At 66.3% G+C, this 221,373-nt stretch carries 226 protein-coding genes, 3 tRNA genes and 1 pseudogene (1 of these 230 only partly in view); 116 read left to right on the top strand and 114 right to left on the bottom strand.

Going from position 1 to position 221,373, the window contains the following annotated elements; translation table 11 throughout:
* On the bottom strand, positions 1-1,713 hold the 5' portion of the coding sequence (locus ACFQ00_RS01150; protein ID WP_381484989.1) for an FtsK/SpoIIIE family DNA translocase. 609 nt of this gene lie to the left of the window's left edge; the window shows 1,713 of its 2,322 coding nt (coding positions 1-1,713); its start codon is at positions 1,711-1,713; the stop codon falls past the left edge of the window.
* 340 nt (positions 1,714-2,053) lie between these two features.
* On the opposite strand from ACFQ00_RS01150, the gene ACFQ00_RS01145 reads away from it, so the two are divergent.
* A complete protein-coding gene (locus ACFQ00_RS01145) occupies positions 2,054-3,271 on the top strand; it encodes a UbiH/UbiF/VisC/COQ6 family ubiquinone biosynthesis hydroxylase (RefSeq protein ID WP_381484986.1) in 1,218 nt (405 codons plus the stop codon).
* On the opposite strand, the gene ACFQ00_RS01140 is transcribed toward ACFQ00_RS01145, so the two are convergent.
* Genes ACFQ00_RS01140 through ACFQ00_RS01130 form a run of 3 tightly spaced genes read right to left on the bottom strand, consistent with a single transcriptional unit; the run spans position 3,268 to position 4,990 of the window.
* On the bottom strand, positions 3,268-3,456 hold the full coding sequence (locus tag ACFQ00_RS01140; RefSeq protein WP_293779555.1) for a Trm112 family protein: 189 nt from the start codon (positions 3,454-3,456) through the stop codon (positions 3,268-3,270). The two genes, ACFQ00_RS01145 and ACFQ00_RS01140, sit on opposite strands and share 4 nt — an antisense overlap.
* Entirely contained in the window at positions 3,453-4,133 is a 681-nt protein-coding gene (locus tag ACFQ00_RS01135; RefSeq protein ID WP_381484983.1) for an LON peptidase substrate-binding domain-containing protein, read from the bottom strand. The genes ACFQ00_RS01140 and ACFQ00_RS01135 overlap by 4 nt, the downstream gene beginning before the upstream one ends.
* Positions 4,085-4,990 carry a tetratricopeptide repeat protein gene (locus tag ACFQ00_RS01130; RefSeq protein ID WP_381484980.1) on the bottom strand — a complete coding sequence of 302 codons (906 nt, stop codon included), beginning with the start codon at positions 4,988-4,990 and terminating at the stop codon, positions 4,085-4,087. Before ACFQ00_RS01130 ends, ACFQ00_RS01135 begins: the two co-directional genes overlap by 49 nt.
* 159 nt (positions 4,991-5,149) lie before the next feature.
* Between ACFQ00_RS01130 and ACFQ00_RS01125 the strand changes: the two genes are divergently transcribed.
* Positions 5,150-5,224: transfer RNA gene (locus tag ACFQ00_RS01125), tRNA-Gly, on the top strand.
* A gap of 98 nt (positions 5,225-5,322) precedes the next feature.
* Here the strand turns inward: ACFQ00_RS01125 and ACFQ00_RS01120 are convergent.
* The 12 genes from ACFQ00_RS01120 to ACFQ00_RS01065 form a co-directional block, all read right to left on the bottom strand.
* On the bottom strand, positions 5,323-5,697 hold the full coding sequence (locus ACFQ00_RS01120; protein WP_381484977.1) for a hypothetical protein: 375 nt from the start codon (positions 5,695-5,697) through the stop codon (positions 5,323-5,325).
* A gap of 9 nt (positions 5,698-5,706) precedes the next feature.
* Positions 5,707-7,311: a terminase large subunit gene (locus ACFQ00_RS01115; protein ID WP_381484975.1), complete on the bottom strand. Its 1,605-nt coding sequence runs from the start codon at positions 7,309-7,311 to the stop codon at positions 5,707-5,709.
* A gap of 2 nt (positions 7,312-7,313) precedes the next feature.
* Positions 7,314-8,306, bottom strand: coding sequence for a phage major capsid protein (locus ACFQ00_RS01110; protein WP_381484973.1), 993 nt, complete (start codon positions 8,304-8,306; stop codon positions 7,314-7,316).
* Positions 8,227-8,838, bottom strand: coding sequence for a phage portal protein (locus ACFQ00_RS01105; protein WP_381484970.1), 612 nt, complete (start codon positions 8,836-8,838; stop codon positions 8,227-8,229). The genes ACFQ00_RS01110 and ACFQ00_RS01105 overlap by 80 nt, the downstream gene beginning before the upstream one ends.
* A 180-nt stretch (positions 8,839-9,018) precedes the next feature.
* Positions 9,019-9,315 carry a hypothetical protein gene (locus ACFQ00_RS01100; RefSeq protein WP_381484967.1) on the bottom strand — a complete coding sequence of 99 codons (297 nt, stop codon included), beginning with the start codon at positions 9,313-9,315 and terminating at the stop codon, positions 9,019-9,021.
* A gap of 160 nt (positions 9,316-9,475) precedes the next feature.
* Positions 9,476-11,005: a DUF3987 domain-containing protein gene (locus ACFQ00_RS01095; RefSeq protein WP_381484965.1), complete on the bottom strand. Its 1,530-nt coding sequence runs from the start codon at positions 11,003-11,005 to the stop codon at positions 9,476-9,478.
* Positions 11,002-11,901, bottom strand: coding sequence for a CHC2 zinc finger domain-containing protein (locus tag ACFQ00_RS01090; protein WP_381484963.1), 900 nt, complete (start codon positions 11,899-11,901; stop codon positions 11,002-11,004). The genes ACFQ00_RS01095 and ACFQ00_RS01090 overlap by 4 nt, the downstream gene beginning before the upstream one ends.
* Positions 11,901-12,311, bottom strand: a complete 411-nt coding sequence (locus tag ACFQ00_RS01085) for a hypothetical protein (RefSeq protein ID WP_381484959.1) — start codon at positions 12,309-12,311, stop codon at positions 11,901-11,903. The genes ACFQ00_RS01090 and ACFQ00_RS01085 overlap by 1 nt, the downstream gene beginning before the upstream one ends.
* Positions 12,312-12,488: 177 nt before the next feature.
* Positions 12,489-12,767 carry a DNA-binding protein gene (locus tag ACFQ00_RS01080; protein ID WP_381484956.1) on the bottom strand — a complete coding sequence of 93 codons (279 nt, stop codon included), beginning with the start codon at positions 12,765-12,767 and terminating at the stop codon, positions 12,489-12,491.
* Positions 12,768-12,818: 51 nt separating this feature from the next.
* Positions 12,819-13,790, bottom strand: coding sequence for a hypothetical protein (locus ACFQ00_RS01075; protein WP_381484953.1), 972 nt, complete (start codon positions 13,788-13,790; stop codon positions 12,819-12,821).
* A 135-nt stretch (positions 13,791-13,925) separates the two neighbouring features.
* On the bottom strand, positions 13,926-14,228 hold the full coding sequence (locus ACFQ00_RS01070; protein ID WP_381484951.1) for a hypothetical protein: 303 nt from the start codon (positions 14,226-14,228) through the stop codon (positions 13,926-13,928).
* The gene (locus tag ACFQ00_RS01065; RefSeq protein ID WP_381484948.1) at positions 14,225-14,701 is read right to left on the bottom strand and encodes a hypothetical protein; all 477 of its coding nucleotides are present in this window, start codon (positions 14,699-14,701) and stop codon (positions 14,225-14,227) included. The genes ACFQ00_RS01070 and ACFQ00_RS01065 overlap by 4 nt, the downstream gene beginning before the upstream one ends.
* 208 nt (positions 14,702-14,909) lie before the next feature.
* Here ACFQ00_RS01065 and ACFQ00_RS01060 point away from each other — a divergent pair, with 208 nt between their 5' ends.
* Entirely contained in the window at positions 14,910-15,272 is a 363-nt protein-coding gene (locus ACFQ00_RS01060) for a hypothetical protein (protein WP_381484945.1), read from the top strand.
* Between the two features lie 192 nt (positions 15,273-15,464).
* On the opposite strand, the gene ACFQ00_RS01055 is transcribed toward ACFQ00_RS01060, so the two are convergent.
* From ACFQ00_RS01055 to ACFQ00_RS01040, 4 genes are all read right to left on the bottom strand, one after another.
* Positions 15,465-16,244 (bottom strand): HNH endonuclease signature motif containing protein, encoded by a 780-nt coding sequence (locus ACFQ00_RS01055; protein WP_381484943.1) that lies wholly within the window; start codon positions 16,242-16,244, stop codon positions 15,465-15,467.
* Entirely contained in the window at positions 16,245-16,475 is a 231-nt protein-coding gene (locus ACFQ00_RS01050) for a hypothetical protein (protein ID WP_381484940.1), read from the bottom strand. It abuts the gene before it with no gap.
* A 133-nt stretch (positions 16,476-16,608) separates the two neighbouring features.
* Positions 16,609-17,850, bottom strand: coding sequence for a tyrosine-type recombinase/integrase (locus tag ACFQ00_RS01045; protein ID WP_381484937.1), 1,242 nt, complete (start codon positions 17,848-17,850; stop codon positions 16,609-16,611).
* A 260-nt stretch (positions 17,851-18,110) separates the two neighbouring features.
* Positions 18,111-18,524 carry a hypothetical protein gene (locus tag ACFQ00_RS01040; RefSeq protein ID WP_381484934.1) on the bottom strand — a complete coding sequence of 138 codons (414 nt, stop codon included), beginning with the start codon at positions 18,522-18,524 and terminating at the stop codon, positions 18,111-18,113.
* A 250-nt stretch (positions 18,525-18,774) separates the two neighbouring features.
* On the opposite strand from ACFQ00_RS01040, the gene katG reads away from it, so the two are divergent.
* The gene (gene katG / locus ACFQ00_RS01035; RefSeq protein ID WP_381484931.1) at positions 18,775-20,934 is read left to right on the top strand and encodes a catalase/peroxidase HPI; all 2,160 of its coding nucleotides are present in this window, start codon (positions 18,775-18,777) and stop codon (positions 20,932-20,934) included.
* 15 nt (positions 20,935-20,949) lie between these two features.
* Here the strand turns inward: katG and ACFQ00_RS01030 are convergent, their stop codons facing one another.
* Positions 20,950-21,933: an endonuclease/exonuclease/phosphatase family protein gene (locus ACFQ00_RS01030; protein WP_381484927.1), complete on the bottom strand. Its 984-nt coding sequence runs from the start codon at positions 21,931-21,933 to the stop codon at positions 20,950-20,952.
* A gap of 292 nt (positions 21,934-22,225) precedes the next feature.
* Here ACFQ00_RS01030 and ACFQ00_RS01025 point away from each other — a divergent pair, with 292 nt between their 5' ends.
* From ACFQ00_RS01025 to mdoH, 5 genes are all read left to right on the top strand, one after another.
* The gene (locus ACFQ00_RS01025; RefSeq protein ID WP_381484923.1) at positions 22,226-25,054 is read left to right on the top strand and encodes a TonB-dependent receptor; all 2,829 of its coding nucleotides are present in this window, start codon (positions 22,226-22,228) and stop codon (positions 25,052-25,054) included.
* Entirely contained in the window at positions 25,054-26,445 is a 1,392-nt protein-coding gene (locus tag ACFQ00_RS01020) for a metallophosphoesterase (RefSeq protein WP_381484920.1), read from the top strand. The genes ACFQ00_RS01025 and ACFQ00_RS01020 overlap by 1 nt, the downstream gene beginning before the upstream one ends.
* 3 nt (positions 26,446-26,448) lie before the next feature.
* Positions 26,449-27,495 carry a phytase gene (locus ACFQ00_RS01015; protein ID WP_381484917.1) on the top strand — a complete coding sequence of 349 codons (1,047 nt, stop codon included), beginning with the start codon at positions 26,449-26,451 and terminating at the stop codon, positions 27,493-27,495.
* Between the two features lie 97 nt (positions 27,496-27,592).
* A complete protein-coding gene (locus ACFQ00_RS01010; RefSeq protein ID WP_381484915.1) occupies positions 27,593-29,137 on the top strand; it encodes a glucan biosynthesis protein in 1,545 nt (514 codons plus the stop codon).
* An 85-nt stretch (positions 29,138-29,222) separates the two neighbouring features.
* Entirely contained in the window at positions 29,223-31,067 is a 1,845-nt protein-coding gene (gene mdoH, locus ACFQ00_RS01005) for a glucans biosynthesis glucosyltransferase MdoH (RefSeq protein WP_381484912.1), read from the top strand.
* On the opposite strand, the gene ACFQ00_RS01000 is transcribed toward mdoH, so the two are convergent.
* Positions 31,018-31,407 (bottom strand): YbaN family protein, encoded by a 390-nt coding sequence (locus tag ACFQ00_RS01000; RefSeq protein ID WP_381484909.1) that lies wholly within the window; start codon positions 31,405-31,407, stop codon positions 31,018-31,020. The two genes, mdoH and ACFQ00_RS01000, sit on opposite strands and share 50 nt — an antisense overlap.
* 137 nt (positions 31,408-31,544) lie before the next feature.
* Between ACFQ00_RS01000 and ACFQ00_RS00995 the strand changes: the two genes are divergently transcribed.
* Together ACFQ00_RS00995 and ACFQ00_RS00990 are read left to right on the top strand one after the other, a co-directional pair.
* Positions 31,545-31,844 (top strand): ArsR/SmtB family transcription factor, encoded by a 300-nt coding sequence (locus tag ACFQ00_RS00995; protein ID WP_381484906.1) that lies wholly within the window; start codon positions 31,545-31,547, stop codon positions 31,842-31,844.
* Complete coding sequence (locus tag ACFQ00_RS00990; protein ID WP_381484903.1) at positions 31,826-32,482, top strand: SdpI family protein; 657 nt, start codon at positions 31,826-31,828, stop codon at positions 32,480-32,482. Before ACFQ00_RS00995 ends, ACFQ00_RS00990 begins: the two co-directional genes overlap by 19 nt.
* A 54-nt stretch (positions 32,483-32,536) precedes the next feature.
* Here ACFQ00_RS00990 and ACFQ00_RS00985 read toward each other — a convergent pair whose 3' ends face one another.
* Positions 32,537-35,548 carry an autotransporter outer membrane beta-barrel domain-containing protein gene (locus ACFQ00_RS00985; protein WP_381484900.1) on the bottom strand — a complete coding sequence of 1,004 codons (3,012 nt, stop codon included), beginning with the start codon at positions 35,546-35,548 and terminating at the stop codon, positions 32,537-32,539.
* Between the two features lie 189 nt (positions 35,549-35,737).
* Here ACFQ00_RS00985 and ACFQ00_RS00980 point away from each other — a divergent pair, with 189 nt between their 5' ends.
* From ACFQ00_RS00980 to ACFQ00_RS00970, 3 genes are read left to right on the top strand one after another with little or no spacing between them, the layout of a single operon-like run.
* Positions 35,738-36,502: an ImuA family protein gene (locus tag ACFQ00_RS00980; protein ID WP_381484897.1), complete on the top strand. Its 765-nt coding sequence runs from the start codon at positions 35,738-35,740 to the stop codon at positions 36,500-36,502.
* A complete protein-coding gene (locus ACFQ00_RS00975; RefSeq protein WP_381484893.1) occupies positions 36,402-37,910 on the top strand; it encodes a Y-family DNA polymerase in 1,509 nt (502 codons plus the stop codon). The genes ACFQ00_RS00980 and ACFQ00_RS00975 overlap by 101 nt, the downstream gene beginning before the upstream one ends.
* Complete coding sequence (locus tag ACFQ00_RS00970) at positions 37,907-41,098, top strand: error-prone DNA polymerase (RefSeq protein WP_381484890.1); 3,192 nt, start codon at positions 37,907-37,909, stop codon at positions 41,096-41,098. The genes ACFQ00_RS00975 and ACFQ00_RS00970 overlap by 4 nt, the downstream gene beginning before the upstream one ends.
* Before the next feature lie 13 nt (positions 41,099-41,111).
* Here the strand turns inward: ACFQ00_RS00970 and ACFQ00_RS00965 are convergent, their stop codons facing one another.
* The 7 genes from ACFQ00_RS00965 to ACFQ00_RS00935 all read right to left on the bottom strand — a co-directional run bounded on the left by ACFQ00_RS00965 (position 41,112) and on the right by ACFQ00_RS00935 (position 47,901).
* Complete coding sequence (locus ACFQ00_RS00965; RefSeq protein WP_381484888.1) at positions 41,112-41,522, bottom strand: DUF1801 domain-containing protein; 411 nt, start codon at positions 41,520-41,522, stop codon at positions 41,112-41,114.
* Between the two features lie 80 nt (positions 41,523-41,602).
* Positions 41,603-42,388 (bottom strand): GNAT family N-acetyltransferase, encoded by a 786-nt coding sequence (locus tag ACFQ00_RS00960; protein ID WP_381484886.1) that lies wholly within the window; start codon positions 42,386-42,388, stop codon positions 41,603-41,605.
* A gap of 82 nt (positions 42,389-42,470) precedes the next feature.
* Entirely contained in the window at positions 42,471-43,640 is a 1,170-nt protein-coding gene (locus ACFQ00_RS00955) for a serine hydrolase domain-containing protein (RefSeq protein ID WP_381484883.1), read from the bottom strand.
* A gap of 4 nt (positions 43,641-43,644) precedes the next feature.
* Positions 43,645-44,223, bottom strand: a complete 579-nt coding sequence (locus ACFQ00_RS00950) for an NAD(P)H-dependent oxidoreductase (protein ID WP_381484880.1) — start codon at positions 44,221-44,223, stop codon at positions 43,645-43,647.
* A 7-nt stretch (positions 44,224-44,230) separates the two neighbouring features.
* A complete protein-coding gene (locus ACFQ00_RS00945; protein WP_381485879.1) occupies positions 44,231-45,610 on the bottom strand; it encodes an L-serine ammonia-lyase in 1,380 nt (459 codons plus the stop codon).
* A gap of 119 nt (positions 45,611-45,729) precedes the next feature.
* Complete coding sequence (locus tag ACFQ00_RS00940) at positions 45,730-46,902, bottom strand: acyl-CoA dehydrogenase family protein (protein ID WP_381484877.1); 1,173 nt, start codon at positions 46,900-46,902, stop codon at positions 45,730-45,732.
* Between the two features lie 81 nt (positions 46,903-46,983).
* The gene (locus ACFQ00_RS00935) at positions 46,984-47,901 is read right to left on the bottom strand and encodes an EamA family transporter (RefSeq protein WP_381484874.1); all 918 of its coding nucleotides are present in this window, start codon (positions 47,899-47,901) and stop codon (positions 46,984-46,986) included.
* A 160-nt stretch (positions 47,902-48,061) separates the two neighbouring features.
* Here ACFQ00_RS00935 and ACFQ00_RS00930 point away from each other — a divergent pair, with 160 nt between their 5' ends.
* Positions 48,062-48,559, top strand: coding sequence for a MarR family winged helix-turn-helix transcriptional regulator (locus ACFQ00_RS00930; protein ID WP_381484871.1), 498 nt, complete (start codon positions 48,062-48,064; stop codon positions 48,557-48,559).
* Positions 48,559-49,239 carry a GNAT family N-acetyltransferase gene (locus tag ACFQ00_RS00925; RefSeq protein WP_381484869.1) on the top strand — a complete coding sequence of 227 codons (681 nt, stop codon included), beginning with the start codon at positions 48,559-48,561 and terminating at the stop codon, positions 49,237-49,239. The genes ACFQ00_RS00930 and ACFQ00_RS00925 overlap by 1 nt, the downstream gene beginning before the upstream one ends.
* Positions 49,240-49,452: 213 nt before the next feature.
* Here ACFQ00_RS00925 and ACFQ00_RS00920 read toward each other — a convergent pair.
* From ACFQ00_RS00920 to nth, 3 genes are all read right to left on the bottom strand, one after another.
* A tRNA-Arg gene (locus ACFQ00_RS00920) sits at positions 49,453-49,529 on the bottom strand.
* A gap of 70 nt (positions 49,530-49,599) precedes the next feature.
* Positions 49,600-49,989, bottom strand: a complete 390-nt coding sequence (locus tag ACFQ00_RS00915; RefSeq protein ID WP_381484867.1) for a hypothetical protein — start codon at positions 49,987-49,989, stop codon at positions 49,600-49,602.
* 152 nt (positions 49,990-50,141) lie between these two features.
* On the bottom strand, positions 50,142-50,777 hold the full coding sequence (gene nth, locus ACFQ00_RS00910) for an endonuclease III (protein WP_381484864.1): 636 nt from the start codon (positions 50,775-50,777) through the stop codon (positions 50,142-50,144).
* A 48-nt stretch (positions 50,778-50,825) separates the two neighbouring features.
* Here nth and ACFQ00_RS00905 point away from each other — a divergent pair, with 48 nt between their 5' ends.
* Positions 50,826-51,272, top strand: coding sequence for a DUF2244 domain-containing protein (locus ACFQ00_RS00905; RefSeq protein WP_381484861.1), 447 nt, complete (start codon positions 50,826-50,828; stop codon positions 51,270-51,272).
* Here the strand turns inward: ACFQ00_RS00905 and ACFQ00_RS00900 are convergent.
* Together ACFQ00_RS00900 and dapB are read right to left on the bottom strand one after the other, a co-directional pair.
* Positions 51,269-51,562 (bottom strand): putative quinol monooxygenase, encoded by a 294-nt coding sequence (locus ACFQ00_RS00900; RefSeq protein ID WP_381484857.1) that lies wholly within the window; start codon positions 51,560-51,562, stop codon positions 51,269-51,271. The two genes, ACFQ00_RS00905 and ACFQ00_RS00900, sit on opposite strands and share 4 nt — an antisense overlap.
* Before the next feature lie 16 nt (positions 51,563-51,578).
* Positions 51,579-52,382: a 4-hydroxy-tetrahydrodipicolinate reductase gene (gene dapB / locus ACFQ00_RS00895; protein WP_381484854.1), complete on the bottom strand. Its 804-nt coding sequence runs from the start codon at positions 52,380-52,382 to the stop codon at positions 51,579-51,581.
* Between the two features lie 70 nt (positions 52,383-52,452).
* Here dapB and ACFQ00_RS00890 point away from each other — a divergent pair, with 70 nt between their 5' ends.
* Positions 52,453-53,163 carry an NAD-dependent deacylase gene (locus tag ACFQ00_RS00890; protein WP_381485877.1) on the top strand — a complete coding sequence of 237 codons (711 nt, stop codon included), beginning with the start codon at positions 52,453-52,455 and terminating at the stop codon, positions 53,161-53,163.
* Here the strand turns inward: ACFQ00_RS00890 and ACFQ00_RS00885 are convergent.
* The gene (locus ACFQ00_RS00885; protein WP_381484851.1) at positions 53,152-53,550 is read right to left on the bottom strand and encodes a metallopeptidase family protein; all 399 of its coding nucleotides are present in this window, start codon (positions 53,548-53,550) and stop codon (positions 53,152-53,154) included. The genes ACFQ00_RS00890 and ACFQ00_RS00885 overlap by 12 nt on opposite strands.
* Before the next feature lie 23 nt (positions 53,551-53,573).
* On the opposite strand from ACFQ00_RS00885, the gene ACFQ00_RS00880 reads away from it, so the two are divergent.
* The gene (locus tag ACFQ00_RS00880) at positions 53,574-53,885 is read left to right on the top strand and encodes a 4a-hydroxytetrahydrobiopterin dehydratase (protein WP_381485874.1); all 312 of its coding nucleotides are present in this window, start codon (positions 53,574-53,576) and stop codon (positions 53,883-53,885) included.
* Between the two features lie 57 nt (positions 53,886-53,942).
* On the opposite strand, the gene ACFQ00_RS00875 is transcribed toward ACFQ00_RS00880, so the two are convergent.
* The 20 genes from ACFQ00_RS00875 to secB all read right to left on the bottom strand — a co-directional run bounded on the left by ACFQ00_RS00875 (position 53,943) and on the right by secB (position 70,369).
* A complete protein-coding gene (locus tag ACFQ00_RS00875) occupies positions 53,943-54,350 on the bottom strand; it encodes a disulfide bond formation protein B (RefSeq protein ID WP_381484848.1) in 408 nt (135 codons plus the stop codon).
* Between the two features lie 268 nt (positions 54,351-54,618).
* Complete coding sequence (gene metK / locus ACFQ00_RS00870) at positions 54,619-55,839, bottom strand: methionine adenosyltransferase (protein WP_381484845.1); 1,221 nt, start codon at positions 55,837-55,839, stop codon at positions 54,619-54,621.
* An 83-nt stretch (positions 55,840-55,922) separates the two neighbouring features.
* Positions 55,923-56,315, bottom strand: coding sequence for a helix-turn-helix domain-containing protein (locus tag ACFQ00_RS00865; RefSeq protein ID WP_381484843.1), 393 nt, complete (start codon positions 56,313-56,315; stop codon positions 55,923-55,925).
* A 66-nt stretch (positions 56,316-56,381) separates the two neighbouring features.
* A complete protein-coding gene (gene lnt, locus ACFQ00_RS00860; RefSeq protein ID WP_381484840.1) occupies positions 56,382-57,878 on the bottom strand; it encodes an apolipoprotein N-acyltransferase in 1,497 nt (498 codons plus the stop codon).
* Complete coding sequence (locus ACFQ00_RS00855) at positions 57,875-58,786, bottom strand: hemolysin family protein (RefSeq protein WP_381484838.1); 912 nt, start codon at positions 58,784-58,786, stop codon at positions 57,875-57,877. The genes lnt and ACFQ00_RS00855 overlap by 4 nt, the downstream gene beginning before the upstream one ends.
* A gap of 13 nt (positions 58,787-58,799) precedes the next feature.
* Entirely contained in the window at positions 58,800-59,306 is a 507-nt protein-coding gene (ybeY, locus tag ACFQ00_RS00850) for an rRNA maturation RNase YbeY (protein ID WP_381484836.1), read from the bottom strand.
* The gene (locus tag ACFQ00_RS00845; RefSeq protein WP_381484833.1) at positions 59,299-60,303 is read right to left on the bottom strand and encodes a PhoH family protein; all 1,005 of its coding nucleotides are present in this window, start codon (positions 60,301-60,303) and stop codon (positions 59,299-59,301) included. Before ACFQ00_RS00845 ends, ybeY begins: the two co-directional genes overlap by 8 nt.
* 2 nt (positions 60,304-60,305) lie before the next feature.
* Entirely contained in the window at positions 60,306-61,613 is a 1,308-nt protein-coding gene (gene miaB / locus ACFQ00_RS00840; RefSeq protein WP_381484830.1) for a tRNA (N6-isopentenyl adenosine(37)-C2)-methylthiotransferase MiaB, read from the bottom strand.
* A gap of 14 nt (positions 61,614-61,627) precedes the next feature.
* The gene (locus ACFQ00_RS00835) at positions 61,628-62,053 is read right to left on the bottom strand and encodes a Fur family transcriptional regulator (RefSeq protein WP_381484826.1); all 426 of its coding nucleotides are present in this window, start codon (positions 62,051-62,053) and stop codon (positions 61,628-61,630) included.
* A 70-nt stretch (positions 62,054-62,123) separates the two neighbouring features.
* Positions 62,124-62,543 carry a MucR family transcriptional regulator gene (locus ACFQ00_RS00830; RefSeq protein ID WP_381484823.1) on the bottom strand — a complete coding sequence of 140 codons (420 nt, stop codon included), beginning with the start codon at positions 62,541-62,543 and terminating at the stop codon, positions 62,124-62,126.
* A gap of 102 nt (positions 62,544-62,645) precedes the next feature.
* Entirely contained in the window at positions 62,646-63,104 is a 459-nt protein-coding gene (locus ACFQ00_RS00825) for a GNAT family N-acetyltransferase (RefSeq protein ID WP_381484820.1), read from the bottom strand.
* Positions 63,101-63,715 (bottom strand): tRNA (adenosine(37)-N6)-threonylcarbamoyltransferase complex dimerization subunit type 1 TsaB, encoded by a 615-nt coding sequence (gene tsaB, locus ACFQ00_RS00820; protein ID WP_381484817.1) that lies wholly within the window; start codon positions 63,713-63,715, stop codon positions 63,101-63,103. Before tsaB ends, ACFQ00_RS00825 begins: the two co-directional genes overlap by 4 nt.
* Entirely contained in the window at positions 63,715-64,308 is a 594-nt protein-coding gene (locus ACFQ00_RS00815; RefSeq protein WP_381484814.1) for a malonic semialdehyde reductase, read from the bottom strand. Before ACFQ00_RS00815 ends, tsaB begins: the two co-directional genes overlap by 1 nt.
* A gap of 32 nt (positions 64,309-64,340) precedes the next feature.
* Positions 64,341-64,898 carry a NifU family protein gene (locus ACFQ00_RS00810; RefSeq protein WP_381484811.1) on the bottom strand — a complete coding sequence of 186 codons (558 nt, stop codon included), beginning with the start codon at positions 64,896-64,898 and terminating at the stop codon, positions 64,341-64,343.
* Positions 64,899-64,965: 67 nt separating this feature from the next.
* On the bottom strand, positions 64,966-65,424 hold the full coding sequence (locus tag ACFQ00_RS00805) for a universal stress protein (RefSeq protein WP_381484809.1): 459 nt from the start codon (positions 65,422-65,424) through the stop codon (positions 64,966-64,968).
* The gene (locus tag ACFQ00_RS00800) at positions 65,421-66,371 is read right to left on the bottom strand and encodes a hypothetical protein (RefSeq protein WP_381484807.1); all 951 of its coding nucleotides are present in this window, start codon (positions 66,369-66,371) and stop codon (positions 65,421-65,423) included. The genes ACFQ00_RS00805 and ACFQ00_RS00800 overlap by 4 nt, the downstream gene beginning before the upstream one ends.
* 91 nt (positions 66,372-66,462) lie before the next feature.
* On the bottom strand, positions 66,463-67,119 hold the full coding sequence (locus ACFQ00_RS00795) for a DUF4136 domain-containing protein (RefSeq protein ID WP_381484804.1): 657 nt from the start codon (positions 67,117-67,119) through the stop codon (positions 66,463-66,465).
* Between the two features lie 91 nt (positions 67,120-67,210).
* A complete protein-coding gene (gene trpS, locus ACFQ00_RS00790) occupies positions 67,211-68,221 on the bottom strand; it encodes a tryptophan--tRNA ligase (RefSeq protein ID WP_381484802.1) in 1,011 nt (336 codons plus the stop codon).
* A gap of 35 nt (positions 68,222-68,256) precedes the next feature.
* A complete protein-coding gene (murJ, locus tag ACFQ00_RS00785) occupies positions 68,257-69,819 on the bottom strand; it encodes a murein biosynthesis integral membrane protein MurJ (RefSeq protein ID WP_381484800.1) in 1,563 nt (520 codons plus the stop codon).
* A 25-nt stretch (positions 69,820-69,844) separates the two neighbouring features.
* Positions 69,845-70,369, bottom strand: coding sequence for a protein-export chaperone SecB (gene secB / locus ACFQ00_RS00780; RefSeq protein ID WP_381484797.1), 525 nt, complete (start codon positions 70,367-70,369; stop codon positions 69,845-69,847).
* Positions 70,370-70,583: 214 nt separating this feature from the next.
* Between secB and ACFQ00_RS00775 the strand changes: the two genes are divergently transcribed.
* The 4 genes from ACFQ00_RS00775 (at position 70,584) to ACFQ00_RS00760 (ending at position 74,123) form a co-directional block, all read left to right on the top strand.
* Positions 70,584-71,240, top strand: coding sequence for a Tim44/TimA family putative adaptor protein (locus tag ACFQ00_RS00775; protein WP_374599382.1), 657 nt, complete (start codon positions 70,584-70,586; stop codon positions 71,238-71,240).
* A 100-nt stretch (positions 71,241-71,340) separates the two neighbouring features.
* Entirely contained in the window at positions 71,341-72,567 is a 1,227-nt protein-coding gene (gene mltA / locus ACFQ00_RS00770) for a murein transglycosylase A (RefSeq protein WP_381484794.1), read from the top strand.
* Positions 72,551-73,081, top strand: coding sequence for a Smr/MutS family protein (locus ACFQ00_RS00765; protein WP_381484792.1), 531 nt, complete (start codon positions 72,551-72,553; stop codon positions 73,079-73,081). The genes mltA and ACFQ00_RS00765 overlap by 17 nt, the downstream gene beginning before the upstream one ends.
* A 58-nt stretch (positions 73,082-73,139) precedes the next feature.
* A complete protein-coding gene (locus tag ACFQ00_RS00760) occupies positions 73,140-74,123 on the top strand; it encodes an I78 family peptidase inhibitor (RefSeq protein WP_381484789.1) in 984 nt (327 codons plus the stop codon).
* Between the two features lie 38 nt (positions 74,124-74,161).
* Here the strand turns inward: ACFQ00_RS00760 and hslU are convergent, their stop codons facing one another.
* Together hslU and hslV are read right to left on the bottom strand one after the other, a co-directional pair.
* Entirely contained in the window at positions 74,162-75,493 is a 1,332-nt protein-coding gene (gene hslU, locus ACFQ00_RS00755) for an ATP-dependent protease ATPase subunit HslU (RefSeq protein ID WP_381484786.1), read from the bottom strand.
* The gene (hslV, locus tag ACFQ00_RS00750; RefSeq protein ID WP_381484783.1) at positions 75,490-76,041 is read right to left on the bottom strand and encodes an ATP-dependent protease subunit HslV; all 552 of its coding nucleotides are present in this window, start codon (positions 76,039-76,041) and stop codon (positions 75,490-75,492) included. The genes hslU and hslV overlap by 4 nt, the downstream gene beginning before the upstream one ends.
* Positions 76,042-76,134: 93 nt before the next feature.
* Between hslV and ACFQ00_RS00745 the strand changes: the two genes are divergently transcribed.
* From ACFQ00_RS00745 to ACFQ00_RS00710, 8 genes are all read left to right on the top strand, one after another.
* Entirely contained in the window at positions 76,135-77,457 is a 1,323-nt protein-coding gene (locus ACFQ00_RS00745; RefSeq protein WP_381484781.1) for a PQQ-dependent sugar dehydrogenase, read from the top strand.
* On the top strand, positions 77,454-78,053 hold the full coding sequence (hisB, locus tag ACFQ00_RS00740) for an imidazoleglycerol-phosphate dehydratase HisB (RefSeq protein ID WP_381484778.1): 600 nt from the start codon (positions 77,454-77,456) through the stop codon (positions 78,051-78,053). Before ACFQ00_RS00745 ends, hisB begins: the two co-directional genes overlap by 4 nt.
* A 24-nt stretch (positions 78,054-78,077) precedes the next feature.
* Complete coding sequence (hisH, locus tag ACFQ00_RS00735; protein ID WP_374595898.1) at positions 78,078-78,734, top strand: imidazole glycerol phosphate synthase subunit HisH; 657 nt, start codon at positions 78,078-78,080, stop codon at positions 78,732-78,734.
* A 27-nt stretch (positions 78,735-78,761) separates the two neighbouring features.
* Complete coding sequence (gene hisA / locus ACFQ00_RS00730) at positions 78,762-79,490, top strand: 1-(5-phosphoribosyl)-5-[(5-phosphoribosylamino)methylideneamino]imidazole-4-carboxamide isomerase (protein WP_381484775.1); 729 nt, start codon at positions 78,762-78,764, stop codon at positions 79,488-79,490.
* Positions 79,487-80,248 carry an imidazole glycerol phosphate synthase subunit HisF gene (gene hisF / locus ACFQ00_RS00725; RefSeq protein WP_381484772.1) on the top strand — a complete coding sequence of 254 codons (762 nt, stop codon included), beginning with the start codon at positions 79,487-79,489 and terminating at the stop codon, positions 80,246-80,248. The genes hisA and hisF overlap by 4 nt, the downstream gene beginning before the upstream one ends.
* A 31-nt stretch (positions 80,249-80,279) precedes the next feature.
* The gene (locus ACFQ00_RS00720; RefSeq protein ID WP_381484769.1) at positions 80,280-80,612 is read left to right on the top strand and encodes a phosphoribosyl-ATP diphosphatase; all 333 of its coding nucleotides are present in this window, start codon (positions 80,280-80,282) and stop codon (positions 80,610-80,612) included.
* 1 nt (position 80,613) lies between these two features.
* On the top strand, positions 80,614-80,994 hold the full coding sequence (locus ACFQ00_RS00715; RefSeq protein ID WP_381484766.1) for a histidine triad nucleotide-binding protein: 381 nt from the start codon (positions 80,614-80,616) through the stop codon (positions 80,992-80,994).
* A 117-nt stretch (positions 80,995-81,111) separates the two neighbouring features.
* Positions 81,112-82,695 (top strand): amino acid permease, encoded by a 1,584-nt coding sequence (locus ACFQ00_RS00710; RefSeq protein WP_381484763.1) that lies wholly within the window; start codon positions 81,112-81,114, stop codon positions 82,693-82,695.
* Positions 82,696-82,737: 42 nt separating this feature from the next.
* Here ACFQ00_RS00710 and ACFQ00_RS00705 read toward each other — a convergent pair whose 3' ends face one another.
* On the bottom strand, positions 82,738-83,727 hold the full coding sequence (locus ACFQ00_RS00705; protein ID WP_381484760.1) for an adenosine kinase: 990 nt from the start codon (positions 83,725-83,727) through the stop codon (positions 82,738-82,740).
* A gap of 87 nt (positions 83,728-83,814) precedes the next feature.
* Between ACFQ00_RS00705 and ACFQ00_RS00700 the strand changes: the two are divergent.
* Positions 83,815-84,387: pseudogene (locus ACFQ00_RS00700) on the top strand (EI24 domain-containing protein); the annotation flags it as partial.
* Here the strand turns inward: ACFQ00_RS00700 and queG are convergent.
* Positions 84,367-85,509 (bottom strand): tRNA epoxyqueuosine(34) reductase QueG, encoded by a 1,143-nt coding sequence (gene queG, locus ACFQ00_RS00695; RefSeq protein WP_381485871.1) that lies wholly within the window; start codon positions 85,507-85,509, stop codon positions 84,367-84,369. The pseudogene ACFQ00_RS00700 and the gene queG sit on opposite strands and share 21 nt — an antisense overlap.
* Positions 85,510-85,569: 60 nt before the next feature.
* On the opposite strand from queG, the gene ACFQ00_RS00690 reads away from it, so the two are divergent.
* Positions 85,570-86,523, top strand: a complete 954-nt coding sequence (locus tag ACFQ00_RS00690; protein WP_381484757.1) for an ABC transporter ATP-binding protein — start codon at positions 85,570-85,572, stop codon at positions 86,521-86,523.
* Positions 86,520-87,884: an ABC transporter permease gene (locus ACFQ00_RS00685; protein ID WP_381484754.1), complete on the top strand. Its 1,365-nt coding sequence runs from the start codon at positions 86,520-86,522 to the stop codon at positions 87,882-87,884. Before ACFQ00_RS00690 ends, ACFQ00_RS00685 begins: the two co-directional genes overlap by 4 nt.
* Here the strand turns inward: ACFQ00_RS00685 and ACFQ00_RS00680 are convergent.
* From ACFQ00_RS00680 to ACFQ00_RS00660, 5 genes are all read right to left on the bottom strand, one after another.
* Positions 87,881-88,660, bottom strand: coding sequence for an SDR family NAD(P)-dependent oxidoreductase (locus ACFQ00_RS00680; protein WP_381484751.1), 780 nt, complete (start codon positions 88,658-88,660; stop codon positions 87,881-87,883). The two genes, ACFQ00_RS00685 and ACFQ00_RS00680, sit on opposite strands and share 4 nt — an antisense overlap.
* Positions 88,661-88,745: 85 nt before the next feature.
* Complete coding sequence (locus ACFQ00_RS00675) at positions 88,746-89,654, bottom strand: DMT family transporter (protein ID WP_374595888.1); 909 nt, start codon at positions 89,652-89,654, stop codon at positions 88,746-88,748.
* Entirely contained in the window at positions 89,635-91,425 is a 1,791-nt protein-coding gene (locus tag ACFQ00_RS00670; protein WP_381484748.1) for an AMP-dependent synthetase/ligase, read from the bottom strand. Before ACFQ00_RS00670 ends, ACFQ00_RS00675 begins: the two co-directional genes overlap by 20 nt.
* Before the next feature lie 24 nt (positions 91,426-91,449).
* Positions 91,450-93,189, bottom strand: coding sequence for a gamma-glutamyltransferase (gene ggt, locus ACFQ00_RS00665; protein ID WP_381484745.1), 1,740 nt, complete (start codon positions 93,187-93,189; stop codon positions 91,450-91,452).
* A 53-nt stretch (positions 93,190-93,242) separates the two neighbouring features.
* Positions 93,243-94,295, bottom strand: coding sequence for a quinone-dependent dihydroorotate dehydrogenase (locus ACFQ00_RS00660; protein WP_381484742.1), 1,053 nt, complete (start codon positions 94,293-94,295; stop codon positions 93,243-93,245).
* A gap of 586 nt (positions 94,296-94,881) precedes the next feature.
* On the opposite strand from ACFQ00_RS00660, the gene ACFQ00_RS00655 reads away from it, so the two are divergent.
* The 9 genes from ACFQ00_RS00655 (at position 94,882) to ACFQ00_RS00615 (ending at position 102,468) form a co-directional block, all read left to right on the top strand.
* Complete coding sequence (locus tag ACFQ00_RS00655; RefSeq protein ID WP_381484739.1) at positions 94,882-95,730, top strand: AraC family transcriptional regulator; 849 nt, start codon at positions 94,882-94,884, stop codon at positions 95,728-95,730.
* Positions 95,731-95,811: 81 nt separating this feature from the next.
* A complete protein-coding gene (locus tag ACFQ00_RS00650) occupies positions 95,812-96,249 on the top strand; it encodes an SUF system Fe-S cluster assembly regulator (RefSeq protein ID WP_374595883.1) in 438 nt (145 codons plus the stop codon).
* A complete protein-coding gene (gene sufB / locus ACFQ00_RS00645; protein ID WP_381484735.1) occupies positions 96,249-97,715 on the top strand; it encodes a Fe-S cluster assembly protein SufB in 1,467 nt (488 codons plus the stop codon). Before ACFQ00_RS00650 ends, sufB begins: the two co-directional genes overlap by 1 nt.
* Positions 97,716-97,720: 5 nt before the next feature.
* The gene (gene sufC / locus ACFQ00_RS00640; protein ID WP_381485868.1) at positions 97,721-98,461 is read left to right on the top strand and encodes a Fe-S cluster assembly ATPase SufC; all 741 of its coding nucleotides are present in this window, start codon (positions 97,721-97,723) and stop codon (positions 98,459-98,461) included.
* Positions 98,458-99,210 (top strand): SufD family Fe-S cluster assembly protein, encoded by a 753-nt coding sequence (locus ACFQ00_RS00635; protein WP_381484732.1) that lies wholly within the window; start codon positions 98,458-98,460, stop codon positions 99,208-99,210. Before sufC ends, ACFQ00_RS00635 begins: the two co-directional genes overlap by 4 nt.
* Positions 99,207-100,412 (top strand): cysteine desulfurase, encoded by a 1,206-nt coding sequence (locus ACFQ00_RS00630; protein WP_381484729.1) that lies wholly within the window; start codon positions 99,207-99,209, stop codon positions 100,410-100,412. The genes ACFQ00_RS00635 and ACFQ00_RS00630 overlap by 4 nt, the downstream gene beginning before the upstream one ends.
* Complete coding sequence (locus ACFQ00_RS00625; protein WP_381484726.1) at positions 100,409-100,864, top strand: SUF system Fe-S cluster assembly protein; 456 nt, start codon at positions 100,409-100,411, stop codon at positions 100,862-100,864. Before ACFQ00_RS00630 ends, ACFQ00_RS00625 begins: the two co-directional genes overlap by 4 nt.
* Positions 100,861-101,214 carry a HesB/IscA family protein gene (locus ACFQ00_RS00620; RefSeq protein WP_381484723.1) on the top strand — a complete coding sequence of 118 codons (354 nt, stop codon included), beginning with the start codon at positions 100,861-100,863 and terminating at the stop codon, positions 101,212-101,214. The genes ACFQ00_RS00625 and ACFQ00_RS00620 overlap by 4 nt, the downstream gene beginning before the upstream one ends.
* A gap of 24 nt (positions 101,215-101,238) precedes the next feature.
* A complete protein-coding gene (locus tag ACFQ00_RS00615; RefSeq protein WP_381484720.1) occupies positions 101,239-102,468 on the top strand; it encodes a dipeptidase in 1,230 nt (409 codons plus the stop codon).
* Positions 102,469-102,471: 3 nt separating this feature from the next.
* Here ACFQ00_RS00615 and ACFQ00_RS00610 read toward each other — a convergent pair whose 3' ends face one another.
* Positions 102,472-103,086 (bottom strand): FMN-dependent NADH-azoreductase, encoded by a 615-nt coding sequence (locus tag ACFQ00_RS00610; protein ID WP_381484717.1) that lies wholly within the window; start codon positions 103,084-103,086, stop codon positions 102,472-102,474.
* A gap of 93 nt (positions 103,087-103,179) precedes the next feature.
* Between ACFQ00_RS00610 and ACFQ00_RS00605 the strand changes: the two genes are divergently transcribed.
* Positions 103,180-104,118 (top strand): LysR family transcriptional regulator, encoded by a 939-nt coding sequence (locus ACFQ00_RS00605; protein WP_381484714.1) that lies wholly within the window; start codon positions 103,180-103,182, stop codon positions 104,116-104,118.
* Here the strand turns inward: ACFQ00_RS00605 and ACFQ00_RS00600 are convergent.
* The 3 genes from ACFQ00_RS00600 to ACFQ00_RS00590 form a co-directional block, all read right to left on the bottom strand.
* On the bottom strand, positions 104,115-105,743 hold the full coding sequence (locus tag ACFQ00_RS00600; RefSeq protein WP_381485866.1) for an ATP-binding protein: 1,629 nt from the start codon (positions 105,741-105,743) through the stop codon (positions 104,115-104,117). The genes ACFQ00_RS00605 and ACFQ00_RS00600 overlap by 4 nt on opposite strands.
* A 123-nt stretch (positions 105,744-105,866) precedes the next feature.
* Entirely contained in the window at positions 105,867-106,613 is a 747-nt protein-coding gene (locus tag ACFQ00_RS00595) for a TIGR02186 family protein (RefSeq protein ID WP_381484712.1), read from the bottom strand.
* Positions 106,610-107,524, bottom strand: coding sequence for a sulfite exporter TauE/SafE family protein (locus tag ACFQ00_RS00590; RefSeq protein WP_381484709.1), 915 nt, complete (start codon positions 107,522-107,524; stop codon positions 106,610-106,612). Before ACFQ00_RS00590 ends, ACFQ00_RS00595 begins: the two co-directional genes overlap by 4 nt.
* A gap of 163 nt (positions 107,525-107,687) precedes the next feature.
* Between ACFQ00_RS00590 and ada the strand changes: the two genes are divergently transcribed.
* The 4 genes from ada (at position 107,688) to ACFQ00_RS00570 (ending at position 111,361) form a co-directional block, all read left to right on the top strand.
* Entirely contained in the window at positions 107,688-108,776 is a 1,089-nt protein-coding gene (ada, locus tag ACFQ00_RS00585) for a bifunctional DNA-binding transcriptional regulator/O6-methylguanine-DNA methyltransferase Ada (protein WP_381484706.1), read from the top strand.
* Positions 108,773-109,480 carry a 2OG-Fe(II) oxygenase gene (locus ACFQ00_RS00580; RefSeq protein WP_381484703.1) on the top strand — a complete coding sequence of 236 codons (708 nt, stop codon included), beginning with the start codon at positions 108,773-108,775 and terminating at the stop codon, positions 109,478-109,480. Before ada ends, ACFQ00_RS00580 begins: the two co-directional genes overlap by 4 nt.
* Before the next feature lie 95 nt (positions 109,481-109,575).
* Positions 109,576-110,265: a MerR family transcriptional regulator gene (locus tag ACFQ00_RS00575; RefSeq protein WP_381484700.1), complete on the top strand. Its 690-nt coding sequence runs from the start codon at positions 109,576-109,578 to the stop codon at positions 110,263-110,265.
* Between the two features lie 22 nt (positions 110,266-110,287).
* Entirely contained in the window at positions 110,288-111,361 is a 1,074-nt protein-coding gene (locus ACFQ00_RS00570; RefSeq protein ID WP_381484697.1) for a diiron oxygenase, read from the top strand.
* Positions 111,362-111,363: 2 nt separating this feature from the next.
* On the opposite strand, the gene ACFQ00_RS00565 is transcribed toward ACFQ00_RS00570, so the two are convergent.
* Both ACFQ00_RS00565 and ACFQ00_RS00560 read right to left on the bottom strand, forming a co-directional pair.
* Positions 111,364-112,524 carry a hypothetical protein gene (locus tag ACFQ00_RS00565; RefSeq protein ID WP_381484694.1) on the bottom strand — a complete coding sequence of 387 codons (1,161 nt, stop codon included), beginning with the start codon at positions 112,522-112,524 and terminating at the stop codon, positions 111,364-111,366.
* Positions 112,524-113,936, bottom strand: coding sequence for a glycosyl transferase family protein (locus ACFQ00_RS00560; protein ID WP_381484691.1), 1,413 nt, complete (start codon positions 113,934-113,936; stop codon positions 112,524-112,526). The genes ACFQ00_RS00565 and ACFQ00_RS00560 overlap by 1 nt, the downstream gene beginning before the upstream one ends.
* Before the next feature lie 128 nt (positions 113,937-114,064).
* Here ACFQ00_RS00560 and ACFQ00_RS00555 point away from each other — a divergent pair, with 128 nt between their 5' ends.
* From ACFQ00_RS00555 to ACFQ00_RS00525, 7 genes are read left to right on the top strand one after another with little or no spacing between them, the layout of a single operon-like run.
* The gene (locus ACFQ00_RS00555) at positions 114,065-114,859 is read left to right on the top strand and encodes a thymidylate synthase (protein WP_381484688.1); all 795 of its coding nucleotides are present in this window, start codon (positions 114,065-114,067) and stop codon (positions 114,857-114,859) included.
* Positions 114,856-115,371 carry a dihydrofolate reductase gene (locus ACFQ00_RS00550; protein WP_381484685.1) on the top strand — a complete coding sequence of 172 codons (516 nt, stop codon included), beginning with the start codon at positions 114,856-114,858 and terminating at the stop codon, positions 115,369-115,371. The genes ACFQ00_RS00555 and ACFQ00_RS00550 overlap by 4 nt, the downstream gene beginning before the upstream one ends.
* Entirely contained in the window at positions 115,371-116,528 is a 1,158-nt protein-coding gene (locus ACFQ00_RS00545) for a dipeptidase (protein ID WP_381484682.1), read from the top strand. The genes ACFQ00_RS00550 and ACFQ00_RS00545 overlap by 1 nt, the downstream gene beginning before the upstream one ends.
* Before the next feature lie 24 nt (positions 116,529-116,552).
* A complete protein-coding gene (locus ACFQ00_RS00540; RefSeq protein WP_381484679.1) occupies positions 116,553-117,482 on the top strand; it encodes a bifunctional riboflavin kinase/FAD synthetase in 930 nt (309 codons plus the stop codon).
* 5 nt (positions 117,483-117,487) lie between these two features.
* Positions 117,488-120,304, top strand: coding sequence for an isoleucine--tRNA ligase (ileS, locus tag ACFQ00_RS00535; protein WP_381484676.1), 2,817 nt, complete (start codon positions 117,488-117,490; stop codon positions 120,302-120,304).
* Positions 120,301-120,780 (top strand): signal peptidase II, encoded by a 480-nt coding sequence (gene lspA / locus ACFQ00_RS00530; RefSeq protein ID WP_381484673.1) that lies wholly within the window; start codon positions 120,301-120,303, stop codon positions 120,778-120,780. The genes ileS and lspA overlap by 4 nt, the downstream gene beginning before the upstream one ends.
* Before the next feature lie 16 nt (positions 120,781-120,796).
* Positions 120,797-121,228, top strand: coding sequence for a DUF3035 domain-containing protein (locus tag ACFQ00_RS00525; RefSeq protein ID WP_381484670.1), 432 nt, complete (start codon positions 120,797-120,799; stop codon positions 121,226-121,228).
* Between the two features lie 3 nt (positions 121,229-121,231).
* On the opposite strand, the gene ACFQ00_RS00520 is transcribed toward ACFQ00_RS00525, so the two are convergent.
* From ACFQ00_RS00520 to hflK, 5 genes are all read right to left on the bottom strand, one after another.
* A complete protein-coding gene (locus tag ACFQ00_RS00520; protein WP_381484668.1) occupies positions 121,232-122,854 on the bottom strand; it encodes a helicase HerA-like domain-containing protein in 1,623 nt (540 codons plus the stop codon).
* A gap of 127 nt (positions 122,855-122,981) precedes the next feature.
* A complete protein-coding gene (locus tag ACFQ00_RS00515; protein ID WP_381484665.1) occupies positions 122,982-124,535 on the bottom strand; it encodes a Do family serine endopeptidase in 1,554 nt (517 codons plus the stop codon).
* Positions 124,536-124,605: 70 nt separating this feature from the next.
* Positions 124,606-124,800: a DUF2065 domain-containing protein gene (locus ACFQ00_RS00510; protein WP_374595857.1), complete on the bottom strand. Its 195-nt coding sequence runs from the start codon at positions 124,798-124,800 to the stop codon at positions 124,606-124,608.
* 5 nt (positions 124,801-124,805) lie between these two features.
* On the bottom strand, positions 124,806-125,648 hold the full coding sequence (hflC, locus tag ACFQ00_RS00505; protein ID WP_381484660.1) for a protease modulator HflC: 843 nt from the start codon (positions 125,646-125,648) through the stop codon (positions 124,806-124,808).
* On the bottom strand, positions 125,645-126,694 hold the full coding sequence (gene hflK / locus ACFQ00_RS00500) for an FtsH protease activity modulator HflK (RefSeq protein WP_381484657.1): 1,050 nt from the start codon (positions 126,692-126,694) through the stop codon (positions 125,645-125,647). Before hflK ends, hflC begins: the two co-directional genes overlap by 4 nt.
* A gap of 88 nt (positions 126,695-126,782) precedes the next feature.
* Between hflK and ACFQ00_RS00495 the strand changes: the two genes are divergently transcribed.
* Together ACFQ00_RS00495 and ACFQ00_RS00490 are read left to right on the top strand one after the other, a co-directional pair.
* The gene (locus ACFQ00_RS00495) at positions 126,783-127,841 is read left to right on the top strand and encodes an Mrp/NBP35 family ATP-binding protein (RefSeq protein WP_381484654.1); all 1,059 of its coding nucleotides are present in this window, start codon (positions 126,783-126,785) and stop codon (positions 127,839-127,841) included.
* Positions 127,822-128,250: a CoA-binding protein gene (locus ACFQ00_RS00490; protein WP_381484652.1), complete on the top strand. Its 429-nt coding sequence runs from the start codon at positions 127,822-127,824 to the stop codon at positions 128,248-128,250. The genes ACFQ00_RS00495 and ACFQ00_RS00490 overlap by 20 nt, the downstream gene beginning before the upstream one ends.
* Before the next feature lie 118 nt (positions 128,251-128,368).
* Here the strand turns inward: ACFQ00_RS00490 and ACFQ00_RS00485 are convergent, their stop codons facing one another.
* Positions 128,369-129,715 (bottom strand): TldD/PmbA family protein, encoded by a 1,347-nt coding sequence (locus ACFQ00_RS00485; RefSeq protein WP_381484651.1) that lies wholly within the window; start codon positions 129,713-129,715, stop codon positions 128,369-128,371.
* A gap of 33 nt (positions 129,716-129,748) precedes the next feature.
* Entirely contained in the window at positions 129,749-130,684 is a 936-nt protein-coding gene (gene ubiA / locus ACFQ00_RS00480; protein WP_381484649.1) for a 4-hydroxybenzoate octaprenyltransferase, read from the bottom strand.
* 30 nt (positions 130,685-130,714) lie between these two features.
* Between ubiA and ACFQ00_RS00475 the strand changes: the two genes are divergently transcribed.
* The gene (locus ACFQ00_RS00475) at positions 130,715-131,449 is read left to right on the top strand and encodes a 16S rRNA (uracil(1498)-N(3))-methyltransferase (protein WP_381484646.1); all 735 of its coding nucleotides are present in this window, start codon (positions 130,715-130,717) and stop codon (positions 131,447-131,449) included.
* Between the two features lie 54 nt (positions 131,450-131,503).
* Entirely contained in the window at positions 131,504-132,877 is a 1,374-nt protein-coding gene (locus ACFQ00_RS00470; RefSeq protein ID WP_381484643.1) for a glutamate--cysteine ligase, read from the top strand.
* A 6-nt stretch (positions 132,878-132,883) separates the two neighbouring features.
* On the opposite strand, the gene ACFQ00_RS00465 is transcribed toward ACFQ00_RS00470, so the two are convergent.
* Complete coding sequence (locus ACFQ00_RS00465; protein WP_381484640.1) at positions 132,884-134,026, bottom strand: acyl-CoA dehydrogenase family protein; 1,143 nt, start codon at positions 134,024-134,026, stop codon at positions 132,884-132,886.
* 54 nt (positions 134,027-134,080) lie between these two features.
* Entirely contained in the window at positions 134,081-134,644 is a 564-nt protein-coding gene (locus tag ACFQ00_RS00460; protein WP_381484637.1) for a helix-turn-helix domain-containing protein, read from the bottom strand.
* An 89-nt stretch (positions 134,645-134,733) separates the two neighbouring features.
* On the opposite strand from ACFQ00_RS00460, the gene ACFQ00_RS00455 reads away from it, so the two are divergent.
* Positions 134,734-135,210 carry a DUF6456 domain-containing protein gene (locus tag ACFQ00_RS00455; RefSeq protein WP_381484634.1) on the top strand — a complete coding sequence of 159 codons (477 nt, stop codon included), beginning with the start codon at positions 134,734-134,736 and terminating at the stop codon, positions 135,208-135,210.
* Here the strand turns inward: ACFQ00_RS00455 and ACFQ00_RS00450 are convergent.
* A complete protein-coding gene (locus ACFQ00_RS00450; protein WP_381484631.1) occupies positions 135,198-135,323 on the bottom strand; it encodes a hypothetical protein in 126 nt (41 codons plus the stop codon). The two genes, ACFQ00_RS00455 and ACFQ00_RS00450, sit on opposite strands and share 13 nt — an antisense overlap.
* A 294-nt stretch (positions 135,324-135,617) precedes the next feature.
* On the opposite strand from ACFQ00_RS00450, the gene ACFQ00_RS00445 reads away from it, so the two are divergent.
* From ACFQ00_RS00445 to ACFQ00_RS00435, 3 genes are read left to right on the top strand one after another with little or no spacing between them, the layout of a single operon-like run.
* Positions 135,618-136,082, top strand: a complete 465-nt coding sequence (locus ACFQ00_RS00445; protein WP_381484628.1) for a hypothetical protein — start codon at positions 135,618-135,620, stop codon at positions 136,080-136,082.
* On the top strand, positions 136,079-137,422 hold the full coding sequence (locus ACFQ00_RS00440; protein WP_381484625.1) for a DNA-packaging protein: 1,344 nt from the start codon (positions 136,079-136,081) through the stop codon (positions 137,420-137,422). Before ACFQ00_RS00445 ends, ACFQ00_RS00440 begins: the two co-directional genes overlap by 4 nt.
* Positions 137,423-137,430: 8 nt before the next feature.
* Positions 137,431-137,850 (top strand): hypothetical protein, encoded by a 420-nt coding sequence (locus ACFQ00_RS00435; protein WP_381484621.1) that lies wholly within the window; start codon positions 137,431-137,433, stop codon positions 137,848-137,850.
* On the opposite strand, the gene ACFQ00_RS00430 is transcribed toward ACFQ00_RS00435, so the two are convergent.
* Complete coding sequence (locus tag ACFQ00_RS00430; protein WP_381484618.1) at positions 137,825-138,706, bottom strand: TonB family protein; 882 nt, start codon at positions 138,704-138,706, stop codon at positions 137,825-137,827. The genes ACFQ00_RS00435 and ACFQ00_RS00430 overlap by 26 nt on opposite strands.
* A 138-nt stretch (positions 138,707-138,844) precedes the next feature.
* Between ACFQ00_RS00430 and ACFQ00_RS00425 the strand changes: the two genes are divergently transcribed.
* The 22 genes from ACFQ00_RS00425 to ACFQ00_RS00320 all read left to right on the top strand — a co-directional run bounded on the left by ACFQ00_RS00425 (position 138,845) and on the right by ACFQ00_RS00320 (position 155,830).
* Positions 138,845-139,174: a DHCW motif cupin fold protein gene (locus tag ACFQ00_RS00425; RefSeq protein WP_381484615.1), complete on the top strand. Its 330-nt coding sequence runs from the start codon at positions 138,845-138,847 to the stop codon at positions 139,172-139,174.
* 116 nt (positions 139,175-139,290) lie between these two features.
* The gene (locus ACFQ00_RS00420) at positions 139,291-140,451 is read left to right on the top strand and encodes a phage portal protein (protein ID WP_381484613.1); all 1,161 of its coding nucleotides are present in this window, start codon (positions 139,291-139,293) and stop codon (positions 140,449-140,451) included.
* Positions 140,444-140,755: a DUF6127 family protein gene (locus ACFQ00_RS00415; RefSeq protein ID WP_381484610.1), complete on the top strand. Its 312-nt coding sequence runs from the start codon at positions 140,444-140,446 to the stop codon at positions 140,753-140,755. The genes ACFQ00_RS00420 and ACFQ00_RS00415 overlap by 8 nt, the downstream gene beginning before the upstream one ends.
* Before the next feature lie 17 nt (positions 140,756-140,772).
* A complete protein-coding gene (locus tag ACFQ00_RS00410) occupies positions 140,773-141,207 on the top strand; it encodes an HK97 family phage prohead protease (protein WP_381484607.1) in 435 nt (144 codons plus the stop codon).
* Entirely contained in the window at positions 141,197-142,300 is a 1,104-nt protein-coding gene (locus ACFQ00_RS00405; RefSeq protein ID WP_381484605.1) for a phage major capsid protein, read from the top strand. The genes ACFQ00_RS00410 and ACFQ00_RS00405 overlap by 11 nt, the downstream gene beginning before the upstream one ends.
* Before the next feature lie 73 nt (positions 142,301-142,373).
* The gene (locus ACFQ00_RS00400; protein WP_381484604.1) at positions 142,374-142,745 is read left to right on the top strand and encodes a hypothetical protein; all 372 of its coding nucleotides are present in this window, start codon (positions 142,374-142,376) and stop codon (positions 142,743-142,745) included.
* Positions 142,746-142,758: 13 nt separating this feature from the next.
* A complete protein-coding gene (locus tag ACFQ00_RS00395) occupies positions 142,759-145,113 on the top strand; it encodes a hypothetical protein (protein WP_381484601.1) in 2,355 nt (784 codons plus the stop codon).
* 40 nt (positions 145,114-145,153) lie between these two features.
* Positions 145,154-145,435 (top strand): phage fiber-tail adaptor protein, encoded by a 282-nt coding sequence (locus tag ACFQ00_RS00390; protein WP_381484598.1) that lies wholly within the window; start codon positions 145,154-145,156, stop codon positions 145,433-145,435.
* Complete coding sequence (locus ACFQ00_RS00385; protein WP_381484595.1) at positions 145,432-145,923, top strand: head-tail connector protein; 492 nt, start codon at positions 145,432-145,434, stop codon at positions 145,921-145,923. The genes ACFQ00_RS00390 and ACFQ00_RS00385 overlap by 4 nt, the downstream gene beginning before the upstream one ends.
* Positions 145,920-146,240 (top strand): head-tail adaptor protein, encoded by a 321-nt coding sequence (locus tag ACFQ00_RS00380; RefSeq protein ID WP_381484592.1) that lies wholly within the window; start codon positions 145,920-145,922, stop codon positions 146,238-146,240. The genes ACFQ00_RS00385 and ACFQ00_RS00380 overlap by 4 nt, the downstream gene beginning before the upstream one ends.
* Complete coding sequence (locus tag ACFQ00_RS00375; RefSeq protein ID WP_381484590.1) at positions 146,237-146,470, top strand: hypothetical protein; 234 nt, start codon at positions 146,237-146,239, stop codon at positions 146,468-146,470. The genes ACFQ00_RS00380 and ACFQ00_RS00375 overlap by 4 nt, the downstream gene beginning before the upstream one ends.
* Positions 146,467-146,859: a DUF3168 domain-containing protein gene (locus tag ACFQ00_RS00370; RefSeq protein ID WP_381484587.1), complete on the top strand. Its 393-nt coding sequence runs from the start codon at positions 146,467-146,469 to the stop codon at positions 146,857-146,859. Before ACFQ00_RS00375 ends, ACFQ00_RS00370 begins: the two co-directional genes overlap by 4 nt.
* 13 nt (positions 146,860-146,872) lie before the next feature.
* The gene (locus ACFQ00_RS00365) at positions 146,873-147,280 is read left to right on the top strand and encodes a phage tail tube protein (protein WP_381485863.1); all 408 of its coding nucleotides are present in this window, start codon (positions 146,873-146,875) and stop codon (positions 147,278-147,280) included.
* 11 nt (positions 147,281-147,291) lie between these two features.
* Positions 147,292-147,576: a GTA-gp10 family protein gene (locus ACFQ00_RS00360; protein WP_381485860.1), complete on the top strand. Its 285-nt coding sequence runs from the start codon at positions 147,292-147,294 to the stop codon at positions 147,574-147,576.
* Complete coding sequence (locus ACFQ00_RS00355; RefSeq protein ID WP_381484584.1) at positions 147,573-147,755, top strand: phage tail assembly chaperone; 183 nt, start codon at positions 147,573-147,575, stop codon at positions 147,753-147,755. The genes ACFQ00_RS00360 and ACFQ00_RS00355 overlap by 4 nt, the downstream gene beginning before the upstream one ends.
* Positions 147,745-148,305 (top strand): tail tape measure protein, encoded by a 561-nt coding sequence (locus tag ACFQ00_RS00350; RefSeq protein WP_381484581.1) that lies wholly within the window; start codon positions 147,745-147,747, stop codon positions 148,303-148,305. Before ACFQ00_RS00355 ends, ACFQ00_RS00350 begins: the two co-directional genes overlap by 11 nt.
* A gap of 2 nt (positions 148,306-148,307) precedes the next feature.
* Positions 148,308-150,614 (top strand): DUF2460 domain-containing protein, encoded by a 2,307-nt coding sequence (locus tag ACFQ00_RS00345; protein WP_381484578.1) that lies wholly within the window; start codon positions 148,308-148,310, stop codon positions 150,612-150,614.
* Positions 150,614-151,447, top strand: coding sequence for a DUF2163 domain-containing protein (locus ACFQ00_RS00340; RefSeq protein WP_381484576.1), 834 nt, complete (start codon positions 150,614-150,616; stop codon positions 151,445-151,447). Before ACFQ00_RS00345 ends, ACFQ00_RS00340 begins: the two co-directional genes overlap by 1 nt.
* 5 nt (positions 151,448-151,452) lie before the next feature.
* On the top strand, positions 151,453-151,854 hold the full coding sequence (locus ACFQ00_RS00335) for a peptidoglycan endopeptidase (RefSeq protein ID WP_381484574.1): 402 nt from the start codon (positions 151,453-151,455) through the stop codon (positions 151,852-151,854).
* Positions 151,855-151,858: 4 nt separating this feature from the next.
* Positions 151,859-154,057: a phage tail protein gene (locus ACFQ00_RS00330; protein ID WP_381484571.1), complete on the top strand. Its 2,199-nt coding sequence runs from the start codon at positions 151,859-151,861 to the stop codon at positions 154,055-154,057.
* A 9-nt stretch (positions 154,058-154,066) separates the two neighbouring features.
* Positions 154,067-154,558 carry a DUF2793 domain-containing protein gene (locus ACFQ00_RS00325; protein ID WP_381484569.1) on the top strand — a complete coding sequence of 164 codons (492 nt, stop codon included), beginning with the start codon at positions 154,067-154,069 and terminating at the stop codon, positions 154,556-154,558.
* 147 nt (positions 154,559-154,705) lie between these two features.
* A complete protein-coding gene (locus tag ACFQ00_RS00320) occupies positions 154,706-155,830 on the top strand; it encodes an OmpA family protein (RefSeq protein WP_381484566.1) in 1,125 nt (374 codons plus the stop codon).
* 135 nt (positions 155,831-155,965) lie between these two features.
* Here the strand turns inward: ACFQ00_RS00320 and ACFQ00_RS00315 are convergent, their stop codons facing one another.
* Genes ACFQ00_RS00315 through ACFQ00_RS00305 form a run of 3 tightly spaced genes read right to left on the bottom strand, consistent with a single transcriptional unit; the run spans position 155,966 to position 157,182 of the window.
* Entirely contained in the window at positions 155,966-156,553 is a 588-nt protein-coding gene (locus ACFQ00_RS00315; RefSeq protein WP_381484563.1) for a hypothetical protein, read from the bottom strand.
* 13 nt (positions 156,554-156,566) lie between these two features.
* Positions 156,567-156,866, bottom strand: a complete 300-nt coding sequence (locus tag ACFQ00_RS00310) for an SCP2 sterol-binding domain-containing protein (RefSeq protein WP_381484561.1) — start codon at positions 156,864-156,866, stop codon at positions 156,567-156,569.
* A 40-nt stretch (positions 156,867-156,906) separates the two neighbouring features.
* Positions 156,907-157,182, bottom strand: a complete 276-nt coding sequence (locus ACFQ00_RS00305) for a hypothetical protein (protein ID WP_381484558.1) — start codon at positions 157,180-157,182, stop codon at positions 156,907-156,909.
* Positions 157,183-157,377: 195 nt separating this feature from the next.
* On the opposite strand from ACFQ00_RS00305, the gene ACFQ00_RS00300 reads away from it, so the two are divergent.
* Positions 157,378-158,496 (top strand): EAL domain-containing protein, encoded by a 1,119-nt coding sequence (locus ACFQ00_RS00300; RefSeq protein WP_381484555.1) that lies wholly within the window; start codon positions 157,378-157,380, stop codon positions 158,494-158,496.
* 3 nt (positions 158,497-158,499) lie between these two features.
* On the opposite strand, the gene lipB is transcribed toward ACFQ00_RS00300, so the two are convergent.
* Positions 158,500-159,114, bottom strand: a complete 615-nt coding sequence (gene lipB, locus ACFQ00_RS00295; RefSeq protein WP_381484551.1) for a lipoyl(octanoyl) transferase LipB — start codon at positions 159,112-159,114, stop codon at positions 158,500-158,502.
* Positions 159,115-159,180: 66 nt separating this feature from the next.
* On the opposite strand from lipB, the gene ACFQ00_RS00290 reads away from it, so the two are divergent.
* Positions 159,181-159,429, top strand: coding sequence for a FliM/FliN family flagellar motor switch protein (locus ACFQ00_RS00290; protein WP_121051224.1), 249 nt, complete (start codon positions 159,181-159,183; stop codon positions 159,427-159,429).
* Positions 159,430-159,480: 51 nt separating this feature from the next.
* Here the strand turns inward: ACFQ00_RS00290 and ACFQ00_RS00285 are convergent, their stop codons facing one another.
* From ACFQ00_RS00285 to ACFQ00_RS00275, 3 genes are all read right to left on the bottom strand, one after another.
* Positions 159,481-160,605 carry an epoxide hydrolase family protein gene (locus ACFQ00_RS00285; protein ID WP_381484546.1) on the bottom strand — a complete coding sequence of 375 codons (1,125 nt, stop codon included), beginning with the start codon at positions 160,603-160,605 and terminating at the stop codon, positions 159,481-159,483.
* Positions 160,602-162,218: a GMC family oxidoreductase gene (locus tag ACFQ00_RS00280; protein WP_381484543.1), complete on the bottom strand. Its 1,617-nt coding sequence runs from the start codon at positions 162,216-162,218 to the stop codon at positions 160,602-160,604. Before ACFQ00_RS00280 ends, ACFQ00_RS00285 begins: the two co-directional genes overlap by 4 nt.
* 76 nt (positions 162,219-162,294) lie before the next feature.
* The gene (locus ACFQ00_RS00275; RefSeq protein ID WP_381484540.1) at positions 162,295-163,875 is read right to left on the bottom strand and encodes an MFS transporter; all 1,581 of its coding nucleotides are present in this window, start codon (positions 163,873-163,875) and stop codon (positions 162,295-162,297) included.
* Positions 163,876-163,972: 97 nt separating this feature from the next.
* Here ACFQ00_RS00275 and ACFQ00_RS00270 point away from each other — a divergent pair, with 97 nt between their 5' ends.
* Positions 163,973-164,443 carry a low molecular weight protein-tyrosine-phosphatase gene (locus ACFQ00_RS00270; protein WP_381484537.1) on the top strand — a complete coding sequence of 157 codons (471 nt, stop codon included), beginning with the start codon at positions 163,973-163,975 and terminating at the stop codon, positions 164,441-164,443.
* Here the strand turns inward: ACFQ00_RS00270 and thpR are convergent.
* Positions 164,407-164,937, bottom strand: coding sequence for an RNA 2',3'-cyclic phosphodiesterase (gene thpR, locus ACFQ00_RS00265; protein ID WP_381484534.1), 531 nt, complete (start codon positions 164,935-164,937; stop codon positions 164,407-164,409). The genes ACFQ00_RS00270 and thpR overlap by 37 nt on opposite strands.
* Positions 164,937-165,599, bottom strand: a complete 663-nt coding sequence (locus ACFQ00_RS00260) for an arylesterase (protein ID WP_381484531.1) — start codon at positions 165,597-165,599, stop codon at positions 164,937-164,939. The genes thpR and ACFQ00_RS00260 overlap by 1 nt, the downstream gene beginning before the upstream one ends.
* A gap of 11 nt (positions 165,600-165,610) precedes the next feature.
* On the opposite strand from ACFQ00_RS00260, the gene ACFQ00_RS00255 reads away from it, so the two are divergent.
* The 4 genes from ACFQ00_RS00255 to mmsB all read left to right on the top strand — a co-directional run bounded on the left by ACFQ00_RS00255 (position 165,611) and on the right by mmsB (position 170,643).
* A complete protein-coding gene (locus ACFQ00_RS00255) occupies positions 165,611-166,315 on the top strand; it encodes an ABC transporter ATP-binding protein (protein WP_381484528.1) in 705 nt (234 codons plus the stop codon).
* Complete coding sequence (locus ACFQ00_RS00250) at positions 166,312-168,810, top strand: ABC transporter permease (RefSeq protein WP_381484526.1); 2,499 nt, start codon at positions 166,312-166,314, stop codon at positions 168,808-168,810. Before ACFQ00_RS00255 ends, ACFQ00_RS00250 begins: the two co-directional genes overlap by 4 nt.
* Before the next feature lie 92 nt (positions 168,811-168,902).
* Positions 168,903-169,631, top strand: coding sequence for a Bax inhibitor-1/YccA family protein (locus ACFQ00_RS00245; RefSeq protein WP_381484523.1), 729 nt, complete (start codon positions 168,903-168,905; stop codon positions 169,629-169,631).
* A 118-nt stretch (positions 169,632-169,749) separates the two neighbouring features.
* Positions 169,750-170,643, top strand: a complete 894-nt coding sequence (gene mmsB / locus ACFQ00_RS00240) for a 3-hydroxyisobutyrate dehydrogenase (protein ID WP_381484520.1) — start codon at positions 169,750-169,752, stop codon at positions 170,641-170,643.
* 9 nt (positions 170,644-170,652) lie between these two features.
* Here the strand turns inward: mmsB and ACFQ00_RS00235 are convergent, their stop codons facing one another.
* From ACFQ00_RS00235 to ACFQ00_RS00225, 3 genes are all read right to left on the bottom strand, one after another.
* A complete protein-coding gene (locus ACFQ00_RS00235) occupies positions 170,653-171,006 on the bottom strand; it encodes a hypothetical protein (RefSeq protein WP_381484518.1) in 354 nt (117 codons plus the stop codon).
* Positions 170,999-173,344, bottom strand: a complete 2,346-nt coding sequence (clpA, locus tag ACFQ00_RS00230; RefSeq protein ID WP_381484515.1) for an ATP-dependent Clp protease ATP-binding subunit ClpA — start codon at positions 173,342-173,344, stop codon at positions 170,999-171,001. The genes ACFQ00_RS00235 and clpA overlap by 8 nt, the downstream gene beginning before the upstream one ends.
* Before the next feature lie 118 nt (positions 173,345-173,462).
* The gene (locus ACFQ00_RS00225) at positions 173,463-174,923 is read right to left on the bottom strand and encodes a sigma-54-dependent transcriptional regulator (RefSeq protein WP_381484511.1); all 1,461 of its coding nucleotides are present in this window, start codon (positions 174,921-174,923) and stop codon (positions 173,463-173,465) included.
* Positions 174,924-175,077: 154 nt separating this feature from the next.
* On the opposite strand from ACFQ00_RS00225, the gene ACFQ00_RS00220 reads away from it, so the two are divergent.
* From ACFQ00_RS00220 to ACFQ00_RS00195, 6 genes are all read left to right on the top strand, one after another.
* Positions 175,078-175,218, top strand: coding sequence for an aa3-type cytochrome c oxidase subunit IV (locus ACFQ00_RS00220; protein ID WP_374595820.1), 141 nt, complete (start codon positions 175,078-175,080; stop codon positions 175,216-175,218).
* 7 nt (positions 175,219-175,225) lie between these two features.
* Positions 175,226-176,368 (top strand): NAD(P) transhydrogenase subunit alpha, encoded by a 1,143-nt coding sequence (locus tag ACFQ00_RS00215; RefSeq protein WP_381484508.1) that lies wholly within the window; start codon positions 175,226-175,228, stop codon positions 176,366-176,368.
* A 3-nt stretch (positions 176,369-176,371) separates the two neighbouring features.
* Positions 176,372-176,659: a proton-translocating transhydrogenase family protein gene (locus ACFQ00_RS00210; protein ID WP_374595818.1), complete on the top strand. Its 288-nt coding sequence runs from the start codon at positions 176,372-176,374 to the stop codon at positions 176,657-176,659.
* Between the two features lie 6 nt (positions 176,660-176,665).
* The gene (locus ACFQ00_RS00205) at positions 176,666-178,081 is read left to right on the top strand and encodes an NAD(P)(+) transhydrogenase (Re/Si-specific) subunit beta (RefSeq protein WP_381484505.1); all 1,416 of its coding nucleotides are present in this window, start codon (positions 176,666-176,668) and stop codon (positions 178,079-178,081) included.
* 69 nt (positions 178,082-178,150) lie between these two features.
* Positions 178,151-178,681, top strand: coding sequence for a superoxide dismutase family protein (locus tag ACFQ00_RS00200; protein WP_381484503.1), 531 nt, complete (start codon positions 178,151-178,153; stop codon positions 178,679-178,681).
* A gap of 63 nt (positions 178,682-178,744) precedes the next feature.
* A complete protein-coding gene (locus tag ACFQ00_RS00195) occupies positions 178,745-179,155 on the top strand; it encodes a DUF4112 domain-containing protein (RefSeq protein ID WP_381485857.1) in 411 nt (136 codons plus the stop codon).
* On the opposite strand, the gene ACFQ00_RS00190 is transcribed toward ACFQ00_RS00195, so the two are convergent.
* The 9 genes from ACFQ00_RS00190 to ACFQ00_RS00150 all read right to left on the bottom strand — a co-directional run bounded on the left by ACFQ00_RS00190 (position 179,136) and on the right by ACFQ00_RS00150 (position 188,027).
* Positions 179,136-179,843, bottom strand: a complete 708-nt coding sequence (locus tag ACFQ00_RS00190; RefSeq protein WP_381484500.1) for a ribonuclease T2 family protein — start codon at positions 179,841-179,843, stop codon at positions 179,136-179,138. The two genes, ACFQ00_RS00195 and ACFQ00_RS00190, sit on opposite strands and share 20 nt — an antisense overlap.
* On the bottom strand, positions 179,830-180,675 hold the full coding sequence (nadC, locus tag ACFQ00_RS00185; RefSeq protein WP_381484497.1) for a carboxylating nicotinate-nucleotide diphosphorylase: 846 nt from the start codon (positions 180,673-180,675) through the stop codon (positions 179,830-179,832). Before nadC ends, ACFQ00_RS00190 begins: the two co-directional genes overlap by 14 nt.
* Positions 180,672-182,771: a prolyl oligopeptidase family serine peptidase gene (locus tag ACFQ00_RS00180; protein WP_381484494.1), complete on the bottom strand. Its 2,100-nt coding sequence runs from the start codon at positions 182,769-182,771 to the stop codon at positions 180,672-180,674. The genes nadC and ACFQ00_RS00180 overlap by 4 nt, the downstream gene beginning before the upstream one ends.
* Positions 182,772-182,864: 93 nt before the next feature.
* Positions 182,865-183,869 carry a quinolinate synthase NadA gene (gene nadA, locus ACFQ00_RS00175; RefSeq protein WP_381484492.1) on the bottom strand — a complete coding sequence of 335 codons (1,005 nt, stop codon included), beginning with the start codon at positions 183,867-183,869 and terminating at the stop codon, positions 182,865-182,867.
* Between the two features lie 13 nt (positions 183,870-183,882).
* Entirely contained in the window at positions 183,883-184,494 is a 612-nt protein-coding gene (locus tag ACFQ00_RS00170; RefSeq protein ID WP_381484489.1) for a DUF4230 domain-containing protein, read from the bottom strand.
* Positions 184,491-185,381 (bottom strand): MBL fold metallo-hydrolase, encoded by an 891-nt coding sequence (locus ACFQ00_RS00165; RefSeq protein ID WP_381484486.1) that lies wholly within the window; start codon positions 185,379-185,381, stop codon positions 184,491-184,493. The genes ACFQ00_RS00170 and ACFQ00_RS00165 overlap by 4 nt, the downstream gene beginning before the upstream one ends.
* 47 nt (positions 185,382-185,428) lie before the next feature.
* The gene (locus ACFQ00_RS00160) at positions 185,429-186,646 is read right to left on the bottom strand and encodes an acyl-CoA dehydrogenase family protein (protein ID WP_381484482.1); all 1,218 of its coding nucleotides are present in this window, start codon (positions 186,644-186,646) and stop codon (positions 185,429-185,431) included.
* 12 nt (positions 186,647-186,658) lie between these two features.
* Positions 186,659-187,753, bottom strand: coding sequence for an acyl-CoA dehydrogenase family protein (locus ACFQ00_RS00155; RefSeq protein ID WP_381484479.1), 1,095 nt, complete (start codon positions 187,751-187,753; stop codon positions 186,659-186,661).
* 76 nt (positions 187,754-187,829) lie between these two features.
* Positions 187,830-188,027, bottom strand: coding sequence for a DUF1192 domain-containing protein (locus ACFQ00_RS00150; RefSeq protein ID WP_381484476.1), 198 nt, complete (start codon positions 188,025-188,027; stop codon positions 187,830-187,832).
* Between the two features lie 75 nt (positions 188,028-188,102).
* Between ACFQ00_RS00150 and ACFQ00_RS00145 the strand changes: the two genes are divergently transcribed.
* The 12 genes from ACFQ00_RS00145 (at position 188,103) to ACFQ00_RS00090 (ending at position 198,084) form a co-directional block, all read left to right on the top strand.
* Entirely contained in the window at positions 188,103-189,125 is a 1,023-nt protein-coding gene (locus tag ACFQ00_RS00145) for an NAD(P)H-quinone oxidoreductase (RefSeq protein WP_381484473.1), read from the top strand.
* A complete protein-coding gene (locus tag ACFQ00_RS00140; protein ID WP_381484470.1) occupies positions 189,103-189,723 on the top strand; it encodes a glutathione S-transferase family protein in 621 nt (206 codons plus the stop codon). The genes ACFQ00_RS00145 and ACFQ00_RS00140 overlap by 23 nt, the downstream gene beginning before the upstream one ends.
* A gap of 128 nt (positions 189,724-189,851) precedes the next feature.
* A complete protein-coding gene (locus ACFQ00_RS00135; protein WP_381485854.1) occupies positions 189,852-190,703 on the top strand; it encodes a UDP-2,3-diacylglucosamine diphosphatase in 852 nt (283 codons plus the stop codon).
* Positions 190,704-190,713: 10 nt separating this feature from the next.
* Positions 190,714-191,733, top strand: coding sequence for a glycosyltransferase family 4 protein (locus ACFQ00_RS00130; RefSeq protein ID WP_381484467.1), 1,020 nt, complete (start codon positions 190,714-190,716; stop codon positions 191,731-191,733).
* 105 nt (positions 191,734-191,838) lie between these two features.
* Entirely contained in the window at positions 191,839-192,465 is a 627-nt protein-coding gene (locus ACFQ00_RS00125) for a cell cycle transcriptional regulator TrcR (RefSeq protein WP_374599368.1), read from the top strand.
* A gap of 51 nt (positions 192,466-192,516) precedes the next feature.
* Complete coding sequence (locus ACFQ00_RS00120) at positions 192,517-193,614, top strand: MBL fold metallo-hydrolase (RefSeq protein WP_381484464.1); 1,098 nt, start codon at positions 192,517-192,519, stop codon at positions 193,612-193,614.
* Positions 193,586-194,290 carry an HAD-IA family hydrolase gene (locus tag ACFQ00_RS00115; RefSeq protein ID WP_381484461.1) on the top strand — a complete coding sequence of 235 codons (705 nt, stop codon included), beginning with the start codon at positions 193,586-193,588 and terminating at the stop codon, positions 194,288-194,290. Before ACFQ00_RS00120 ends, ACFQ00_RS00115 begins: the two co-directional genes overlap by 29 nt.
* A gap of 30 nt (positions 194,291-194,320) precedes the next feature.
* Positions 194,321-196,012: a long-chain-fatty-acid--CoA ligase gene (locus ACFQ00_RS00110; RefSeq protein WP_381484458.1), complete on the top strand. Its 1,692-nt coding sequence runs from the start codon at positions 194,321-194,323 to the stop codon at positions 196,010-196,012.
* Between the two features lie 25 nt (positions 196,013-196,037).
* Positions 196,038-196,679 (top strand): maleylacetoacetate isomerase, encoded by a 642-nt coding sequence (maiA, locus tag ACFQ00_RS00105; protein ID WP_381484456.1) that lies wholly within the window; start codon positions 196,038-196,040, stop codon positions 196,677-196,679.
* A 2-nt stretch (positions 196,680-196,681) separates the two neighbouring features.
* Positions 196,682-197,083 carry an EVE domain-containing protein gene (locus ACFQ00_RS00100; protein ID WP_381484453.1) on the top strand — a complete coding sequence of 134 codons (402 nt, stop codon included), beginning with the start codon at positions 196,682-196,684 and terminating at the stop codon, positions 197,081-197,083.
* A gap of 9 nt (positions 197,084-197,092) precedes the next feature.
* Positions 197,093-197,212 (top strand): DUF6471 domain-containing protein, encoded by a 120-nt coding sequence (locus ACFQ00_RS00095; RefSeq protein ID WP_381484449.1) that lies wholly within the window; start codon positions 197,093-197,095, stop codon positions 197,210-197,212.
* Positions 197,173-198,084 (top strand): hypothetical protein, encoded by a 912-nt coding sequence (locus tag ACFQ00_RS00090; RefSeq protein WP_381485924.1) that lies wholly within the window; start codon positions 197,173-197,175, stop codon positions 198,082-198,084. Before ACFQ00_RS00095 ends, ACFQ00_RS00090 begins: the two co-directional genes overlap by 40 nt.
* Positions 198,085-198,249: 165 nt before the next feature.
* Here ACFQ00_RS00090 and ACFQ00_RS00085 read toward each other — a convergent pair whose 3' ends face one another.
* On the bottom strand, positions 198,250-199,686 hold the full coding sequence (locus ACFQ00_RS00085) for an amidohydrolase (protein ID WP_381484446.1): 1,437 nt from the start codon (positions 199,684-199,686) through the stop codon (positions 198,250-198,252).
* Between the two features lie 142 nt (positions 199,687-199,828).
* Between ACFQ00_RS00085 and ACFQ00_RS00080 the strand changes: the two genes are divergently transcribed.
* Together ACFQ00_RS00080 and ACFQ00_RS00075 are read left to right on the top strand one after the other, a co-directional pair.
* Positions 199,829-200,833 (top strand): threonine aldolase family protein, encoded by a 1,005-nt coding sequence (locus ACFQ00_RS00080; protein ID WP_381484443.1) that lies wholly within the window; start codon positions 199,829-199,831, stop codon positions 200,831-200,833.
* Complete coding sequence (locus ACFQ00_RS00075; RefSeq protein WP_381484439.1) at positions 200,830-201,765, top strand: DMT family transporter; 936 nt, start codon at positions 200,830-200,832, stop codon at positions 201,763-201,765. The genes ACFQ00_RS00080 and ACFQ00_RS00075 overlap by 4 nt, the downstream gene beginning before the upstream one ends.
* Here the strand turns inward: ACFQ00_RS00075 and ACFQ00_RS00070 are convergent.
* From ACFQ00_RS00070 to ACFQ00_RS00060, 3 genes are all read right to left on the bottom strand, one after another.
* On the bottom strand, positions 201,762-203,426 hold the full coding sequence (locus tag ACFQ00_RS00070; RefSeq protein ID WP_381485850.1) for an MFS transporter: 1,665 nt from the start codon (positions 203,424-203,426) through the stop codon (positions 201,762-201,764). The genes ACFQ00_RS00075 and ACFQ00_RS00070 overlap by 4 nt on opposite strands.
* Positions 203,427-203,487: 61 nt before the next feature.
* Entirely contained in the window at positions 203,488-205,761 is a 2,274-nt protein-coding gene (locus ACFQ00_RS00065) for a xanthine dehydrogenase family protein molybdopterin-binding subunit (protein WP_381484437.1), read from the bottom strand.
* Positions 205,758-206,555 (bottom strand): SDR family NAD(P)-dependent oxidoreductase, encoded by a 798-nt coding sequence (locus ACFQ00_RS00060; RefSeq protein WP_381484435.1) that lies wholly within the window; start codon positions 206,553-206,555, stop codon positions 205,758-205,760. Before ACFQ00_RS00060 ends, ACFQ00_RS00065 begins: the two co-directional genes overlap by 4 nt.
* Positions 206,556-206,620: 65 nt before the next feature.
* Here ACFQ00_RS00060 and pepN point away from each other — a divergent pair, with 65 nt between their 5' ends.
* Positions 206,621-209,215: an aminopeptidase N gene (gene pepN / locus ACFQ00_RS00055; protein WP_381484432.1), complete on the top strand. Its 2,595-nt coding sequence runs from the start codon at positions 206,621-206,623 to the stop codon at positions 209,213-209,215.
* Here pepN and ACFQ00_RS00050 read toward each other — a convergent pair.
* Complete coding sequence (locus ACFQ00_RS00050; protein ID WP_381484429.1) at positions 209,212-210,042, bottom strand: class I SAM-dependent methyltransferase; 831 nt, start codon at positions 210,040-210,042, stop codon at positions 209,212-209,214. The two genes, pepN and ACFQ00_RS00050, sit on opposite strands and share 4 nt — an antisense overlap.
* 23 nt (positions 210,043-210,065) lie before the next feature.
* Between ACFQ00_RS00050 and ACFQ00_RS00045 the strand changes: the two genes are divergently transcribed.
* Positions 210,066-210,296: a hypothetical protein gene (locus ACFQ00_RS00045; RefSeq protein WP_381484426.1), complete on the top strand. Its 231-nt coding sequence runs from the start codon at positions 210,066-210,068 to the stop codon at positions 210,294-210,296.
* A gap of 7 nt (positions 210,297-210,303) precedes the next feature.
* Here the strand turns inward: ACFQ00_RS00045 and ACFQ00_RS00040 are convergent, their stop codons facing one another.
* The 5 genes from ACFQ00_RS00040 to ACFQ00_RS00020 all read right to left on the bottom strand — a co-directional run bounded on the left by ACFQ00_RS00040 (position 210,304) and on the right by ACFQ00_RS00020 (position 217,074).
* Positions 210,304-210,558, bottom strand: a complete 255-nt coding sequence (locus tag ACFQ00_RS00040) for a hypothetical protein (protein ID WP_034910431.1) — start codon at positions 210,556-210,558, stop codon at positions 210,304-210,306.
* On the bottom strand, positions 210,555-211,991 hold the full coding sequence (locus ACFQ00_RS00035) for a CpaF family protein (protein WP_381484423.1): 1,437 nt from the start codon (positions 211,989-211,991) through the stop codon (positions 210,555-210,557). Before ACFQ00_RS00035 ends, ACFQ00_RS00040 begins: the two co-directional genes overlap by 4 nt.
* A 147-nt stretch (positions 211,992-212,138) precedes the next feature.
* Entirely contained in the window at positions 212,139-212,561 is a 423-nt protein-coding gene (locus tag ACFQ00_RS00030) for an acyl-CoA thioesterase (RefSeq protein WP_381484421.1), read from the bottom strand.
* Entirely contained in the window at positions 212,558-214,612 is a 2,055-nt protein-coding gene (locus ACFQ00_RS00025) for a S9 family peptidase (RefSeq protein WP_381484419.1), read from the bottom strand. The genes ACFQ00_RS00030 and ACFQ00_RS00025 overlap by 4 nt, the downstream gene beginning before the upstream one ends.
* 83 nt (positions 214,613-214,695) lie before the next feature.
* Positions 214,696-217,074, bottom strand: coding sequence for a bifunctional diguanylate cyclase/phosphodiesterase (locus tag ACFQ00_RS00020; RefSeq protein WP_381484416.1), 2,379 nt, complete (start codon positions 217,072-217,074; stop codon positions 214,696-214,698).
* 110 nt (positions 217,075-217,184) lie between these two features.
* Here ACFQ00_RS00020 and ACFQ00_RS00015 point away from each other — a divergent pair, with 110 nt between their 5' ends.
* Positions 217,185-218,972 carry an aminopeptidase P family protein gene (locus tag ACFQ00_RS00015; RefSeq protein WP_381484412.1) on the top strand — a complete coding sequence of 596 codons (1,788 nt, stop codon included), beginning with the start codon at positions 217,185-217,187 and terminating at the stop codon, positions 218,970-218,972.
* A gap of 241 nt (positions 218,973-219,213) precedes the next feature.
* A tRNA-Thr gene (locus ACFQ00_RS00010) sits at positions 219,214-219,288 on the top strand.
* A gap of 363 nt (positions 219,289-219,651) precedes the next feature.
* On the opposite strand, the gene ACFQ00_RS00005 is transcribed toward ACFQ00_RS00010, so the two are convergent.
* Positions 219,652-221,283 (bottom strand): hypothetical protein, encoded by a 1,632-nt coding sequence (locus ACFQ00_RS00005; RefSeq protein ID WP_381484411.1) that lies wholly within the window; start codon positions 221,281-221,283, stop codon positions 219,652-219,654.
* Positions 221,284-221,373 lie beyond the last annotated feature (90 nt).

Below are 221,373 nucleotides of genomic sequence, written 5' to 3'. Positions count from 1 at the left end.
CGCGGTCATCATCAGGTCGGCGAGCTCGTCGACGACGACGACGATCAGCGGCAGCGTATCGAACTCCAGCGTTTCGGTCTCGTAGATCGGCTGGCCCGTCTCGCTGTCGTAGCCGGTGTGCACCCGCCGCACGAACGGCTCGCCCTTCGCCCGCGCTTCCTTCACCCGCGAGTTGAAGCCGGAAAGCGAGCGGACGTTGACCGATGCCATCATCCGGTAGCGGTCCTCCATCTGCTCCACGGCCCATTTCAGCGCGCGGATCGCCTTCGGCGGCTCGGTGACGACCGGCGAAAGCAGATGCGGAATGCCATCGTAGACGGAAAGCTCCAGCATCTTGGGATCGATCATGATCATTTTGCACTCGCGCGGGCTGAGCCGGTAGAGCAGCGACAGGATCATGGCGTTGAGGCCCACGGACTTGCCCGAGCCGGTGGTGCCCGCGATGAGGAGGTGCGGCATCGGCGCAAGGTCGGCGACGACGGGATCGCCCGCAATGTCCTTGCCGAGCACGATGGGGAGTGCGGCGGACTGCGTTTCGAACGCATCCGAAGAGAGCATTTCCGAAAGCGACACCGTTTCGCGCTTCACGTTCGGCAGCTCGATGCCGATCACGTTGCGGCCGGGCACGACGGCGATGCGCGCCGAAAGCGCGGACATCGAACGCGCGATATCGTCGGCAAGGCCGATCACGCGGCTCGCCTTGATGCCCGCGGCGGGCTCCAGCTCATACATGGTGACCACCGGGCCGGGACGGACTTCCACGATCTCGCCCTTCACGCCGAAGTCGTCGAGCACCGATTCGAGCAGGCGCGCGTTCTGTTCGAGACTCGCCGCGTCGATCTTGCGCGCGGCCGTCTTCGGCGGCGGGGTCAGCAGCGATAGTGGCGGCAGCTGGAAGGAATCGCGCAGATCGAGCCGCGACTGCTTCTCGCGCGCCTCACGCTTGGAGGGCGCGGCCTTCTTCTCGGGCGTGACGATGCGCTTGGTAGGCGCGGCGGCGGTTTCCGGCACGGTCTCGGCATCGCGCGGTGTTTCCCGGCGCGGTTGCGCGCGCGGCGTGGCACGCGGCTGCGGCGCTTCGGCACGCTCGCTGCTGCGTTCGGCAAGGCGCGCGCGGAGCGCGGCGATATCCTCGCGACTGATACCGAGCGCGTAAAAGAAAAGGGCGATCGCCCCGAGCCCAAGCAGCACGCCGATCGGTGCCGTCACGGCGGCGGGGCTCACGTCCGGCGGCAGCAGGCCCGCGGCGGCTTCCGGTATGCGGCCGAGCAGAAGCCCGGCGATGCCTCCGGCACCCGCCGGAAGATCGCCGAGGAGGTCGCGCCCCGGCAGCGCCAGCGCGGCCGCGGCGAGCAGCACCGCACCGAGCGTCGCGGCAAGTTGTCGCCGCCAGCCGTCGAGACCGCGCCGCTGGATCAGCCGCACGCCAAGAAGCGCGACGACCGGCACGACAAGCAGGCTCGCAAGCCCCGCGAGCTGCAGCAGTAGGTCGGATACGTAGGCGCCGGTATAGCCAAGCCAGTTCTGCGGCGCGGTGATCGTAGCGCGGTTGAAGGAGGGATCGGTGCTGTCGTAGCTGGCGAACGCCAGCGTCAGCGCCAGCGCGAGCATGACGAGCACGCCGCCGCCCGCCACGACGGCCGCGCGCTCCAGCGCCACCACCCAGCTTTGCGGCATGATCGCCGTCGATTTGCCTGCTGCCCCGCGCGCCATGACCCTTTGCCGACCCCGTTTTCAATGCAACTGTCGCCGGAACATCCCACGAACATGCCTAAGATTGAGTCCGTGGGGCGCCGGGGTCAAGAAAAAGTCGGCCGGCGGTGAGGCCGGCCGACAGGAACGGTCCTGAAAAATCCAGGTTCCCGAGCGAGCAGAGACGCGAAATGCGTCTCGCCGAAGTCTCTTCAAAATCCGTGCCAAGCGCAGAATGACGGTGTTTCGCGGATTCTGATTCATGAAATGCCCAATAAATAGGCGCACAAAACTACGCGCCTGAAAATTGGGCATCCGTCATGCTCTTTCGCGCGATGCGATGTGCAGCTAGGGTCCGGCCATGCGGCACACTCACGACACGATCATCATCGGCGGCGGCCTCGTCGGCATGACGACGGCGCTTGCGCTCGCCGCCTCCGGCATCCGCTCCGCCGTCATCGACAGCGCTGATCTCGACGCGACGCTCGCTGCAGGCTTCGACGGCCGCGCCTCGGCGATCGCCAGTGCGACGTGGCGGATGCTCGCCGCGCTCGGCCTCGATGCCGAGCTTGAATCGAAAGGCTGCCCAATCCGCGAGATTCGCGTCACGGACGGCCTCTCGCCGCTGCACCTCCATTTCGACGGCACCGGCGACGCGTCGGGCGAGCCGCTCGGCTATATGTTCGAAAACCGCCACCTGCGCATGGCGCTTGTCGCGGCCGGGGCGGCTTCCCCCCATATCGACGTCTATGCGCCGGATGCCGCCGCCACAATCGAACGCGCAGAGGCGGGCGTCACGGTGCGCCTTGCAAGCGGCGCCACGCTCACCGCGCCGCTTCTCATCGCCGCAGACGGTCGCCGCTCGAAAATTCGCGAGGATGCGGGCATCCGCATCGCGGCGTGGAGCTATCACCAGACTGCGATCGTCGGCATGATCGAGCACGACGTGCCGCACGGGAATGTCGCTTTCGAACTGTTCTATCCGGCCGGGCCGTTCGCGGTACTGCCGATGCTGCCGGGCACGCGCTCGGCGATCGTGTGGACCGTGAGCGAACGCGATGCTGCCGCTACGCTGGCGCTGCCGGAACGTGCCTTCGTCGCCGAGATCGACAAGCGCATGGGCGGCTTCCTCGGCAACATTCGGCTCGCCGCGAAGCCCAGCTCCTTCCCGCTCGGCTTCCATCATGCCGAGCGTTACACAGATCGCCGCCTGATCCTCGTGGGTGACAGCGCGCACGGTATGCACCCCATCGCCGGCCAGGGCCTCAACCTCGGTCTCCGCGATTCGGCTGCGCTGGCAGACGTGCTGGCGGAGGCCGTGCGGCTCGGGCTCGATCTCGGCGATCCGCAGGTGCTCGCGCGCTATCAGCGCTGGCGGGGTTTCGACAGCATGTCGGTGATGGGCGCGACCGATGTGCTCAACAAGCTGTTCGCGATCCCCGGACGCCCTGCGGCAACGATCCGCCGCCTCGGTCTTGCCGGTGTGCACCGTCTGCCGCCGCTCAAGCGCTTCTTCATGGCCGAGGCGCGCGGCGCGTCGGGCGATCTGCCGTCGCTGCTGCGCGGCGATCTGCCCTAACTCTCGTCCTCGCCGAGTTCGCGGGCTTCCTCGATCACCATCACCGGCACACCGTCGCGCACAGGATAGGCGAGCCCCGCCGCCTTGCTGACGAGTTCCTGGCGCTCGCGATCATAGCTGAGCGGCGCCTTGGTGAGCGGACACACAAGGATCGCGAGTAGCCGCGGATCGACATCGCGGCTCAATGCACCAGTCCTGAACCATTTTCGGCGCCGGGCTGCGCGAGCGTCATCAGCGCGCAGAGTGTTGCGGCGCGGATCGGCACGGTCTTCGCTTCCAGCAGCGCCTGTTTTTCCGCCACGTCGAACGGGCAGACGGCGGCGAGCGTGTTCACCAGCGATTCGTCGTCCGCGCCCGAAACCGCCTCCCAGTCCGCCGAGAGGTTCTGCGTATCGAGATAGGTGCGCAGCGTCGTTTCAAGGTCGGCGCGCAGCACCGCCGCCATCGGCTGCGGCGCCTGAAAGTCCTCGATGAAATCGCGGAAGTCGGCGCGCACCTGCCGATAGGGCGTTTCCACGTCGAGCTCTTCGGCGATACGAAAGCGCGTGACGCCGGTCAGCACGATCAGCAGTCGCCCGTTTTCGGGATCGGTAAACTGCGTGATGCGGCCGAGCCCGCCGATCTCGAACAGGCTGCCGTCTTCCTTGGGCTGGATCATGCCGATCAGCCGGTCGCCGCCCATTGCGGTTTTCACCATCGCGAGGTAGCGCGGCTCGAAGATGTTGAGCGGCAGCTGTCCGCGCGGCAGCACGATCGCGTTTTCCAGCGGAAACACCGGGATCACCTCCGGCAGCGCGCTGGCGCCGAAACCGCTCACGAGAACAGCAGCGCCGAAAGCTTGCGTCGGGCGGCGTTCACCCATGGGTCTTCAAGGCCGATCGCCTCGAACAGCTTCAGAAGCTGCGCGCGCGCCGCATTGTCGTTCCAGCCGGGCTCGCGGCGCATCACCTCGAACAGGTGCTCGGCCGCAGCATCGCGTTCGCCGTTCGCGGCAAGCGCGGCGGCAAGCTCCAGCCGTTTCGCATGGTCATCCGGGTTCGCGGCGAGCGCGCTTTCAAGGCCGGCGAGCGCGCCGACGGGAACGCGCTTCTTCGCCATCTCGATTGCGGCGCGCACCTGCGCCAGCCCCGGCGCCTTGCTGTCGGCGGCAACGGTGCCAAGCGCGGCTTCGGCCTCGTCGATCCGGTCGAGCCCGGCGAGCGCGCGGGCAAGCCCGATCGCGTGCGCTTCCTGCTCGGGCTCTTCGGTGAGCAGCGCGGTGTAAATCTGCTCGGCCTGCGCGAAGTCGCCGGCGTCGAGCGCCGCAGCGGCGGCCTCGGCATAGGCGGCCAGCGACTTGTCATGGCCATCCGCCGCGTTGATCGGCAGCTGCGGCAGGATCTGGTCGAGGAAGGCAGCAAGCTCGCGCTCGGTGCGTGCGGGCGTCAGGTCGGCAACCGGCTGGCCTTGGAAGAACGCATAGACCGTGGGGATCGACTGCACGCGAAACTGCGATGCGATCATCTGGTTCTTGTCGACATCGATCTTCACCAGCTTCACGCCGCGCGCCGCATAGTCCGCCGCGACCTTTTCGAGCACGGGCGCCAGCTGTTTGCAGGGGCCGCACCAGTCCGCATAGAAATCGAGGATGACGAGCGATGTCATCGACGGCTCGATCACGTCGCGCTTGAACGCCTCGATCGAAGCCCGCTCGGATTCGGGGGTGCTGAGAGTGGCCAAGATGCGTGCCCTTTTCGAAAGATAGGGTTGGTTCCCGGCGTTCATATGGGAAGTGCGCGCACCCCGTCCAACCCCAATCGCGAATCCGCTTGCGCTTTTCGCCGCGCTCATGCTAGCAGCCGCGACCTCTGGCGGAGCCAAGCCTCCGCATACGTTCGAGCGGGCGTAGCTCAGGGGTAGAGCACAACCTTGCCAAGGTTGGGGTCGAGGGTTCGAATCCCTTCGCCCGCTCCAGAAACTTCAAGAAAATCATGCACTTATCGGCGGCGCGCAAGCGTTCGCCTGATTGTGTGATTCTCCCGGAACCACGGCGGAACCAATCGGCGGAAAACTCAGGCCATTTCGGGCGAGCCCAAGGCAACCCGGCGCTTCACGATTCTCCGCACGCCGCTATCGGCCTTCGCGGGGACTGCCGGCTCTTCGTCGATATCCGCGCCGCCGAGCAGCCTGTACGCCTCCTTGGCCGCGCTCGTCATGTTCGCGCGCAGGTCTTCGTCAATGATGATGACCGCGCGGCGCCCATCGGCCGCGCCCTCCAGCTTCGGCGGATATGCCGTAAGGCCGAACCGCACAGAGCGGATGAACGCGCAGCCGTTCATGGCAAGGCCGTTCACGCGGCAGTCGAAGAAAGCGAGGATGGTGTTGCCCCCGGTGTTGGCCTTGGGGGTGGCAATCCGGGTCAGCCCGGTAACAGTGACTTCGTTCATGCGTTCCTCCTAGATGAATGTGAATCCGCGACTTTCGTATGGTGACGGCGTGGTTTCATTGGCGAGGATGCGCCCCACCGCCATCGCGGCGGCAACAGCGCCGTCGATGCGCCCCCGCGACTTCTCCTTCGTGAACTTCTCGTTTTCGGCCGCGTCCTTCTCGGCGACGGTATTGCCGAAGCACATGCGGAGCAGCGGGTTGCCCCCGTGCCGGAAGTGCCCGGCGAGGATCGCGCGCTTCAATTCCTTCACTGGCGCCGCCATGCTGGCGAAGCCCTGCCCAAACTGATTGATGGTGACGCCTTCGGCCTGAAGGGCTGTGCTGACCGCCGTCGAGTTCCAGCGGTCGATTGCGACTTCCTGCACGCCGTAGGTTTTGCCCAGCCCGACGACGTAATCCACGATGGCAGAGTGATCGACGACGTTGCCTTCCGTCAGCGTCAGGATGCCCGCCTCTGCCCACTTCACATAGTCGGCCCGGTCCTTCTCGCTCTTCGTGGCGATGTTGTCCTTGGGCAGGAAGAACATGGGCAGCACGTCATAACGCCGCGCCTCGCCGGTCCCGTCAGGGAACACGGCGACGACCGCCGTCAGGTCTTCCACGCTCGACAGGTCCACGCCGACCCAGCACGGCCGCCCGGTGAGCGCATCGATCGGCGTCATGGCCTCGGCACGGTCGTATATCTCCAGCGCAAGCCACGGGCTGGCGGCGCCCTCTTGCCAGAGATTGAGATGGAAGCGTTTGAAGTCGGCGATCTCGGCGGGGAAATGTTCGATGCGCCGGGCCTTGATTCGCAGCTCTTCCAGCGAACAGAAGCCCGCTTCGATCGCCGGGTTGGCGGCGTGCCATTGCGCCTCATCGCGCCAGTCCGCGTCGGCGTCGGCGGCGAATATGATCGGGGCGAAAGTCGGATCCTCGATCTCGCCGCTCGCCACCTTGTGCGAGTAATTCCAGAGGTCCGACGCAAGCCCGCCCGTGCCGTCGCCGGCAGTCGAGATGATCACCGTCAACGGGTGCGAGCGCTTCACCATAGAATCGGTGACCGTCTTGAAGAGCTTGCGGCCCTCGCCAGTCGGCCACGCGTGTATCTCGTCGGCGAGGAAGAACGAGACGTTGAGGCCGTGTTTTGAGTAGGCCTCCGACGATATCGCCTTCAGCGTGCTCTTCGTCTTGGGGTGCCCCAGCGTCTTGCGGCTTTCGACCGCACGGATGCGGCTCGAAAGAACATCGTCCTGGAGCGCGAACTGATGCGCGGAGTTGAAGGCAATGCCCGCGTTCTCGCGGTCGGCGGCGGCCATGACAACCTGCCCGCCCTGTTCGGCCTCGGGGCCAAGGAAGTGCGCGAGGCCGAGCCCGGCCGCGAGCGTCGTCTTGGCGTTGCCGCGGGGAATCCAGATGCACGCGATGCGGACGACGCGGTTGCCGTCGTCGTCACTCGGGCCATAGATGCGGCGGATGCACGCTTCCTGAAAGCCGTGCAGGTGGAAGGGCTGGCCTGCAAAGTCGCCTTCCCACAGTCTTAGGCGGCGGATGAAACGGCAGATGCGATCGGCGCGGCCTGTCGGGTCAGGATAGAGCGCCGGGTCAGGCGAGAAGATCGGCGTCCCAGCCATCGTCAGCTTGTCCTTTTTCTTTGCCCTTCCGCCTCGACGTTGACCGCCGAGTCTTCGAGAAGCTTCTGGCTGACGTCCACGTAGCAGGCCATCTCATGGACAGGGATTTCGACCTGGCCATAGGTGGAGCCGGTTTCGCTGCGGTCTTCGGTTTCGCCTACCCACGATGCGGTAGGACGGCCCGTGCGCTTCGGCAGGATCACTGAACCCGACGCCGTGCTGCCGACGCGGGCGGCCTGACGGACGGGGCTGAACTCGACGATGCCCTTGATGACTTCCGCCGCGAACTCGGCAGGGGCGAGATAGCCGCCCGCCGTGTCATCGGACACGCGCAGCGCCTTCACCTCATCGGCGGCAAGCGCTTCACGGCCCGAACGCAGGAAGCCGCCGAAGGCCTTGGCCTCCAGCTTCGGAGCGTCCTTTTCCTCGACGACAGCGCCGGGGCGGTTCAGCTTCTGTTCGATCGCGGCGGCGGACTTCGCGACGTTGCCTACGCTTTCCTCCACCGACTTCAGCCGCGCATCGATGCCGGCTGCACTTTCCTCCAGCGCAGCGACGCGAGCGTCCACAGCACCTTCGTTTCCCGCATCAGCGGGCGCCTTTACTTCAAGGGTCACTGGACCCCTCCTTTCTGTTGCCGCGCCCATCGCGGCGGGGGTTTCGGCCGGAGCCGTCTTCACACTCGTCACGCGCGCCGGATCGGACGCGGGGATCGTGACAAGGGAAATCTCGACGAGATCGATATCTTGGAGCGTGCGGCCACCACCGGCCCGGCGCTCGAACTGGCGCGGCCTGAAGCCGATGCTAAGACCGTTGAGCGCGCCCGCCTTCAGAAGCGCATAGGCCTCTTCACCGCGGCGGGTCTGGCGGATGAGCTTGCCGGTGACGGCGAGGCCCTGATCGTCTTCGCGGATATCAAGCCAGATGCCGATCGGCTCGGCGGGGTCGTGCATCCACAGTAAAAGCGGGGCCGTGGGCGCCACCGCCGAAGACACGGCTGGCGTGCTCTTCCATCGCGATCGACAGGCCGATCGCTTCGCGCATCTGCGTGACGGGGGACAAGCCGACGTTCGGATTGGTGCCCAGCCCTTTGAGGTGCAGCACGTCTTGGCGACGGTAGATGCGCTTTTCGCCGCCCTTCGTGGTGACGGCGTAGGAGGGTTCGAGCGTGACGGTATCGACTTCTACCGTCACCGTTGGCGCGGGGAGCGGGATCATCTCGACGATCACGCCGTTGGTGCGGCCGATGTAGGCGAAGGCATTGCCGTAGAGCAGCAGCGACGTCTGCATGAACGAGCGAAACTCGGCGGCGCTCGTCCATTCGTTCGCCTGCCCGTTCAAGATTTCCGCGAGCGGATGGTCGGCCGCGCGTTCCTTCCCGCCGTCAGCGGTGCGGCGATAGAGGTGCAGGGGAAGCTGCGCGACGCTCTCGGCGATAACCTTCACCGAGCCGTAGACGGTCGGGCAGCGCATCGCGGTTTCGGGGGTGACGGTCGCACCGGCAGCGGTCGGGCTTGCCCCAAACAAAGCAATAAGCTCCGGCGAGGGGTTCGCCAGAGTGCTTTTGCGCTCGAATATCGTTCTTCCGAATATTTTCATTTCACCTCGCGGTCTTGCCGCGAGGGAAGGGTCAGGGCGCCGGGCGCGAAAAGGAAGTGAAATCGGCCGTCAGTCCGGCCTTAGATGTGCTTGAAAATTCGGGGAAATTCAGTCGTTTTCGCCAACGTCCATCGGGCGCCAGTGATCCCATATGAAGTCATCGTCCTGATGGCCCCGGCGATAGAAAACGGAGCTGCGTGATCCCTGCGTGACGATCGCCATCTTGGCATCGATCAGCACCAGCCGCCGCCCCTTCATCCACACCGCGAGGCCCCGCCTGCCGAAGAGATCGTGAGCGCTCCAGCCGAGCGCCGAAGCCTGCCCCGCCCAGCGGGTCCACACTGTCAGCGCGTCGGCGACGATCTGCGGCCACAGAACGGCATCGGCACCGCTCGGAACCGGCATCGAGCGAAGGCGAGCGAGAGACGGCGACACTGTGTCATTAGTGTCATTAGTGCCAAATCGAATGTCATCGTCAGCGGGAGGGCGAGACGCTGAGGCCGTGCCAATAGTGTCATTAGTGCCAGAAGGCGCGACTGCCTCACCTTCAAGTTCGCGCGCGAGATCAAGCCAGCGGCTCATCACCGGCTCCGTGGACGGCAGGGTTGACGATGTAGTCCGACGACTTGCGGCCGACATTCGGGCCTGCGCGCGTCGCTACCGATCGCAGCCATTCGGCCTCGACAAGGAACTCGACGGCGCGGTTGAACGGCTCGGCATCACGCATTCCCGGCAGTTGGGACTGTCGCCGGAGCGCGCGGGCGTTGAACTTCTCGATCCGGTTCTTGATGATGTAGCGCGCCAGCGTCGCCGCATGGCGCTCCACAGGCGGCAGGGCAGCGTCCCCGAACACGCGCAGGGCCGAAGGCTTGGCGTAGTCGTCCACGAATGCGGCGGCGGCGGCGACCGTATGCACGCTGATGCTGCGCGGTTCTTCCCCGCCACGCGCCGCCCAGCCTGCCAACTCGGCGATCAGGGACAGACGCAGCACCGTGCCCGGGAGCTTGCCGCAGAAGCCTTTGTAGAGCGAACCGGCATCAGCGAGGCCTTCGCGGTTCGCGGTCATCCACGTTTCGAAGAGCGTGGCAGCGGCTTCGTCGAGCGGCAGCGTGATATGCGTGTCGCGGCCATCGGCATCCACGCCCCACTGGAGACCGTCGAGGCGGCGGTATATGCCGTCAAGCGCGCGCTCGTCTGCGATGGCGCGGGGGCGATGATACGGAACGGGTTCGGGCCATGCCCAAAGGAACCGGGCAACAAGGCCGTCGTCGTCACCGTCGAGAAGCGCGCTCGAAAGCCGGTCGGGCTGGATGCCGCCGAGCACGCAAACGCCGTTGTAAGGGACGATGAGCGGCCGGCCCTCGTTCTTCTGACGATCGATGATAAGCCGGCGCCCGCCGTAGGCCTCAAGCCAGAACTGCCGCCCTCCCGGCGCGTAGCGATCGAAACTTGTAAGCCATCCGGCGAGTTCGTCACGCAGATGCAACGTGCCTTCGCGGTTCCCGGACAAGATCGTGCCGAGCGATTCCGGCGTGGCATCCATGACGGACAGGCGGCGGCGCTGCGGCTTCTCCGGTTCAACCGCGCCGGACGGGAGCGGCGGCGTGCCGACACCATCCTTCACGGCGTTCTTGACGGCCTCCTTCCACGCGGACTTCTCGACGCCCGCGCGCTCGGCATCGGCCTCCCACGCGGCGACGCGGTCCGCATAGTTCCGCGCAAGATCGGTTTCGATGTCACGCAGCGGGCCGGTAGCGGCGTCGATTGCCGGGCTTTTGTTCGAACTCGGATCGCCGACAACGGCCGTCCAGAGGATGCAGGGTTCCGCCCAATTCGATGTGCTGTAGGGCCGCGCCCGGCGCTTGCCGCCGATCAGCGACGCCGCGACGGCGAGGTAAGACACAGCGACATATTCGACCGGCGCCCCCGCGCCTTCAGCGAGATCGCGGAGCAGGTCCCACGCGCTGCCGAACAGCTCGGGCGGCATAACGGGAGGTGCGCGCCGTCCTGCCGACAGCACGCTCATGTCCGGCGAGCGCCACAGCTCAACCTCTTCGTATTCGGCATCAGTTTTGTGTTTGAAAGCGGCGGTCATCCGCGCAATCCCTTCATGAGTTCGGCATTGAAATCTTTAAATGGCGGCGTCGGCCGGATGATCCTGGCCCGCCTTCCCGCTTCCACGAACGCGGCGCCCGCTTCCTGCGCGGCCCGCTCGCCCGCTTCGTCGGCATCGGCGCCGATGATCACACTCTTCACGGAATCCGGAAGCACCATCGCCGCCATCATCCCCGCGCCCGCGCAGGCAAACGCCGTCACGCCCGTTTCCTGTTGAAGGCTCAGCGCGTCCTCGACGCCTTCCGTCACGATGATCTCGGCGCTCGGCGGCCCCAGCCGGACGGCGCCGCCCTTGATCCGGCCGAGCGACAGCTTCGGCTTCGGCACGTCGTCGGCCTTGCGGGCGTCTTCGGTGAGGAACGTGCGCTGCACACCGATCAGGCGATCCGTGTAGTCGGTGACGATCGCCAGCAACACAGGGCGCTTCGGCCCGCTCGTCCCGTATTTGAGGCGCGTGAAGCGCAGCGTGTCAGGCGCCGGCATCGCGATCCCGCGCGATTCCAGATAGCGCGCCGCAATCGTGCCCGCGACCGGTTCGGACGCCTGCACCATCTGCAGAAGTTCCGGCGTGCGATCGATGGCCGGTTCCGGTGTGAACGCGCGCCTTGCGGTCGGCGCCCATTCCTCGCCGAGCATCCGGGCCGCTTCGATCAGGTTGACGCCCTCGGCAGCCTTCAGGAAATCGAGAACGTCACCACACGCGCCGCAGCCGAAACAGTAGTAACGGCGATCGTCCGCGAAGATCGTGAAGCTCGGCGTCTTCTCATGGTGGAAGGGGCAACACGCCTTCATTTCGCGCCCGGCCCGCCGCAGCTTCGCGTAGCGGCTGACGACGGACGACAGCGGGTTCGCGTCGCGGATCGCTTCGAAGTCCATTAGCTGGCCCTCCGCTGATAGCGGTCGAAGAGATCGACGATCCATTTTTTCTGGCGCGGCGTCGGATCGAGGCCGGCGGCAAGCTTGTAGGTCATCGAGTTGATGAACTGCTGCTCCTTCACCGTCAGGGTGTAGCGGCACTCCCGGTAGAGAAATTCCGCCATCTGCCGAAGCTCGCCGCGCGCGATATCGGGATAGGGATCATCATCATGGTGCACCGGCTGCGCTTCTTCATGCTCCACCGCCGCCGCGAGGGCGTGGAAGTCGAGGCCCGCAGCCCGCAGTGTCCGCTCGAGCGCCCGCACCGTCGCCAGAGCTTCCCCGTCACGGTCGGAGCCGAGCAGCGGAATCAGCTTCGCCAGCTTCGGCGCGACGGGAGCGAGCGCGGCAGAATGAGAAAGGCCAGTCATGCGCCCCTCGCAACGCCGTCGCCGCACCAATCGGAGATTCGCACGACCGGCCACTGGGCAGTTTCATGGCTATATTCGCTGGGCGCAGGCGAACGGCGGCGACAGGCGCCTTTGTTGCCGAGACCGTCGTCTTGCCAGTGCTCGAAAAAGCGGCAGCCGCCGCAGCGGGCGCTCATGCTATGCCTGCCCGCTGTGAGTGATCACGCCGCCAAGGCGCTCCGCCGCCCAGCGATCCAATTCTTCGCGCGGATAGAGCGGCGTGCGCAGGCTCTTCTGATAGCCGGGTCCGCCGCCGACGCTGGCGTATTTCGCGAGTGTCGCCGGCGCGACTTCCACGCCATGCACAAGCTTCAGATATTCCGCCGCTTCCCAGCGCCGCAAACGCGGCTTGCGAAGCGCAGGCGGCAGGCAAAGCTCCGCAGACCCCGCCGAAGCGGGTTTCAATTCTTCAGTCATTTCAAAGTCTCCTAGTGGTCCAGTGCCGCCACACACATCGCGGCTAGGTGGTTATTCCCTCTTGGTATTGTCGGCCCAGCCCACCGGCAGGCCGTATGCGCGGCGCTTCATCTTCCGAACCGCCAAAGTGATGTTCACGTCGAGCAAGCTGTCGAAATTCTTGAGGTGATAGCGCGCCTCTTCCTCGTCGGTGCCCGCACACCGGCGAGCAGAGCGGACGGTCTTGCGGTCTTCTTCGATGACAGACGCCAAGCCGAAAGAATGCTCGATCGGGGCGTTTCCGTCGAACTCGCCCCACGCCACTGCCTGCATGTTTTCCAAGGGGCTCGGCTGTGGCGACTTCGTGAAAATCCAGCGGCCGTTTACGATCAGCAGGTGATCATCGATGCAGGGGATATCTACGGTACGAGAATTCTGAGGGAGATAGAGACCGAGAGGATCATGCTCCCCAAAATAGACCGGGCTGGCAGTGAGCGCGCGCAGCCTCAGACTCGGCAGTCCGTTAGCGCTGCGGTCAACGGTCATCGTGCCGTCGCCGGACGGATTGAAATGGGCTGCGGGGATGCGGAAAATATCGCCCTGTGTCGGGTTGGGATGGCTCGCATCGACACAGGGATAGGCAAAGCCATCCCACACATCTGCCGGCACGACATCAGTCGGAAGCCAGCCGCCTGAACGGTCGAACATCAGCAGGGACCGCACACCGCTGGCGATGTTGCTGAAGTCCACAACAGGCGTCGGCGTGGAAGCGATAAAGGGCGTTGCGGCAATGATATTCGCGGCCACCTCGAAGGTCAGGCGGGCCTCGCTCAGTGCGTGGATGATGGCGACGGCGTTGCGGGTCTTCGGCGAAATCCTGCGGGAGTGCTTGCTGCCGCGCCCACCACCAGTCACGCCAGAGCGAAGATAGGGAATGTTGAGAACGAGGCCGACAGCGCGCGGCGCCATGCCGGTATAGTCGGCAAGCTCCTGATCACTCAGGCGTCCGGTCCACCAGTTGAGGCACTTTTCGCGGTCGAGCACGTCATAATCCCATTTCGAGTTCTAAATGACGTAGCACGCGATTTGGAGGAGTGCAATCTAAATTGCGCAAGTATGTAATTTAAAAAAACGCCCGGCTTGTGAGGCCGGGCGCTGATGCGGAGATTTCAAAAGGGTCTATCCGAACTCGACGCCCTCCCGATCGTGCTCGTCCTCTTCGTCCATGTACGGGTGGCCGTCGTCAGGATCGCCCGCGCCGCCGTCCTGATAGCGGAATGCGAGGTCGTCATCGCGGCCTTCGCAGCGGTCTTCGTCATCGTCTTCAAGGTCGGCGTCACCGTCCGCACGATCCAGCATCTCGACAAGCTGCTCCACGATGGCCTCCACGATATGGCGGGGCGCGACCTTGAAGCCCTCGTGAAACACAGCGGGCATTTCGAAGCAGCCCATGACGGGCGGGCTCTGGAAGCGGATCGTCATTGCGCCAGCCCTTCCATGCGTTCCGCCTGCCTGCCGATCGCGCCCGCCCATGCGGGTGCCGGGCACGACACCGCGAGTAAGCCCACGGACTCGGCGATGGTCGAGAGGTCCGCCGACAGGCGCCGCACGTCGGCAGCGATGGCCGCGATCAGTGCAGGACCGCCGTCCGTGTCGTCCGCCTTGTGCTCGGCATAGGCTTCCAGCTTCCACACCACCTCCCCGAAGTCCGGCGCGGGTGTGAGAAGAACATCGTCCAGCGCCGCAACTTGATCGCCGACGAGCACGCCGAAACGCGCCTCGACTTCCTTGATCGCGTCGAAGTCCTGCGCCTCGGCGCGGGCGACAGGGCGCACCTGCTCGCGGTGGAACGTCTCGGCCTCGTAAGCCAGGCGGAAATACTCGACTTTCGCGGCGTGGTAGGCAGCGTGGGGATTGGTGGAGGCGGAGAGCGCCTGTAGTGTGGTCACAGCCATGATCGTCTCCCAAAAGACGGTTGCGGTTAGAGCCGTGGGAGAGTTGGCGCTTTCCTACGGCTCGATTTTCTGATAACCGATAACAACTATGATTACAATAGCTGATAACAGAAAATCACGGGGTCGACCAAAAACAGGAATCGGCAGCCCGGTTGGCCTTCGCCTTTATGCCGATCAGGAAGCGGCTGTAGACACGTGGATCGAAGGCTTGCCCGATCCCAAACCATCGCGCCCGGAGGCTCTTCGCCAGCTTGTGGCGCGCGGCCTTTCCGATACCAGCCCTACAGCATCAGGTGTGACCCCCGACGATCTCCTGAAGGTCGCCAAGCTCCTGTATGAGGATGCGCGGCGCGGCGATCCATCTGCCCCGGAATGGGCTGACTACATTGCCCGCCTTCAAAACAAGCGCGGGCAAACATCTTGGGCGGATAACTTCAAGGCCCTGACTAGGCTCGATGCGAGCTATGAGACCGACGACGATCTCCGCGAGGATTTCGGGGACGACGCCCCGCTCGTCCGTAAGGTCGCGGACCTGATGCGCGTAGTGTTCGCGCCGCCAGAGACGCCCTAGCCCACCGGCCACCCGTCCGCCTCCGTGCCGAGCGCCGGGCCGGGGAATTGCTGAAGGAGTTGGCGCGGGCTGATCTTGCCGAGACCGGGAAGGCGGCACGAGAGAGGCAGTTGGGGTTGTCCAACGATGCGACAACCCCATCTCCATACGCCGCCGCCCTCGCAGACACCGGCATGAGCCGCTCGGCAGGAGTCAGGCGATCGGCCATCCGTCCGCACTGATCGCCGGCCGATACCGCGTCCCAAACTGTTCAGCCGTGACCCGCCGGTGACATTCCGCGCATAGATTTCTGGTGTTGCCGTCGTCGTCGCTGCCACCCTTGGCCAGTGGGATCGCGTGATCCACCAACGCCTTACCGCCGTCACCGATCGCGGCGGCGAGTTGCGGGCCAAGGCGCTGGCCGACAAGATCCACTGCGATTGCGGCGCGCTTGGCGGGGCTGTCGATCTTGCCCATCTGCACGGCGATGGCGTCGAGAAGCTGGTCCGTCGTCTGGATTTTCCCGCTCGTTATGTCGGCGGTAATTCCGAGTTCGGTGAGCGCCTTCGTCGCCTCGTTCTTCGTCCCGGCAGCCGCATCGCCCTGCGTAACGATCAGGCGCTTGAGGATTTTGTCGAACGCCGCCGCGTCGATCTCCAGAGCGCGGAACGCGGCCTGCAAAGTCTGGAATCGTTCGACGCCGATATTCGCCTGCGCGGCTGCCGTTGCGAGGTCGTCCGCCGCGTCCAGGATGCTCTTGGCGCCCCGTTCCAGCGCCGCGAAGCCCACGCCCACGCCAAGCGTAGCAATGACGGTTTTGAACTTGCCGACCGATGTTCCGAGCTTGTCGAAGTTACGGTCAACGCGGTCGAGGTGCTTCTCCGTCTGGCGCTGAAAGCTGCCGACTTCCTTTTCGAGGGAGTGCAGATTTCGCCGCGCTAGTTCGACCTGCGCGTCGACCTGCAAGAGCAGGTTGTTGACGTCATCCGCCATCTAGTTCGGCCTCCCGCCGCCGTCATACTCATTGGCTATGGCGCGCAGCAGTTCAGCCACCTCGTGCGCGGTGAAATGCTCCAGCGCGAGCCGGGACGCCGTGGCGACGGCCGCGAGCAGGATAAGGGGATCATTGTCGTCCGCGAGGCCCATCAGGGCGGGCGCCAGTGCGTCCGTGTAGGCGGGCAGCTTCGGCGCGGCGACGAGACGTTCGGCGAGGGTCATGGTCATGCCGGGCAGTTTCGCACGCGGCGCGAAAACGCAATACACGTATAGGTTGTGCGTCGGCGGTTAGGTTTTCCCGACGTGGCGCGGAGAGGATGCTATGCAGTGATTTGGCACTAATGACACTATTGGCACAGTGTCAGCGTCTCGCCCTCGCCATCTGCACCACCTTCGCCTTGCCGGTATCTCCGTTCAGCGCGGCGGCGATCCGGGCCGATACACGGTTCGCGGCACTGACAAGCGCGTTGTCCGGCACATGGGCATAGCGGGCCGTCACGCCCGAAACGGAATGCCCCAGCAATCCGGCGATGGTCAGCTCCGAATAGCCCATCTCTGCCGCCGTGGCGGCGAAGCTGTGGCGAAGAACATGCACCGTCACGTCTTCGAGCTTCGCCTTCTCACAGAGACGGGCGAGCACCTTGGGAAGGCCGACGAAATGCCCCTTCCCCCTCGCCGCCGGAAATACCCATCCGTTCCGGCGAGGCGTGTCTGCTATCGCCGCGAAGGCGCTGGCGCCGATCGGGCGAATCTGCGCGCCGCTCTTCGTGTCGCCGAACCGGATGCACCCGCCTTCAGGGTCCAGCCAGTCCACCGGCAGCGACAGCACTTCCATGCGCCGGCACCCACTCAGCAGCAGGAAGCGGATGGCGGCGTGCGCGACTTCATTCTCCCCATCGTTCGCAGCCTCGCGCATCGCAGCGCCCAGCGCCTTCATCTCGGCAGGCTTTAGGAACCGGCGCTGCTTGCCCTCGGGGGGACGCTCCACGCCGCGCGCGACATTCTCCTTCACAACCTTCCGCTTGCGGGCGAACTCAAGGATGGTGCCCAGCATCCCGACCGTTCGGGAGGCCACGCCCTTGCCGCCCGTCGTGACACCGCCGCGACCTTCACCGCGTTCGGTCGCGGTCTTGCCTGCAATGATATCTGACTGAAGCTTCGCCACGTCGGCCGGCGTCAGGCTGATGACCGTGCGCTTGCCGATCAGCGGTTTGACGTGCCGCTCGATCCGGCTCTTATCCATCGCCAGCGTCGAGGCCTTCACTCGTCCCTCGGCTTCCGTGACATAGAGATCGCACAGCTCGGCGATCGTGATGGCCTGTCTAATCTGTTGCCGCTCGGCGGACGGGTCAGCACCGTGCGCCACCTCGGCGAGCTTCTGCCGCGCGAGCGTTCTGGCCTCTTCCGTCGTGAGCGCGCCGACCCTGCCGATGGCAAGCTTGCGCTGGCGCCCTTCGCGGTTCCGATACTTCAGGATGTAGGACGCCACACCGCTCGGCATCATCCGCACGCCGAAGCCCTTCAGCTCCGCATCCCACAGGAACACCTCCCCTAGCGGTGAGGGTGTCATGGCATCGACAAGGCGCTTGGTCAGCTTGGGCATATTTGGTTCCGCGAGAGTGGCCGCTTTTGGTTCCGTGAAGGCTGCGGAACCACGGCGGAACCAACTGGGAGCAAATCGACGCCACCCTTGTCAACTCTGAGCAAACATGGGAAAAGCACGAAACGGCGGAAAACAGCCGATTATCCCCGAAAAGAAAACTCACGCCATTCCGGGGAAATGCGCTACCCTATTGTTGCCAAGGTTGGGGTCGAGGGTTCGAATCCCTTCGCCCGCTCCAGTGTTTTCACAAAGAAACCAGTTTATTCGCTGGCGTCTCGCGCCGCATCTGCCACGAGCACGCCGCCGATAATCAGCGTGGCCCCCACGCCTACCGCAACCCATCCAAGCGTGGACATGCCGTTCTTCCGCAGGTCTTCGACGGGCTCTCCGTTGAGCAGAAGTCTGTGTCCGGGCGCGAGCGAAAAGCCGATCCGGGTGCCCATTTGATATTGCAACGCGGCGGATTGCCGGGTGCCGTCAAAATTCACCACATCGCGTGTCAGCCGCAATTCCACGCGCGGCTGCGCTTTCTCCCGGGCACCGCCGAGCGGGATGGTGAGACCCAGTCCGACAACACCTTCCGTTCTGCTGAAACTGTCCTGAACCGCCAAAGGTTCGGCCGAAGCCGATGTCGTCATGACCGCGCCGATCAAGATGCCGCTGATGATACGCATGTTTGCCCCCCGGTCGTGATCGCCATGGATCACGCCTTCAAGAACATCCATTTTGATGAGCCGTCAATTATGGTCACGGCCGGTCCGATGGTTCTCCTGTGCCCTTCGTGCGCGTATACTGCGGACGTGTGCGGCGACATATCGCCCCAATCGATTACTGTGACGAGATAAATCGGATTGCCGAATAAATCGCCCACGGTCTAACTCGTGCAATCCTGATGGCAGTATTTCGCAAGGCGGGAGGACAGCGATGAACGAGATGACGAGTCCGAAGGGCAAGTGCCCGGTGATGCACGGCAGCAATACGGTGTTGTCGTCCAATATGAACTGGTGGCCGGAGGCGCTCAACTTCGACATTCTCCACCAGCATGACGGCAAGACCAATCCGCTCGGCAAGGGTTTCGACTACCGCGAAAAGCTGAAGACGCTGGATGTCGCGGCGCTGAAGCAGGATCTCCATGCGCTGATGACCGACAGCCAGGATTGGTGGCCGGCCGATTGGGGCCACTACGGCGGCCTGATGATCCGCATGGCATGGCACGCGGCGGGCAGCTATCGCATCGCGGACGGTCGCGGCGGCGGCGGTACCGGCAATCAGCGGTTCGCGCCGCTCAGCAGCTGGCCGGACAATGCCAGCCTCGACAAGGCGCGGCGCCTCCTGTGGCCGATCAAGAAGGCATACGGCAACGCCGTGAGCTGGGCCGATCTCATCATCCTCGCGGGCACCGTCGCCTATGAATCGATGGGTCTCAAGACCTTCGGCTTCGGCTTCGGGCGCGAAGACATCTGGCATCCCGAGAAGGACGTCTACTGGGGTTCCGAGAAGGCATGGCTCGCGCCGAGCGGGAGCGAAGGCAGCCGCTATTCGGGCGAACGCGATCTCGAAAACCCGCTCGCCGCCGTGATGATGGGCCTCATCTACGTCAATCCCGAAGGTGTGGACGGCCAGCCCGATCCACTGCGGACGGCGCGCGACGTGCGCGAGACCTTCGCCCGCATGGCGATGAACGACGAGGAGACCGTCGCCCTCACTGCGGGCGGGCACACCGTCGGCAAGTGTCACGGCAACGGCGACGCGAGCAAGCTTGGGCTGGACCCCGAAAGTGCCGGCGTCGATCAGCAGGGCTTCGGCTGGGCCAATCCCGGCGGCACGGGCGTGGGCCGCGACGCGATCACCAGCGGCCTTGAAGGCGCGTGGACGACGCACCCCACGGTGTTCGACAACGGCTATTTCGAAATGCTCCTGAACCACGATTGGGAGCTGCGGAAAAGCCCGGCGGGCGCATGGCAGTGGGAACCGGTGAGCATCAAGGAAGAGGACAAGCCGCTCGACGTTGAAGACCCGTCGATCCGCCACAACCCGATCATGACCGACGCCGACATGGCGATGAAGATGGACCCCGCCTATCGCGAAATTTCGGAGCGGTTCTACCGCGATCCCGCCTATTTCCGGGACGTGTTCGCGCGCGCGTGGTTCAAGCTCACGCACCGCGACATGGGCCCGAAGGCCCGCTATTTCGGTCCGGATGTGCCGGCGGAAGACCTGATCTGGCAGGATCCGGTTCCGGCGGGCAGCACGTCGTGGAACGTTGATGCCGTGAAGGCGAAGATCGCTGCAAGCGGCCTTTCGATCAGCGACATGGTGACAACGGCATGGGACAGCGCGCGAACCTTCCGCGGATCGGACATGCGCGGCGGCGCCAACGGTGCGCGCATCCGCCTCGCGCCGCAGAAAGATTGGGAAGGCAACGAGCCCGCCCGCCTCGCGCGCGTGCTCTCTGTGCTGGAACCGATCGCGGCGGAAAGCGGCGCGAGCGTCGCCGATGTCATCGTCCTTGCCGGTAATGTCGGCGTCGCGCAGGCGGCAAAGGCTGCGGGTTTCGATGTGGAGGTGCCGTTCACGCCGGGCCGCGGCGACGCGACCGATGCGACGACCGATGCGGAGAGTTTCGCGCCGCTCGAGCCCATCCACGACGGCTATCGCAACTGGCTGAAGCAGGACTATGCCGTGAAGCCCGCCGAGCTGATGCTGGATCGCACGCAGCTCATGGGCCTCACCGCACCGGAGATGAGCGTGCTTGTGGGCGGAATGCGTGTGCTCGGAACGAACCACGGCGGCACCAGCCACGGCGTGTTCACCGGCCGCGTCGGCACGCTGACGAATGACTTCTTCGTCAACCTCTGCGACATGGCCAACAAATGGGTGCCCGCCGGGAACGGCATCTTCGAAATCCGCGATCGCAAGACGGGCGCGGCGAAGTGGACCGCGACCGAACTCGATCTCACCTTCGGCTCCAATTCGATCCTGCGCGCCTATGCGGAAGTCTATGCGCAGGACGACAGCGCGGAAACGTTCGTGAAGGATTTCGTCGCCGCGTGGACGAAGGTGATGAACGCCGACCGGTTCTGATCAAGGCGCCGCCGTTCAGTCCTTTCCCGGATGACAAGCACCGGGGGAGGGCTGCGCGGCGGCATCCCAGCTGATCGTATAGCGCACGCGAAACCCGTCGTGATCGGAGAGCATGGGGCTGTCCGGCCGCCCGTCGAACATGGCTTCCACGCGCACCGGGCGCACCTCGACGCGCTGGCCCGAAGCGAAAAGCTGCAGGTCCTGCGTGTCCATCCAGGGCGCGTCTCCGTCCCACGACATGCGGACCTCGCAGCCGCTGTTCTCCAACGCGCAATGCCGGTGGACAAGTGCCAGCGGTTGCAGCGCATCGAAGGTATCGAAGCGCGGCAGCGAGCGGCGCATATTGAAATCACCGCCGAAGATGGCAGGCTTCTCGGGCGCACGGCGTGCTTCGAGAAACGCGGCGAGCTCCTCGGCCTGAATATTGTGCGCGGGCGTGTGCCGCGCTCTCGGCACGCCGGAGGCGCGCTGCGCGTTCATGTGCGTGTTGAAAATGTCGATCGGGTCAGGAACGCCGGGTATTGCAACGCGCGCGTGCAGCACGCCCTTGTTGCTCAGGCAGTCGAAACCGGCGCAGCTCCGGCGCGAAAAGGGTTCGGACACATGCGTTACGATCGGATAGCGGCTGGCGATGACGAGGCCGGAAGAGAGCAGCCGGATTCCGATCTCGCCCTTGCGCCATTTGCGGCTGCCCGGCACCGTGCCGGCCGCGTCCAGCGTGCGCCGCTGCGTGCGTCCGGGTCCGGAGGCAAGCGCCGGATATCCCGCGGCTTCCACAGCCTTCGCTGCAGCACCTGAGAAGGCCTCCTGAAACAGCACGATGTCGGGCGCGATCCCAGCGCGGCGCAGCCCGTCGAGGTGCGCGCCGATCGCCCGCAGCTTTGCCGCGCGCCCACTGCGCGCAGGCCACGGCAGCCCTTCGATATTATATGTGAGCACGTCGAGGTCGATGAATGACCGGCCGTCGGCGGACAGGCGTACCGGCGGCGCGTCGCTCACGGCGCAGCTCAAGGTGCGCGGCGCCGGCAGTGTAGCGCAGCCCGCAAGGATTGCCGCGATCGCGGCAAGCGGCGAAAATCGGAATGATCGTGCGAGATGGCTTCGCATTTCTGGCTGCGTGCCGGAACCTCACCCGAAACTCAAGGCGGCCCGAAGCGGAGCGCGCTATCTCCAAATTGCAATTTTTCGTGCATCTTTCCGTCACACAAACGACGCCCGCGCGTAACGACCCGCCCCTAATGCCTCGCCGCGAAGGGGCGGCATCGGGACTGCCCCGCACAAGGGGTATTCCATGTCGCACCGCATTCGCGTTCGCCGCAGCCGTCTCGTGGCTGTGCTGTTTGCCGTCACCTCGCTCTCCTCGCCCGCCTTTGCCGGCACGCTCGTCGGCAGCGTCGTCGATGCTGGCGGCGTTCGCGGCCTGCAGGGCGCCGAGGTCGAACTCGTCGAGCTTGGCCGCCGCACGTCGGCGGCGCAGGACGGCAGCTTCCGCTTCGCGGACGTGCCCTCGGGTAGCTACACGCTCCGCGCCGCTTATGCGGGCGCGGATGAAAGCCGCACCTCGGTCAGCGTCACGGAGACCGGCACGACGCGCGTCGACGTCGCGCTCAGCGCGGGCGACGACAGCCTCATCCTCGTCATCGGCCAGCAGGCGAACCTCGGCAGTGCGATCGCGCGCCAGCGTGCGGCGGACGGCGTCGCCTCCGTGCTCACGCGCGATGCGGTCGGCCAGTTCCCCGATCAGAACGTCGCGGAATCGCTGCGCCGCCTGCCCGGCGTCAACATCCTCAACGATCAGGGCGAGGGCCGCTTCGTTTCGATCCGCGGCCTCGATCCCGAGCTGAATGCGTCGTCGCTGAACGGCGTCCGCCTGCCCGCACCGGAATCGGATGTGCGCTCGGTCGCGCTCGACGTGATCTCAAGCGATCTCATCGAATCGATCGAGGTGAAAAAGTCGCTGACGCCGGACATGGACGGCGACACCATCGGCGCTTCGATCGAGATCAACACGACGAGCGCGTTCGCGCGCAAGAAGGATCTGCTGAAGCTCAGCGCGGAAGGCAGCTACAACGATCTCACCGATCATCTTTCGCCCAAGGGCGCGATCGATTTCTCGACCAAGCTCAGCGACAACATCGGCGTCGCCGGCGGTATCTCCTATTACAAGCGCAAGTTCGCGACCGACAACATGGAGATGGACGGCTGGGACGAGGACGACGGCATCGTCTATGCCGACACGGTCGAGTATCGCGATTATGATGTGGAACGCGAACGCATTTCCGCATCGCTCTCGTTCGATTTCCGCGCGGGCGAAAGCACCACGCTTTACGTGCGCGGTCTCTACAGCCAGTTCGACGATCATGAATATCGCCGCCGCCTGATTTTCGAGATGGATGAAGCCCCCTCGGAGGGTTCGGATACGACGGCGACATTCATCTCCGACGACGGTGAGATCAGCGTGCAGCGCGATCTCAAGGATCGTTTCGAATCGCAGAAGATTCGTTCCTTGACGCTCGGCGGCGAGACGGAAACGGGGCCATGGAAACTCGTCTATTCGGCGAGCTGGGCGAAATCGAGCGAACGCGAGAACGGCTCGATCGACCCGGCGAATTTCGAACGCAAGTTCGAGGATGAAGGCGAATTCGGCGTCCGGTTCGATTACAGCAAGCCGATGTTCACCGGCCACACGATCACTGCCGGAAACGACCTCTTCCTCGATCCCACCGAGTATGAATTCGACAAGCTGGAACGCACGACGCTCAGCGATTCTCAGGACGAGGAATACGCCCTGAAAGCGGATGTCTCGCACGTGTTCGCGCTGGGCACCGGCGAGTTCACCGTGCAGGGCGGCGCCAAGGCACGCTGGCGCGAGAAATTCTACAACGGCACGTTCGATATCTACGACGGTTTCGACAGCGAAGACGATCTGACGCTCGCGGATTTCATCGGCAAGCAGGATTACGGCCTTGCCGTCATCGATCCCGTCCTCGCGAAGAAATCCTTCCGCAAGTTCTGGAACGACAATCAAAATCTGTTCGAGCTCGATCCGTTCGATACCGCGGCGGCATCTGCGGAATCCGATTACAGCGTCGACGAGGATATTCTCGCGGCCTATCTGCTCGGCCGCTGGGACAGCAGCACGCTCCGTATCATCGGCGGCGTGCGCATGGAGCGCACGAAGAACCGTATCACCGGCAACATCGTCACGCTCGTTGAGGAAGGCGGCGAATTCGGCGGCGAACCGGTTGAGGACGACACGGTTTTCGTCACCCCGCAGACGTTCGATCGCAGCTACACCGATTGGCTGACCAGCGTCACGATCCGCTACGAGCCGGTGCGCAATCTCGTGCTGCGCGCGGCGGGTTACAAGAATCTCGTGCGCCCGAAGCTGTCGAAGCTCGCGCCGCGCGCGATGATCGAGGACAATGAAGGCGAATTCGGCAATCCCGATCTGAAGCCTTACCGCGCCTGGAACGCCGATCTCTCGGTCGAATATTATTTCGGCCGTAACGCCGCCGTGTCGGCGGGCGTCTTCTACAAGGACATCAAGGATTACATCGTCGACTACACGCAAGACGACGTCCTCTATAATGGCGTGCTGCTCGACTCCGCGACGACCTCGATCAACGGCAAGACGGCGAAGATCCGGGGTTTCGAGTTCAGCTATAATCAGGCCTTCGATTTCCTGCCTGCGCCGTTCGATGGTCTGCTCGCGCAGTTCAATTACACGTACACGGACGCTGAAGGCACGGTGCCGAACGACGGCGATCTCGGCGATCTGCGCAAGGTCGGTCTCCCGGCCTCGGCGAAGCACACGTTCAACGCCGTGCTCGGTTACGAGAAGGGACCGCTCAGCCTTCGCGTGGCGGGCACCTACCGCGACAAGTATCTCGACGAGCTGGGCGATGCGCCGGAAGAGGATCGCTACGTCGCGAAGCACTTCCAGCTCGACCTCAGTGCGAAGTATCAGATCATGGACAACATCCAGCTGTTCGGCGAATGGGTGAACGTCACCGACGAACCCTATTATGCCTATCAGAACTTCGGCGGTTCGCGGCGCCTGCTGCAGTATGAGGAGTATAGCTGGACGGCGAAGTTCGGCGTGAAGGCCACATTCTGATGCTGCGCCTTGCCGCGCTCCTGCTCGCGGCGGCCACACCGGCCGTCGCCGGGCAGGCGGTTCCGATCCCGCGTTCGCCGGGCCTGCCCTATGCGGCGAAGTCGCTGCCCGATCGTATCGTGCTCACCGCCGGTGCGGACCCGTCGCGCGAGATGGCAGTCGCATTCCGCACCGACAGCGCGCAGCAGACTGCGGAGGCCGAGATCGCACCCGCGATCGATGGTCCTTCGCTCGGTGCCCGCGCCGTCCGCATCGTCGGCGGCAGTTCGGAAATCGCGAACGAAAACGGCAAGGCACTGTATCATCAGGTGCGCTTCACCGACCTCGAACCGGGGCGCGCCTACGTCTACCGCGTAAAGGGCAGCGCGGGCTGGAGCGAGTGGCTGCAATTCCGCCCGGCCAGCGCCGAGGCACAGCCGTTCCGCTTCCTCTATTTCGGCGACACGCAGAACAATATCCTCAGCATCGCCTCGCGCGTGATCCGGCAGGCATTCCACGCGACGGCGGCGCCTGCGCTCGTCGTCCATGCGGGTGATCTCGTCGCGCAGCGCGACAATCTCGCGCACGACGACGAGTGGGGAGAATGGACGCAGGCGGGCGGCTACAATTACAGCATCGTTCCGCAGCTTCCCGCGACCGGCAATCACGAATATCTCGACAACGAATTGCCGGACGGCACCGAGCAATACGTGCTCGGACCGCATTGGCCGCGCCAATTCGCTCTGCCCGCGAACGGCGCCGATGCCGCGAAGGCGACGACGTACTTCGTCGATTATCAGGGCGTGCGCTTCATCATTCTCGATGGCACCGCCGCGCTCAACCTCGGTGCGCTCGAAAGCCAGACGCGCTGGCTCGACAGCACGCTCGCGGCGAGCAAGGCGCGCTGGAACGTCGTGCTGTTCCACCAGCCGATCTTCACCTGCGCGCGGCCGAACGACACCGCGAAATTGAAGGCGGCGTGGAAACCGGTGTTCGAGACGCGCAAGGTCGATCTCGTGCTGCAGGGCCACGACCATTGCTACAGCCGCCTCACCGCCGAAGCCGGTAAGACCGCTTCCGCGAAGGCGCGCGCCGACGGCAAGGTGCAGGGACCCGTGTATCTCGTCTCCGTCACCGGCTCGAAGATGTACGGCCTCAACGATCGTGCGAGCACGCAGCCCGACCGCGTCGCCGAGGACACCGAACTCTATCAGGTCGTCGACGTGGCGGAGGACCGCCTGCAGTTCCGCACCTTCACCGCCTCGGGCCGCCTCTACGACGGCTTCGATCTCATCCGCCATGCGGACGGCAACCGCCTCGTCGAAATCGCCGAGGCCTCGGGGCCCGTGCGCCGCTGCACGGGACAGACGGGCCCCGACGGCGTACCCTGCACGGCAGACCCCAAGGACTGATCGATGAAGATACTGACCGCCCTCCCCCTCGTCCTGCTCGCTGCGTGCGCCGCGCCGGAGATCGAACTGCCGCAGGGCACCGCCGCGCGCGGTGATCCCGCGAAGGCCGTGCCCGCCGCCGTCGAGACCGTCGTCACCACCGACCCCGCCGTCGATGCCGACGATCCCGCGCTCTGGGCCGATCCGCGCGATCCGTCGCGCGCCGTGCTGTTCGGTACGGACAAGACCGACGGGCTTTATGTTCACGACATGGACGGCAAGGTCCGCCAGTTCCTGCCCGATGGCCCGCTCAACAACGTCGACCTCCGCACCGGCTTCACCGTGGACGGCAAGGATTATGTCCTCGTCACCGCGACCGAGCGGAAGAATTTCACGGTCATCGCCTATCTCTTCGATCCGGATACGCTCGAAACGCGCCGCTACGGCGTGCTGCCGCTCGGTATGGGCGAGCCTTACGGCTACTGCATGGGCAAGCTCGGCGGAGATTTCTATCTGATCCCGAACAACAAGGCGGGCGAGATCCGTGCGCTTCGTCTGGCGAACGGCGCGCCCCTCGAAACGGCGAAGCTCGCCTACAGCTTCAAGGTCGGCAGCCAGCCCGAAGGCTGCGTCGTCGATGACGAGACCGGCCGACTTTATTTGGGCGAGGAAGACGTCGCGATCTGGCGCTTCGATCTCAGCCCCGACGCACCCACCGACGGCATCAAGGTCGCGGCCGTCGACGGCGAACGCCTCACCGCCGATGTCGAGGGCATGTCGATCCTGCGCGACCGCGGCGCGAAATATCTGATCGCGTCCAGCCAGGGCGATGCCACCTATCCGGTCTGGCAGATCGAAGGCGACAGCTATGCCTACAAGGGCCGCTTCGCCGTCGAGGGCGGCGCCATCGACAACGTGACCGGCACCGACGGTCTCGATGCCTGGAGCGGCCCCATTGGCCCGTTCCCCGAAGGCGCGATCGCGATGCACGACACCGACGACGGCGGCGAGCAGCAGAACTTCAAGATCGTCGACTGGCGCGCGGTGCGCCGGGCACTGTCGCTGCCCTGAAAGCAACCGTTCGCCGCAGGGCTGCGCGCTCCTGTCGCGCCGGCCCTTGCATCCATTTCGCTTGCGGTGCGTTCGCGGCAACGCAATGAAAACACGGATGAACCTTGATCGCGCTCGCTGGTCGCGCCGGGACGCGCTCGCCGGCCTTGCCGCGCTCGGCCTCCTTCCCGCGCTCCCGGCGCTTGCCGCGCCCCGTCTGGGTCGCGCGGAAGCCTTTTCGTGGGACGTACTGAAGCGGCAGGCGATGGCGCTGTCGGAGCGGCCGTTCGTGCCGCTTCCGCGCATCGAGGCCGCTGCCGCCGTCGACTATGATGCGCTCAACAGCATCCGATACCGCGATGCCGCCGCGCTCTGGCCGGATCGGCCCGGGCAATCGGTGCGCCTGTTCCCGCTCGGCAAATATGCGCGCGAACCGATCGCGATCCATGTCGTGGAGAGTGGCCGTGCCCGCGCGCTTTCCTATTCACCCGATCTCTACGAAATGCCGGAGGACAGCCCCGCCCGCGCGCTCACGTCCGAGAACGGCGGCTTCGCGGGCTTCCGCGTGATGAACCCCGGCAATGTCGGGGACTGGCTGGCGTTCCAGGGCGCGTCTTATTTCCGCACCGCCGGGCCGCTTCACCAATACGGCCTTTCCGCACGCGGTCTCGCCATCGACACCGGCCTTTCGACGCCCGAGGAATTCCCGGTCTTCCGCGTCTTCTGGCTGGAGCCGGGAGAGAACGCCTTCACCATCTACGCCCTCCTCGATGGCCCGCGCGTCGCAGGCGCCTACCGCTTCGTGAACCGTGTGATCGAAAACGAGATCGTGCAGGAGGTGACACTGTCCATCCGCCTGCGCGCCGATGTGGAGCGTCTCGGCTTCGCGCCGATGACGAGCATGTATTGGTACGGCGAGACCGAGCCCGGCCCGCGCCGCGACTGGCGGCCGGAAATCCACGATTCCGACGGGCTCCTCATCGCCAACGGCGCGGGCGAGCGGCTCTGGCGCCCTCTCGTCAATCCGCCGCGCACTGCGCTCAACGCCTTCCTCGATCGCAATCCACGCGGCTTCGGCCTGATGCAGCGCGACCGGAATTACGACAATTACGAGGACGACGGCGTCTTTTATCACAAGCGCCCGTCGCTCTGGGCCGAGCCGATCGGCGATTGGGGCGAAGGCACCGTCGATCTGGTCGAGATTCCCACGCAAGGCGAGACGGACGACAACATCGCCGCCTTCTGGCAACCGAAGGCTCCGGCGCGCGCGGGTATGCGCTACGACCTCGCCTATCGTCTCCGCTGGCTCGGCGGCGAGCCCGATGCCGCGCCGCTCGCGCGCGTCATCGGCACATACCGCGGCCTCGGGGGGCGACCAGGCCATCCGGCGCAGGAAGATGTCATCAAGCTCGTCGTCGATTTCGAAGGCGAAGCGCTGCAAGGCCGCGCGCGGGGTGACGTGACGGCCGAGGTTGCAACGAACGGCAAAATCCTGATGCAGGCCGCTTATCCGGTTGCCGGGCGTCCGAGTCGCTGGCGACTGATGATAGACGTGGAAGCTCGAAACGGGATCGCAACGGACCTGCGCGGGGCGCTCGTCTGCTGCGGTGCACAACTCACCGAAACGTGGCTGTATCAAATACCTGCGATCGGGAACGGATGATCCCGGCGCGCATTTGCTGACGGACCGGTCGACGCTGCGGACAAGACAGTGGGCCGGAAGTGTAACCAGGGTCGATACTGAAATTATGCGTCACGAAGTCCTGCTGTCTGAAGGCGTGTCCGGAGGCTACGACACGGTTTCCTACAATACGCTGCACCGGCGCGCGGAAGGGCTTCCGCCCGAAGCGCCGCTCGCCATGCCGCTGCAGGATTGGCGCGCGTGCGATCCCGCGCCGCTGCGGTCCGAAACCGCGCCGCAGGGCATTGCGCTCCGCCGCTTTCTGCTGATTGCCGCAACGCTGCTCATCGCGCTCGTGGGCGGCGGCGAAATGGCGCGCGCCGCCGCGCCGGGCGGCTTCGCGCTCGGCGAGCTGCTGCTCGTCGCGCTGTTCGTGCCGCTGTTCGCGTGGATTGGTTTCGGCTTCCTCACCGCGCTCGCGGGTTTCGTTCGCCTGCTTGTCGGCGCACGCGATTTCGATCTCGTGGCGGAAACCGCACCCGAAGGGCGCACCGCCATTCTCGTCCCTGTCTACAATGAAGACGTATCCGCCGTTTTCGCCCGTATCCGCGCCATGGCGCTCTCGCTGGCTCGCGAAGGGTGCGCACGCGATTTCGACATCTTCGTGCTCAGCGATTCCAGCCCCGAGAACGGCCGCGCCGAATATGCCGCCTTCCTGTCGCTCCGCCCCACGCTCGCCCCGCGCCTCTACTATCGCCGCCGCGAGGCGAATATCGAGCGCAAACCCGGCAACATCGCCGATTGGGTGCGCCGGTTCGGCGGCGCCTACGATTACATGCTCGTGCTCGATGCCGACAGCCTGATGGACGGGCGCACGATGGCGCGCATGGCCGCGACGCTGGATGCGAACCCCGGCGTCGGCCTCATCCAGACCGTGCCGGATGTCGTCAATGCCCGCACGCTCTTCGCGCGCTGGCAGCAGTTCTCGGGGCGTCTTTACGGCCCGGTGGCGACGGCGGGCATGATCTGGTGGTCGGGCAGCGAGGCGACCTTCTGGGGTCACAACGCGATTCTGCGCACACGCGCCTTCGCCGAAAGCTGCGGCCTCGCCGCGCTTCCCGGCGCCGCGCCGTTCGGCGGCGCGATCATGAGCCACGACATGGTCGAGGCAGCGCTGCTCCGCCGCCGCGGCTGGGCGGTGCACATGGTCGCCGCGCCCGGCAGCACAGAGGAGTTCCCGCCCAGCATCGTCGATTTCGCGAAGCGTGACCGGCGCTGGTGTCAGGGCAATCTGCAGCACCTGCGCGTCCTCGGCAGCCGCGGCTTCCACTGGGTGAACCGGCTGCAGCTCTTGATGGGTGGTTCGGCGTACTTCACCTCGCCGCTGTGGCTGCTGCTCATCGTCGCGGGCATCGTGCACCATTTAACACAGGGTGCGGGCGTCGCGCCCGCACCCTGGCTGCTCGGCTTCACGTTCGCGCTGCTGTTCGGTCCCAAGCTGCTTGGCCTCGTCTGGACACTGATCGATCGCCGACGCCGCGCCGCGCTCGGCGGCGTGCGGCGGATCGCGATGGGCATCCTCGTCGATGTGCCGCTCTCGGCGCTCGTCGCCCCGCTGATGATGTTCACGCAGACGCTGAACCTTGCCGATATTCTGATGGGCCGCAGCAGCGGCTGGTCGCCCCAGCGCCGCGAGACGGACGGCATCGCCTTCGGCGACGCATTGCGCCACTATCGCCCGCATGTGCTGCTCGGCGCCGCCATGCTGGCGTTCGCGGCGGCCGGTATGGGATCGTCGCTATGGCTGCTGCCCGTTGCCATCGGCCTCGTGCTCAGCCCGTGGCTCGAGATGCTCACCGCCCGCCAGTCCGCCTTGCCCGCGCTGTTCGGTGTTGCCGACAGGCCCGTGCTCGCCGCGTCGACTAGCGCGCTTGTTCCGTTTCGCGTTCCACCGTCGGCCTTGGCCGCGTAACCACGAAGAGCGCAGAGGCGAGCAGCCCCGCTGCCGCCAGCCCGCGCCACAGCGGCGAAGGGTTCCCGGTCAGGTGGAAAACCGCGTATCCGAAGGCCATGCCCGTGCACGCCGCGATCTTGGCGCGCGTACTGATCGCGCCTTCACGCCGCCACGCGATCACCGGCGGGCCCAGCTTCGGATGCGCCAGGATTTTCGCCTCCAGCCGCTCTGAAGACCGCCCGAAGAAATAAGCCGCGATGATGATGAAGATCGTCGTGGGAAGCAGCGGCAGGAACGCCCCGATGATGCCGAGCGCCAGCGACAGGAAGCCGAGCGCAAGGTAGAGGTGGTGAGTCATGCCCCGGTTTATGGCCCCGCGCGCGGCCTTCGTCGATACGCTATCGCCAATCATTCGCGGCATGATCGCGGGTCTAGGGTTGACCGGGCGGTCCAGTTTATGATTTAGTCATTTCGCTAATAGACAAATGAGGGGTCGTGAACGCGGTTTTCGACGCATTGGCGCATCCGATCCGCCGACAGGTGCTCGAGATGCTGAAGGAAGGCGGCAAGTCCGCCGGGGCGCTTGCCGATGCGTTTCCCGTTTCGAAGCCCACGATGTCCGCGCACTTCGCGAAGCTGAAATCGGCGGGGCTGATTCAGGGCGAAAACCGCGGCGGCAGCATCATCTACACGCTCAACCTGTCGGCGGTCGAAGAGGTCGTGATGGCCTTCATGGGTCGGCTTGGCGTGGGCGAAGCGGAGAAGGAAACAGCGGAATGCGCGAGCACGCACTGATCGTCATCTCGTGGATCACCGTGGCGGCCCTTGCCGCGATTGCGACAATCGCGCTCGCGCTGCTGCCCGAAGGCACGCAGCTTCCCATGCACTGGAACCTCGCCGGAGAGGCGGATCGGCATGGCGATGCGGCGTTCGCGCTGTTCGCGCCGGTGGTGCTGTGCGCCGTGCTGTCGCTGGTCTTTGCCGTCCTGCCGCGCCTCGAACCTCTGCAGAATCGCATGGAAGGCAGCGCCGCGCTTTATCGCGCGGGGTGGATCGGCATTCTGGGCATCATGATCATGGTGGAGCTTCTGGTCGCCGCCCCGGCGTTCGGCTGGACTATACCGATCATGCTGCCGCTCGTGGGTGTGGGCCTGCTGCTGATTTACGTTGGAAACGTCCTGCCGAAATCGCGCCCCGGCTTCTTCGTGGGCATCCGCACGCCTTGGGCGCTCCTTGATACGGACAACTGGATCGCCACGCATCGCTTCGGCGCGTGGACCACGATGGCAGGCGGCCTGGCGCTGCTTCTCGCGGGGCTGCTTCCGCTCACCCCCGAGGTACGTGGCGCGCTGGTCATAGGCGCGCTCCTCGTCAGCACGCTCCCGCCCGTCTTCTACTCCTGGCTCCTCTGGCACCGCCGCACGGGGCGCTGACGGAAAAAGATAAGGGGAGGCCGACGTGTGTCGTCGGCCTCCCCTTGCGTTTCGTCAGAGCTTGATGGCGACTGTCGCGCGGACGCCGTGGTCCTGGCCGTGATCGCCGAGGTTACCGGTGTAGCGCGTGCTGAGCGTGAGGCCCGGGGCCGCGCGCCAGTCGAGGCCCGCTTCGGCCTGCACGCTGTCCTTTGAAAGCGGCGTGCCTTCGATGCGGAAGGCGGTGCCGCCTGCGGCGAACTGCAGATCCGAAGTCACGTCGACATCGCCGAGCGCATGTTCCCAGCCGATCTGCACGCGGCCGACGACGGGCGCCTGCGCGCCGCCGATCGTTGCGCGTAGACCGAGCGAGGACCAGCTGTAGCTGCGGCGGCGTCCATCGCCTTCAAGCGCGGCGGTGCCGCCGGTTTCGGCGAAGTCCTTGTCCTTCAGCCACAAGCCGTTGATGCCTGCAAACGGCTCCACCGAACCCTTGCCGAGCGGCAGCGTGTAGCCGATCTCGCCGAACAGCTGCACGGCCGATCCGCCGTAGCTCGCCGTCAGCTCCTCGCTGAAGCTGCGGAAGTCGACGTTGCGCGTCGTATCGGTGTCGAGGTCGGCATAGCTGGCGCCGGCGCGCAGCGTCAGCGCGCCGAAGGCGGCGCTGCCGTAGACCGCGCCGTAGAGGCTTTGCGTCTCCGCCTTCGATCCGCGCGCGCTCAGTGTCACGTCCGCTTCCGTCGTGCCGCCCGCGATACCGATCTTCACGGTGTCGCCGACATTGGCTTCGATGCCGAGCAGCAGTGAATAGCCGGAGCTGTTCACATCGGCCGCGTTGCCGTTGCCGTCGCGGTTGATCCAGTTACCGCCGGCTTCGGACCACAGCACGATATTGCGGCCTTCGGTGGTCGCCGCAGCACCCTGCGAACGGCCGAGCAGCGAGCGGCGAAGCTGCGCCGCGCCTTCGGATGCGATCGAAAGGCTCGATGCGTGGATTTCGCCCGAGAAGGCATCGAGGCCGCGACCGGCTTCGGCCGTCGAGGCGCCGACAAGCGCGGTGTAAACGGCGCTTGCGGGGCTGAACGCGCTGTCGATGGCGCTGCCCGTGGCGATCTGGTTCGGCGTCGTGCCCGCTGCCGCAAACGTGATGTCGTTGCGCGTGAGCGTGAGCGTGACGGCGTTCGGGCCATAGCTCAGCGTCGGCGTCAGGAAGGCGAGGTTGCTCGTCACGTCCTCGAACGTGCCGGTCACGCCGGCGCCTGCCGTCACGATCTCATAGTGCGTCTGCGGCAGGTAGTCGCCGTCTTCCGCCAGCACCGCGATGGTGCCGCCCTCGATCGTCGCCGTGCTGGTGGCCACGATCAGGTCGGTATTGCCGGCGGCATCGACTTCCACCTCGTAGGTGGAGCCGGCTTCGAAGATCACAAAGGTCGCCGAAGTCAGCTCGCCGATCGAATTGCCCGGCGCTGCGGTCGCGCCGGTGCGCACGATGAGCCCGCCGACGGTGCCGTTGCCGCCGATGCTGGCCCCGTTCCGCACGTCAACGTCGGACGCGGCGAGGGAGCCGTTGACCGCAAGGCGGCCGGCGCCGACCGTTGTCGTACCGCTGAAGGTGCTGGTTCCTGTCAGGTTCAGCGTGCCCGCACCCGATTTGGTGAGAGCGCCGTTCCCTGAAATAACGCCTGCGAACGTACCGTTCGTCGCTTGGTCGAAGACGAGCGCGGCGTTGTTCACGATGCCGCCTTGCAGGCTCGCGGTGCTGCCGACGAGCGTCCCGCCCGTGATGGTGGTGCCGCCGGCATAGCTGTTCGCGCCGGTCAGCGTGAGCGTTCCGGTGCCATCCTTGGTAAGGCTGCCCGAGCCGGAGATGTCGTCGGCAAACGTGCCGTTCGTCGCCTGATCGAAGACAAGCGCGGCGTTGTTCACGATGTCGCCCTGCAGGCTTGTCGTGGTGCCGACGAGCGTGCCCTCGCTGACCGTGGTGCCGCCCGAATAGGTATTGGCGCCCGTGAGAACGAGCGTCCCCGCGCCATCCTTGGTGAGCCCGCCCGAACCGGAGATGACACCCGTGAAGGCGGCGTTGTTGCCGTCGGTGTCGATCGTGCCGTCATTGTCGGTGATGCTGAGATTTGCGCTGTAGCTTCCCGGCGCATCCACGAGCAGCGTGCCGCCATCGAGCACGGGATTGACGTCGCCGTTGACGAGGTCGGTCGTCGTGCTGGTGCCGGTGATGTTCTGGCTGATCGCGGAACTGATGTCGGTGCCGAAGATGTAGGAATAATCGAAGGTGATCGTGCCGCCGGTCAAAAGGTCGCCGAGGTCGAACCCGAGACCGATGGTATTGTCGCCGTCGCCGACGTCCGTACCGCTGAGATAGGACGCGGTATCCGTCGTCCACCAGGTAACGGCCGAATTGTGCGTGTAACTGCTGTTGGTGTAGAGGCCGATCACGTACTTCGAAACCAGCGCCTCGGCATAGACGAGGTCGTTCGCGGAAACCGATCCGGTCCCACGGAAGTTGTTGGTGGCGCTCGAATCTCCCGGCGCTGCGACCGCATCGGGATCGAGCTGGCGCGAGAAGGTGATGTCCGTGAGGTCGCTGAGAGCAGTGATCGTGGTACGGATCTTCAGCTGCTGTTCGTCCTCGTCGAAATAATAGTCGTTGGTGATCGTGAACAGGCCGCCGGCCGTTCCCGTCCATACCGCGCGCTGCTCATAGGTCGCACCGTTGAAGGCGACGCCGCTGTAGTCGGTGAGCGTACCGCCGGTGATGTCGAATATGCCGTCGTTGTTGTTGATGAGCGTGAAGGCCGAACCGCCCGTGCCGCTGACGACGAAGCCTTCAAAGGGCGAACCCGGCGTCAGATAATCGTAGGCGGGATTGAACGTGCCCGTGCCCGTGCCGTCATAAAGAATGCCCGGCGAGGTGTTTCCCGAATAGCCGAGTGTGCCGTTGTCGTTGATGCCGATCTGGATGTAGTCGCCGGTCAGCACCAGCGACGCGGCGAGTGCGGGCGAAGCGGCCAGTAGGGCGAGCGCAGCACCCGAATACAGGGTGGCCTTGCGCGACAGGGCAGCAGATTTCATGACTCTCATTGTTATTCTGATCCTCTCATCAGACGGACGAAAATGTCACCCTGCAGCGGTTAAGTCGCGATGATTAAAAAGAGATTTACTATAATCCATTTCGGATACGATCCCGCCGATCCGCGCTGACGCACGTGGCCTTGACTCTCTCGGTGACGGGAAGCGATACTAGAACAAATAGAGAACAATATGTCCGATTCGCCGACCTCTCTCGCCGATCTGCGCGGCATCGTTGCCGAGATGGAAGGTCGGGGCGCGCACGGCCGGGGTGCGGGCATCGTTACAGGACATGCGGGCCTCGATGCGGCTGGCGTGGTGCGCGGTCGGCTGCATGAAGTGTTCGGAGATGGTGGCAGTGGCGCGGCCGCTGGGTTCGCGGCGCTGATGGCGTTTTCGGCGGCGGCAGCGGCACCGGTCGTCTGGCTGCGGACGGATGCGGCCGCGCGCCGGGCGCCGCTTTACGGGCCGGGGCTCGCGGAGCTCGGCATCGATCCGGCTGCGTGCATCGTCGCGCAGGCGCCGGATGAGGCGGCGCTGCTGTCGGCAGCGGTGGATGCACTGCGCGTCGTCGCCCTCGGCGCTGTGATCGCGGAAAGCGTGGGCCGTACGCGCCTGTTCGGGCTCACCGGCACGCGCAGGCTCACGCTCGCGGCCGAAGCGTCGGGTGTGCCGCTGTTTCTGCTGCGGCTCGATGCCGAGCCCGCGCCGAGCGCGGCGGAAACCCGCTGGCGCATTGAGGCGGCACCGTCTCGGGCACTGGCGGCGGATGCGCCGGGTCATCCGGTGTTCGCTGTGGAATTGCTGCGCCGCCGCGCCGGTCCCGCCGGCTCCGGCTGGCGCGTGGAGTGGGATCGTGACGCACGTGTCTTTCGTGAAGCGCCGCTATCTGGCGCTGTGGTTCCCGTGGCTCCCCGCGGAGCGGCTGGCGCGCGCCGGGCGCACAGGGTCGCCTGAACGCCCGCTCGTCATCGCCGAGCCGGTGAAGGGCGCGCTGCGCCTCGCCGCCACGGATCGTCATGCCGAAGCGCTCGGGCTCCTCCCCGGCCTGCCGCTCGCCGATGCGCGTGCGCGCGTGTCGGCGCTTCTGGTTGCGGACCACGATCCGGAAGCCGACCGGCGCCTGCTCGAACGGCTCGCGGACATCTGCATCCGCTACACACCGATGGTGGCGCCGGATCTGCCGGACACGCTCATCCTCGATATCGCTGGCGCCGCGCATCTCTTCGGTGGGGAGGACGGCCTGGTGCGCGCTGCGCGCCTGCGGCTCAGGCGTCACGGCTTTACCGTGCGCACCGCCTTCGCGGACACGCCCGATGCGGCGCGGGCGCTCGCGCAGTTCGGGGCGGCGTCCGTCGCGGCGCTTCCGGTTGCGGCGCTGCGTCTGGGGGAGGAGCGCGAGACGGCGCTACGTCGCGCCGGGCTCCATACCGTGGGGGATATCGCCTGCCGTCCGCTCGCTGGGCTCGCCACGCGTTTCGGGGCGCAGGCGGCGACGGCGGTGCGCCGCATGGTCGGCGATGCGGAAAGCCCTTTCGTGCCGCGCCGCGTGCTGCCGCCGGTCGAGGTCGAGCGCCGCTTCGCGGAGCCGGTCGCACGCACCGATTATGTGCTCGGCGTGCTTGCCGATCTGCTCGCTGAGGCGTGCCGGATGCTGGAGGCGCGCGGGGAGGGCGGGCGCCGTTTCGAGGCGGTGTTCTTCCGCGCCGACGGCAAGGAACAGACGGTCTCCGTCCAGACCAGCACCCCCGTCCGCCATCCCACGCCGGTCGTCACGCTGTTCACGCACAGCCTCGCGCGCCTCGAAGACCCGCTCGACCCCGGCTTCGGTTTCGATGCCGTATGCCTCGCCGTGCCGGTCACGGAGGCGCTTTCTCCCGGCCAGCCCGATCTCGACCGTGCGCCGCCGCCCGGCCCTGCGCTTGATGCGCTCGTCGATCGCCTCGCCGCGCGGCTGGGGCCGGAGCGTTTGCTGCGCTTTCATCCGCGGGAGAGCCACATCCCGGAACGTGCCGCCCGGCTCCGCTCCGGCAGCCCTTCCGGAGATTGGCCAGTTCCGTCTTCGGGCGAGCCCCCCTTGCGTCCGCTCGCACTCATTCACCCGCCCCGTCCGCTTTCGAATGTCGTCGCGGATGTGCCCGATGGGCCGCCCCGGCGCTTTCGGCTTGGCGGCGCGGTCCTCACCATCGTGCGCGCCGAAGGGCCGGAGCGCATTGCAGCCGAATGGTGGCGCAGGCCCGGCCTCACGCGCGATTACTACCGTGTCGAAGACGAAAGCGGCCGCCGCCTGTGGATCTTCCGTCACGGCCTCTATGGCCGCGAAGAGACGAACCCGCGCTGGTATCTGCACGGCCTGTTCGCATGAGCGCAGCTTTTGCCGAGCTGGTCGCCGCGACCAACTACTCCTTCCTGCGCGGCGCCTCGCACCCGGCGGAGATGGTGGCGGCGGCGATATCGCTCGGACATGCCGGCATCGGCATCGCGGATCGCAACAGCGTCGCCGGGGTGGTGCGCGCGTGGGCGTCACTGAAAGATGCCGGTGCGGAAACGCCGTTCAGGCTCGCGGTCGGCGCGCGCCTCGTCTTCGCGGACGGCACACCCGACATCGTTGCCTATCCCGAAACCCGCCATGGCTGGGGGCGCCTCACGCGCCTGCTGACGCTCGGCAACCGCCGCGCTGAGAAGGGCGATTGCATCCTCACCCTGCGCGATCTCCTCGATCATCGCGAGGATCTGCTCTTCATCGTGATGGCGGACGACACGCACGAGCTCGCACTCCGCCAGATCGAAACCGCGTCGCCCGGCAATGTCTGGCTCGGCGCCGCGATGCCGCGCGCAGGAAGCGACCGCCGCCATCTCGCCCGATTGATGGCGCTCGCAGCGCGCACCGGCGTGCCGCTCCTCGCCACCAACGATGCGCTCTACGCCACCCCCGCCGCGCGTCCGCTGCACGACATCCTCACCTGCATCCGCGAGAAAACGACCATCCACGCCGCCGGTCGCCGCCTCGCTGCCAATGCCGAGCGCCATCTGAAGCCGCCCGCCGAAATGGCGCGCCTGTTCCGCGATTGCCCGGAGGCGGTCGCGGAAAGCGTGCGGCTTCTGGAGCGCATCCGGTTTTCGCTCGAAGAACTGAAATACGAATACCCGCACGAACCCGTCCCCGAAGGCTGGACCCCGCAGGACTGGCTCGAGCATCTGGTGATGACGGCCGCGCACGCGAAGCATCCGGATGGGATCTCGCCCAAGATGCAGGCGATCCTTGATGAGGAATTCGGTCTCATCCGCAAACGCAATTACGCCTATTACTTCCTCACCGTTCACGACATCGTGAACTTCGCGCGCTCGCAGAAGCCGCCGATCCTCTGTCAGGGCCGCGGCTCTGCGGCGAATTCGCTCGTCTGTTTTCTGCTCGGCGTCACTGCAGTCGATCCGGTGAAGGAAAACCTGCTCTTCTCGCGCTTCCTTTCGGAGGAACGCGGCGAACCGCCCGACATCGACGTCGATTTCGAGCACGAACGGCGCGAAGAGGTGATGCAGTACGTTTACAAACGTTACGGTCACCACCGGGCTGCAATCACCGCTACCGTCATCCACTACCGTGCGCGCAGTGCGCTGCGTGAGGTCGGCAAGGCGCTCGGCATCAGCGAGGATGTGACGGCGCGGCTCTCGTCCAGCGTCTGGGGCAGCTACGGCAGCATGGAAGACCGCCGCTACGAAGAGGCAGGGTTCGATGGCGACAACCCGGAGATCGCGCGGCTCCGCGATCTCGTCGGCCAGCTCCTCGAATTCCCGCGCCATCTCTCGCAGCATGTCGGCGGCTACGTGCTCACCGAAGGCCGCCTCGACGAGATGGTGCCGATCCACAACGCCGCGATGGAGGACCGCACCTTCATCGAATGGGACAAGGACGATATCGATGCGCTCGGCCTGATGAAGGTCGATGTTCTCGCGCTCGGGATGCTCACCTGCATCCGCAAGAGTTTCGATCTGATGCGCGTACACGGTCTCGGCGACTGGAAGCTCGATACGATTCCGGGTGAAGATTCCGCCACCTACGACATGCTCTGCAAGGGCGACAGCATCGGTGTGTTCCAGGTGGAAAGCCGCGCGCAGATCAACATGCTGCCGCGTCTCAGGCCCCGAAAATTCTACGATCTGGTCATCCAGGTCGCGATCGTCCGCCCCGGTCCGATCGAGGGCGACATGGTGCATCCCTATCTGCGGCGGCGAAACGGCGAGGAGAGGATCGACCTGCCTTCGCCCGCGCCGCCACACGATCCCGATGAGCTGAAAGACGTGCTCGAAAAGACCTTCGGCGTGCCGCTGTTTCAGGAGCAGGCGATGAAGCTCGCCATCGTCGCCGCCGATTTCACGTCCGACGAGGCGAACGGTCTGCGCCGCGCGATGGCGACATTCCGCAACGTCGGCACCATCCATCATTTCCGCGAAAAGATGATCGGCGGCATGACGTCACGCGGCTACACGCAGGACTTCGCCGAACGCTGTTTCAAGCAGATCGAGGGTTTCGGCAGCTATGGTTTTCCCGAAAGCCATGCCCAATCCTTCGCGAAGCTCGTCTACGTCTCGGCGTGGATCAAATGCCATCACCCGGCGGTGTTCACCTGCGCGCTCCTCAATTCACAGCCGATGGGGTTCTACGCGCCCGCCCAGCTCGTCCGCGATGCGCGCGAACACGGCGTCGCGGTCCGCGCTGCCGATATCAACGCGAGTGATTGGGACAGCGGCCTCGAAGCCCGCACGGACGGCAGCCTCGCGCTTCGCCTCGGCCTCCGCCAGATCGACGGTTTCCGCGAGGCTTGGGCGACCGCCATGATGGCGGAGCGCGGGGGCGGCCCCTTCGTGTCGGTGGAAACGCTCGCCCGTCGTGCCGCATTGCCGCAGCGTGCCTTGAAACTGCTCGCCGATGCCGATGCGTTCCGCTCCATCGGCATCGATCGCCGCGCCGCCCTGTGGGAAGCGCGGCGGATGCCGCAGGATGAATTGCCCTTGTTTGCCGCCGCCGGTGCGCGCGAACTCGGTGACGAGCCCGATCCGGCGCTCCCCGCGATGCCGCTCTCCGAGCATGTCGCCACCGATTATCAGGTGACGCGCCTGTCGCTGAAGGCGCACCCGATGCAGTTCCTGCGCGATGTATTCCGCGCCGAGGGCGTCCTCACCTGCGCCGAAACCGCGGCGGCGCGAAACGGCGCGCGCGTGCGCACGGCGGGCGTGGTGCTGATCCGCCAGCGCCCCGGCAAGGGCAACGCGATCTTCATCACGCTGGAGGACGAAACTGGCATCACCAACGCGCTGCTGTGGGCGCGCCTGTTCGAGCCCTATCGCCGCGCCGTCATGTCCGCGCGCGTGATGGTGATCGAAGGTGAAGTGCAGAAAAGCCGCGAGGGCGTCGTCCACCTGATGGCGTCGAAGGTCATCGATCGCAGCGAAGAACTCGCCCGCCTCTCCGAAGCCGCCGCCATGCCCGTGCGGCGCAGCCGGGGGCATCCGCGCAACGTGCGCATCCTCCCCGGCTCGCGGGATTTCCATTAGGGTTGGTGGGCGCTCACATGCGTTCACCGGGCAATGCGCTCGCCTGCTTTACCCATACCGCGAACTGCGCTTCGTCGAGCGTGTCGTTCTCGTGGATGTGGAAATAGCGCGTGTCCTGGCTTTTGGATGTGACCGGCGGAACCGGGCGCAGCGACGTCCCGCGGAAGAACGCGACCTTGATGTATTTGTCGAAGCAATGAAGGTTGAGGAACCAGCTGCCTTCCTCGACGCCGTAGAACGGCGAGTTCCATTTCACCGCCTTGCGGACGCCGGGAACGGTTTTTTCGATGAGCGTGTCGAGGCGGTGTCCGACGTCGCGCTTCCAGCCCGGCATTGCCGCGATATAGGCCTGCACCGGCGCATCCCCATAGCCCTTGGCGATCTGGGGATTGCCGCCCGAGAGCAAAACCGGCGTATCGGCCATCCGCTTCCTTCCTTCCCGGCAAACACGTTGCCGATGGAAAAGCGATCAGTAGCCGAGTTTGGTTCCGGGCGGAACGCGCGTCACGCCGCCGCGCCGAAGCGCTTCGCGTATCGCGCCGCGATGGCGTCCACCGGCATCATCATGAACACGTCCACCGTGTTGAACTGCCGGTCGATGAAGGCGCCGCTGCCCACCATCGCGCCGACGCGCAGGTAGCCCTTGATGAGCGGCGGCAGCGCGCGCCATGCCGCCTTGGGATCGTAGCCGCCGATGGAAACCCGCGCCATGTCGGTGAAGTGCCGCGCGTGCGCGCTCACGCGCCGGTCCTGCGGCGCGAGGTGGTTGTGGTGGAGATAGGCGAGCGCAGTTGCGTGCGCGTCGGGATCGGTGCCGGGGAAGCTCGCGCAGCCGAACATGTGGCCGATGCTCCGCTGCATCAGATAGTCGCCGATGCCGCGCCACAGGAGCTGGATCGTCGCCGTGTCGCGATACTCCGGCGCCACGCACGAGCGGCCGAGTTCCAGAAGCTCGCCGCCATGCCGCGCCGCGTGCGCCTCGAGCGGGGCGAGGTCGTATTCCGAAGCGCTGTAAAAGCCGCCGTGGCGATGCGCGACGCTCTGGCGGAGCAGCCGGTATGTGCCGACGACGCGCGCGCCCTCCGTGCCCGTCTCTTCCACCAGCAGATGATCGCAAAACCGGTCGTAGGGATCGACGTCGAGGTCTATGGCAGCGCCGCTCGGCACCGCACCCAAATCGCGGAAGAAGACCTGATAGCGCAGCGCCTGCGCGGCGCGCACGTCGGCGTCGCTGTCTGCAAGCCGGATGCTGAGGCGTGTGTCGCGGGCCGTGTTTTCAATGAGACGCATGGCGTATCCCCCGGATGTGTGACCATGGCGGATTTGGCACGCGCGTGTTTCGGCCGCGCGTCGCTCCGGTGACGGAAATGCGTCAGCGAAGGTGGGCGCGGAGGGCCGTAAAAGCGCGCAGGTGCAGGGGATCGCTCGCGATATTCGAGGGAAGCGGCGTCGAGGCGAGCCGGATGATCGCGAGGTCGTTTTCCGGCTCGATGTGCAGCCGCTGGCCGTAGACGCCCATCGCCATCAGCGCTGCCGGCGGCGCGTGGTTCACCCACCAGAAGCCGCGATAACTGTGATCGGGCCGCATGTTCGCCGCACCCGCCGCGAACAGCGCGCGGTCGCCGCCCGCGATCAGCGCCTTTTCCACCGGCCCGCCCGCCATCAGGAAGCGCGCCAGCCGCGCGAGATCGCGCGCGGTGGCGTTGAGGCCCGATCCGGCGATCTCGTGGCCGCCCGTGTCGAGCAGGAAATGCGCCGCGTCGCCGCATCCGGCCGGGCGCCACACATGTTCGGAAACGAGGCTCGCGAGTGAACGCCCGGTCGCGCGGCGCAGCACCCATGCGGCGGCATCGGCGATCGGCGTGCGATAGCGGAAGGCGCCGCCGGGCGCAGCCTCACGGCGGTCGAGCGTCGCCAGTACGGGCAGTGTCCCGCCCGGTGCCACCTCCGGCGTCCAGTAGCTTGCCGAATAGCGGTGTACGTCGGAATTGAGGTTGGCGTAGTCCTCGTCGAAGGCGATGCCGTCGGTCATGTCGAGAAGCTGGCGCAGCGTCGTGCCCGCAAACGCGCTTTTGCCGAGCTCCGGCACCGCCGCCTCGGTTGGGAGGTCCGCCGCGATCGTGCCGTCCGCTATCAGCCGTTCCGCGACCAGCCCCACGATCGACTTGGTGACCGAGAACAGGTGATGCGGCGTCGCCGCCGTCATGCCGTTCCGGTAGGTTTCATAGACCACCGCGCCCCGGTGCAGCACGATCATCGCATCCGTGTAGGTGGAGGCGACATAGGTTTCCCAGTCGATCGTCTCGCCATCTTCGCCTGCGAAGCACAGCCCCGAAAGGTCGGCGGGGCGCGCGGCAAGCGGCGCGGGCGTATCCGCGCCCGCGAGCGGCACGGAGGGCACGAGCATCCGCGTGTGCTGGAACGCCCAGCGATTGAACGGCCACGTCCGCCAGTTCGCACCGGTCACGCGCCGGTCCTCGGGCACGGCTTCTCCGATGCCGAGCCCGGCCTCGCGCCAGTCGATCGGGGAGGGCACGCTCATCGCGTCAGGCGGCGTCGGCTCCGAGCCGCCGCATCGATGCCAGCGCCTCCGTGCGGTTCCCGGCGCTGCCTTCGACGTTGCCGATCAGCGTCTCGCGGATCGGCCCGATGCCGACGAAGCGCAGGATATTGCTGCGCAGGCTCTTGAGGCTATGGGCGCGGTACACCCAGCGGTAGAACAGCGCGGGCATCCCCATGGTGACGACGATGCGCGCGGACTTGCCCTTCAGGAGCCCGGCATTGGGCCTGCGCGGTCCGGTCGGGAATGCGAAGCCGGGCCGGAACACCTGTTCGAGGAACGCCTTCAGCAGCGCGGGCACGTCGCCGAGCCACAACGGGAACAGGATCACCACATGCTCGGCGCGCACGATCATCGCCTGCGCGTCGCGAATGGCGGCAGAGGCCTCGCCCTCCTCCCAGTCTGTCTGGCTGCTGAGCACGGGAACGTCGATCGCCGACAGCGCCAGCCGCTCGACGGCATGGCCCGCGCCAGCAGCGCTTTCCGCATAGGCATCCGCGAGCGCATGACAGAAGCGCGCCGGATCGGAGTCCGGGTGCGCGTCGATCACGAGAATGCGCGTCATCCGCGCCTCAGCACTCGACGACGTTGACGGCAAGCCCGCCAAGGCTGGTTTCCTTGTACTGCGAGCGCATGTCCTCGCCCGTCTGCCGCATCGTCTCGATCACCGCGTCGAGGCTCACCACATGCTGCCCGTCGCCGTGGAGCGCGAGATACGCGGCGTTGATCGCCTTGATCGCGCCCATCGTGTTGCGCTCGATACAGGGGATCTGCACCAGCCCGCCGATGGGATCGCAGGTGAGGCCGAGGTTGTGCTCCATGCCGATCTCGGCGGCGTTCTCGATCTGGCGGTTGCTGCCGCCGAGCGCCGCGACGAGGCCGCCCGCCGCCATCGAGCAGGCAACGCCCACCTCGCCCTGGCAGCCCATCTCGGCGGCGGAGATCGAGGCGCGCTTCTTGTAGAGGATGCCGATCGCCGATGCGGTCGCGAGCAGCAGCCGGCTCCCGGCGGGCGTCGGCGCGCTCGTAAATACCTCGTAGTATTTGAGCACGGCGGGAAGCACGCCCGCCGCGCCGTTCGTCGGCGCGGTGACGACGCGGCTGCCGGCGGCGTTCTCCTCGTTCACCGCGAGCGCCCACAGGCTCACCCATTCGAACACGGCCGAGGGGTCGATGCGTGGCCCCCGCGCCGTCAGCGCGCGCTGGATGTCGTTCGCGCGGCGCTTCACCTTCAGCCCGCCGGGCAGTTCGCCCACGGACTGGCAGCCGCGCTCGATGCAGCCGAGCATCGCCGCGCGCACGCTGTCGAGGAAGCTTTCCGTTTCCTCGCGGCTGCGCCACGCGAGTTCGTTTTCCAGCAGCATGTCGCCGATCGAAAGGCCCGTCGCTTCGCCGAGCCGCAGCAGGTCGGCGGCGGATTCGAACGGATGCGGCAGCCGGATGTTGACGCGTGGCGCGCTCTCGCCCTCGCGCAGGATCGCGCCGCCGCCGATCGAGAAATAGGTCGCCATCCATATCTCGCCGCCCTCGTAATGCGCCTCGAAGCGCACGGCGTTCGGGTGGCCGGGCAGGAACTCGCCCATGCGGAAGCGCAGGTGCTCGGCCTCGCGGAATTTCACCTTGCGCCCGCCCGCGAGCGGCAATTTGTCCTCGCCGCGGATCTGCGCGAGAATCGCCGGGGCGGCGTCGGGGTCGAGGCTCTCCGGCGTGTTCCCCGCAAGGCCAAGGATGATCGCCGTGTCGGTGGCGTGCCCGCGCCCGGTAAGCGCCAGCGAACCGTAGACGTCGCACGCGACCGCACGCACCTTGCCGCGCTTCACCGCGGCCTCAGCAAAAGCGAGCGCGGCGCGCATCGGCCCCACCGTGTGCGAGCTCGAAGGCCCTATGCCGATCGTGAACACCTCGGTCACGCTGATCGGCCGCTCGGCCATCGCCTTCCGCGCGGCGCTCATCGTCGCCGTGCTCGCCACCGCCTGTTCCAGTGTCATGCGCCCGTCAGTCCCTCATTCAACTTTGGGGCTCTTTTAGGCGTAAACGTTCCCGCCCGCCACCGGTGGCGAGGGCCGCACTTTCATCCTGCGGCAAGCGTGTCGCGTTTGATCTTCTTGGCGAGCGACCATTTGTGGACTTCAGTGGGTCCGTCGTAGATGCGGAAGGCGCGGATTTCGCGGAACACCTGCTCCACGATCGTGTCTCCTGAAACGCCCTTGCCGCCCATCACCTGCACGCAGCGGTCCGCGACGCGCATCAGCGCTTCGGAAACCGCGACCTTCGCCATCGAGCTTTCCACCGTGCCGAGCGCGCCCGTGTCGAGCACGTCGGCGCACCAGTCGATCATCAGCTCGGCCTGTTTCAGGTCGATGAGGTTTTCAGCGAGCATGAAGCCGACGCCCTCGTGGTCGACGAGCAGCTTGCCGAACGCCTGCCGCCTGCACGCATAGGCGCTGGCGATTTCGTGTGCGCGGGCCGCTGCGCCCCACCAGCGCATACAGTGCGAAAGCCGCGCGGGAGAAAGGCGTACCTGCGCGTACTTGAAACCCTCGCCGCTCGCGCCCAGCATCTGGTCGGCGGGCACGCGCAGGTTCTCGATGGCGATGATGGCGTGGCCGCCCGGCATCGAGGAATCGATGGTATCGAGCACGCGCTCGATGCGGATCGCCGGGTCGGGCAGGTCGACGAGGAACATGCACGCGCCCCCGGTTCCATCAGTGGCCTCCGATTTCGCCATCACGATGCCGACCTTCGCGCCCTCCGCGCCGGTGATGAACGCCTTGCGGCCATTGATCACCCAGTGGTTGCCGTCCTGCCGGCACGTCGTCTGCATCATCGATGGGTCGGAACCCGCACCGCCTTCGTCGGCGGGTTCGGTCATGAAGAATGCCGAGCGCGCCTCGCCCGAAACGAGCGGGCTGAGGAAGCGCGCCTTCTGCTCGGGGCTGCCGACCTTGCCGAGCAGGTACATATTGCCCTCGTCGGGCGCCATCGTGTTCACGGCCACCGGCCCCAGCGGCGACAGGCCGGATTTTTTCAGAACCGTCGCCGTATCGCGCTGGTTGAGGTGCGATCCGTCCGCGAAGATGTGCGGCGTCATCACGCCCGCCGCGCGCGCCTTCTCCCGAAGCTCGCGCACCAGATCCTCCGAAGGGCCGTGCAAGCCAAGGCGCGGGTCATGCTCATAGGGCACGATCACCTCGCGCACGAACGCTTCGACCCGGGCAGAAATCGCAGCGGCGGTTTCGGACATCGGCAAATCCCCATTCTCGTTGCTTGGCTGGTTAGCCTGCTAAGCGAATGCGGCGCGCGATGAAATGCCTGATCGTGTCGGCTAACGTCGGCGCTGAAAACGCGGTGCTGCAAGTGGCCAGAGAATGTTGACCGCGAGGCCCCCCATCACCAGCGCCGCGGCCAGCAGCTTCCAGTCCGGCAGGCCTTCGCCCAGCAGGATCGCGGACGACGCCATGCCGAAAACGGGCACGAGCAGCGCGCTCGGCGTGATCGTCGCTGCCGGGTGCCGCGCGAGCAGCCAGCCCCACGCGGCATATCCGAACAGCGTGTTGCCCACCGATTGCCACAGCACCGCCGCCCACGTGGCAGTGTCTGCCCGCGCCAGCGCCGCGCCGATCGATGCCGGGCCTTCGAACAGCAGCGAGCCGATGATGAGCGGCGGCACCGAAAACAGGCTCGACCAGACGACGAAGCTCAGCATGTCGCTCGTCCCGCTCGTCCGCGCGACGTGGTTGCCGATCCCCCAGCTCATCGCGGCGATCAGCACGAGGCCGAGGCCGAGCGGCGTCGTGCTGCCGTCCGTATGCGCAAGGATCACGACGATCCCGGCGGTCGCGAGCAGCAACGCGGCGATCTGGAAAGATTGCAGCCGTTCCCGCCCGAAATACATAGCGAGCCCGATCGTGAAGAACACCTGCGACTGCACGACGAGCGAGGCGAGCCCCGGCGAGATGTCGCTCCGCATCGCGATGTAAAGCAGCCCGAACTGCCCGAACCCGATCAGCACGCCATAGGCCGCGAGCGCCTGCCAGCGCACCGCGGGGCGCCGGATGAAAAACGCGGCCGGCAGGAAGGCGAAGGTAAAGCGCAGCGCCGCGAACAACAGCGGCGGCAGATCGTCGAGCGCAACGCGGATCACCACGAAGTTGGTACCCCAAACAGCAACGACCGCCAGCGCCAGCAGCAGATGCAACGGCGGCAGGCCGGCCTGCGCCGGGGGAGAGGACGATTCGGCCATTCGCGTCTCTATACGGTTATCGCCCGCGCGCGACAGGTCTTTGCAATTGCAGGCCAGACCTGCTCGCACGGCATGGCTGCGCCTTTACGCTTCCTTTCTTGCATAGTGCCGCCGGTATTTATATAAGCAGTTATATATCTACTTATGGATTGAATGAAGTATGGTCGATGATGTCGTGCGCGCGCTCGGTCACCTGTCCCTCGGCACCAGGCTGCGGCGGATCGGGGAACAGCTGCAATCGGAAACACAGCGCATTCTCGATGATGGCGGGCTTTCGGTTCAGGCGAGCCAGTGCCCCGTGCTTGTGGCCGTCGAGCGGCTCGGCCCGGTTACCATCGGCGATCTCGCGCTTGCGCTCGGCATTACACAGCCAGGGGCCACGCGCGCGGTGGGCCTTCTTGTAGAGGCGGGCTCTCTCGAAGTCCTGAAATCCGAAGGCGACGCGCGCGTCCGTCTTGTCGCGCTTGCCCCGGCCGGAAAGGCGCTCGTGGCGCGCCTGCGGGCCGAACTCTGGCCACGGATCGATCGCGCGGTCGCCGAACTGTGCAGGCCCCTCGCGGGGCCGCTGCTCGATCAGCTCGATGCGCTGGAAGGGGCGCTTCGCGACATTCCCCTGCCCGAACGCGTCGCGGCGCTGCGGGAGGAATCGCCCCTGTGATGATGCACGTTCTCGATCGGCCGATCTGGCAGGCGCTCGGTACGCTGCACGCCGATGTTGCGGAGGGCGGTGCCCTCGCGCGCCGCTACCGCACGTCGATCGGCCCGATGGCCGCAACCCTCGATAACAGTCCGGCGGCGCTCGCCGCGCTTGGTGCGCTTGCCGCTCCGGGGGAAAGCCTGGTCCTCCTGATGGCCGATCCGGTCGTGCCGCCGCAGGGCTTCGAAACCGTATCAGCCGCAGATGCCGTGCAGATGCTTGCTGTGCAGCCGCCGCGCCCGTTCCCCGATGCGGAGATCGTAACGCTTGGCCGGGCCGATGCAGAGGCAATGCTTGTCCTTGCGGAACTGACGAAACCCGGCCCCTTCTCGCTCGAAGCCCTGGCGCTCGGCCGATTCTGGGGCGTGCGCTACAAGGGCGCGCTCATCGCCATGGCGGGCGAGCGAATGCGCCAGCCCGGCTATACGGAGCTCAGCGGCGTCTGTACGCATCCCGATCACCGCGGCAAGGGCCTCGGCAAGCGGCTCTCGCTCCATGCCATGCAGGCGATCTTCGAAAGCGGCGCGCAGCCCTTCCTCCACGCTTTCGCATCGAACACACCCGCGATCACGCTCTACGCATCGATCGGCTTCACCCTGCGCCGCCCCATGAACGTCGCCTTCCTCCGCCGCCCGGACTGAAAGGCCCCGCGCAATTCCGAACCCGAAGGGTTCGCAAGGCCGACCGGCCGCCCGAGCTCATGCGAGGAAGCCAAGGCCACGGATGTGGCCGCCCGGCGTTTGAGGGACAACCCCCCGAACTTGTTCGCAAGGCCGACCGGCCGCCCGAGCTAATGCGAGGAAAGCCAAGGCCGCGGATGCGGCCGCCCGGCGTTTGAGGGACAACAAAAAGACTGGCGCACCCGACAGGATTCGAACCTGTGACCTCTGCCTTCGGAGGGCAGCGCTCTATCCAGCTGAGCTACGGGTGCCGGTCGCCGTTTCGGCGGGCACGCTTAACAAAGCGCGGGCGTGCAGGCCAGCGGGAAAAGCGCGCGGGCGCTATTCGCCCTTGATCGGCGTGTGGGGCACGAAGGTGCCGAGCCCGCAGCTCGCGCCGAGCCGGGGGCCGCCGCCCTGGAGCACCACGGTGATGATATCGGTGGAGCAGAGCTGCGACAGCGAGGTCGAATAGGTGAAGGCCTCCTCGAAGCCGAGCGAGGGGCAGGCGTGCGGCAGCGTGTTTCTGAGGATGCGACCGTCGCGCATGGTGAAGTCGATCGTCGAATCGTCGACGACCTTGGTGCTCCGGATCGCGGCAAGGCCGACACAACGTTCGCCGCTTTCCGCCTGCGGCGCAGGCGCGGGTTCGACCGGCGCTTCGGGCGTGGAACAGGCCGCCAGCGCCAGCGTCGCGAATCCAGCCGTGATGAAGGGGATGTGCCGTGCCATGGGGCGTTGCTCCGCGCAGGGCGACTTGCCGGACCGCCCCCCATCAGGCGGGTTCGCGGTCCGGCGGTACGCAAACGCTACAATGTCACTATGCGTACCGTTCATAACGTCTCCATCTGAACGCGAAGTGAATCGCTCATGCCCCATCATGCTCATGCTATCGTCTTGGCGTCATATTCGCATTCGCTCACCACGACGCAATGCCAGCATTCCGGTTTCCGCGCCTTGCACGTGTGGCGGCCGAGCAGGATCAGCCAGTGGTGCGCGTGGCGGCGATAGGGCTTCGGAATCGCCTTCTCCAGCTTCAGTTCGACCGCGAGCGGGGTCTTGCCCGGTGCGAGGCCCGTTCGGTTGGAAACGCGGAACACGTGCGTGTCGACCGCGAAGGTTTCTTCCCCGAAGGCGACGTTGAGCACGACGTTCGCGGTCTTGCGGCCGACACCGGGGAGTGCCTCCAGGCTCGCGCGGTCGCGGGGGACCTCGCCGCCGTGCTTTTCGAGCAGGATCTGCGACAGTGCGATCACGTTCGCGGCCTTGGCGTTGTAGAGGCCGATCGTCTTGATGTGCTGCTTCAGCCCCGCTTCGCCGAGCGCCAGCATTGCGGCCGGATCCTGCACTTTTGCGAACAGTGCCTTCGTCGCCTTGTTGACGCCCGCGTCGGTCGCCTGCGCGGAGAGCACGACGGCGACGAGCAGCGTGTAGTCGTTCACGTAATCGAGTTCGGTTTCCGGGGTGGGATCGGCTTCGGCGAGATGGTCGAAAAATCGAGCGATGATCTGCGGCTTCATGTCTCTCCGCCTACCGCACCCGCCTCTGCATTGGTAGAGTGCAGACCCATGACGACGCTCGATCTGAAGCTGATGCCTCCGCCCCCGCTCGGCGCCCGCCCGGCACTCTGGATCGTCGTCGGCACCGCGCTCGTAATGCTGCTCGCCTCGGCGCGGTTCATCGCGCTCGGCGCCTGGCCGATCCTGCCGTTCGTGGTCGCCGATCTCGCGCTCCTCGTCTGGGCGTTTCGCGCGGCGGCTCGCGCGTCACGCGCCTATGAGCGCGTGCGGCTCGATGCCTCCGGGCTGCTCTACAGCCGCATCGCGGCAGATGGCAGCGCGCGCGAGTTCCGGCTTGAGCCGCTGTTCACGCGCGTCGAGCTGGAAGCGCTGAGCCCGCCCGAAAACCGGCTCTGGCTCGGCGAGCGCGGGCGCCGGCTTCTCGTCGGCCGCTTCCTCACCCCGCGCGAGCGGCAGGAGGTTTATAGCGTGCTGAAACGCGCGCTTCGCGGCTAGGGCAGCGCCACGGGATTGAGGTAGCGCCCCTCCGGTGGTCCCGCCAGCAGCGCCATCACGCCTGCGAAGGCTTCCTTGCCGAGCGCCGCGCCCGCCGCCTTGTGGGCATCGACGGACGACCAGTATTCGATGAAGATGAAGGCGTCGGCGTCGCCCGCGTCGGCGAACATCTCCACCTTCTCGCAACCCGCGAGCGGCCGCACCTTCCCGGCGAGCGTTTCAAGCGCGCGGCCGAGCGCGTCGCCGCGCCCCTCGGCGGCGCGCATCAGGTAGTGGCGTAGCACAGTCATCGTGATCCCTCCCTCGTCAGGCGCCGAGCCCAAGCACCTCGTTCATCGTGTAGCGCCCGGCCGGCTTCCCCGCGAGCCACAGCGCCGCGCGCACCGCGCCGCGCGCGAAGATCTCGCGTGATTCGGCGCGGTGGCCGAGCTCCAGCCGTTCGCCGTCCGCTGCCAGGATCACCACGTGGTCGCCCGCCACCGATCCGCCGCGCAGCGCCGCAAAGCCGATCTCGCCCACCTTGCGCGCCGCGTCCGCGCCCGCGCGGCCCTTCGCGGCGACGTTCGCCAGCTTGACGCCGCGCCCGGCAGCCGCAGCCTCGCCCAGCATCAGCGCGGTGCCGGAAGGGGCATCCACCTTGTGGCGGTGATGCATCTCGGCAATCTCGATGTCCCAATCGTCACCGAGGCGGCTCGCCGCCTCCTTCACCAGCGCGGCGAGCATGGTAACGCCAAGGCTGGTGTTCGCCGTCTGCAGCACGGCAATCGTCTTCGCCGCCTCGTCGATCAGTCTGTGGTGCTTCGGCGTCAGGCCCGTCGTGCCGATCACGATCGCGCAGGATGCGTCGCACGCCGCGGTCAGGTTCTCCTCGAGCGCGTCCGGAATCGTGAAATCCACGAGCACGTCGGCGCTGTGCGCGAGCGCCAGCGTGTTCGCGCAGATGACGAGGCTCGGCGCGATGCTGCGGCCCATGGCGGGGTGCCCCGGCTTCTCGGCGGCGCCTGCCAGCACGGCGTCTTTCGTGGCCAGCACGCGTTCGATGATGCTCTGCCCCATGCGCCCGCCCGCACCGAGGACGCCGATCCGTGCCGCACCGCTACGCTTCGCCATAAACCTTGAACCCCTTGAACGCTGATGCGAAGGCGTATCTCTGGCCAATCGGGGAGCGGTGCGCAAGATCATGCGAGGCGCGGGGTTTCAAAGCATCGTCGTGCTTACGGGCGCGGGCATTTCGGCGGAAAGCGGCGTTCCGACCTTCCGCGGGCCGGACGGCCTCTGGGAAGGCCACCGCGTCGAGGACGTGGCGACCCCGCAGGCGTTCCGCCGCGATCCGGCGCTGGTGCAGGCGTTCTACGATGCCCGCCGCGCCGCGCTCGCCCGCGTCGCCCCCAATCCCGCGCACGATGCGCTCGCCCGGCTCGATGCCGAATGGTCGGGCAATCTCCTCATCGTCACGCAGAATGTCGACGACCTCCACGAGCGCGCGGGCGCGGCGCGCATGGTGCACATGCACGGCGAACTCAAAAGCGCGCTCTGCCTTGCCTGCGGCGAGCGGCAGGAAGCGCCCGAAACGCTGTCGGACGGTCCCGCCTGCACCCGCTGCGCCGCGCACGGGCGGCTCAGGCCCGATATCGTCTGGTTCGGCGAGATGCCGTACCACATGGACCGGATCGAGGCGGCGCTCGCCGCGTGCGACCTGTTCGTCTCGATCGGCACGTCGGGCGCTGTGTATCCGGCCGCGGGCTTCGTGCAGGGCGCGCGGCACTACGGCGCGCATACGCTCGAGATCAATCTCGATCCTTCCGAAGGCACGCACTTTTTCGATGAAGCCCGCCACGGCCGCGCGGGCGAACTGGTCCCCGCATGGGTGGATGAACTCTTACAGCGCTGAATCCTCGATCCGGTGCATGTCGTCGTCGGAAAGACCGAAGTGGTGTCCCACCTCGTGCACCAGCACGTGCGTCACGATATGCTCCAGGCTCTCCTCGCCCTCGGCCCACAGGTCGAGGATCGGGCGGCGATAGAGATAGACCGTATCGGGCAGCGCGCCGGACACGTCGACCGAGCGCCCCACCGCATGGCCCTGATAGAGCCCGAGGATGTCGAACTCGCTTTCAAGCTCCATGTCGCGGCACACGTCCTCGTCGGGGAAGTCCTCGATGCGCAGCACGACCGTGCCGAGATGGCTGCGGAAAATCTCGGGAAGCCGCGCGATGGCGCTGCGCGCCAGCGTTTCTATATCGTCCAGCGAAGGCGCGAAGGTTTGACGTCCAGCCATGCTGTACGACATAGGAGGAAGCGCTGCGCCGCGCCAGCAGGAGGACAGCGATGGTAACGAAACTTTCGGATGCCGAACGCGCAGAGCTTCTCGCCGATCTCCCCGCGTGGACGCTGGATGCGGTGCGAGACGCCATCACCCGCAGCTTCCGCTTCAAGGATTTCTCGCAAGCCTTCGGCTTCATGAGCCGCGTGGCGCTCCTCGCCGAAAAGGCGGATCACCACCCCGAATGGTCGAACGTGTGGAACCGCGTCGACATCCTGCTCACCACGCACGACGCGGGCGGGCTTTCGATGCGGGATATCGAACTGGCGAAGGCGATCGACGCGCTCTGATCCGCGCTGTTTCGCGGACGATCACATGGTTGCCTGCCAGCATTTCGGATGCGGACGCTACAGTTTACGCGACGGGGACTTGTCGAGATCGAAAACCAGAAAGAACAGCCAGACCAGCGTCAGTATCGCGAGGCCTGAGAGCACCCAGGGGTGTCCTATTGAAAGCGCAGACCAGTCGAATTCACCCTTGTTCATCTTCTTCAAGTGGTTGAAATTCTGCATAATTCCAACAACAAGACCCATCATTCCAACCACCGCCACGATGTAGCGGCTCAAAAGGGCGTTGTAGAAGCGGAACAGCAGAACAATGGAAATGACCCCAAGGGCGAACCTCTGCATTCGGCAATAGGGGCAGGGATGAACAAGTCCGGTAACATCCAGTGCCAAGGTAAACAACACGATCGCCAGCACAACCGCGCCGACCAGACGCCTGTTCAGCAAAAGATTGGAAAGCGCCGTCAACATTCATCTTCCCCCTGTGCGGCCGTGATGATTTCATTCCATGGCCGCAAAGTCCAGAAATGCCAGCGGCTCTGCCCGGGAATAACAAATCTGAATCTAACGCGTCTGCCGACAGGACGTGGGACTAGAATTGGGATTATGGCCGCACACGGTCCTCAGGCGGCAGGCCCTCGATCAGATCGAAATCCGATCGTGTGAGCGGTCCGGTCTTTACGTTGAGCACGGCAAGCGGCTCGATCTTTCGCGCCAGTTCTCAGGGCAATATTCGGCCCTACGAAACCGCCGCCTTCAGCTTCGCCACCAGATCGGTCTTCTCCCACGGGAAGAAGTCGCCCTCGGGTTTCCGCCCGAAGTGCCCGTAGGCGGCGGTCGTGCTGTAGATCGGCTTGTTGAGGCCGAGGTGTTCGCGGATGCCCTTCGGCGTCAGGCGTACGAGCTGCGGGATCACCGCTTCGAGCTTGGCCTCGTCCACCGTGCCGGTGCCGTGGAGGTCGACGTAGAGCGACAGCGGCTCGGCGACGCCGATGGCGTAGGAGAGCTGGATCGTGCAGCGCTTCGCGAGGCCAGCCGCGACGATGTTCTTCGCAAGGTAGCGCGTGATGTACGCGGCCGAGCGATCCACCTTCGTCGGGTCCTTGCCGCTGAACGCGCCGCCGCCGTGGGGCGAAGCACCGCCGTAGGTGTCCACGATGATCTTGCGGCCGGTGAGGCCCGCGTCGCCGTCCGGTCCGCCGATCTCGAAGCGGCCCGTGGGGTTTACGTGGATCGCGGTGTTCTCGGTCACGAAGCCGTCGGGCAGCACGTCCTTGAACACGCCGAGCACGTAGTCGCGCAGAACCTTGTATTTGTCCGGGTCGCCCTCGCCGCCGTGCCAGAAATAGCCCGGCGCGTGCTGCGTCGAAACGACGAGCGCGGTCGCTTCGACGGGCACGCCGCCCGCGTAGCGCAGCGTCACCTGGCTCTTGCTGTCCGGCTCCAGGAACGGCGCCGCGCCCGAATGGCGGTCCGCCGCCAGCCGCGCGAGGATCTTGTGGCTGTAGTCGAGCGTCGCGGGCATCAGGTCGGGCGTCTCGTCGGTCGCGTAGCCGAACATGATGCCCTGGTCGCCCGCGCCCTCGTCCTTGTTGCCCGCCTCGTCGACGCCCTGCGCGATGTGTGCGGATTGGCCATGCAGGTTGTTCTCGAAGCGGAACTGCTCCCAGTGGAACCCGTCCTGCGCATAGCCGATGCGCTTCACCGTCTCGCGTACGGTCGCTTCGATCTCGTCGAGCGCGCCCGGCGCCCACGCGCCGTTTTCATACACGCCCTTGCAGCGGATTTCGCCCGCCAGCACCACGAGCTGCGTCGTCGTCAGCGTTTCGCAGGCGATGCGCGCTTCGGGGTCTTTCGAAAGAAACAGATCGACGATCGCGTCTGAAATCTGGTCGGCAACCTTGTCGGGGTGGCCTTCCGAGACCGATTCGGACGTGAAGAGATAGTCGCTGCGCGCCATGCATCTTTTCCTGAAACAGCTCTTGAACTGTTAACCGGTCTAGCGCCGCGCCCGCATCGGCGCAAGCGGACATAAAGAATCGTTTATGTCTGCTCGGCCCGGTTTTGCACGTAGGTCAGCGCATCCGTGCGCGCGGCATCGTCGGGTAGCGCCCTGAACGCGGCGATCATTGCGCGGGTCTGCTCGTGAGATGTCGGCTCGGCTTCAAAGGCGCCCTGCGTTTCCCCAAGTAGAACAGGTGCGCGCGCCTCCAGCCCCTCGAAAAACCAGTCGATACCCGTGCCGAGCCGCCCCGCGATCTCGAACAGCTTGCTCGCGCTGATGCGGTTGCTGCCGTTTTCGTATTTCTGCACCTGCTGCGCGCTGATGCCGAGGTCCGCGCCGAGTTCGGCCTGCGTCACCCCGCACGCCGTGCGGCTTTCGCGCAGGCGCTTGCCCACGTGAACGTCGACAGGATGGATAGCTTCGCTTGGCATGGCTCCGGGATCGGGCAGAATACAACCATAGCGGGTGTATTTGCATCCGTTCCGGGGCGCAAGGCGTCAGCGTGTGCGGGAGAGGCTCCAGCCGAGAAGCGCGAGGAGCGCGGCAAGCAGCAGCGGCAGAATGCGGCCGGTATGGCTGAACAATGTCGGCGGGTTCGCTTCCGGCAGCCGCGCATCGATCACGCCCGCCTGTCCACGCGGCATCGATGCCGTCACGCGGCCGCTCGCGTCGATCACGGCGCTGATGCCCGTGGGCGTGGAGCGTGCCATCGGCAGCCCTTCCTCGATGCTGCGAAGGCGCGCCTGCGCGAGGTGCATCTCGGCGCCCGCACCGGCGAACCATGCATCGTTGGAGACATTCAGCAGCCACGCCGGGCGGTATCCCGCCTCGGTCACGCGGCCGTCGAAGATCACTTCGTAGCAGATCAGCGGACCCACGGCCGGAAAGCCGCTCGGAAGCGGCAGCGTGCGCGGCCCCGGTCCGGGCCAGAAGTCGAGCGCGCCGGGGGCGAGCCGGTCGAGCCCGATCGCGTTCAGGAGCGTGCGCGCGGGCAGGAATTCGCCGAACGGCACCAGCCGTTTCTTGTCGTAACGCGCAAGGATGCCGCCTTCGCTGTCGAGCACGAACAGGCTGTTGCGCGCCGCGATCGCGCTGCCGTCGTCCTCGCGGATCGCCTTCAGCGCGCCGAGCAGCATCAGGTCGTTCGGCCCCAGATGCGCGCCCAGCCTGCGCCGCATCGAAGGCATTTCGTCGAGGAGGTCTGGGATCGCCGCCTCGGGCCAGATCAGCAGGCGCGGCGCGCGCGTCGGCGCGGGCGAGAGCTTCAGATATTTGACGACCGCTCGCTCGACGCCGTCTTCGGACCATTTCTCGTCCTGCCCGATGTCGGCCTGCACGATGTGGAGCCGCGTCGGCGTGAGCTGTGTGGGCGTGCGCAGAGGCATCAGCCCGGCAAGCGCCGCCGCCGCCGTCAGGCCGAGGATCAAGGCGCCCGTGCGCCATTGCCGTTCGAGAAGATAAAGTCCGCCCGCCGCCAGCACGATGATCGCCGAAAGCCCAAGCCCGCCGACGAGAGCCGCGCCCTGCCCCAGCCCCGCCATCGGCAGCGCCGCCGTGCCAAGCGGGTTCCACGGGAAGCCGGAGAAGAGAACACCGCGTAGGCCTTCCGCGATCGTCCAGCAGCCCGCAAAGCCCAGCACCAGCGGCAGCCCCGCGCCGAACCGTCTTGCCGCCACCACTGTCATCGCCGGAAAAACCGCGAGGTAGGCGGACAGAAGCACCACGCCGACCCAGCCTGTCCACGCGGGCATGTCCTGCTGATACTGAAACGCCTGCGCGATCCAGTGCGTCCCCAGCAGGAAGTGCCCGAACCCGAACACCCACCCCGCCTTCGCCGCCTGACGCCACGTCTCGGTCGTCGCGGTTTCCCGGATCAGCCAGGCGAGCCCGATCAGTGTCAGCGGCCAAAGATTCCACGGCGCGAAGCCAAGGCTGCTGATGATGCCCGCAATGAACAGAAGGCCGAAACGTGCCCGGCCCGCAGGAACCGTCACGCCCCGCTGGCCGCGGCCGGAAGGGCCTGCGGCGGATACGCGCGCACGCGCTCGATCTTGCGCTCATCCCCGGCGGTCACCTCGAACGACCAGCCGCCCGGATGCGCCACGATTCCGCCGATCGCCGGGATATGTCCGGCGAGCATGAACACGAGGCCGCCCACGGTATCGACGTCGCCGTCCGCCGCCTCCGAAAGAGGCGCTCCCGTCGCCTTCTCCAGCGCCTCGATATCGACGCGCGCGTCCACCTCGAAGCCGCCGTCCGGCAGCGGTGTGATCGCTTCGGCCTCTTCCTCGTCGTGCTCGTCGGCGATGTCGCCGACGATTTCCTCGACCAGGTCCTCGATGGTTACGAGCCCGTCGGTGCCGCCATATTCATCCACCACGATCGCCATGTGCGTGCGCCCCTGCCGCATTCGTGCGAGCAGATCGAGCACGCGCATCGCGGGCGGCACGAACAGCACCGGGCGCAGCAGGCTTTCCGCCTCCACATTGGCGCTGCGCCCCTCGCCCGCGATCACTGCATAGACGTCCTTCACGTGAATCATGCCGATCACATCGTCGAGCGATTCGCGGAAAACCGGCAGGCGGCTATGGCCTGCGTCGACGAAGGCGGCGACCAGCGTCTGGAAATTATCCTCGACATCGCAGGCGATGATTTCGCCGCGCGGCACCATCACGTCACCCACGCGCCGCTCGCCGAAATCGAGCAGATTCCGAAGCATCAGGCGCTCGGTCTCGGAAAGATCGTCACCTTCGGGGGTGTCGCCGGCGTGATCCTCGAGGGCTTCCTCGATGCTCTCGCGCAGCGTGGCCTCGCCGCCACGGCCGAAGATCAGGCTCCGCAAGGCGCGGAGAAGGGGTCGGAACGGCTGGTCGCCGCTGCTACTCGGAGGTTCGTCGCTCATCGTTTCCCAGCCGTCATGCCTCGCCGGCGTAGGGGTTGGCAATCCCCAGCGATGCAAGCGCACGGCGCTCCATCTCCTCCATCGCCTCGGCTTCGGCATCCTGCTCGTGGTCGTAGCCGACGAGATGGAGCAGTCCGTGGATGATGAGATGCGTCGCATGATCGGTGATCGTGATGCCGCGCTCGGCGGCTTCGCGCGCTACGACACCGTCGGCGAGCACGATGTCGCCGAGCAGGACCTCGCCGTCGTCGCTGTTCGAAAGGCTTTCCAGCAGGTCCGCCTGCACCATCGGAAACGACAGCACGTTCGTCGGCTTGTCCTTGTCGCGGTACTGCGCGTTCAACGTCTGGACTTCGCTGTCATCCGTCAGCCGGATCGAGATCTCGCAGCAGAAGCTCGCGTCGATGAGGCCCGCGTAAGGCGTTTCGCCGAGTGCGGCGCGGCAGGCGGCTTCGGCAAGCGCGGTCCAGTCGGCGTCCGGCCACTTGCCGCCGGCAATGCCTGCGGCGACATCAAGCATTGGGGCCTTCGTAGGCCTCCACGATCCGGCCCACGATCGGATGGCGCACCACGTCGGCTACGCCGAAGCGCACGACGGCGATGCCGTCGATGCCTTCAAGGCGCTGCGTGGCGTCGTTGAGGCCGGAGCGGCCGGGGTTCGGCAGGTCGACCTGCTTGGGGTCGCCGCAAACGACCATGCGGCTTCCCTGCCCGAAGCGGGTGAGGAACATCTTCATCTGCTCGGGCGTGGTGTTCTGCGCCTCGTCGAGGATGACGAAGGCGTTGGCGAGCGTGCGTCCGCGCATGAAGGCGATGGGCGCGATCTCGATCTCGCCGCTGGCGATGCGCCGCTCCACCTGTTCGGAGGGCAGCATGTCGTAGAGCGCGTCGTAGAGCGGACGGAGGTAGGGATCGACCTTCTCGCGCATGTCGCCGGGGAGGAAGCCGAGCCGTTCGCCCGCCTCTACCGCCGGTCGCGACAGGATCAGCCGGTCGACCGAGCCTGCGATCAGCTGGCTCACCGCCTGCGCCACCGCCACATAGGTCTTGCCGGTGCCCGCCGGGCCGAGTGCGAAGATGATGTCCTGCCGGGCGAGCGCCTCCATGTAGCGGAGCTGCGTCGGCGAGCGTGGCACGATGGTTTTGCGCCGTGTGCGGATGATGACCGGCGAAGCGCCGCCGTCCTCGGCACGGACGAGGCCTTCGAGCGAAGGGTCCTGCGACAGCGCGAGCGCCCCTTCCACATCGCCGATATCGACGCCCTGCCCCAGTGCGAGGCGGTTGTAGAGTCCGGTCAGCACGTCGCGCGCCCGCGCCGCCGCGTGCGCCTCTCCCTCGATCGAAAGCCGGTTGCCGCGCGCGGCGATGTAGACGCCGAGCCGGTTCTCGATGGCGATCAGGTTCTGATCGTATTGGCCGAACAGGGCGCCGAGCAGTTCGGCGCGGTCGAAATCCAGTTCGAGTCGGACACGGTCGTTTGCGGCGGGCGGGGAAAGCGGAGCGGATTTTTTTGCCATCGTCAGGCAGCTTCGGCGAATGCGATGCGTCCTGCAAGACTGTTCGCGAAGGCGCCCTCGATCTCCACCGTCACAATGTCTCCGATGTGTGTGCCGGCTGCATCGACATACACGGATTGCAGCCACGGCGTCTTGCCGATCAACTGCCCGTCGCGCTTGCCGGGGCGTTCCAGCAGGATGGGCATGGTGCGGCCGAGCGCGGCGCGGTTGAATGCGAGCTGCTGTTCCTGCACCAGTGCCTGCAGGCGCTGCAAACGGTCCGATTTCACGTCCTCGTCGATCTGCCCGTCCATCTCCGCAGCGGGAGTGCCGGGGCGCGCCGAATATTTGAACGAATAGGCCTGCGCGTAGTTCGCTGCGCGGATGATCGCCAGCGTCTCCTCGAACTCGGCTTCGGTCTCGCCGGGGAAGCCGACGATGAAATCGCCCGAGATTGCCATGTCCGCCCGCGCGGCGCGCAGCTTTTCGATGATGGCAAGATACGTCTCGGCCGTGTGCGAGCGGTTCATCGCCTTCAGCACGCGGTTGGAGCCGGACTGCACGGGAAGGTGCAGATAGGGCATCAGCTTGGGTGTCGTTCGGTGCGCGTCGATCAGCGCGTCTGTCATGTCGGCGGGATGGCTCGTCGTGTAGCGGATGCGCGCGATCCCCTCGATCGCAGCCACCTCGGCGATAAGCGCCGCGAAATCGGTGCGGTCGTGGCGGTAGGCGTTGACGTTCTGGCCGAGCAGCACGATCTCGCGCGCGCCCTCGCCTGCAAGCCGCTGCGCTTCTTCAAGAATGGCCTCGGCCGGGCGCGAAACTTCAGCCCCGCGCGTGTAGGGCACGACGCAATAGGTACAGAACTTGTCGCAGCCCTCCTGGATCGTAAGGAACGAGGACGGCGCAGCCTTGCGGCGCTTGCCGAGCGCCTCGAACTTCTCGAGCGTCGGCAGGTCGGTCTCCACGGGGCGTTCCTTCGCCCGTGCGATCAGGTCCAGCAGCCGATGGTAAGCCTGTGGGCCCACGACCACGTCCACGGCAGGCGCGCGCCGCACGATCTCGGCGCCTTCGGCCTGTGCCACGCAGCCGGCGACCGCCACGATCGGTTTCGGCCCGTCGCGGTGTTTCAGGCGGCCGATTTCCGAATAGACCTTCTCGCTTGCGCGCTCGCGGATGTGGCAGGTGTTGAGCACGACAATATCGGCGTCCTCCGCCGATGCGGCCGGCGTGTGGCCTTCCGCCTCCAGCAGCTCGGCCATGCGCTCGCTGTCGTAGACGTTCATCTGGCAGCCGAACGTCTTGACGAAATAGGAACGGGGATCAGACACGTTGGGTGCGGATTTCAGTTGGCCGGCTTCGTCTTGATCGGGCGACCGTAGAGTTCCAGCCGATGATCGACGAGTTCGAAGCCGAGACGTTCGGCAATGAGACGCTGCAGCTCTTCGAGCGCATCGTCGTGGAACTCGATGACCGTGCCGGTCTCCACGTCGATCAGGTGATCGTGATGCTCCTCGGGCGTCGGTTCATAGCGCGAGCGGCCGTCGCGGAAGTCGTGACGTTCAAGGATGCCCGCCTCCTCGAAGAGGCGCACGGTGCGATAGACGGTAGCGATGGAAATGCCGGAATCGATCGCCGATGCCCGCCGGTACAGCTCCTCGACATCGGGATGGTCCTCGGCATCGGAAAGCACCCGCGCGATCACGCGCCGCTGCTCGGTGATGCGCAGACCGCGCTCAGCGCAAATGGCTTCGATATCGATTTTTGTCATGATGGGAGTTTAGGCACGGAAACAGGGACGGACAAGTCCGTCCCTGTTCATTTGACGTTGCCGCGCGGGGCTACTTGCGCTTGCCGGTGCGCTTGGTGCCAAGACCGATTTTCTTGGCGAGCGCCTGGCGCTGCAGCGCATAGTTGGGGGCGACCATCGGATAGTCTGCGGGAAGATTCCACTTCGCGCGATACTCGTCCGGGGTCATGTTGTAGTGCGTCATGAGGTGGCGCTTCAGCATTTTCAGCTTCTTGCCGTCCTCAAGACAGATGATGTAGTCCGGCTTTATCGACGCGCGAACAGAAACCGCAGGCTCCTGCTTCGGCTTCGCAGGTTCCACCACCCCGCCAAGCTTCGCCAGTGTCGAATAGATGTTTTCAATCAGGTTCGGCAGGTCCGAAACCGCCACCGTATTGTTTGCCACGTGCGACGACACGATGTCCGCCGTCAACGCAAGCAGCTCCTGATGATTATCGCTATGTTCGTTCATAAGACCCGATGACCCCGACCATTTTGTTGTTGGTGTCTGGTTTTATGTAGCGTTTGGATGTTTTTCGCAAGATTTAACGCGGTTTGCGAGAATACGGAATATCTAAAGCACTAGCGCCATGGTCATTGCGTCAAAGCGCAAATGATTCTCACCCACATAATAATCTTTTCTCTGTCCGACACAGATAAATCCGTGGCGTTCATAAAGCCCGCGTGCAGCACTGTTGCCGGTGCGGACTTCCAGAAACATGCGCTGAACCTGCGCGTGTTTCGCAAGATCAATTGATCTTCTCAGCAATTCTGTTCCGATACCCCGCCCGCTGCGCAAGGGGTCAACCGCGATCAGCAGAAGCTCGCAATCCTCGGCGGCAAGGCGCGTCAACGCGAAACCGGCGGGTACGCCGTCCGCAACCGCCATTTCGGCGCGCGTGCCGGACATTGCGAGCGTACCGAGCAGCTGGCTCCCGTTCCAGCCCTCGCCATACTGCGGATCGAACGCGCGCGACATCAGCGCCGCGAGCGCGGGCACGTCGTCGATCGTCACGGCACGGTAGTGACTCATGCGGGCAGCTTCGCGTCGGGCGCGCGTACGTAGAGCGGCGTCGGCGGCAAGCTGCGGAGTTCGGCCGGCAGCAGCCTCACATCCCGTGCGTCGGGCGGTGTCTCGGAGACGATCATCGCCGTGCTGCCGGCCGCTCTCAGCAACGGCGCACCCGTTCCTGCCAGAGCACCTTCGTATGCGGTGGCCGCGGCGGCGACCGGTCGTGCGGCGGCGGGCGCAGCCGGTTTCAGCTCCCGATCGAAGGTTTGCACGAACACCTCGCCGCGCCCGGCGTCCATCGCGACAGTGAGAGGCGCGGCATCGTGCGCGGCAAGCACGCTCGCTGCGACCAGCACCGTCGATGAATAGCCGTAAACCGGCACAGCCCAGACGAGCCCGAAACCCCGCGCCGCGGCGATGCCGACGCGAAGCCCCGTGAAACTGCCCGGCCCCACGTCAACGGCGATGGCGCGCGGGCGCTCGCCCGCCTCGGCAAGCACCGCCTCGACAAGCGGGACGAGCCGCTCGGCATGGCCGCGGCCGATGATCTCGTGCCGCGCTGCAACGATGGTTGTCCCGTCGATCATCGCGACCGAACAGGCGGCGGTGCCGGTTTCGATCGCGAGCAGCATCAGATGATGGACGCGGCCTCTTCGAACGACAGGCGCGGGCTGCGCGGGAACAGGTTCTTCTCGGTGCCGTAGCCGATCGAGCAGATGAAGTTCGTCTCGATGTCGGTACCCGCAAAGAAGGCCGCATCGACCTTCGCCTTGTCGAAGCCCGACATCGGCCCGCAGTTGAGCCCGATCGCGCGCGCCGCGATAAGGAAATACGCGCCCTGCAGCGACGAATTGCGGAACGCGGTTTCGCGAACGAGTGCCTCGTTGCTCGTGAACCAGGCGCGCGCATCGGTGTGCGGGAACAGCTTGGGGAGCTGGTCGTAGAACTTCATGTCCATGCCGATAATCGCGGTCACCGGCGCCTGCCGGATCTTGGCTCCGTTGGTGCCGGACGCACAGGCGGCGAGCTTTTCGCGGGCTTCTGCGGTTTTCGCGAACACGATTCGCGCGGGGCTGCAGTTCGCCGACGTCGGCCCCATGCGCATCAGGTCGTAGATGGCGCGCAGCTGCACGTCGCTGACCGCGCGGTCGGACCAGTCGTTGTGCGTCCTCGCGCTGCGGAGGATAAGGTCGAGGTCGCGGTCGCTCAGCAGATGATCGGTCATGGGGACTCCCTGTTTTATCGCGGCCGCATCCGTCAGACGGCGCGGACGTCCGTTACTTCAGGCACATAATATTTCAGAAGGTTTTCGATGCCGTTCTTCAGCGTCGCCGTTGAAGACGGGCAGCCCGAGCAGGCGCCCTGCATCTGCAGGTAGACGACGCCTTCGCGGAAGCCCTTGTAGATGATGTCGCCGCCATCGTTCGCGACTGCGGGGCGGATGCGCGTTTCCAGCAGGTCCTTGATCTGCACGACGATGTCCGCCGTTTCGGGATCATCCTCGATTTCGGCTTCAGCAGCAGCGGCTTCGTTCAGCAGCGGCGCGCCGCTCGCGAAATGATCGACGATGATTCCGAGCACCTGCGGCTTCAGCTCGCGCCATTCGCTGCCGCCCTCGGCGCGCGTCACCGAGATGAAGTCGCTGCCCAGGAACACGCCGGAAACATCACCAAGCGTGAAGAGCGCGCTTGCGAGCGGCGAGGCTTCGGCGGCTTCGGGCGAACCGAAATCGATGGTTCCCGAAGGCATCACGGCGCGGCCCGGAAGGAACTTCACGGTCGCGGGGTTGGGTGTGGCCTGGGTTTCGATGAACATGCTGGGCGTCCTTGGGAAGGTGTCCTATCCTGATACCCGCCTCATGTGGCGTGCCTTGGCCGCGGGATCAAGCCAGACGGTCGATCGCGTCCGGATCGAGCCCGCCGGGCACGATCACCACCACGCACGGAAGGTTGCCCGCGCGCTCGCCCGAGAAGTGGCTGACGAGCGGCCCCGGCGCGTCTTTCGCGGCCGCGCCCAGGATCAGCGCGTGAACATTGTTCTCGGTCAGCATCTGGCTGACTTCGTCCACGGCCTTGCCCTCACGGATGATGAGCGCCGCGCGCTGGCCCGAAAGCGCCATCACCTCGTCGGCCTTGCGGCTCAGCAGCGCTTCGGCGGCTTCCTGCGCCTCGGCGGCGATCATGTCCTGAAGCCCCCCGGAAAGCAGGAACTCGGGCTTGGGAACGACATGCGCAAGCATGATGTTGCCGCCGGTCATCTTCGCGCGGAGTGCGGCATAGCGCATGGCAAGTGCCGATTCGTCGGTGTTGTCGACGACGACGAGGTAGTTGGGCATCGTCATCGTGCGAGGCCCGCCGCAAGCGTGCGCAGCGATTCGCGCGCGCGCATCAGAAAATAGCCCTGCTCGACGAGATCTTGTCGGCCGACGCCGAACGTCGGGCGTTTTCCGGAAACGGCATCCAGTGCCTCCGTCGTTTCGGCCCACGTCGCGGCAAGCTGGCGCTGGCCGATCGTGGTGCCGAAATCCTCGCGCAGTCCGCGCATCAGCATGGCGGCGGCATAAGCGGCGCCGCGCACCTCGCTGAACTGCGCGTCGGCACTGCCCACGCGGCTGTCGTCGATCATGCGATCGACCGCGCCGGCCTCCTCGCCAAGCGCGGCGTGAAGGCTGAGCAGCGCGAGCCGGAGTTGGCGCGCATCGCCCTCGCCCGGCGCATCGCTTTCGGCAACCGCGCGGTTATAGCGCGCAAGCGCATTCACCGCGTCGCGGTAGCGGCCTTCGGCGGAGCCGCCGATGAAGGGGAAGTCGCCGTGCAGCCAGCCACGCTCCGGCGGCGTCTTGAGCGCGTCCGCCGCTTCGCTGAGTTCGGGGTCGCCGCCCACGCCCTGGTCGAAGCTGGCGACGAACGCGCTGATCGCTGAATGTTGCCCGCGCTGGAAGGCGGGCATGTCTTCGAGCAGGCCCGTGGGGCGCAGCAGGCTGTCATTCGGTGTCCAGCCCTTGTCCAGCGCCCGATCGAGCAGCATCGCGGCCGTCGCGACCGCAACGCTTCCGCCCGGCGGCAGCACCGTCGTGTCGGGGCGTACGGTAAGATCGGCGCGCGTGTCCGACAGCAGGCTGCCGAGGACGCCCCAGTAGAGGATCGCCGCGAAGAACGCGCCGAGGATCAGCAGCATCCAGCGCGGAATCGCCGCGAGCCGCCCGATCAGACTGGTGCCGCCCGTATCGGTGCTGGCGGCAGTGACGGGGTTCACCGTCTGGCGGCGGAAGATGTCGAATATACCCACGCGCTGTTCTTAGAACATCGCGGGCAAGAGTGGGAACCGGTTTTGGGTGCGAGGCGCTGCGATAGGGTGAACCCTGTCGCAGCGCGAACGCTCAGTAGCCGCTTTTTTTCTGGTCGATCTTCACGCGCACGGTCTGCCCGGAGTTGCCCGGGAAGCCCGAGAACATGGCCTCGACGAGGTTGGGCACCAGCTTGGTGAGGTCGGACGAGCGTGTCGTCGCCTCGGCGCGGCCCTCGAACACCGGTGCGCCGTTCTTGCGGACGATGTCCATGTCCAGGAACGAGCGGTAGACGGTGTAGCTGTAAACTTCCGTGCCGCCGCCGAAGCCCGGACCCCAGAACGGATCGTAGAACGAGCCCCAGTAATAGGGATGATAGCGATAGCGGCTGTAATAGGGCCAGCCCCATCCGCCCCATCCGCCGTAGCCCGCGCCGAAACCGGTATAGCGGGTATCGACCTTCTCGCGGCCGTCGTTGACGCCGTAGTCGAGCTTGACGACGAGCGTCGCCGCTTCGGGCGAAGCGGCGCGCTGATAGCCCTGCTGGACCAGTCTGTTCTCGACGTACGACGCATATTGCGCGAACTCGAGCCCGCCCGATCGCTCGGCGTCGCGCGCCTCGATCGTGAAGCTCTCGCCCGACGGCGCCGGCAGGCGCTGGAAGCGGGAAACATCGGCAGTGAAGGGCGTCGTGCAGGCGGCAACCAGCGCCAGCAGCCCCAGCGACAACAGGATCTTCGGCAGTTTCATGTTATTCACCTACGGGCTTTCTCGTTCGCACCCACGCCATATCTATATAGTGCATGTGCGCGGCTGAACGATCCCTGAATTTTCAAAGCCCTCAGCCGAGAAACCCAACCGTCCGTTTCACCTCCGCGAGCACCGGTGCCGCGATCGCGTCGGCGCGCGCCGCGCCCTTCGCGAGCACGGCGTCGAGATGGCCGGGATCGGCGCAAAGTTCGCGGAAACGCGCGGCGATCGGCGCCAGCACGCTCACCGTGAGATCGGCGAGTGCGGGCTTGAACGCGCCGAAGCCCTTGCCCTCGAACTCCGTGAGCACGGCCTGCGCGCTCGTTCCGGCAAGCGCCGCGTAGATCGAAACGAGGTTCCGCGCCTCGGGCCGCGACTCAAGCCCCGCGATACCGCCGGGCAGCGGCTCGGGGTCCGTCTTCGCCTTCTTGATCTTCTGCGCGATGGCGTCGGCGTCGTCGGCAAGGTTGATGCGGCTCATGTCCGAAGGGTCGGATTTCGACATCTTCGCGGTGCCGTCGCGCAGCGACATCACGCGCGTCGCCGGGCCCTGGATCACGGGCTCGGGAAGCGGGAACAGCTCGACGCCGTAGTCGGTGTTGAACTTCTGCGCGATGTCGCGGGAGAGTTCGAGGTGCTGCTTCTGGTCTTCGCCCACCGGCACGTGCGTCGCCTTGTAGCCGAGGATGTCGGCGGCCTGCAGCACGGGATAGCCGAACAGGCCGACGGAAGCGCCTTCCTTGTCCTTGCCCGACTTTTCCTTGAACTGCGTCATGCGCTGCATCCAGCCCATGCGCGCGGTGCACATCAGGATCCAGCAGAGCTCGGCGTGCATGTGCACCTGGCTCTGGTTGAACAGCACGGCGCGGTCGGGATCGATGCCGCTCGCGAGCAGCGCGGCGGCCATCTCGTGGATGCCCTTGCGCAGCGCTTCGGGGTCTTGCCACAGCGTGATCGCGTGCAGGTCCACGATGCAATAGACGCATTCGTGCTGGTGCTGCATGTCCACCCAGTTGCGGATCGCGCCGAGGTAATTGCCAAGGTGCAGGTTGCCGGTCGGCTGGATGCCGGAAAAGACGCGGGGTGCGAAAGTCTGTGTCATAGCGCGCCGCCGTTAGGCCCCGCTTGGGTCACAGGTCAAGCGCCGTTGCCGCGCCTGAGCTTGGCGAGGTGTTCGTGGTGGAAGCCGCCGATCGCCCACAGCGTCCCGAAATAGAGCCCCGCCCCGGTCAGAACAACTGCCGTCAGTGCGCCCGCGCGTGCGAGCGCGCCGCCCGTGAAGGACGCGCCGAGCGCGTTCGTCACCCACCAGAGCCCTGCGGCCATCACGAGTGCGGCGACAAGCTGCTTGCCGACGCGCAGGATCACGTCCCCGGTCAGCGTGAAGTGCCCGCGCCGGTGCAGGATCGTGTAGAGCAGCGCGCAGTTGAACCAGCTTGAAACGGCGGTTGCCGCCGCGAGTCCGATGATGCCGAAGCGGTCGATAACGATGAGGATGACGGCGACGTTGAAGGTGAGCGCCGCCGCGGCGGTCTTCACCGGCGTCTTCGTGTCGCCGCGTGCGAAAAAGCCCGGCGTCAGCACCTTGATGAGCACGTAGGCGGGAAGCCCGGCGACGAGCGCCATGAGCACGCCCGAGGTGACGGCGACATGCTCCGCCGTGAACCGCCCGCCGAGGAAGATCGCCTCGACGATCGGATGCGCCGCGACGGCGAGCGCCACGGCGGCGGGCAGCGTCAGCAGCATCGAAAGCTCGACCGCCGTGCCCTGCAGTTTCTGCGCGCCGTCCGCGTCTTCGCGCGCGATGAGCCGGCTGAGCGCGGGCAGGATGGCGGTGCCGAGCGCTATGCCGACGACGCCGAGCGGCAGCTGGTTCAGCCGGTCCGCATAGTTCAGGAAGCTCATCGCGCCCTCTTCGAGTCGCGTCGCGAAGAATGTGTCGATCAGCTGCGAGAGCTGGTAGATGCCTGCGCCGAAGGTGGCAGGCACGATGATGCGGCCGAGTTCTTTCACCTTGGGGTCGAGTCGCGGCCAACGCAGCCGCAGGGTCAGCCCCGCCCGGCGCACCGCCCACAGCAGCCACAAGAACTGTACGACGCCCGCCACGCTCACCGAAACTGCAAGCGCCCGCGCCGTTTCCGCGCTGTCGCCTGTGGTGCTGCCGAAAAACAGAACGCCGCCGATCAGGCAGATGTTGAGCAGAATCGGCGCGGCGGCGGCGGCGGCGAACTTCGACATCGAATTGAGCACGCCCGAGAGCAGCGACACGAGGCTGACGAGCAGCAGATACGGAAAGGCGATTCGCGTCAGCTCGACGGTCAGCTCGAACTTGCCCGGCACGTCCTTGTAGGCGCTCGCCATCAGCCAGACGACGCCGGGCATGAAGATCTCGAACAGCGCCGTGAACAGCAGCAGGATCGGCAAAAACACGGACAGCACGTTCGCCGAGAAGCGCTCGGCGGCGCGGATGCCGCCCGGCCCGTGCAGTTCCTTGCTGAACATCGGCACGTAAGCCGCACTGAACGCGCCCTCCGCGAACAGGCGTCGGAAGATGTTGGGCAGCTTGAACGCCACGAAGAAGGCGTCCGCCCCCGCGCCCGCACCGAGCAGGCGTGAAAGCAGCATATCGCGGGCAAAGCCGAACACGCGGCTGACGAGGGTCAGCCCTCCGATGACGCCGACGCTCTTGACGAGCGACATGGGCGCGTCCTCTCGCCCGGGCCTCTTAGGCGTGCCCGATCTCGCCGGATTGCTCCGCCGCTTCCGCCTGCTGCTGGCGCGCGAAATAGAGCTGAGCGAAATCGATCGGGTCGAGCATCAGCGGCGGGAAGCCGCCGTCGCGCGTCGCGTCGGCGAAGATGCGGCGGGCGAACGGGAAAAGCTGGCGCGGTGCCTCGACGACGAGGAACAGCTCAAGGTGCTCCTCGGGCACGTTCTGCAGGCCGAAGAGGCCGCCGTAGAGCAGCTCGGTGATGAAGGCGGTCTTGCCGTTTTCAAACGTGGCGTTCGCGGAGAGCTTCAGCTCCACCTCGTAGACGTTGTCGCCCTGCTGGCGGACGCCGACGTTGACATTGATCTCGATCTTCGGCTGGCCCGCACCCTGCTGCAGCGACTGCGGCGCGCCCGGGTTCTCGAACGACAGGTCCTTCACGTACTGCGCCAGGATGCTCACCTGCGGCAGGGCTTCCGCCGGGGCTTCGCCGCCGTTGCCATTGATGTAGCCTTCGTCGCCCGTTTCGTTCTCGGCCATGATGCAGGTCTCAATTCTGTTGGACAGGAATACGGCGCGCTCGCTAGCAGGCACATGGAACCGGCGCAAGGCAGCGCTGTTCCTTGTATGCGGCTCGGAATAGCCTATCTTAACCGAAAACAGGTTAAGCTGCGTGGACTGTGCGGCGCGGCGCTGTTAAGCAAACGCGTTTGAAGGGACGCTTGAAGGTAGAATTATGGGCGACAGCAGCGGACTGATCGAGATCGTCGTTCTGGCGATGCTCGCGGGGTTCATCGCCCTTCGGCTGGTGAGCGTGCTTGGCCGCCGCACCGGCCATGAAGAGCCCGCCGGCGAAGTCGTTCGCCGCAGCCCCGCGGAGCAGCAGACGCCGCCGCGTGCAGGCAGCTACGACCTGCCGCCCGCTGCGCCGCTCGATCTGCCCGCCGACATGTCGCCCGCGCTGAAGGAATCACTGAACGCGATCGCCGCCGCAGACCCGACGTTCGATCCGCCGCGTTTCGCCGAAGGCGCGAAGGCGGCGTATCGCATGGTGCTCGAAGCCTTCTGGAAGGGCGACGCCGAGGCGCTGCGCGATCTTGTTTCCGATGATATCGCCGATCAGTTCGCCGAAGCGATTGCCGCGCGCGAGGCGGAGGGGCTGACGCTCGAAAACCGGCTCGTGTCGCTCGAAAAGGTCGAAATCGTCGCCGCACGGCTTCACGGCGCCATGGCCGAGGTGACGCTGCGCTTCGATGCCGATCTCGTCGCCGTCACGCGCGACAAGGCCGGAAACGTCGTCAGCGGCTCGTTGTCGGACGCGGTGCAGTCGCACGATGTCTGGACGTTCAGCCGCCACACTGGTGCCGCAGACCCCAACTGGCTGCTCATCGACACCGACGAAGACGCCTGATTCGGCATCTGATTCCGGCGTCCTTTCGACGAATGCGGATTCCAGCCGCGGCCGAAATCCGCTAGCCCTGCGCCTGATCCAAGGTTTGCTGGAGTTCCGCGTGCGTCATCGCTTTTTCCCCGTTCTGCTGTTGCTCGCGATTGCCGCGTGTGCGTCGCCGCGTCCCGTCACAACGCCCACCGGGCCGGTGTCGCCGGGCGCCGAGCCCGCGCCGATCACACCGCCCGCCCCCACAGGGCCTGCGACAGCTGCCGCGCTCGGCGCCGCGCCTGCTACGTTCGCGGAGATTCCGGGCTGGGGAACCAACGATTTCGCTGCCACCCTCGCCGCCTTCCGCAAGTCCTGCCGCGCCGTCACGCGCCGCACCGACGTCAGCGGCCTCACCATCGCTTCCGATTGGGAAACCGCCTGCAATCTCGTGCCCGCCGCTACGGACCCGCGCGCCTTCTTCGAGCTGAATTTCACCCCTGTGCGCGTCGGCACCGGCGCGGCGTTCGTCACCGGCTATTACGAGCCGGAGATCGCAGGATCGCGCACGCGCGGCCCCGGTCATCTGGTGCCGATCTACGGGCTGCCCGCCGATCTCGTGCGCGTCGATCAGCCCGATCCGGCGAATCCCGGCCAGATGAAGAAGGCCACCGGCCGCATCGACGAAACCGGCGCCTACCAGCTCTACTGGTCGCGCGAGGATATCGACAACGGCGCGCTTTTCGATCGCAACCTCGAAATCGCGTGGGCGGCGGACGAGGTCGAGTTCTTCTTCCTGCAGATCCAGGGATCGGGGCGCCTGCGCCTGCCCGACGGCAGCGTCATGCGCATCGGCTATGCGGGGCAGAACGGCCGCGAATACGTGGGTATCGGGCGCTTGCTGCGTGATCGGAACGTACTTGCACCCGGCGAAGCGTCCATGCAGGGCATCATGCGCTGGCTGCGTGCCAATCCCGAGGAAGGCCGCAAGGTGATGCACGAAAACAAGAGCTTCATCTTCTTCAAGGAGCTGACGGGCGAGGGCCCTCTCGGCGCTATGGGTGCCCCCGTCACGCCGGAACGCAGCCTCGCCGCTGATCCGATGTTCGTGCCGCTGGGTGCGCCGGTCTGGCTTTCCACGCGCTACACCGATGTCGATCGCAGCATGAAGCCGTTCGCGGCGCTGATGGTCGCGCAGGATACCGGCGGCGCCATCAAGGGCGCGAACCGCTTCGATCTGTTCTGGGGTGCGGGCGAGCGTGCGCGCACCATCGCGGGCGGGCTCTCCAGCGAAGGCGCGGCCTTCATCCTGTTGCCGAAGGCGGCGGCGGCGCGGCTTCTCCGTGGCCCGGCGGCCTGAACCGCCTTCGGACGCCGAGACCGCTCTCTGGGCGAAGGTCACGGCCTCCGTCCGCCCGCTGAAAACGCGCGCCGCACCGCCGCCTGAAACGCCGCGCCCACGCGTGAACGTGCGTCCGCAACGGGTCGAGGCGCCCGATATGTCCCGGCAGCGCGCCGCTGCCGCGCCGGAGGACGCCTCGCTCGACGGCGGCTGGGATCGCCGCATCCGCAAAGGCAGCATCGAGGCCGAGCGCACCGTCGATCTTCACGGCCACACGCAGGACGAAGCCTATGCGGCGCTCGCGGGCGCGCTGGAACGCGCATGGCGCGACGACGTGCGCACGCTGCTCGTCATCACCGGCAAGACCCGGCCCGCCGGAGAGGACGGGCGCCCGCGCGGCGTCATCGCCGCCAATTTTTCCCGCTGGGCCGCGACTCCGGCGCTCAGGCCCTTCATCGCCGCGATCCGTCCCGCGCACCCGCGCCACGGCGGCAGCGGTGCGTGGTACGTGATCCTCCGCCGCAAGCGGTAGCTGTACCGTCCTCCCGGTGAATGGCATGATCGGAAACAGGACTCAGGGGAGATCACCGATGAAATCGAAGACGTTCCTGCTGCTTGCCGCCGTGCTGTTCATGCCCGCATTGCCCGTAGAGGCCGCGCCTGCCGCCATCACCGCCGCCGTTGCCGCGAAGGATCGCCCGGCCGATGAAGCGAAGCTCGATGAAAGCCGAAAGCCCGCCGAAGTCCTGAAGTTCCTCGGCCTCGAACGCGGCGACCGCGCCTTGGATTTCATGGCGGGGCGCGGTTATTACAGCGAGATCATGGCGCGTGCCGTCGGCCCGAAGGGCGCCGTCGTCGCGTGGAACCCGCCGGGCATCGCCGCGAACGATCAGGCGAAAACGGCGTGGGCGGACATCCGTGGCCGCGTGAAAAATGCCTCGGCGTTCGCGGTGCCGCTGCCGAACCTTGCACTTGCGCCCGCCAGCTTTGATTTCGCGCTGCTGCACCTCGTTTATCACGACACCTATTGGGAAAGCGCCGAGTACGGCTTCGTGCGCGTGGAACCTGCGGACGTGCTCGCGAAGCTCTACGGCGCGATGAAGCCGGGCGGTATCGTCGGCGTCATCGATCATGTCGGGCCCGCGGGCGTCGATACGCGCGCCGAGGTCGACAAGACGCACCGCATCGATCCCGCCGTGATCCGCGCCGATTTCGAGCGCGCCGGTTTCGCTTTCGAAGGCGAATCGGATGTGCTCCGCGTCTCTGGAGACGACCTTGCGAAGTCGGTGTTTGATCCCGCCGTGCGCGGCAAGACCGACCGCGTCGTCTACAAGTTCAGCAAGCCGGACGGCGCCCCGGTTGATCTCGCGATGGTCTGCGATGTGGACAAGGCACAAAGCTTCATCGGCCAGCCCGCCGACGATGCAACCGTCGGCAAGATGAAGCAGGCGACCGGCGCCCGCACCGCGCGCGTCGTGCCGCCGAACGGTGCGGTGACGATGGATTACCGCCCGGACCGGCTGACCATTTCGACCGACGAGGCCGGAAAGATCGCCCGCGTCTCCTGCGGCTGAGGCCGTAGCCCCTCTACCCTGCGGGGAGAGGGGCTACGCTACAGAATATACTTCGACAGGTCGTTGTCGCGCGCGATGTCGGATAGCTGCGCGTCCACGTAGGCCGCGTCGATCTTCACCGCCGTGCCGCCGCGTTCGGAGGCATCGAAGCTGACCTCCTCGAGCAGTTTTTCGAGCACGGTCTGCAGCCGCCGCGCGCCGATGTTCTCGACCCGGTCGTTCACCTGCGCCGCGATCCGCGCGATGGCGTCGATCGCGTCGTCGGCGAATTCAAGGGTGACGCCCTCGGTGCCGATCAGCGCTGCGTACTGCTTCACCAGCGAGACTTCGGTGTCCGTCAGGATGCGGCGGAAATCCGCTTCCGTCAGGCCCTTCAGCTCAACGCGGATGGGCAGGCGTCCCTGCAGCTCCGGCAGCAGGTCCGAAGGCTTCGCGACATGGAACGCGCCCGAGGCGATGAAGAGGATGTGATCCGTCTTCACCGGGCCATACTTGGTGGCGACCGTCGTGCCTTCGATGAGCGGCAGCAAGTCGCGCTGCACGCCTTCGCGCGAGACGGAACCGCCGCGCACGTCGGAAACCGCGATCTTGTCGATCTCGTCCAGGAACACGATGCCGTTCTGCTCGGCAGAGACGATCGCCTCGCGGCTCACCTCTTCCTGGTCGAGCCTTTTGTCGGACTCCTCGTTGACGAGCGCTTCCCAAGCCTGCCGCACCTTCAGCTTGCGCTTCTTGGTGCGCTGGCCGCCGAGCTTGCCGAACATGTTGCCGAGATCGATCATGCCAACCTGTCCGGTCATGCCGGGGATCTCGAAGGGCATCTGCGGGGCCTCGTCGACCTCGATCTCGATCTCCTTGTCGGAAAGCTCGCCCGCGAGCAGCTTCTCGCGGAAGCGGTCGCGCGTCGCGCCGCTCGCGTCCTTGCCGACGAGCGCATCGAGCACTCGCGCCTCTGCGGCGTGTTCGGCCTGCTCGCGCACGCCCTTGCGCTTCTGCTCGCGGACGAGCCGGATGGCTTCCTCCACGAGATCGCGCACGATCTGCTCGACGTCGCGGCCGACGTAGCCGACCTCGGTGAACTTGGTGGCTTCCACCTTCAGGAACGGCGCCTCGGCGAGCTTCGCGAGACGGCGACTGATCTCGGTCTTGCCGCAGCCCGTCGGCCCGATCATCAGGATGTTCTTGGGGCTCACCTCGTCGCGCATGTCCTCGGGCAGCTGCTGGCGCCGCCAGCGGTTCCTGAGCGCGACGGCGACCGCGCGCTTCGCGTCATTCTGGCCGACGATGTAGCGGTCGAGCGCCGCGACGACGGCTTTCGGGGTCAGCGCCGAGATCGCCTCGGCGGGTCTGATGGGAGCTTCGACGTTCATTGGGCCGCCTCCAGCGTTTCGATGGTGAGATTGTTGTTGGTGAAGACGCAGATGTCGGCAGCAATCGCCATGGCCTTTTTCGCCACGTCGTCGGCCGAAAGCCCGTCCACGTCGATCAGCGCCCGCGCGGCGGAAAGCGCATAATTGCCGCCCGATCCGATCGCGGTCACGTTGTGCTCCGGTTCCAGCACGTCGCCCGTGCCGGTCAGCACCAGCGTCACCTCGCGGTCGGCGACGATCATCATCGCCTCCAGCCGGCGGAGATAGCGGTCGGTACGCCAGTCCTTGGCGAGTTCCACCGCGGCGCGCTTCAGCTGGCCGGGAAAGCGTTCCAGCTTCGCCTCCAGCCGCTCGAAGAGCGTGAAGGCGTCGGCGGTCGCGCCGGCGAAGCCGCCGATCACGCTGCCGTCGCCAAGGCGGCGCACCTTCTTGGCATCGCCCTTCATCACGGTGTTGCCGAGGCTGACCTGCCCGTCGCCCGCGATCACCACCTTGCCTGCCTTGCGCACGGCGAGGATGGTCGTGCCGTGCATTACCTGTTCAGCCATGTTGGAAAGTGTCTTTCATCAGGATGTGAGACTGTTCGCCAACTGATATAGGAAACGAAAATCGCGCTTCAATTCCGCCCCCGGGAGACCGTCATGAGGATCATCGCCGCTGCCGCACTGCTTGCGCTCGCCGCCTGCGGCGATACTGCGACGCTGAAGGTGGAAGACGGCACCGGCGCCGATCCGAAACTTCCCGCGCCCGCCCGGACGCTGATGCCCACATTGCACATCGCGGATGCGAAGCCGTGGGCGCCGGGTGAGGCGCCTGTCGCTGCCGAGGGGTATGCCGTCGCGCTCTTTGCTGAAGGTCTCGAACATCCGCGCTGGCTCTACCGCCTGCCGAATGGCGATCTCCTCGTGGCCGAATCGAACAAGCCGCCGCGCCCGGTGAAGGGCATCATGGGGCGTGTCGAGGCCTACATCATGGGGAAGGCGGGTGCAGGCGCGCCTTCGGCCGATCGCATCACATTGCTCCGCGACACCAACGGTGACGGCGTGGTGGACACACGCGGCGCGTTCCTCACCGAAGGCCTCGGCTCGCCATTCGGCATGGCGCTCGTCGGAGACCGCTTCTACGTCGGCAACTATGCCAACGTCCGGGTCTGGCCCTATGCCGAGGGCGCGACGTCGCTTGCAGGCCCCGGCACCAAGGTCGTCGATCTGCCGGACAAGGGCGAGAGCACTGGGCACTGGACGCGGAACCTGCTGGCGAGCCCGGATGGCACCAAGCTCTATGTCGCCGTCGGGTCGGTATCCAATGTCTCTGAAGGTGGCATGGACGTGGAGGAAGGCCGCGCCGCCATCCACGAGATCGACCTTGCGACCGGCGCCTCGCGCATCTTCGCGAGCGGCCTCCGCAATCCCGTCGGGATGGACTGGAACCCGGTCACGAAGGCGCTGTGGACCGCCGTCAACGAACGCGACGCGCTCGGCAGCGATCTCGTGCCCGATTACATGACGAGCGTGAAGGACGGCGGCTTCTACGGCTGGCCCTACAGCTATTACGGCCAGAACGAAGACACCCGGCCGGACCCGAAACGCCCGGACCTGGTGGCCAAGGCGATCAAGCCCGACTACGCGCTCGGCCCCCACACGGCGAGCCTCGGCCTCGCGTTCCTGCCCGATGGCAGCGGCGCGTTCGTCGGCCAGCACGGCTCGTGGAACCGCAAGCCCCGCTCGGGCTACAAGGTGATCTTCGTGCCGTTTACCGCCGGAAAGCCCTCCGGAATGCCGCGCGACATCCTCACCGGCTTCCTCGTCGGCGACCATGCGAAGGGCCGCCCCGTCGGCGTCGCGTTCGATCGCACGGGCGCACTTCTCGTGGCCGACGACGTCGGCGGCCGCATCTGGCGCGTAACCGGTCCTGCGCTCAAGAACCTTGAGCCTGCCAAGGAACCCGCTATAGCGCCGGAATGACCGCGCGCACCGCAAGCATCGTCCGCAAGACGAACGAGACCGACATCGCCGTCGAGGTGAACCTCGATGGCACCGGCAAGTACGAGATCGAAACCGGCGTCGGTTTCCTCGATCACATGCTGGAGCAGCTCTCGCGCCATTCGCTCATCGACGTGAAGCTCAACTGCAAGGGCGACCTTCACATCGATCAGCACCACACGGTGGAGGATTGTGGCATCGCGCTCGGCGAGGCGATCCACAAGGCGCTCGGCGAAAAGCGCGGCATCCGCCGCTATGGCGATGCGCTGTCGCCGATGGACGAGGCGCTCACCCGCGTCGCGCTCGATATCTCGGGCCGTCCGTTCATGGTCTGGAAGGTCTCGATCCCGCAGCCGAAGCTCGGCGAAATGGATACCGAGCTGTTCCCGCACTGGTTCCACAGTTTCGCGGGCAGCGTCGGCATGACGCTGCATATCGAGCAGCTTTCGGGCGAAAATTCACATCATATTATCGAATCCTGCTTTAAGGGTCTGGCCAGAGCCTTGCGTACGGCGACGGAGATCGATCAGCGCAAGGCGGACAGTGTGCCGAGTACCAAGGGCGTTCTCGGCAGCTGACCGGAAGCTCCAAGGATCGGGCATATGGCGGAACGAATTGCAGTCATCGATTACGGCGCGGGCAACCTGCGCTCGGTGGCGAAGGCGCTGGAAGCGGCTTCGAACGAGATCGGCGTCGCCGTGCAGATCGTCGTCACGGATAGTCCTTCCACGGCATCGCAGGCGGATCGCATCGTGCTTCCGGGCGTCGGTGCCTTCGGCCAGTGCGCGACATCACTGCGCGCGATCGACGGCATGGAGGATGTGCTGAGCGAGGTCGTGCTCGTGAAGCAGCGTCCGTTCCTCGGCATCTGCGTCGGTATGCAGCTCCTCGCGAAGCGCGGCGAGGAAAAGGGGGTTCACCAAGGTCTTGGCTGGATTCCCGGCAAGGTCGTGAAGCTCGATCCGCACGATCCCAATCTCAAGATTCCGCACATGGGCTGGTCGCCCGTCTCGATGAAGCTCGCGGGCATCAATCACGATGCGCTCCGCCACATCGAAGACGGCGGCGAGGCCTATTTCGTGCACAGCTTCCATTTCGAGTGCGCCGATCATTCGCACCTGCTCGCCACCTGCGACTATGGCGGACCGGTCACGGCGATCATCGGACGCGACAATATTCTCGGCGCGCAGTTCCACCCGGAAAAGAGCCAGCATTACGGTCTCTCGTTCCTCGCAGCGTTTCTGGGCTGGACGCCGTAGATTCGGTGGGGCTAATGCAGCCCCGCAATGTCCTTCACGATTTTCCCAGCCATCGACCTCAAGTCCGGTCAGGTGGTGCGCCTCGCCGAGGGCGACATGGCGCGCGCCACCATCTATTCCGATGATCCCGCCGCGCAGGCGGCCATATTTGCGCGCGGCGGCGCCGAGTGGCTGCACGTCGTCGATCTCGACGGCGCCTTTGCGGGCCGCAGCGTCAATGGCGACGTGGTGGCGCGAATCGTTGCCGCTTTCGCGGGCAAGGTGCAGCTCGGCGGCGGCATCCGCGACATGACGGCGGTGGAAAGCTGGTTCGCGCGCGGTGTCACGCGCGCCGTCATCGGCACCGCCGCGCTGAAAGACCCCGATTTCGTGAAGGCCGCGGCAAAGGCGTATCCGGATCGGATTGTCGTCGCCGTCGATGCAAAGGGCGGCATGGTCGCGACCGAAGGCTGGGCGGAAGCGTCGGACATGCCGGTCGCCGATCTCGCCCGCCGCTTCGAGGATGCGGGCGTCGCTGCCGTGCTGTTCACCGATGTCGGCCGCGATGGCCTCCTGAAAGGCGTCAATCTCGAAGCGACGCACGCGCTCGCGAAGGCGCAGACGCTGCCCGTCATCGCCAGCGGCGGTGTCGCGGGCGAGGCGGATATCCACGCGCTGAAGGCGATCGCGGCGGATGGGATCGCGGGCGTCATCTGCGGCCGCGCCATCTATGATGGCCGCCTCGATCTCGGCCGAGCGCTCGCCATCGCCGCATGAGCGCCGTGCGCATCATCCCCTGCCTCGACGTTGCGGACGGCCGCGTCGTCAAGGGCGTCAACTTCGTCGATCTGCGCGATGCCGGCGATCCGGTCGAAGCCGCGAAGGCCTATGACGCGGCCGGTGCCGACGAGATCTGCTTCCTCGACATCACGGCGACGCACGAGGATCGCGGCACGCTGCTCGATATCGTGCAGCGCACGGCCGATCAGTGCTTCGTGCCTTTGACCGTCGGCGGCGGCGTCCGCTCGATCGAGGATGCGCGCGCGCTGCTGCTCGCGGGTGCGGACAAGGTCGCGATCAACAGTGCCGCCGTGCGCGATCCTGCCGTCGTCACCGCGCTTGCCGAACATTTCGGCTCGCAGTGCGTCGTCGTCGCCATCGATGCGCGCCAATCCAGTTCGGGCCGCTGGGAAATCTTCACGCACGGCGGCCGCAAGGCGACCGGTATCGATGCGCTCGAATTCGCGCTTCAGGTCGTCGAAAAGGGCGCGGGCGAAATCCTGCTCACCTCGATGGACCGGGATGGCACCAAGGCGGGGTTCGATCTCGCGCTCACGCGCACCATCGCCGATTCGGTGCCTGTGCCGGTGATCGCCAGCGGCGGCGTCGGCAATGTCGCGCATCTCGTCGAGGGCGTGCGCGAGGGCCATGCCTCTGCCGTGCTCGCCGCCTCGATCTTCCACTTCGGCGAGGTCACGATCGGCGAAGCCCGCGCGGCGATGCGCGCTGCGGGCATCAAGGTGCGAAACCGTTGACGCCCCGCGCAGCCGGCGTCAGGGTCGCGGCATGACCGCAACGCTCGAACGTCTCGCCGCCATCGTCGCTTCGCGTCGCGCCGCCGATCCGGAGGCAAGCTACGTCGCGAAGCTCTTCGTGAAGGGCCGCGCCAAGATCGCGCAGAAGGTCGGTGAGGAGGCCGTGGAGGCCGTGATCGCCGCCATGCAGGACGATCGCGAGGGGCTGATCGGCGAAAGCGCGGACCTCTTGTTCCACCTCTCCGTCCTCTGGGCGGACGCGGGCATCACGCCCGATGATATCGATGCCGAGCTCGCCCGCCGCGAGGGCGTGTCGGGCATCGCCGAAAAAGCCGCCAGAAAAACCGCAACACCGGGAGACTGACGTGGGCGTCGAAACGCTGGAGCCATACGACGACAACAACATCTTCGCGCGCATCCTGCGCGGCGAGATTCCGGCGCGGCCCGTCTATGAAGACGACCACGCCTTCGCCTTCCACGATATCAATCCGCAGGCGCCGACGCACGTGCTTGTGATCCCCAAGGGCCGCTACGTCAGCTGGGCGGATTTCGCCGCGAAGGCGGCGGACGGCGAAATCGCCGGATTCGTGCGTGCCGTGGGCGCCGTCGCGCGCGAACTGGGTATCGAGGAAGCGGGCTATCGCCTGCTCGCGAACGCCGGTCCCAATTCGCATCAGGAGGTGCCGCACCTCCATGTGCATATCTTCGGCGGAAAAAAACTCGGGCCGATGCTCGTGACGCCCTGATTCGGGCGCTTTTCGGTTTGTGGTGGGCGCGAAAGCCGCTAGACCACGCAACCTTGTTTCAGTGTCCGGGCTGCGGCTGGGGAGGCGCAGCTTTTCGTATCTGGGGGGAGTTCCCGAATGATCTTTGGCCGTGTCAAATCGCTCGACGCCATTTTGGCGACAGCACAGAAGAAGTCGCTGCACCGCTCGCTCGGCGCGCTTCAGCTGACGCTTCTCGGCGTCGGCGCCATCATCGGCACGGGTATTTTCGTGCTCACGTCGGAAGCCGCGCAGAAGGCCGGTCCCGGCATGATGTTCAGCTTCGTCATCGCCGGCGCGGTCTGCGTCGTCGCGGCGCTCTGCTACTCGGAAATCGCCTCGATGGTGCCCGTTTCGGGCTCCGCCTACACCTATACCTATGCCGTCATGGGCGAGCTTCTCGCCTGGATGGTCGGCTGGGCGCTGGTGCTTGAATATGCCGTCGCGGCCAGTGCCGTCTCGGTCGGCTGGTCGGGCTATTTCGTCGGGCAGCTGAAGGGCTGGTTCGGCATAGACCTTCCCGTTGCGCTGATTTCCGGGCCCTACGTGCCGGGCGGTATCGTCAACCTCCCCGCCGTCGTCATCGCCCTCCTCATCACCGGCCTCCTGATGCTCGGCACGACCGAGAGCGCGCGCGTCAACGCCGTGCTCGTCGCGATCAAGGTCACCGCGCTCACCGCGTTCATCGTGCTTGCGCTGCCGGTGATGCAGATGGAAAACTTCGAGCCGTTCGCCCCGCAGGGCTGGTATGGTTCGGGCGGCGCCGGCATCGTCGGCGCGGCGGCGTCCATCTTCTTCGCCTATGTCGGCTTCGATGCGGTGTCGACCGCGGCGGAAGAAACCAAGAACCCGCAACGCAACGTGCCGATCGGCCTCATTGGCTCGCTCGCCATCTGCACGGTTTTCTACATGCTCGTTGCGGCGGGTGCGATCGGTTCGCCGCTCGGCTCGCAGCCCGTCACCTCGGTGCTCGGCGAATGGCTCGCCCCCGGCTCCGCCGAACTCGGCGCGCGCTGCTCGACGCTGATGGCGGCGGGTCAGGAACCGCTCGCCTGCTCGAAGGAAGCGCTCGCGCACGTGCTGCGCGAGATCGGCTATCTCAAGATCGGCAACCTCATCGGCCTTGCCGCCTTCCTTGCACTGCCGTCGGTCATCCTCGTCATGCTGTTCGGTCAGACGCGCATCTTCTTCGTGATGTCGCGCGATGGCCTGCTGCCGGAGAAGCTCTCGACGATCCATCCGAAGTGGAAGACGCCGCACATCATCACGATGGTCACGGGTCTTGCGGTCACGTTCACGGCGGCGTTCCTGCCCGTGGGCAAGCTCGCGGACATCGCGAACGCGGGCACGCTGTTCGCGTTCATGATGGTGGCGATCGCGGTGATGTTGCTCCGGAAGCGCGATCCGCACCGCGCGCGGCCGTTCCGTACGCCGGCGCTGTGGCTCGTCGGCCCGCTCACGGTCATCGGCTGCGTCGCGCTGTTCTTCGCGCTGCCGTTCGATGCGAAGATCGTGCTGCCGCTCTGGGGCGGCATCGGGCTCGTGCTCTACTTCGCCTACGGCTATCGCAAGAGCCATGTCGGCCGCGGCATCATCGAGGTGCACGAAGCCGACGCCGATGCTCCGCCGCAGCCGGTGCCCCCGATGCCGGGCGCGCCGACGCCCGGCGGCAAGCAGGCCTGATACGGATCGGCCCGGTTCTCACCAGAACCGGGCCGAACTGTTTTAGCCGAGCCGTTTGGCGACCAGCGCAGCGAGGTCCGCTTCGGGGCGCGCGCCGATGTGGCTGATGATTTCCGCGGCTGCCACCGCGCCCATCACTGCGCAGTCGCCGAGCGCGCGGCCCTCCGAGAAGCCCGCAAGGAAGCCGCCCGCGAACAGGTCGCCCGCGCCCGTCGTGTCGACGATGCGCGCGGCGGGCTCCGCCGGGATCGTGATCGCCGCGTCCTTCGTCAGCACGATCGCGCCCTTTTCGGATCGGGTGATCACGCTCACCTCGCACGCGCCGCGCTGCGCGGCCACCGCCGCGTCGAAGTCGTCGGTCTCGTAGAGGCTCTTCAGTTCGTTTTCGTTGGCGAACAGGATGTCGACGCCGCCCTGCGCGAGGCGCAGGAAGTCGGCGCGGTGCCGCTCCACGCAGAACACGTCCGAAAGCGTGAAGGAGACGCGGCGTCCGTTCGCGTGCGCAACCTCGCAGGCCTTCGCCATCGCCGCGCGCGGCTCGGCGGCATCCCACAAATAGCCTTCAAGGTAGGTGAGCGGGCTCGCCGCGATCAGATCGTAGTCGACGTCCGTTTCGCTCAGCATCGCGCTCGTGCCGAGGAAGGTGTTCATCGTGCGCTGCGCGTCCGGCGTCACCAGGATCAGGCAGCGCCCGGTGGGCATGGTGTCGGCCGCGTAAGGCGTGGTGAAGTCCACGCCCGAGGCGCGGATATCATGCGCGAACACCGCGCCGAGCTGATCGTTCGACACGCGCCCGATAAAGTTCACCCGGCGGCCCAAGGCTGCCATGCCGACCGCGGCGTTGGAGCCGGATCCGCCCGAAACCTCCCGCCCCGGCCCCATGCGGCCATAGAGACGCTCGGCCTCCGCGGTATCGATCAGGTGCATCGAGCCCTTCTGGAGCCCGCTCTCGGCGAGGAAGGCGTCGTCGGCGGAGGCGATCACGTCGACAAGGGCATTGCCGATCACGACGATGTCGTAAGCGCTGGTCATCGGGCTGTTTCACCTGCGAAGAAGGGAGAAAGCCGAGCCCTAGCGGCGCATCTCGCGGTTCGCAACCTTCGGTGCTAGCATCGCGCCATGCTCGCCGAACTGCCGCGCGTCCTTGCCCAGCTCTCCGACCGGCGTTTCGTCGCCGTGTTCCTGAAATCGATCGCGCTCACGCTGCTGATCCTCGCGGGCGTCTGGTACGGTCTCGATAGCTGGCTCAGCGGCAGCAGCGCGCCGCCGCTGCCCGTGTGGATGCAGCGCTTCTGGGCGGATGCGGCGGATTGGGCGGCGCTGCCGATCGTCGTCATCGGCGGATGGTTCCTGTTCCCCGGCATCGCCACCGGCGTCATGGGCCTGTTCCTCGACGATGTCGTCGATGCCGTCGAAGATCGCCATTATCCGCGAGCGATGGCGCATCGCCGCGTGCCCCTCGCCGAAGCCGGCCTTCTCGCGCTCGCGTCCGCGCTGCGCGTCGTGCTGTGGAACCTCGCGCTCGCGCCCATCTATCTGCTGCTGCTGTTCACGGCGGTCGGCCCGCTCCTCCTCTTCACCGCCGTCAACGGCTGGCTGATGGGGCGCGATCTTCTGGAGATGGTTGCCATCCGCCACATGCCGCGCGCCGACGCCGCGGCGCTGATCGCGTCAAACCGCGCGCTCCGCCTGCGGCTCGGCCTCACCGCCGCGCCCTTGTTCCTCGTCCCCGTCCTCAACCTCTTCGCGCCGATCATCGCCGCCGCGCTCGCCGCGCACGCGTTTCAGATCATCGGCAAGCGCTGAAAGACCCCAGTCCGCCGCCTCGCGCACGAGGTCGGAGGCGTCTCCCCGCAATCGCTCCAGAACAGGCACGGCACCTGCCGCCCCGCTGTTCCCAAGCGCGATGGCGACGTTGCGCACGAAGCGGTCGCGCCCCACGCGCTTCACCGGCGACCCCGCGAACACCTGCCGGAACCCGGCATCGTCGAGCGCGGCAAGCTCGGCAAGGCGCGGTGCGGTCAGCTCGGCGCGTGGCTGGAACGCGGCTTCGGCGGAGGCCTTGGCGAAGCTGTTCCACGGGCATACGGCGAGGCAATCGTCGCAGCCATAGATGCGGTTGCCGATCGCGCGGCGGAATTCGTGCGGGATCGGGCCTTTCAGCTCGATGGTGAGGTAGGAGATGCAGCGCCGCGCATCGAGGCTGTACGGCCCCGTGAACGCTGCCGTCGGGCACGCGCGCTGGCAGGCGTCGCACGATCCACAGCGGTCGGCGTGCGGCGCATCGGGTGTCAACTCCAGCGTCGTGTAGATCGCGCCGAGGAACAGCCAGCTCCCATGATCGCGGCTCACGAGATTGGTGTGCTTGCCCTGCCAGCCGATTCCCGCGGCGGCGGCAAGCGGCTTTTCCATCACCGGCGCGGTATCCACGAACACCTTCACCTCGCCCTCGCCCGCGGCTTCGAGCAGCCAGCGCGCGAGCGTCTTCAGCCGCGCCTTGATCGTGTCGTGATAATCCTGCCCCTGCGCGTAGACCGAAATGACGCCGATCTCGGGATGCTCGGCATGGCGCAGCGGATCGAGCCCGGGCGCATAGCTCATGCCGAGCATGATGATCGACCGCACGTCACCCCACAGCGCGCGCGGGCTTTCGCGGCGGTCGGCCTTTTCCGCCATCCACAGCATGTCGCCGTGGCAGCCGCCCGCGATCCACGCCTTCAGCCGCGCGCCGGCGGCCGGGGCGGCGTCGGCGGGCGCGATGCCGATCGCGGAAAACCCCAGCTCCGCCGCTTTCGCGTTCAAGTCCTTCAAGATTTTGTTCGTATCCACCCGCTATTCATAGCATCGTACGGGGTGCGCGTGTGAAGGATCGGGTTGTTGGATTACGCCATCGAAGCTGAAGCCCTGTCGAAACGCTTCGGCGACAAGCAGGCGGTCGCGGGCGTCGACCTTCGCGTGCCGACGGGCGCCATCTACGGTTTCCTCGGCCAGAACGGCGCGGGCAAGACGACGACGCTGCGCATGTTGCTCGGCATTCTGGAGCCCGACGGCGGCACACGCCGCCTGCTCGGCTCGGAGCGGCCGCTCTCGGTCGCCGCACGTGTCGGCTATCTCCCCGAAGAGCGCGGCCTCTATCCGGCGATGACGGCACGCGAAGCCATCGCGTATGTCGGCGCGCTGCGCGGCCTGAAGCTCGGCGACGCGCGCGTGCGTGCGGACGAACTGCTCGCCGCGCACGGCCTCGGTGATGAGGCCAATGCCCGCATCCGCACCTTCTCGAAAGGCATGGCGCAGAAGGTGCAGCTCCTCGCCACCTTCGTGAACCGCCCCGATCTCATCGTGCTCGACGAGCCCTTCTCGGGCCTCGACCCCGTGAATCAGCAGGATCTCGAAAACATGATCCGCGCCGAGCGCGCACGCGGCGCGACCATCCTCTTTTCCACGCACGTGATGGCGCACGCCGAGCGCATGTGCGACGGCCTCGTCATCATCGCGCACGGGCGAACGCGCTTCTCTGGCAGCGTCGATGCGGCGCGGGCGCATCTGCCCTCGCGCGTCGTCCTCGTCACCGAACGCCCGCTTGCGGAACTTCACGCGCTGCTGCCGCCGGGCAGCACGGTCGATATCCTGCCCCGGAGCGCAACCGACACCGGCAACGCCTATCGCTTCCCGCTGCCGCCCGGAGGGATCGAGCCGCTCCTCGCGCGCCTCATCGAAACGGGCAGCGGCATCCGCGACATGCACATCGAACGCCCGACGCTGCACGACGCCTTCGTTACCATCGTCGGCGAGGCGGATGCGCCCGCCGAAACGCGGGAGGCGGCATGATCCGCGCGACGTTCACCATCGCCCGCCGCGATATCATGGCGACGATCCTGTCGCGCGGCTTCCTCATCTGGCTGGCGATGCCGGTGATCGGCCTCGCCTTCGCCGTGTTCGCTTCGATCGTCGGCGGTCCGCGGGCGACGGCAACGGCGTCGCAGGCGGTCGCGGTGATCGATCCGGCCGGCGATTTCACGCCGTGGATGCAGGCTGTCGCGGCGCGCGAGCGAACGCGCACCGCCTACGAACGCCTGCGCGCCGGTCACAAGGATGCGGTCTTCGCGCGGCCCGCCGCGCTGCTCACCGATGCCGAACTCGATGCGCTGGCGAAGCGCGAGGATATCGGGGCGATTGCAGCGCTTGGCGCGCTGTCGTTCGCTGCGGTCAGCGCCGAGGCCGATCCGAAGGCGCAGGCGCACCGGCTGCTTTCGGAGAGCAGCCGCTTCGGCGCCGCGCTGGTCGTCGCGCCGGGCACGCTTGCGCTTTTCACCGGCGACAAGGCGCCCGCCGCCGAGCGTATCCGAACCCTCGCGGGCCTTGCGTGGACCAAGCGCGCGCTCGCGCAGGACGGTCTTGCCGCGCGCGTCGAAGCGGTTCGCGCCGCGCAGCCGGATGTTTCCGTCACCGTCCTCAATGAAGGCGCGCAGCCTGCCGGGCGCAAAGGCGGCGCGCCCGTCCTCGCCACGGGTGCAGCAACCGTGCTCTTTGCGCTCATTTCGCTGCTCGCGGGCGCGCTCCTCTCCAACATGGTCGAAGAAAAGTCGAACAAGATCATCGAGGTGCTGGTCGCCGCCGTGCCTGTTCCGGCGATTTATGCAGGCAAGCTCATCGCCATGCTCGCCGTATCGCTGATCGGCGTCACCGTCTGGGGGTTGCTGTTCGGCGGCGGTTTCATGCTGGCGGCAGCGCAGCTTCCCGCCGGGCTCCTCCCCACGCCGCCGCGCGGCTGGCCGGAGCTGCTGGCGCTCGGCATCGCCTATTTCACCTGCGCCTATCTCATCTACGGTGCGATCTATCTCGGTGTCGGCAGCCTTTGTTCCACGATCCGCGAGGTGCAGACGCTCTCGATGCCCGTCACCATCCTGCAGATGGTGATCCTGATCTCCACGCTCGGCGCGCTCGCGAACCCCGGCGGGTCCTGGTACCAGTTCGTGTCGTGGTTCCCGCTTTCGGCGCCCTACATGATGTTGGGGCGCGGCGCCGCCGATACGGGGCTCGGCATCCATCTTGCGTCGATCGCGTGGCAGCTCGCCTTCGCGGCGCTGGTGATCGCGCTTGCCGCGCGGCTGTTCCGCTACGGCGTACTGCGCTCAGGCCCGCCGCCGACGCTGCGTCAGCTGGCGGGCCTGAAACCGAGAGTGGCTTAACGCGGCGCCATGCGGATGCCGCCGTCGAGCCGCACATCCTCGCCGTTGAAATAGCCGATGGTGATCATCGCGAGCGCGAGCTTCGCATATTCTTCCGGCTCGCCGAGTCGCTTGGGGAACGGCACGGAGGCGGCGAGCGAGGCCTTCACATTGTCCGGCGCGGCCTGCAGCAGCGGCGTGTTGAAGATGCCGGGCAGGATGGTGTTGACGCGGATGCCCTCGCTCATCAGGTCGCGCGCGATGGGGAGCGTCATGCCGACAACGCCGCCCTTGGAGGCGGAATAGGCGGCCTGGCCGATCTGGCCATCTTCGGCGGCCACGGAAGCCGTGTTCACGATGGCGCCGCGCTCGCCGTCTTCCATCGGCTCCAGCGTCATCATGCCGGCGGCCGACTTCGCGATGCAGCGGAACGTGCCGATCAGGTTGATCTGGATGACCTTTTCGAAGGCGCCGAGCGGATAGTGCTTGACCTCGCCGCTCGCCTTGTCGCGGCTCGCGGTCTTCACGGCGCTGCCGACACCGGCGCAGTTGACGAGGATGCGTTCCTGCCCGTGCGCGGCGCGCGCCTTGGCGAAGCCCGCGTCGACCGAATCATCGCTCGTCACGTCGACATTGCAGAAGATGCCGCCGATCTCGGCGGCGAGCGCCTCGCCCTTCTCGGCGCTCATGTCGAAGATGGCGACCTTCACGCCTTCCTTGGCCAGCGCGCGCGCCGTTGCGGCGCCGAGGCCGGAGGAGGCGCCCGTCACAACCGCTGCGGTTCCTGCAAGCTTCATTCCTGATCTCCCATGTTCAAAACTGTCTGTCGCGCGCCTTCCTAATCGAAGCGGCGGCAGGAGCAACCTCTTCACATGCGAAGGTTCAGTCCAATGCGGGTGTGCTGGCCGGGCCCTTTCGGGCGAGCACGGCTTCGCGATAGGCGAGGTAGATCGCGCTGCCGAGAATGAGCGCGCCGCCGATCAGCGTGATGCCGTCCACGGTTTCGCCGAAGAGCACGAAACCGATGGCGATCATGATGCCGAAACGCACGAAATCATAAGGCATCACGGCGGTCGCCTCCGCGATGGCGAAGGCGCGCACCGTCGCGATCTGGGCGATGAGCGTGCCCGCGCCGAGGCCGAGGATGTAAAGCCAGGCCACGCCCGACGGCGTTGTCCAGAAGGCGAGCGCGACGAGGAAGGTGGGCAGCACCGGCAGTGCAAAGCTCCAGAACACGACCGACATCGGGCGGGCGATCCCCACCAGCCGTTTGACGGCGATGATCGAGAAGGCGACCGCCGCGGCCGCGACAACTGCGGAAAGGATGCCCGGCGTCAGCGGCTGTTCGCCGGGGCGCAGCACGACGAGCACGCCGGCGAAGCCCGTCAGCAGCGCGCCGACCCGCCGCGCCCGCAGCTTTTCTCCCAGAAACAACGCTGCACCAGCGGTCGCGAAGATCGGTGCGGCGAAGTTGATCGCCTGCACGGTCGCCATCGGTGCGTTCGCCACGGCATAGAAGACGGTGAACATGCCGATCACGCCGCTCGTGGATCGTGCGGCATGGCTTTTCCACTGGCGCGGCGATGCCATGGAAGGATCGCGCAGCACGAGCGGCAGGATCAGCAGCAGTCCCGCGGCGTTTCGCCAGAAAACGAGCGCGAACGGGTGAATGGTCTCGCTTGCAAGCCGGATAAAGACCCACGCCGCGGAAAAGCCCACGGAGGCAACGAGGATCCATGCCGCCCCTGCGAGCGGTCGGCTTGCGGCGGTGCTACTTGTAGAGGGCGTCAAGTCGCTCCCCGTACACCTGCTTCAGCACGTGCCTCCGGATCTTCATCGAGGGCGTCATCTGTTCGTTTTCCACGGTGAACGCCTCGTCGGCAACGATCACGCGCCGCACCTTTTCGATCACCGAAAGCTGCGCGTTCACGCGGTCCACAGCTGCGGCGATGGCGCGGTGAAATTCGGGAATGCCCTTCAGCATCGCGAGGTCGCTGGAATGGCCGTGTGCTGCGGCCCATTCGCCCGACCATTCGGGGTCCGGCACCACGAGGCCCACGAGATGCGGGCGCTTGTCGCCATAAACCATGGCCTGCAGGATTTCGGGCTGCAGCGTCAGCATCCCCTCCACCCGCTGCGGCGCGACATTGTCGCCCTTGTCGTTGACGATGATATCCTTCTTGCGGTCGGTGATCACGATGTGGCCATCGGTGTCGATATGGCCGATGTCGCCAGTGTGCAGCCAGCCGTCCTTCAGCACGCGTTCGGTTTCCGCCGGGTTCTGCCAGTAGCCGTGCATCACGAGTTCGCCGCGCACGAGGATTTCGCCGTCCTCCGCGATGCGCACCTCTACGCCTTTCAGCGCGGGGCCGACGCTGTGCATCTTCAGCTTCGCGCGCGGCCGGTTGCAGGAGATGACGGGCGCGGCCTCGGTCTGTCCGTAGCCCTGCAGCAGCGTGACGCCGAGCGCGGCGAAGAAGATGCCGACCTCGGGATTGAGGGGCGCACCGCCCGCCACCATCGCCTTCAGCCGTCCGCCGAGGCGGCCCTGCACCTTCTTGCGGATCGTGCGGTCGAGCAGCAGGTCGAGCGGCTTGTCGGTCAGCGGCAGCCGCCCCTTCTCGTAGCGTTTGCGGCCGAGCCGCAGCGCCTGCTCCAGCATCCATACCGCCGCGCCGCCCTGCTTTTCGATCGCTTTCGACATGCGCTGGCGCAGCACTTCGAACAGGCGCGGCACCACGACCATGAGCGTCGGGCGCGTCTCCTCGATGTTGGCGGCGAGCTTCTCGAGGCCTTCCGAATAATAGATCTCGGCGCCGAGCGCGATCGGCAGAAATTGCCCGCCGGTGTGTTCGTAGGCGTGGCTCAAAGGCAGGAACGACAGGAAGGTCTCGGTGCCCTTGGGGAAGTCGTTCCACAGCACGTCCTCGCAGCCCGCGAGGTTGCAGAGGATCGCGCCGTGGTGCTGGCAGACGCCGCGCGGCGCGCCGCCGGTGCCGCTCGTGTAGATGATGCACGCCATGTCGCCGCGCTGCATGGTCGCGCCCGCGCGCACCGCCGCGACGTCGCCGGTGTGCGCCGCCATCAGCTCCGCCCAGTCGATCAGCTCCGCGCCGCTCGCCTGCCCGATGCGCAGCTTCTCCATGCCGATCACTTGGCGGCAGTTGGTGGATCGGTAGACGGCAGGCAGCAGCACCTTCGCCAGCTTCGCATTGGAAACGATCGCCGCCTTCGCCCCGCTGTTCTCCAGGATATGGAGATGGTCCCGCTCCGTATTGGTCGTATACGTTGGCACCGTGATCGCGCCCGCCGCCATGATCGCAAGATCGGCGATGCACCACTCCGGCCGGTTCTCACTCACCAGCACCACGCGGTCGCCCTTGCCGATGCCGCGCGCGTTCAGCGCGGTCGCCAGCGTCGCCACCTGCTGCGCGGCCTCGGCCCACGTCGTCGTCCGCCACGCGCCGTCCACCTTGGCGTGCAGCATCGGGCGCTTGCCGCGCCGGCTCGCCTGATCGAAGAACATCTCGACGAGGTTGGGCCACGTTTCTGCGGTCTGCATCGGTTCGTCTCCTCCCCGGATCGGCTAGAGCCCGGCGACTGCGCCCTCACTGCGCGGGTCGGCGCCGCCGATCCATCCCCTTGCTTTTCGTTGTACGCCATTCGCCTTCAGCGGCAGCTTCGCCGTTGTCGGCGCATGTCCCTTTGCGGTGAGCGCCGGGACCATCTCTTCGAGACGCGATCCGTCCTCGATGGTGAAACGGTCACCGGGCGCATAGACCTGCGGGAGCGCGATCGCGTCCTCCACGTCCATCTCCCAGTCGAGCACGCCGACGAGCGCCTTCGCGACCTGCGCGATGATCGTCGATCCGCCCGCCGCACCGATCGCGAGCACGGGCTTGCCCGCCGCGTCGTAAACGATGGTCGGCGCCATCGAGCTGCGCGGTCGCTTGCCCGGCTGCACGCGGTTCGGCGCGGGCTTGCCGTCCACCTCGGGCAGCATCGAGAAGTCGGTGAGCTCGTTGTTGAGGAAGAAACCGTTCACCGTAAGCCCGCTGCCCCACGTCCCCTCGATGGTGGAGGTGTAGCTCGCCACGTCGCCCTGCCGGTCGGCCGCCGCGAAGTGCGAGGTCGAAGGCACTTCTCCATCCGGCACGCGCGCCACGGCACCCGCGCCCGGCGGGGTTCCCGCGTCGACCTTCGCGGCGGCCTTCGCCGGGTCGATGAGCGCACCGCGCCCCGAAAGATAGGCGGGGTCGACAAGGCCGGCCGTCGGTACGGAGACGAAATCGGGATCGCCGAGATACGCCTCACGGTCCGCATAGGCGAGCCTCATGCTCTCCGCGATCAGGTGCCAACTTTCCGGGCTGCCGGGGCCGAGCGCCTTCAGGTCGAAGCGTTCGAGCTGTTTCAGGATGGCAAGCACGGTGGTGCCGCCCGAAGACGGCGGCGCCATGCCGCAGACACGCCACGTGCGATAGGTGCCACACACCGGATCGCGCCACACGGCCTTGTAGCCCGCAACGTCGCCCACGGTCATCGCCTGCGGATTCTTCGGCGCGCTCGCCACGGTGTTGACCAGCCGTGCCGCCTCGGCACCGCGATAGAAGGCGTCGGGGCCTTCTGCCGCCAGCTTTTCGAAGAAACGGGCGAGCATGGGGTTACGGATCGTCTCGCCGGCAAGGCGCGGCGTGTCGTCGGCACGGAAGAAGGTCGCCTTTGCCCATTCGGTCATGCCCGCGTGCTGCGGGCGCGCCGCCAGCATCTCGTGCAGCCGCGGGCTCATCTCGAACCCATCCCGTGCCAGCCGGATCGCCGGTTCGAACAGCTTCGCCCACGGCAGGCGGCCGAAGCGCGCGTGCGCCATCGCCATCAGCCGGATGTTGCCGGGTACGCCGACGCTTTTACCGCCGGGCACGGCCTCGCGGAACGGCATGGGTGTGCCGTCGGCATTCAGGAACATCGTGGGCGTTGCCGCCTTGGGCGCGGTTTCGCGCCCGTCGATCGTGTAGAGCTTGTCGCTCTCGGCATCGTGGTAAAGCAGGAAGCCGCCGCCGCCGATCCCCGACGACTGGGGCTCCACCACTGTCAGCACCAGCATTGTGGCAAGCGCCGCATCCGCAGCGCTGCCACCCGCCGTCAGCATCTCCTTGCCTGCATTCGCCGCGAGCGGGTGCGCCGCGGAAACGAGGCTGCTGTAAACGGGTGTGTCTTCGAAGGCCGGCGGCGGCAAGGCCGCGGATGGCGCGGGCGTCTGTGTGGCACAGGCGGCGAGGCCGAGGAAAAGCGCGCCTGTCGCGGCGCGTGCGATCGTATGCTTCAACACCCTGACGTCATAGGACGCTGGGGCGCGTGGGGGCAAGGCGTCAGCCGCGCCTTTTAGGCGTCGGCGCCTACGGCCTGCGAGACGCGTTCGAAGCCGTCTGCCCGGAGGTGCGCGGCGATCCCCGCCTTGATCGCGCCGACGAGGCTGGGGCCCTGATAGACGAGCGCGGTGTAGAGCTGCACGAGGCTCGCGCCCGCGCGGATCTTCGCATAGGCGTCGTCGGCGCTCGCGATACCGCCGACGCCGATCAGCGGCACAGCGCCCACGGTCGCCTGCCGGAAGGCGCGTAGCACCTCGGTCGAGCGTGCCATCAGCGGCCGTCCCGAAAGGCCGCCGGTTTCGGAGACGTGGCGGTTCTTCAGCGTGTCCGGCCGCGCGATGGTCGTATTCGAAACGACGAGACCATCGACGCCCGCCGCCACCACCGCGACCGCGATGTCGCCAATATCGGCGTCGGTGACGTCGGGGGCCACTTTCAGGAAGATCGGCGTCTTGCGATGGCCGCGCGCATCCATCACGCGGCCAAGCAGTTCGGCGAGCTCGTCCTTCGATTGCAGCGTGCGCAGGCCCGGCGTGTTGGGGGAGCTGATGTTGACCGTGATGTAGTCGACGAACGGCGCGGCGTGCTCCACCGAGAGCGCATAGTCGGCGATCCGGTCGCGCGAGTCCTTGTTGGCGCCGACGTTGAGCCCGGTCACGCCGCGCGGCCCCCGGTGCCAGGCGCGTTCCTTGAACTTGTCGAGCGCCTGTTCGAGGCCGTTGTTGTTGAAGCCGAGCCGGTTGATGACGGCCTGGTCTTCGGTCAGGCGGAACATGCGCGGCTTCGGGTTGCCCGGTTGCGGCAGCGGCGTCACCGTTCCCGCCTCCACGAAGCCGAAGCCGAGCCTCAAGAGCGGGTTCAGCACCTCGGCGTTCTTGTCAAAGCCCGCGGCGATGCCCACCGGGTTCGAAAAGCGCAGCCCCGCAACCGTCGTCCGCAGGCTGGGCGGGTCGTCCGCGATGCGCGACGGCGGCATCGCGGTCAGCAACCGCAACGTCAGGCGGTGCGCGCGTTCGGCATCGAGCTTGAAGAGGACGGGGCGGACCAGCCCGTAAGGGATCTGCATATGATGCAAGCCTTAGCGCAGGCAACGCCCGGTGGTCAAAAGGAAGCGCGCTCGGGGTGGCGCAAATGCGCGACTCGGCGCTCACCGCAAACCGCCTCCTTCGAGGAACTGCAGCCTGCGGCGATGAACGGGCATAAACCTCTGGATCGAAACACAAAGCCGGCCCGATGTCGGATTCGTACAATCCACGGTCAGGACCGCCCGCTAGGGTCCGCCTCGCGACTCAGGGGACGTCCTTTCTTCCGGTAACCAGCAGGCCGGAACGAACACGACCCTCACTTTCCGGCCCGGGCGTTTCAATGCGTCCGGGCCTTCTTTTTTCGCTCTCACGACGTTTTTGCGAACGGATCACAGCATTTTGACGGGGCTTTGACGGGGCCGCCCTAAACGCAGCCCTGCGACCCAAGGGTTCGTCTCCTATGCCTCAAGGCATTCACGACCCCGACTGACAGGGGGGTCCGTTCCAACCCGGACCCCCCGCTTTTTTGTCGGTCGCGAACTGCGACTCGCCGGGCGCCGCAAGCTTTGGTATCTGAGCCGAAACTTTCGGCTCAGGCAGGGTGCACGAAAGGCCGGTCGCAGTCTCATGTTCTCGATGCGTTACCACTCGCCAGCGCCGCCGCTTCGGCGGCTGCTTTCGAGCTATTATGTCGTCGAGATCGGCCCGGGACGCATCACCGACGTGATGCGGGCAGAGCTTCCCAATGTGCGCTTCGTGATTCGCGGCCATTCCGATCTCACCTGGCCCGACGGCAGCGTGCGGCGCAGCTATGGCGCCAGCCTGTTCGGCCCGCGCTGCCTGCCGCTCGGCATGGTGCTCGAAGGTCCGGCGCTGGTGTTCGGCGCCGGGATCATGTCCGATGGCTGGCTGCGCTTTTTCGGCGTCGATTCCGACGAGATGGCCGACGCGATGCTGCCCTTGGAGGACGTTGCGGGAAGCGCGGCGCGTTCGGCGCTGTGCCGGATGCAGAACGGCGTCACCGATCATGATCTTGTCGCGGCGGCAGACGCCTTTTTCCTGTCGATGGCACGGCGCCATGCCGCGCGACAGGACATCGGCTTCGGAATGCTGGTGGAAGACTGGCTGGTGCGCGGTAGTCCCGGCGGTGTCGATGCGCTGATCGGCGTGGCGGACCGCTCGGCGCGGCAGGTGGAACGCCTGTGCCGCCGCACCTATGGCGCGCCGCCCAAGCTGCTGATGCGCAAATATCGCGCACTGCGTGCGGCGGTCCAGATCAGCGTCGATCCCGATGCGCGCTGGTTCGATGTTGCGGGCGAGGACTTCTACGATCAGTCGCACTTCATCCGCGAGTTCCGCACGTTCGTGGGCATGACACCCACGCAGTTCGCGGCGAACGGGGCTGCGGTGATGAGTCACAGCATTCGCCTGCGCCGCCAGCTTCCGACGCTTCCCAGGCTCTCGCTCGTCAGCTAGAGGCACCTCGCCGCTTGACTCGGGCGCGGCGCGCCCCACATAAGCCGGACCGAATTCGTCTGATTTAGCGCCGGAGCGTCCGTGATCCGCCTGACCAACCTTGCCGACTATGCGGTCGTCGTGATGACGGCGGCGGCGCGCGCGCCCGATCGTCGCTTTTCCGCCGCCGAGCTTGCCGCCGAAACCGGCGTGCCCGCGCCCACGGCGGCAAAGCTCACCGGCATTCTCGCGCGCGCAGGGCTGCTTGATTCGGCGCGCGGCGTCACCGGCGGTGTCCAGCTTGGGCGCGGCGCAGCAGAGATCAGCATTGCCGACATCGTCGAGGCGGTGGACGGCCCCATCGCCATCGCCCAGTGCCTGCACGACAAATCGTCGGACTGCGCGCTCGAATCGAGCTGCGCGGTGCGCCCGCACTGGTCGCTTATCAACGTGCGCGTGCGCGAGGCGCTCAGCGACGTGAGCCTCGCCGCCATCGTTGCCGCCGAACGCGCGAACCAGCGCATCGGGGAGCCCGCCTGATGGCCGCGAACGAACAGGCGCTCGCGCTCGCCAAGGAGCAGTCGAAGTACAAGTGGGGCTTCTCGTCCGACATCGAATCCGATTTCGCGCCGAAGGGTCTCGACGAGGATACTGTCCGCTTCATCTCGGCGAAGAAGGCTGAGCCGGAATGGATGCTGGAATGGCGCCTCAAGGCATTCCGGCTCTGGCAGGGCATGGAAAGTCCGGACTGGGCGAAGCTCTCGATCCCGCCGATCGACTATCAGGACGCCTATTATTATGCGGCGCCGCGCAAGAAGCCGACGCTGAAGTCGCTCGACGAGCTCGATCCCGAGATCCTGCTCACCTACCAGAAGCTCGGCATCCCCATCGAGGAGCAGAAGGTGCTCGCTGGCGTCGAGGGCGCGCGCAAGGTCGCCGTCGACGCGGTGTTCGATTCGGTCTCCGTCGCCACCACCTTCCGCGAGGAACTGAAGCGCGCCGGCGTCATCTTCCTGTCGATCAGCGAGGCGATCCGCGAATATCCGGACCTCGTGAAGAAGTATCTCGGCGCGGTCGTTCCCGTGCGCGACAACTTCTTCGCCTGCCTCAACAGCGCGGTCTTCTCGGACGGCACCTTCGTCTACGTGCCCGAAGGCGTCCGCTGCCCGATGGAGCTGTCGACCTATTTCCGCATCAACGCGGAGAACACCGGCCAGTTCGAGCGCACGCTGATCATCGCCGACAAAGGGGCGTATGTCTCTTACCTCGAAGGCTGCACCGCGCCGCAGCGCGACGAGAACCAGCTCCACGCCGCGGTCGTCGAGCTGGTCGCGCTCGAGGACGCGGAGATCAAATATTCCACCGTCCAGAACTGGTATCCGGGCGACGAGAACGGCAAGGGCGGCATCTACAACTTCGTCACCAAGCGCGCGCATTGTCGCGGAGATCGTTCCAAGGTGTCGTGGACACAGGTCGAAACCGGCTCGGCGATCACGTGGAAATATCCGTCCTGTGTGCTGTCGGGGAAAGACAGCGTCGGCGAGTTCTATTCGGTCGCGCTCACCAACAACATGCAGCAGGCCGATACCGGCACGAAGATGATTCATCTGGGCGCGGGCTCGCGCTCCACGATCATCTCAAAGGGCATTTCGGCGGGCAAGTCGAACAACACCTACCGCGGCCTCGTCCGCGTTGGTCCCTCGGCCGAAGGCGTGCGCAACTTCACGCAGTGCGACAGCCTTTTGCTCGGCAGCGAATGCGGCGCGCACACTGTCCCTTACATCGAGGTGAAGAACCCCAGCGCGCAGATCGAGCACGAGGCGACGACCTCGAAGATCAGCGACGACCAGCTCTTCTACGCCCAGTCGCGCGGCCTCGACCGCGAGGCGGCGGTGGCGCTCATCGTCAATGGTTTCGCCAAGGAGGTGCTCCAGCAGCTCCCGATGGAATTCGCCGTGGAGGCACAGAAACTCCTCGGCATCAGTCTGGAAGGAAGCGTCGGCTGATGGCCATGCTCAACATCGAAAACCTCCACGCCAACGTCGGCGACAAGGAAATCCTCAAGGGCCTGACGCTCGAAGTCGGCGCCGGCGAGGTCCATGCCATCATGGGGCCGAACGGCTCGGGCAAGTCGACGCTCGGCTATGTGCTCGCCGGCCGCGAGGGTTACGAGGCGACATCGGGTTCGGTGACGTTCGATGGCAAGGATCTGCTCGCGCTCGAACCGCATGAGCGCGCGGCCGCCGGCTTCTTCCTCGGGCTCCAGTACCCGGTTGAAATCCCCGGCGTCTCCAACCTCAATTTCCTGCGCACCGCGCTCAACGCCCAGCGCAAGCTGCGCGGCGAGCCGGACGTCTCGGCCGCCGATTTCATGCGCCTCGCGCGCACCGAGGCGGATGCCTTCGATCTCACCATGGATCACATGAAGCGCGGCGTGAACGTCGGCTTCTCGGGCGGTGAGAAGAAGCGCAACGAGATGGTGCAGATGGCGCTGCTCGCGCCAAAGTTCGCGGTGCTCGACGAGACCGATTCCGGCCTCGACATCGATGCGCTGAAAACCGTGGCCGGCGGCATCAACCGCCTGCGTTCGCCGGAGCGCGGCTTCCTGCTCATCACGCACTACCAGCGCCTGCTCGACTATGTGAAGCCGGACAAGGTGCACGTCCTCTCGGGCGGCCGCATCGTCCGCTCCGGCGGGCCTGAGCTGGCGCACGCGCTCGAACGCGAGGGCTACGGAGAGCTGGCGGCGTGAACGCCCTGCCGCTCCCCACCCGCCGCGACGAGGCATGGCGCTACAGCGACCTTGAGGCGTTGGGCGAGGTCTGGCCGTCGGGCGTCGTGTGGGAACGCATCGCCGTTCCGGCCGGAGAAACCCGCGCGCTCACGCTCGTGGCGGATGCCGCGCAGCCCGTGTCGGTGCGCGACTGGACCGTCACCATCGCCGACGGCGCCCGCCTCGATCTCCACATCCTCAATCTGGGCGGCCGCTATGGCCGCGTCGCGCTCGACGTCACGCTCGGCGAAGGATCGCATTTCGAACTCGGCGCCGCGCAGGTCGGCGGCGGCAAGGCCACGCTCGAAATCGTCACCCATGTCCGCCACGCCGCCCCCGGCGCCACCAGCCGCCAGACCGTGCGCACCGTGCTCGCGCAGCAGGCCACCGGCACCTACCTCGGCAAGGTCGCCGTCGATCGCGGCGCGCAGAAAACCGATGCCGCGCAGTCAGTGAAGGCGATGCTGCTCGATCGCACCGCGACGGCGAACGCCAAGCCCGAGCTTGAGATCTTCGCCGACGACGTGAAGTGCGCGCACGGCGCCACCGTCGGCGAGCTGGACGCGACGCAGTATTTCTACCTGACGAGCCGGGGCCTGCCCCCTGCAGAGGCGAAGCGCCTGCTCCTGCAAGCCTTCCTCGCCGATGCCTTTGCGGGCATGGACGATGCCGGCGCGCGCGAAACGCTGGAAGCGGCGTCGCTCGCCGCGCTGGAGCGGCTCGCATGAACGCGCTGACGCCGATCACCGTCTCGCGCCGCGCCGATTTTCCGGGTGTTGGAGCGTGGGCCTATCTCGATTCCGCCGCGACCGCGCAGAAGCCGCAGGCCGTGATCGACGCGATCGCCGCCGCTTACGGCTCCGAGTATGCGACCGTGCACCGCGGCGTCTACGCGCGCTCGGCGACGATGACGGAGCGCTTCGAAGCGGCGCGGAACACCGCCGCGCGCTTCATCAACGCCGCCAGCGCGAACGAGATCGTCTTCGTGCGCGGGGCGACCGAAGCGATCAATCTCGTCGCGCAGACGTGGGGGATGAACCTCAAGGCCGGCGACCGCATCCTGCTGACGCGGCTGGAGCATCATTCGAACATCGTGCCGTGGCAGCTGCTGCGGGACCGCACCGGCATCGAGATCGACGTCGCGACGCTCACCGCCGACCACCGCATCGATGAAGCTGCGCTGGAGGCGATGCTCACCCCCGCGCACAAGCTCGTCGCCGTCGCGCATGTCTCGAATGTGCTCGGCTCGGTGGCCGACATCGCCCGCATCGCCCGCGCCGCGCACGCTGTGGGTGCGAAGCTGCTCGTCGATGGTTGCCAGGCGGTGCCGCGCATGGGTGTGGACGTGCAGGCGCTCGGCGCGGATTTCTACGCCTTCTCAGGCCACAAACTCTACGGACCCACCGGCATCGGCGTGCTGTGGACGCGCGGGGATGTCCTCTCCGCGATGCCGCCGTGGCAGGGCGGCGGCTCGATGATCGAGACGGTGACGTTCGAGAAAACCACCTACGCGCCAGCGCCGACACGCTTCGAGGCGGGCACGCCGCATATCGTCGGCGCGGTCGGGCTCGCCGCCGCGATGGATTATGTGTCAGCGATCGGCCTCGACACCATCGACGCGCACGAACGGCACCTCGCGGGTCTCGCGCGCGCTGAACTGCGCAAGGTCAATTCGCTGCGCCTGTTCGGACCCGAGGATTCGAGCGGCATCGTTAGCTTCGCGATGGAGGGGGTGCATCCCCACGACATCGGCACCATATTGGATGAGGAAGGCGTCGCCATCCGCGCCGGGCACCACTGCGCCCAGCCGCTGATGGAGGCGCTCGGCGTGCCGGCCACGGCGCGGGCCAGCTTCGGCGTCTACAGCGATGAAAGCGATGTCGAGCGGCTGCTTCGCGGCATCGCGCGGGTGAAGAGGATTTTCGGATGAGCGAGGACACGCGGCCCTACACCGTCGAAAACGTCGACGCCGCGCCTTCGGCGCCGGAGCGCCCCGTGCTTCAGGAAGCGCGGCGCAAGGCCGATTATCTCGAAGGCTTTCTCAGCCAGAAGCCTGCCGCGCCCGATCCCGGCAGCCCGGGCGGCGAGGTCTACGATCAGGTCATCCAGGCGCTGCGCGAGATTTACGATCCCGAGATTCCGGTGAACATCTACGATCTCGGGCTGATCTACGGCGTCGATATCGCCGATGATCACGTCGTCGTCACCATGACGCTGACGACGCCGCACTGCCCGGTCGCCGAATCGATGCCCGCCGAGGTCGAAATCCGTGTCGGCAGCGTGCCGGGCGTCGGCTCGGCAGAGGTCAACCTCGTCTGGGATCCGCCGTGGGACCCGCAGAAGATGTCCGACGAGGCGAAGCTGGAGCTTGGAATGCTATGAGCACGATCGTTCGAGAACGCCCGGCGCCCATCGCGCTCACCGAGAACGCCCACGCGCGCATCGCCGCGATGATGGCGCGCGCGCCCGAAGGCACGCTCGGCGTGCGCCTGTCGACGCCCCGGCGCGGCTGCTCGGGCCTTGCCTACAGCATCGACTATGTCGCCGAGGCGAAGCCGGGCGACGAGCGTATCGAAACGCCGGGCGGCACGCTCTTCGTCGACGGCGGCTCGCTGCTCTATCTGATCGGCAGCCGCATGGACTGGAAGGAAGACGATTTCGCCGCCGGCTTCGTCTTCGAAAATCCCAACGCCAAGGGCAGTTGCGGCTGCGGCGAGAGCTTCACGGTCTAGGAATCCCGCTTTAGGGTGGCGCGCATGAAACCGATCCACCTCGCCGCCGCCCTCGCCCTCCTCCTCCCGACACCCGCAGCGTCTCAGTCGTCGCCCTCCATTGTCCCCGCTCCGATCATCGACGGCCACAACGACCTGCCGTGGGCGCTCCGCCAGCTGAACGGCAGCCGCACAAGCGATTTCGATTTCCGCAACCTGCCGGAGCGGCTGCGCGGCAAGATCGTCACCGATTTCACGATGCTGAAGGCGGGCGGCGTCGGCGGCCAGTTCTGGTCGGTCTACGTTCCCGCCGATACCGAAGGCCCGGAGGCTGTTCGCCTGACGATCGAGCAGATCGACATCATGCAGCGCCTCATTGATGCCAACCCGTCGATGCTCACCAAGGCCGCCACGGTCGCCGACTTCGAGCGCGCGATGAAGGCGGGCAGGATCGCTTCGGTGTTCGGTGTGGAGGGCGGCCATTCGATCGGCAATTCACTCGGCGTGCTGCGCCAGTTCCACGCCCTCGGTGCGCGCTACATGACGCTCACGCACGGCAAGACGACGGCGTGGGCAGACAGCGCCACCGATGCGCCCAGGCACAACGGCCTCGCACCCTTCGGCAAGGAGGTGGTGCGCGAGATGAACCGCCTCGGGATGCTCGTCGATCTCAGCCACGTGACACCCAAGGTGATGCACGACGCGCTCGACGTCAGCGCGGCGCCGGTGATCTTCAGCCATTCGTCGGCGAAGGCCGTGCAGAACCGCCCGCGCAATGTGCCGGACGACGTGCTCGTCCGCCTCAAGGACAATGGCGGCGTCATCATGGTGTTCTTCGCCCAGGATGCGGTGACGGAAACCGTGGCGGCATGGCACCGTGAGCTGGCGGCGCAGAAGGCTCGGCTCGGCTATGATCACCCGGATCGGCCGGACCTTGTCGAGAAAGGCCTCGCGGACTGGCAGGCTGCAAATCCGCAACCTCATGCGAACGTTGCGCAGGTGGCCGACCATATCGATCATATCCGCAAGGTGGCGGGGATCGACGTCATCGGCATCGGTTCTGATTTCGATGGGCTGCCGAGCTATCCGGATGGGCTCGGCACGGTCGCCGATTACCCTGCGCTCTTCGCGGAGCTTGCGAAGCGTGGCTATTCAAAGGCCGATCTCGCGAAGATCGCCAGCGGCAACATCCTGCGTGCGATGCGGCAGGCGGAAAAAGTCTCGGCCCGGCTCAAGGCTGAGCGCGGGCCGAGCGAGGTCAGGTTCGCGGGCTAAACACTAAGCGGCCAGCGCGAACCCCTCTGCACCGAGTTTCTTGATTTCATCAGCCGCAGCGGCGAGCGATTCCGTGCGCGCTTCGGGCGAAATCGCCAGGCGTTCGGCGCGGACGAACGTGATGTCGGTGATGCCGATGAAGTTCAGCATGGTGCGGATGTGCGGCTCCTGCGCGTCGAGCGCCTTGCCGTCCCCTTCGCTGTAGAAGCCGCCGCGCGTCTCGACGACGACGACGCGCTTGCCGGCAAGGTGCCCGACGGGGCCTTCCGCCGTATAGTGGAAGGTGACGCCGGCGCGCAGCACGCGGTCGAACCAGCTCTTGAGGTTGGAGGTGATGCCGAAGTTGTACATCGGTGCGCCGATCACAACGACATCCGCAGCCTGAAGCTCGGCGATAAGCGCATCGGAAAGCGCGCGTTCGGTGGCCGCTTCCGGCGTATCCGCGCCGCTGAAACCGCCGAGCGTGGTGCCCGAAAGATGCGGCAGGGGGCTCCCGCCGACGTCGCGGATCGTGACGTTCGCGTTCGTTCCGACGGCGGTGAGGAAATCGGCGATCAGGCTCCGCGACGCCGATGCGTCGCCGAGTACGCTGCTTTGCACGACAAGAATATTCTGCATGGGTCTGGTCCTTGTTCTCGGTTGCAGAGCCATAGCTAATGTGCGACCGGTGTTGCCGATAGCGCAGCAACACGAACACCGGAGTTGCAGGAAATGGAACAGTCGAGCGACCTTTCCGATATCGCGGCGCTGGTTGCCGTTGTCGAAACCGGCAGCTTCAGCCGTGCCGCGGAGCGCCTCGGTATTTCCAAGTCGATCGTCAGCCGCCGTGTCGCACGGCTTGAAGCCGCGCTCGGCGCCCGCCTGCTGACACGCACCGCGCAGGGCGCGCGGCCAACGGATGTTGGCGTGGACTATTTCGGCCGCGTTCGGGAAGCGATTGCGGGCCTCGAAGCGGCGCGCGATGCGGTTGCCGCCGCGATGGCCGAGATCGCGGGGCCGATCCGCCTTTCCGCGCCGCTTTCGTTCGGCCTCGCCTATCTCGCGCCCGCGCTTGCGGAATTCGCCGCCGCGCATCCCCGGGTCGAGTTCGACATCGCCTTCGACGACCGCCGCGCCGACATCATCGGCGAAGGGCTCGATCTGGCCGTTCGCATCGGCCAGCTTGTCGATTCGACGCTCATCGCGCGCAAGCTCGCGCCGATCCGTGCCGTCGCGATTGCGAGCCCCGCCTATCTCGCGCGCATGGGAACACCGTCGCATCCGCGCGAAATCGCGGATCACGATCTGCTGCAATATACAAACGTCGCACCTTCGGAGACGTGGCGGTTCGAGATTGATGGGCGCAGCGAATATGTGAAGGGCCGTATGCGCCTGCGCTCCAACAGTGGAGAGATGCTGCTCGCCGCCGCAGAGGCGAGTCTCGGCATCGCCATGCTGCCCACCTTCATCGCCTCTCCTGCGATCACCAAGGGAAGCGTGGAGATCGTGCTCGGGGACTGGGCGCCGGGTGAAACCGGCCTTTATGCTGTCATGCCGCCCGGGCGCAGCGCGACGGCGCGGGTGCGTGCGCTTGTCGATTTCCTCGCCGCCCGCTTCGGCCCCGAACCGACGTGGGATCCGTGCTGGACCGCGATGAAGGCCGCTGGCTAGCCGCGACCCTGCCCGCGCCAGCGATGGATGGTGCGGCTGAGGATTCCGGCTTCGTCGCCTTCTTCGGTCCAGAGCTGACTGAACAGCGGATCGTCTGACGCCGGGCGAAGCTGCGCAGCAAGATCGTCGAGCCGCACGCGGATCGGGATCGAAACACCCTCGCCGCAGATGATGCATTCGCGGTTGCGGAGCGCCGGGATCGAATCGAGGAAGCCGCGCGCGCCTTCGGGCATGGCGTTGCGCACATACATCTGGTCGCGCTCGTTGTTGAGGCGCATCGAGATGATCGTGCCGCACTGCGAGAGCACGCCTTCAGCAAGGTCCGACGGACGCTGCGTGATGAGGCCGAGCGAGACGCCGTATTTGCGGCCTTCCTTGGCGATGCGTTCGAGAACCTTGCGAACGGCGACACCCTTCGTCTCGCGGTCGGAAGGCACGTAGCGGTGCGCCTCTTCGCAGACGAGCAGGATCGGCCGCTGCGGCTCGCGGCGCGCCCAGATCGCATAGTCGAACACCATGCGCGCGAGCACCGCGACCACAACGGTCACGATGTCGGACGGCACGCCCGACAGGTCGACGATCGAGATCGGCTTGCCCTCCGCCGGCAGCCGGAAGATCTTCGAAAGGAACGGCGCCATCGAATCCGAAACGAGCAGGCCGTTGAACATGAACGCGTAGCGCGGATCGCCCTTCAGCTCCTCGATCTTGGTTTTGAGCCGCATGTAGGGGCCGAGGTCGCTGGCCTTGTCGAGCTTGCCCATCTGCGCATTGATGGCGCCGAGCAGGTCCGAAAGCAGGTAGGGCACCGGCGAATCGACCGTCATCTTGCCGAGCGATTCGGCGATGCGGCTCTTGGACCGCGCGGCGAGCAGGCACTTGGCCAGCACGTCCATGTCCTTTTCGCGCTCGGAACCGTCGGTGGTGATGAAGACCTCGCAGTGTTCCTCGAAGTTCATCAGCCAGTAGGGCAGGTTGAGGTTGTCGACGTTGAAGATCATGCCGTTCGAGCTGAACGCCGCGGCATATTCGCCGTGCGGATCGAGCATCATGATGTGGCCCTTGGGCGCCTTCTCGACGATGCGGTGCAGGATGAGCGCGGCGCTCGTCGATTTACCCGTACCGGTGGAGCCGAGCAGCGCAAAGTGCTTGCCGAGCATCGCATCGATGAGCAGTGAGCCGCGCACGTCTTCGGTGGGATAGACGGTGCCGATCTCGATGTGCGGCCGGTCCTCGGCGGCGAACACCAGCACGAGGTCGACGCGCGAGACGGTGAACACCTCGTCGCCCGGCACGGGATAGCGCGTCACGCCGCGGCGGAACGCCTTCATCGATCCGGTCGCGGGGTCTTCGGGGCCTTCGCCGAGAAAGTCGATGTGCGAGAGAATGATAGAGCCCGCCTCGTCCATGCGCATGTCGCGGACGTTGCCGAGCAGCCAGAGGTCGCCGACGCGCATCTTCACCTGGCTGCCGACCTGCCCGGACATGGCAACGGTCGCGTCCTCGTGGCCGGTGATCGCCTTCAGCTGCGTCGGGTCGAAGCTGCAGATCGCGGAACCGCCGGCAATCTCGCGCACGCGGCCGATCACGCACGTGCTCGGCAGGCTTGTGGCCTTTTCAGGCTGCATGAAGACGTTGTGACCATCGGCCGACGACGGGTTCATCGGCATGAACGACTGATCCAAGACGTACTCCTTCACTGCGACAAGGCTTTGCCGCAGTGGTGTAACAGCGAAGGGATAAGGAAGCGTTTATCGCCGCGTAAAGAGCCCGGCGGTCCAGCCGAGCAGCAGCGCCAGCACGACCGCGAGCAGCCCGTAGGAGAAACTGTGCTCCTCGGCGGCGACCGAAACCTGCCGTTCGAAGCCGGATTTGTCGATGCTGATCTCGCGCATGGCGCTTGCCACCACCTTGCCCTCGTCGATCAGGTGGATTTCGACCGTGTAATTGCCCACCGGCACCTGGCTCGGGATCTGGATGCGGGCGCGGTAGAGCACGTTTTCGGTGAGTTCGACCCCCTGCGCGTCGTCCGAATACAGGCCCTCGCGGCGGCGGAGGCTGAGGAAGCCCTGCTCGAACGTGCGGATATCGCCGGAATCGCTCGAAACTGGCGAAAGCTGCAGGTGCGAGAGGCCGAGTTCATAGATCGCGGCCGTCTCGTCGTTGACCAGCTCCGAAATCGGGCGTGTCGTTGCGACGCTATAGAACGACGGCGCCGTCTCGAACCGAACGGAGCGCGTGTTGATCCAGATGCCCGCGACGCGCGCCTTGCGCCGCACCGTCACCGCTTCCGGCGGTCCGCGGACGATCACTGCGATATCGGGGGGCTCGTCGGGCGTCTGGCCGCCCGGATACTGGATCGCGCCGAAGATCAGCAGTTCGGCACCGGCGAAGCTGTAGACGATGTCGATCTTGCTGTGGCTGATATCGGTGATCAGCCGCGGCGGTGCTGCCGCCGAGAGCAGCAGCAGGAGCAGGGGCAGCAGGAGCCGCTTCATTCGGCATAGACCGAATAGAGCTCGCTCGGCGTCCAGGTGAGGCCGACCAGCAGGCGGATCGCCACTGCGATCACGAGCAGCGCGAGCCCGAAGCGCAGTTTTTCAGGCGGTAGCCGCTGCGCCATCCGCGCGCCGATCTGCGCGCCGATGACGCCGCCGATGAGAAGCATCAGCGCAAGCACGATATCGACCGTCTTCGATTGTACGGCGTGCATCAGCGTGACCGCGGCGGTCGTGAACACGATCTGGAACAGCGAGGTGCCGACCACGACCGAGACGGACATGCCGAGCAGGTAGATCATCGCCGGCACCATGATGAAGCCGCCGCCGATACCCATGATGAAGGTGAGGATGCCGACCACAACGCCGATGCCGAACGGCGCGAGGGGCGAGATGTAGAGGCCCGATTTGTAGAAGCGCATCTTCCACGGCAGCGCCGAGATGAACGGGATGTGCGGGTGCAATTTCACGCGGCGGATTTCGCCGGCGCGCGAGCGCCGCAGCGTCTGCCAGGATTCGACAAGCATCAGCCCGCCCATCGTCGACAGGAACACCACGTAGATCAGGGAGATGGTGATATCGATCTGGCCGATTTTCTGGAGCAGCTTGAACACGTAGGAGCCGATCCCGGAGCCCACCACGCCGCCCGCCACGAGGACGGCGCCCATCTTGGGATCGACGCCGTTGCGCCGCCAGTGCGCAAGCGCGCCGGAAACGCTCGACCCGGTGATCTGCGTGGCGGACGAAGCCACCGCGATGGCCGGCGGAATGCCGTAGAAGATCAGCATCGGCGTGGTCAGGAATCCGCCGCCGACGCCGAACATGCCGGACATGAAGCCGACGAGAACGCCGAACCCCACAATCACCAGCGAATTGACGCTGAGTTCGGCGATCGGGAGATAGATGTCCATGCCGTCCTGACTAACCCAGCGGGGAGTCGCCCGCCACCACCTTTGCCGCCAACATGCGCCTGTATCGAGACAAAATTTGGGCCGTGCGTATCGCTGCAAGGATCGGAACGCCTGCTGCTTCCGCGGCGCCTAGCTTGCGGGCCTGTCCAAAAAGGAGGAGCAGATGATCATGGAAACGGAATTGGCCGATCAGCCGCAATTCTGGGATGCCGTCGTAGGGCGGGATCGCGCGTTTGACGGGCGGTTCGTCTATGCCGTGAAACGGTCGGGGGTTTATTGCCGCCCGTCGTGCCCGGCGCGGACGCCGAAGCCCGAAAACGTGCGCTTTTATGCAAACGGTACGGCTGCCGAGGCGGATGGCTACAGGGCCTGCCTGCGCTGCCGTCCCGGCGCGTTCGAGGGGCGCGATCCGGCAGCGGAAAAGATGACGGCGCTCGCGCGCTATATCGAGGCGAATGCCGACACGCCGCTGCCGCTCGCCCGCCTTGCGGAGATCGCGGGTCTCAGCAGCTTCCAGGTGCAGCGGGCGTTCACGGCGGTGATCGGCGTCAGCCCGAAAGCGTTCCAGACCGCGCTCAGGATGAAGCGGCTGAAGGCAAGCCTGAAGGAGGGCGATGGTGTCGCCGGTGCGATCTTCGAGGCGGGTTTCGGATCGACGAGCCGCGCCTACGAAAGGATGGACGGCCATCTCGGCATGACCCCCGCGGCCTACCGCGCGGGCGGCGCTGGCGAGACGATCGCGTGGGCGTGCCGCTCCACCGGTCTTGGCCTGCTGCTGATGGCGGCGACGACGCGGGGCGTTTGCGCGGTCGATTTCGGCGACGATGAAAACGCGCTCGTCGCGCGGCTGCAGGCCGAATTCCCGCGCGCCGACATCGTGTCCTCGGATGCCGCCGGGTCGCCGCAGCTCGATGCCTGGATCGAGGCGCTTCGGGCGCATCTCGCGGAGGGTGCGCCGCATCCCGATATCCCCGTCGATCTGCGCGGCACGGCGTTCCAGATGAAGGTCTGGCGCTTCCTGCTCAGCGTACCGAGCGGCACCGTCGTTTCCTATGCGGAAGTCGCCGCCGGGATCGGCGCGCCCAGTGCCGTCCGCGCCGCGGCGTCCGCCTGCGGTGCGAACCGGGTCGCCGTGCTGGTGCCCTGCCACCGCGTTCTGCGCGGAAACGGCGGTATCGGCGGCTATCGCTGGGGTGTGGAACGGAAACGCACGCTGCTGGAGGCCGAGCGCCGAAGGGAGCGGGCGGCGTGACACACGCCGAGAGTGTCGATGCGCTCGATTGGACGGCGCTTGAAGCCATGCTCGAAGAGCGCAGCTATGCGGTGACGCCGCCGCTGCTGGATGCAGAAGCGTGCGCCGCGCTCGCAGCGCGCTACGGAGACGACGCGGCGTTTCGCAGCACGGTGGTGATGGGCCGGCACGGTTATGGGCAGGGCAGCTACCGCTACTTCGCCTACCCGTTGCCGCCCGTCATCGCGGCGCTGCGCGAGGCGCTTTATCCACACCTCGCGCGGATCGCGAATGGCTGGGCAGCGCGGCTCGGCCTGCCTGCGGATTGGCCGCTGACACACGCGGCGCTGCTCGAACGCTGCCGCGCCGCCGGGCAGGTGCGGCCGACGCCGCTTCTGCTCCGCTATGGGCCTGGCGACTACAACTGCCTGCATCAGGATCTTTACGGCCCGGTGCATTTCCCGCTGCAGGCGGTCGTCCAACTCGATCGGCCGGGCACGGATTTCGATGGCGGTGCGCTCATCCTCGTGGAAAATCGCCCGCGCCGCCAGTCCCGCTGCGAGGCGGTTCTGGCGCCGCAGGGTGCGGTCACGATCCTGCCGGTGCGGGACCGGCCGCGGCAGGGTCCGCGTGGCGCGTATCGAACGCAGCTTCGCCACGGCGTTTCCAGCATCGAACGGGGAGAGCGGCGCGCGCTCGGGATCATCTTTCACGATGCGCTCTGAAGCCAGGCGGGACCCTATCAGATTTTGCGTATTACAACTCCGCAAAATCTGATAGCTTCCGAGTCGTGCTCAGGAGGGAGATGCACGGCGTGCGAATGCGCGAACTTGAACGGCTGACAGGCGTGGGGCGGGAAACCATCCGCTTCTACATCCGCGAAGGCCTGCTCCCCGAACCCGACCGTGCGAGCGCGAACAGCGCCTTTTACAACGACATGCACGTCGCGCGGCTGAAGGCGATCAAGCGCCTGCAAGAGGAACGCTTCCTGCCGCTCGCGATCATCCGCACGCTGCTCGATGGGGAAGATGGCGACCGCTGGCTCCATGCCGATGCCTTCCCCGATCTCGACGCCATGCTGCGCGCCCGGCTCGATACCGGCGGCGAGGGCGCGACGCTGGAAGAGCTTGCCGCCCAGACCGGCTTCACGATCGATGAGCTTGGCCGTGCGGTGGAGGAGGGCGTGCTCTGCCCCGATCGCGACGGCCGCTTCGGGCCGCGCGATCTTGCCGTTGCACGCTGCCTCAAGGAGCTGAACGTCATCGGCTTCACCGAGGAACGTGGCTTTGTCGGCGGCGGCGCCATGTACGCGCAGTTCGTCGAATGGCTCGTGGGGCAGGAAATGCGCATGTTCTTCGAGAACACGGCGGGCAAGATCGGCGACGAGGAAGCGCTGACCATGGCCGAGCGCGGCATCTCCACCATCAACGAAATGCTGAGCCTGATGCGGACGCGGGAAATCCTCCGTCAGCTGGAGGCGCGGCGCAGGATCGCCAACGACAACATATGATCCATTGGGAAGAGGATACGTCATGGCTTTTGCGGATCTGTACCGGCTGACCCCGAACGGCCCGACCTGGAACGTTGCGCAGGAATTCCAGACGGTTTTCGATTTCGAATATTCCGACGATCGCAGCGATCTCCTCAGCCTCTATGCCAAGGGCAAGAAGATGCAGTGGGATGCGGCCGAACGCATCGACTGGTCGCAGGATCTCGATTGGGAAAATCCGCAGGGTATGCCGGAACAGACCATCGGCATCTTCGGCTCTCCTATGTGGGAGAAGATGTCGAAGCAGGAGCGCGTCGAGCTGCGCCGCAACATGCAGGCGTGGTCGGTTTCGCAGTTCCTGCACGGCGAGCAGGGTGCGCTCATCTGCTCGGCGAAAATCGTGCAGCAGGTGCCCGACCTTGAAGCGAAGTTCTACGCCTCCACGCAGACGATCGACGAGGCGCGGCATGTGGAGGCCTACAAGCATCTGATCGAGAAGATCGGCATGAGCTATCCGATCACCGGCCCGCTCGCGACGCTGCTCGAACAGGTGCTCGAGGACAAGCGCTGGGACATGACCTACCTTGGTATGCAGGTGGTAATCGAGGGGCTGGCGCTCGCCGCGTTTGCGGGCATCCGCGACATGTCGACCTCGTCGCTCGCCGGCGCCGTCAACGCCTATGTGATGCAGGATGAAGCGCGCCACGTCGCCTTCGGCCGCCTCACCTTGCGCGAATATTATCCGCACCTGACAGCGGCAGAGAGGAAGGAGCGCGAGGAGTTCCTCGTCGAGGCCTGTTACCACATGCGCGACCGGTTCCAGTCGCGCGAGGTCTATGAGACTCTTGGCCTTGACGTTGGCGAGTGCATCGCCTGGGCGGATGAGAGCGAAGGCGCGCGCAACTTCCGCAACCACCTTTTCAACCGCATCGTTCCCGTCGTTGCCGACATCGGCCTGTGGGGCGAGACCGTGCAGCGCGGTTATGCCCAGATGGGCGTCCTCGACTACGTGAACGTCGATGTCGATGCGCTGCAGGCGAACGACGAAAAGATCGCCGAGGATTTCGACGCGCGCCGCAGGAATATCGAGGAGGTGGCCGGCGTTGCCGCCGAATAGGTTCAGAACCGCGTCGCGACGGTGAGCGTCGGGCCGCTGCCCGGCGCGGCATCGCCCGCGATGCGGAACCGGTATTCGCCGCGAAGCTCGATCGTACCCTTGCCGATCTGCTGTGAAAGCTGAGCGCCGGGGCCGAGTTCGAGGCGCGACGCCGTGCGGGTTTCGCCGTCCTGCACGCTGCCCCAGACACCGCCGCCGATGCCGATCCGCGTCCCCTTGCGCATCGCGACCGGATACAGCGCGAGCGCTTGCGCACCTGCAAAACCGTCCCGGCTGCTCGCGCCCACGATACCGGCTTCGGCATAGCCGCTGAGATCGAGCGGGAGCTTCGCGTCCGCTGTGTGCCACGCGCCGCCGGAGACGCGGATGGCCCACGCATCCCGCCCCTCGCGGCCAAGGGCGATCAGCCGTTCTGCGCCAACAGCCGGCCCGCCCCGCCCAAGCGGCATCCACGCGGCACCGATCGCCGCCTGCGTGCTGCGGCCTTTGGGGCTCAGTCCGTCGTGCGCGATCGCAAGGCGGCCGAAGAGTTCGATCGGGCGCTGCGCCAGCGGATCGGGCGTGTAGCCGAGCCGAATGCCGCTCTGCGCGCCGCCGAGCAGTGGCCGGTCGCTGACAAGGCCGGAGGCGCCCTCGCGAACGAGGCTGTAGGCATCCATGCGCCAGCGTTTGCGCAGTGCGGAAAGCTCGGCGCGCCAGGCTGCGGCATTCGGGTGTCGGGGATCGGCGGCAAGCGCGGAGGCGAAGCCCTGTGCGGCCGCGCGCCTGTCGCCCCCGGCGAGCGCGCGATAAGCAGTCTCTGCGCTTCCGAATGCCGTATCCGTGCCGCCGAATCGGGCTGCCGACACCGGTGGAGCGTCGCTCTCGGTGTCCGGCCGGTGTGCGTCAGGCGGCGCAGCGGCGCCTGCGATTATCGTTTCCGCATCATGCTCAGGCGCGGAATGCATCGCGACGAGCCGTCCAGCGAGCGCGGGTGCGTCGGAAGCGGCGAGTGGCACAAGCGCATGCATGGCCGGAACGGGCTGGGCAGATCGCGCCTGCGTTGCAGCCCCTCGCCGCGCGGAGAGCATCGCCGCATAGGTCACGCTGGCTTCATCGAAGCGCCAGACCGCCCACATGGCGAGCGTGATCGAAAGCATGGCGAAGGCGCGGACCGGGCGCATCAGTCGTGCGCCAGCTTTTCCGGGAACCGGTGCGCGGTCTTTTCCCACACCGGCGCCGTTTTCCGGATCGCGCCGCGCACATAGAGCGCGGAGGCCCTGAGCGCTGCGAGGAAGTTCACGATGTTGCCGATGAAGGCGCGGGGGAGAGCGCGGACGGCTTCGATGATGCCGTGCTGGCGCCCTGTGAACATCATGCGCATGGCAAGCCGCCAGGCGAGCAGGATGGTCGTGAGGCGAAGCAGCCCGTGGAGCGCCGAGCCGGGTTCGACGACGGCGGGCAGCAGGCGTGCGTCCGGCACCGTGCCCTTCAGCACGATCGCGGCCGCGTAGGCGAGCGCCGCCACATAGGCGACGATCACGACGAGCGCGTTCAAAAGCGCCTTGCGGTCCCGCATCAGCATGTAGCGCGCGGCGAGGCCGCCCTGCCAGCCGATCCGGTCCCAGCCTTGGAGCGCGATGCCGAGCAGCCAGCGCGATTTCTGCCGCACGGCGGCTTCGAGCGTCGCCGGGAAATGCTCCCGCGTCGTCACGTGCGGCGCACCGGCGCGGCCGGGGATGCGAACGAAGATCGCCTTGCCGCCGCGCGCATGGATGCGGTGGCCGAGTTCGTAATCCTCGGTCAGCGAGATGGGATCGAACGGCGCCCCACCAAGGTCGTCCGCGATCCAACCCATCATCGCGCGCTCGAAACCGCAGGCGACGCCGGCGGCGGGGATCGCGGCGCCGATCGCCTCGCGCACCACCATGTCCTTGGTGTGGCTTTCGGCAAATTCGTCGAGATAATGACCGGCGATCCAGCGCGACTCCGCGTCCGCGAAGGGAACCACCGGCAATTGCACCATCGCCTTTGCCGGGATCAGATAATCGATGACGCCAAGCTCGCGCGGATGCACCACATCTTCGGCGTCGTGCAGCACGATCGCCTTGAAGCGCACGCCATAAGCCTCTTCGTGCCGGCACATCGCGCGCCAGATGGCATTCAGGCAATGTGCCTTCGTCGTGGGGCCATCCCGCTCGACGACGACGAGAGCGATGCGCGGATCAGCAAGCCCGGCAACGACGCGCAGCGTCGCCGCGTCATTCGGATAGACGCCGACGAACACCCGGTAATGCGGAAAGATCATGCGCCGCGTGAATGCGCCGAGCATCGGCCCGATAACCTCCGCCTCGTCCCACGCCGGAACGAACACGGCGATCGGTGCCGATCTCGTTCCGCCGTCGGGAAGCGAGCGCGCGTCGCTGCGCCTGCGCACGCGGTAGACCGTCATCCGCCGCCAGATCTGGCGCGCGAAATAGAGCATGTCGAAAAGCAGATCATCGAGACTCGATACGGCAACGCCCACCGCCGCGAGAAGCAGCAGCTCTCGCGTCAGCAGCCAGTATCCGGCCAGCCAGACGTATGGATCCCCCAACGCTGAACGATCCCCCCGTTCAGAAACGTGTCCGTAATGAAAGCTGTTCGCACCGATTCGGCAAGCGCTTAATTTTGAAGGATTTGTGGTGCTCGCCAAGCGACCTTCCCCGGCGTATACCTGCACCCATGCAGCAATATCTCGATCTTCTCGCCCGCGTCCGCCGCCACGGCACGCAGCGCGGCGACCGTACAGGCACGGGCACGCTCAGCGTTTTCGGGCACCAGATGCGCTTCGATCTCGCCGACGGTTTCCCGATGCTGACGACGAAGAAGCTGCACCTGAAATCGATCGTGCACGAGCTGCTGTGGTTCCTCGCGGGGGACACCAACATCCGCTATCTGAAAGAAAACGGCGTCTCGATCTGGGATGACTGGGCGGACAGCGAAGGCGAGCTCGGCCCCGTCTACGGGAAGCAGTGGCGCCGCTGGGAAACACCGGACGGGCGGGTGATCGATCAGATTTCGAACCTCGTCGAGATGATCCGCCGCAATCCCGAATCGCGGCGCCTGATCGTCTCGGCATGGAATGTCGCGGAGGTGGACAGCATGGCGCTGCCGCCCTGCCACTGCCTGTTCCAGTTCTACGTCGCGGAAGGGCGACTTTCCTGCCAGCTCTACCAGCGCAGCGCAGATGTGTTCCTCGGCGTGCCCTTCAACATCGCGTCTTACGCGCTCCTCACGCAGATGATGGCGCAGGTGACCGGCCTGAAACCGGGCGAATTCATCCACAGCTTTGGTGATGCGCACCTCTACCTCAACCATCTGGAGCAGGCCGACCTGCAACTCACCCGCCGCCCGATGGCGCTCCCGGAAATGCGCATCAACCCGGACGTGAAGGACATCTTCGGCTTCCGCTACGACGACTTCGAACTCGTCGGCTACGAGGCGCACCCGCACATCAAGGCGCCGGTGGCGGTGTGACCCCGACATACCGGCCGGACATTGTTCTCGTCGTTGCGCGTGCCGACAACCGGGTGATCGGCAAGGACGGCGCGATGCCGTGGCATCTTTCCGAAGACCTGAAGCGCTTCAAGCGGATCACCGTCGGCAAGCCGGTGATCATGGGCCGCAAGACCTTCGAATCGATCGGCAAGCCGCTGCCGGGACGGCACAATATCGTGCTCACGCGCCAGCCGGGCTGGCAGGCGGAGGGCGTGACCGTGGTGCCGAATCTGGCCGAGGCGATCGCGGCGGCGGGCCTTGATCCGCGCACACGCGCCGATGCGATCATGGTGGTGGGCGGCGCGGAGATCTATGCGCAGGCGCTGCCCTTCGCAACGCGCATCGAGCTCACCGAAATCCACGCTGCGCCCGAAGGCGATACCTATTTTCCAGAGCTTGATCCCGCGCGCTGGCGTGAGACCTTCCGCGAAGTTCATCCGGCGGGGGAGACGCACCCCGCCTTTGATTTCGTGACGCTGGAGGCGGCTTGATGGCGAAGGTGAAGGTGCGCAGACGGCGCTGGCCGTGGATCGTGGCGGCGCTGGTCGCCCTCGCCGTCATCCTCTTCTTCGGCCTCGCGCCCGGCATCCTCGAGCGCTCGATGAACCGCATCGCGGGTTCGGGCGAATGGACCGTGAGCCCCGCCGCGCAGGCGCTGCACGACCGGCTCGTGATCGCCGATCTCCACTCGGACACGCTGCTTTGGAAACGCGATCCCGAAGCGCGCGCAGAGCGCGGTCATGTCGATCTGCCGCGGCTTCAGGACGGCAACGTGAAGCTGCAGGTCTTCTCCTCCGTCACCAAGACGCCGAAGGGTCAGAACTACGAAGCGAACGGCGCCGATACCGACAACATCACCATGCTCGCCATCGCGCAGCTCCAGCCGCCGCGCACATGGGATTCGCTGCTTCAGCGCTCGCTCTGGCACGCCGAGCGGATGCAGCGCGCGAAGGGCTACAGGCTCGTGCAGACGGTCCGCGATCTCGATGCGCTGCTCGCGGACAGGACCGCGACCGGCGCGCTCCTCTCGATCGAGGGCCTGCAGAATCTCGAAGGCAAGCTCGGCAACGTCGATGTGCTGTTCGATGCGGGCTACCGCATGGCGGGCCTCACGCACTTCTTCGACAACGAACTCGCGGGCTCGATGCACGGGCTCGAAAAGGGCGGGCTCACCCCGCTCGGCCGCGACGTCATCCGCCGCATGGAGGCGAAGGGCATGGTTGTCGATCTCGCCCACGCCAGCCACAAGACCGTCGCCGAGGCGCTGAAGCTGGTGACGAAGCCGGTCGTCTACAGCCACGGCGGCGTCAAGGCGACGTGCAACACCAACCGCAACCTCACCGATAATGAGATCAGGGGTATCGCCGCGACAGGCGGCGTCATCGGCATCGGCTTCTGGGACGCCGCCGTGTGCGAGCCGACCCCGCAGGCGACGGCGCGCGCGATGCGCCACGTGCGCGATCTCGTCGGTATCGATCACGTCGCGCTCGGCTCGGACTGGGACGGCGCGACGACCGTGGGCGTCGATGCCGCGCACCTTCCGGCGGTCACACAGGCGCTTCTCGATCAGGGTTTCACCGAAACCGAAATTGAGAAGGCGATGGGCGGCAACGTGCGCCGCGTGCTCCGCGCCACCTTGCCGCGCTAAGCCGGTCAGGATAGCAGGGCGCGCATGGAACGCATCACGGGGGATGCGCCGCTCGCCGAGACCCTGCGCGGCGGCGTCGCGGCGATCGGCAATTTCGACGGCTTTCACATCGGCCATCAGGCGGTGGTCGGCCGGGCGCTGGAACGCGCGCGCGCCGAAGGCCTGCCCGCGCTCGCCCTCACCTTCGATCCGCACCCGGCGCGGCTGTTCCGCCCGCAATCACCGCCGTTCGCGCTGACGACGACCGACCAGAAGCTCGATCTTCTGGAAGCCTTCGGCGTGGATGCCGCCGTCGTGCTGCGCTTCGATGCGGCGTTCGCGGCGCTCACGGCCGATGAATTCGTCTCCAGCATTCTCGTCGGGCGCCTCGGCCTCACCGGCACCGTCACCGGCGAAGACTTCACCTTCGGGCGCGGCGCGAGCGGCGACACGGCGAAGCTGCTCGAATTCGGCGCGGCCCACGGCCTCATCCCCGAAACCGTCGCGCCGGTGCGCGACGAAGGCTCGGCGATCATTTCTTCCACGCGCGTGCGCGCCGCACTGCAGGCTGGGCACTGCCGCGAGGCCGCAGCGCTGATGGGGCGTCCCTTCGCCATTCGCGGCACGGTGGAACACGGCGACAAGCGCGGCCGCACGATCGACGTGCCGACCGCGAACGTCGCCATCGGCGCCGAATACGTCCGCCCGGCCTACGGCATCTATGCCGTGCGCTGCCGCCTAGAGGATGGGCGCATGGTGGATGGTGTGGCGAACCTCGGCATCCGGCCGATGTTCACGCCGCCGAAGGAATTGCTCGAAGTCCATTTGTTCGGCTATGCGGGCGACCTCTACGCGCAGACCATCGAGACGCAGCTGATCGCGCATCTGCGCCCTGAAATGAAACTCGCCAGCCTCGATGCGCTGAAGGCGCAGATCGCCAAGGATATCGTGGACGCGCGCGCCGCTCTCCTCTAGGGCGTATGCCCGATATGAGCGACGATACCCGTAAAGACTACCGCGACACCGTCTTCCTGCCGAAGACCGATTTCCCGATGAAGGCCGGCCTTGCCGAGGCGGAGCCGAAGTGGCTCGCCCGCTGGCAGGGCCTCGACTTTTACAAGCGCCTCCGCGCTGAGCGGAAGGGCCGCGAAAAGTTCATCCTCCACGACGGCCCGCCCTACGCCAACGGCGACATGCACATCGGCCACGCGCTCAATCACGTGCTGAAGGACATGGTCGTCCGCACGCAGACGCTGCTCGGCAAGGACGCGCCCTACGTGCCCGGCTGGGACTGTCACGGCCTCCCCATCGAATGGAAGGTCGAGGAGGAATACCGCAAGAAGGGCAAGAACAAGGACGAGGTGGACCCCAAGGCGTTCCGCGCCGAGTGCCGTGCCTACGCGCAGAACTGGGTGAACCGCCAGCGTGAGCAGCTGAAGCGCCTCGGCATCAACGGCGATTGGGACAATCCCTACCTCACGATGGATTTCCAGGCGGAATCGATCATCGTCGCCGAGCTGCTCAAGGTGGCGGAGAGCGGCCAGCTCTATCGCGGCGCGAAGCCGGTGATGTGGTCGCCGGTGGAAAAGACCGCGCTCGCCGAAGCCGAGGTCGAATACGAGGACATCGTCTCCACACAGGTGGACGTGGCGTTCGAGATCACCGAGGCGCCGAACGCACCTGAGCTGGTCGGCGCCCACGCTGTGATCTGGACGACGACCCCGTGGACGCTGCCGGTGAACCGGGCTTTGGCGTATGGGCCGGATCTCGACTACGTGGTTGTCGAGACTGGTGGCAAACGTCTGCTTGTTGCCGAAGCGCTGCTTGCTCCGACGCTGGCACGCTATGGCGCGCAACCATCGGGTGCCGCAAAACCGGTCAAGGGCGCCGATCTCGCCGCTGCCGTCGCACGCCACCCGTGGCACCATCTCGGCGGTTTCTTTGCCGAACCGCGCCCGCTCCTCCCGGGCGATTTCGTCACGACCGACACCGGCACGGGCATCGTCCACATGGCGCCGGACCACGGCGAAGACGACTTCTGGCTGTGCAAGGCGAACGGTATAGAGCCGAAGTTCGTGGTGGGGCCGGACGGCACCTATCAGTCGGACTGGCCAGTGGTCGGCGGCAATCACGTCTACAAGGTGAATGCGCCGGACGGTCCCGTGTGCACGGCGCTGAAAGAGGTCGGCGCGCTGCTCGCGGCGAGCGCGGACTACACGCACTCTTATCCGCACTCGTGGCGCTCCAAGGCCAAGGTCATCTTCCGCTGCACGCCGCAGTGGTTCGTGCCGATGGACAAGCCGATTGATCCGCAGATCCCGCTCTGCAAGACCGAAGCCGACATCCGCAGCGCGCAGGGGCAGGGCCGCACGCTCCGCGAAACGGCGATGGCGGAGATCGAGCGCGTGCGCTGGGTGCCGGAGCGCGGCGCGAACCGTATCGGCGCGATGGTCGCCGGGCGGCCGGATTGGGTGCTCTCGCGCCAGCGCGCGTGGGGCGTGCCGATCACGCTGTTCGTGCACCGGCAGACGGGCGAGTATCTGGTCGACGCAGAGGTTAACGCCCGCATCGTCGCGGCGGTGAAGGCCGAGGGCGTCGATGCGTGGACCGGCACCGATCCGCAGGTCTTCCTCGGGGATCGCTACAAGGCGGACGATTACGAACGCATCGGTGATATCCTCGACGTGTGGTTCGATTCGGGCTGCACGCACGCCTTCGTGCTCGAATCGGGCCGCTGGCCGGACCTGCGCTGGCCTGCCGACCTCTATCTCGAAGGCTCGGACCAGCATCGCGGCTGGTTCCAGTCCTCGCTGCTCCAATCCTGCGTCACGCGCGGCCGCGCGCCCTACGATGCGGTCGTTACGCACGGCTTCACGCTCGATGCCTCGGGCCGCAAGATGTCGAAGAGCCTCGGCAACACCATCGATCCGAACAAGGTGATCGGCGAAAGCGGCGGCGACGTGCTGCGCCTGTGGGCGGTGAACGTCGACTGGCGCGAAGATCATCGCATCGGGCCGGAGATCATGCGCGGCATGACCGATGCCTACCGCAAGATTCGCAACACCTTCCGCTACCTTCTGGGCGCGCTCGACGGCTTTGACGAAGCCGAACGCATCGCGGTGTCCGAAATGCCGGAGCTGGAACGCTGGGTACTGCACCGCCTCGCGGAGCTGAGCGCCGAACTGCGCCAATGCGTGAACGACTACGACTTCACGCGCTACGTGACGGCATTGCAGGCGTTCTGCGTCCACGATCTCAGCGCCTTCTATTTCGATGTGCGCAAGGACAGCCTCTATTGTGACGCCGTGACGTCACCGAAACGACGCGCCTGCCGCACGGTGATGGACGTGCTATTCCACGCGCTCACCCGCTGGTTCGCGCCGGTGCTGGTGTTCACCGCCGAGGAAACTTGGCAGGCCCGCTTCCCGAGCGAAGACGGCTCCGTCCACCTCCTTGATTGGCCGGAGATAGATGCGGCGTGGCCGGATGGGACGCTTGGCGAGAAATGGGCGGCGATCCGCGCGGCACGTGAAAGTGTCACCGAAGCGATCGAACCGTTCCGGCGCGAGAAGACGATCCGCTCGTCGAACGAGGCGGTCGTGCGGCTGCCGGAAGTCGCTGGTATCGCAGCGGCCGATTTCGCCGAAGTCTCGATCGTCAGCGCGGTCGAATATGGCGGTGATGCTGCCGAAGTGACACGCACCGAGGCCGAAAAGTGCGCGCGCTGCTGGCGCCACACCGGCGATGTCGACCCGACGACCGAGCTTTGCGTGCGCTGCGACGAGGTTCTCGCGTGACGGCGGCAAAGGGCTATTTCGTCGCGGCGGCGATTTTCGTCGTCGATCAGCTCGTGAAGCTTTGGATCATCGCAGGTGTCGGCCTGCAGGCGAAGGGCAGCATCAACCTGCTGCCGATCCTCAGCCTCACATGGGTGGAAAATCGCGGCGTTTCGATGGGGCTGCTCCAGGCGGATGGCGCGAAGGAGCGCTGGATTCTCACCGGCGTCACCGCGCTCATCGCGGCGGGCGTTGCGTGGTGGATGCGCAAGGAAACGAACCGCATCGACATTCTCGCGCTCGCGCTCGTGCTCGGCGGCGCGCTTGGCAACATCGTCGATCGCGTGCGTTTCGGCTACGTCGTCGATTTCGTGCACGTCCACGTGGGGACGTGGAGCTTTTACGTCTTCAATGTCGCCGACGCGGCGATTACCATAGGTGTCGCAATCCTGCTGCTGCGCGCGTTCTTCGAACGCAAGCCTGCGGCAGCAGAATGAAGTGGAGTTGAAAAGCATGTCTTCCCTGACGCGCGCCGCTCTCGTGGCGATCACGGCGCTTGGCCTTTCCGCCTGCGGCAGCAGCGGCATCTTCGGGCGCGATGCGCCGGACGAGTTCGCCATCGGCCGCGCCGCGCCGCTCGTCGTGCCGCCGGACTACAACCTCGCGCCGCCGCGCCCCGGTGCCCCGCGCCCGATGGAAACCGACGCGCAGACGCAGGCTATGGAAGCGCTGTTCGGCCCCGGCGTGCGCCCGGCCCCGAAATCGGCCGGCGAACAGAAGCTGCTCGACGATGCGGGCGCCGCCCGCCCCGATCCCTCGGCGCGCTCCACGGCGGGCGATCCGAGCACGGAGGTCGTCAACAAGGGCGCGCTCCTGAAGACGATCATCGACGCGCAGCCGGGCAGCAGCGATCCGGCGACGGCAAGCGTTTCGATCGGCGGTTGATCGTCAGCCGATTTTCTTGGCCACGCCGCGGCTGAAGCTGCCGAGCACACCGCGCCCGATGCGCCCGCCCATCGGGCCGGCGATCGCCTTGCCGATCTCGTAACCGATCTGGCTGCCCGCAGTCCCGACCGCGCTTGAGGTTGCGGACGCGCTGCGGCGCGAGGGCTTCTTGCCCGCGAGGCTGTCCCCGAAATCACGCGCCTTCTTGGCGACGAACGCACCGATCACCGCGCCCGCGATCTTGCCGAGAATGCTGTTCGACCAGCTGCTGCCACGTCCGCCCGTCGCTTTCGCTTCGGCCTTTGTCTCGGCGGCGGCTTCGGATTCTTCCAGCGCCTGTTCCGCACGCCCCTTCAGAATCTCGAACGCGGATTCGCGATCGATCGTCTCTTCGTAGCGTCCCGCGAACGGCGAGCTCGCGATCATCACCTTGCGCTCCTGCTCGGTAAGAGGCCCGAGCCGCGAGCAGGGCGGACGGATAAACGCGCGCTCCACGGGCGCGGGCGCGCCGTCGCGATCGAGCAGCGAGACGAGCGCTTCGCCGACCTTCAGCTCGGTGATCGCGGTCACGACATCGAGCCCCGGATTGACCCGGAACGTTTCGGCGGCCGCCTTGATCGCCTTCTGGTCGCGCGGCGTGAAGGCGCGGAGCGCGTGCTGGATGCGGTTGCCGAGCTGCCCGCCCACGCCTTCCGGCACGTCGATCGGATTCTGCGTTATGAAATAAACGCCGACACCTTTCGAACGGATCAGACGCACGACCTGTTCGATCTTCTCGAGCAGTGCCTTCGGGGCCTCATCGAACAGCAGATGCGCCTCGTCGAAGAAGAACACCATCTTCGGCTGGTCGGGGTCGCCCACCTCGGGCAGCGCCTCGAACAGCTCGGAGAGCAGCCACAGCAGGAAGGTGGAATAAAGCCGCGGGCTCTGCATCAATTTGTCGGCGGCGAGGATGTTCACCTGGCCGCGACCATCGTCGCCGACCTTCATGAAATCCTTCACGTCGAGCGCGGGCTCGGCGAAGAAGCGCGCGCCGCCCTCGTTCTCCAGCACCAGAAGCTGCCGCTGGATCGCGCCGACGCTCGGCTTGGTGACGTTGCCGTAGCGCGTACCGATCGTCGCGGCATTGTCCGCCACGTACGTCAGCATCGATTGCAGGTCCTTGAGGTCCAGCAGCATCAGCTGCTCCTCGTCGGCGATGCGGAACGCGATGGTGAGCACGCCTTCCTGCGTCTCGTTGAGCCCCATCAGGCGCGAGAGCAGCAGCGGCCCCATCTCGGAAACGGTGGTGCGCACAGGATGACCCTGCTCGCCGAACAGGTCCCAGAACACCGCCGGAAACGCCTCGTATGCATAGTCGGTGAGGCCCATGCTCGCGGCGCGTTCCTGAAGCGTGGCGTGTGCCTTGTGCGTGGCCGAGCCGGGCATGGCGAGCCCGGCGAGATCGCCTTTCACGTCGGCCATGAACACGGGCACGCCAACCTTCGAGAAGCCCTCGGCGAGGATCTGCAGGCTCACCGTCTTGCCGGTGCCCGTGGCGCCTGCGATCAGTCCGTGCCGGTTGGCGCGTTTCAGGTCGAGTTCGAGCCGTTTGTCGCCCGCCGCACCGACGAAGATCGTTCCCATCGCCCACTCCTTGTCCGTCTACGATCAACTAAAGCATGTGGCGCGAAAACAGGAAGCCGGAAAAGAAAAACCCCGGCCGCGAACATGTCGAGGCCAGGGTTTTCGTTTCTTGCCGAAGCGCTGGGGCTCAGCCTTCGTCCTTGCCCATCATGGCGATGCCGATGAACTGCGGCGGGCGCGATCCGCGCTTCACGAACAGCACCACCGTGTCGCGCCCGGCCTTGCGCGCTGCGGCGACAGCGGCAGCGGCAGCAGCGGGCGTCTTCGTCGGCTGCTGGTTGATCGAGAGGATCACGTCCCCGCGCTGCAGGCCGCGCTTGGCCGCATCGCTGTTGCGGTTGAGGCTGGCGATCACGACGCCTTCGACGTCGGTGTCGACGCCGAGCTGGCGGCGAACTTCCGGTGTCAGCTCGGCAAGCGTGATGCCAAGGCTGCGGCGCGCGGACGCGGCGGCCTCGTTCGCGGCCTTGTCGCCTTCCGCCGGCGCGTTTTCGCTGCCCGCGACGGCGATCTCGGCGGGCCGCTCGACGAGCGTTGCCTGCACGGTCTGGCGCTTGCCGTTCCGGTAGAGTTCGATCGGCACGCGGCTGCCGATGCCGCTGTTCGCGACGATCGCCGAAAGCGTGTTGTCGACGGTGACTTCCTGGCTGTTCACGCGCGTGATGACGTCGCCCGCGAGAATGCCCGCCTTCTTCGCCGGGCCGTCGTTCTCGACGCTCGCGACGATCTCGCCGCGATCCTTCTGGAGCCCGAGCGCGGAGGCGATTTCGGGCGTCACCGGCTGGATGCTGACGCCGAGGTAGCCGCGCCGCACGCGCCCGATCGAGCGCAGCTGGTCGATCACGGGCGAGGCCTGCTCTGCGGGAATCGCGAAGCCGATGCCGACATTACCGCCCGTGGGCGAGAAGATCGCCGTGTTCACGCCGATCACGTTGCCGGAGAGGTCGAACATCGGTCCGCCCGAGTTGCCCTGGTTGATCGAGGCATCGGTCTGGATGTAGCGGTCGTATTGCCCCGCCTGGATGTTGCGGTGGAGCGCCGAGACGATGCCCGCCGTCACTGTGCCGCCAAGGCCGAAGGGGTTGCCGATCGCGATCACCCAGTCGCCGACACGCACGCGCTCGGACTGGCCGAAGCGCACGTACGGCAAGTCCTTGCCCTCGATCTTGAGCAGCGCGAGATCCGAAAGCGGATCGCGGCCCACGATGCGCGCCGAATATTCGGTGCGGTCCGAAAGCGTCACGGTGATCTTGTCGACGGGCTCGGTGCCGCCGCGCCCGGTGACGACGTGGTTGTTGGTGACGACATAGCCGTCGGGCGAGATGATGAAGCCGGAGCCGAGCGACTGCGCCTCGCGCGTCTCGGGCTCCTGCCCGTCCTGCTGCTGTTCCTGGAAGCGGCGGAACAGCTCGTCGAGCGGCGTGCCGGGCGCCAGGCGCGGGATGCCGCGCAGGCGGCCGACTTCGATTTCCTGCGTGGTCGAAACGTTGACCACCGCGGGTTGAAGCCGCGCGGTCAGGTCGGCGAAGCTGCCGGGCGCGCCGCCGGGGGCGGACACCTGCGGCTGCGCGCTCAGCGATTCCTGCGCTGTTTGCTGGGCATGGCCCGGTTCCTGAAGGGCAAGTGTCGCGGCGCTGGCGAACAGAACCGCCGCGCCGGTCATGGCTAATGCGATACGCACGTATCTCGTCTCCTCAACTTGACGCCATGTAAGCACCGCCCGGCGTCAATACAATCTGCCCCTTATGTCTTCATCCCTGCAACCGCACCGCAGCGACGATCGCGACACCCGCGAGCACCGCGCCGAGCCCGGCGATGCGCACCGTGCTCTCTCCCTGCGCAAACAGCATCGCGGCCGCCCTTCGCATCGCATCGGGGAACAGCGCATAGGCCGCGCCCTCCAGAACGAGCGCGAGGCCGATCGCCGCAAGGAGATCGCTTCCCATACGGATCAGCGGCTGCGGACCCCTTGGAACTCGCGCAGGAATTCATTGTCGGGCGACAGCACCACGCTGGCATTGCCGTTGTTGAACGTCGTCCGGTACGCCTGCATCGCGCGGTAGAAGGCGTAGAAGTCCTTATCCTTGCCGAAGGACTGCGCATACACGCGCGATGCTTCGGCGTCGGCTTCGGCGCGAATGATCTGCGCCTGCTTGCGTCCCTGTGCGCGGATCGATTCGGCTTCCTGCTGGCGCGCGGTCTGCATCCGCAGGAATGCGGACTGCAAGGGGTCGCCCGGCGGAAGATCGGCACGCTTGATGCGCACGTCGACGATCTCGGCGCCGTAGCGGCTGGCTTCGCGGTTCACCGCTTCCTGGATCGTATCCATCAGCTGCCCGCGCTCGGGGCTGAGCAGCGTCGCGAAGGTCTGCCGGCCGAGCTCGTTGCGCAGGCGCGAGCCGAGAATGCGCGACAGTTCGTCGGCAACGCGATCTTCCGATCGCACGGTCTGATACATGCGCAGCGGATCGACGATGCGGAAGCGTGCGAAGGCATCCACGACAAGGCGAAGCTGATCGGTGGAAAGCACCACCTGCTGCGGCATGTCGAGATCGCGGATGCGCTTGTCGACCCACACGACGTTTTCGATGAACGGCGCCTTGAGCGTCAGCCCGGCGCCTGTGGCGCCGAAGGGGTCGTTCGGGTTGTACCGGTTGACGATCCTGTCGGGCTTACCGAGCCGCACGATGATCGCCTGCTGCGATTCGGAGACGGTGAACAGCGACGTCGTAATCAGGATCAGCGCAAGGAAGGCGAGGCCGACGAGCGCGATCGGGTTGCGAAGCAGGGTCATTGCGCGTCTCCCGCCGCGTTTGCGACAGCGCGCTTTCGCACTTCCGGCAGTGGCAGATAGGGGACGACGCCGTCAGCCTCGATGATCGTCTTGTCCACCTTGCCGAGCACCTCTTCCATCGTCTCCAGATACATGCGCTTGCGCGTCACTTCCGGCGCCAGCCGATATTGTTCGTACACCGCGTCGAAGGCGGCGGCCTGCCCCTGTGCCAGCGCGAGGAGCTGCTGCGAATAGCGGCGCGCCTCGTTCAGATACTGCTCGGCATTCTGCTGCGCGGCAGACACGTCCTTGAACGCCGTATCGACGGCGGCGGGCGGGTCGGCCTGCTTGATGTCGACGCCGACGATGTCGATGCCCGCCTTGTAACTGTCGAGCATCTCCTGCGTGCGGACCCGCACCTGCTCGGCGATCTGGGCGCGCTGGGGGCCGATCGCGGCGTCGAGCGGAACACGCGCCACTTCCGCGCGCATCGCCGATTCGGCGACTTCGCGGATCGTGGTTTCGGGCTCGGCGAGCTGGAACAGGAACTGCACCGGGTCCTTGATCTTCCAGCGCACGGCGTAGGCGATGTCGATGATGTTCTGATCGCCCGTCAGCATCAGGTTCTCGGTCGATGCATCCGTTGATCCGATGTCGATCGTGGCGACGGTTTCAACCGCGGGCTTGGTCACGGTTTCGAACGGTGCGGGCAGCTTGAAGTGCATACCCGGTCCCGTTGTGCGCGAATAGGCGCCGAAGCGCTGCACGACGCCGCGCTGCTCCGGAATCACGCGGTAGAAGGATGTGAATGCGATCCAGACGAGCACGATGCCGAGGATCACGTAGCCCCATGGCATCGAACCGCCTTTGGGGCCGCCGGGCAGGCCGGAACGCAGCCGTTCCTGGCTGCGACGGATGAACTCGTCGAAATCGGGTCCGCCGCCGCCGCGATTGCCGCCACCGCCGCCGGAGCCGCCACCCGAGCCGCCACCCCAAGGGTTGCGCGGACCGTTTCCGTTGCCGCTGCCCCAGGGCCCGGAATTGTTACTGTTGTTCTCCCAAGGCATTCGCTACCCGTCGATTGCTTCCAATGAGCAGCCTATATACGGACGCCTCCGCGCATTTGCGAGACATGCTGACCAGCAAGGAGTGAAAATGGCGGGCGAAGACCTGTTGCGCGCAGCGCTTGAGCGGCTTGCAGACCCGGTATCCGGCAAGGATATCGTCAGCGCCGGGCGTGTTTCGGGCATCGTGCTCCGAAGCGCTCAGGCGGGGCTGGTGCTTGCCGTGGACGGGCTTTCGCCGCACGACGCGAAGACGCTGGAGGCGCGCGTCGACGCCGCGTTGCGGTCCGTGCCGGGTGTCGAGGGCGCGCGGATCATCACCACCGCCGAACGCGGCGATGCGCCGCAGGGGCCGCACCCGACCGCACCGGCACCGCTTCCCGAAATCCGCCACATCATCGCCGTCGGCTCAGGCAAGGGCGGCGTCGGCAAGTCGACCGTCGCGGCGAATCTCGCCGTCTCACTTGCTTCGCAGGGCCTCAGGGTCGGGTTGCTCGACGCCGATATCTATGGCCCGTCCGTGCCGATGCTGATGGGACGGCAGGAGCGGCTGACGCTCCGCGAGAAGCTCATCCAGCCCGCCGAGGTGCACGGTTTGAAGACCGTCTCGATGGGCGCGATGACCGATCCCGACCGCGCCGTCGTCTGGCGCGGACCGATGGCGTCGAGCGCGCTGATGCAGATGCTGACGCAGACCGAGTGGGGCCCGCTCGACGTGCTCGTCGTCGATCTGCCGCCGGGCACGGGCGATATCCAACTCACGATGGCGCAGAAGGTGCCGCTCGCGGGCGCGGTGATCGTCTCGACGCCGCAGGATCTCGCGCTCATCGATGCGAAGAAGGCGGTCGCGATGTTCGGCAAGGTCGGCGTGCCGATCCTCGGCATGATCGAGAACATGTCGACCTTCCACTGCCCGAACTGCGGCCACGAAAGCCACATCTTCGGCCACGGCGGCGCGGAGGCGGCGGCGAAGGCGATGGGACTCGCCTTCCTCGGCGGTATCCCGCTCGAAATCGGTATTCGCGAGGCGAGCGATGCGGGAACGCCTGTCGCGCTTCGCGATGACCCGGCAGGGAACGCCTTCCGCCGCATCGCCGTTCAGGTCATGGCAGCCTTGAAGGAGAACGCCCGTGCCGCTGACGTCCGCTGACGATATTCGCGACCTGCTGACGACCACCCGCACCATCGCGATGGTTGGTGCGTCCGATCGCCCGGATCGCCCGAGCCACGGCGTGATGGCCTATCTGCAGGGGCGCGGCTACCGTGTGATCCCGGTGAACCCGACGCTCGCAGGCTCTACGATTCATGGCGAAACCGTCTACGCTTCGCTTTCTGAAGTTCCCCAATCCGTCGACATGGTCGAGATCTTTCGCCGCTCCGACGCGGTCGGACCGGTCGTGGACGAGGCCATCGGGATCGGCGCGAAGGCGGTGTGGATGCAGCTCGGCGTCATCAACGATGAAGCCGCCGCGAAGGCCGAAGCTGCTGGATTGAAGGTGGTGATGGACGATTGCCCCGCCCGCGCCATCCCCCGCCTCGGCGTGCCGAAGATTGCCTGACGCTGCTTGGGCTTCCGAAATAGGAAAGTCCGTGCAAGCCTTGCGGGTTCTTTGAAATCAGGGCGCAGGCCCGACCGGAAAAACCGTCGTTGGCCTCTACTTCGCCTACTTGTGTGCGTCAGGCCCCGGCGACCGTCATGCCCTCGATGCGCAGCGTTGGCGCATTGACGGCATAGCGGAAAACAAGATCGTCCGCCGGCGTCAGGTTCAGGAACATGGACTTGAGATTGCCCGCCACGGTGATCTCGGCGACCGGGCCTGCGATCTCACCGTCCTCGATCAGGAAGCCCGCCGCGCCGCGGCTGTAATCGCCGGTAACGGCGTTGACGCCCTGGCCGATGAGCTCGGTGACGAGCACGCCGCGGCGGATATCCGCGATGAGCGCCTTGCGGCTCTGCGCGCCCGCCTCCATGTAGAGGTTGGACGTGGACACGCCCGGCGGGCCGGAAACCCCGCGCGAGGCATGGCCGGATGGGCTGCTCCCAAGCTGCCGAGCCGAGGCGCTGTCGAGCAGCCAGCCGGTGAGGCGGCCTCCATCGACGAGCCGCGTGCGCGCCGTGGGCAGCCCCTCGCCGTCGAACGGGCGAGAACGGAGCCCGCGCACGCGCAAGGGGTCGTCGACGATCGAGAGCCCGCGCGGGAAGATGTCCTGCCCCAGCGAATCCTTGAGGAAGCTGGTGCCGCGCGTGATTGCCGATCCGCTGATCGCCCCCGCGAAATGGCCGATCAGCGAGCCCGCGACGCGCGGGTCGAACACCACCGGCATCGCGCCCGTTGCAAGCTTCGCGGGAGACAGGCGCGCCACGGCGCGTTCGCCCGCAAGCCGGCCGACGGCCTCGGGCGCGTCCAGATCGGCATCGTGCCGCGCGCTGTGATAGGCGTAGTCGCGCTGCATCGCGTCGCCGGTCCCGGCGATGATCGAGGCGGAAACGCCGTACGAACTGCCCGAATAGGCGCCCGCGAATCCGTGGGAGGTGGCAAGCGCATAGACCGCGCGGCCGGTGCTGGCCGAGGCGCCCTGCGAATTGCTGACGCCCTCCACGGCGCGCGCGGCATCTTCGGCCGCGAGGGCACGGGCGCGCAGCGCTTCCACCGCAATGTCGGCGCCGTCATCGATATCGAGCACGGCCCACGGCCCCCTCGTCAGCCGCTCGGCAGGGGCGAGGCCCGCATAGCGATCCTCGGGCGCCTCGCGCGCCATCGCGACCGCGCGCTCGGCGGCGGCGGCGAGCGCGGCGGCGGAGAGGTCGGACGAAGAGACGTTGGCGCTCTGGTGGCCGATGAAGACACGGATGCCGATTTCCTCGGCCTCCGAACGGCCGATGTCTTCAAGCGCACCGAGCCGCACATGCACGCTCGACGACATGTCGCCGAAATAGACCCCATCCGCGGCATCGGCGCCCAGCGCCTTCGCGCGGGCAATGGCGTGGTCGAGGCGGTCGAGCGCGGCGTTCGGATCAAGCATGGTAGCCGCGCATAGGCGCTCGGCGCGCGCCCGTCAAAGCCCCGCCGCAAGGCAGGCGGCGAAGACCAGTGCGCCCGTCAGCGTATTCGAACGGAACAAGCGCAGCGCGCCCAGCGTGTCGGCACTGCGCAGGGCGCGGACCTGCCACACCAGATGGAGTGCAGCGGGAAGCAGTGCCACGAGCACGAGCGGCCGCTCCGGTGCGGCGAGCCAGAGCGCGGCGGCGAGCAGGAGGACCGTGACCGCATAGAAGATCGCCACGCCCGTGCGCACACTGCCACCAAGCCGCCGCGCCGAGGACTTGATGCCCGCGAGCGCATCGTCCTCGATATCTTGAAGTGCGTAGATCGTGTCGTAGCCCAGCGTCCAGAACAGGCCGGCCGTATAGAGCACGAGCGCCGCTGGAGGCAGACTGCCGGAAACAGCGGCGAAGCCGACGAGCGCTCCCCAGTTGAAGGTGAGCCCGAGCCATGCCTGCGGCCACCACGTGATGCGCTTCATGAACGGATAGCCTGCGACCAGCAGCAAGGAGCCGAGCGCTACGACCTGTGCGAACCCGCCGAGCTGGAGCAGCACGACGAGGCCGATCAGCGACAGGCCGACGAGCAGCGCCCATGCAGCCTTCAGCGACACGGTCCCGCTGGCGAGCGGGCGGCTGCGCGTGCGCTTGACACTGGCGTCGAGATCGCGGTCGACGATGTCGTTGTAGACGCACCCTGCCGAGCGCATCGCGAACGATCCGATCAGGAACAGCAGGACCAAATACGTTTCCTGCGGAAGCCCGCCCGCGAGCGCCACGCCCCATGCGCAGGGCCAGAACAGCAGCCAAGCGCCGATCGGCCGGTCTGCCCGTGCCAGCCGGGCATAGGGTTTCCACGACCGGGGCAGCATTTCGACCCAGCTACCCGCGATCGCATCGGGTGTCGCGCGATCGTTCGGCTCCGGCGTGGTCAGGGGCGGGGTCTCCATGCTAGCGGGGTCAGCATGGGTGATCGATCATTGTCAAGCAAGGCGGGCCCCCGCCTGTTCGTGGATACGCCTCTGGGTGCAGGGAAGACGCTGCCGCTGCCTCCCTCGGCGGGGCACTATCTGACGCGCGTGATGCGCCTTCGCGAAGGTGACCGTGTCAGGCTGTTCGATGACCGCACCGGCGAGTGGCAGGCGGTGGTCGCGGCTATCGGCAAGCGCGAAGTGGTGGTGCGCGCCGAGTCACTGCTGAAGCCGCGCGAGGTGGTGGCCGATCTCTGGCTCTGCGCAGCGCCACTGAAAGCGGGCCGCATCGACTGGCTCGCGGAGAAGGCGTGCGAACTCGGCGTTGCGCGGCTGGTGCCGACGGTGACGCGGCGGACGGTTGTGGGCAATCTGAAGCTGGACCGGCTACGCGCGCACATGATCGAGGCTGCCGAACAGTGCGAACGCACGGCGCTGCCGGAGCTGGGCGATCCTGTCCCACTCACGGCGTTGCTCGCCGATTGGCCTACGGAGCGCACGCTGATCTTCTGCGACGAGGAGGGCGGTGAACCGGTCGCGAAGGTGCTGCCCGGCGTTGCCGCGCCCGCAGCGATCCTCATCGGCCCCGAGGGCGGTTTCGACGACGCTGAACGCGCCGCCATCCGGGCACTGCCACAGTGCGTGCGCGTGTCACTCGGCCCCCGCATCCTGCGTGCCGACACGGCGGCGGCAGCAGCGGTTTCGATCTGGCAGGCACTTGCGGGGGATTGGCAGGGGGATTGAGCCTCGCTCATTTCCTCTCTGGCGCGCGGCCGCGAGGACGGCTAAGCGCTCGCCATGAGCACGCGCAAGGCCGGTGAAGGGGATGCCCTTCCGATCGAGTCAAAAGACGATTTGCTGAGTGTTTTCGAGCACGGCAGCAAACCCGCGGAGCGTTGGCGAATCGGCACCGAGCACGAGAAGTTCGTGTATCGCACCAGCGATCACCGGGCGCCCTCCTATGACGAGCAAGGCGGCATCCGCGACCTCCTGATGGCGATGACGCGTTTCGGCTGGGAACCGGTCGAAGAGAATGGATATGTCATCGCTCTGGCGGGTGACGACGGCAACGTCAGTCTCGAACCCGCCGGACAGTTCGAGCTGTCCGGCGCGCCGCTCGAAAATCTGCATCAGACCTGCGCCGAGACCGGGCGGCATCTGCGGCAGGTGCAGGAGGTCGGCAAGGAACTTGGCCTCGGCTTCCTCGGCCTCGGCATGTGGCCCGACAAGCGCCGCGACGAACTGCCGATCATGCCCAAGGGGCGCTATGCAATCATGCTGCGCCACATGCCACGCGTCGGATCGCTCGGCCTCGACATGATGCTGCGCACCTGCACCATCCAAACCAACCTCGACTATGCGAGCGAGGCGGACATGGTGAAGAAGTTCCGCGTCAGTCTTGCGCTGCAGCCGCTCGCGACGGCGCTGTTCGCAAACTCGCCGTTCACCGAAGGAAAGCCCAACGGCTTCCTCAGCTATCGCAGCCATATCTGGACCGACACCGATGCGGCGCGCACGGGTATGCTGCCGTTCGTGTTCGAGGACGGTTTTGGCTTCGAACGCTGGGCGGACTATATTCTCGATGTTCCCATGTATTTCGCCGTGCGGGACGGCAAATATGTCGATCTCGCGGGGCAGGATTTCCGCGCCTTCATGGACGGCAAGCTCGCGGCGCTGCCGGGCGAGCGCGCGACGCTCGGCGACTGGAACGATCATATCTCGACCGCTTTCCCGGAAGTGCGTCTCAAGTCCTACCTTGAAATGCGCGGCGCGGATGGCGGCCCGTGGAACCGTATCTGCGCGTTGCCCGCCTTCTGGGTGGGGCTGCTCTACGACGATGCGGCGCTCGATGCGGCATGGGATATGGTGAAGCACTGGACGATCGCGGATCATCATCGCATCCGCGAAGAGGTGCCGAGGCTGGGCCTTCAAGCCAAGGGGCCACGCGGCCGCACATTCCAGCAACTCGGCAAGGAAATCCTCGCGATCGCCGAAGCGGGGCTGACGCGCCGGGCGCGGCTCAACAGCTCGGGCGACAACGAAGCGATCTTCCTCGCGCCGCTGTTCGAGATCATCGAAAGTGGCAAGACGCCCGCCGAGCGATTGCTCGACGCCTATCACGGCCGCTGGGCGGGCGATCTATCGCAGGTCTATGCAGAAGAAAGTTTCTAGCAGCACCTAGATGGTGCGGCTGACGACTTCCTTCATAATCTCCGACGTACCGCCATAGATGCGCTGCACGCGTGCATCGCGCCACAGGCGGGCGATCGGATACTCGTTCATGTAGCCCGCGCCGCCGTGAAGCTGGAGCGAGAGGTCGCAGGCATCCCATTGCAGTTCGGTGTGCCAGAGCTTGGCGGCGGAGGCTTCGGCGGCGGTGAGCTTGCCTTCGACGTGGCGCTTTAGCGCCCAGTCGAGATGCGCCCAGCCGATCTGCAGTTTGGTCGCGAGATCGGCGAGAGTGAACTTCGTGTTCTGGAAATCGAATACGGTCTTGCCGAACGCCTTGCGCTCCTTGGTGAACTTGACGGCTTCGTCGAAGGCGCGCTGCGCAACCGCCTGACCCGAGAGTGCGATCTGCAGGCGTTCCTGCGGGAGTTGCTTCATCAGGTAGATGAAGCCCATGTTTTCCTCGCCGATGCAGTTGGTGATCGGCACCCGCACGTCGTTGAAGAAGAGCTCGGACGTGTCGGCCGAGTGCTGGCCGATCTTGTCTAGGTTGCGGCCGCGCGCGAAGCCCTCACGGTCGGACTCGACGAGGATGAGGGAGGTGCCTTTGGCACCAAGTGCCGGGTCCGTCTTGGCGACAACGATGATGAGATCGGCGTTCTGGCCGTTGGTGATGTAAGTCTTGGAGCCGTTCACCACATAGTGGTTGCCGTCGCGCTTCGCGGTCGTCTTCACGCCCTGAAGATCGGAGCCTGCGCCTGGTTCCGTCATCGCGATCGCGGTGATGACCTCGCCCGAAACCATTCCAGGGAGCCAGCGGCGCTTCTGCTCCTCCGAGCCGTAGTTGATGATGTAGTCGACGACGATGTCAGAGTGGAGCGTGATGCCCGCAGAGGAGCCAGCGTAGCATAACTCCTCGCCGATCACGGCGTTGTAGCGGTAGTCGAGGCCGAGGCCGCCGTATTCCTCGGGAACCTGCGGACAGAGCAGTCCTGCCTCGCCGCAGGCGCGCCAGAAATCGCGGTCGACGATGCCCTCGTGCTCCCAGCGGTCGAGGTGGGGATAAAGTTCGCGGTCGAAGAACTTGCGGACGCTGTCGCGGAAGAGGGCGTGATCTTCGTCGAACGCGGTGCGGCTGGCGGTGTCGAGCATGAAGGGTTCCTTTCGCCGCCGCGGTTAGCGACGGCGCCTCAGGGCGCATACTCCCTAAAGTGGCCGTACCAATGTGACGCCGACCGCGAGCCACGGCGTTTCCGAGACGACGAGTTGTCGCGCGCCGGGAACGAGCGGCAGGATGGCGAGGCGTTGGCCGTCGAGATCGACGAGGCGGCCGAACACGAAGCGTCCGGCCGGGCGGGGGACGAGCACGTCGCGGTTGCGCGCGCGCTCGAACTCGGCGGGGGAGAGGCGCTCGCACCAGATCGAATCGCCGGTGCGGTAGTCGCCAATGCCGGAGACGACCTGCACCGCGATCATCGCTCCGGAGGGACGCGGCGGCAGCAGGGTCTGCGGCATCGTTGGCGCCCTCGCGCCGTCCGCGCCGAGGAGGGCGGCGACGGGGACGTCGGGGCGTTCGGGGTGGGTGACGAGTTCGGCGGCTTCGACACCGAGCGCGGCGGCGATGCGGTTGAGCCAGCCGACGGAGACGGTGCGGGTGCCGGTTTCGAGGCGGCCGATGGTTTGGGGGGTGGTGGCAGGGCGGCAGCGTTCGGCGACGTCCGCCAGAGTGAGACCCTTGCCCTTGCGGACCTCGCGGATGCGTGTGAGCATCGAATTATCCTATTGGGTTATTTTTCACTGTCCTACAGCCGAAGCGCGATGGCAAGGGCGATTCGCAACTGAAAGCGAGGGAGATGCCCATGCCCGAAACCCGTAACCGCCTGATCGTGAACAGCATCGACAGCCCGGCGCACCGCCGCGCCGCCACCGAAGGCGCGCGCCACGCCAACCGCGCGGAGGAACCCATTGCGTGGCTGCACGCGCGCGGTAAGATCAGTGACCGCCAGTTCGAGGCGGGCGTGCGCCTGCGCCGCGACTTCATGATCGCCGCACAAGGCCCGCGCGTGACGATGGCGTGGGACGCCGGGCCGGTTGCAAAAGGCAGCCGCGCGGCGCCGGACGCGCCCGATCCGACGACGGCGCAGCTCGGCGCGAAAGCGCGCGTGGACGCCGCGCTCACGCACGCCGGGCAAGGCCTTGCCGATGTGCTGACGCGAACCGTGTGCCTGGGTGAAGGGCTGGAAACGGCGGAGCGGGCGATGGGCTGGCCGGCGCGCGCCGGAAAGGTGGTGCTGTGCCTGGGGCTGGACCGCGTGGCGGATTACTACCGGGTGTGATCGGCGGCAGTCGCGGGCGTCGTCGAGGCGATCGCGCCGGCGTGCGGCGGAATCGCGATGGCGCCGACGGCGGCGATGAACAGGAGGCAGGCGCAGACGATGATCGTTTTCATTTTATCCTCTTTTGCCCGGCCCCGGTAAGCGCCTCTTACGCCACATAAAATTACGATCCGATGAACGACATACGCGGATCGACGCGCGAAGTGGCCCAGCCGGCCTCCGTTTGCAACCCGGCTGCGACCAAAAGGATCAAAAAGAACCAAATAGGCAAAATAATGCTTGACGAGCGAACCGCTGTTTGCTAGACATCAGACACGCTGAGGAATTGCGGCTCCGGGGCTTCACCGCCCTCGGGGCCGTTTTCGTATCGGGGCTCGGCGCGGCTTCTTCTCGTGTGAAAGACCCCGATGACGAAAACGATATCGGCGCGCCGCGCGTCCCAGCGGCACGATGGCTGGACACCGAAACGTCGCGGCAAATTCCTGGACGTGCTGGCGCGCACCGCAAACGTGCGCGCGGCGGCAGAAGCCGCGGGCAAGGGCAAATGCACGGCCTATACGCTGCGCCGCCGCGACCCCGATTTCGCCCGGGCATGGGAAGAGGCGCTGACGAGCGCGATGGACGAACTGGAAGCGGTCGCCTTCGAACGTGCGCGCGACGGCGTGGAGAAGGTGGTCGTGAGGGCGGGCGGCACGCCGGTGACGATCCGCGAATATTCGGACCGGCTGCTGATGTTCATGCTGAGCCGCCGCCGGCCGGAGGCCTATGCCGCGCTCGCCGTGGACGAGGAGGACGAAGAACTGACGCTCTATCGCGCAGTGGAGGCCCGCGTGGCGATGATCGAGGCGCGACGCGAAGGCGCCGCCGAATGAGCGCGCTGAACCTGCACGAGCGCCTTGCGGCGTTGACGGATGACGAACATCGCGAAGCGTTGCGTCCGTGGGATATGCCGGAGCGGAAGAAGCTGCTGCGCGGCTGGTATAGCAAGGCGCGCACGTCGCAGGTCGTGCCGGATGGCGATTGGCACACCTGGCTGGTGATGGCAGGGCGCGGCTTCGGCAAGACGCGCACGGGCGCAGAATGGGTGCAGCGCGCGGCGATGAAGGGCGCGGCGCGCATCGCCATCGTGGGCGCGACGCTGCACGAGGCGCGCGCCGTGATGGTGGAGGGCGAATCCGGCCTGCTGCGCGCGGGCAGGCAGAGCCTGCGTCCAAGCTTCGAGCCTTCGCTGCGGCGGCTTTCGTGGCCGACGGGCGCGAAGGGCTTTCTTTATTCGGCGGACGACCCCGATGCGATGCGCGGTGCGCAGCACAGCCACGCCTGGGGCGACGAGATCGCGAAATGGCCGCAGGGTCTCGATGTGTGGATGAACCTGCGCATGGGGCTGCGGCTGGGCAAGGAACCGCGCGCGGTGCTGACGACGACGCCGCGCCCTGTGCCGCTGGTGCGGCGCCTGCTGGAGGAAGCGCTGGCAGGACATGCCATCATCGTGACGCGCGGACGTACGGTGGAAAATACGGCGAACCTGCCCCCGGCGTTTCTGGAGGCAGTGACGGAGGCCTATGGCGGCACGCGGCTGGGGCGCCAGGAGCTGGACGGTGAACTCATTGAGGAGGTGGAAGGCGCGCTCTGGTCGCGCGCGCTGATCGAGCGGTGCCGGGTGCGGCCGGTGAACCCGGCGGGCCAAGGGGTGGACGATGCGGGCCTCGCGCGCGTGGTGATCGGCGTCGATCCCCCCGCCGGGCACGGTGCGGGATCGGTGTGCGGGATCGTTGCGGCGGGGCTGCGCGCGGACGGCACGATCGTGGTGATCGAGGATGCGAGCGTCGAGGGGTTATCGCCGGAGGGTTGGGCGCGTGCGGTTTCGGACGCAGCCGCGCGCCACGCCGCGGACCGTGTGGTCGCGGAGGTGAACAACGGCGGCGACATGGTCGCGCGCGTGCTCGCCGCCGTGGACCACGCGCTGCCGGTGAAATCGGTGCGCGCCACACGCGGGAAGGCGATCCGCGCCGAGCCGGTTGCGGCGCAGTACGAGGCTGGGCGGGTGCGCCACGCCGGAGCGTTTCCGGCATTGGAGGATGAACTTTGCGGGCTTATCGCGGGCGGTGGCTACGAAGGGCCGGGGCGATCGCCGGACCGGGCGGATGCGCTGGTATGGGCGGTGTGGGAGCTTATGGGGAAGAGTGCCCGGCCGGGGGTTCGGGTGGTTTAGGATTTGGCATGGAAACCGGATATTGCGGGGAAAACCATTGCGGCTATCCTCTCTTGGTGATGGGGAGCTCTTCCAAAAGCGTTGGACTCGGTGGCGATGGGGACGAAATCGCGGCGATCGCCGACATTGAACGTACCTTTGGTGTGAAGCTGGATTATACGGATGCTCAAGGCTGGCTCACCGCTGGGGATGTGTTCACGTCTCTTCAAAAGGTTCTTCCGGCCGAGGAACTGAGCAATCCAGAACTGTGGAACCGTTTCGCTTTTGCACTCTGTGAACAAACAGGCGTGAATCCTTATGACATAGACCGAGATAGCCTGCTGCTCTCGGAGTCGAGATTTTGGGCGCGTCTAGCTGATGTGTCGGCAGCGGTTTGGATTGTCGCCTTTATGGGCATCCTTGTCATGCTTGCCGTGATTGCATTCTAGCGAACTTACAGTCCCTAAATGAATCATAGCCCGCTCCCTCGTCATACCGGCGAAGGCCGGTATCCATGTGACCGTGGTTATGGGCCCCGGCCTTCGTCGGGGTGACGATGGAGGGCGGGGCGATCGCCGGTCCGGGCGGATGCGCTGGTGTGGGCGGTGTGGGCGCTTGTGGGGAAGAATGCGCGGCCGGGGGTTCGGATGGTGTGAGGGGCGTATCGCTCTGTCCTTCAGACTGTTCGCCGTCGTCCTGCTTCACGACAAAGCCGATCTTGAACTGTTGAACCGATCGTACCGGCATTACAGGCGTTACCATGATCGGTGTGAGATGCAGAGCGCGAACGCCTTGATCACAGGCAATGGCATCAAGAGCGGGCGCGCCACCACTATGAGCAATATCGCAGCTTTCCGCTGTGCCTTGCGCGTCAACGACAACATTCACCACGCTGATTGCATAGGGCGGTGAGCCGTCGGGAAGCCGGTTGACGATATATTCTACGTCGACGCTTTCCGGAAACGGACTATTCGGCCGACTGCCTGGCGCCGGCATAAAAAACAGATTCCATCTTTTGAATGCACCGTACACGATCTCCCCGTTCCGGTCCTTTGCCGGCTTTGCGCGCGCCCGTTTTATGGCCTTGCATGCGGCTTGATCGAGCAAAGGATGGCTGCTGGATACGATGGTTTCGCATCGAACGACCTTGCCTTGGGGATCGACCACGACAAGGGAGAGGGTGGCGCCCTCTTCGTTACGACGGACGGACGCCGTAGGGTAGTCATCTGCGGTGACAAAGCCGCGATTTACAAAGTCCGCTGAAATCGCGCGACCGGCAAACAGAACAAACATGGTCAGGAACATTTGACCCTCGCGCACGGGTGCATTTTGGAACTCTACCGAGGTAAACTGAACTATAGAGGCTCTTCCCCCAGATGGCATGGTCTCGAATGATTACGGCATCGTGATTGCCCGCATGCTTGTTCGAAGGAAACTATTGCCATGCATATCGACCCGCTCGCCTTCGAAACAATGGACTGGGCTTCCGCGCCCGAAACCGTGCATCCGGGCGAGACCGGCCACGCTGTCTGGCGGACGCGGCAGTTCGGGGCGATCCGGGTTCGGATGGTGGAGTATTCGCCGGGGTATCTCGCCGATCACTGGTGCGAGAAGGGGCATATCCTGCTCTGTCTTGAGGGCGAGCTGGAGACCGAGCTTGCGGACGGGCGACGGGTCATGCTGACGCCGGGCATGTCGTATCATGTGGGTGATGGCGCGATGGCGCATCGGTCGGTGAGCGCGAAGGGCGTGCGGCTGTTTATCGTGGATTGAGGGGCTCTGCGTTTCCGCTTTTGCGGGACGCCTGAACGGGGTTTTCGGTTGCCTCTCTCCTCCATCCCTCTCCCCTTTGGGTGAGGGAGTCTTTTTCTTTTTCCTGGAGATCGCTGATGTTCAACTGGTTCGGCCGCAAGGGCGGTCGTCCGGCTTTGCCGCGCCATGTGCTGGGCTTTGCGGCGGGCTGGGATGCGGGTGGTGGGGACGTTCCGGCATCTTACACGGCGCGGGTGCGCGAGGCGCTGACGAACAATCCCGTGGCGAGCCGGGCGATCCGGCTGGTGGCGGAGAGCGCGGGCGCCGCGCCGCTGAAGGTATCCGGCGCTGGCGGGGCGCTTTCGGCACTCATCGCGCAGCCCAATCCGCGCGAGACGCGGGCGGCGTTTCTGGAAACGCTTGCGGTGCATCTTTTGCTGCACGGCAATGCCTATGTGGATGCGGCGATCGGTGCGGGCGGGCGGCCTGCCGAACTGCACGCTCTGCGGCCGGACAGGGTTTCCGTGGAGCCGGACGCGCGGGGGTGGCCTGCGGCGTTCCTCTACCGCGCCGGGGAGACGGCCGTGCGGCTGCCGGCGCATGGCTGCGGGGATGCTGCGCATGGCGGTGGATCGGGTGTGCTGCATATCCGGATGCTGAACCCCACCGATGATCATTATGGGCTCGGCTGTCTCGCCGCGGCGGCGGGGGCGGTGGCGACGCACAACGCGGCGGCGGCCTGGAACCGGGCGCTGCTCGGCAATGCGGCGCGGCCTTCGGGGGCGCTGGTGTTCGAGGGCGAGGGGGCTTTGTCTCCGCAGCAGTTCGAGCGGTTGCGCGCCGAGATGGAGGCGAGCTTCGCGGGCGCCGCCAACGCGGGGCGGCCGATGCTGTTGGAAGGTGGGCTCACGTGGCAGGCGCTTTCGATGACGCCCGCCGACATGGATTTCGCCGGGATGCACGCGGCCGCCGCGCGCGACATCGCGCTCGCGTTCGGCGTGCCGCCGATGCTGCTGGGGCTGCCCGGCGACAACACCTATGCGAACTATTCGGAAGCGAACCGGGCGTTGTGGCGGCTGACCGTACTACCGCTCGTCTCGCGGATCGTGGAGGCGCTTTCGGGGTGGCTTTCGCACTGGTGGGCGGACGCGAGCGTTGCCATCGACAAGGATGCGATTCCGGCGCTGTCGCATGATCGCGAGATCCTTTGGGCGCAGGTGACGGCGGCGGATTTTCTCTCGGGCGAAGAGAAGCGGCGGCTGCTCGGTTTGGACGCTGAGGATTTCACGCGTGAATGAGGCGGCGATGCTCACCGGGCTGATCGCGCAGGCGGCGGGCAAGGGCGCGGACCTGGTGACGCTGCGCGCGCTCGTGGAAGAGGCGAGCGAGGTGGGCGCCGCGCGGGCGCTGGCGCGCGTGGGGCTGACCGATGCGAAAGCGGCGCATGACGTGGGCGAACTGCGCGCGCTGCTCGGGGCGTGGCGCGAGGCGAAGAAAAGCGCGCGGACGGCGCTCGTCGGCTGGCTGGTGCGGCTGATGCTGGCCGGGCTGGTGATGGGGCTGGTGGTGACCGTCGGTCTCAAGGGCGTGTTCGCCGAATAGCGACAAGGAATTTGCGGATGATGGGAACGGAAGGCGCGCTGCGCCTCGCCGGGTACGCGGCCGTGTTCGACGTGCCGGACCGGGGGCGGGACGTGGTGCGGAAAGGGGCGTTCGCAGGGGCAGGGGCGGTGCCGCTGCTCTGGCAGCACGATGCGGGGCGGCCGGTGGGGGTCGTCGAGCGGGCCGAGGAGGACGGTCGCGGGCTTCGGATTTCGGCGCGGCTTGCGGACGGGAGCGCGGGGGCGCGGGAGGCGGCGAGTTTGCTGCGCGCCGGGGCGCTCTCCGGGCTGTCGTTCGGGTATCGCGTGCGGAAATCGCGCGCTGATCGAGCGCGGGGCTTTCGCGAATTGCTGGCGGTCGAATTGATCGAGGTCTCGCTGGTGACCTTTCCCATGCAGCCGCTCGCACGCGTTTTTTCAATCACACACGAAGGAGTCTCCGATGGATTATGAAGTGAAGGCGGAAGGTGAGGTCGAGGCGGCGCAGGTGGATGCGTTGCGGGGCGAGGTGGCGGCGCTGACCGCGCAGCTCGGCGAGATGCAGGTGAAGGCGGCGCGGCCGGCGCTGGGCGGCGAGGTTGCGCCGGAGCGGAAGGCGTTTGCGGACGAATATCTCCGCAAGGGGATTGCCGCGCCCGAGGTGAAGGCGATGTCGCTGGCGAACGCGGATGGCGGTTATGCCGTGCCGGTGGAGATCGATCAGCGGATCGATGCGACGCTGAAGGACATCTCGCCCATTCGCGCGATTGCGAACGTGGTGAAGGTGGGCAGTTCGAACTACCGTAAGCTGGTGGCGAGCGGCGGGTTCGCTTCGGGCTGGGTGTCGGACATCGCGGCGCGGCCGGAGACGGAGACACCCGACTTCAACGAGATCGCGCCGCCGATGGGCGACCTTTATGCGAACCCGGCGGCGAGCCAGGCGATGCTCGACGATGCGGCGTTCGACGTGGAGAGCTGGCTTTCGGACGAGATCGCGCGCGAGTTCGCCGCCGTGGAAGGCGCGGCGTTCGTGAACGGGAACGGCACGAACCAGCCGAAGGGGTTCCTCTCTTATGCGACCGCCGCGACGGCGGACAGCGCGCGGGCATTTGGGACGCTGCAGCATCTTGCCACCGGCGTCTCGGCGAACTTCGCGGCGAGCGAGCCGGAGAATGCGCTTATCGATCTCGTGCATTTGCTGCGGCCCGTCTACCGGCAGGGCGCGGTGTTCGTGATGAATTCGAAGACGCTCGCCCGCGTGCGCAAGATGAAGGACGGCGACGAGAATTTCCTGTGGCGTCCCGGTCTTGCCGAGGGGCAACCGGCGACGCTGCTCGGCTACCCCGTGGTGGAGGCGGAAGCCATGCCGGATATTGGCGCGGGGAGCCTTTCGATCGCGTTCGGCAATTTCGCGGCCGGATACGTGATCGCCGAGCGGACGGCGACACGGATTTTGCGTGATCCCTATTCGCACAAGCCGTTCGTGCACTTCTACGCGACGAAGCGGATCGGCGGCGCGGTCGCCAATTCGGAAGCGATCAAGCTTTTGAAATTCGCCGCCGCCTAGCGGCTGCGAACGCGTCGCGGCGGTCCCCCTGCCGCCGCGACGCACCCTTTTTCACGAAACAAGGAGACAGGACATGGCGAAAGTCGTGCATAACGACGTGCTTGATGCGGCGCTCGGCGCCGTGAAGACGGGCGCCACGCGCATGGTGGCGCTCGCTGCCGAACCCGCGAGCTATGCGGCAGCGAACAGCGGCGCGCTCGCCGATGCGGCGATGACGAGCGCGGACTTCACGATTGGTGAGGGCGTCACCTCCGGTCGGCGGCTCAGCGTTGCCGCCAAGAGCGATGTCGCCATCACCGCATCGGGCACCGCGACGCATGTGGCGCTGCTCGATGCCGCCGGATCGCGGCTGCTTTACGTGACGACGTGTCCCGCCCAGCCGCTCGTTTCGGCAAGCACCGTGAGCTTCGGCGGCTGGGACATCGAGATCGGCGACCCGGCCTGAAGGACAGAAGGCCATGACCGCCCCCCAATTCGTGCACGCCGCCGTCGTCCATGTCGACACCACGGCGAACGCCAGCCCGATCACCACCGACGCCTATGCCGTTTCGGGCACCGGGCACACGCTGATCGTGGTGATCGACCACGAGCGCGCGCACGCATCGTCTCCGCTCGCCATCACCGGGATCACGCGCGGCGTGCAGAGCTTCACTCGGGTGAACAAGGGCGATCTCGGATCGGCGGCAACGGTGGACGTTGCCGACATGTGGGTGCTGGAGAACGCCGCGACTGGCAGCGCGCCGCTCGTGGTGAGCCACAACGGCGTGACGGGCAGCGACATCCAGATCGCCGTTGTCGAATATGACGGCGGCACACCGGGCGCGGTTTCGACGCCGGCGTATGTGCCGGGATCGAGCGCCGCGGTTGCGAGGTTCGGCATCACCGTGCCCGCCGATGCGCGGCTCGTCTATCTCCAGGTGGTAACGGCGGCGGCAGGCACATGGACCGGCCCTTCGCACGGCACGAGCCGGCTGACCGCCACGGTCGGGACCGGAACCGGCGGCGGCGCGCTGGCGGTTGCCGATTACGCTCCCGCCAGCGCGGAGACGCTGACGAACGTCGGCTATGCGTTCACGCCTGCGAGCGGCAGCTGGTCCAACGGATCGAACCATGTGGTGGGGCTGATCCTCGAGGCTGCGGCTACGGATGCCGGCATCACGCCTGCCGCAGGGGCGCTTACCCATACGGCGGGCACGCCGCTTCTCGATACGGGCGATCTCACGCCGACGGTTTCCCGCCCGCCGGGCGGCGGCGATATCGACGTTGCCGCGACGGTGATCACGGACCCGCTGTCCGCCGCGCCCACCATCGCGCTGTTCGGCGACCCCGAGAGCAACAACACGGTTTCGGGCGTGAAGTGGGAAGGGTTCTTTGCCGCTGTCGATCTGAAACAGGCTGGGCGGACGCCGACCTTCACGCTGGACTTCTCGAACTGGCGTCAGAATACGCCGCCCGCGAACAATCGGCTTTACTGGCGATACGGTTCCGACATCGGGGACATGACGGCGTGGCAGCCGTTTGAGAGCCGATCGGTTTCAGGATCGGTGCTGACGGTTTCGAACAGCGCGGCCTTCGCCGAAGCGGTGATCCAGATCGCCAACATTCCGCCGGTTCCGTATGATGAGCTGGAGGACTGGCTGACGACGTGGGCCGCGAGCGGAACCATGTTCCGCCCGCAGGCCTGCGCCGATCTCGGTGTCGCGCCGGCCGCGCCGAACGCCTACGCCTATTACGATTTCCCTGACCTGGTTTCGCCGGACGGGATCGAGGTGGGCGGAACCTTCGCCTTCGCCTTCGGCATCACCAACCCGGCCGCCACGGGCGCGAAGGCGCGGCTGTTCCACACATGGACGCACGCCGGGGAATGGGGTGGGCTCAGGGCCATGCTGCGCTTCGCCGAGCGGCTGATGAGCATCGAGGATACGGTCCACGATGCCCTCCGCGATCGCTTCGAGCATATCTTCCTCCTTACCAACACGGCGGGGATGGTGGGCGGCATGGCGCGCGGCGTCGTGGAAAGCGGGGACATCGGCGACGATCCCAACCGCGTATGGGGCTCGCACCCGACCGACCGGGACGACGTTTCCGATCCCATCCTCTCCATCGAGGCAAGCATCGCGCTGCTGGTGACCGAGTGGGGCGTGAACGATGCCGGCCTTCTCAACTGCGCCGGGCAGCTCGCGTGGCACAGCCACACCTCCGCCACGGCCAAGTTCGGCGCCTACAAGGGCGGGCTCAGCAGCGCTGAAAGCGCGTTCATGGGCCATACCGAGACACTCTACGGCACATCGCTGCACGATCACGGCAGCAGCAGCGCCGGAAGCTCGACACACTTCGCGCGCGTGGGAACGGCGGGCGGCTTCGGCGTCACCTTCGAATGGTCCTATGCGTGGGCGGATTTCCTAAGCGAGATCGGCGCGAGCGTCGACACGATCGGCCCGGCGCTGGTGGAGACGCTGGATGCGGGCTGGCTCGGCGCCGCGCTGAGCCCAGCGGCGGCGGCGCACGCCGTGCATTCCGGCGCTGCGGCACTGGTGCCGCGGCTTGCTCCGGCCGGTGCCGTCCTTGCGCATCACGGCGGCGCGGCATTGCTGTCGCTCGCCGGGCAGATCGCCGCGGCATCCGGCCGTCACGGCCATCACGCGGCAGCATCGCTGTTGACGGCAGCAGGCGTGGTGACGGGCGCGGACGCATCGCTTCCACACCGCGCCACGCGGCCCGTTCTCAGCACGGGTTTCATTCCGCCCGCCGCTTCCGGCGCGGTGCTGCGCGTGCGGCCCGACACGCGCGTGCTCAGCGTCGGCGCGGCCTGACACAACTGATGACACGCCCAGGATCAACACGGAGTTTGCGATGGGATTCTATCTGAAGGATCCCGGCGCGCGGATCGACTACACGGTCGACTGGGCGGCGGGCTATCTGGCGGGCGACACGATCGCCGCCAGCGCATGGATCGTGGCACCCGAAGAGGCCGGCGGCATTGCCGTCGACGGGACGACGAGCGAACCCGAGCGCGCCTCGGCGACGCTGGAGGGCGGCGTGCCCGGCCACGTCTACCGCGTGACCAACCGGGTGACGCTGGCGAGCGGGCGCATCGAGGAACGCACGCTTTCCATCCGGGTGGACGAGCGATGAGCGCGCCGCTGGCCGTCTCGCTCGGCGAGGTGAAGGCGTATCTCAGGATCGACGGCGCCGAGGAGGATGCCTTGCTCGCCGGGCTGGTGCGTACCGCCGCAGCGCTGTGCGAAGCGTTCACGGGGCAGGTGCTGATCGCGGAGGCGCGTAGCGAGACGGTTGCCGCCGACGGCGAGTGGCACCGGCTGGCCGCAACGCCCGTGCGCAGCTTCGAAGGCGCGTTCGTTGGCGAGGATGCCGCGGCGTTCGACAGCCTGACGGATGCCTCGGGCGACGGCTGGGTGCGCATCTCCGGCGGCAGGGCGGCGCGTGTCGCCGTGGAGGCGGGGCTTGCCGAAGACTGGAACGGCGTGCCCGAGCCGCTGCGGCAGGGCATCGTGCGGCTGACGGCGCACCTCTATGCGAACCGCGACGCGGCGGGCGATGCGGGGCCGCCTGCTGCTGTGGCGGCGCTGTGGCGGCCGTGGCGGCGGATGCGCCTCGCATGAGCGGCGAGATGGCGGGGGCGCTGAAAGAGCGCATTGCGATCGGGGTTTCCGGCGCGAGCGATGCTGCGGGCGCGGCCGGCGATCCCGTGTTCGGAGAGCCGGTGTGGGCGAGCGTGGAGGCCGAGCCGCCCGTGATGGGTGCGCGGGCCGAACGGCTTGCGGCGCCGGGGCGCTACACGATCGTGATGCGGGGGGAGGCATCGGCAAAGGTCGGCGACCGGCTGCAATGGCGCGGACAGACGCTGACCGTGATTGCCGTGACGCGGGATCCGCTGCGGCCCGATCGCATCCTGCTTCGCGCGGAGACAAGGCCATGAAATTTCAGGATTTGCTGCGCAGCAAAGCTGCACAAATTTCAGGGGGTGCCGAGCATCGGATGGCGCGGCGTTTGGCCGGATTGTCGGATGGATTGGCGGGCGATCTGCCGGGTGTCGGCATTCGCGCGGAGGGGAACGAAATCCGGCTGGCCGGACGTGGATTGCGGCGGCGGGCAATCACCGACGGGCGGCTGCGCTGGCCGGGCGCGTGGCTGAGGAGCCTTTTATGAGCGATGCGGGACTTGCCCTGCAGGAGGCGCTGTATGCGGCGCTGGGTGGGTTTGCAGGGTCGTTGGTGACGGGCGTTTACGACGGACCGCCGGCGGGCGCGGTGCCGCCTTACCTCACGATCGGGCCCGATTTCGTCACGGATATTTCCACCAAGACCGAGCGGCGGCGTCAGCATCTCTATGCGGTGACCGCATGGGCGGCGGGCGACGCGGTTTCGGTGCTGAAGCCGGTTCTCGCCGCGGTGGAAACGGCGGTGCTGGGGATCGCCGCGCTCGAAGGGTACCGGCTCGTCACCAACGACATGCTGCGCAGCCGCACGGCAGCCGACCCCGCGCGCGGGCTGGTGAGTGGCACCATCGAATTCCGCGCGCGCACCGAAACGCTTTGAAGGAGACACGATGATGGCAGCCGAAAAGGGCAGCGCGTTCCTGCTGAAACTATCAAGCGGCGGCTCGCCCGCGACCTACCAGACAATTGCCGGGCTGCGCACCACGCAGATGTCGATCGCGAGCGAGGCGGTCGCGGTGACGAACAAGGGGTCGGGCGGCTGGCGCGAACTGCTTTCGGGCGGCGGCGTGCGGCATGTTTCCGTTTCTGGCGCCGGTGTGTTCACCGGTTCTGCGGCCGAGGCGCAGCTGAAGACGCTGGCGCTGGGGGGCGTGGTGGCGGGGTATGAGCTGAGCTTCGAGAGCGGCGAGAAATTGCAGGGGCCGTTCCTGGTGACGCGGCTCGACTACGCCGGCGATTTCGGCGGGGAGCGGACCTATACGCTCGCGCTGGAAAGCGCCGGGCCGGTGGTGACGGCGTGACCTCCAATCCCATGCGCGGTGAGGCGGAGATCGCGGTGGCGGGGGAGCGGCTGCGGCTGCGGCCGAGCTTTGCGGCGCTGGTGGCGGCGGAGGCCGAACTTGGCCCGCTGTTCGGGCTCGTCGAGCGCGCGGCGGCGGGGCGGCTTTCGCTGGCCGAGATGGCGGGGCTGTTCTGGCACTGTCTTGATCCTCGCGTGGACCGGGAGGCCTTCTCCGAGGCGCTTGTGGCCGGGGGACTCGCGGCGGCGACGCCCGCGCTCAAGGCGCTTCTGACGCAGATTCTCGCCGGGCGATGACGTTTGCCGAGTGCGCGCGGCGCGCGGCGGGGATCGGGGCGCGGCTCGGGTGGCGACCGGACGATTTCTGGGCGGCGACGCCTGCCGATCTGCTGAACGCATTGGGGCCGATGTCCGAAGGTGAGGCGCTGGGCGCCGCCGAACTGCGGCAATTGATGGAACGCGACGATGGACGATGAGATCGAGACGCTCGTGCTGAAGGTGCGCGCGGATACGCAGGGCTTTGCGCGTGATGTCGATACGATGTCGCGACAGCTCGACGGGCCGCTGCAGGCGGGCATGGACCGGGCGGGAAGCGCGATGGAAAGCGCGCTTAATCGCTTCATCCGCACCGGCAAGTTCGGGTTCGAGGATCTGAAGCGGACGGTGCTTTCGGTGATGAACGAGATCGCGGCTTCGACGCTGCGCATGAACTTCGGCTCGGCCGGTGGTGGTTCGGGCGGTCTTTTCAGTACGCTGGCGAGTGTCGCCATGACTGCTTTCGGGCTGCCGGGGCGGGCGACGGGCGGGCCTGTTTCGCCGGGACAGGCCTATCTCGTTGGCGAGCGTGGACCCGAGGTGTTCGTGCCGACCGCCAGTGGCCGCATCGAGACAGGCGCCGGGCGCGGGGCGACGACGATCAACGTGACAGTGAATGCGCCGGCGGATGCCTCGCCCGCCTTCATGGCGAAGAGCGGCCGGCAGGTGGCGCGCGCGGTGCGGCAGGCACTGCTGCGCGACGGGCGCTGACCATGCACTGGCTGGCGAAACCGGGGGACGGCATCAGGCGCGATTGGCTTAAGCGCTTCGACGCGCGCTACTGGACGGTCGATTTCGCGCGGCCTGCGATGGGCAGCGTGGTGACGACGGCGGCGGATGCGCTGCGGGTGGACGCGGCCTTTTATACCGCGAACGATCTCGTCGGGCTGATCTGGGAGAGTGCGGACCGCTGGGACCATCCGCTGATCGCCTATGAGACGCGGCGGGATTATCGGGGGACGCAGCTCTCGTTCCGGTGGCGATCGGAGGGGGATTGCCGGCAGCTTCCCGATCTCGACGGGCCGACGCTGACCATCGAGGGGCGCGATGCCGAGGGCAATCCGCGAAGCTGGTATGTGCGGCTGTGGAACTATGCCGACGGTGCGCCGGACGATGCGCTGATCAGGCTCGATTTCGATGCGATGGATGGCGGCTTCCTGCTGCCGGGCGAGGCGGACCCGGTGTGGGCGGGGGATATCGACCGGATGTTCATCTCGGTGGTGCCGGGCGGATATGCGCGGGAGGATGTGCCGCTCGCGGCGCCGGGCGTGGCGACGATCCGGATCGAGGAGATGCGCTGCGACGGCCCATCCTCGGTGCTGGAGATCGGAGACGCGTCTCTGCCGCCGCACCGGTTGCGCATGGCGGGCGGCTATGACGACAGCTACACTCTGACGCCCGAGCGCGTGCTCGGGAACGCGCTGAAGCTCGGCTACCGGGAGTGGTTCAACCACTATGTGGGGATGAGCCATTATTTCCGGCTCGGGTGGGACGGCGCGCGGTTCGTCGTGGCGACGGAAGGCGATCCGCTGAATGCGCCTTGCCGGGCGTGGCACGCGGATTTCTGCGGGCGTGCGGCGGTGCTCGGGTACAAGGTGATCCTGTCGCTCAGCTACGAGCTGTTCGACGCGCACGCGCCCGAGGGCTGGAAGCAGCGCACCGGGGACGGTTCGCCCGCGCTCACGGGCTGGGATCCGCCCTCGACCTTGCTGTCGCCCGCGAATGACGAGGCGATGGCGTGGCTGCAGGGCGTGGGTGCGGCGTTCGCCGGGTTCGGGGCGCCGTGGTTCCAGATCGGCGAGCCGTGGTGGTGGACGGGGTTCGGCTCGGATCGCACACCCTGCTTCCACGATGCGGCGACGACGGCGGCGTACATGGCGGAAACGGAGCTGCCCGCACCGCCGGCGATGGCGGATGTTTCGGAAACGCCGAGCGTGGCACAGGCGGCGTATCATGCCTGGCTGGGCGGCAAGCTCGGGATCTCGACGCTGGCGCTGAGGGATGCCGTGAAAGATGCGGCGCCAGGCACCGAGGTGGCGTTATTGTTCTATGCGCCGCAGGTGCTGCGGCCGGAAGCGGCGTGGCTGGCGGCGGTGAACATGCCCGCGGCGTGGGCGTATCCGGCGTTCGATGTGCTGCAGCTCGAGGACTACGACTTCGTGACCGACGGCAATGCGGGCGGGATGCGGCGGGCACGGGCGGCGGTGAGCGAGGCGCTGGGCTACGCGGCGGCGGAGCAGCACTATTTCTCTGGCTTTGTGTTGAACTGGACCGACCGGCACCTGTGGCAACCGATTGCCGAGGCTGCGGAAGACGCACTTGCGCGCGGCGTTGCGGAAATCTTCGTGTGGGCGTTTCCGCAGGTGATGCGCGACGGATTTACGTTCTTCGAGATCGAGGAGGATGCGGCCTTGGGCTTTCATGACGTGGCGTTCCCGCTGGCGCTTGCCGAAGGGGCGAGCGGCGGGCCGCTGTTTTCGACGCAGGTTGTGACCAGCGTTTCGGGATACGAACAGAGGAACAGCGACTGGGCACAGGCACGATTGCGTTATGACGCGGGGCCGGGCGTGCGCTCCGAGGAGGACCTCGCAACGCTGATCGCTTTCTTCCGCGCGCGGCGCGGGCGAGCATTCGCCTTTCGTTTCCGCGATCCCTTCGATTTCAGTTCGAACGGCATGACGGGGGCGCCCTCGCCGCTCGATCAGACGCTGGGCGCGGGCGACGGCGTGCGGACGGTGTTTGCACTGGTTAAGCGTTATGGCGAAGGCGAAGCGAGGCGCATCACGCGGCCGGACGTCGCGAGCGTCCGGGTGGCCGTTGCGGGCACAGAATTGATGGACGGCTGGTTGCTCGAAGGGGGATCGGTGACGTTCGATATCCCGCCCACCGCGGCGGTGACCGCGGGCTTTCTGTTCGATGTGCCGGTGCGCTTCGCCGAGGACAGTATCGAGGCCTCGCTGCAGGGCTGGCGCGCGGGCGAGATGCCTTCCGCGCCGATCATCGAGGTGCGTGAGGCCTGATGCGCGATATTCCGGAAGCGCTCGCCGCGGCGCTTGAAGAGGAAACGACGAGCCTTGCCTTCTGCTGGCGCATCGAGCGCGCGGACGGCGCGGCGCTCGGTTTCACCTCGCACGATCGGCCGCTCACCGTGGACGGCATGAGCTGTTCGCCCGTGCCGGGCATGGTGCCGTCGGCGCTTGCCCATGCCGATTCCGTCGAGGGCGGCGGCATGGACGTGACCGGTGCGCTGGGCAGCGGGCGTATTCGCGCCGACGATATTGCGGTGGGCCGCTACGACCGTGCACATGCCACGCTGTCGCTCGTCGACTGGAGCGCGCCGGGGGCTTCGGTGCTGCTGGCGAGCGGCGAGATCGGCGACATTGTGCGCAAGGATGACCGCTTCGAGGCGGAGCTGAAAAGCGCGCACGCGGATCTCGATCGTACGCCGATCGCGCTTTGCACACCGGAATGCCGCGCGCGGCTCGGCGATTCGCGCTGCCGCGTGGCGCTGTCGCCGTTGACGCATGTTGCGCATGTGACGGCGGTGACGGGCGCGGCGCGCATCGAGACTGATTGCCCCCTGCCGGACGGCGCGCTTGCCTATGGACGGCTTAGGCCGCTCGCCGGGGCGCTTGCGGGGCTGGATTTCGAGATCGTCGCTTCGCAGGGCGTATCCGTTGACCTGCGCGAAGCCGTGGCCGCGCGGCTGGCGCCAGGCGATCTGGTCGATCTGCGCGAGGGCTGTGACCGCCGCTTTTCGACATGCCGGGACCGTTTCCAGAACAAGGACAATTTCCGCGGCGAGCCCCATGTGCCCGGCACTGATTCCGTGATCCGCTACCCGAGCCTGTGACGGCTATGCATTCCCGGCACGTCGATATCGTGCGCGCGGCGCGTGCGTGCGTTGGCACGCGCTGCCGCGTGCAGGGGCGCGTGCCCGGCCTTGCGCTCGACTGTGTCGGTGTCGCCGTCGCGGCGGCGAAGGGTGCGGGGCTCTTGTTCAGCGTGCCGCAGGACTATTGCCTTGCCGCCGACAATCGGGACCGGCTGGCGGCGGGGCTGGCGGCAGCCGGATGCACGCGGGCGGGCGATCCGCTCGCGGGCGACCTGGCGCTGATCGCGGTGACGACCGCGCAGCGTCATCTCGCCGTCTGTTGCGGCGATACGTTCGTTCATGCCCACTTCGGCCTCGGGCGTGTCGTCGAAGCGCCGCTGCCGCCGGAATGGGCGCGCATCGGCTGGCGTTTTCCGGAGAACTGAGACCATGGCGACGCTTGTTCTGACGACCGTCGGCGCGATCGTCGGCGGACCCATCGGCGCGACCATCGGCGCGATCGCGGGGAACAGTATCGACCAGATGCTGTTCGCGCCGAAAGGGCGCACGGGGCCGCGCCTCGACGATCTCACCGTGCAGAGTTCGGCCTACGGGCTGCCGCATCCGCGGCTCTACGGCACGACCCGCGCCGCCGGCAACGTCATCTGGAGCCGGGGCCTCAGGGAGACCGCGCACCGTTCGGGTGGCGGCAAGCGCTCTGGCGGGCGCACGACGACCTACAGCTATTCCGCATCGTTCGCGGTGGCCATATCGGCGCGCCCGATCGTGGGGATCGGACGGATATGGGCCGACGGCAAGCTGCTGCGCGGCGCGGCTGGTGAGATGACGGCGGAAGGGTCCGTGCGCATCTACACCGGTGACGAGATGCAGGTGCCCGATCCGCTGATCGCTGCGGCCGAAGGCGCTGCGAACGCGCCTGCCTATCGCGGGCTTGCCTATGCCGTGTTTGAAGACCTGCAGCTCGGCGATTTCGCGAACCGCATTCCGAACCTGTCGTTCGAGGTCACGTCCGATGCCGCGCCGCCGACGATAGCCGCGATCCTCGGCGATCTTGCGGAGGCCGCCGGGGTCCGGGTCTCCACGGGCGGCCTTTCGGCACCCTTGCCGGGTTTTGCCGCCGCGACGAACGCACCGCTTTCGACGTGGATCGCATCGCTTGGCGAACTCGGCGACGTGCGGGCGCTCGGCGGCAGGCACGTGCGGCTTCATGACGACGGCACTGATACTGACATCGTTCTTGATGATGATCGGCTGGTGGAGGGCGAGAGTCGCCACGCGATTGCGCGCCGCAGCGGGGACGCGCCGGCTTCGGTGACCTTCGGCTATCTCGATATCGCGCGCGATTATCAGGCGGGAACGCAGCGAGCATTCCGGGCCGGTGCGCGGGGGCGCGAAGACCATAGCGCGCTGCCCGTTGCGCTTTCGGCTGGGGCTGCGAAACGCGCGGCGCAGAGCGTTCTGCAGCGTTTGTGGACGCGGCGCGAGACCTCGGCGTTCCGGCTCGGCTACCGCGCGCTTGCGCTGCAGCCGGGCGACCGGCTCTCTGACCGTGACGGCCGGCGCTGGGAAATCCGCCGGACCGCCTTCGAGGCGATGACGGTCGCCATAGAGGCGGAGCCGGTGAACGCCGACGGAGGCGTGGATGCGGTTGCCGATGGTGGTCGCGCGGAAACAAGTGTCGATGCTCCGCAGGGCGAGACGCAGTTCCATGCCTTCGAATTGCCGCCGATCGTGGGCGACATGCCGAGCGCGCCGCGCCTTTGGATCGCCGCGGGGGGCACGGGGAGCGGCTGGCGGCGCGCGGAAATCTGGCTGAGCGGGGACGCCGGGGTGAGCTGGTCGAGCATCGGCATGGCGAGCGGCGGCGTGCCGATGGGTGCGGCGCTCTCGGGGCTGCCCGCCGTGGACCCGACGCGCTGGGACGAGATCTCGGCGCTCGACGTGGAATTGATATCCGACGCGATGTGGCTTGAAAGCCGACCGGCACTTTCGGTGTTGGCGGGCGCGAACCTGGCGCTCGTCGGGGACGAGCTGATCCAGTTCCGCAGCGCGGTGCCCACGGCGCCGCGTTGTTTCCGGCTTTCGGGGCTGCTGCGTGGCCGGAAAGCGAGTGAGGCAGCGATGACGGCGCATATGGCCGGCGAACGCTTCGTTCTGCTGGAAACCCCCGCGCTGTTTCCGATCGAGCTTTCCGCCGATGCGATCGGCACGGATATCGCCGTGCGCGTCGTGCCGCCAAACACGGGCACCACGGATAGTCCGCAAGCCGATCACCGGGTGACGGGCCGCACGCTGCAGCCGCTGCCACCGGTGCACGGCACGGCGCGCGTGCTTGCGGATGGTGCGATCGCCTTTTCGTGGATCCGGCGCAGCCGGGCAGGCTTCGGATGGATCGACGGGGTTGATGCGCCGCTCGGCGAGGAACGCGAACGCTATGCCGTGCGCTGCAGCGTCGGCGACGCGACCGTGGCCGACGAGGTTGGAGACGCGGCATGGACGCTCTCTGCGAGTGGGCAGACGGCGGCGTTCGGGATGCTTCCCGAGGCCGTTCATCTCGAGGTTCGTCAACTGAGCGCCGCCGTTGGGGCGGGCGCGCCGTTTGCCGCCGATTTCATTCTGAACCGATAGGAACAGCCGATGACTGTCACTGCGCGTCTGGGTCTGCCTCTGATCGCCACCGGGCAGGCCCAGAAGGAACTCACGCACAACACTGCGATTCACGGCCTCGATCGCCTTGTTCATCTGTGCGTGGCAAGTCGCGCGCTTTCGGGGCCGCCCGAACTGCCCGCGCCCGGCGCGACCTGGATCGTTGGCGAGGGCGCGACAGGCGCGTGGGCGGGATATACTGGCGCACTCGCGCACTGGGACGGCGCGTGGGTGATCGCGGCGCCGGCCGAGGGGATGCTATGCTGGATCGCGGATGAAGCCATTGTCGCCGTGTTCGGCGGCGGGGTCTGGAATGCTGCTCTGCCGGTTGCGGGCCTCAAAATCGGCGGCGCCATGATGCTCACGGAGCCACCGGTTGCGATCGATGCGCCGGAGGGTGGAAGCGTGATCGATATCGAGGCGCGGGCCGTGCTGGCGGGCCTGCTCGGTTACCTTCGCGAACAGGGTTTGCTGACGTCATGACCCCATTCAAAACGCCGAAATCTGCCGCAATGTGCGGTATTTATGCAACATTTCGGGGTTATATTCGGTTGCGCGGGATACTTCGGTGATATAGATCGTTCAGGCGACTTCCATGGAAGTTCGTGGAGACTGAGAAAGGGGATTTCAATGCGTAGACTCGCCGTAGTCATGGCGCTGGCCGGCACCGCTCTTGCGGGCCCGGCGCTCGCGCGCGACAAGGCCTGGTATGCAGGTATCGAGGGCGGTGCGCTGCTCATCGAAAATATCGATTTCGACGTGACTGGTACGCAGGGCGCCGAAACGAACAACGGCGTCAGCGTCAAGCACAAGATGGGCTATGACGTCGATGGCATCGTTGGTTACGACTTCGGCGGCTTCCGCACCGAATTCGAGCTTGGCTACAAGAAGGCCTCGCTCGATAAGGTGACGTTGGCTGGCGTCGCGGTTCCGGGCAGCGGCGGTGTCGCGACCGGGACGTTCCCGGATGCCGGTGGCACGACGAGCGCGCTCAGCTTCATGCTGAACGGTCTGCTTGATTTCGGCGACGACGCTGGCTGGAACGGCTACGTCGGCGGCGGCGTCGGTATCGCGCGCGTCAAGGCTGACATCTACCAGGTGGCCGATCAGGGCGCGGCTTTCGCTGACGACAGCGATACGGGCTTTGCCTGGCAGGTCATCGCGGGCGTCCGCAAGGCGATCAGCGACAATGTCGATCTGGGTCTGAAGTATCGCTTCTTCAATGCGCCTTCGGTGGACCTCGTCGGCGTGGACGGATCGGCGTATGATGGTCGCTTCCGCAGCCACTCGCTGCTCGCGAGCGTGATCTTCAACTTCGGTGCGGAAGCGCCGCCGCCGCCGCCGCCTCCGGTCGCGGAACCGGCTCCGCCGCCCCCGCCGCCTCCGCCCCCGCCGCCTCCCCCGCCGGTGACGCCGGGGCCGTTCATCGTGTTCTTCGACTTCGACAAGTCGGACATCACGACGGATGCGGCAGACATCCTCAACCGCGCCGCGCAGGCGTACAAGGAAACGGGCCAGGCCAGCGTTACGCTCGCCGGTCACGCCGACGCCGCGGGCCCGGCCGACTACAACGTCGGTCTCTCGCAGCGCCGCGCTGATGCGGTCCGCAAGTATCTCGCGGGTCAGGGCGTGCCGGAAACGGCCGTCACCAGCGAGGCCTTCGGCGAAACCCGCCTGCTCGTTGAAACTGCCGACGGTGTGCGTGAACCGCAGAACCGCCGCGTGGAAATCAACTTCGGCGGAGCTTCGATGTAAGCTCGACGGAATACGGGGCGGCGCCAACAGCGACGCCCCGCAACCGGAAAGGGCCGCCTCTTCGAGGCGGCCCTTTTTCTATGTGGTGGCTTCGTCGGCGGGAAGTCGTCGCAGGGCGACGGCCCCGCGATGTGGTCAGACGTTGCAGCGCTTGATCGGTTTGCCGCGCTTGTCGATGCACGGATCGGGAATTCGCGGCAGAACAACATAGCCGAGCTGATACTGTCGATAGGGATCGGGCGGAGCGATGAGTGCGGCGCGCAAACGTTGAACCGCTGTTACGGCCTGCCCGCCCAGGTTGCCCGGACTCCACGAGAGCGCTTCCCGGCCGACTTCGCCGGCGGCAGTGCAGAAGCTGCGCTGCGCTTCAAGCGCCGAGAAGCTATTGTAGACACGCGTCGTGAAGCTATCGAACGTGCGGGGGCCGGCCTTTCCATCGAGACGGCGGAAATGCTTCTCCAGTGTCTGATAGGCGCGCGCGAGCTCGGGTTGATGCTGCTTCAGCATCTGGTTGTAGTTTCTGACGGTCGCAAGATAGGGCGAGAACTGGCACTGCAACGCCGAGACGTTGAGGCCCGCGCGCAGCAGCCAAATGGCGTGTGCCGCGCTTTCCTCCGCCGTCATGGCACGAACCGGCGGGCCGCCGAGATCGACGGCTGCATATGCCGCGGGCGCTGCGGCAAGGCAGATGCCGAGCGCCAGAGTTACAGACCGGATACGCATAACAGACACCGGATCAGCCGAGCACTTTGCCGAGTTGCATGGCGACCGACATGTCGCCCTCCACCTTGAGCTTGCCCATCATGAACGCCATCTGCGGATTGGTTTTGCCGTCCGCGATGTCGAGAAAGTCGGACATCGAAACCTTGACCGTGCAATCGACCGGGAGGTCGGCGTTGTCGACGACCGCCGGCGAAGCCTTGTCGTCGATGCGCACGACACCATCGTCGCCGAAATCGAACTTCACGCTTTTTCCGAGACCGGCGCCTGCGCCGACACGGCTGCGCATCGTTTCGGTGATTTCGGCAAGGCTCATGCAAATCCTCCCACAAGAATTGGCCGCGAAGGCCGTCAGGTCACTGCTGGGCGGGAGCCTGTTCAGACGCCTTATCCGGGATCGGTGCGACGTCCACTAGCGCCGGATCGGTCATCGGCTCGACGCCGCCTGCCGCCACATCGACAGACATGGCATCCGCCGTCGATGCGTCCGCGCCGAGATCCGACATGGACGCATCGGCCGCGCTTTCCACGGCTGCCTTCTCGCCTTCCTTCCCGGCATCATCGCTTTTTCCGCAAGCGGTTGCCGCCAAGGCGATCGCCACCGAGAACCCCAAAATCGTGCGTTTCGACATGCTTCCCATCGTTTTACCCCGGCATTTTCTTGTTGCTGCGGTATTTTTTCACCGCTTCGCCGGCAACCTAACCGCATTCCGCCACCGGCTCAAGGCGGGTTGGGCGCGAACCGCTCCGTGGTTGATGACACATTAACCATTTTTATACCGCGGACCGGCAGTCTGCATGGCACGAACATCGTACGGGGGACCAGAATGTCTGTGTATGCCGGATTGCCGTTGCGGCTCGTTTGCTACGCGGCGGGCGCTGCAGCGCTTTCGATCGTCGGTCCCGCACTCTGGACCGTGCCGACATTCATCGCGGCGGCAGCCTCGGTAGCCACGGCGCTGTGCTTTGCCATCGCCGACGTTCTCTTCTCTGCGCATCGCCTCGCGCGCCGTGCATTCGTGATGGCAGCGTACCACAAGGCCGAAGTCGAGGCGCTCGGCGCCCGCGTGGCCACGCTTGAAAGGCTGCGCCCGGCCGCGCCCCTGGCAGTGACCGTCCCCGAAACGCGTGACGCCTCGCTCGAGACGGCAAACAACCTGCTGCAGTTCGCGGCCCATGTCAGCGCGCGTTGCGGACGGCAAATGACTCCGGATATCGGGGCGGGCAGCGACGGCGATCCGATCGCCGAGGCGCAGATCGAGCTGCATCTGCAGCCGATCGTTGGCATTCCGGACCGTCGTGTGCAGCATTATGAGGTGCTCTCGCGCCTGCGGTCGCATACGGGCACGCTGATGATGCCTGCCGAGTTCCTGCCGGCCGCCCGGGCGACCGGACGCGCTGCCGATCTCGATACACGGCAGCTCGCCAGCATCGTCGGCCTCTGCCACCGCATCGGCGACCGGCACATGGAAACGCGGCTTTTCTGCAACCTCTCGGGCGATTCGCTGCACAGCGATGGCTTCCGCGCCGCGCTGACCGCGTTTGCGCGGGAGCAGAAGGCCCTGTCGCAGCGCATCGTGTTCGAGATCGACGCGGCGACCGCCGTTACGCTCAACCCCGAGGTCGCTGCCGACCTTCGCGGCATCGAGGCGATGGGCTTTGCCTTCTCGGTCGACAAGGCGTCACTAGGCGACCTGCCGCGCCTGCAAGGCGTATTCCGCCGTCCGGGCTTCCTGAAGCTCGACGCCACGATGCTGGAGAAAGCCGACCCGAACGTGCTGAAGGCGCTCGCGCGGGGCGGCACGCAGGTGATCGCGACGCATGTCGAGACTGAGGATCAGGCCACCTCGGTGCGCCGCGCAGGCGTCGAGCTCGGGCAGGGCTTCCTGTTCGGCAAGCCGCGCCCGGCACGCATGGACGACAACGCCCGCCGCCGCGCGGCCTGAGACCTACAGAAACGGGCAGTGCCGCTGTAGGGCGGCGTCGACGTCCGCCATCGTCGCCTCGATGCCAAGTGCGGCGAGGCTGGTGACGGGATATTCGGCAAGCCCGCAGGGCACGATGCCGGAGAAGTGCTCGAGATCGGGCGCGACGTTCAGCGAAAAGCCGTGAAAGCTGACCCAGCGGCGCACGCGCACGCCGATCGCGCCGATCTTCGCTTCGCCCGCGGGCGTATCCGTCCAAACGCCGACCCGGCCGCGCACCGCGCGCGCGGAGACGCCGAAATCTGCGAGCGCCGCGATCAGCCAGCGCTCGACCGAACAGATGAACCCCCTGAGATCGCGGCCGCGCTGCTCCAGATCGAGCATCAGATAGCCGACGCGCTGCCCCGGCCCGTGATAGGTATAGCGCCCACCACGACCGGTCGAAAACACCGGGAAGCGCGCGGGCGCGAGCAGCTCCGCCACGTCCGCGCTGGTGCCCGCGGTGTAGACCGGCGGGTGCTCGACGAGCCAGATCAGCTCGCCTGCTTCGCCCGCCCGGATGTCCGCCGCGTGCTGCTCCATCGCCGCCAGCGTTTCGGCATAGTCGGCCAGGCCGCTTTCCACCCGCCACTCGGGCATCTCTTTACCCCGTTCTAACCCTATCCGGTGCATCATGCCCGAAATCCGAAACGCAGATAGGCGGTCATGAGCGTTATCGAAAGGATCAAGGTCGAGATTTCGGTCGTCATCGGCAGCAAGCAGATGCCGATCCGCCAGCTCCTGAAGATGGGGCGGGGCGCTGTGATCGATCTCGATGCGCGCCGCGACGATCCCGTGTGGATCTATGCGAACGACGAACTCATCGCGCGCGGCGAGATCGTGCTGCTGGGGGACCGGATCGGGGTTTCCATTTCCGAGCGCGTGCGCAGGGCCACCCTCACCAACTTCGCCTAAGCCAGCACGCTGGCAAGGCTTCGTATCCTCTCCCATCGAGGGAGAGATTTTTTACAGCGCTGCGACGAATTTTCTGAGGTCGGCGAGGAACAGTTCGGGTTCCTCGAGGCTGGCGAAGTGGCCGCCGCGCGGCATCTTCGTCCAGTGCACGATGTTGTAGCCGCGCTCGGCCATCGCGCGTGGCGGGAAGGCGAGGAGGTCGTGCGGGAAGGCGGCGACGCCGGTCGGTACCTCGATGCGTCGCCCGTCCGGGATCGTGAAACCGCCCTCGTCGAACAGGCCGCGATAGATCCATGTCGCGGTGTGAAAGCTGCGCGTCGAAAGATAGATCATGATGTTGGTGAGCATCTGATCCATGCTGAACGGTGGCTTCGGGTTGTGCGTGCCCACATCACTCCATCCGCAGAATTTCTCGGCAAGCCACGCGGCGATGCCCATCGGCGAATCCATCATCGCATAGGCGAGGCTCTGCGGCTTGGTGCCCTGAAGCTGGAGATAGGCGGTTTCGGTGGCGCGAATCTGCAGCGCCCATTTGAGCCAGAGCGCCTCCTCCTCGGTCGTTGGCTGCATGTTTGCCGGGCGGAGGCCGAAGCCATTGAGGTGAACGGCCGTAACGCGCGCGGAATCGAGGCCGATCCAGCCGCCGATAACGCTGCCCCAATCTCCCCCCTGATAGATGTAGCGGTCGTAACCGAGCACACCCATCAGGCTGTCGTAGAGCTTCGCGACGCTGCGCGGCCCGATCGGCGATTTGGGTTTGTCCGACCACGCATAGCCGGGAAGCGAGGGGGCGACGACATGAAAGGCCGGTGAGCCGTCCTCGGGTTCCGCGAGCCGTTCGATGATCGCATCGAATTCGAGGATCGATCCCGGCCAGCCGTGCGCGATGAGCAGCGGCTTCGCATCAGGGCGTGACGAGCGTTTGTGGATGCAGTGCAGGCGGAAGCCGGGCAGCACCTCGGCGCGAACGTGCGGATGCCGGTTGAGGCTGCGCACGGCGGCGGGCCAGTCGAACGCGGTGAGCCAGTAGTCGCGCAGTTGTTCCAGATAGGCGCGGTTCGTGCCGTAGCGCCAGCCGGCCTCCTCGGGCTCCTCGAAGAAGCGGAAGGCCTCGACGCGGCGGCGCACCCATTCCGCCTCCTCGGACTCGATTGGGATTTCGAACGGTTCGATCACGCCGCGAGCGCCTGCCGGGCGTCTGCAAGGATCATGTCGGCGGCCTTTTCCGCGATCGCGATCGTCGGCGCATTGGTATTGCCCGAAATGAGCGCCGGCATCACCGAGGCGTCGACGACGCGCAGGCCAGAGACGCCGCGCACGGCAAGCCGCGTATCGACGACCGCGCGTTCATCCGCGCCCATGCGGCACGTGCCGATCGGGTGATAGATCGTCTCGCCCCACGCTTTCAGCGCCGTCACGATATCCTCGCGCGCCGTGACGCCTTCGCCGGGCCAGACCTCTTTGCCGCGGAACGGCGCAAGCGCGGGCATCCGCCCGATGTTCCGCGCGATCTCGATGCCCGCGAGCAGCGTTTCGAGGTCGCCGGGCGCGGAGAGATAATTGGGATCGATTGCCGGATGCGCGGTGGGATCGGCGGACTGGAGGCGGATCGTGCCGCGGCTCTCGGGGCGAAGCTGACACATGTGCATGGCATAGCCGTGCTGATGGCCCAGCGTGCCGCGCCCATGCGGCTCGCCGAGCACGGGCATGAAGTGAATCTGGATGTCCGGCGCGGCAAGGCCCGGTCGCGTCGAGAGGAACGCGCCTGCGGGCGTCGGCATGTACGCGCCCGAACCGTCGCGGCGCAGCACCCAATTGCCAAGCGCGAGCAGCTTGTTGTGGAAGCCGGCGTTCTTGTTGAGCGTGATCGGCTGCGTGCAGGTCCACTGCACGAGCATATCGAGATGGTCCTGCAGGTTGCCGCCGACATCCGGCGCGTCGTGCACCACGGCGATGCCGTGCTCCGCAAGATGCGCGGCGGGGCCGATGCCGGATAGCATCAGCAGTTGCGGCGAGTTCACCGCGCCGCCGCAGACGATCGTCTCGCGCGCCGTCGCCGTTTCCGCCTTGCCGTTCTTCAGATAGGCGATGCCTGTCGCCTGTCGCCCGCTCAACGTCACGCGCTCGACGAGCACGTCGGTGAGCACATCGAGATTGGGGCGGTCGAGGATCGGTTTCAGATAGCCCTTCGCGGCAGACCAGCGCTCGCCGTCCTTGATCGTCGAATCATAACGGCCCGCACCTTCGAACTGCGCGCCGTTGAAATCGTCAGTGACGGGATGGCCCGCTTCGGCTGCGGCCTTGATGAACGCATCGACGAGCGGGCTCGGCTGGCTGCGGCGCCCGGTGTGGAGCGGGCCGTCACCGCCGTGATAGTCGTCGGCACCGCGCTCGCTCGTTTCGGAACGGCGGAAGTACGGCAGGATGTCGTCCCAGCTCCAGCCGGTGCAGCCCATTTGCGCCCAGCGGTCGTAGTCGCTGGCGTGGCCGCGAATATAGACCATGCCGTTGATCGAGGAGGAGCCGCCGATCACGCGCCCGCGCGGCCAATAGAGGCGGCGGCCGTCCAGATGCTTCTGCGGTTCGGTCCAGAAACACCAGTTGGTGGCGTGCTCGTTTTCGGGCGGGATGATCTTGGAAAGCCCGCCGGGCATGTGGATGAGGAAAGAGCTGTCCTTACCGCCAGCCTCGACGAGAAGCACGCGCGTGCCGGGGTTCGCCGACAGGCGATTCGCAAGCACGCAGCCCGCCGAACCCGCACCGACGACGATATAGTCGTATTCCGACATGTGAATCTCCCCCGAGTCCTGCAAACAGCCGCAAGAGTGGCGCTGTTTGGGCGCCTGCGCAATTCTGGATAAAGCGTCAGGCTTGCGCGGCGCGGCCTTCACCGGCTGTGGCGGCGCGTTCCACGCGTGTCGCCTCGGCCTGCGGAAGCTGGCGCCACACGACCCAGAGACAGACGAGCGTCACCGGCGCGGCGACGAGCAGGCTGAGGATGCCCATGCCGAGGCTGCCGGTGACGAGCGACATCTTGCCCGCGAAATACGGCCCGAGGCCGAGGCCGACGAGCGTGGTGCCGAGAAAGTAAGTCGCTGTCGCTGCGCCGCGCATCCGTGGCAGCACGAGGTTCTGACTCGTCGCCGCGGCGATGCCCACCCAGCAGCTGTTGATGATCGCCATTGGGGTGAACGCCAGATAGAAGATCGTCAGGCTTTCCGTTGTGTAGACGATGAGCATCAGCGGCGCGGGGATCAGGACGCCGAGCGTCGCCACGAGAATGTCGCCCGCCGGCCAGCGCGATTTCGCCCAGTCCGCAAGGCGCCCGCCCGCGATGACGCCGATGAAGCCGCCCGCAGCGCCCACGCCGCCGATGATAAGCCCCACGATCGCGGGGTCGGCCCCGAAGGTGCGGATCGCATAGGGTGCGGACCAGAAGCTGACCGCATAGGTGACGAACGCGATCGAGCCGAAGCCGAGGATGGCGAGCAGGAACGTCGGCGTGCCCCAGATGAGCTGGTAGGTCGGCGGGTCGCGGCGTTTCAGCGACTGCGACCACGAGAACACCGAATAGCAGCCGATGCCGATCGCGCCCCATTGCAGCGTGTCGCCGGTGAGCATGATCATGGCGGTCGCGCCGAGCACGACGACGACGAGCCCCGAGAGGTTGACCGCGAACGCCCGTCCGCCGACGCGCGCAGCCTGTACCAGCGTGAACGGCGGGATGACGCTCGACAGTTCGGTGAAGAACTTCGGCCACGGCGAGGGCTCTGGCGGGCTCAGGATTCCTTCGGACATGCCGCGCAGCGGTTCGCGCAGGGTGAGCACCCACAGCGCGAGCAGCAGTCCGGGGAGGCCGACGGCGAGGAACGCTGCCTGCCAGCCGGCGAGGCCGAGCGGGCCGCCGCCCGGAAACGCACTGTTCCAGCTCTGCACGATGACGCCGCCGATGAACAGCGACAGGCCGCCGCCGAGGTAGAGCCCGCTCGAATAGATCGCGAGCGCGGTGGCGCGCTTCTCACGCGGGAAATAGTCCGAGATCATCGAGAAAGCGCAGGGGCTTGCCGTCGCCTCGCCGATGCCGACGCCGATGCGTGCGGCGGCGAGCTGTCCGAAATTCTGCGCGAAGCCGGACAGCGCCGTCATTGCCGACCAGACCGAAAGGCCGATCGTCATCAGGCGGCCCCGGTACCACATGTCTGCGAGCCGCCCGAGCGGGATGCCGAACAGCGAATAGAACACGCCGAAGGCGGTGCCGTAGAGGAAGCCCATGTCGGCGTCGGTGACGCCGAGGTCGGCCTTGATGTCCTCCGCAAGGATCGAGATGATCTGGCGGTCGATGAAATTCAGCACATAGACGAGCACGAGCACGCCGAGCACGTACCGGGCGTATGGCCCGCCGACCTCGCCCTTGCGCGCTTCCAGAATTGCGGCTGCGTCGTTCATGCTCTCGACCCTCCCCAGTTTCGAGATACCGGCCCTTGTCCGCCCGGTTGTCCCGTGGCTAACACAGGGCTTTGAAATCGAAAGCATGGAAATCGCGATGACGATCTCGGTCCTGTTCGTTTGCCTAGGCAACATCTGCCGCTCGCCGCTCGCGGAGGGCGCAATGCGGCGGCTGGCGGAGGCGGAAGGCGTGGTGATCGAGATCGACAGCGCCGGAACCGGGGACTGGCACATCGGCCACGCTCCCGATCCGCGCGCGCAGGCGGAGGCGCTGCGGCGGGGCCTCGACATCTCGATGCTGCGCGCACGCCAGGTGACGGAAGACGATTTCCATCGCTTCGATCACATCGTGGCGATGGACGGGAAGAACCTCGCCGACCTGCTCGCCATGCAGCCGGAAGGCGGGCGTGCGGCGTTATCGCTGCTGCTCGATCATGCCGAGGGCGGCGACGTGCCCGATCCCTACTACGGCGGCGACGAAGGTTTCGCCGAGACGTTCCGGCTCGTGGAGGATGGCGCGCGCGGGCTGCTTCAGGCGATCAGCGGCCAGCACGCGACGACGGTGTAGTCCGCGCCTTCGGTGGTGAGGCGGCTTTCGAACAGGCTGATCGCGTCCACGGTGAACGACACGGGCGGGAAGCCCTCGCGCAGGAACGCATCGAGTGGACCCGCCGTGCCGGAGAAGCGCGCCAACGTGATGTGCGGCAGGTAGCTTCGCGTTTCGGGCGCGATGCCGACAAGCTGCAGCGCGCGGTCCACCTTGTTGTGCAGCGCTTTCACCGGCTCCTGCGGCTCGACGCCGACCCACAGGGTTTCGATGCGGGCCTTGCGCTCGAAGATGCCTGTGCGCGCCGTGGAGAGATCGAACGCCCGCGCGCGGATCGTCGCCAGCGCCTCTGCGACGGCATTGGCGGTGTGCGTGTCGACCGTGCCCACGAAGCGCAGCGTCAGGTGAAGCTGGTCCTCGCTCTGCCAGCGCGCGCCGAGCACGCCGCCCATCCGCGCGACGAGCGCGTCCTTCACCATGTGCGGCAGGTCGATCCCGACGAACAGCCTGTGCACTAGCGGAGCGCCGCCTCGACGCTCGGCAGGATGCCCTGCACGATCACGGAAACACCCTTCGGATTGGGGTGCATACCGTCGCCAAGCAGCAGCGCCTTGTTTGCGACGACGCCTTTCATGAAAAACGGGTAGAGCGGCACGGCGTGCTTCTTCGCGAGCGCCGGATACATGCCGTTGAACTCTGCCGCATAGGCCTTCCCCAGGTTGGGCGCGGCGAGCATCCCGGCCAAGAGCACCTTGCTGCCCCGCTTCTTGAAGTCGGCGATCATGGCATCGAGATTGGCGCGCGCCTGCGCGGGCGGCAGGCCGCGCAGCATGTCGTTGGCGCCGAGGCCGAGGATCACGAGATCGGGTTTGGCCTTGAGCCCGCCGAGCACCCACGCCATGCGTGCCTTGCCCGCGGCGGTGGTATCGCCCGAAACCGCGCCGCTCACGACGCGCACCGAATGGCCCTTCGCTCTCAAGGCCTTCTCAAGCTGCGGCGCAAAGCCCTCGCCGGGCTTCAGCTGATACCCCGCCATCAGCGAATCGCCGTACGCAACGACGAGGCGCGTTTCGGCGAGCGACGGACTCGCGCCGACGAACAGCAGAAAAGCGGCAATCGCGGCTTGGACAAAGCGCGACGCATCCCCATAAATACGAAACCTGCACGAACCGGACAAAGCGGATCCCCTTGAACGATATCTCCTCGGCGCCCTCCAATATTGTGATTGATGCGCGCGATGTCACCCTCACGCTCGGCGAAGGTGCGGGCGCGGTCGAAATCCTGCGCGGCGTCAGCCTTTCCGTGGCGCGCGGCGAAAGTGTCGCGATCCTTGGGCCTTCCGGGTCGGGCAAGTCCTCGCTCATGGCGGTGCTGTCCGGCCTCGAACGCGCGAACGGCGGCCGCATCGGCGTCGCGGGCCAGGATTTCGGCGCACTCGACGAAGACGGGCTCGCCCGCGCGCGGCGCGGCCGCATCGGCATCGTGCTGCAGGCGTTCCACCTATTGCCGACGATGACCGCCCTCGAAAATGTGTCGGTGCCGCTGGAGCTTGCAGGCGTTCCGGATGCGGAAGCGCGCGCCCGCGCCGAACTCGAAGCGGTCGGCCTCGGTCATCGGCTGACGCACTACCCCTCACAGCTTTCGGGCGGCGAGCAGCAGCGCGTCGCCATTGCGCGCGCCACGGCGCCACGTCCCGGCATCCTCTTCGCCGACGAGCCCACCGGCAACCTCGATGCCGCGACCGGCCACGAGATCGTCGAGTTGCTGTTCGAGCGGCAGCGCGCGCAGGGCACGACGCTCGTTCTCATCACCCACGACACCGAGCTTGCGGCGCGCTGCGGCCGCATCGTCGAAATGCGCGATGGGCAGATCGTGCGCGAGACCGTCGCTTGAACCTTCCCCTCAAACTGGCCCTCCGCGATCTGCGCGGCGGCCTTGCGGGCTTGCGCCTGCTCGCGGTCTGCCTGTTCCTCGGCGTTGCCGCGCTCGCGGGCGTCGGCAGCCTCTCCACCGCCATCGTCACCTCGCTTTCCGAAAAGGGCCAGTCGATCCTCGGCGGCGATGTCGAGGTGATGCTGACGCAGCGGCAGGCGAGTGACGCCGAGCTGGCGGCGTTTCGCGGCTTCGGCGATGTGGGCGAAGTGGTGCGGATGCGTGCGATGGCGAGCCGGCTCGACGGTGCCGAAAGCGTGCTCGGCGAACTCAAGGCCGTCGACGGCACCTATCCCTTCTACGGCAGCGTGCGCCTCGAAGGCGGCCTGCCCCTCGCCGCTGCCTTGAAGGCGAGCGGTCTCGTCGTTGATCAGGCCGCGCTCGACCGGCTCGGCGCACGCGTCGGCGACAGCGTTACGATCGGCGACGCCCGCGTACGCATCACCGGCATTCTCGCCGAGGAGCCCGACAAGGTCGGCGAAGGCTTCACGCTCGGACCGACGCTGCTGATGTCGCTCCAAACGCTGGACAAAACCGGCCTCCGTCAGCCGGGAAGCCTCTATCGCACGCACTACCGTTTGAAATTGCCATCGAGCGCCTCCCCCGAATCGGTGACCGAGTCGCTCAATGAACGCTTTCCGGATGCGGCATGGCGCATACAGGACCGCTCGAACGGCGCGCCCGGCACGCGGCGCTTCATCGAGCGGCTCGGCCAGTTCCTGACGCTCGTGGGCCTTACCGCGCTGCTCGTCGCCGGTGTCGGCGTCGGCAACGGCGTCGGTTCCTATCTCGACGGCAAGACGCGTTCGATCGCGGCGCTGAAGAGCGTCGGCGCGGATTCGCGCACGATCTTCCGCGTCTACATGATCGAGGTGGGGCTGATCGCGCTCGTCGCGGTCATCCTCGGCGCGGTGGCCGGCGCGTTCGTGCCCGCGATCGTCGTGGCCTTCGCGGGCGATGCGCTGCCGGTGCCGCCCGAACTCGGCATCTATCCCGTGCCCCTTATCACCGCGATCCTCTACGGTTTGCTTGCGGCGGCGGCGTTCGCGATCTGGCCGCTGGCGAAGGCGCGCGACGTTCCCGCCGCCCGCCTGTTCCGTGCCGGTGTCGAACGCATCCGTCGCCCACCGCTCGATGTGGTGGTGCTCAGCTTCGGGGCCGCGCTCGTCATCGCCGCCATTGCCGTCGTGCAGGCGCGCGAGCCGCTCTTCGCCGCCGCGTTCATTGCCGCCGCACTCGGGCTGATGGCGCTCCTCGCTCTGCTCGCCCTCGGCATCCGGGCGCTCGCCGCGCGCCTGCCGCGCCCCAAGCAGCCGCTCCTGCGGCTGGCGCTCGGCAATCTGCACAGGCCGGGATCGATGACGCGTCAGCTCGTCGTCGCGCTCGGGCTCGGGCTCACGCTGTTCGCGACGCTCGCCGTCATCGAAACCAATCTTTCGCGCCAGATTGATGAGGCGCTGCCGCGCGAGGCGCCTAGCCTCTTCGTGGTCGATATTCCCGCGGGCGAAGCCGATGCCTTCCGCAAAACCGTTCTGGACGCAGCGCCCGGCGCCGCGATCCGCCTCGTCCCCTCGTTGCGCGGGCCGGTCGTGGCCGTGAACGGCACGCTCGTTTCGGAAATGAAGGACGTGCCCGAGGGCGCGTGGATCCTGCGCGGCGATCGGGGCCTCACTTATTCGGCGGCGCTGCCCGACGGGAACCGCATCGTTTCGGGCAAATGGTGGCCGGAGGGCTACAGCGGGCCGCAACTCGTCTCGATGGATGCCGAGGTGGGCGAGGCGCTCGGCCTCAAGGTTGGCGACAGCATCACCGTCTCGGTGCTCGGCGTCGATCTTCCCGCGACCATCGCAAGCTTCCGCGAGATCAACTGGGATTCGCTCGGCTTCAATTTCGCGCTCGTCTATTCGCCCGGCCTCATCGAAAGCGCGCCGCACAGCTACATGGCGACCGTCACGGTATCGCCGGCCGAGGTGCCCGCCGTCTCGCGCGCCGTCGTGCGGGCGTTCTCTTCGGCCTCCGTGATCCGCGTCGGCGATGTCATCGAAAATGCAGGCGCGCTGCTCGGCCAGATGTCGACCGCCGTGCGCGCGGCGGCATCCGTGGCTATCGCGGCCGGGATCGCCGTTCTCGTCGGTGCGATCGCGGCGGCGCGGCGCGCGCGTATCTATGATTCGGTGATGCTGAAGGTGCTCGGCGCCACGCGGGGCCAGGTTCTGCTCAGCCTGCTGGCTGAATATGCGCTGCTCGCAATCGTCCTCTCCGCCATCGCCTTTGCGCTCGGCACGGCTGGCGGCTGGTATGTGGTGACGCAGGTTTTCGAGCTGGAATGGCTGCCCGACTGGAGGCCCGTGATCCTCACCGTCGTACTCGGCGCGGCGGCGATTTTGCTGCTCAGCCTTGTCGGTTCATGGAGCGCGCTCGGCGCGCGTCCGGCACGTGCGCTCAGAAATCTATAGTGAATTTGTCCGGTTTTCCTTGAAGCTGCGGCCGATCCACACGATATTACCGGGGCAAGCCGGATGACCCGGCAAATGGGAGAGTGGAAAAAATGGTGAACCAGACGGATCCTCGCCTGGCTTACGGTCGCCCGGCGACAACGGCCGAAGGTGTCGTTTTCGACGCCGGCCTTCGCAAATACATGCTGTCGGTCTACAATTACATGGCCTCCGGCGTGCTTCTTTCCGGCATTGTCGCGCTGCTGTTCGCGAACAGCGGCATGGCCGCACAGGTCTTCGCACAGGGCGGGCTGCTCGCGTGGGTGCTGATTCTTGCGCCGCTCGGCTTCGTGATGGTGCTGAGCTTCGGCATCAACAAGCTGTCCACTCCGGCCGCGCAGGGTATTTTCTGGGCCTTCGCGGCAGTGATGGGCCTTTCCATGTCCACGATCTTCCTGACCTACACGGGAACGTCGATCGCGCGCATGTTCTTCATCACGGCGGGCGCCTTCGCGGGCCTCAGCCTGTTCGGCTACACGACGAAGAAGGATCTGTCGGGCTTCGGCACGTTCCTCGTGATGGGCCTCATCGGTCTCATCATCGCGAGCGTCGTGAACATCTTCCTCGGCTCTTCGGTGCTGCAGTTCGCCATCTCGGTGATCGGCGTGCTGATCTTCGCGGGGCTGACGGCGTATGACACGCAGCGCATCAAGAACATGTACTTCCAGGTTGCTGGCAGCGACTTCGTTGGCAAGGCCGTGGTGATGGGCGCGCTGTCGCTCTACCTCGACTTCATCAACATGTTCATGTTCATGCTGCAGCTGTTCGGAAACCGCGAATAGCATTTTCGCAGCTACGGACTGCAAAAAGGCCCGGTACGTTTCGGCGTGCCGGGCCTTTTCTTTTGGCGCTCCGCATGGCTAGACCTTGCCCCTGAAAAGACACGCAGGGGAGATCGACATGGCGCAGACAATCGCATTCATCGGGCTCGGCAACATGGGTTCGGGCATGGCGGCGAACCTCGCGAAGGCGGGATACGCGGTGCGCGCGTTCGATCTCAGCGCCGATGCGCTCGCCCGCGCCAAGGGCGACGGCTGCACCGTTGCCGCCGGCGCTGCGGAGGCTGTTTCGGGCGCTGACGCCGTCGTCACCATGCTTCCGGCGGGCAAGCACGTCGAGGCCGTCTACAACGGCGAAGTGTTCGGCGCGGCGAAGCCGGGCGCGCTGTTCATGGATTGCTCGACGATCGACGTGGTGACCGCGCGCAAGGTCGTCGAGGCCGCGACCGCGAAGGGCTTCGCGATGGTCGATGCGCCGGTCTCCGGCGGCGTCGCGGCGGCGTCGGGCGGCACGCTCACCTTCATGGTCGGCGGTGAGGCGGAAGCGTTCGCACGCGCCGAGCCGATCCTCGCGCGTATGGGCAAGGCCGTGATCCACGCGGGTGGCGCGGGTGCGGGGCAGGCCGCGAAGATCTGCAACAACATGCTGCTCGGCATCTCGATGATCGGCACGTGCGAGGCGTTCGCGCTCGCCGAAAAGCTCGGCCTCGACCCCCAGGTGTTCTTCGATATCTCCTCGAAGGCGAGCGGCCAGTGTTGGTCGATGACGAGCTATTGCCCGGTGCCCGGCCCGGTGCCTGCCGCACCGTCCAACCGCGACTATGAAGGCGGCTTCGCCGCCGCGCTGATGCTGAAGGATCTGAAGCTCGCGATGGAGGCCGCTGCCGCTTCGAACGCCGCGACGCCGATGGGCGCACAGGCCGAAGCGCTCTACCAGACCTTCGCGAACCTGGGCGGCGCGGCGAAGGACTTTTCGGGGATCATCAAGCTGCTCGACGGCAGCTGGCGCGCCTGACGCGCGACGTCAGAGCGTTTCGATTGTCTTCAGGAAACGCTCCGGATCGCCGTCACGCAGCTCATCGATCGCGGCATCAAGCTCGTCCTCGTCGATGCGGGCGCCCGATTCGGCGGCTTCGAGGCGTTCGGCGGCACCCTCCAGGCGCTTCTCGACGGCCGCCTCGATGCGCTCCACCTTGGCGTCGATCTCGTCTGCCTTCGAATCGATCGCGATCGCTGCATCGTCGTCGTCAGCAATGAGGCTGAAGCCCGGTCCGTCAATGTTGGAGAGCAGCACTAGCACGCCGAGACCGCCGAGAACGATCATCAGGTTCCGGCGGTTGATCGGCTTGTCTTCGCCCGGCTGAGGCTCATCACGCATCGACGGTTTTCTTACCGCCCTTCGCCTCGCCCGTCTTGCCCTTTTTGGCCGCGCGCGGCTTTGGCGCCGCGGCGATGATCTCGAAGGTCGGCCTGTCGTCCTTGATGTGGACGACCACCTCGCCGCCGTTCACCAGCTTGCCGAACAGCAGTTCCTCGGCAAGCGGCTGCTTGATCGTGGACTGGATCAGGCGGGCGAGCGGACGTGCACCGTACATCTTGTCGTAGCCGCGCTCGATCAGCCAGCTCTTCGCCTCGTCCGAAAGCTTGATGTGGACGTCACGATCCGCGAGCTGGAGTTCGAGTTCGAGGATGAACTTGTCGACGACCATCGCGACGACCGGCGTCGGCAGGTAGCCGAACGGCACGGTCGCATCGAGACGGTTGCGGAACTCGGGCGTGAACATGCGCTTGATGGCCTCCTCGTCCTCGCCCACGCGCACCGTGGAGCCGAAGCCGATGCCTTCCTTCGCCATGTCCGACGCGCCCGCGTTCGTCGTCATGATGAGGATGACGTTGCGGAAATCGACGGTCTTGCCGTGGTGATCGGTCAGCTTCCCTGCGTCCATCACCTGCAGCAGGATGTTGAACAGGTCCGGGTGCGCCTTCTCGATCTCGTCGAGCAGCAGCACCGAGTGCGGGTTCTGGTCGACCGCATCCGTCAGCAGCCCGCCCTGATCGAAGCCGACATAGCCCGGAGGTGCGCCGATCAGGCGGCTCACCGAGTGGCGCTCCATATACTCCGACATGTCGAAGCGCTGCAGCGGAATGCCGAGGATCGCGGCGAGCTGGCGCGCGACCTCGGTCTTGCCGACGCCGGTGGGGCCGGAGAAGAGGTAGTTGCCGATCGGCTTGTTCGGCTCGCGAAGACCCGCGCGCGACAGCTTGATCGCCGACGAGAGCGTCTCGATCGCCTTGTCCTGCCCGAAGACGACGCGCTTCAGGTCCTGCTCCAGCGTCGCCAGAACCTTCTTGTCGTCGGATGACACTGACTTCGGCGGGATGCGCGCGATCGTCGCGACCACGGCTTCCACGTCCTTCACGCCGATCACCTTCTTGCGCTTGGCGGGCGGCAGCAGCATCTGCGAGGCGCCCACCTCGTCGATCACGTCGATCGCCTTGTCGGGGAGCTTGCGGTCGTTGATGTAACGCGCCGACAGTTCCACCGCCGTCTTCACCGCCTCGTTGGTGTAGCGGACCTTGTGGTGCTCCTCGAAATAGGTCTTGAGGCCGAGGAGGATGCGCACCGTATCCTCGATCGAGGGTTCCTTGACGTCGATCTTCTGGAACCGGCGCAGCAGCGCGCGGTCCTTCTCGAAGTGGTTGCGGAACTCCTTGTACGTCGTCGAGCCGATGCAGCGGATCGCACCGCCAGAAAGCGCCGGTTTCAGCAGGTTCGAGGCATCCATCGCGCCGCCGGATGTCGCTCCCGCGCCGATCACCGTGTGGATCTCGTCGATGAAGAGGATTGCCTCGGGCATCTTCTCGAGCTCGTTGACGACACCTTTCAGCCGCTCCTCGAAATCGCCGCGGTAGCGGGTGCCGGCAAGCAGCGCGCCCATGTCGAGCGCATAGATCACCGCGTCCTTGAGCACGTCGGGCACGTCGCCCTCGACGATCTTCCGCGCGAGGCCTTCCGCGATCGCGGTTTTGCCGACGCCGGGATCGCCCACATAGAGCGGGTTGTTCTTGGAACGGCGGCACAGAATCTGGATCGTGCGGTCGACCTCGGCGGCGCGGCCGATGAGGGGATCGACCTTGCCGGAGAGCGCCTTGTCGTTGAGGTTCACGCAGAACTGCTTCAGCGGCGAATCCGCCGGCTTCTTCGCTTTGTCCTTGTCCTTCGCCTCTTCGGCGGGCTCATCAGCGCCGCGCACCGCGCGCGGTTCGGAGAGCGAGGGCGACTTGGCGATGCCGTGGCTGAGGTACGAAACCGCATCGAGCCGCGTCATGTCCTGCTGCTGCAGGAAATAGACGGCGTGGCTCTCGCGCTCCGAGAACAGCGCGACGAGCACGTTGGCGCCCGTCACCTCGTCGCGACCCGAAGACTGCACGTGCAGGATCGCGCGCTGCACCACGCGCTGGAAACCGGCGGTGGGATTGGGGTCGACCTGGTCGCTGGCGCGCAGTGGCTCCAGCTCCTTGTCGAGATAGCCGGTGAGTTCTTCGCCAAGCTGGTCGAGATCGACGCCGCACGCCTTCATCACCGCGGAGGCATGGCTGTCCCCGATCAGCGCGAACAGCAGATGTTCGAGCGTGGCATATTCATGCCGCCGCCGGCTCGCTTCGGCGAGGGCGTTGTGAAGCGTGTGCTCGAGCTCGCGGGCAAAGGCCGGCATTCGTCACTCCTGCGATGCGGCGAAACATCCGCCGCCTGATGTGAAGATCAGGGACGATTGGCAAAACATCAAGGGGGCAATGTGCGGGTGGGCCCGCGGAAACCACGTTTTCCGCGGCTCAGGCGACATTCCTGACATCGTCGTCGTGGCCGCCGAAATCGTCGGTGACGGCCATTTCGCCAAGCTTGCGGTAGAGCGTCGAGCGCCCGATGCCGAGGCGGCGCGCCACCTCGCTCATGCGTCCGCGGCAGTGGTGGATCGCCTTGCGGATGATCTCGGCTTCCAGATCCTCGAGACGGCGGAGCTTGCCGTCGTCGCCGAACAGCGAGACCTCGGCCGAAAGGTCGGCCGAAGCCGCACGCGTCGGCGCCGGCTGCGCCATGCGTCTGGGTGCGGCGACCCCCGCGAGCTGCGGGAAGTCGAGCGCCGTGAGCCTCGTGCCTTCGCAGAGTACGGCGGCGCGGAACAATGCGTTCTGCAGCTGCCGGACGTTGCCGGGCCAGTCGTACGCTTCGAGGAGCGCGAGCGCGTCGTCCGAAAGGTCGCGGGCGCTGACGCCTTCCTCGGCGCCAAGGCGGCGGACGAAATGGCGCGCGAGCGCCGCGATGTCGCCGCGCCGTGCGCGCAGCGGCGGAATCGTGACGGGCACGACGCCGAGCCGATAGAACAGATCCTCGCGGAAGCGGCCCGCGCGCACCTCTTCGGCGATGTCGCGGTTTGTCGCGGCGATCAGGCGCACGTCGACGGTCACGTGGCCCCGACTGCCGACAGGCTCGATCTGTCCGGTCTGCAGCGCGCGCAGCAGCTTCACCTGCGCGTCGAGCGGCAATTCGCCGATTTCGTCGAGGAAGAGCGTACCGCCGTCCGCCTCGCCGAAGCGGCCGACGTGTTTTTCGATGGCGCCGGTGAAAGCACCTTTTTCGTGGCCGAACAGTACCGATTCGACCAGATTCGCGGGGATCGCGCCGCAGTTGACGATCACGAGCGGCTTTGCGGCGCGTGGCGATGCGGCGTGCACCGCCTGCGCGACGACCTCCTTGCCGACGCCGCTTTCGCCTTCAATCAGGATCGGCACGTTCTTCTGCGCGGCCTTTTCCGCCACCGCGAGCGCGGCGCGGAAGCCCGCTTCGCTGCCGACAACCTCGGCAAACCCCAGCGAGCCGGGCAGCTTCTCGGTCAGAGGGCGCAGCTCGCCGCCCGGCGCCTTGTGGTCGAGCACGCCTGCGAGCGCGCGCGTGATGCGGTCAGCGCTCGCCGGTTTCAGCAGGAAGTCGCTCGCCCCCGCGCGCATCGCTTCGACAGCGGTGGAAACGCTGGAATGCGCAGTCAGCATGATGACGGGAAGCTGCGGGAATTGCGGGCGCAGTTCGCGCAGCACCTCGATCCCGGTCTTGCCCGGCATGTTGTAGTCGAGGATCACGGCATCGATGGATTGGCCGCGCGGACCTGTCAGCAGATCGAGCGCGGCCTGGCCGTGCTCGGCTTCCACGGTCGCATAACCGGCGCGCGCCGCCACGGTCTCCGTGATGCGCCGCTGGCCCGACTCGTCGTCGACAACAAGGACGGTTTGCTTCGCCAAATGCCGAATCTCTGCTTCCCAAAAATGACCCGCCTGTCTCGATACGGCACAGCGCCTTGCCGTCTGGTTAAGATTTTGACCCGTTTTTCGCTTCACACCGGGGCAAGGCTTGCTATGAACGGGCGGAATCAGGTCCGGATGGGGGACGTTTGAGATGGCGCAGAACAGCACTTACACCGACAAGGCGATGAAGGATCACGCGAAGACCTACGCGGGTTTCCTTGCGATGATGAAGTACGGCACGGGCTTCATCGTGCTCGTGCTGCTCGCCATGCTCCTCTTCCTCTACAACTAGCATCCTTGTGACACAGCCGGTTCGGATCGCGGTCCTTGGGGAGACCGCCGATTTTGAGCGCCGCGTCGCTGCAAGCCCGGAGACGGTGAAGAAATTCATCGGCCTCGGTGCTGCGGTCGCCGTGGAATCGGGCGCGGGTCTCGCGTCGGGGATCGCGGACGCTGATTATGCGGCGGCGGGCGCGGAGGTCGGCCCTCGCGCTGCCGTGCTTGCCGGCGCGGGGATCGTGCTCGGCGTGCAGGCGCCGGAGCCGGCGACGCTTGCCGGTGCTGCGCCCGGAGCCCGCGTGGTCGCGATGCACGCGCCCGCGGCGAACCCGGAGCGGGCGAAGGCCTATGCCGCGGCGGGTTACGAGGCGCTCGCCATGGAGCTGATGCCGCGCATCACGCGCGCGCAGTCGATGGACGTGCTCTCTTCGCAGTCGAACCTCGCCGGCTACAAGGCGGTGCTTGATGCGGCGGCGGAATACAACCGCGCCTTCCCGATGATGATGACGGCGGCGGGCACGGTCTCGGCCGCGAAGGTGTTCATCATGGGCGTCGGCGTCGCAGGGCTCCAGGCGATCGCCACCGCGCGGCGCCTTGGCGCGCAGGTCTCGGCGACGGACGTGCGCTCGGCGACGAAGGAGCAGATCCTCTCGCTCGGTGCGAAGCCGATCTTCGTCGAAGCCGTGAAGGGCATCGAGGGTGAAGGCTCGGGCGGCTACGCCACAGAGATGTCCGATGAATACAAGGCGGCGCAGGCCGAGCTGGTGTCGTCGCACATCGCCAAGCAGGATATCGTCATTACCACCGCGCTCATTCCCGGCCGGGCCGCGCCGCGCCTCGTCAGCGACGCGCAGATCGCCACGATGCGGCCGGGCAGCGTGCTCGTCGACCTCGCGGTCGAAGCCGGCGGCAACGTCGAAGGTGCGGTGGCGGGCGAAATCGTCGTGAAGCACGGCGTCAAGATCGTCGGGCACAGGAACGTGCCCTCGCGCCTCGCGGCGGACTCTTCGCTGCTCTACGCGCGCAACCTGTTCAACTTCCTGTCCGCCTTCTGGGACAAGGACACGAAGGCGCCCGTGCTGCCGGACGACGACGAGATCGTGAAGGGCGTGCGGCTGACACAGGGCGGCAAGGCCGTCCATCCGGTGCTGGGGGGAGCATAGGCCATGGACTTCATCTCGATCCTGTCGATCTTCGTGCTGGCCTGCTTCGTGGGCTACTACGTGGTCTGGTCGGTCACGCCGGCGCTGCACACGCCGCTGATGGCGGTAACGAACGCGATCTCCTCGGTGATCATCGTCGGTGCGCTGATCGCCAGCCTCGCCGCGGGTTCGGGCGTCGCCAAGTGGCTCGGCCTCGTTGCCGTGGCGCTCGCCAGCGTCAACATCTTCGGCGGTTTCGCAGTGACGCAGCGAATGCTCGCCATGTACAAGAAAAAAGAGAAGAAGGGCTAAGCGCCGATGGAACACGTCGCTTCCGCCGTGCCCGCGTGGGCACTTCTCGCCTACCTCGTCTCCGGGGTTCTGTTCATCCTTGCGCTTCGGGGCTTGTCCTCGCCCGAGACCAGCCGCGCGGGCAACCGCAACGGCATGATCGGCATGGGGCTCGCCGTGGCGACGACGCTCGCCACGCACGAGATCGCCTCGCTGCCCGAAATCGCCGCCGCGATCATCCTTGGCGGCGGCGTCGGTTTCATCGTCGCGCGGCGCATCGCCATGACCGCGATGCCGCAGCTCGTCGCGGCGTTCCACAGCCTCGTCGGCCTTGCCGCCGTGCTCGTGGCGGCGGCGGCGTTCCTCAATCCGCAGGCATTCGGCATTACCGATGCGTCGGGCGCGATCTTCGGCGCGAGCCGGGTCGAAATGGTCCTTGGCATCGCCATCGGCGCGATCACCTTCTCGGGATCGATGATCGCGTTTGCGAAGCTCAACGGCAACATGTCGGGCACGCCGATCCTGCTGCCGGCGCGGCACATCATCAATCTCGCGCTGCTGCTCGCGATCGCCTTCTTCACGTTCGGCTTCTGGCACTCGCAATCGGCGATGGATTTCTGGATCGTCGTCGGGCTTTCGTTCCTGATCGGCTTCCTGCTCATCATCCCGATCGGCGGCGCGGACATGCCCGTCGTCGTCTCGATGCTGAACAGCTATTCGGGCTGGGCGGCGGCGGCGATGGGGTTCACGCTGCAGAACACGGCGATGATCATCACCGGCGCGCTCGTCGGCTCGTCGGGTGCGATCCTCAGCTACATCATGTGCCGCGCGATGAACCGCAGCTTCATCAGTGTCATCGCCGGCGGCTTCGGCGCGGAGGCGGGCCCTGCAGGTGCGGCAGCGGCGATCGATCGGCCATGGAAGCGCGGCTCCGCTGAGGACGCCGCGTTCCTGATGCAGAACGCCGAGAAGGTCATCATCGTGCCGGGCTACGGCATGGCGGTGGCGCAGGCGCAGCACGTGCTGCGCGAAATGGGTGACAAGCTGAAGCATCAGGGTGTCGACGTGCGCTACGCGATCCATCCGGTTGCGGGCCGTATGCCCGGGCACATGAACGTGCTGCTCGCCGAGGCGAACGTGCCCTACGACGAGGTGTTCGAGCTCGAAGACATTAACACGGATTTCGGCCAGGCCGACGTCGCGTTCGTGATCGGTGCCAACGACGTCACCAATCCGGCGGCGAAGACCGACAAGTCCTCGCCGATCTACGGTATGCCCGTGCTCGATGTCGAAAAGGCGAAGACCGTGTTGTTCATCAAGCGCTCGATGGGCGGTGTCGGCTATGCGGGTGTCGACAACGAGCTCTTCTATCGCGACAACACCATGATGCTCCTCGCCGACGCCAAGAAGATGGTCGAGGAAATCGTCAAGAGCATGGATTGAGGTTGCGCGCGAAACCTTAAACGGCACAATGCGTTGATCCGCCATACCGCGACAGGGGACAGACCGATCATGCGCCTTTCCACGAGCTTTGTGCCTTTGGCCGCCATGCTTGCCGCTGCGTGCGCCAGCAAGGCCGAGCAGCCCGCCGCCGCGCCCGCGGCGCCGCCGCCCGCAGCCTATGCGCAGCTTCTCGACAAGGATGGCGCCACGAAAGGGCGTGCCGTGCTCACCGAGGCGAAGGGCGGCGTCGATGTCGGCCTCGTGCTCGAAGGCTGGCCCTCCGGCACCTATGCCTTCCACGTGCACGGCATCGGCCTCTGCACGCCGCCGGACTTCACGTCCGCCGGGCCGCATTTCAACCCGACCGGCCAGAAGCACGGTCACCACAAGGGCGATCTGCCGAACGTCACCGTCGGGGCGGACGGCACTGGGCGTATCGAGGCCCGCATCGAGGGCGCGACGCTTTACAGCGGCGAAACGCCGGTGCTCGATACGGACGGCGCGGCGGTTGTCGTGCACGCGAAGCCGGACGACGGCGTCACCGATCCTGCGGGAAATGCGGGCGCGCGTCTTGCATGTGGGGCCGTCGTCACCAAATAGCGCAGCCACAGGCTTTCAAGGAGGCTGCAGGTGAGCGTGAATCCGCGTGCATTTGAAGAGGTGATGGCCAGCGCCGGGCTTGATTCGCGCGATCCGCACGTCGTGCGTGCGCGCGTCGAGGTGCTCGAAAAGCTGCTGGAGCGGTCGATCACGATTCCGGGCATCAACTACAAGATCGGCCTCGATGCCGTGCTCGGGCTCGTGCCTGTGGGCGGCGATATTCTCGCCGGGCTGATGTCCGCCTACATCATCTGGGAAGCACGCAACCTCGGCATGTCGCGCTGGCACATCGCCCGCATGGCCGGGAATACGCTGTTCGACACCGCACTCGGCTTCGTGCCGCTGCTCGGCGACGCGATGGACGTGCTGTTCCGTTCGAACACGCGCAACCTGCGCATCATCAAGGCGCATCTCGATCGGCACCACCCGAAAACGGCGGTGCTCGAAGGCACGATCACCCGCCGCGCCAGATAAGTACGCGCGCGCCGTCCGCCGCGCCCGGTGCGCGGCAGGCGGCGTAGTTGTAGTCGAGGTCCATGCACAGGCGCACTTCGGTGAGCCAGCCGCGGTTGTTCAGTGTCACGGCGATCGCTTCGGACGGGAGACCGATGTTGGCCTTCACGAACGCCGCGCGCACCATCCCCGCCGTCAGCGTCTCGCCGCGAAGCTGGCGGAGGTCGGGGCGCTTCACCCCGTCCCACAGCGATTTCGCCGCACCGAAATAGGCCTCCGCGCTCGAAAAGGCGCAGGTGCCGTGCGCCGCCCACTGGTGCTGCATCAGCTGCGCCGAAGGCATCATGCAATAATGCTGGCGCACGAGCGCCTCGCCGACGGGGGGCGCCACCGTGCAGGCGCGCGGCGAAGCGCCCGCGGCGCTGTCCACCCACAGGCCGTGCAGGATGAAATCGAAGTCGTTGTCCGCGCACTGGCCTTCATGGGCGTCCGCATCCTTGCGGAAGCGGCAGAACTCCGGCGACCATGACATCGCAAGCACATAGGCCGCCGCCGGTGCGTCGGGCGTCGCGTCCGGCAGGCTCGCCGTGCGCGGCAGATCGAGCTTCGCGGGGATGTTGCATTCTGCGGCCGTCGTCCCGCCGGAATCGTCCGCCGATCCGCAGGCCGCGAGGCACAGCGCGAGCAGCAGCCGCTCAGGCGCTCGCAAGGTCGAGCCCGATATCGGCAGCGGGTGCGGACTGCGTGATCCGCCCAACCGAAACATAGGTGACGCCGGTTTCCGCGATGCCCCGGATCGTGTCGAGATTGACCCCGCCCGAGGCTTCCGTGGGTACGCGCCCGGCCACCAGTGCAACGGCCGCGCGCAGATCCGTCACGTTCATGTTGTCGAGCAGAAGGTGCGTCGCGCCCGCCGCAAGGCCCGGCTCGATCTGGTCCACGCGGTCGACCTCCAGGATGATGCTGGCGATGCCCGCGTCCTTCGCGCGGCGCACAGCCTCGCCGACGCCGCCCGCCACCGCGACATGGTTGTCCTTGATCATCGCCGCGTCCCACAGCCCCATGCGGTGGTTCTGCGCCCCGCCCATGCGCGTCGCGTATTTTTCGAGAACGCGAAGCCCCGGGATCGTCTTGCGCGTATCGAGCAGGATGGCCCCCGTCCCCGCGATGGCGTCCACATAGCGGCGCGTGAGCGTCGCGATGCCCGAAAGGTGCTGCACCGTGTTGAGCGCAGAGCGTTCGGCGGTGAGCATCGCGCGGGCAAGGCCCGAGAGCCGCATCAGGTCCGTGCCCGCCGCCACCCGGTCCCCGTCCTTCGCCAGCATCTCGATCTCCACGCCCGCATCCAGCGATCGGAAAAAGGCGGCGGCGATGTCGAGCCCGGCGACGACGATGGCGTCGCGGCTGTCCATCACGCCGTGGAAACGCGCGTCCGCCGGGATCACCGCGGCGGAGGTGATGTCGCCCGCGTCGCCCAGATCCTCGGCGAGCGTAGCGCGCACGAACGCCTCCGTATCGAAGCCTGCGATCCCCATGCTCATTTCCCCATCAGTTCCCGGCGCGCGAAGCTCAGCATCAGCGCGGCGCGGTAGGCGTGCTCGGCGGCGTTGGCGGTTCCCGCGTGCCCACCTTCGATATTCTCATAATAGTCGAACGCGTGGCCCTGCTGCGCGAGTCTTGCCGCGAACTTGCGCGCGTGCCCGGGATGCACGCGGTCGTCCTTCGTCGAGGTGTAGATGATCACGGGCGGGTATTTCGCGCCTGCGCGCAGGTTCTGGTAGGGCGAATATTTCGCGATGAACGCACGGTCCTCCGCTACATCCGGATTGCCGTACTCGCCCATCCACGATGCGCCCGCGAGCAGCTTGTTGTAGCGCAGCATGTCCGCGAGCGGCACGCCCATGATCACAGCGTCGAACAGGTCCGGCCGCTGCGTCATCGCGACGCCGACAAGCATCCCGCCCTGCGAACGCCCCGAAGCGGCGAGCTTCGATGTAAGCCCCGCACGCTTCAGATCCTCGGCGACAGCATAGAGGTCGTCGAAGCTGTTCTGCCGCTTCTCGCGCAGCGCGGCCTCGTGCCACGCCGGGCCGTATTCGCCGCCGCCGCGAATGTTTGCGATCACGAAGCTGCCGCCGTCTTTCAGCCAGAACAGCCCGCCGGGTCCGATCTGGTACGGGTTCTTGGTGAGATAGGTCGGCTTCTGCGCGTTCCGGAAACCGCCGTAGGCGTGCATGATCGTCGGCAGCGGGCCTTTCGCGCCCGTCGGCCGCACGACGAAATAGGGGATGCGCGTACCATCCTTCGATTTCGCGAAACGCTGCTCGACGGAAATCGAGGCCGGATCGAAAAACGTCCGAAGCGCGGCGACCTCCGTGGGCGCGCTGTCCCCACGCACCGCCATCAGCGTCTCCGGGCTTGCGAACGTCTCGACCGTGTAGAAGGCCGTATCCGTGCTGCCGCCCGCCGCCGCGAGCGTCACCGCGCTGCTCAGCGGCACGGGCACCGTTTCGGCGCGCCAGCTTTTTCCGCTCGGCGTCAGCGCGATCAACCGCCCCTCGACATCCTCCAGCAGCGAAACGTAAAGGCGCCCGCTGCCTGCGACCACCGCCTCGATCGCCTGCTTGCCCGATGGCGCATAGACCTGTTCAACCGCCGCTGGCCGCCCCACCACAAGCGTCGCCACGTCATAGGCGACGAGCGATCCCGCCGCGTACGTCTTGCCGCCGTAGGCCCAGTCCTTGTGCAGCAGCGCGACGACGCGGCTGCCGAGCATGTCCTCGATCGTCGCCGTGTCCGGCAGCGGCGATCGGATCAGCGTGCCGTCCGGGTTCAGGTGGAAGGTCTCGGCGGTCCAGAAATCGGGATGGCGCGTGATGCGCGGCCACATGCGGCCCGCGCCTGCGCCGGCGCTCGCGTCCATGCCCATGTCGGCGGCCTTGCCCTCTGCGAGCAGCGCGGCCTCCGCCATCGGCGTGCCGCGCGTCCACAGGCGCACCTGCCGGGGATAGCCGGATTCGGTGACGTCGCCGCCGTGCGCGGAGGCGATCATCAGCCGGTCGAGATCGACCCACGCGACATCGCCCTTCGCCTCGGGCGTTTCGAAGCCGCCGCTCACGAACGCGCCCGTCTCCATGTCGAACTCGCGGTAGACGAGCGCGTCGGAGCCGCCGTCCGAAAGGCCGACCATGCACCGCGCATAGGCGGGTGCAAGGCACGCCGCGCCCTTCCACACCCATTTCCGGCCGTCCGCCTTCGACATGGCATCGAGATCGATCAGCGTCCGCCACACCGGCTTCCCGGAGGCAAAAGCATCGAGGTCCGCGATGCGCCACAGGCCCTGCGGGTTCTTCGCATCGGTCCAGAGGTTCGTCACCTTGTCGCCGAGGATCGCCTCGGGCACGGGAATGCGACTGTCATCCTCAAGGATCGCCTGCATTTCGGCCTGAAGCGCCCTGAACGCCGGGCTCGCCGTCTGCAGACGTTTTTCCGTCGCCGCGTTCCACGCGCGCACCTGATCCAGCGCGCGGGCGCCGTCCACCTCTTCAAGCCACAGGTTCGGATCGTCTTCGGCCGCGTGCGCGGTGGGTGCAGTCGCCAGAATGAAAGCCGCCATCAACAGGGTTGAAAAACGCATGGCTTCGGTTCGTCCCCAAGACGTTTGTTGCCGGACCCATCAAGTGAAACGGATTCATTGCGGGGTCAATCGGTTGGCGACCGAGAGACGCCGTCAGTCCCCCGTAACGCGCACGCTCGAAATGTCGCCCTGACCGACGGTGGAGGAGGCCATCGCGAGCATCCGTTCCAGCGGCTTCAGCGCCTTCACGCGGATTTCCTCGTCCATCTCGATCACCGGCGAGAGGTCGCGGAGCGCGAGGTAGAGTTTTTCCATCGTGTTGAGCGCCATGAACGGGCAGTTGTTGCAGCTGCAGTTCCCGTCAGCACCCGGCGCGCCGATGAAAGTCTTGCGCGGCGCGGCCTTTTCCATCTGGTGGATAATGTGCGGCTCGGTGACGACGATGATCGTCTCCGCCGGGCTTTCGAGCGCGAATTTCAGGATCGCGCTCGTTGAGCCGACGAGATCGGCATGGTCGAGGATGTTGCCGGGGCATTCCGGGTGCGCGGCGACGGGCGCATCGGGGTGCTGCGCCTTCAGCTTCAGCAGTTCCTTCTCGCTGAACGCTTCGTGCACGATGCACGCGCCGGGCCACAGCAGCATCTCGCGGCCGAACTTGCGGGAGAGATAGCCGCCGAGGTGCCGGTCCGGCCCGAAGATGATCTTCTGCTCGCGCGGCAGCTGGCTGATGATCTTCTCGGCGGACGACGAGGTGACGATGATGTCGGAGAGCGCTTTCACCGCCGCCGAGCAGTTGATGTAGGTGAGCGCGATGTGGTTCGGATGCTGCTCGCGGAAGCGCTTGAACTGCTCGGGCGGACACGAATCCTCGAGGCTGCAGCCCGCGTCCATGTCGGGCAGGATCACCGTCTTCTGCGGGGAGAGGATTTTCGCCGTCTCGGCCATGAAGCGCACGCCGCAGAAGGCGATCACGTCGGCGTCCGTCTCGGCCGCCTTGCGCGAAAGATCGAGGCTGTCACCCACGAAGTCCGCGATGTCCTGGATCGCAGCCTCCTGGTAATAATGCGCGAGGATCACGGCGTTGCGTTCCCGCTTCAGCCGGTCGATTTCGCTCAGCAAGTCCTTGCCCTTCGGCAGGTCGGCGAGGCGTACGTTCATTGTCCCGATACTCCTAAAGTCCGTAGCCGCTCTCGTCCGGGAAGCGGACGATGACGCGGGCATCGATTCCTGCGGCCGCGAGCGGCAATGCGAAGCCACGCTCGACGGCGGTACGCGCCGAACTGCGCGCGAGTTCTCGTAAGAGACCGGTGTCGGCTTCCTTGAGCACGGCCTCCCTGATCTTGCGCCGGTTGGCGGTGTCGATGACCTCCTCGGCATTGCCAAGTGCCATCAGGATCGTGCCGCCGCCGTATTCGCGAATGTTCGCCATGTCGACCTGTGGCTCGTCGAGCTGAATGTCGGGCAGTCGCACGGTCATCACGCGGCTGCCTTCGTCCCACACGATGTCGTCGCGGCCGAGCTTCGAATAGTCGATGTCGTAGCGGACGGTGGCGGGCACGATCAGCGTCTTTTCCGCCGAAAGGCCGAGCTTTTCCACGCGCGTCGAAACCGCGACCGTGAAGCGCCCGGCAAACACGGTGAGCTTGTTCTGCGCACGGACGGCGTCGAGGCTGGCGGCGGCGATGGACTGCGCGTCCACCGGCTTGTCGTCGTCGCGGGCAACGAACCACATGGCGAGGGCACCGAGCAGCAGCCCGGCGAGCAGCGTAAGAACGGTTTTCACGCGGCTTTCTCCCATACGTCTCCGTCGGCGCTTACCATGCCGCGCTCACGCAAGTCGATGAGATGCGCGAGCACGGACCGGCCGGCGGCGGGGTGCAGCCGCGGATCGATGGCGGCATACATGGCGGCGACGAGCGCGGGGATCGCCTTGGGGCCGTCTTCCAGCAGACGGAGGATCTGGCCCTCGCGCTGGCGGCGGTGCGCGATGTAGCCGCGCACCAGTCGACGGGGTTCCTTCACCGGTTCGCCGTGCGTGGGGTAATAGACGGCGTCGTCGCGGTCCATCAGCAGCTTCAGGCTGTCCATATAGGCGCGCATGTCGCCGTCGGGCGGGGTGACGACGCTGGTCGACCAGCCCATCACGTGGTCGCCGGTGAACAGCGCCTTTTCCTCGTGGAGTGCGAAGCACAGGTGGTTCGATGTGTGGCCCGGCGTGTGCACCGCCTCCAGCGTCCAGCCGCCGTCCGCCCAGGTGCCGCCGGGCACGACCTCGCCGTGCGCGAGCACGCGATCGGGGGTGTAGGTGCTGTCGAAGGCGGCGTCCGTGCGGGGGCCGTCGTCCTCCAGCACCAGCGGGGCGCAGCCCACGACCTCGGCGCCGCTCAGCGCTTTCAGCCGCACGGCGAGCGGGCTGTGATCGCGGTGCGTGTGGGTGACGAAGAGGTGGCTGATCGCCTCGCCCGCTGTGGCGGCGAGGATCGCCTCCAGATGCTCGTCCTCGTCCGGGCCGGGGTCGATCACGGCGACCTTGCCGTTACCTACGATATAGGTGCCGGTGCCAAGGTAGGTGAACGGGCTGGGGTTCCGCGCGAGCACGCGGCGGATGAGCGGCGAGACGCGTTCGCTTGCGCCATAGGGCGCGGCGGCAATGGCGGCCTTGATATCCATCGAACCCCATGTGGCAGCGGCAGTGGCCGCTGCCAAGGGTGGGCGTGCTACAAGGGTACGATCTCGTTGAACGGCGTGTCCTTGTCGGGACGGAGATCGCCCGGCAGGCCGAGCACGCGTTCGGCGATGATGTTGCGCAGGATTTCGTCCGTGCCGCCCGCGATGCGGAGCCCTGCCGACCACATGTAGGCGCCCTGCAGGCGCTGGAGCTCACTATCCTTCTCGCCCGCCGCGAAGCCCGCGCTTTCGGAAAGTTCGAGCGCGAACGCCGCCATGTCCTGCATCGTCTTGGCGACGACGACCTTGGAGATGGATTGCTCGGCGCCCGGCGTCTTGCCCTGAGAAAGCGCGGAAAGCGCGCGCATCTGCGTCAGCTTCACGCCCTCGTCGTTGATGTAGGTGTCGGCGATACGGGTGCGCACGTCCATGCGTTCGATCGCCGGGCCCTGTTCGGTGTCGATGCCCCGCGCGAGGTCCATCAGCGTGCGCCAGCCCGGCGAGTTGCGCGGCTTGCCGCCCACCGCAAGGCGCTCGTTCATCAGCGTGGTGAGCCCGGCCTTCCAGCCGTCCCCCACCGCGCCGATGCGCCATGCGTCGGGCACGCGCACGCCGTCGAAGAACACCTCGTTGAAGTCCGCGCCGCCCGACATCTGTTTCAGCGGCCGTGCCTCCACGCCCGGCGCGTGCATGTCCACGATGAACATGGTGAGGCCCTTGTGCTTGGGCGCGGACGGATCGGTGCGGGTGACGATGATGCCGTAATCGGAAAGGTGCGCGAACGTCGTCCACACCTTCTGGCCGGTGATCACCCAGTCGTCCCCGTCACGCACCGCCTTGGTGCGGATGCTCGCGAGGTCCGACCCCGCGATCGGCTCGGAAAAGAGCTGGCACCAGATTTCGCTCCCTTCCAGCGCCTTCGGCACGAAGCGTTCGATCACCGCCTTCGAGCCGTGCGTGAACACCGTGGGGATGCACATCCCAAGGCCGATCGAATACAGCCCCGTCGGCGCGGCCGACCGAGCCTCCTCCTGCGAAAAGATGATCGCATTCATCGGCCCCAGCCCCTGACCCCCGAACGCCTTCGGCCAGGTCAGCCCCGCATAGTCTGCGTCGTATTTCTTCCTCTGCCAGCTCTTCTGCCGCGCGACATACTCATCCTGCGATTTCGGCTCAGCAAGGCCCTCGTATTCCTTGGCCGCCTCGGCGATCCACGCGCGGACCTTCGCGCGATATTCGGCTTCCTGCGGTGTGTCGTTGAAGTCCATGTCTCGTCTCCCTCAGGCCGCGGCGCGGTTGCGCTGTTCGAGCGCGCGCACCAGCCGGTCTGCCCAGAACGCACGGCTGCCGAGCGCGGCGGAAAGCTGCCGGGCGCGGCGGTAGTAGAACTGGCAGTTCGATTCCCACGTAAAGCCGATGCCGCCGTGAAGCTGCACGTTCTCCTCAGCAGCGAAACGCACTGCGTCGAGGCTTGCGGTGCGGGCGGCGGCGGCGGCGTGGCGAAGCTCGTCCGCGTCCGCCGCGAACGCCCAGGCGCCGTAAAGCGCGTGCGCGCGGGCGAGCTCGAGCTTGATGTACATATCCGCGCACTTGTGCTTCACGCCCTGATAGCGCCCGATGCGCTGGCCGAAGGCAACACGGTCCTTCGCATAGCCGACCGCCATCTCCATCGCCGCCCCGGCGGTGCCGATCGCCTCGAAGGCAAGGATCACAGCAGCCCGGTCGATAAAGCGCTGGTAGTCGGCGGATGTGCCGAGCGGTTCGGCAGGCGTGCCGTCGAGCGTGAGCGTGCCGTGCTTGCGGACGAGGTCAAGCGTCGCAACGGGGGCGACGCTCGCGTCTTGCAGGTCGACGAGCCAGAGTGCTGGGCCGTCCTCGCCTGCGGCGGTCACAACCGCGAGGCTCGCGGCGAGCGCGTCGGTGACAGGCGATTTCGTGCCGGTCAGCCTGCCGCCCTCGGCGCGGGTCGTGGGGATCGCCGCGGGCGAATTTGCGCCTTCGCCCCACGCGTAGCAGGCGATCGTACCGCCATCGGCGATGCCGGGCAGGTACTTCGCCTGCTGCACTTCGGTGCCCGCGAGCAGGAGCGCCTCGGTGGCAAGCAATGTGGAGAGGAAGGGCACGGGCGCGAGGCTGCGGCCGAATTCCTCGGCGAGCACGCAGCTTTCCTCGGGCGAGAGGCCGACGCCGCCGTGTGCTTCCGGCACGCGCGCCGCGGTGAGGCCGAGATCGACGACCTGCCGCCAAAGCGCCTCGTCATAGGCCGCATCCGAATCCATGATGCGCCGCGCCGCGTCGGGGCCCGCGTGTTCCGTCAGCATACGCCGGGCGGATTCGCTGAGCGCCCGGGCATCATCCGAGAAATCGAAGTTCAAGAGACCCTCCCACGGTTGTTGCCTGGAGCATGTGCCGCAGAGGCTGCACGCGCATCCCGTGACTTGTGAGAGGCGGCTATTTCCGGGCGAAAAGCGCGTCAGCGGCGGATTTCACGCTGCCCGCTTCGGTAAGCTGCGCGCGCGTCCGCCCGATCTCCGCCTCGAGCGCGGTGATGCGTGCCCTGAGTTCGTCCTGTGACAGCGGTCCGAGATCCTGACGCGTGAGCAGGGTCAGCGGATCGTCTTTCGTTTTCGGCAGAAAATCGTCGTCCATAGGGTTAACCCGTGTCTGGAATGGCTGCGCAATCTGCGCTAGAGGGGCGCCGCGAACAAGGGGGAGGGTGACATCATGGCCGGGGTTCCAAAGGACATGATCGCGATCGATCCCGAAGGCCCCGGTGGCCCCGAAGTGCTCATTCCCGTCCGCCGCCCCGTGCCCATGCCGAAGGACGGCGAGGTGCTGGTGAAGGTCGCCGCGGCGGGCGTGAACCGGCCAGACGTGCTGCAGCGCCTTGGCCTCTATCCGATGCCGCCCGGCGCACCCTCGATTCCGGGGCTGGAGATCGCGGGTGAAGTCGTCGCGGCGGGCGGTGGTGCGGGGCGCCTACAGATCGGCCAGCAGGTATGCGCGCTCGTCGCGGGCGGCGGCTATGCGGAATATTGCATCGTCCCCGAAGGCCAGTGCCTGCCGGTGCCTGACGGCCTGTCGCTCGTCGAGGCTGCGAGCCTCCCCGAGACGTATTTCACGGTGTGGTCGAACCTCTTCGAGCGGGGCTATGGCGCGCCGGGTGAAACCGCGCTGATCCACGGCGGCACGAGCGGCATCGGTGTCACCGCGATCCTGCTCTGCAAGGCGTTCGGGCTCACGTCGATCGTCACCTGCGGCAGCGCAGAAAAATGCGCGGCAGCGCTGGCGCTTGGTGCCGATTACGCCATCGATTACAAGGCGCAGGATTTCGTTGCTGAAGTCGCCGCGATCACCGGCGGGCGCGGCGTCAATCTCGTGCTCGACATGGTGGGCGGCGACTATCTCGCGCGCAACGTCAAATGCCTTGGCGAAAGCGGACGGCACGTTTCGATAGCATTCCAGCGCGGGATCACGGGCGAACTCGATCTCGGTGCGGTGATGCGCAAGGGGCTGATCCTCACCGGATCGATGCTGCGCCCGCGCAGCGTCGAATACAAATCGCTGCTCGCCGACAGCCTCGCCGCCGATGTCTGGCCGCTGTTCGCGAGCGGCGGGCTGAAGGCTGTCGTCGACCGCGTCTTCCCGCTGGAAGCTGCAGCGGACGCGCACCGTTATCTCGAATCCGGCGAACACGTGGGCAAGGTCGTACTGGAGATCGCGCATGGACAGGTTGACGCTGCATGAAGACCCGGTTTCGGGCAATTGCTTCAAGATCCGGCTGACCGCGGCGCACCTCGGCTTCCCGCTGGAGCGCAGGCTCTACGACATTCGCAAAGGTGAGACGCGCACGCCCGCCTATCTCTCCACGGTGAATGCGAACGGCCGGGTACCGGTGCTGCAGGTGGGTGATCGATATCTCCCGGAATCGAACGCGGCGATCTTCTACCTCGCGAAAGGCTCGGTGCTGATCCCGGCAGACCGCTGGGGCGAGGCGGACATGCTGCGCTGGATGTTCTGGGAGCAATACAACCACGAGCCCAACATCGCGACGCTACGCTTCTGGCTCGCCTATGTCGGGCGCGATGCCCTCTCGGACGCGCAGCGTGCACAGATCGACGGCAAGCGCGCAGCCGGCGAGGCCGCACTTAAACTGATGGATGAGCATCTGATCCATCGCCAGTGGTTTGTCGGTAATAGCCTTAGCCTCGCCGATATCGCGCTCTACGCCTACACGCACGTGTGCGAGGAAGGCGGTGCGTTCGATCTTACGGGCTATCCGCGGGTGCAGGGGTGGCTCGCGCGCGTGGCCGGTTTGCCAGGGCATATCCGCATCGATTCCTGATACGATTCCGACCCTCATCTTTGCCGCGACTCGCGCAAAACCTTCATAATTCGGCCTGCAAACCGTAACGCAATAACGCGATACGCTGGCGCGCAAACAGCCGTCCGCCAGTGGAGGTCGACTTGAATATGTTTGCGCCCGGCGAGTTCGCCGAACGTGTCGCGTCGCTTCGGCCGAGTGAGCCAGAAGTCCGCAAGAGCGATCGCCGCCGCTACCGCACGATCTGGATTTCGGATGTGCATCTCGGCACGCGCGGCTGTAATGCCGACCTGCTCATCGATTTCCTCGACAGTGTCGATTCCGACACGCTCTATCTCGTGGGCGATATCATCGACGGCTGGCGGCTGAAGAAGAGCTGGTACTGGCCCGCGAAGCACAACGATATCGTCTGGCGGCTTTTGAAGCGCGCCAAGCGCGGCACGCGCGTCATCTACATTCCCGGTAATCACGATGAAGTGTTCCGCCAGTTCACCGGGCTCAGCTTCGGTGGTGTCGAGATCCGCTCGAAAGCCATTCACGAAACGGCGGATGGGCGCCGCCTGCTCGTGCTGCACGGCGACGAGTTCGACGCGGTGGTACTCTACGCGCGCTGGCTCGCCTTCCTCGGCGACGCCGCCTACGAGATGCTCATGCGGCTGAACATGCTCGTGAACAAGGTGCGTGCGCGCCTCGGCAAGCCCTACTGGTCGCTTTCCAAGCACGCCAAGCACAAGGTGAAGAATGCCGTGGAGTTCATCAGCCGCTTCGAGGAGGCGGTGGCCAAGGCGGCGGGCGACCGCGGCCTGGACGGTGTCGTCTGCGGCCATATCCACACCGCCGAGGAGCGGATGTTCGGCGACGTCGTCTACTACAACGACGGCGACTGGGTGGAGGGATGCACTGCACTCGTCGAGCACTTCAACGGCGAGATGGAAATCCTGCACTGGGCCGATGAGGTAAACGGGCGCGTGCTTCCCATGCAGCAAGCAAACGCGGCCTGAGCCCGTTTCCATGCGCATCGCGATCGTCACGGATGCGTGGGAGCCGCAAGTGAACGGCGTGGTGCGCACGCTGCAGATGGTACGTGAGGAGCTTGAGCGCGCCGGGCACGACGTGTTGGTGCTTTCGCCCAATGCGTGGCCGTCGCTGCCCTGCCCCGGCTACGGCGAAATCCGGCTGGCGCTTGCCACCACCGGCCAGGTCGGGCGGCGTTTGCGTGCCTTCGGCGCCGACGCCATCCATATCGCCACCGAAGGCCCGCTCGGGCTCGCCGCCCGGCGCTGGTGCCTGCGCGCAGGCTTTCCGTTCACGACGGCCTATCACACGCATTTCCCGGACTATGTATCGGCGCGCACGGGGCTTCCGGCGGCATGGTTCTGGCAGTACGAGCGCTGGTTCCACGGCCCCGCCGCGAGCGTTCTCGCCGCGACGCCGAGCCTGCGCCGTCAGCTCGCCGCGCAGGGCATCGGCCCCACGGCACCGTTCGGACGCGGTGTCGACCTTGAGAACTTCTCGGCGGACAGCGCACCACACGCGGCCTATGCGGCGCTGCCCCGGCCCATCCAACTTTATGTGGGGCGCATTGCGGTGGAAAAGAACATCGAGGCGTTCCTCGCCACGCGTCATCCGGGCACGCGCGTCGTCGTGGGTGATGGCCCGGCGCGAAAGGCGCTCGAACGGCAGTTCCCCGATGTGATCTTCCTCGGTGCGCTTCGCGGTGCGGCGCTCGCTTCGGCCTATGCAGGCGCGGACGTGTTCGTGTTCCCAAGCCGCACTGACACGTTCGGTATGGTGCTGATCGAGGCATTGGCCTCCGGCGTTCCCGTCGCGGCCTATCCGGTGCAGGGGCCGATCGACATCGTGACGCCGGAGACGGGCTGTCTCGATGAAGACCTCGACGCCGCCATCGCCGGCGCGCTCGGCAAGGATCGCGCTGCGTGCGCTGCTTATGGCCGCAGTTTCAGCTGGGAACGCGCCGCGGCGGAGTTCTGCGGCGCGCTCGTGCCGCTAAATCCCTTGATCGCGGCTTGAGCCGTGCCTATAGTTTAAGCGTACCGGCCGCCCCCCAAAGGGCGGCCCTTTTATTTCGCTCTTTCGAGAAGAGGCGCATTCGCCATGGCCCAGAACTATCCGCTGATGCCGCACGCGACCGCTGCATGGCTGGTCGATAACACGGCGCTCACCTTCTCGCAGATTGCTGATTTCTGCGGGCTCCACGTGCTCGAAGTGCAGGCGATTGCCGACGAAACGGCTTCCGCAAAGCATATCCCGCGCGATCCGATCCGGGCCGGCGACCTGACGCAGGCCGAGCTCGACAAGGGGCAGGCGAATCCTGCGCACAGCCTCGTGCTGCAGAAGGGGCCGGAGCAGCAGCGCCGTACCAAGGGGCCGCGCTACACGCCGGTATCGAAGCGGCAGGACAAGCCGGACGGCATCGCCTGGATCGTGCGCAACCACCCCGAGATTACCGACGCGCAGATCTCGCGCATCATCGGCACGACGAAGACGACGATCTCCGCGATCCGCGACAAGACGCACTGGAACATCCAGAACATCACGCCGAAAGACCCGGTGACGCTCGGTCTCTGCTCGCAGCGCGAACTCGATGCGCTCGTCGCGGTGGCGGCGAAGAAGGCGGGTATCGAGCGCGTCGACATGACGTTCGACCATGACCGCGACGAGCTTCTGGAAGAGCTGCGCAAGGAGCGCGCGGAAGCGGCCCGCGCCGCGCAGGAAGCGCTGGACGACGCCGATCAGGGCTGACGTTTCCGTCAGGTCGATGCGGCGTGCCGTGCGGCCTAAGCCGGAGACGACATGAAGGCCGACTCTTCCATCGGCGACGCATCGCTCGCGGACCACGCGCTTCCGCCCGACGAGGGTGAGGAGCGGCGCGGGTTGTTCTATCCACTCGGCCGCTGGGTGCCGGCTTCGGGCAAGCTGCACGAGGTCGCGACCGGCGTGTTCTGGCTGCGTATGCCGCTGCCGATGAGCCTCGACCACATCAACCTCTGGGTGCTGGACGACGGCGAGGGCTGGGCGATTGTCGATACCGGTCTCAATACCGACAACGGCAAGGCCGTGTGGCGCGAGGTGCTCGCCGGGCCGCTCGCGGGCAAGCCGGTCACGCGCGTCATTGTCACGCACTATCATCCGGATCATCTCGGGCTCGCGGGGTGGTTGACCTACAAGAGCGGCGCGCCGCTGGTGATGGCGCGCACCGAATATCTGATGGCGCGGATGTTGACGCTCGACATCGCCGATGCGCCGCCGGAACAGGCGGTCGATTTCTATCGCGCCGCGGGATGGTCTGACGCGGCGCTGGATACGTTCCGTAGCCGCGGTTGGGGCCGCTTTGCGCGCGCCGTTTCGCGCCTGCCCTCGAGCTTCATCAGGATCGCTGAGGGCGATGTGCTGCGCATTGGCGGACGGGCTTGGCGCGTGATCGTCGGGCGCGGGCATACGCCTGAGCACGCCTGCCTTGTCGCTGACGACGACGGGCTGATGCTCGCCGGCGATCAGGTGCTGCCGCGCATCACCTCCAACGTGTCGGTGTATTCGACCGAGCCCGAAGCCGATCCGCTCGGCGACTGGCTTGCGAGCATCGAGAAGCTGCGCGGCCTCGATCAGGAGCTTTACGTGCTGCCGGCGCACAACGAGCCGTTCCGGGGGCTGCACGCAAGGCTCAACCAGCTTGAGGCCGATCACCATCAAAAGCTCGATGCGCTGGAGGCGTTCATTGCCGTGCCGAAGCGCGCGCACGATTGCTTCACGGTGCTGTTCCGCCGTCCGGTCGGTGACGACGAGATCATGATGGCGACGGGTGAGACGCTGGCGCATCTGCATTATCTGGAACGGCGGGGCCGGGCCGTGCGGGCGCGGACGGATGGGGTGGACTGGTATCGTGCAGCCTGAGGTGAAGGCGGTGCTCTGGGATTTCGGCGGGGTGATCACTTCGTCGCCGTTCGAGGCATTCAACCGATACGAGGCGTCTCGGGGTTTGCCGCGGGATAGTATCCGGCGGATCAACGCGGCGGACCCTGACCGAAACGCTTGGGCCCGGCTGGAACGCAGCGAGATCGACGCAGACGCCTTCGATGCGCTGTTCGCGGCGGAGGCTGCCGCGCAGGGGTATCGGATCGAGGGGCGCGACGTGCTGAGCCTGCTTGCGGGGGATATCCGCCCGGCGATGGTCGCGGCGCTCGATACGCTGACGGCGGCGGGCATCCGGATCGGCTGCATCACCAACAATGCCAAGGTCGGGCGCGGGGCGGGGATGGTGGCCGATCCCGAAAAGGCGCGCGCCGTCGAAGCGATCCTCGCGCGGTTCGAGCATGTGATCGAAAGCGCGAAGGTCGGCGTGCGCAAGCCCGATCCGCGCATCTACCAGATGATGTGCGACGCGCTGGGCGTGGCGCCGGAGGCGTGCATCTACCTCGATGACCTCGGCATCAACTGCAAGCCCGCCGCCGCGATGGGCATGGCGGCGATCAAGGTGACGAGCGAGGCACAGGCCCTCGCCGACCTCGCGCGGCTCACCGGCCTCGAATTTCCGGGATTTTCAGCGAAAGTTCAGACACAGGCACTATAGTCCCGTCCAAAGAGCGTGTGGGAGAGGACGATGCCCGGCGGCATGGATTGGATGCAGAACTACGGCCACCCGGTGCCGTGGGATCTGAAGCTGGAACCGATGCCCGTGCACCGTATCCTGGAGGACGCCGCCGCGCGCACGCCGGGCGCCGCCTGTATCGACTTCCTCGGGCGCATCTACAGCTATGCCGAGATCGCGGACGCGGTGAACAAGACGGCGCGGGGCTTCCAGATCCTCGGCGTGCGGCGCGGCATCAAGGTGGGCCTCTTCCTGCCGAACTGCCCGCAATATGTGATCGCCTACTATGCGATCATGAAGGCGGGCGGCACGGTGGTGAACTTCTCGCCGCTCTACACGGCGGACGAGCTTCGCCACCAGGTGGAGGACAGCGAGACCGATATCATGGTCTGCCTCGACGTCGCGCAGCTTTACCCGACGATTGCCGAAGTGCTGGAAAGCTCCCGCCTGCGCTGCCTCGTCGTCGGCTCGCTCGCCGACGTGCTGCCTGCCGGCAAGGCGCTGCTCTACCGCATGTTCAAGCGCCGCGAACGCTCGAAGGTGAAGGCGGACCTGCGCCACATCCATTTTTCCAGCCTGCTCGAAAACGACGGGCTGGAGGACGTGCCCGCGATCGATGTGCACGCCGACATCGCGCTCCTGCAATACACGGGCGGCACCACGGGAACGCCGAAGGGCGCGGTGCTCACGCACGCCAATCTTTCGATGAACGCGCAGCAGGTGCAGGCGATCGACCCGGAGCCCGACATCGAGGACCGCATTCTCGGCGCGCTGCCGCTGTTCCACGTGTTCGCGAACACCTGCGTGCTGAACCGCACCGTGCTGCGCGGCGGCGAGATGGTGCTGCTGCCGAAGTTCGAGCTGGGCCCCGCGCTGGAAACGATCCAGCGCCGCCGCATCACCGCGCTGCCCGGCGTGCCGACCATGTACCAGGCGTTCCTCGACAGCCCGAAGATCGCCAAATACGATCTCACCTCGATCCGCGCCTGCATCTCGGGCGGCGCGCCGATGCCCGCCGAACTCAAGGCCCGCTTCGAGGCGAAGACGCAGGCGAAGGTGGTGGAAGGCTACGGCCTCACCGAAAGCGCGGGCGTCGTTTCGGTGAACCCCTACGAGACCGGTGGCAAGCCCGGCTCGATCGGCCAGCCGCTGCCCGGCACGCGCATCGTCATCGTCGACAAGGAAGATCCTTCGAAACCGCCGCCCGAGGGCGAACCCGGCGAGATCACCGTTGCGGGTCCACAGATCATGCGCGGCTACTGGAAGAAGGAAACGGCGACGAACGAGGCGTTCATCGATGGCCGGCTGCGCACGGGCGATGTCGGCTACATCGATGCCGACGGTTTCGTCTATGTCGTCGACCGATTGAAGGACATGATCGTCGTGGGCGGCTTCAAGGCGTTCCCGAGCCAGCTCGAAGCCGTGCTCTACAAGCACGAGGCGGTGAAGGAGGCGATCGTGATCGGCGTTCCCGACCCCTATCTCGGCGAGCGGCCGAAAGCGTTCGTGACGCTGATGCCCGATGCGGACGTGACGGAGAAGGCGCTGCTCGATTACCTCAATGGGCATGTCGGCAAGCATGAACGCGCGGTCGGCGTGGAGATCCGCGACAGCCTTCCCAAGACGATGATCGGCAAGCTTTCCAGAAAGGAACTGGTCGCCGAGGAGCGCGCCCGCTACGAAGCAGCCCGAATGGCCAGCTGAAAGGGGCCAGTTGAAGGGAGAAAGCATGTCGCGCACGCTTTACGGATACTGGCGCTCGTCGGCATCCTACCGGGTCCGCATCGCGCTGAACCTCAAGGGGCTCGATTACGAGAGCAAGGGCATCGATCTGCGCACGGGCGCGCAGGGCGGTGTCGGCTTCAAGCTGCTGAATCCGCAGGGCTTCGTGCCCTATTTCATCGATGGCGATATCGGCCTCAACCAGAGCCTCGCGATCATCGAATACCTCGACGAGACGTATCCCGAACCCGCGCTGCTCTCCGACGATCCGGTGAAGCGCGCGCGCATCCGCGCGGCCGCGCAGATCATCGCGTGCGACATCCACCCGATCGATAATCTTCGCGTGCTCAAATATCTCAAGACCAGCATGGGGCAGGAGCAGGAGGCGATCGACGACTGGTATCGCCACTGGATCGAAGAAGGTTTCCAGCCGCTCGAGGAGATCGCGGAAGGATCGCCCGGGCCGTATCTGTTCGGCGATCAGGTGACGCTCGCCGATGTGTGCCTTGTGCCGCAGATGTATAATGCGCGGCGGCAGCGCACCGACCTTTCGCGCTTCCCGACGCTCACCGAGATCGACAAAGCCTTGATGAAACTGCCCGCGTTTCTTAACGCTCGCCCAGAGGCGCAACCGGACGCGGATAGCTGAGCATGGCATATTGGCTGGTGAAGACCGAGCCCACGAAGTGGAGCTGGGACGATCAGGTGAAGGCGAAACGCACGCACTGGAACGGCGTGCGCAACGCGCAGGCGCTCGGCAACATGCGCGGCATGAAAAAGGGCGACCTCGTGTTCTTCTACCATTCGGTGGAGGGCAAGGAGATCGTGGGCATCACCAAGGTGGCGCGCGAGTTCTACCCCGATCCCGATGACGAGAAATCCGGCCTCGTCGACCTCGAAGCGGTGAAGCCGCTGCGCACGCCGGTGACGCTCGCGGCGCTGAAGGCGGACGAGCGTCTGAAAGACCTCGCGCTCATCCGCCAGTCGCGGCTTTCGGTGATGCCGATCGACGAGACGGCGTGGAGCATCATCGCGGGAATGGGTGGGGTTTGAGCGGCGCGGGTGATAGGGGTGGTGGACTCTAAGCCGAATATCAGGAACAAACTCAGCCGGGGCAAATTCACGGCGGCGTTTCTACTGCAATGTCTGGAAGCAATCGGGGTGAGCGAAATAAGACATTAGCCACAATAGGCTGGGTATCTTTCGCCATTACGGTTGGGGCGATGTATTTCTGGATGTTTTACGATATGGGCGCTTCATCCGTCCATTATCGTGTAGAACAAGAACAGGCCGGACAAGCCTATACCAAAGACGCCACTAAAGAAGTGAGCGCAGAATGTGTTGGTAGTGATACCCCTGCGACATGCCAGCGCGAAATTGAGCAGGCCAATGCCGAAGGCCGCCGCAATCAAGAAGACCTTGAAGCCCAGCGGGGTATGAGCAGGTGGGCTTTCTGGCTCTTGGTAATATCCGCGTTTCAATTTCCGGCCACTTTGGCCGCCTTGGTTTTCGTCAAGAGAACTTTGGACGCTACGCTGGACGCAGTCGAGGAGACCAAAACAGCCACCTTGGCGATGCAGCGGCAAAACGAAATCGCTGAGGATACCGCCAGGCGTCAACTTCGGCCTTATGTCGCGATTACCGAAACAACAGAGCCCGACGAAAAGCCGTTTTCCCGCGATACGATTTTGAAATTCGGTATAAAAAACTTTGGCATGACCCCGGCCACAAATGTCCAAATCTCGCTTGGCGAAGCCTTTCATTCGGAGCCACTCGGGGACTTCTCCGTACCTATTAAAAAGAGCGGCGAATATGGCCTCATGGCGCCGAACGATTCTCGTACCGAGCGAATATACGCAACCGGACTTTCTTTCAAAGAACTTGAAACTATCGCTGACCGGAAATTGAAATTCATTCTCAGGTTGCGAATCGATTACGTTTGGCCGGGGGGCAAAGACTTCCACGACATGACGATTGTGCTGGATGACCCCAGCAAAAATGGGTGGTCGTTGGTCGATGACAGGCGCCGACATTGTGGCCATCAACAAGGCTAGCCAGCTAATCACGCCCGCCTCCCGCTAGGGAAGCGCCGGACGCCCTAGGTGCGTTTCCTACATAATGCCGCAGGCCTACGCGGAGTTAGTGAGGGCGGGCCTCCCCCTCCTACCGCTTCGCGGCGTGCTCCTCCCTCTCCCGCAGGCGGGAGAGGGGTAGATACCCTACTTCCCCGGTGCATTCCTGTAATCGAGCGGAGGGGTGCGGTCGCCGACGAGGGAGCGGTAGACGAAATCGGGGCCGCGTCGCTCCGCGAATTCCGCTTTCGCCGCCGCGATCAGCGCGGGTTTCTGGAACAGGTCGATCGCGGTGAGCGCCAGCACCTTGGCGGCGTTCTGCATTCCCTTCATGCCGATCGACGTACCCCCGGCGGCGACCGCCTGCCAGCTGTGCGCGGGCGTGCCGGGCACCCATGTCGCCGTGGAGAAGCCCGCGGTGGGCACCGTCCACGAAACGTCGCCGACATCGGTGGAGCCTGCGCCGTGGTCTTCCTTCATCGGTTCGACGCGCGCGGCGTCCGAAAGCTTCGCCTTCGTCTGCCCGAGCGTGGGGGTGATCTTCTGTGCAAACGCGGTTTCCTCGGGTGTGTAGAGCACGCCGCCGACTTCGGTGAGTTTCGCGTGGACGAGTGTTTGCAGCGTGTGGTTCGGCAGCAGCGGCAGCGCGCCGTGGATCACTTCATAGTCCACGGTGGTGCCGGTGCCGAGCGCGGCGCCCTCGGCCGTTTTCACCAGCCGTTCGAATGTCTCGCGCACCACTTCGGCATCCGGGTTGCGCACGTAGTAGAAGGATTCGGCGAAGTCCGGCACCACGTTCGGGGCGTTGCCGCCAGCCGTGATGACGTAGTGCATCCGCGATTTCTCGGGCATGTGCTCGTGCATCATGTTCGCCATCATGTTCATCGCCTCGACGCCGTCGAGCGCCGAGCGGCCGCGTTCGGGCGCGCTCGCGGCGTGGGCCGCGATGCCGTGGAAGCGGAACTTGGCGGACTTGTTGCTGTTCGTGGTCTGGACATCGGCGCTGTTCTCCGCCGCTGGGTGCCAGTGCAGCGCGATGTCGACATCGTTGAAGAGCCCCTCGCGCACCATGTAGACCTTGCCCGCGCCGCCTTCCTCGGCGGGCGTGCCGTAGAAGCGGATCGTGCCCTTCGTGCCGCTCGCCTTCATCCAGTCCCTGACCGCGATGGCGGCGGAGGCGGAGGCGACGCCGAACAGGTGGTGCCCGCAGCCGTGCCCGGCGGTCACGTCGCTGCGGATGGTCTTCGCGGGGTCCGCCGTCTGGCTGAGGCCGGGCAGCGCATCGTATTCGCCCATGATGCCGATGACGGGGCCCGTGCCGTTCGACCAGGTGGCGGTGAATGCCGTGGGGGCGCCCGCGACACCTGCCTTCACGTCGAAGCCCGCGTCCTTCAGCCGCTTCTGCAGCAGCGCCGACGAGCGCGCCTCCTGATAGCCGACCTCGGCAAAGCCCCAGATGGCCTTCGCGGCGGCTTCGTTCGCGGCGCGGTCGGCATCGATGCGGGCGAGCGCGGCATTGGTTTCGGCGGTGGCAGGCGCGGCGGAGGCGGCGAACAGCGCTGCGGCGAGGATCGGTTTCAGCATGAGGTCCCTTTTTTGGTCCTGACCAGATTTAGATTTTGAATTCATATTCTATTTCATTCCGATTGCCGAACGCGACCATAATCGACTGACAAACGAGCGCCAGTGTTGACCGGCGGCAAAGAGCGGCCTAGCCGCTCGGAGCATGTATTTCGTCTCCGACAACGCCGCCGCCGCCTGCCCCGAGGTGATCGAAGCCGTCCTCGCCGCCAACACCGGCATCGCGGGCACATATGACAACGACACGCTGACGCAGCGCCTGAATGGCGTGTTCGGCGAATTCTTCGGGCGCGAATGCAGCGTCTTCGCCGTGGGGTCGGGAACCGCGGCGAACTGCCTTGGCCTTGCCGCGATGGTGCCGCCGTGGGGCGCGATCGTCTGCCACCGCGAGGCGCACATCCAGGTCGACGAAGCTGGGGCGCCCGCATTCTTCAGCGGCGGCGCGGCGCTGATCCTTGCCGAAGGCGACGCCGCCAAGCTCTCGGTCGAAGGCGTTCGCGCGGCTGTGGCCGGGATGCGCGGCGACGTGCATCAGGTGGTCCCCTCCGTGCTTTCGATGACGCAGGCGACCGAGTACGGCTGCGTCTACACGCCGGATGAGGTCGCGGCGCTTGGCGACGAAGCAAAGCGGCGGGGCTGGCGGCTGCACATGGATGGCGCCCGCTTCGCAAACGCGCTCGGCCACCTCGGCTGCGCGCCGGCGGATATCACGTGGCGCGCGGGCGTCGATATGTTGAGCTTCGGCTTCATCAAGAACGGCGGCATGTCGACGGAGGCGATCGTCGTGTTCGATCCCGCGCTCGCCGAAACATTGCCGCACAGGAAGAAGCGCGCGGGCCAGATGCCCTCGAAGGGCCGCTATGCCGCCGCGCAGCTGCTCGCGATGATCGAAACGGGCGCGTGGGAACGCAACGCCCGCGCTGCAAATGCCGCCGCCACGCGCATCGCTGCTGCCGCGGGGGACAGGCTGATCTACCCTGCGGAAGCGAACGAGGTGTTCGTGCGCGCTTCGCCGGAGGACTCCGCTGCGCTGCGCGCGCAGGGTTTCCAGTTCTACGACTGGGCGCCGGGCGAGATCCGGCTGGTGACCGCGTGGGACACGCCCGAGGCGCACGTGCAGGCGCTCACCGCCGCACTCGCCGGGCTGTGACGCGCGCCAGCGTTTCCCGCGTCGTGCTGCCGTTCGCGGCGGTCACGCTGATCTGGGGAACGACCTGGTATGTGATCAAGACGCAGCTTGGCGTCGTGCCGCCGCAGTGGTCCGTCACCTATCGGTTTGCCGTGGCCAGCCTGCTGATGTTCGGGGCCTGTATCGTCATGCGGCGGACCCTGCGCTTCCCGCTGTCCGCGCACGGATTTTTCCTGCTGCTCGGCCTCTTTCAGTTCGCGGGCAATTTCAACTTCGTCTACCAGGCGAGCCGCAGCATCACCTCGGGGCTGATCGCGGTCGTGTTCGCGCTGCTGGTGGTGCCGAACACGCTGTTCGCGCGGCTGTTCCTGAAGCAGCCGATCAGCGGCCGCTTCATGATCGGTGCGGGACTCGGCATCGTCGGCGTTGCCCTGCTGTTCGAGCGGGAACTGACGGAGACGGGATGGAGCGCTGCGTTCACGACCGGCCTCGTGCTCACCGGCTGCGCGGTCATCCTCGCTTCGGTTTCGAACGTCATGCAGGGGACCGAGCGCGCGCGTACCTATGACATGTTCGGAATGCTCGCCTTCGCGATGGCGTACGGCGCGATCATCGATGCGGGCGTCGCGTGGGCGACGAGCGGGCCGCCCGTCGTGGAATGGACGCCGGCCTATCTCGGCGGCGTCTTCTATCTCGCCGCTTTCGCCTCGGCGCTTGCCTTCCTGCTCTATTTCAACGTCATCCGTATCATCGGGCCGGCATGGGCTGCTTATTCCAGCGTGCTCATCCCGTTCATCGCGATGACGATCTCGACGTTTCTGGAAGGCTATCGCTGGACGCCGGTTGCGGTGACCGGTGCGGTGCTCACCATCGTCGGCCTCCTCATCGCGCTCCGGGCACGGAGTGTGCCCGCGGGAACCGCCGCGGCGGGCGGCACGACGGGGCGCAGCTAGCCCGACTGCGACGGGTCGGTGATCGGCCCGGCGAGTTCGCGCGCGCTCGGCAGGCGAAGACCGGGCAGAACGGCGGTCTGCCGCTCGACCATGCGGTGCACGCGCGGCGGCGCCTCGCCCGTGTGCAGTGCGCGCAGGCGGTGGATGTTTTCGGCATCCGCCTTCGTGCGGCGCTGGTTGTGGCGGATGTAATCGAGCCATGTCGGCACGTGATAGCGTTCGACCCAGAGTTCGGGATCGCCGAGATCGCGCAGCAGCGTCCAGTGTCGGGCGCCGTCGCGCATACGGATGCGCCGCCGCTCGTTCATCACGGTCAGGAATGCGCGGATGCTCGCCTCGGGAATGCGGTAGTCGATCGTCACCACCACCGGGCCGGTGCGGGGCTCGACCGGCACCGCGACTTCCGGCTCCGTCCAGCGCGCGATGGGATCGAGATCGAGGTCCTTCACCTCCGGCAGCGGCCGCGCCCAGCCGAGGAGGAGGCCGAGGAGGAGGAGCACCGCCGAGACCATCAGCGACGTGCGCACGTCCGCCATCCCGGCGAGCTCGCCGAACACCCAGCTGCCGATCGCCATGCCGCCGAACGCCCACATCTGATAGAGCGCGAGCGCGCGCGCCACGACCCAGCGCGGCGCCGACATCTGCACGGTGACGTTGAACGTCGACAGCGCGAGCACCCATCCGCCGCCCGCGAGGAACAGGCCGAACATCGTGAGCGGCATCGCCGGGCTGAACGCGGTGATCGCCGTTCCGGCGGCGAACGCGGCGATGGCGATGCGGACGATCCATTCGCTCGAATGCGTGCTGCGCAGCCGCCCGCTCGAAAGCGCGCCGCCGATCGCGCCGATGCCGAACGCGCCGAGCAGAAGCCCGTAGGTGAAGGCGCCGCCCGAAATCAGGTGGCGCGCGACGACGGGCATCAGCGCGGGGACGGCGCTCGCGGCGAGGCCGAACACCGCCGAGCGTAGCAGCACGGCGCGCAGCGTCGGCGACATGGCGACGTAGCGGATGCCCGCCGCCATCGCATCGAGCAGCCCCTCGCGCGGCAGCGTTCGCGGCGGACGCTCCGGCCGCCAGCGGGACAGCACGGTGATGAGGCCGATGTAGCTTACCGCGTTCACGGCGAAGGCCGCCGCTGCGCCCGCTGCCGACACGATCGCGCCGCCGATTGCGGGGCCGAGGCTGCGCGCGATGTTGAAGTTCATCGAATTGAGCGCGACCGCGCCCGGAAGCGCGGCGCGCGGCACCATGTCCCCGACTGAGGCTTGCCACGCCGGGCCGTTCAGCGCCGTGCCGCAGCCGATGAGGAAGGTGAAGGCGAGCAGCAGCCACGGCGTGATGAGACCCGCCCACGTGCACACGGCGAGCCCCACGGACACCGCGAGCATGAAGCCCTGCGCGGCCAGCATCACCAGCCGCCGGTCGCTATTATCTGCGATCGCGCCCGCCGCGAGCGACAGCAGCATGATGGGCAGTGTCACCGACGATTGCACGAGCGCGACGAGCGCGGGCGATGTGGTGAGCGTCGTCATCATCCACGACGCGCCGACCGACTGGATCATGCCGCCGAAATTGGAAACGATGCTGGCGATCCACACCGTTCGGTAGATCGGGATGGCGAAGGGGCGCGCGGCGGCGGGATCGTCGAGACTGTCGGGCATAATGCGGAGCGCGGCCACTATGGACGCCTAACGCCTGTGCCGACAACGTCTAAGTGCGGGATCAGGCTGCTGTGCGGCGGCCGAGATCGCGGCAGGTGCGCCAGAGCGTTTCAGGGGTGGCGGGCATGTCGACATGCGTGCCGTCGAGCGCGTCGACGATGGCGTTCATGACGGAGGGCATGGCGCCGATTGTGCCGGCCTCGCCGCAGCCCTTGGCGCCGAGCGGGTTGTTCGGGTTCGGCACGGGCCGGGAGGCGAAGGCGATGCTGCGGGGCATGTCGTCGGCGCGGGGGATGCCGTAGTCCATGAAGCTGCCGGTGAGGAGCTGGGCGCTTTCGTCGTAGACGACGTTCTCGAGAAGCGCCTGCCCGAGCCCCTGCGCGATGCCGCCGTGCACCTGGCCCTCGACGAGCAGCGGGTTCACCAGCGTGCCGAAATCATCGACGATGCTGTAGCGCACGACGCGCACGCGGCCGGTTTCGGGATCGACCTCCACCTCGGCGACGTGGCAGCCGTTGGGGAAGGTCGGCGTCGGCTTCTCCTTCGCGTAGCGCGCGCGTGTGTCGAGCGCCTGCGGGTGGCGCGCGGCGAGCTCGGCGAGGCTCATCGTCGTGTTCGTACCCCGCGCACGGAACAGGCCGTCACCGAAATCGACATCCTCGCCGAGATCGGTGCGGGCAAGATCGAGCCCTTTCTCGATGATCGTGGATGCGGCTTCGATCAGTGCGCCGCCGCCCCACACCATCGAGCGCGAGCCACCGGTGCCGCGCCCGACCTCCAGCCGCGCGGTGTCGCCCTGCACGATGCGCACCTGCTCCATCGGCACGCCGAGCCGTTCGGCGAGCACCTGTGCGTAGGACGTTTCGTGCCCCTGCCCGTTGGACTGCGTGCCGACCGCCGCCTCGATGGTGCCGTCGGCGAGAAAGCGCACGTCCGCGAATTCGTCGAGATCGCCGCCGCCCGCGATCTCGACATAGTAAGCGAGGCCGCGCCCGTAGCGCAGCCCGCGCGCTTCCGCCGCCGCGCGGCGCGCGGGAAAGCCGGTCCAGTCCGCCTTTTCGAGCGCGGCGTCGAGCAGCGCCGGGAAATTGCCGACATCGAAGGTGAGGCCGAGGCCGTTGGCGTGGGGAAGCTCGTCCGGGCGCAGAAGATTGCGGCGGCGGAGGTCGCCCGCGTCGCGGCCCGTCTCGCGCGCCGCCGTTTCGATGAGCCGCTCGACAAGGTAAGTCGCCTCGGGGCGTCCGGCGCCGCGATAGGCGTCGACGGGCGCAGTGTTGGTGACGACGCCGTGCACATGATTGTGGATCGCCGGGATGCGGTAGACGCCGCCGATGATGCGCCCGCCCGCCATCGTCTGGATCGCCGGGCCGAACTGCGCCTGATAGGCACCGAGATCGGACCAGCTTTCGACGGCGAGCGCGAGGAAATTGCCCTCGGCATCGAGCGCCAGCGCAGCCTCCGACACCACGGCGCGGCCGTGCGAATCGGTCTGGAACGCATCGGAGCGTTCCCCGGTCCACTTCACCGGGCGCTTCAGATGCTCGGCGGCGTGGAGGACGAGGCCGTATTCGGGGTAGAGGAACACCTTGAGCCCGAAGCCACCGCCGACATCGCCGGTGACGACGCGCAGCCGCTCCGGCGGGCACTTCAGGATCTCGCGGCTGAGCGTCTTGTGCATGGCCGCGACGCCCTGGCTGCCGACGGTGAGCGTGAGGCCGGTATCGTCCGACCATTCGGCGAGCGCCGCGCGCACCTCCATCGAGGTGGGGGCGACGCGGTTCTGCACGATCCGCAGGCGGGTGACGTGAGCGGCGGCGGCGATGGCCGCGCGGGCGGCCTCCTCATTGCCGATATGCCAGTCGAATGTGCGATTGTCCGGGGCGCCTTCCCAGATCGCGGGCGCGCCGGGCGCGAGCGCGGCGTCGAGCGTCGCGGCGGCGGGAAGTTCCTCATAGTCGACGACGACGGCCTCGGCGGCGGCGCGCGCGGCGGTGCGGGTTTCGGCGACCACGAACGCGACCCCGTCACCCACGAAGCGCACGAGGTCTTTCGTCAGCAGCGCCCGGTACGTTTCGATGCGGCCGGGAAGGGGCACGAGGCAGGGGATCGGGCCATAGTGCGCGATGTCCTCCGCCGTGTAGACCGCGAGCACGCCGGGCATGGCGCGCGCGTCCGCGGTGTCGATGCCGAGGATGCGCGCGTGGCCGTAGGGCGAACGCACCGTCACGCCGTAAGCCGTGCCCTCGGGCTGGAAATCGTCGGTGTAGCGGCCGCGTCCGGTGAGCAACCGTTCGTCTTCCACCCTGCGGGGCGACTGGCCGACGCCGAATTTCATGGGCACTCCTCCCGAAGACAGGCGCGAAGGCCGGATCGATAGTTAGGATAGCGAAGCCGGATGCCGAGGTCGCGCTTCATCTTGCCGTTCGCGACGCGGCGGTTCTCCGCATAGAAGGTGCGCGCCTGCGGCGAGAGCTCGGCTTCGGCGAGCGGGACGAGCGGCGGCGGCGCCGCGCCCGCGAGGCGGCAGGCAAACGCGGTCACGGCGTGGCCGGGTGCGGGAAGATCGTCGGCAATGTTCCAGACGCCGGGCGGCGCGGCGAACGCGGCGATCACGGCGGCGGCGATGTCGTCGACATGGATGCGGCTGAACACCTGCGCGCCCGCGTCAATGCGCTGTGCCTTCCCCTCGCGCACGCGGTCCAGTGCGGATCGGCCGGGACCATAGATGCCGGGCAGGCGCAGCACGCGTGCGCCGATCCCTTGCCACGCGAGGTCGGCGGCGGCGCGCGCGCTGCGGCGGCCATGGCCGACGGGTGCGGTCTCGTCCACCCATGCGCCGGAGGTGTCGCCGTAGACACCGGTGGAGGAGAGATAGCCGAGCCATGCGCCGGAGGCGGCGAGCGCGGCGCCGTGCCGCGCGAGTACGGGGTCGTGATCGGTTTCGGGGGGCACGGAGGACAGGATGTGCGTTGCCGCCGCGATGGCGTCCGCCACGGCGGGGTCGTCCGCCGCGAGGATGCCGGGCCGCGCGGTGCGTCCCGTGCCGTTCACCGTCCAGCCCTCGCGCTCCATCGCCGCTCGTAGGCGCGTGCCGGTGTAGCCCTGACCGAGGATCAGCAGATGAGGCATCGCACTCTCCTAGCGTGCGCGGAAGCCGCTGGCGATTCGGCTGTTCGCTCACTATGTCCCTGTCTATGGAAGCACGCAGCGAAACCCCCACGATCACCCGCCGCGAGGACTATGCGCCGCCGGCATGGCGCATCCCCGACATCAGCCTCGCCTTCGATCTCGATGCGGAGCGCACGCGGGTTCGTGCCGTGCTGGAGGTGGAGTGCGCGGGCGAAGGCCCGCTGGTACTCGACGGCGACGAACTTGATCTGAAATCCGTTGCCGTGAACGGGCAGGTGCTCGGCGAGGACGGCTACACGCTCGCGGACGGCAAGCTCGTGATTCCGCTTTCGGGGGATGCCGCGCGCGTGGAAACGATCGTGGAGATCGCACCCGCCGCGAACACCAAGCTGATGGGGCTCTATGCCTCGGGCGGCAATCTCTGCACGCAGTGCGAGGCCGAAGGCTTCCGCCGCATCACCTTCTTCCCGGACCGGCCCGACGTGCTCAGCCGCTATTCGGTGGAATTGCGGGCGGACAAGGTGCGCTATCCGGTGTTGCTGTCGAACGGCAATCCGGTCGCGGCGGGCGATCTGCCTGACGGTCGACACTTTGCGCGGTGGGACGATCCGTTCCCCAAGCCGTGTTATCTGTTCGCGGTCGTCGCGGGCGATCTCCGCGCGCTTGAAGACAGCTTCGAAACGATGTCTGGCCGCCACGTGAAGCTCGGCATCTGGGTGCGCGCCGCCGACGTGGAGAAGTGCCGCCACGCCATGCAGGCGCTGAAGGACTCGATGCGCTGGGACGAGGTGCACTACGGGCGCGAATACGACCTCGACGTGTTCAACATCGTCGCCGTCGACGATTTCAATTTCGGCGCGATGGAGAACAAGGGCCTTAACGTCTTCAATTCGAAATACATCCTCGCCGATGCCGAAACCGCGACCGACGCCGATTTCGACGCGGTGGCGGCGGTGGTGGCGCACGAGTATTTCCACAACTGGACCGGCAACCGCATCACCTGTCGCGACTGGTTTCAGCTGAGCCTCAAGGAAGGCCTCACCGTCTTCCGCGACCAGAGCTTCAGCGCCGACATGGGCAGCCCCGCGGTGAAGCGCATCGAGGACGTGCGCGCGCTCCGCGCCGCGCAGTTCCAGGAGGATGCCGGGCCGCTGGCGCACCCGGTGCGTCCCGAGAGCTACATCGAGATTTCGAACTTCTATACCGCGACCGTCTACAACAAGGGCGCCGAGGTGATCCGCATGGCGGCGACGCTGCTGGGGCCGGAGAATTACCGGAAAGGCACCGACCTCTATTTCCAGCGCCACGACGGCGAGGCCGCGACGGTCGAGGACTGGGTGAAGGCGCTGGAGGACGGTGGCGCCACCGATTTCGGGCAGTTCCGCCTGTGGTATTCGCAGGCGGGCACACCCACCGTGACGGCGGATCTCGCCTATGATGCGGCGAAGAAAGCCGCGACGCTGACGCTGGTACAGGCGGTGCCCGATACGCCCGGCCAGTCGAACAAGGCGGCGATGCACATTCCGCTGAGGATCGCCTTGTTCGGGCGGGAGTCGGGGTCGCTGCTCGGGCCGGAACAGCTGTTCCAGCTCCGCTCGGCGAGCGCGACGATGACGTTCGAGAATGTCGCCGAGCCACCGGTGCTTTCGATCAACCGCGGCTTCTCGGCGCCGGTGACCGTCGAGACGAAGCGCAGCGCGGCCGATTTCGCGTTCCTCTCCGCGCACGACGATGATCCGTTCGCGCGCTACGAGGCGATGCAGCAGCTGATGATGGACCGGCTGGTCGATGCCGTGAAAAACGACGGCACCGATGCCGCGCCGCTCGTCGAGGCGGTGAGCCGCACGCTGAAGAACCAGGCGCTCGACCATGCCTTCATCGGTGAATCGATCCTGTTGCCGACGGAAACGATGGTCGCCGAGCGGCTCGGTGCGAACGTCGATCCGGATGCCGTGCACATCGCGCGCGAAGGGCTGCGGCGCGCGTTGCTGGAGGGCGTGGGCCGGGAGACGTGGACGGCGCTGCACGCGAGCCTTTCGGACGGCGGGCCTTATGAATTGACGCCCGATGCCAAGGGACGGCGGCGGCTCAAGAACGTCGCGCTCGGCTATCTGTTCGCGGATGCGGACGATGCCGCGGTCGCGGTGGCGGAGGCGCAATATCACGCGGCGACAAACATGACGGATCGCATCGCCGCGCTCGGGCTGCTCGTCGATACGGATGCGCCAGCGCGCGAACGCGTGCTGCAGGACTTCTACGACCGCTTCAAGAATGATGCGCTGGTGCTCGACAAGTGGTTCACGGCGCAGGCGATGGCGACGGGCGAAGATGCGCTCGAAAAGGCGGTCGCGCTGGCCGCGCATCCGGACTTCACAATCCGCAACCCGAACCGCTTCCGCGCGCTCGTCGGTGCGCTCGCGATGAACCAGTTCGTGTTCCACCGGAAGGACGGCGCGGGCTACCGCTTCGTGGCGGACAAATTGCTGGAGGTGGATGCGATCAATCCGCAGACGGCGGCGCGCTTCATCGCGCCGTTCGGCCGCTGGCGGCGCATGGAAGACGCGCGCGCCGCGATGATGCGCGCCGAGCTCGAACGCATCGTCGGGGCGCCGGGCGTCTCCCGCGATACGTTCGAGATGGCGTCGAAAAGCCTCGTTTAAGAGGCGGGCTTCACGAACTTCAGGGTCATGCGGTCGGATTCGCCGATCGCGGCGTATTTGGCGCGGTCCTTGTCGCCCTCGCGGAAGTTCGGCGGCAGCGACCATACGCCGTTCGGCCAGTCGGCGGTGTCCTTCGGATTGGCGTTTACCTGCGATTCGCCTGCCAGCTTGAAGCCGGCGGCTTCGGCGAGCGCGACGATGGTCGAGCGCTTCATGTAGCCGGAGCTCTTCATCGCGTCGTCGGGGCGATCTTCCGGCAGGCGGTGATCGACGACCCCGAGGACGCCGCCCGGTTTCAGCGCCGCGTAGAACGCCTTGAAGGCATCGCCCGCGAAATCGCCCATGTACCAGTTGTGGACGTTGCGGAAGGTCAGCACCATGTCGGCGCTGCCCGCGGGGGCGAGGCTGTCGTAGTGGTCCTTGCCGAAGCTCGTGACCTCGACGGACTTGTAAACGGGGCTCGACGCCAGCTTCTCCTTGAACGACGCGACCGCCTGCGCGGCACGCTCGCCGCCCGCCGGGTTCGTGTGCGCGGCGTAGAGCTTGCCGTGATCGGCGAGGATCGGCCCCAGCACTTCAGTGTACCAGCCGCCGCCGGGGGAGACTTCGACCACGGTCATGCCCGGCGTGAGACCGAAGAACGCGAGCGTTTCCGCCGGGTGGCGATATTGATCGCGCGCGCGGTTCGCCTCGCTGCGGTTCGCGCCCGCGAGTGCTGCGGCATAGTCCGGCGCGGCGGGAACGGCGTGATGGCTGTGGTCGTGCTGCGCGGCGGCGGGTGCGGCTGCTGCCGATACGAGCGCGGCGGCAAGAATGGTGCGGATCATCGGATTCTCCCTCGTTGGCCTACATGGACCTGTTCTATACGCGGGCGACGCACTATCTGCCCCGCATGACATTCGAGATCACGCTGAAGATGATGCTGGTCGCGCTCGCGTTCGGCCTTCTCAGCCTCTGGCAAGTGCGGCGCAAACGCAAGCCCGGAGCGTTGCCCTGGGTGCCCTGGCACGGTGTGATGTTTCTGGCGCTGCTCGCGCTCGTCGCAGGTGCGGCGCACCTGCCGGCGGTCTGGCCGCGTTAGAAGGAGGTTAGTCTTCGAGCGGGCGGCAGGCGGCGATCTTCAGCTTGGCGACGATCAGCATGGTGCCGTCGGACTGTAGGAACGGGATGAATGGCCGCGCGTCGTTGAGGCATTCGAGCACGCGCTCGTCGGGCCCAACGAACATGTGGCCGGCAAGGCTGGTGCCGTCTTCCAGCACGAGTTCCACCGCCGCCTTGCGCTTGGTGCGCAGACGCGATTTCACGAGCGGCGGCGTTACCGGAATGAGAGCTTCGACGGTCACAGGCAGGCCTCCAGCAGGGCCTGGTCGAAGCCGAAGGCCTTGGCTTTTTCGAACGTGTGCGGGCGCAGGCCCATCGAACGGTATTCACCGATGATGCGGCCGTCCTCGGCCTCGTCGAGATACTCGAACTTGAACAGTTCCTGCGTCACGATCACCGGGCCTTCCATGCCGACGACCTCGGTGATGTTCGTCACGCGGCGCGAACCGTCGCGCAGGCGCTTCACCTGCACGATCATGTCCACCGAATCGGCGATCTGGCGGCTGATGGCTTCCTTGGGGATCTTGATGTCGCCCATCATCACCATGTTCTCCATACGCGCGAGGCATTCGCGCGGGGAGTTGGAGTGGAGCGTCGCCATCGATCCGTCGTGGCCGGTGTTCATCGCGGCGAGGAGATCGAAACACTCCTGCCCGCGAATTTCGCCGAGGATGATGCGATCCGGGCGCATACGCAGCGCGTTGATGACGAGGTCGCGAATGGTGATCGCGCCCTTGCCTTCAAGGTTCGCGGGGCGCGTTTCCAGCGTCAGCACGTGCGGCTGCTGGAGCTGAAGCTCGGCGGCGTCCTCGATGGTGATGACGCGCTCGCCGGGGTCGATCATCTTCGACATGGCGTTGAGCATCGTCGTCTTGCCCGAACCCGTACCGCCCGAGATGACGACGTTGAAGCGGCAGGCGCCGGCGATCTTCAGCGCCGTCGCCATCTTCTCCGACATCGAATCGCCCTTTTGCATCATGTCGATGGTGATGGGCTTGGCGGAGAATTTACGAATCGAGATGGCGGTGCCGCGCAGGCTGAGCGGCGGCACGATCACGTTGACGCGGCTGCCATCGGGCAGGCGGGCGTCGGCGAGCGGCGTCGTCTGGTCGATGCGGCGACCGACGCGGTTCACGATGCGCTGCGCGATCTGGAACAGGTGCTCCTCGTCGCGGAACACGATGCTCGCGAGTTCGAGCTTGCCCTTGCGTTCGATGAAGGTCTGGTTGGGGCCGTTCACCATGATGTCGGAGACGGCCGGATCGGCGAGCAGGACCTCGAGCGGCCCGAGGCCGAGCAACTCGTCGACGAGAACCTTTTCAAGCGCGATCTGCTCGCGGCGGTTGAGCGTCAGTTTCAGCTCGGCGAGCACCTCGCCGATGATCGGGCGGAATTCCTCGCTGAGCTCGTCCTTGGAAAGCGTGGCGGCGGCTTCCGGATCGACACGTTCCAGAAGGCGCGGCAGCACCTGTTCCTTGATCTTGTGGATCGAGGCTTCGAAGCCTTCCTGCTGCGAGTTGACCGAACCGGCAGCGCCGCGCTCGCGCGCGCTGAGGCGCTGCATCGCATCCTGAACGCGGTCGCCGGTAAGTTCGAGCGCGGGCTCGGCGCTTTCTTGTGCCTCGTCAATGTCGGGAAGCGGCTCCACGACCGGGGTGCTGCGCGATCCGCGCATGGGCGCTGCGTTGCCAAAGCCCCGACGCGGCGCGCTCAGTGCCGCTCCAATTCCAGCTTTTTTGCCGAATGCGCTCATCATGATCCCCTCGGCCGAAACCGTCGACCGCTGAGGGAAACTAGCGCGGCAAGCTTAGCAAACTCCTAACTATACCGACTTTTTCGGAACGAAAGGCGCGGTGATTTCCGCTGTCACGCGCATCGGACGGCGGCTTTCGCGGTCGAGCAGCGCCCATGTGGTGAGTGCGCGCACCCGCACCTTGCCGTCCGGCCCGGCAATTTCGACGAAGCGGTCGTAGCGTGCGCCCTTGGGGGCGTCGCCGACCCACGTTCTGAGTGTCAGCGTTTCGCCGAGGTGGCTCGGCGCGCGGTAGTCGATCTCGTGGCGAACGACGACCCACACGACGTTCCGGGCAAGATCGGCGGGCGCGACAGAATACCAATGCGCGACCGCGATATCCTGAATCCAGCGCACGTAGACGGCGTTGTTCACATGGCCGAGCTCGTCGATATCCTCCGGCGCAGGGTTCTTCTGCTGCGTGAAGACGGAAACCTGCGCATCCTCGCTCATTGGCCGATCTGACTGATCAGGAACGCATATTCCTCGGCGTCCTCCTCCAGCGAGACATAGCGCCCGGACTTGCCGCCGTGCCCCGCGCCCATGTTGGTCTTGAGGAGCAGCACGTTGTCGTCGGTCTTGGCGGCGCGCAGCTTCGCCGCCCACTTGGCCGGTTCCCAATAGGTGACGCGCGGATCGTTGAGCCCGCCGGTGATGAGCAACGCCGGATAGGCCTGCTCGGTCACATTGTCGTAGGGGCTGTAGCTGCGGATGAGCGCGAACGCGTCTGCGTCCGCGATGGGATTGCCCCACTCCGGCCATTCGCCGGGGGTGAGCGGCAGCGTGTCGTCGAGCATCGTATTCAGCACGTCGACGAACGGCACGTGCGCGGCGACCGCGCCGTAAAGCTCCGGCGCCTGATTGACGATCGCGCCCATCAGCTCACCACCCGCCGAGCCGCCGGACGCAGTGACGCGGCCGGGCGAAGCGAAGCCCTGATCGATCAGGAAGCGCGTGACATCGACGAAATCGTTGAAGGTGTTGGCGCGCTTCTGCAGCTTGCCGTCGAGATACCACTGGTAGCCGAGATCGTCGCCGCCGCGGATGTGCGCGATGGCATAAGCGAAGCCGCGATCGAGCAGCGACAGCCGGTTCGCCGAGAAGCCCGGTGGGAAGGCGAAGCCATAGGCGCCGTAGGCGTAGACGTGCAGCGGCCCGCGGCCGTCCTTCACGAAATCCCGGCGATAGACGACGGAAACGGGAACCAATGTGCCGTCGCGCGCGGGCGCCATCAGCCGCTCGGTCGCGTATTGCGAGGGGTCGTAACCGCTCGGAATCTCGCGCACTTTCAGGGTTTCGAGGCGGTCGTCGGCGAGGTGATAGTCGTAAACGGTGTTGGGCGTCACCATCGACTGGTAGTCGATCCGCAGCCGCTCGGCGCGGTATTCCGGATTGGTCGACAGGTTCGCGACGAAGCTGGCTTCCGGGAAGGCGATGTAGCGCTGGCTGCCGTCTTCGTAGCGGTGCAGCCGGATCTGCGAAAGACCGTCGACGCGCTCCTCGATGGCGAGGAGGTTCTCGAAGCTGGTGACGGACTGAATGTAGTGCCGGTCGCTGCCCGCGACGAGTTCGCTCCACTGGCCCGGCGCGGAGACCGGCGCGGTGACGATGCGGAAGTTCGGGTGCGTATCGTTCACGCGGATGTAGAGCGTGCCCTCGCGTTCATCGACGTCGTATTGCCGGTCGGCCTTGCGCGGCGACACGAGCACCGGCATGGCCGTGAAATCGTCCGTCGGCAGCAGGCGCACCTCGCTTGTCGCGTGGTCGCCGGTCTGGAGCACGGCGTATCTGCGCGATTGCGTGCGGCCGATCTGGACGCCGAATTCCTCGGCCTCCTCGGTGTAGACGGCGCGGTCGGCGGACTGTGCATCGCCGAGACGGTGGTGCCAGATCACCTTGGAACGCCAGTTCTCGTCGGCGTCCGTGTAGAGGAAGCTCTGCGAATCGGCGGCCCAGACGAGGCCGTAGCGCCAGTTTTCGATCACGTCGGAGAGCTCGGCGCCGGTTTCGAGATCGCGCACGCGCAGCACATAACGTTCGGAACCGTTCGTATCGACCGCATAGGCGAGCAGGCGGCCGTTCGGGCTGACGGCGAGACCGCCAAGCCGGAAATAGGCGTGGCCTTCCGCGAGGCGGGGCTCGGCGAGGATCACGGTGTCGCTGCCGCCGGTGACGGGGCGGCGATACCATGTGCGGTACTCCGCGCCTGCATCGAAGGCATACCAGTAGAGGAAATCGCCGTCGCGCTGCGGGACGCTCGAATCGTCGTCTTTCACGCGGCCTTTCATCTCGGTGAAGATCGTGTCGATCAGGCCCTTCTGCGGGGCCATCACCGCTTCGAAATAAGCGTTCTCGGCATTGAGGTAGGCGAGAATTTCGGTGTCCGTCACCTGCGGGTAGCCGGGATCGCGAAGCCACGCATACGGGTCTTCAACCGTGATGCCGTGGTGCGTGAAACTGTGCGGCCTCAGGGCAGCGACGGGCGGCTTCGAAATCTCGGTCATGGCACTCCGGTCGATCTGGGCCGCGGGCGGCCGCAGGGAAGGTCCGGTGTGTTTGCGCGAGCGGCGCCGCCGCGGTCAACCGTTCAGGAGGCCTGCGCGACCTTGTCGTCCTCTATGCCCGGCACGCCGGGGTTCGATGGCGTCACCAGCCCGGCGTGCATGTCGATGTGTTCGGGGCGGCCGATCAGGAAGCCCTGGACCTGATCGCAGCCTTCGCGGCGCAGGAATTCGAGCTGGGTTTCGGTCTCGACGCCTTCGGCGGTGATCGGCACGCCGAGGCTGTGGCCGAGGCTGACGATGGCGCGCACGATCTTCTCCGCCTGCGGCGAACGGCTGATCTCGTCAACGAAGCTGCGGTCGATCTTGATGCGGTCGAACGGGAAGGCGTTCAGCGTCGAGAGCGACGAATAGCCGGTGCCGAAGTCGTCCATCGCGATGCGCACGCCGAGTGCCTTCAGGCGGCGCAGGTTCGAAAGCGCGCGCGCCTGATCGAGGAACAGCGCCGATTCGGTGATCTCGATTTCAAGCCGCGCCGGCGAAAGTCCGCTGTTGACGAGGATCTCGTGCACGCGGCTGACGAGCGAATTGTCCTGCAGATGCAATGCCGAGAGGTTCACGGCGACGCGGAAGGGGCGTTCCCACTTCGCGGCCTCGAAACACGCCTGCTTCAGCACCCAGTTGCCGAGCGCGATGATGAGGCCGTTTTCCTCGGCGACGAGGATGAAGTCGTCGGGCTGCAGCAGCCCGCGCACCGGATGCTGCCAGCGCACGAGCGCTTCGAAGCCGACGATGCGGCCGTCCGCCATCGCGGCGAGCGGCTGGTAGCTGAGCCGAAGCTCGCCCGCGTCGATACCCTTCTTGAGATCGCGCGCGAGGCGGCGACGGTCACGGATCGCTTCGTCCATGTCGCGGCTGAAGAAGCAGGCGGCGTTGCGTCCGCCGCGCTTCGCCCGGTAGAGCGCCATGTCGGCGAAGGCGACGAGGTCGGAGGCGTTGCCCGCGTCCGCGGGATACAGGCTGATGCCGACGCTGCCGGAAATTTCGACCTTGTGCTCCTCGTAGGGCACCGGCTCCAGCAGCTTTTCGAGCAGGCTGTGCGCACACTGCGCGGCTTCGGTCGGCTGCGTGCCGCCGTAGAGCGCGATGACGAACTCGTCGCCGCCGATGCGTCCCAGAAGGCTCGATCCCTTGGCCATGCCGCGCAGGCGATTGGCAACTTCGGTGATCACGAGATCGCCGGCACGGTGGCCGTGGACGTCGTTGATGTGCTTGAAGAGATCGAGATCGATGAACAGCAGCGCGACCGGCTCGCCTTCCTGCGCGGCGCGCTCCAGCAGCGCGTCGAGGCGCGCCATGAAGGCATTGCGGTTGAGAAGGCGCGTGGCACTGTCGTGCTGCGCGAGGTAGCGGATTTCTTCTTCGGCCTTGCGCTGCGCGCGAAGGTCGCGGATCGCGTAGACCGCCTCGGCCTTGTCGTCGGAGAGGCTGCGCGTGCGGACCTCGACCGGGATCGCCTCGCCGTGGTCGAAGGGGCTGAGCAGCGCATCCTCGTTGCCGGTCTGGCTGTAGCCGCGTTCGAGCAGGTTCTTGTCGACCGAACGGCCGACGACATCATCGTGGTCGGCGCGGACGAGGTTGAGGAAGCTGGTGTTCGCGTCGATGATCTTGCCGTGTGCGGTGATCACGATGCCCTCGAAGGCGCCGTTCGCGAGCCGGCGCAGGCGCTCGACCGCGCGCTCGGCGCCCTTGGCGTCGACAAGCGCCGCACCGAGGCCGGTGGCGATGACGATCAGCGTGACGGCGGCGATGGCGCCCGCGATGGCGAACTCCGAGATGATGAGGCCGCCCGTTTCGCCCTTGCCCGGAACGATGTTGAGCGCGGCCATGGCGATGAAATGGAAGGCCGAAACCGCAAGGCCGAGGACGATGCCGCCGATGGCTTGCCGCCGCACTGTGCGCGCCGGGCCGGTAATCGCGAAGCCAGCGCCCGCGAGCAGCGCGCAGGCGACGAAGGCGACGGCCACGAGATCGCGATCGACATTGAACACGCCGTCGACGCGGAAATCCTTGAGGCTGGAGAAGTGCATCACCGTGACCGCGAAGGTCAGGATGATGCCGCCGAAGGCCGGGCGTACCCAGCCGTCGAGGTTCGCAGCGGCGTAAAAGGCCGCGATCGCCATCGGCAGCACGAGAATCAGCGAGGTGAGCAGCCCGACCGGACCGTGCCCGGTCGGTACGCCCGGATGATAGGCCAGCATCGCAAGGAAATGCATCGCCCACGCGCCGAAACCGGCGGAGATGCCGGCAAGCAGCAGCCATGTGGGCCGCGCTTCGCCACGCGCCACGAAGCCGCGGGAGAAAAGCCGCACGGCGGTGAGCATCGACATCACGCAAATGATGACGGCAAGTGCCGTGAAATTCGGGTCGAACTGGCCGCCCAGCGCCAGTATGCGGTCCATCATTGCGATTGTTCCAGTCTCGATCTCGCGCCATATTGGCACGCGAAATTTAACAAAGCCTTGGCGCAGCGGCGCAGAATCGGCCGTACGGACCGCCTTTTGAGGAGTTTTCGATGTCGACTTATCGCGATCGGCTGGCTGCGCTGCGCCGCACGCTGGCGGAGAACCGCTACGACGGCTTCGTCGTGCCGCTCACCGACGAGCACATGAGCGAGTATGTCGGCAGCTACGCGCAGCGGCTGGCGTGGCTCACGGGGTTCGAGGGCTCGGCAGGGTCCGCCGTGGTGCTGAGCGGAGAGGCCGGCATCTTCGTCGACGGGCGCTACACGCTGCAGGTCCGCGATCAGGTGGATGGCACGCTCTACCAATACCTCGGCGTGCCCAAAGTGCAGATCGCCGACTGGTTGGAGGAAAAGGTCGGGCCGGGGCAGCGCATCGGCTTCGATCCGTGGCTGCACACGCGCGGCTGGGCGGAAGCGACGGGCAAGCGTCTCGCGGCGAAGGGCGCCGAACTCGTTCCGGTGACGGATAACCCCGTCGACCGCGTCTGGACCGACCGGCCGGCACCGTCAGCCGAGCGCTTCGAGGTGCACGGCGAGGCGCTTGCCGGGCAAGCGTCAGCCGAAAAGCGCGCCAACATCGCCCGCTGGCTCGGCGAGAAGACGGCGGACTGCGTGGTGATCGCCGCGCTCGATTCGATCGCATGGCTGTTCAACGTACGCGGCCGCGACGTCTCACGCACGCCCGTGGCGCTCGCCTTCGCGATCGTTGCGGCGGACGGCACGGCGCAGCTCTTCACGGCGCCCGCGAAGATCACGCCCGATGTCGTCGCGCATCTGGGGCCGGACGTTGCGCTCCTGCCCCCGGAAGCGTTCGTGGAGGCGCTCATGGCGCTCGGCAAGGCAGGCAAGACCGTCGCAGCCGATCCGGCCACCTGCGTCGCGGCAATCTTTCAGGCACTGGAGGCTGGCGGTGCGCGCATCGTCGAGGCCCGCGATCCCTGCATTCTGGCCAAGGCGATCAAAAATCCGGTCGAGATCGCGGGTACGAAGGCCGCGCACGTGCGCGACGGTGCGGCGCTTTCGCGTTTCCTCGGCTGGTTCGATCGCGAGGCGCCGAAAGGTGCGCTCGACGAGATCGCCGTCGCCGAAAAGCTCGAGGATTTCCGCCGCGAATCCAACCTTTTGAAGGATCTGTCGTTCGATACGATCTCGGGTGCCGGGCCGAACGGCGCGATCGTCCACTACCGCGTCTCGCCGGAAACCAACCGCAAGGTGGAGCAGGACAGCATCTTCCTGCTCGATTCGGGCGGCCAGTATCTCGACGGCACCACCGACGTGACGCGCACGATGATCGTCGGCACGCCGACGGTGGAGATGAAGGACCGCTTCACGCGTGTGCTGAAGGGCCATATCGCGCTCGCCACGGCGCGCTTCCCGGTCGGCACCCGCGGCAGCCAGCTCGATGTGCTGGCGCGCCAGTTCCTCTGGCAGGCGGGCCTCGATTACGCGCACGGCACCGGCCACGGCGTCGGCAGCTTCCTCTCGGTGCACGAAGGCCCGCAGCGCATCGCCACGTTCGGCGGCGGCGACGAGCCGCTTGCAGCGGGCATGATCCTCTCAGACGAGCCCGGTTACTACAAGACCGGCGAATACGGCATACGCATCGAAAACCTCGTGCTGGTTGTCCCGGTCGAGGTGGAGGGCGCCGAGCAAACCATGCTCGGCTTCGAAACGCTGACACTGGCACCGATCGATCTCCGCCTCGTCGATGCAACACTGCTCAGCGATATGGAGCGGGCTTGGCTGAACGCCTATCACGCCCGTGTCCGCGAGACGCTGACGCCCATGGTTCCCGAGGACGTGCGCGGCTGGCTCGCCGAAGCGACACGCGCGATCTAGGTTGGGTCTGGCTCCCGCTCCTGCGCGACACCGCCGGGGACCTGTTCCGGTGCAGCACGGGACGCAGCCTTCCGGCGATGCAGATTCTGCCGCAGCGCCGCGGCGAGGCGGGCCTTGCGGTCGTCGACAGGCGTGCTGGTCATAGTCCGGCATTTAACGGGATTCATGCGCTTTCGCCAAGCACCTTGCTTGACAAGGCGCCGCCTGCTCGCCCATAGGACGCCGCCCGCATGAATGGCATGCTGCCGTAGCTCAGTGGTAGAGCGCATCCTTGGTAAGGCTGAGGTCGAGAGTTCAATCCTCTCCGGCAGCACCATTTTTCTTATTATTTTATAAATGGTTAAGATGACGGCCTCTCGGCGGGTAGGTTTCGCCCCCACTCTATCCCCACTTCATTGCTCCTAAATTACGAGGCAAATCGGCCTTGGGTGTCGTATCAATACGTGGTTTCCCCATCACGCATGATCCTTGCCGCTCATCTCATGTCTACTCTGCCCGGAAGATGAGATCGAATCGAGCCACTTCCCGTTGAGGTACAGCCCCCCCGGGGGGGGGGAATAAAGTCGTCTGTTTCTACGCTGACTTGAAGTCTGCCTTTGGCGCGACAGAAAAATTTCAAAAAACCTTACAAGCAAGGCATTGCCTTACCATTGAGACGATCAACCTCGCACGTCCGACGCTATTCGAACGTCTCCTCCCTCTCGCTTTCTCGTGTTCTCTCGTAGTCGGCCCACCGTTTTAGGTCTGAAATCTGCTCCGCAACCCAAATCCTGACATTGGGATCGGAATGATCAGCTAATGTCTCAAGATGCCCCCGGCGGCGATCCAAAATGGCCGAGAGATGCCCCGACCAGCCGTTAGGGTGCATCCTAGCTGGGTTGCTTCTTAGGAATTCAGCTCGATCTGGCGATCTCTCTAGACCCTCAAGGAACCGCAGAGACAGTCCGTTATCATCGTCGAAATCCTTAGTAGAAAAAACATTCAACGAACGGCTTATCAGTGGATATCTTACGCTAGGCGCTTGGTCAGCCCATGACCACAGGACACTAGAGGCAACCTTTTCGAGTGGAGATTGTCGGGTTAAGCCGCCACTCCCGTAGATGGAATGGTCTTCGTCTGTTTCAGCGCTGAGCAAAAACTCGTTTAGAGCGATTATGGGCTGCACCTCGAAGAGGGCAAAAAGTGCATAATCGATATCAAAACCACTAACTTCATGAGCAGAAATTTTGAGTTTAAGCAGCTTACATAGTTCCCGTGCACCTTGTTCACCTGATGGGCCAGAATAGCATTCCTTGATTGTCTGCTGGACCCGATGCTCCCTCACATCGCTATTGTTAGTATATTTCGTCCGAAGCAGGAGCTGGTGCCCTATATCGAGCAAAGCACCTTCCACCTCCACTCCGTCAGTCTTTAAGCAATAAAGCGCCATGTGAAGAATTTCGAGTGCTACACTCGTTCCGTTTTCTAGCCCACAAAGCTCATCCAACAACATCGCAAGCTTGACCTGCGGTGCAGATCGTACGACCCCGGAAGTTAAGACGTAAAAACCGTGGGCTGTGACACAGCCAGAAGAAATGGCTTTTCTCAGTCGCTCGATCGCATCGCTATCTATGCCAGCCTGCACTTGGAGATATACGAGATGCTGGGTCATATCAGGGTCGATAAGCACCTCGTCGAGGATCGTTGAACCCAACGAGGCATCGGTCTTGAAAATTTGATGCAGGAAACCGCCAAGGATCGTAGCATTTCTCTCTTCGACGGGAACGTTTACTAGCGCTTTGCGCAGCGTGTGCCACGTGTCTGTCAGAGGGGCGGAGGATTGGGCGAGGCCCCCACCGAAAGAAAATGCGTGGTTTGTATAATCTGAGCGAAGCGCTTCCGGAAGAAACTGATTTAGAAGCTCATTCTGGTTGCCAAAGTCACGCCCTAGAGCTTCCGCTTTTTGCGCCAATCGGTCGCTAGCGGCTGCATAGTCAGTTTTACCCTCTATATCAGCCTCAAGATCGAGAATATCAAAACTCGATCCGCGCTTCCCCAGAACATAGGCTTTAGCTACGTTGTGCGGATCAGAAGGGCGCAATTGCACTTCTATCGCATTCACCCGGCGTTTAACTTCGGGCTTCCAGTCTTTTCCGTCAAACTGAATAGCGCGACGAACCGCAAACCAGCCGTCAAGCCATGCGCCATCCTTCAGAAACTCTGTCGCTGCGGCTTCTATAGAACTTAGACAGGCTTCCACGTACAAGATGCCCGGCATGGCTGCCGAGACAATGCGTTTGATTTCATGTCGCCTTTCTGCATCCGCGCTCAATTCAACCGCGAGATCGATGTGGCCTTCCCCCTGAAAACTGGTCCGCTTTGAAAGTGAGAGTTTCGGCTATTTTGCGCTTGGAAGGAGCGA

It is taken from the genome of Sphingosinicella xenopeptidilytica (assembly GCF_042676985.1).
In the GTDB taxonomy this organism is placed as follows: domain Bacteria; phylum Pseudomonadota; class Alphaproteobacteria; order Sphingomonadales; family Sphingomonadaceae; genus Sphingosinicella; species Sphingosinicella xenopeptidilytica.
The sequence above is the reverse complement of the archived record's forward strand: the minus strand, read 5'-3'. Positions and strand labels throughout refer to the sequence as shown.

Excerpts from the sequence above, each read along its gene's own strand:
- ACFQ00_RS00120 (WP_381484464.1), top strand. The coding sequence starts at position 192,517 with ATGAAGGCCGACTCTTCCATCGGCGACGCATCGCTCGCGGACCACGCG.
- ACFQ00_RS00890 (WP_381485877.1), top strand. The coding sequence starts at position 52,453 with ATGCGAGGCGCGGGGTTTCAAAGCATCGTCGTGCTTACGGGCGCGGGC.
- ACFQ00_RS00685 (WP_381484754.1), top strand. The coding sequence starts at position 86,520 with ATGATCCGCGCGACGTTCACCATCGCCCGCCGCGATATCATGGCGACG.
- ACFQ00_RS01055 (WP_381484943.1), bottom strand. The coding sequence starts at position 16,244 with ATGGCGGATGACGTCAACAACCTGCTCTTGCAGGTCGACGCGCAGGTC.
- ACFQ00_RS01040 (WP_381484934.1), bottom strand. The coding sequence starts at position 18,524 with ATGCGTATCATCAGCGGCATCTTGATCGGCGCGGTCATGACGACATCG.
- ACFQ00_RS01025 (WP_381484923.1), top strand. The coding sequence starts at position 22,226 with ATGTCGCACCGCATTCGCGTTCGCCGCAGCCGTCTCGTGGCTGTGCTG.
- ACFQ00_RS00545 (WP_381484682.1), top strand. The coding sequence starts at position 115,371 with ATGGCGAAGGTGAAGGTGCGCAGACGGCGCTGGCCGTGGATCGTGGCG.
- ACFQ00_RS00455 (WP_381484634.1), top strand. The coding sequence starts at position 134,734 with ATGCCCGAAACCCGTAACCGCCTGATCGTGAACAGCATCGACAGCCCG.
- ada (WP_381484706.1), top strand. The coding sequence starts at position 107,688 with ATGATCATGGAAACGGAATTGGCCGATCAGCCGCAATTCTGGGATGCC.
- ACFQ00_RS00365 (WP_381485863.1), top strand. The coding sequence starts at position 146,873 with ATGGCAGCCGAAAAGGGCAGCGCGTTCCTGCTGAAACTATCAAGCGGC.
- ACFQ00_RS00795 (WP_381484804.1), bottom strand. The coding sequence starts at position 67,119 with ATGAAACTGCCGAAGATCCTGTTGTCGCTGGGGCTGCTGGCGCTGGTT.
- ACFQ00_RS00915 (WP_381484867.1), bottom strand. The coding sequence starts at position 49,989 with ATGGCACGGCACATCCCCTTCATCACGGCTGGATTCGCGACGCTGGCG.
- hslV (WP_381484783.1), bottom strand. The coding sequence starts at position 76,041 with ATGGCTGAACAGGTAATGCACGGCACGACCATCCTCGCCGTGCGCAAG.
- ACFQ00_RS00020 (WP_381484416.1), bottom strand. The coding sequence starts at position 217,074 with ATGATGGACCGCATACTGGCGCTGGGCGGCCAGTTCGACCCGAATTTC.
- ACFQ00_RS00595 (WP_381484712.1), bottom strand. The coding sequence starts at position 106,613 with ATGAAGCGGCTCCTGCTGCCCCTGCTCCTGCTGCTGCTCTCGGCGGCA.
- ACFQ00_RS00135 (WP_381485854.1), top strand. The coding sequence starts at position 189,852 with ATGTTTGCGCCCGGCGAGTTCGCCGAACGTGTCGCGTCGCTTCGGCCG.
- ACFQ00_RS00660 (WP_381484742.1), bottom strand. The coding sequence starts at position 94,295 with ATGCAGATCCCTTACGGGCTGGTCCGCCCCGTCCTCTTCAAGCTCGAT.
- ACFQ00_RS00485 (WP_381484651.1), bottom strand. The coding sequence starts at position 129,715 with ATGCTTGATCCGAACGCCGCGCTCGACCGCCTCGACCACGCCATTGCC.
- trpS (WP_381484802.1), bottom strand. The coding sequence starts at position 68,221 with ATGACACAGACTTTCGCACCCCGCGTCTTTTCCGGCATCCAGCCGACC.
- pepN (WP_381484432.1), top strand. The coding sequence starts at position 206,621 with ATGGAAGCACGCAGCGAAACCCCCACGATCACCCGCCGCGAGGACTAT.
- ACFQ00_RS00195 (WP_381485857.1), top strand. The coding sequence starts at position 178,745 with ATGGCCAGCGCCGGGCTTGATTCGCGCGATCCGCACGTCGTGCGTGCG.
- nadC (WP_381484497.1), bottom strand. The coding sequence starts at position 180,675 with ATGAGCATGGGGATCGCAGGCTTCGATACGGAGGCGTTCGTGCGCGCT.
- ACFQ00_RS00395 (WP_381484601.1), top strand. The coding sequence starts at position 142,759 with ATGACCGCCCCCCAATTCGTGCACGCCGCCGTCGTCCATGTCGACACC.
- sufC (WP_381485868.1), top strand. The coding sequence starts at position 97,721 with ATGCTCAACATCGAAAACCTCCACGCCAACGTCGGCGACAAGGAAATC.
- ACFQ00_RS00160 (WP_381484482.1), bottom strand. The coding sequence starts at position 186,646 with ATGGACTTCAACGACACACCGCAGGAAGCCGAATATCGCGCGAAGGTC.
- ACFQ00_RS00680 (WP_381484751.1), bottom strand. The coding sequence starts at position 88,660 with ATGAAGCTTGCAGGAACCGCAGCGGTTGTGACGGGCGCCTCCTCCGGC.
- ybeY (WP_381484836.1), bottom strand. The coding sequence starts at position 59,306 with ATGCTTGATGTCGCCGCAGGCATTGCCGGCGGCAAGTGGCCGGACGCC.
- ACFQ00_RS00445 (WP_381484628.1), top strand. The coding sequence starts at position 135,618 with ATGACGAAAACGATATCGGCGCGCCGCGCGTCCCAGCGGCACGATGGC.
- hslU (WP_381484786.1), bottom strand. The coding sequence starts at position 75,493 with ATGAACGTCGAAGCTCCCATCAGACCCGCCGAGGCGATCTCGGCGCTG.
- ACFQ00_RS00570 (WP_381484697.1), top strand. The coding sequence starts at position 110,288 with ATGGCTTTTGCGGATCTGTACCGGCTGACCCCGAACGGCCCGACCTGG.
- ACFQ00_RS00335 (WP_381484574.1), top strand. The coding sequence starts at position 151,453 with ATGCATTCCCGGCACGTCGATATCGTGCGCGCGGCGCGTGCGTGCGTT.
- ACFQ00_RS01015 (WP_381484917.1), top strand. The coding sequence starts at position 26,449 with ATGAAGATACTGACCGCCCTCCCCCTCGTCCTGCTCGCTGCGTGCGCC.
- ACFQ00_RS00810 (WP_381484811.1), bottom strand. The coding sequence starts at position 64,898 with ATGTTCATCGAAACCCAGGCCACACCCAACCCCGCGACCGTGAAGTTC.
- ACFQ00_RS00385 (WP_381484595.1), top strand. The coding sequence starts at position 145,432 with ATGAGCGCGCCGCTGGCCGTCTCGCTCGGCGAGGTGAAGGCGTATCTC.
- ACFQ00_RS00150 (WP_381484476.1), bottom strand. The coding sequence starts at position 188,027 with ATGGACGACGATTTTCTGCCGAAAACGAAAGACGATCCGCTGACCCTG.
- ACFQ00_RS00360 (WP_381485860.1), top strand. The coding sequence starts at position 147,292 with ATGCGCGGTGAGGCGGAGATCGCGGTGGCGGGGGAGCGGCTGCGGCTG.
- ACFQ00_RS01065 (WP_381484948.1), bottom strand. The coding sequence starts at position 14,701 with ATGGCTGTGACCACACTACAGGCGCTCTCCGCCTCCACCAATCCCCAC.
- ACFQ00_RS00090 (WP_381485924.1), top strand. The coding sequence starts at position 197,173 with ATGTCTGGAAGCAATCGGGGTGAGCGAAATAAGACATTAGCCACAATA.
- ACFQ00_RS00145 (WP_381484473.1), top strand. The coding sequence starts at position 188,103 with ATGGCCGGGGTTCCAAAGGACATGATCGCGATCGATCCCGAAGGCCCC.
- ACFQ00_RS00955 (WP_381484883.1), bottom strand. The coding sequence starts at position 43,640 with ATGAGCGTGCCCTCCCCGATCGACTGGCGCGAGGCCGGGCTCGGCATC.
- ACFQ00_RS00835 (WP_381484826.1), bottom strand. The coding sequence starts at position 62,053 with ATGACAAAAATCGATATCGAAGCCATTTGCGCTGAGCGCGGTCTGCGC.
- ACFQ00_RS00420 (WP_381484613.1), top strand. The coding sequence starts at position 139,291 with ATGTTCAACTGGTTCGGCCGCAAGGGCGGTCGTCCGGCTTTGCCGCGC.
- ACFQ00_RS00245 (WP_381484523.1), top strand. The coding sequence starts at position 168,903 with ATGGTGAACCAGACGGATCCTCGCCTGGCTTACGGTCGCCCGGCGACA.
- ACFQ00_RS00205 (WP_381484505.1), top strand. The coding sequence starts at position 176,666 with ATGGAACACGTCGCTTCCGCCGTGCCCGCGTGGGCACTTCTCGCCTAC.
- ACFQ00_RS01020 (WP_381484920.1), top strand. The coding sequence starts at position 25,054 with ATGCTGCGCCTTGCCGCGCTCCTGCTCGCGGCGGCCACACCGGCCGTC.
- ACFQ00_RS00165 (WP_381484486.1), bottom strand. The coding sequence starts at position 185,381 with ATGGATATCAAGGCCGCCATTGCCGCCGCGCCCTATGGCGCAAGCGAA.
- ACFQ00_RS00705 (WP_381484760.1), bottom strand. The coding sequence starts at position 83,727 with ATGACCAGCGCTTACGACATCGTCGTGATCGGCAATGCCCTTGTCGAC.
- ACFQ00_RS01080 (WP_381484956.1), bottom strand. The coding sequence starts at position 12,767 with ATGACTGAAGAATTGAAACCCGCTTCGGCGGGGTCTGCGGAGCTTTGC.
- ACFQ00_RS00855 (WP_381484838.1), bottom strand. The coding sequence starts at position 58,786 with ATGAGCGACGAACCTCCGAGTAGCAGCGGCGACCAGCCGTTCCGACCC.
- ACFQ00_RS00950 (WP_381484880.1), bottom strand. The coding sequence starts at position 44,223 with ATGACGCGCATTCTCGTGATCGACGCGCACCCGGACTCCGATCCGGCG.
- ACFQ00_RS00440 (WP_381484625.1), top strand. The coding sequence starts at position 136,079 with ATGAGCGCGCTGAACCTGCACGAGCGCCTTGCGGCGTTGACGGATGAC.
- ACFQ00_RS00465 (WP_381484640.1), bottom strand. The coding sequence starts at position 134,026 with ATGCTCGACACCGCCAGCCGCACCGCGTTCGACGAAGATCACGCCCTC.
- maiA (WP_381484456.1), top strand. The coding sequence starts at position 196,038 with ATGTCGCGCACGCTTTACGGATACTGGCGCTCGTCGGCATCCTACCGG.
- ACFQ00_RS00310 (WP_381484561.1), bottom strand. The coding sequence starts at position 156,866 with ATGAGCCTTGCCGAAATCACCGAAACGATGCGCAGCCGTGTCGGCGCA.
- ACFQ00_RS00030 (WP_381484421.1), bottom strand. The coding sequence starts at position 212,561 with ATGAGCGAGGATGCGCAGGTTTCCGTCTTCACGCAGCAGAAGAACCCT.
- ACFQ00_RS00885 (WP_381484851.1), bottom strand. The coding sequence starts at position 53,550 with ATGGCTGGACGTCAAACCTTCGCGCCTTCGCTGGACGATATAGAAACG.
- ACFQ00_RS00355 (WP_381484584.1), top strand. The coding sequence starts at position 147,573 with ATGACGTTTGCCGAGTGCGCGCGGCGCGCGGCGGGGATCGGGGCGCGG.
- ACFQ00_RS01070 (WP_381484951.1), bottom strand. The coding sequence starts at position 14,228 with ATGACGATCCGCTTCCAGAGCCCGCCCGTCATGGGCTGCTTCGAAATG.
- ACFQ00_RS00900 (WP_381484857.1), bottom strand. The coding sequence starts at position 51,562 with ATGACTGTGCTACGCCACTACCTGATGCGCGCCGCCGAGGGGCGCGGC.
- ACFQ00_RS00610 (WP_381484717.1), bottom strand. The coding sequence starts at position 103,086 with ATGCAGAATATTCTTGTCGTGCAAAGCAGCGTACTCGGCGACGCATCG.
- ACFQ00_RS00290 (WP_121051224.1), top strand. The coding sequence starts at position 159,181 with ATGAGCGTTATCGAAAGGATCAAGGTCGAGATTTCGGTCGTCATCGGC.
- ACFQ00_RS00460 (WP_381484637.1), bottom strand. The coding sequence starts at position 134,644 with ATGCTCACACGCATCCGCGAGGTCCGCAAGGGCAAGGGTCTCACTCTG.
- ACFQ00_RS00745 (WP_381484781.1), top strand. The coding sequence starts at position 76,135 with ATGAGGATCATCGCCGCTGCCGCACTGCTTGCGCTCGCCGCCTGCGGC.
- ACFQ00_RS00555 (WP_381484688.1), top strand. The coding sequence starts at position 114,065 with ATGCAGCAATATCTCGATCTTCTCGCCCGCGTCCGCCGCCACGGCACG.
- ACFQ00_RS00315 (WP_381484563.1), bottom strand. The coding sequence starts at position 156,553 with ATGCGTATCCGGTCTGTAACTCTGGCGCTCGGCATCTGCCTTGCCGCA.
- ACFQ00_RS00330 (WP_381484571.1), top strand. The coding sequence starts at position 151,859 with ATGGCGACGCTTGTTCTGACGACCGTCGGCGCGATCGTCGGCGGACCC.
- ACFQ00_RS00905 (WP_381484861.1), top strand. The coding sequence starts at position 50,826 with ATGACGACGCTCGATCTGAAGCTGATGCCTCCGCCCCCGCTCGGCGCC.
- ACFQ00_RS01095 (WP_381484965.1), bottom strand. The coding sequence starts at position 11,005 with ATGACCGCCGCTTTCAAACACAAAACTGATGCCGAATACGAAGAGGTT.
- ACFQ00_RS00540 (WP_381484679.1), top strand. The coding sequence starts at position 116,553 with ATGGAACGCATCACGGGGGATGCGCCGCTCGCCGAGACCCTGCGCGGC.
- ACFQ00_RS00080 (WP_381484443.1), top strand. The coding sequence starts at position 199,829 with ATGTATTTCGTCTCCGACAACGCCGCCGCCGCCTGCCCCGAGGTGATC.
- ACFQ00_RS00720 (WP_381484769.1), top strand. The coding sequence starts at position 80,280 with ATGACCGCAACGCTCGAACGTCTCGCCGCCATCGTCGCTTCGCGTCGC.
- ACFQ00_RS00275 (WP_381484540.1), bottom strand. The coding sequence starts at position 163,875 with ATGAACGACGCAGCCGCAATTCTGGAAGCGCGCAAGGGCGAGGTCGGC.
- ACFQ00_RS00390 (WP_381484598.1), top strand. The coding sequence starts at position 145,154 with ATGGGATTCTATCTGAAGGATCCCGGCGCGCGGATCGACTACACGGTC.
- ACFQ00_RS00670 (WP_381484748.1), bottom strand. The coding sequence starts at position 91,425 with ATGCAGACCGCAGAAACGTGGCCCAACCTCGTCGAGATGTTCTTCGAT.
- ACFQ00_RS00400 (WP_381484604.1), top strand. The coding sequence starts at position 142,374 with ATGGCGAAAGTCGTGCATAACGACGTGCTTGATGCGGCGCTCGGCGCC.
- sufB (WP_381484735.1), top strand. The coding sequence starts at position 96,249 with ATGGCCGCGAACGAACAGGCGCTCGCGCTCGCCAAGGAGCAGTCGAAG.
- ACFQ00_RS00210 (WP_374595818.1), top strand. The coding sequence starts at position 176,372 with ATGGACTTCATCTCGATCCTGTCGATCTTCGTGCTGGCCTGCTTCGTG.
- ACFQ00_RS00510 (WP_374595857.1), bottom strand. The coding sequence starts at position 124,800 with ATGGGAAGCGATCTCCTTGCGGCGATCGGCCTCGCGCTCGTTCTGGAG.
- hisB (WP_381484778.1), top strand. The coding sequence starts at position 77,454 with ATGACCGCGCGCACCGCAAGCATCGTCCGCAAGACGAACGAGACCGAC.
- clpA (WP_381484515.1), bottom strand. The coding sequence starts at position 173,344 with ATGCCGGCCTTTGCCCGCGAGCTCGAGCACACGCTTCACAACGCCCTC.
- secB (WP_381484797.1), bottom strand. The coding sequence starts at position 70,369 with ATGGCCGAGAACGAAACGGGCGACGAAGGCTACATCAATGGCAACGGC.
- ACFQ00_RS00865 (WP_381484843.1), bottom strand. The coding sequence starts at position 56,315 with ATGCCAAGCGAAGCTATCCATCCTGTCGACGTTCACGTGGGCAAGCGC.
- ACFQ00_RS01045 (WP_381484937.1), bottom strand. The coding sequence starts at position 17,850 with ATGCCCAAGCTGACCAAGCGCCTTGTCGATGCCATGACACCCTCACCG.
- ACFQ00_RS00845 (WP_381484833.1), bottom strand. The coding sequence starts at position 60,303 with ATGGCAAAAAAATCCGCTCCGCTTTCCCCGCCCGCCGCAAACGACCGT.
- nadA (WP_381484492.1), bottom strand. The coding sequence starts at position 183,869 with ATGAACGTACGCCTCGCCGACCTGCCGAAGGGCAAGGACTTGCTGAGC.
- ACFQ00_RS00805 (WP_381484809.1), bottom strand. The coding sequence starts at position 65,424 with ATGACGATGCCCAACTACCTCGTCGTCGTCGACAACACCGACGAATCG.
- ACFQ00_RS00065 (WP_381484437.1), bottom strand. The coding sequence starts at position 205,761 with ATGAAATTCGGCGTCGGCCAGTCGCCCCGCAGGGTGGAAGACGAACGG.
- ACFQ00_RS00930 (WP_381484871.1), top strand. The coding sequence starts at position 48,062 with ATGGTCGATGATGTCGTGCGCGCGCTCGGTCACCTGTCCCTCGGCACC.
- ACFQ00_RS00130 (WP_381484467.1), top strand. The coding sequence starts at position 190,714 with ATGCGCATCGCGATCGTCACGGATGCGTGGGAGCCGCAAGTGAACGGC.
- ACFQ00_RS00375 (WP_381484590.1), top strand. The coding sequence starts at position 146,237 with ATGAAATTTCAGGATTTGCTGCGCAGCAAAGCTGCACAAATTTCAGGG.
- ACFQ00_RS00965 (WP_381484888.1), bottom strand. The coding sequence starts at position 41,522 with ATGGCCGATACGCCGGTTTTGCTCTCGGGCGGCAATCCCCAGATCGCC.
- ACFQ00_RS00405 (WP_381484605.1), top strand. The coding sequence starts at position 141,197 with ATGGATTATGAAGTGAAGGCGGAAGGTGAGGTCGAGGCGGCGCAGGTG.
- ACFQ00_RS00110 (WP_381484458.1), top strand. The coding sequence starts at position 194,321 with ATGCCCGGCGGCATGGATTGGATGCAGAACTACGGCCACCCGGTGCCG.
- ACFQ00_RS01115 (WP_381484975.1), bottom strand. The coding sequence starts at position 7,311 with ATGGCTGGGACGCCGATCTTCTCGCCTGACCCGGCGCTCTATCCTGAC.
- ACFQ00_RS01100 (WP_381484967.1), bottom strand. The coding sequence starts at position 9,315 with ATGCCGGTTCCGAGCGGTGCCGATGCCGTTCTGTGGCCGCAGATCGTC.
- ACFQ00_RS00430 (WP_381484618.1), bottom strand. The coding sequence starts at position 138,706 with ATGTTCCTGACCATGTTTGTTCTGTTTGCCGGTCGCGCGATTTCAGCG.
- ACFQ00_RS00345 (WP_381484578.1), top strand. The coding sequence starts at position 148,308 with ATGCACTGGCTGGCGAAACCGGGGGACGGCATCAGGCGCGATTGGCTT.
- ACFQ00_RS00495 (WP_381484654.1), top strand. The coding sequence starts at position 126,783 with ATGGCGGGCGAAGACCTGTTGCGCGCAGCGCTTGAGCGGCTTGCAGAC.
- mmsB (WP_381484520.1), top strand. The coding sequence starts at position 169,750 with ATGGCGCAGACAATCGCATTCATCGGGCTCGGCAACATGGGTTCGGGC.
- ACFQ00_RS00590 (WP_381484709.1), bottom strand. The coding sequence starts at position 107,524 with ATGGACATCTATCTCCCGATCGCCGAACTCAGCGTCAATTCGCTGGTG.
- hflC (WP_381484660.1), bottom strand. The coding sequence starts at position 125,648 with ATGACCCTGCTTCGCAACCCGATCGCGCTCGTCGGCCTCGCCTTCCTT.
- ACFQ00_RS00015 (WP_381484412.1), top strand. The coding sequence starts at position 217,185 with ATGTCGACTTATCGCGATCGGCTGGCTGCGCTGCGCCGCACGCTGGCG.
- ACFQ00_RS00140 (WP_381484470.1), top strand. The coding sequence starts at position 189,103 with ATGGACAGGTTGACGCTGCATGAAGACCCGGTTTCGGGCAATTGCTTC.
- ACFQ00_RS00305 (WP_381484558.1), bottom strand. The coding sequence starts at position 157,182 with ATGTCGAAACGCACGATTTTGGGGTTCTCGGTGGCGATCGCCTTGGCG.
- hisF (WP_381484772.1), top strand. The coding sequence starts at position 79,487 with ATGAGCGCCGTGCGCATCATCCCCTGCCTCGACGTTGCGGACGGCCGC.
- ACFQ00_RS00325 (WP_381484569.1), top strand. The coding sequence starts at position 154,067 with ATGACTGTCACTGCGCGTCTGGGTCTGCCTCTGATCGCCACCGGGCAG.
- ACFQ00_RS00605 (WP_381484714.1), top strand. The coding sequence starts at position 103,180 with ATGGAACAGTCGAGCGACCTTTCCGATATCGCGGCGCTGGTTGCCGTT.
- ACFQ00_RS00035 (WP_381484423.1), bottom strand. The coding sequence starts at position 211,991 with ATGCGCGGATCGCGCAGCACCCCGGTCGTGGAGCCGCTTCCCGACATT.
- ACFQ00_RS00200 (WP_381484503.1), top strand. The coding sequence starts at position 178,151 with ATGCGCCTTTCCACGAGCTTTGTGCCTTTGGCCGCCATGCTTGCCGCT.
- ACFQ00_RS00760 (WP_381484789.1), top strand. The coding sequence starts at position 73,140 with ATGAAATCGAAGACGTTCCTGCTGCTTGCCGCCGTGCTGTTCATGCCC.
- ACFQ00_RS00220 (WP_374595820.1), top strand. The coding sequence starts at position 175,078 with ATGGCGCAGAACAGCACTTACACCGACAAGGCGATGAAGGATCACGCG.
- ACFQ00_RS00710 (WP_381484763.1), top strand. The coding sequence starts at position 81,112 with ATGATCTTTGGCCGTGTCAAATCGCTCGACGCCATTTTGGCGACAGCA.
- ACFQ00_RS00060 (WP_381484435.1), bottom strand. The coding sequence starts at position 206,555 with ATGCCTCATCTGCTGATCCTCGGTCAGGGCTACACCGGCACGCGCCTA.
- ACFQ00_RS00575 (WP_381484700.1), top strand. The coding sequence starts at position 109,576 with ATGCGCGAACTTGAACGGCTGACAGGCGTGGGGCGGGAAACCATCCGC.
- ACFQ00_RS00100 (WP_381484453.1), top strand. The coding sequence starts at position 196,682 with ATGGCATATTGGCTGGTGAAGACCGAGCCCACGAAGTGGAGCTGGGAC.
- ACFQ00_RS00525 (WP_381484670.1), top strand. The coding sequence starts at position 120,797 with ATGTCTTCCCTGACGCGCGCCGCTCTCGTGGCGATCACGGCGCTTGGC.
- metK (WP_381484845.1), bottom strand. The coding sequence starts at position 55,839 with ATGGCGCGCAGCGACTATCTCTTCACGTCCGAATCGGTCTCGGAAGGC.
- ACFQ00_RS01050 (WP_381484940.1), bottom strand. The coding sequence starts at position 16,475 with ATGACCATGACCCTCGCCGAACGTCTCGTCGCCGCGCCGAAGCTGCCC.
- ACFQ00_RS00960 (WP_381484886.1), bottom strand. The coding sequence starts at position 42,388 with ATGCGTCTCATTGAAAACACGGCCCGCGACACACGCCTCAGCATCCGG.
- ACFQ00_RS00025 (WP_381484419.1), bottom strand. The coding sequence starts at position 214,612 with ATGACCGAGATTTCGAAGCCGCCCGTCGCTGCCCTGAGGCCGCACAGT.
- ACFQ00_RS00280 (WP_381484543.1), bottom strand. The coding sequence starts at position 162,218 with ATGTCGGAATACGACTATATCGTCGTCGGTGCGGGTTCGGCGGGCTGC.
- ACFQ00_RS00085 (WP_381484446.1), bottom strand. The coding sequence starts at position 199,686 with ATGCTGAAACCGATCCTCGCCGCAGCGCTGTTCGCCGCCTCCGCCGCG.
- ACFQ00_RS00425 (WP_381484615.1), top strand. The coding sequence starts at position 138,845 with ATGCATATCGACCCGCTCGCCTTCGAAACAATGGACTGGGCTTCCGCG.
- ACFQ00_RS01000 (WP_381484909.1), bottom strand. The coding sequence starts at position 31,407 with ATGACTCACCACCTCTACCTTGCGCTCGGCTTCCTGTCGCTGGCGCTC.
- lipB (WP_381484551.1), bottom strand. The coding sequence starts at position 159,114 with ATGCCCGAGTGGCGGGTGGAAAGCGGCCTGGCCGACTATGCCGAAACG.
- ACFQ00_RS00630 (WP_381484729.1), top strand. The coding sequence starts at position 99,207 with ATGAACGCGCTGACGCCGATCACCGTCTCGCGCCGCGCCGATTTTCCG.
- ACFQ00_RS00825 (WP_381484820.1), bottom strand. The coding sequence starts at position 63,104 with ATGAGTCACTACCGTGCCGTGACGATCGACGACGTGCCCGCGCTCGCG.
- murJ (WP_381484800.1), bottom strand. The coding sequence starts at position 69,819 with ATGTCGCTCGTCAAGAGCGTCGGCGTCATCGGAGGGCTGACCCTCGTC.
- hisH (WP_374595898.1), top strand. The coding sequence starts at position 78,078 with ATGGCGGAACGAATTGCAGTCATCGATTACGGCGCGGGCAACCTGCGC.
- ACFQ00_RS00270 (WP_381484537.1), top strand. The coding sequence starts at position 163,973 with ATGACGATCTCGGTCCTGTTCGTTTGCCTAGGCAACATCTGCCGCTCG.
- ACFQ00_RS00450 (WP_381484631.1), bottom strand. The coding sequence starts at position 135,323 with ATGAAAACGATCATCGTCTGCGCCTGCCTCCTGTTCATCGCCGCCGTC.
- ACFQ00_RS00985 (WP_381484900.1), bottom strand. The coding sequence starts at position 35,548 with ATGAAATCTGCTGCCCTGTCGCGCAAGGCCACCCTGTATTCGGGTGCT.
- hisA (WP_381484775.1), top strand. The coding sequence starts at position 78,762 with ATGTCCTTCACGATTTTCCCAGCCATCGACCTCAAGTCCGGTCAGGTG.
- ACFQ00_RS01090 (WP_381484963.1), bottom strand. The coding sequence starts at position 11,901 with ATGGACTTCGAAGCGATCCGCGACGCGAACCCGCTGTCGTCCGTCGTC.
- ACFQ00_RS01145 (WP_381484986.1), top strand. The coding sequence starts at position 2,054 with ATGCGGCACACTCACGACACGATCATCATCGGCGGCGGCCTCGTCGGC.
- ACFQ00_RS00050 (WP_381484429.1), bottom strand. The coding sequence starts at position 210,042 with ATGATCCGCACCATTCTTGCCGCCGCGCTCGTATCGGCAGCAGCCGCA.
- ACFQ00_RS00980 (WP_381484897.1), top strand. The coding sequence starts at position 35,738 with ATGTCCGATTCGCCGACCTCTCTCGCCGATCTGCGCGGCATCGTTGCC.
- ACFQ00_RS00180 (WP_381484494.1), bottom strand. The coding sequence starts at position 182,771 with ATGCGTTTTTCAACCCTGTTGATGGCGGCTTTCATTCTGGCGACTGCA.
- ACFQ00_RS00370 (WP_381484587.1), top strand. The coding sequence starts at position 146,467 with ATGAGCGATGCGGGACTTGCCCTGCAGGAGGCGCTGTATGCGGCGCTG.
- ACFQ00_RS00655 (WP_381484739.1), top strand. The coding sequence starts at position 94,882 with ATGTTCTCGATGCGTTACCACTCGCCAGCGCCGCCGCTTCGGCGGCTG.
- ACFQ00_RS00565 (WP_381484694.1), bottom strand. The coding sequence starts at position 112,524 with ATGCGCCCGGTCCGCGCCTTCGCCATGCTTTCGATCACGCTCGCCATG.
- ACFQ00_RS00815 (WP_381484814.1), bottom strand. The coding sequence starts at position 64,308 with ATGACCGATCATCTGCTGAGCGACCGCGACCTCGACCTTATCCTCCGC.
- ACFQ00_RS00970 (WP_381484890.1), top strand. The coding sequence starts at position 37,907 with ATGAGCGCAGCTTTTGCCGAGCTGGTCGCCGCGACCAACTACTCCTTC.
- ACFQ00_RS00935 (WP_381484874.1), bottom strand. The coding sequence starts at position 47,901 with ATGGCCGAATCGTCCTCTCCCCCGGCGCAGGCCGGCCTGCCGCCGTTG.
- ACFQ00_RS00115 (WP_381484461.1), top strand. The coding sequence starts at position 193,586 with ATGGGGTGGACTGGTATCGTGCAGCCTGAGGTGAAGGCGGTGCTCTGG.
- ACFQ00_RS00435 (WP_381484621.1), top strand. The coding sequence starts at position 137,431 with ATGGAAACCGGATATTGCGGGGAAAACCATTGCGGCTATCCTCTCTTG.
- ACFQ00_RS00300 (WP_381484555.1), top strand. The coding sequence starts at position 157,378 with ATGTCTGTGTATGCCGGATTGCCGTTGCGGCTCGTTTGCTACGCGGCG.
- ACFQ00_RS00520 (WP_381484668.1), bottom strand. The coding sequence starts at position 122,854 with ATGGGAACGATCTTCGTCGGTGCGGCGGGCGACAAACGGCTCGAACTC.
- mdoH (WP_381484912.1), top strand. The coding sequence starts at position 29,223 with ATGCGTCACGAAGTCCTGCTGTCTGAAGGCGTGTCCGGAGGCTACGAC.
- ACFQ00_RS01010 (WP_381484915.1), top strand. The coding sequence starts at position 27,593 with ATGAACCTTGATCGCGCTCGCTGGTCGCGCCGGGACGCGCTCGCCGGC.
- tsaB (WP_381484817.1), bottom strand. The coding sequence starts at position 63,715 with ATGCTGCTCGCGATCGAAACCGGCACCGCCGCCTGTTCGGTCGCGATG.
- ACFQ00_RS00620 (WP_381484723.1), top strand. The coding sequence starts at position 100,861 with ATGAGCACGATCGTTCGAGAACGCCCGGCGCCCATCGCGCTCACCGAG.
- ACFQ00_RS00410 (WP_381484607.1), top strand. The coding sequence starts at position 140,773 with ATGATGGGAACGGAAGGCGCGCTGCGCCTCGCCGGGTACGCGGCCGTG.
- ACFQ00_RS00990 (WP_381484903.1), top strand. The coding sequence starts at position 31,826 with ATGCGCGAGCACGCACTGATCGTCATCTCGTGGATCACCGTGGCGGCC.
- ACFQ00_RS00875 (WP_381484848.1), bottom strand. The coding sequence starts at position 54,350 with ATGTTGACGGCGCTTTCCAATCTTTTGCTGAACAGGCGTCTGGTCGGC.
- ACFQ00_RS01120 (WP_381484977.1), bottom strand. The coding sequence starts at position 5,697 with ATGAACGAAGTCACTGTTACCGGGCTGACCCGGATTGCCACCCCCAAG.
- nth (WP_381484864.1), bottom strand. The coding sequence starts at position 50,777 with ATGAAGCCGCAGATCATCGCTCGATTTTTCGACCATCTCGCCGAAGCC.
- ACFQ00_RS00340 (WP_381484576.1), top strand. The coding sequence starts at position 150,614 with ATGCGCGATATTCCGGAAGCGCTCGCCGCGGCGCTTGAAGAGGAAACG.
- ACFQ00_RS00380 (WP_381484592.1), top strand. The coding sequence starts at position 145,920 with ATGAGCGGCGAGATGGCGGGGGCGCTGAAAGAGCGCATTGCGATCGGG.
- ACFQ00_RS00615 (WP_381484720.1), top strand. The coding sequence starts at position 101,239 with ATGAAACCGATCCACCTCGCCGCCGCCCTCGCCCTCCTCCTCCCGACA.
- katG (WP_381484931.1), top strand. The coding sequence starts at position 18,775 with ATGAACGAGATGACGAGTCCGAAGGGCAAGTGCCCGGTGATGCACGGC.
- ACFQ00_RS00600 (WP_381485866.1), bottom strand. The coding sequence starts at position 105,743 with ATGCAGCCTGAAAAGGCCACAAGCCTGCCGAGCACGTGCGTGATCGGC.
- ACFQ00_RS01135 (WP_381484983.1), bottom strand. The coding sequence starts at position 4,133 with ATGGGTGAACGCCGCCCGACGCAAGCTTTCGGCGCTGCTGTTCTCGTG.
- hflK (WP_381484657.1), bottom strand. The coding sequence starts at position 126,694 with ATGCCTTGGGAGAACAACAGTAACAATTCCGGGCCCTGGGGCAGCGGC.
- ubiA (WP_381484649.1), bottom strand. The coding sequence starts at position 130,684 with ATGGAGACCCCGCCCCTGACCACGCCGGAGCCGAACGATCGCGCGACA.
- ileS (WP_381484676.1), top strand. The coding sequence starts at position 117,488 with ATGCCCGATATGAGCGACGATACCCGTAAAGACTACCGCGACACCGTC.
- ACFQ00_RS00350 (WP_381484581.1), top strand. The coding sequence starts at position 147,745 with ATGGACGATGAGATCGAGACGCTCGTGCTGAAGGTGCGCGCGGATACG.
- ACFQ00_RS00925 (WP_381484869.1), top strand. The coding sequence starts at position 48,559 with ATGATGCACGTTCTCGATCGGCCGATCTGGCAGGCGCTCGGTACGCTG.
- ACFQ00_RS00625 (WP_381484726.1), top strand. The coding sequence starts at position 100,409 with ATGAGCGAGGACACGCGGCCCTACACCGTCGAAAACGTCGACGCCGCG.
- dapB (WP_381484854.1), bottom strand. The coding sequence starts at position 52,382 with ATGGCGAAGCGTAGCGGTGCGGCACGGATCGGCGTCCTCGGTGCGGGC.
- ACFQ00_RS00235 (WP_381484518.1), bottom strand. The coding sequence starts at position 171,006 with ATGCGTGATGAGCCTCAGCCGGGCGAAGACAAGCCGATCAACCGCCGG.
- ACFQ00_RS00470 (WP_381484643.1), top strand. The coding sequence starts at position 131,504 with ATGAGCACGCGCAAGGCCGGTGAAGGGGATGCCCTTCCGATCGAGTCA.
- ACFQ00_RS01085 (WP_381484959.1), bottom strand. The coding sequence starts at position 12,311 with ATGACTGGCCTTTCTCATTCTGCCGCGCTCGCTCCCGTCGCGCCGAAG.
- ACFQ00_RS00045 (WP_381484426.1), top strand. The coding sequence starts at position 210,066 with ATGGACCTGTTCTATACGCGGGCGACGCACTATCTGCCCCGCATGACA.
- ACFQ00_RS00940 (WP_381484877.1), bottom strand. The coding sequence starts at position 46,902 with ATGTCCGAAACCGCCGCTGCGATTTCTGCCCGGGTCGAAGCGTTCGTG.
- ACFQ00_RS00125 (WP_374599368.1), top strand. The coding sequence starts at position 191,839 with ATGCCGCACGCGACCGCTGCATGGCTGGTCGATAACACGGCGCTCACC.
- ACFQ00_RS00320 (WP_381484566.1), top strand. The coding sequence starts at position 154,706 with ATGCGTAGACTCGCCGTAGTCATGGCGCTGGCCGGCACCGCTCTTGCG.
- ACFQ00_RS00945 (WP_381485879.1), bottom strand. The coding sequence starts at position 45,610 with ATGAGCGCCGCGCGGAAGGCGATGGCCGAGCGGCCGATCAGCGTGACC.
- ACFQ00_RS00830 (WP_381484823.1), bottom strand. The coding sequence starts at position 62,543 with ATGAACGAACATAGCGATAATCATCAGGAGCTGCTTGCGTTGACGGCG.
- ACFQ00_RS00070 (WP_381485850.1), bottom strand. The coding sequence starts at position 203,426 with ATGCCCGACAGTCTCGACGATCCCGCCGCCGCGCGCCCCTTCGCCATC.